Here is a 230,686-nt window from a genome sequence, read left to right on the forward strand (position 1 = left end):
TACCACCAGTGACAACGGACAATAATACAAAGTTCATGACCTTAGTATCGATTTTATTTTTCAATAAATTTATATTGTTCATTATTAATTTTCCAACGGAAGGTTGAGATACCTTTTTTGGTTTCAATCAGAGCTTCACGAGGTCTGCATTTGCCATAATCACTGTCAGAAGAAACCGTATCTGGCCCGTTGTCCATCCGTATCTTCGGCGGATATCCTCGGTTTACCTCTATCCTGTCCAGCTCTCTCACAACCCGCTGCGCCGGGATCTTCAAGTCAATTTAGATCACCAGTGCTTTACGGTTAAACTCATCCATCACGTTGAAGATCCGGAAGCTTCTGCCACAGACCAGCGCAACATGCATAAAGTCTGTCGACCAACTCTGGTTTAGTGCCACAGGTGTTGCCAGTGGTTCCGGGTTACGCATAGGTAGAAGTTGATTTCCCTTACGACGAAAACTCATTTCAGGCAGTAGATCCGGTGAATGCGCTTATGGTTCCAGCTGTTGTCCTGCCTGCGCAGAAACTGAAAGAGCTTCTTAATACCATACCGCGGGTACGCTCTGCCAGCTCAGTTAATACCTGGATAAGCAGTTCATCACGCTCGTTATCAAGGCGATAGAAATACACTTTCCTGCTCAACAATAAAACCCTGCATACCTGGCGTATGCTCATCGAGAATATCTCTTTCTGATAGCTGACGAGTTCACGCTTTATCGCTGGTTTTAAAGTTTTTTTCGATGACATCTTTAAGTGCCCGACATTCAATCATGAGATCAGAAAACATTAGTTTCAGCAGATGGTTTTCTTCCTCGAGGTCTTTCATCTTTTTAAAATCATAAGCTTCGATACCACCATACTTTGTTTTCCAGTTGTAGTACAAGACTTCAGAGATACAGGCTTCACGCATGACGATCTCCTTAGGAGACATAATCAGTATGTCGGAAGCTCTCAAAAATTGAATAGACAGTTTTACCGGGAGGCTTACACATTTTTTCTTTAATGTTCAATTTTATTCTGCCTAAACTACATTTCCTTTCAAATATGTTCTATGAATAACGAAATACTAAGCGACATCACTTTTATACTAAATTCTTATATTAGCAATATTTTACTCAATTGTTCACGGACAAAAAATGAGTTTTCATATGAACTACAGGCATTGAGTTAAATCAAAACAACTTCAGACACAAAAAAAAATTTTTTTTGTATTTATGTAACAGATCAATATCAAAAGATAATTATCACATATTGAAAGGAGATTATTGAACTAAAAGTCATCGATAAAATTTAACTATTCAGACTATAAATAATTAGTTATAAATCATTTTGTAAAAACAGGAAAATTCACTTATAAAATTCAATAAGTTATAGATAATAACCATATATTCCATTAAATGGGATTTTTCTTCCATAAAAAAATCTTAAGTAAATACTAATAATTTCAAATTGGTTTAAACGATCAAAAAATTGCAATTGATATCCCAAAGCTATCACAGGCAACTAATCGATCGATAATAACGATTGTATTAAAAGTTTTTTTTAGGTTATTTTTTATTAAGATGGATTAAAGCGAGAATACCATGAGAAATATTTTCATTTCAGATAACATTTGGTTCCTCCAGGGAATTAAGGGCTTAGAGAAAGCTATTTCATGCAAACTTCACTTACTAGAAGCATATAGCTGTTGTTTAGATATAGATATCTCATCAAAAAATGATTTAGTTATCTTAAATATATCAAATAACAATCTTCGCCATAAAATATTAAATTATCACAAGCTTAATAAATGCAAATGTATAATTCTCACCAGCCATGAAAACACCAAAGAAGTGAGGGTAACTGAAAACTTCCCATGGATTATTTCAGATCGTATAAAGATTATGGATTTATTAATTATACTGAACAGAGCAAGCAATAAAAGGTTTAGTTTAAGAAATATCCACCCCTTAGAAAAAGAAATTTTCACAAAATTAAATGAAGGTTTCCCAATAAAAGAACTTGCAGAATCATTAGGCGTAACCTCAAAGTACATTTATTCACTTAAAATAATATTACTGAGAAATTGCGGTTTCCAAAATATACATCCAGGCGCAGTACTTCTTTACAAAGACATTATGGACTGGAGGGCGAAAAATAGTGAAAGAATCACAAAAATAATTTAAAGATATTCTAAGAGCGTACAAAAATAAAGTTAAGAATCTCTTTGACTTCAGATTATAAATTTCTTTCAGCGTACTTATTTAGAATTCTTGGTCAAACCAGGAATTAAAAGCGTTTATCTTATGGATGAAAATAGATGAAATTATTGAGATGTGTAGATTTTGATAAAGTTGATTCACATATTATGGAGCTTAGCAAAGCAACAGAAAGTCATTTTAGATGGTTAGTACATATTATAGAATGCATTGCTAGGGACGAATTTATCTCAGCAGACATATTTAATAAAGAATCATATAAATATTGTAGTTTCGGACGATGGTTGAAATCCTTTTTTACGTCTGAGCATCAAGACTACAATTATCTTCAAAGCATCAATGATAGCCATATAAAACTACACCAAACATGCAGGACATTATTACTCACGATTAAACAAGAAAGAAACCGAGACACATTATTATTAAATTTTGAAAATTCTCTTTTGGAATTTATAGGGAAACTTGATAAATACAAAGAGCATTTATTAAAATTGCGTTCCTCATATGATTTTTTGACAGGGCTTCCTTCACGCAAACTTCTTGATGAGTATTTCACTGGGTCCAGATATAAAAAAAATGATGAAATCACTTATCTTCTACTGTTGGATATTGATTACTTCAAGATGATAAACGACAGTTACGGTCATTTAGCTGGTGATTTAGTTTTGAAATACTTTGCCAAACACTTAAGAAGCTTGATTAGAAATACAGACATGGTTTTCCGGTATGGAGGTGAAGAATTTATAATACTTCTTAATGTAATTTCAGATAAAAAGGCTTGTTATGCTGCTGAGCGTATACGTAAGAAAATTATCAATTTAGATTTTCATTTTAAAGATGAAATAATTAATATCACATTTACCGCTGGACTTGTAAAAGTCTTGCCAATGGAGGCTTTGGAAGAATCGATTAGAAAAGCTGACCAAGCTCTCTATGAAGGGAAATCCTCTGGAAGAAACTGCACTATGTTTTTAAGTGGTAATGGCAGGATTTCAAAAATAAGATAATCAACTTTAAAATAAAATAACTGAACTCACTATGCCTTTTTAATTAAAAAACATTACACAAATCATATCCAAATAATTATATTACTGGCACACTTGACTTTCTAACCAAGATTCTAAGATTAATATCTTTCATATAAATATGCAAGAGCTATATATAAGCATCTATAGATCATGGTTTGTATTAACGCTTTAGCTTTCTAATATGAAATTCATAATAAAATATTATGGTGTTTTTTTTAAATTGACTGTATCTGAAGTTATCTATCAACCAACTTATGTAAAAGCAAAACTTGAAGGTAAATCACATCTGAATTATTTATTAAAATTTTAAATTTTTAGCTATATGCATATAAAATAAGCAGGACTCATGTGCATTTTTTAATTATACATACTCCCTCATTTCCTAAACACAACAAAATAATTACCGCACAGCATCTTTCTTATTACCATGGCTGAGAGTTTGAAATTGTAACATTAGCATAGAAATCATTACTAATAACTATTTACATTTGGATATTTTAGTTGCTTAACAGAACTCACAATAATGACAAATAGATTACAAAGGTAGTATAGGATTAATCGCAACCTTAATGAAAAAAATTTAATTAGTGAATGCACGTCAAGAAAAAACCTGTATTTCTACGTATTAATCTTTATCCTAAATCTATCTTAGTAACTATCCAGGCGCGTCTTATGAGACGACTATTTTTTCTCTGGGGGATAAGGAAGCACTCTGCTTTGACATACTTCTCTCCTTGCTCAGTAAGATACTCCAATAAATCAATTGCCCTACGCATACTGATATTAAAATTTGTACAAACATCATTAACAGTCACCGGCTTCTTTTGACACAATGCCCAGTATGCAATAATTATATAAAGGGGGGCCTCCTCAAAAATGGTTCCGATAACTTCTGCTGGGACTTTATAGGGTTGTGGCTTTCGAGAACACTTCCATTTTTTCATGATTTATACTCTGACATATTAATACAAGATGGAAATTTAAACTGTATTACAAAAATGAAAATGATATTAACACCATATCATTAATCTCACTCAATTATAAATACTAATGATCACAAGTACCTTGTACAAAATCAATTTATGCATCATCAGTTTTAAAAACCCCTCATAATCTTTAAAGCCTTAAGAAACTTCACGCAATAAACCTCATAAAGAATCATATTCAATCAATAAATCTGCATCTTAAACATCAAATATTTGATATTAAAACCCCACCAACTAACCTTGAATTATTTAAAATCCACTAGATTAACAGATTTCAATTTATTGGCATACAATCATTCACTTTGCATTCAAACGTATACATTATAATTTTTATTTAAACACCCTCCCCACATATAAAATTAAACGTTAAAGCTCACAACCCAGTGATTCATACTTAAAGTTTACGAGATGAAGGCTTCTTGCCCCCTCTTCAATTCAAGATAAAATTAATTTTGTATTTTTCTGAGCCCCACAAAAATAATTCATAATATCTTCAGCGATGATACCTTATTTTTTGCATGTAATAATATCGTTTACTTGATATTTCATACAGTAAAACAAATATAAAAAATTGAATTACTATCGTATACTCATATACATGAGTTCAATCGTTAGCATATATACTCATGATCATATTTATTTATAATGCATCACTATTTAATTTATTGAATTCACCATGTAACCTCAACATAGCCGCTCACTTTTATACATAACCTCTATTATCTCAAAACGTTCACACTTAAACTGAAGATATACCTCAATTACAATTAAAACTTATCTTACCTGAACATTAAATATATTTTCGAATCTACAAATCAATGAGTAAATGAAGATAGACTGACAATTTTTTTTGATATATTATGAACCCCTCTTTGATAAAATAACGTATCACGCCACCTTCTTGATATTAAAACCCCACTTAACAAATCCATTAATCAAGGACTAATTGAATTTATTTTAAATATGCTCAATCTATCTAAAATAACAACTCCAGGGCTTGTAGCCATTAACAAAAAGTTTCTTGCGCCAGGTTTTAGCGCTATTTTTAGAACAAGCTTAGTTATAAATCGCAGCTCCCATGTTTTACTTGGCGTCATGAATTCAATAATTCAATGCAAGGCGGCGCCCCTTAATTACATAACCTTCGATAAAACAGTGCGATTACGATAGGTATCACGATCGAATTGTGAACGTCCGTCCAGCGCCATTTTTTTATTATATTTTCGCAGGATAACTTCTTTATACCTTTAATTTCAAATCGTGACGTATTGCATGACGTGAGTACGGTTCATCAGCCAACACTCTTAACCACGACGTTTCATGCTGCCGCTCTAACGCTGAACACCAATGGCGTCCAGAAGACGCAATGCAAACTGGCTTTTATGAGCCTGACCCGAGCCTAACACAATGTTCAACAGGAGACCGTTTCCATCTGTCGCCAGATGGATTTTGGTGCCAAAACCACTTCGAGAGCGACCAAGGCTGTTATCTCAGACGATATCGGGATGTTTTTTGGACACCAGCCAATTGAGCGTCCGGATAACCATGGAATTACACAGCCTCACGCTCGATGAGGCCTGCGCATTTCTGCAAATATCCAGACCTACCGCCACTAACTGGATACGCTCAGGCCGCCTGCAAGCCACACGAAAAGACCCCACCAAACCAAAATCCCCTTTCCTCACTACTCGCCAGGCATGCATTGCGGCCCTCAACTCACCGCTGCATACTATCGACGTGAGCGCGGGTGATGCACATAAGAGGATCGCAAATGTCCATCTTCCGCAGCGGTGAAATATAGTACGCCTCGTACCCGCTCCCGGGCGGGAAGCGAATTAAGGAATCTCTTGGGACAGCGGACAAGCGGCAAGCACAGGAGTTGCACGACAAAAGAAAGGCCGAACTCTGGCGAGTAGACAGACTCGGTGACTTTCCTGATGTGACTTTTGAAGAATCTTGCTTGCGCTGGCTGGAAGAGAAAGCAGACAAAAAATCGGTCGATACTAATAAAGGCCGGATGGGATTCTGGCTTGAGCATTTTGAAGGAGTAAGGATAAAGGATATCACTGAGGCGAAGATTTACGCCGCGGTGAGCAGGATGCAAAACAGGAAAGCAAAGGAGATATGGCAGCAGAAAGTTGAATCTGCAAAGAGGAAGGGTAAGGAAGCGCCAGTATTTGAGCCCAAGCCGGTCACGACATCGACAAAGGTAAAGCATCTGGCGTTGATGAAAGCTATCCTGCGAGCCGCAGAGCGCGACTGGAAATGGCTGGAGAAAGCGCCAGTCATCAAGATACCGTCAGTGAGAAATAAGCGCGTTCGGTGGCTTGAGCATGAAGAGGCGAAAAGGCTGATTGATGAATGTCCGGAACCGCTAAAGTCGGTTGTTAAGTTTGCGCTGGCAACCGGCCTGCGTCGGTCGAACATCATCAATCTGGAATGGCAGCAAATCGACATGCAGCGTCGCGTTGCCTGGGTTAACCCGGAAGACAGCAAATCAAACCGCGCTATTGGCGTGGCGCTGAATGAGACTGCATGCAAGACGATACGTGTGCAGATAGGCAATCATAATAAATGGGTGTTCGTTCACACGAAAGCATGGCATCGACCGGATCGCTCATTAACGCCAGCGGTAAGGAAAATGCGAGTTGACGACAACCGGGCGTGGAACTCAGCATGCAAACGGGCAGGAATTGAAGACTTCCGATTTCATGACCTGAGACATACGTGGGCCAGTTGGTTAATTCAGTCGGGCGTTCTGCTTTCTGTACTTCAGGAAATGGGTGGATGGGAAAGCATCGAAATGGTCCGCCGATATGCTCACCTGGCACCTAATCATTTAACGGAGCATGCGCGGCAAATTGACTCTATTTTTGAGGAAGATGTTCCAAATATGTCCCACAAGGAAAAATCAGCAGTCGGAGGAAGTTGATAAGTAGTTGATTCTTAATGGTACCCTACAGGATTCGAATAGAAGCCTTGCAACCCTTGCTATAACTGGATATTTTTCTGTTCGAAAAACTCAGGAGCCCCCAATTAGGCCCCCAATCGTATTTCGCTGAAAAAACAAACGATTTCGAATCTGATGATTATAACTGTAAATCACTGTGCTGCCAGCATCCCCGGATAGTGCTTCGCTACGATGTTGTTCATCTTCTCTACCAGATCCATACGCTTAAACGAGATATGACCACTACCCTTTTGGAAAAGGCGAATAGTGAAGAGATCATCTCCGAATACCTGCAGTCGTGGATTATCGCGAATGAAATCCATCAGTCGGATAGTCACATCGTGCCGGTTATCGGGAATGGTTTTACCATCCAGCAGGAACAACATGCGCTCCAGATCGGCTAACTGGTCACGCCGCCAGCCCCAGCTCAGGTTATAGCCCCATTTATCGTACTTCACCAGATTGTTAACGATAATCTTCTTGCCGAAGTAACAGGGGTTATTGGTTTTGTAATCCCAGCTTAATCCCCTGAACACATTGATGATGCCACGCTCGAAGACCTCCTGTTTGTTGAGATGAAGTTGCTCAAAGGTACTCAGGATATTCGCTTCGCTGATTGCTGGGAGATCGCCCTCTTCGAGGTTCTTAGCCCACTGGCTACGCGCCTCAGCATCCATCAATGTCAGCATCCCTGACTTCAACATCAGATCGCGCCAGATGCTGCAGTCGATATTGCGGGTGATGACTGGCATCGCTTTATCTACAGGTTGCACCAACCAGCAGTCGAAAGAATGGCCCTGCCGCATCACCCAATGATTAGCTACGTCGCCACCAATCCCGAGAGTAAGTTGGGAAACGTCATCAAGCTGACGAATTAGCGCCTCAATCCGTGTCAGTGCAGCATTACGGCCTGTGACAATACGTTCAATGCTGGTGGAGCAAATCACACCGGTGTGCCCGGTTAATACTTCGGGTTCATTAACATTTTGCGCGACCATTATTTCTCTCCTTTATAGTCAGAAAAACACCAGCCGGTCAGGGCTGGTATTGATGTACTTGCGGGATGCGGTTCGTTTCATCCACATCATTGCTTTTCTGAAGTGCTGGCCTGCGGATACTGTCCCCGGGTAATGGCTGTCACCTCTTTATACGTGCCACGGTTCATCAGCCCCGTAGCCTTTCTGGCCCGGAGGATATCAATCGCCGTAATAAACGGAGACTGCTCCCTGATGCTGAAGCCTGGACGGTCAGTGCGGACCAGTTCGTACTTCTCTACAATAAAATTCAGGGCATCGGCCAGCGAGATACCCGCGTCGATATGTTGCTGAATCACCTGTTCATCACTGAACGGCGTATCGCTAAGCGTGAGGCCATAATGGTGTTCCAGCAGGCAGGTCAGCAGAGTCTGCCAGACACCAGCGGGAGAGGGACGTGACGATGCCGCCCGCATTAAAGGGGATGATTTGGTTTGCATAAACGTTATCTCTTTACTGGGAAGATGTGTGCGCTGAAGGGCGAAGTATTACAGTGTTATGCCGTGGCGACGGGAGTGGGATAAATCGCGATATAAACGTAGCCGTGCGAACCGAGCGTATCGGCTTCGCAGGTCAGACCTTTTGCATACAGCGTAACGCGGTGCTTGTGCCGTGGATTCAGTTCACCGCTGGTGAGCATTAACTCCAGTTGTTTCATCAATACCGGGAAAGCCTGGTCAAGGTGGCGCAAATCCGCATCGCAGAACTGACCATCAAAGTTCGCACGGTCAGCCAGATAATGCAGGGAGTTTCCCTCCTGGACCAGACGGGCACCAAAACACGGGGAGACACTGCGCCTGAGCCCCCACCAGGGTTCGCTGATATCATGCGTTGTTATCGTGGTTTTCTTCGACAAAATGTAGTTCTCCTTAATCGTGAATTAATTCAGGCTTACGCTGCGTAATACGACATACGGGCCGTTGCAGTCCTGGCGGCGCTCAGCGAATACGGCCAGTACCCCGCTGATATCTTCCACCTCGCGACCGGCATAGTGGCAGATACTGCCGGACCACGCGTACTTCCCCGTACAGAAGCGAAATAACCGGGACCGGGGATGCTGGCGGTATATCGCCATTGCCTGACGCTTACTGATAATTTTCATTAATACTCCTCCCTTATAACCAGCCCCGTTCAGCAAACGAGACGATATCCATTCCGCCGATGACGAGGTGGTCCAGGAGACGCACACCCACAAGGTCCAGAGCGTTCTTCAGACGCTCTGTCACCCGTCTGTCAGCCTGACTGGGTTCGGCATGACCTGAAGGATGACAGTGAGCAACAATCACCGCTGCCGCATTGTATTTCAGGGAGGCTTTCACCACTTCCCGTGGATGGACTTCGGTATGGCTGATGGTGCCTTTGAACAGCGTTTCGTGCGTAATCAGCCGGTGCTGGTTATCCAGCAGCATCAGAACAAATGCCTCTCTTTCCTCCATGGTCAGCTGAAGCCGTAACCAGTCACGTACTGAGCTGCTGGAGGTAAACGATGCGCCGGGCTCACGTAACTGGCGCTCCAGCAGAGCCAGCGCCTCGCGAATGGTCTGTTGTGCTGATGACGTCAGTTCATATGCAAACAACGGTAACTGTTTTTCCATGGTGCAGTACCTCAGTCGATGATGTGCATAATGGCGTTGCACTCAGGGTGGTTCAGCGCATAGTCGCGCAGACGGTAATAGTGTTCCGTCATGGCATCGCACTCCGTGCGGCAGGCATGGTGGCTGTAAGCCATCAGACAGGCCGCAATACCCGCAGCTTCAGCGCTCATTTCAGCCCCGTTACCATTCAGGATATTGAACAGCGACCAGGGACCGTCACTCTCTTCCGGAGCCATGAAAGCGCCACCGTTGCTGAGAGTGTAAAAAGCCCAGACGCCACCGTTGTAATCCGCACACAACCGGTCCATCCAGGCAAAGATGCGGGGTTCGAGGGTTATCCACTGCGGGATACGACCAAAATGCTGAGGCCAGAAACGAAGGCGCTGTTCATCTTTAACAGATATGGCACAAAGAGTGTCTGTCGGAATGGTGTTATCCGTTAATGCGTTGTTCATGATTAATGACTCCGGAAATAAAAAAGCCAGCCGGTCAGGGCTGGCGGGAGAGGATGAGACTGAAGTCTGTTAAGACCGGTCAGGACCTGCGGATGCCATAACGTGCGATGTAGCGATTCAGCATCACTCCGGCTTCAGGTTCAAAGTTCCATGCCCGCCAGACCATCACACCTTCACAACGGATAACCAGGCGAAAATGCGTCCCCTGGTCGTCTTCAATGGCGATATTGTCATATTGCGCTGCGATGGTTGATGCCTGCTCACGCGTAAACGGGCCGGAGGGAAGGTGTGGGTGAGTTTCTGTGTTCACGGGTATGTTTCTCCGCATCGAAGTCATGCCTGCCCCAGCAGTTCGAGCATATTCTCTGCCATCACCCACAGCGCACGGTTAAGCTTCACATCGCCGTCGATACCGTTCACAGCACGGGTACGGTTGCTTCGCCCCTGCGCGGTACGCCCCGCCAGCCCTCCCTTCATCAGATTCTCCTGCACCCGCTGATATACGGTCCAGAGGTCGTTGTTACGGTCTTCGTAACGACGCGGCGTCAGTATCTGAGCAGTAGTGACGGGCTGGTGGTCGTCTCCAAAACGATAGTGCAGAGCAGCTCTCGCCATCGCCTGCTGCGCTGGTGGCGGTAACAGAGCCGACTGCATGGCATCACGTCTCTCTTCCACCCGGTCGAATATCCCCAGTACCTCATAAGCCCCTTCAATAACTTTCTCCACCACATTCCCTTTATGCGGCACCCGCACTTCACCGAATGACTGCCCACAGACCAGCCCGTTGGTACAGACACCACGAAACAATCCCGGCAGCATCTGATAGCTGGATGAGCCATCATGTGAATTGAGGAGGATAATTTCGGGAACCTGATGCCCGGTAAGTTGCCCGGTACGACGCAGGCGCAACATATGTTTGGTGTGCTCCCGTCGGCCCTGGTCACGTACGCGGGTCTGGCAGGCAAAGAAAGGCTCAAAACCTTCCCGCTGCAGATTCTCAAGAATAGTGATGGTCGGTATCCAGGTATATCGGTCACTGCGGGATTCGTGTTTATTCTCACTAAAAACACTGGGGACGTAATGCATTAATTCTTCACGGGTTAACGGGCGGTCACGCCGTACCTGATTTACCCGTCCAAAACGACTGGCTAGTTTCATGATGAGTTCCTTAATTTATCTGTTTGCACCAAACCGCTTAATCTCCAAAGAATAGATATATGCTTCGAGGAATAACGGATTCTCACCAAAGTAATATAGGTTCAAATTCATCCATAATTTAATAAAAAAAGCCCAAACATTATATGTGATAACTCCAGAGCAATTTGATGACTAAAAAGGTATAAAAATCACAAACATCTTTAATTCCTTCCTTTATTGCAATTTCAACCCCAGACTAAAGAACAGTGGCGTTTGTCTATGTATGCATATAGATTTGTATATAGGTTATATGATACATATCGACACATATAAACCAATACCTGTAGATTAATAAACATGAGAACATATGTAATTCAATACATTGAAACCAACAAACATTCCATCATTAATACAACAATGTTCATGCATATAACTCGGCAAGTAAACATATACCGCATGCATAATGCATATGAACAATACAAGCGTAGATCAAGTAATTCAATTAAATAATCAGCTCTACTACGACTAATACTTACGAAATATAAAAAGGAAATAAATAGTATGTACGAATATATCACCTCTCACGGAAAATTGAATCAATACCATTTAAAGAAAATAGAACAGACTATTGATAAAGCATTGAGTGAACACCCAAGAGTATTGGCTGTAAGAGTAGATTTACATACTCCGGTTCTCCAGCCATTAAATGACATGCCTGATGAGGCTAATTTTGCAAGGACAGATTCATCAGTAATATCCCGCTTTACGGATTCTCTGAAAGCAAAAATTTCACATCATCTTAACAAACGGGAGAAAGAGGGAAAGCGAGTTCGTAAGACATCATTACGCGTTGTCTGGGCCAGAGAGTTTGTACCTGATTCACATAAAAAACATTATCACGTATTACTTTTACTCAACGGGGACACTTTCAATACACTGGGAGCGTACGATAGTAAAAAAGGTACACTCCTCCGCCTTATACGTGAGTCATGGATGAGTGCTGTCAGTTTCATATACCCCCCCGATAAAGAGTTAGTCCACACGCCCAGGAATCCTTGTTATTACCTGAATGCAAAAGACGGTAAGCAAAGTGAGTCATATTGCTCTCTGATTTACCGGACAAGTTACTTTGCAAAAAAGAAAAGCAAATGCTTTACAGATGGTGAACGTAATTTTGGATGTAGCTTTAAATAATGGCATCACAAATCATCTATTTACCCATGAGTAAAACAGACCAGTACAGGGCTGTTCATGACTCATATCTGTACAGTATCAGGTAGCAAAACAATCCTGACTAAAAAATATCAATCCAAATAAAGCTAATTTGGCCTGATGGTTTTCTGGTGTATTCCAAATAGCAGCCAGGTAGCATATTCTCATTACCGGAAGGAGATATCCTTTAAATAAACCTGACATGAGAGATAAGATATGAGTGTTGGATGTTCGCTTAATGATAGAAATAACAATCCTGTAAATTTTTTTCCTCCCATTTTAAGAGATGCCGTGGAGGAGATAGAAAGAGAACTACAGGCTCCGGTAGAACTCATTGAAACAGTTGTTCTGGCTGCTGTATCACTGGCATGCCAGGGGGTAATAAAAATACAACATCCAGACGGGAGAGTGAGCCCTTGCCCAATGTATTACACCGTTATTGCTGACTCTGGAGAGAGAAAAAGTGCCGTATTTAAATTAGTCACACAACCATTTTTTGATTTTGAAAAGGAATCACGTCAAAAATATACGTTATTAATGCTGGATTACAATGCAGAACTTCAGTCATGGAAAAGTCAGGAGAAAGCACTATTGAAAGTGATTAGTAAAAAAACCGAGAAAGGAATTGATGTTGAATACGATACTCAGAGCATGAAAGAGCTTTACCGAAAAAAACCGCAACCACCCGCATTGCATAAGTTGATCTACAGTGATACGACACCAGAAGCGCTACAGCAGGGACTCTGCAGTCATGTGCCTTCATCGAGTCTTATGTCGGATGAGGCCGGTATTTTCTTCAAAGGACGTGCAAAGAATAACCTGGGATTTTTAAACCTTTTATGGGATGGAGCTCCGTTTGATATAGAACGAAAAAGTGGCAGATGTAGTATGGATGAATGTATGTTTACAATGTTATTAATGATTCAGTCCAGTGAGTTTAAAAAATATATCAAACTTCAGGGGGATTATGCAGTAGGCTCAGGGTTTCTGTCCCGTTTTATGATAACCGGAGTAACTTCAAAAAGAGGTCACCGCAGCTCTGTTAAGAATAACAGTAAAAGTAACACCATCAGGTTTCATGACAGAATAAAGGAACTACTGCTGCTTTCTGAAGAGAGGTACAAAAATAATGAAAAGCATAAATATCTATACTTATCCGAAGAGGCTCAGTCAGCACTCGGTTTAGTATATAAACATATTGAATCACGTATACTTAAAGACAGAGAGAAACATCCTGTTGTAGAAGGCATGTTGTCTAAGATGCCTGAAAATATTGTCAGACTGGCTGGGGTTTTTCATCTTTTTAGTGATGAGCACGGAAATGAAATATCTGAAAGAACCATTCAGGCAGGTGCGAAAACAGCGTATTTTTATTATCAACAGGCTCTTGATGCTATCTCATCATGCTCAGATTCAATAGAGCATAACGCTGATATATTGTACAAATGGTTATTAAAATACAAGGATCCTGATGTTAATTACCCTCAAATATTAAACACTCCCACCATTCTGAATAAAATGATAGTAAGGAGAAAAGGCCCATATGCTCTAAGAAACTCAAGAAAACTTAACGATGCGCTAGCTTATCTGGAAGAAGATGAGAAAATAAGAATTGAAAAAATTAAAAATAGTAATGGCAGCACCAGCGAAATAATACATATCCATCGTCATTGATGTCAACTGCACTGCTATCAGTTGCTACCAGTAGCAACTGATAGCAGTGATTAAGATATGTTGAATATTTCAAATGGAGTGGCAATAAATTGATATATATGATGTTTTTGAAAATATATAAAAACTTTTTTTATAAAAATATTATTTTCAGGGATGGTGTTCCAGGCGGGAAAAACATCAGTTATCACTGTCACCTCCGGACATTATCATATTAATTTTATACTATTCTAAGTTTGCAAAGAAAAATAATGCCCTTCCCTGGTCAAGTGTTAAGCACACTTGTGAATACATGAGATATGGAAGGGCATTGGAGGTGCAAAAAGTTATTTTTAACTCAATTAATTAACGCTTATTCTTATTTCGAATAAATTTATCATAATTGTCCCGCAGGTCGTCCAATAACCATTTATCGATTCTATTACGTAATGTGTTTTGGAAGGTGCGAACAAGTCCCTGATATGAGATCATGTTTGTCATCTGGAGCCATGGAACAGGGTTCATCATGAGTCATCAACTTACCTTCGCCGACAGTGAATTCAGCAGTAAGCGCCGTCAGACCAGAAAAGAGATTTTCTTGTCCCGTATGGAGCAGATTCTGCCATGGCAAAACATGGTGGAAGTCATCGAGCCGTTTTACCCCAAGGCTGGTAATGGCCGGCGACCTTATCCGCTGGAAACCATGCTACGCATTCACTGCATGCAGCATTGGTACAACCTGAGCGATGGCGCGATGGAAGATGCTCTGTACGAAATCGCCTCCATGCGTCGGTTTGCCCGGTTATCCCTGGATAGCGCCTTGCCTGACCGCACCACCATCATGAATTTCCGCCACCTGCTGGAGCAGCATCAACTGGCCCGCCAATTGTTCAAGACCATCAATCGCTGGCTGGCCGAAGCAGGCGTCATGATGACTCAAGGCACCTTGGTCGATGCCACCATCATTGAGGCACCCAGCTCGACCAAGAACAAAGAGCAGCAACGCGATCCGGAGATGCATCAGACCAAGAAAGGCAATCAGTGGCACTTTGGCATGAAGGCCCACATTGGTGTCGATGCCAAGAGTGGCCTGACCCACAGCCTAGTCACCACCGCGGCCAACGAGCATGACCTCAATCAGCTGGGTAATCTGCTGCATGGAGAGGAGCAATTTGTCTCAGCCGATGCCGGCTACCAAGGGGCGCCACAGCGCGAGGAGCTGGCCGAGGTGGATGTGGACTGGCTGATCGCCGAGCGCCCCGGCAAGGTAAGAACCTTGAAACAGCATCCACGCAAGAACAAAACGGCCATCAACATCGAATACATGAAAGCCAGCATCCGGGCCAAGGTGGAGCACCCATTTCGCATCATCAAGCGACAGTTCGGCTTCGTGAAAGCCAGATACAAGGGGTTGCTGAAAAACGATAACCAACTGGCGATGTTATTCACGCTGGCCAACCTGTTTCGGGCGGACCAAATGATACGTCAGTGGGAGAGATCTCACTAAAAACTGGGGATAACGCCTTAAATGGCGAAGAAACGGTCTAAATAGGCTGATTCAAGGCATTTACGGGAGAAAAAATCGGCTCAAACATGAAGAAATGAAATGACTGAGTCAGCCGAGAAGAATTTCCCCGCTTATTCGCACCTTCCCTAAGCGCTGCCACCAGCATGACGTAAGAAAGTTTGAATTTAAACATTAAATTTATACCTTTAAATATTATTGGATGAGAAAATTAACAATTAGTGAGTTTGAATAAATGACAGTACTAATATCTCCATTTTAATGAAAAGCCGAGATTAAGCGGATCGGTATGAAAGCTATCGGGTTTGGTAAGTGGCGTGCTAATGAAAAAATCATACTGAGTGGATAGTAACTCTCCACGGAGCCCGCTTACTGCACCTGATATGACTTTTCCTTTTTTGTATTGCTCCTCGCCGGTAATACGGCCAATATCCAGGCCTAAATAAAACTGTTGGCCGGGGAGGGGAGAGTCCCAAATAAAATCGTTGCTCCAGTACCAACCCTGGTTACCAGAAAGGGTATTCTCGCCATCGAAACCACGTACAGTCCAACGGTTGCCAATATTGAATTTATTATCGGTAGATAATATGTCGGGGCTAAATTGGGCACTGATATGCGGAGCGTAGCTGAATCGATCGCCGGTCAGGTCAAATTTCATAAAGGCCTGGATATCCATATGAACCACGCGTGAAAGTTTGCTATAGAGCCCGGCTTTCTCCTCCGGAGTGGGCGTGGAGCTTAGCCAGGGCAAACTACGCTGTACGCCCAGGCTGGCATCGACGATCTTTTTATCAAAGTAACGCTGCTGGCGTAAGGTTAGCTCCCAAACCGGATTTTGCTTGCGCATTACGCTGAGTTCACTACCGCCAAAATAGTAGTGCGATGTGCTCTTTGCTATGCGGGCGTCCAGCGTTGTTTTCTGTTGCCGAGTATGTGAAAGCAGGCGCGACAGCGTTGCACTGGCATAACGGTTTTTGCTTTTATATTCAGTAACCGAGTAGTTACCCTTAAACTGTTGAAGATATTCACTCTGTGAGCCGTAGAGGCTTAATGACCAGTAGCCAAAGGGGATGGAGTAATAAAGGCTGCTATTCTGGTTGCCATCATCATGTTGATTGAATTCAACGTCACCGCCGGCTGAGAAGTACAAAATGTCATTCAGGGTGGTTAAATCATAAAGATAAAGTGCACCACCGCCCTGGTAACGTCCGCTGGCGCGACTTCCGGCGTCATCCAGCCAGGCGCCAATTTGCCATTTCTTTGTCAAATCACGCGTGAGTTGAATATCACTCTCAGCGTTTTTTTGTCCGGGAACAATTTTCATTCGAGCTGATGAACCAGGGGTACGCTGCAGGTTAGCCATTCCTTGTTCAAGATCGGTCAGCTTCAGTATGTCTCCGCTGGCAGAGGGAATTGAGTTCCATAGGCTGGTTGCTGCTCTATTGTCCGCAGACCAGGTGATGTCACCAATGTGACCATAGGTGAGCGTAATTTTCAGGATTCCACCCTTCAGGGATTGTGAAGGAACATCAATAAGCGAAGTGATATAACCCTGAGTAATTAATTCGTTTTGTAAGGTTGCAGTGAGTATGCGTATACCTGCAATGCCCAGGCATTGGTGTTCCGCTTGGATAGCAATGCCACCTAATAGACGCTGGGTTAATTTTTCATCCTCGGAAATGATGTCGACCTTATTGATATATTGGCACGTTGTCTCCGATGGAAAGACTAATTTATGTTTATAGGAGCCAGATCGTGATGACTGATATTCCTGTTGCTCAGGTTTTAATGCGCTTTGGCGTGCTTTATCCTGCTCAGTCTGGTTGGTATGGCTGGTGGATACATTCGCGAAGGTGGATGCTGAAAGAAATAGATAAATCAAAATAACGTTGAGCAGTTTTTTTTGGTTTTTTTTCATGAAGCAATGTCCATTTGTTTCATTTGATAAGTATACCCCAGCTTGCCTATCTCCGACTTGGGGCTATTTTGTCAGTAAGGCGAATCAGGTGCTCACTCTTTAAGAATTTTATTTTTTATAAATCGCTAAAATAAATCACTTAACGATATACTCGGCGTCGTTGTAAAAAGTTGCGCTATGTTAGCTATACGAGATTATTCAGGCTACGATACAAAACCTGAATTTTATTTGAATTGATTATTTCATCTTGTGAATTATTACAGATGAGATTTGATATATAACATGTGATTATTTTTACTTTAATATTCAATCATATTGAATATGAGTGAGGGCGGCGTGTACTTACGTACACGCCTGAAATTTAGTGCAGAATTTTTGCGAGGAAATCTTTAGCTCGTTCGGATTGAGGATTAGCGAAGAAGGCTTCTTTATCAGCATCTTCGACAATTTTCCCTTCATCCATAAAGATCACCCGGTTGGCCACTTTGCGGGCAAAGCCCATTTCATGGGTCACCACCATCATGGTCATTCCTTCATTAGCCAGTTCAACCATGACGTCCAGTACTTCGTTAATCATCTCCGGGTCAAGCGCAGAGGTGGGTTCGTCAAACAGCATCGCAATAGGGTCCATACACAGCGCCCGGGCAATCGCCACACGCTGTTGTTGACCGCCGGAAAGCTGGGCTGGAAATTTATCTGCATGAGCTGAGAGACCTACACGCTCCAGTAATTTTAACCCTTTGGCGCGGGAAGCGGCTTTATCGCGATTAAGCACCTTGACCTGAGCCAGCGTCAGATTTTCGATAATCGACAGATGTGGGAACAGTTCAAAGTGCTGGAACACCATCCCAACGCGGGAGCGAAGTTTGGCCAGATTGGTTTTTTTATCATTAACCCTGGTGCCGTCAACGATGATTTCACCTTGTTGAATGGGTTCCAGACCGTTAACGGTTTTAATCAGCGTTGATTTGCCCGAACCCGATGGCCCGCAAACGACCACAACTTCGCCTTTTTTCACTTCCGTGGAGCAATCGGTCAGCACCTGAAAGTGACCATACCATTTTGAAACATTTTTCAGGGTAATCATTACACAGTCCTTTTCTTCAACCAGCTGACCAACAACGATGCGCTGAGACTAATAACAAAATATACGGCCCCTGCGAACAGGACCATTTCAACCTGGGTTCCGTCGCGCTCGCCGATAGTGGAGGCGGTGCGAAAGAAGTCTGCCAGACTCAGGACGTAGACCAGTGAGGTATCCTGAAATAGAACAATACCTTGGGTGAGCAGCAGTGGCACCATGGCGCGAAACGCTTGCGGTAAAATAATCAGCTTCATGGATTGCCAGTGGGTCATCCCCAGCGCTAGCGCGGCGCTGGACTGGCCGCGTGAGATACTCTGAATACCGGCACGTATAATTTCCGAGTAGTACGCCGCTTCAAACATGGAGAATGCAATCATCGCGGATATCAGGCGAATGTCGGTTTTCGGCGACAATCCCAGCACGTTTTGCAGGAAGCCCGGAACAATCAGATAAAACCACAGCAGGACCATCACCAGCGGGATAGAGCGAAAAACGTTAACATAGGTTTTAGCAAACCATGCCAGCGGGAGGAAGCTCGACAGGCGCATAACGGCCAGAATTGTTCCCCAGACAATCCCGATAACAATCGCGATAACGGTGATTTTTAGCGTGATAACCAGGCCAGCCAAAAGGTATGGCATGGAGGGAATAATGGAACTCCAGTCAAAATCGTACATCATTTGCCTCCCAAATTGCCCGGCAGGCGAACTTTACGTTCAACCACATACATTACCAGCATAATAATTGCGTTGATGAACACGTAGGCGAGAGTGATGGCGGTAAACGATTCCCAGGCGTGAGCCGAGTAATCCAGCAGCTTACCCGCTTGTGCGGCCATATCTGCGAGCCCGATGGTGGAGGCGATAGCCGAGTTTTTCACCAGGTTCATCATTTCAGAAGTCATTGGTGGCACGATAACGCGGTAGGCGTTAGGCAGCAGAACATAGCGGTAGGTTTGCGGCAGCGTCAGCCCCATTGCCAGCCCGGCGTTTTTCTGTCCACGCGGCAGCGACTGAATGCCAGAGCGGACCTGTTCACAGACGCGAGCGGCAGTGAATAATCCTAGACACAACATGGAAGAGACAAAGAACTGAATATTCGGATCCAGCTCGGACTTAAACCACATGCCAAGGTCTTCCGGCAGCAGTTCAGGTACCACCAGATACCAGGTGAAGAATTGCACAATAAGCGGGACGTTACGGAAGAGTTCAACGTAACAGGTACCGATACTTGATAACAGGCGATTGGGAACGGTGCGTAAAATACCGAATAGTGAACCGACGAAGAAGGCGATAATCCAGGCCGTTACCGACAGTGCGACGGTGACCTGAAAACCGCTCCAAAGCCAGCCTAAATAGGTGGTGTTGCCGAACGGGGCCTGTTGCAGGAATATGCCCCAGTTCCAGTCTATTGACATAAATGACTCCTGGAAAAAAAAGGGTAGCAGCGCTACCCTCGAAGATTGTTGCTCAGCTTGTTGCGGTATTCACGGCGGCTGGGGAACGACCAGCCACCGTATAGTCTGTCCGTGCTGTAGTAACAATCGGGAGGGCAGGATTTCCCGCCCCTTGTTTTTTTTAATTAGTTAAGAGCTTTGTCGTTTGGTGATTTGAATAGCGCTTTCATCTCTTCAGAGAGTTCGAAATTCATATTCAGGTTCTTCGGCGGAATTGGGTTTTTGAACCATTTGTCGAACCATTTTGCCGCTTCGCCAGAGGTCTGGGCCTGGGCGACGGTTTCGTCTACCAGCGTTTTGAACTGCGGATCGTCTTTACGCAGCATACAGCCGTAGGCTTCCTGAGACTGAGCGGTGCCTACAATCTCCCAGTTATCCGGTTTCTTCGCTTTTGCTCGCTCACCGGCCAGCAGCGCGTCATCCATCATAAAGGCCACTGCACGACCGCTTTCCAGGGTGCGGAAAGAGTCGCCATGGTCTTTCGCACTGATGATGCGCATATTCATTTTTTTCTCATCGTTCAACTTATGCAGCAGAATTTCTGAGGTCGTTCCCGACGTCACAACAACGGCTTTATCCTTCAGGTCCGGGAAGTCTTTAATCGCACCGCCTTTTTTCACCAGCAGGCGCGTACCGACCACAAAGATCGTGTCGGAGAAGGCCGCTTGTTTTTGCCGTTCGAGGTTGTTAGTCGTGGAGCCGCATTCAAAATCAAAAGTACCGTTTTGCAGCAGCGGGATACGGTTTTGCGAGGTGACCGGAATCAGTTTTACCTGCAGGTCAGGTTTGTTCAGCTTCTTCTTGATAGCATCAACAATGGCATTGGAGTAGTCCTGAGAATAGCCGACGACTTGCTGCTTGTTGTCATAGTAAGAAAACGGAACGGAGGATTCACGGTGGCCAACGACGATCACGCCGTTTTTGGCAATTTTATCCAGAGTGCTCTGCCCGGTGGCAGGTGCAGCATCTTCTGCATGCGCCGCGCTGGCGGTCAGACCTATGGTCAGCATTGCTGCGGCGAGTTTACATAATTGCATATCCGACTCCTTATCCTCAGCGTCATTGACGCTATTGATACCCATTGTGAGTGTGTGTGCTTTTTATTGCTGCCATCTTTGCGTGCAGCATTTGTATGTGTTTGTTAGCATTTAGTTTGGCTTAATGTAAAGATTTTGCTCTTATATTGTTGATTTTTGCGAGGCATACCGCACCAATAAGAGGCATAAATCCTTTGCTGCACTGTTTAAGTGCTGCTCTTGCTCCGTGTCGGTGCAAGCGTGTGGCCAGTAGACGAATGCAATTCATCTCTAAGATTTATTTTGCAATTCACGTGCCAGAACCTGGTGAAGTAAGCTGAATTGAGTGAGATATCACCCTGTTCACATCGGCATAAGTTGATTTCTAAGTTAAAATAGCGGTCTTGTTAGCGTTCATATTTTCAGGGAAGAAAATCGCTATGGCTGCACAACATTTCAACTCGCCTTCTTTCGTCGTCGTGAAGATCCCTTATGTAACATTTCTCCTTATTGCCCTGAACGTGGTTTGGTTTGGCTATTTTTCTCGATCATCTGTGGATGGTGATATTAATCACGCGACGCTGATTCACTTAGGTGCAAACGTTGCGGCGCTAACGTTAACCGGCGAATCCTGGCGACTGGTTGCCAGCCTTTTTCTCCATGGCTCTTTTTCTCATCTGTTCTTGAATATGCTTGCTCTGGCGGTTATTGGCGCTGTTGCTGAAAGATTGCTGGGCAGGTGGCGTCTGTTGGTTGTGTACTTGCTATCCGGCTCTTTCGGTTCTCTCGTGAGCGCCTGCTATGCACTGAGCGACCGGGGGACTGGTGGTGAAACTGTCATCCATTTTTTGTCTTTAGCGCCGCAGGTGATTATCAGCATCGGTGCGTCCGGCGCCATTATGGGGCTGGCCGGTGCATCAATAGTCTCGCTGGTTTTTGCCGATCCTGCTGCTCGCAGTGAAAACGACCGGCGGGTGCTGTATTCGACCCTTGGAATGGTCGTGCTAACGCTGTTGTACGGTACTCAGCAGGAGGTGGACAACGCCAGCCATATTGGCGGCCTGTGCGCCGGCGCGGTTATTGGTTTTGCAATAGTCCTGATTCAGATGGGCTCGAGTAAAAAGCTGCTTCTGGATGCATTCCTCTTTTGCGGCTGCTGCGCGCTGTTGCTGGGCGGGACGTGGCTTGCGCAGCGGCAGATTGATGAATCGGACCTGGAGGTCAGGGCGAGCCTGCGTGATGAGTTTTATCCCCTGTCCGTTGAGAAAGAGCGGCAGCAGAGAAGAAAGGTGCTGGCTGATGAACGTGAAAAGCATATGACCAGGCTGCCAGAGCCGGTAAGCAATGAGGAAGCCCGCGGCACGACACTGGCTGAGATACCTGACATTAACGACATCGCGCTGAGTAAGGACGGAAAGACGCTGTACGCGGCGGTTGAGGATAACAACACCATCACGGTTTACAGCCTGGAACAGCATAAAATTCTGAGAACGTTTACCGGTACGGTAAGGGCTGCAAATTACAAAGGGCGCTGTAGTGATTGTGGCGATCGAGGGGTCAGGGCGCTGAAGCTTAGTCCGGATGAAACGCGACTCTATGCGACAGGGTTTGAACCGGATTCATTGTCGGTGATTCGGGTGGCGACGGGGGAAGTTATTCAGACTATCGCAACGGGGCGTAGCCCGGACGCGATGGTGATTTCTCGCGACGGTAAGCGTGCCTGGGTAATGAACCGGACCAGCAACACTATTTCAGCTATTGACCTTACTTCATATCAGCCGAGCGGCGATATTCCGCTGGGAACATACGACGGAGCAGGTAAGAGTGGTGGCTCTAACATAAGGCCAATTGCGCTCTCGTCGGATGAAAAAACGCTTTTGGTCCCCGATATGGGGAGAAGCGATATCGTGCGCATTGATACCAGTACCCACCAGAAGGTGGATTATCCGGCGGGGGATACCCAGGGGACGACGAGCGTTGTCGGTTTTCGCCCGGAAACGGGTGAGGTTATTTTTGCCGATAGCTTGGGAATTTCACGGATTGGCCAGACATCACAGCAGCCGAAGCTACTGGCTCAATGGTGCAGCCGAAGTATCTATTCTGCTGAAGCGATAAGCCCGGATGGTCGATATATCGCGCTATCGACCTATGGGCTGGAAGGTTATATCGTTCTGCTCAGCGTGGATGCGAGCCAGGTTGTGGGGGTTTACCCTGCCAGCCGCGCAAGGCAAGTTCGGTTTTCAGCCGATGGCAAGCAGATATATGTGTTGGGGGCAAAGGCGCTGACGGTGCTGGATCGCGATAAGTCGCTTGCTCCGAGGGAGCTCGTTCGTCATCCGCAGTATGGTGACGTAGCCTGTCTTCCTGATGTTGACTAATGGGACATGGGGGGAAGAGCGTTCGTTTCCCCCCATTTTGCTTACTGCTTGCGAGCTCGCAGGCTCATCAGTAGTGCACCAAAACCAAACAGGATGGTCAGCGCCCACAGCGGCCAGTTCCCCGTACGGGCGTACGGTGTCAGACCAGACGTCGGGGTCACTTTGGTGGTCAATACGGCACGAGTAAACTGCGGGATCATCTCCTGAATTTCACCGCGTGGGCCGATGACGGCAGTAATGCCATTATTTGTGCTGCGCAGCAGCGGACGGGCCAGCTCCAGCGCGCGCATCCGCGCCATCTGGAAGTGCTGCCACGGACCGATAGATTTCCCGAACCACGCATCGTTAGAGATGGTCAACAGGAAGTCAGTATCCGGGCGGAAGTTATCGCGCACCTGTTCGCCAAGAATAATTTCATAGCAAATGGCCGCCGTCAGACGCATGTTATGAGCGACAAGCTGTGGCTGCACGTAAGTACCACGGCTGAAAGAGGACATCGGTAGATCGAAGAACGGAGCCAGCGGACGCAGGATCGATTCCAGCGGTACAAACTCGCCAAACGGCACCAGGTGGTTCTTGTTGTAGCGATTCTTCGAGTCGTAGCTGTAAGGATTGTCTTTGCCCAGGGTAATAATCGTGTTGTAGGTATCGTAGCGATTTTGCGCGTTCAGACGCGCATCGACGATGCCGGTGATCAGTGAGCTGTTTTTCGACCTAAGTAGATCGTCCAACGTGCTGAGGAAACGCTGCTGGTTGATTTCCAGATCCGGAATTGCCGACTCCGGCCAGATGATGAGCTGAGATTTGCCCATTTGCGGCTGGGTGAGATCCAGATAAGTTTCCAGCGTTCTGGCCAGGTGGCCCTCATTCCACTTTATCTCCTGAGGAATATCCCCTTGTACCAGCGAGACCTGAGTGGCTCGCTCCGGTAGCAACTGGTACCACTGAATGTAACGCAGCGGGAAGGGCAGGGCGAACAGCACTACGGCGGCGATCAGCGGTTTCCAGCTACGCTGCATAAGCGCCAGTACCAGCAGGCCACTGACAACCATCAGCAGGAAGTTTATCGCCTCAACGCCCATAACAGGGGCCAGACCTTTCAGGGGCCCGTCAATCTGGCTGTAGCCAAATTGCAGCCATGGGAAACCGGTTAATACCCAACCGCGCAGGAATTCGGTAATTTGCCACATTACCGGTGCAGCGACAGCCACGCGTATCCAACTGGTTTTCGGCCACAGGCGCGAAAGAATACCGGCGAATAACCCGGTATAAAGGGACAAATAAGCCGCCAGCAGAACAACCAGGAAAACGTTGACCGGCCCCGGCATCCCGCCGAACTGCGCGATGCTGACGTAGACCCAGTTAATCCCGGAACCAAACAGGCCTAGCCCCCAGAAATAACCAATAGCGGCGCTTTGCACCGGTCGACGATTAAGGGTTAAACCTTGCAAACCGATTAGCGAAATAATCGCCGCTGGCCAGAAATCATAAGGTGAAAAAGCCAGCGTTCCGCTGGCTCCGAATAACAACGCCAGCAGCAGGCGTACGCGCTGGCGTTCAATAAGAGAGGCAAATACCATTTAGGTTAATCGTCCCGTTGGATTAGTCTTCCAGCTTCGGCTGAGGCGCGTCATCAGGAAGTTTTACATGTACCTGAATAATACGTCTGCTGTCAGCCATTGCGACCTTGAATTGGTAACCATCAATGTCGATAGATTCACCGCGGGCTGGCAGATGACCAAATGCCTGCATCACCAGTCCGCCGATGGTGTCGACCTCTTCGTCGCTGAAGTGGGTTCCGTAGGCTTCGTTGAAGTCTTCGATTGAGGCGAGCGCGCGTACCGTCCACGTGTGGCGGCTCAGTTGACGAAAATCGATATCTTCTTCTTCATCGTATTCGTCTTCGATCTCGCCGACGATCAGTTCAAGGATGTCTTCAATGGTCACCAGACCCGAGACGCCACCAAACTCATCGATAACGATAGCCATATGATAACGCTGGGAGCGGAACTCTTTCAGCATGCGGTCAACCCGCTTGCTTTCAGGCACGACAACCGCCGGGCGCAACACTTTTTCCATGCTGAAGGCTTCCGAGTCGCTGCGCATAAACGGCAGCAGATCTTTGGCCATCAGAATCCCTTCAATGTGATCTTTATCTTCGCTGATCACCGGGAAACGCGAGTGGGCTGATTCGATGATGACATCGAGGCACTCGTCCAGCGTCTGGTTGCGTTTCAGGGTAATCATCTGCGAGCGAGGGATCATGATGTCGCGGACGCGTTGGTCGGCGATATCCATTACCCCTTCGAGCATATCGCGCGTGTCTTCGTCGATAAGATCGTTTTGTCCGGAATCACGGATCAGCGCCAGTAGTTCGTCACGATTTTTGGGTTCACCGTGAAAGAGCTGGCTGAGTAACAGGGAGAAAAATCCCTTTTTGCTGTTTACTGTGTCGCTACTGTGTGAATTGTCGTCGCTCATGGCGTCGTATGGGTTCTCATGTTGGTTAAATAGTCGCTCGTCACGCGTATACTCAGCGTCCGGCATAGCGGCCAGTCGCCGGCAAAGCCGGCGGCAGGTTATTCCTTCTCGGCAATGTACGGATCCTCATAGCCCAGAGCAAGCATTATCTCTGTTTCGAGGGATTCCATCTCTTCCGCTTCTTCGTCAACGATATGGTCGTAGCCCAAAAGATGCAGACTACCGTGGACAACCATATGCGCCCAGTGCGCTTCCAGCGGTTTGTTTTGCTCTTTTGCTTCCTGCTCGACGACCTGACGGCAGATGACCAGATCGCCAAGCAGTGGTAATTCGATGCCCGGAGGGGCTTCGAACGGGAAAGACAGCACGTTAGTCGGCTTGTCCTTCCCGCGATAGGTCATATTCAGCTCATGGCTTTCCGCTTCATCGACCAGACGGATCGTGACTTCCGACTCTTCCTGGAACTGCGGGATGACGGTATCGACCCAGCGTTGAAACTGCGCCTCATCCGGCATACCGCTGTTATCTGCGCAAGCCAACTGTAAATCGAGAATAACCTGACTCATTTGTGTTCCTGCTCCTGGGCTTCGCGTTTGCGCTCGGCGGCCTGTTCTGCTTTACGTTTTTGGTCCGCTTCTTCCCACGCTTCATAGGCATTAACGATGCGGGCGACAACCGGATGGCGCACCACGTCCTCGCTATGGAAGAAGTTGAAGCTAATCTCATCGACTTCGGCCAGCACTTCAATCGCGTGGCGCAGGCCGGATTTGGTGCTGCGCGGCAGGTCAATCTGCGTCACGTCGCCGGTAATAACCGCTTTGGAGTTAAAACCAATACGGGTCAGGAACATCTTCATCTGTTCGATGGTAGTGTTCTGGCTCTCATCAAGGATGATAAAGGCATCGTTCAGCGTACGACCGCGCATATAGGCCAGCGGCGCGACTTCAATCACGTTGCGCTCAATCAGCTTCTCGACTTTCTCAAAACCGAGCATCTCGAACAGCGCGTCGTACAGCGGGCGCAGGTACGGGTCGACTTTCTGACTCAAATCGCCAGGCAGGAAGCCCAGCTTTTCCCCGGCTTCAACGGCCGGACGGGTCAGCAGAATACGGCGAACATCCTGACGCTCCAGCGCGTCGACGGCAGCAGCAACTGCAAGGTAGGTTTTCCCGGTCCCGGCAGGACCAACGCCGAAGGTAATATCGTGGTCAAGAATATTGGCAATATACTGCGCCTGATTCGGCGTGCGCGGTTTGATCACGCCACGCTTAGTTTTGATATTGATGGCCTTGCCGAAGTCCGGCACGCTTTCGGCGCTTTGCTCCAGCACGCGGGCTTCTTTGATCGCCAAGTGAATTTGTTCTGGTTCAATATCCTGAAGTTCGCCGCGCATCGGTGCAGTATCGACATACAGGCTGCGCAGGATATCCGCCGCAGCGGTGACGCAAATCGGGCGACCGGTTATTTTAAAGTGATTGTCACGACGATTAATCTCGATGCCGAGACGGCGTTCCAGCTGTTTAATGTTGTCATCAAACGGGCCGCAAAGGCTCAGCAGACGGGCATTATCAGCTGGCTCAAGGGTGATTTCGCGAGTGTCTGTGTTCAAACTGTTCCTCTTATGCATAGGTAGCCGGAAGGTAAACGTTCACCGGCCTGTCAGGAAATTATTCACGTCATCGGAATATGGCGCAAGCATCGCTGTAGATATTGGGTTCAGGAGAGGAAATACAAGGCCTGCCGGAGTCGGCAGGCCTGAACGGATTATGGCTGGTAGATACCGACGCCAAGATCGTTTTCTTTACGGGTACGAGCAATCACCGATTCCGGCGTTTCTGCGATGCGCAGGCCCATTTCGTCTTCGGTACGTACCACTTTACCGCGCAGAGAGTTTGTCCAGACGTCGGTGATTTCGACATCGACAAACTTGCCAATCATCTCAGGTGAACCTTCGAAGTTGACCACGCGGTTATTCTCGGTACGGCCGGAAAGCTCCATAACGCTTTTACGTGAAGTGCCCTCCACCAGAATACGCTGCACGGTGCCGAGCATACGACGGCTCCATGCCGTTGCCTGCTGGTTGATTCGCTCCTGCAGAATATACAGGCGCTGTTTCTTATCTTCTTCCGGTACGTCATCGACCATATCGGCTGCCGGGGTGCCCGGGCGCGCGGAGAAGATAAAGCTGTAGCTCATGTCGAAATTCACATCCGCAATCAACTTCATGGTCTGCTCGAAATCCTGGGTGGTTTCACCAGGGAAGCCGACGATGAAGTCGGAGCTAATCTGAATATCAGGACGTGCCGCGCGCAGTTTGCGGATAATCGCTTTGTATTCCAGAGCCGTATGGGTGCGCCCCATAAGATTCAGCACGCGGTCAGAACCGCTCTGCACCGGCAGATGCAGGAAGCTCACCAGCTCTGGTGTATCGCGATAAACCTCAATAATGTCATCGGTGAATTCGATCGGATGACTGGTGGTAAAACGAATCCGGTCAATACCGTCGATCGCCGCAACCAGGCGCAGAAGATCGGCAAAACTGCCTGGGGTGCCATCGTAGTTTTCACCGCGCCAGGCGTTCACGTTCTGCCCGAGCAGGTTAACTTCACGCACGCCCTGAGCCGCGAGCTGTGCGATTTCAAACAGAATATCGTCGCTCGGGCGGCTGACTTCTTCACCGCGAGTGTAAGGCACCACGCAATAGGTGCAATATTTGTTGCAGCCTTCCATGATCGAAACAAATGCGCTTGGCCCGTCGGCACGGGGTTCCGGCAGACGATCGAATTTTTCGATTTCCGGGAAGCTGATATCGACAACCGGGCTGCGATTACCGCGTACGGAGTTGATCATTTCCGGCAGGCGGTGCAGGGTCTGCGGCCCGAAAATAATATCGACATAGTGAGCGCGCTGGCGAATATGATCGCCTTCCTGAGAAGCCACACAGCCGCCAACGCCAATGATCAGGTTGGGGTTTTTCTCTTTCAGCAGTTTCCAGCGACCGAGCTGATGGAAAACTTTTTCCTGGGCCTTCTCACGGATTGAGCAGGTATTGAGCAGCAGCACATCCGCTTCTTCTGCCACTTCAGTGAGTTGAAACCCGTGCGTGGCATCCAGCAGATCGGCCATCTTTGATGAATCGTATTCGTTCATCTGACAGCCCCAGGTTTTAATATGGAGTTTTTTTGTCATCGACTTGCTCATGCTTAATTAGGTATACCCAAAGTCAGCGTCTTCACCGGATGTTGCTCTGCAATGTGAAGGGTGACGGATATAAAGCCAGGATTGCAGGGCGCGTATTGTAATGCTTTGACCGCGCCCTGACCAGTACGACCGCAATCACCGCAAGGTGAATAAAAATCCGGTAAACTCAAGGGATTCGAGTTTAAGGATAATAGCCATGACAATTCATGCAACAGATGTCGTTATCGTCGGCGGCGGAATGGTTGGCGGCGCCCTGGCATTGGGGCTGGCACAGCGCGGCTTTACGGTGACGGTGATTGAAAAAAATGCGCCGCCAACTTTTGATGCGACCTCGGTTCCAGATGTGCGTATTTCGGCAATCAGCGCTTCATCCGTAGGATTACTGAAAAGTCTGGGTGTCTGGGATTCAGTTCGGGTGATGCGCGCCCATGCTTATCGTCAACTAGAGACTTGGGAGTGGGAAAGTGCCCATGTTGCCTTTAATGCGGCAGAACTAGAGCTGCCTGAGCTGGGCTACATGGTGGAAAATAACGTCCTCCAGCTTGCTTTATGGCAGGCGCTGGAAGCCCATGCGCAAGTCTCTCTTCATGTGGGAGCGTCATTGAAGGAAATGCGCCACGAAGAAACGCATGCTTCACTAACGTTGACTGATGATAATCAGTACGACGCACGACTGGTTATTGGCGCGGACGGCGCTAACTCGCAGGTACGGCAACTGGCGGGAATCGGCGTCCAGGCGTGGCAGTATCAGCAATCCTGCATGTTGATAAGCGTGCAGTGCGTGGACGATCCCGGTGATAGTACCTGGCAGCAGTTCACTCCAACGGGACCGCGCGCATTTTTACCGCTGTTCGACCATTGGGCTTCACTCGTGTGGTACGATACGCCCGCGCGGATCCGCCAACTGCAGGGAATGAATATGGCTCAGCTGCAGCAAGAAATTGCCCGCCATTTCCCGTCTCGTCTGGGTGAGGTTACACCGCTAAGCGCGGGTGCATTCCCGCTGACCCGGCGCCACGCGCTGCAATACGTTAAGCCGGGATTGGCGCTGGTGGGCGACGCCGCGCACACCATTCATCCGCTGGCGGGGCAGGGGGTGAATTTAGGCTATCGTGATGTTGATGCGCTGCTGGATATTCTTTCTCGTGCGCGCGAGCATGGTGAAGAGTGGGCCAGTCTGCCTGTACTCAAGCGCTACCAGGCCCGGCGCAGAGCAGATAACCTGATTATGCAAACGGGGATGGATCTGTTTTATGCCGGGTTCAGCAACGATCTGGCACCAATCCGTATGCTGCGAAATATCGGTCTGATGGCTGCCGGGCGAGCTGGTGTCCTGAAGCGACAGGCACTGAAGTACGCGTTGGGGTTATAAACAAGACGTTCCCGGCTTGTGCTGAGCCGGGCGACGAAATGATGTGTGTGATGTAAACGTCAGAAAGCAAAAAGCCCGCCGAAGCGAGCTTTTTGCTATTAAGTGGCTGGGGTACGAGGATTCGAACCTCGGAATGCTGGTATCAGAAACCAGAGCCTTACCGCTTGGCGATACCCCAACGGGTGCGCCCACAATGTGAGCGACTTTTAAAATTGGCTGGGGTACGAGGATTCGAACCTCGGAATGCTGGTATCAGAAACCAGAGCCTTACCGCTTGGCGATACCCCAACAATTTTTTTGGATTTATCGAACTAAATCAATAAGTCCTTGTATGGTGGCTACGACGGGATTCGAACCTGTGACCCCATCATTATGAGTGATGTGCTCTAACCAGCTGAGCTACGTAGCCAAAATCTTATCATATTCTTCGATGGCTGGGGTACCTGGATTCGAACCAGGGAATGCCGGTATCAAAAACCGGTGCCTTACCGCTTGGCGATACCCCAATACCGTCGCGGTGAACCGCAAACATCGAAGAAATATGGCTGGGGTACCTGGATTCGAACCAGGGAATGCCGGTATCAAAAACCGGTGCCTTACCGCTTGGCGATACCCCAACAAAAAACTTTTACTTGCAACGCGAAAGAGTAAATGGTGCGGGAGGCGAGACTTGAACTCGCACACCTTGCGGCGCCAGAACCTAAATCTGGTGCGTCTACCAATTTCGCCACTCCCGCAAAATATGGTGGCTACGACGGGATTTGAACCTGTGACCCCATCATTATGAGTGATGTGCTCTAACCAGCTGAGCTACGTAGCCATCTTTTTTTCGCGCTACCTTATCGGCGTTGCGGGGCGCATTATGCGTATTGAGCCTTAAAGCGTCAACCCCTTTTTCATCGAAAATGGGCTGAAAACGACTGTTTGGTTAGGTTGCGAACAGCGTGATGTAATAATCGGCAATTATTGGTTATTTATCGTTTTTAATGATTTGCATAAGGCATAAAAAAAACGGACCCCGTAGGATCCGTTTTAGATATTGATGGTTATTTAGTAAGCCGACTGGTGCACGCCGACTGCGCGTCCTGATGGATCGTTCATGGTTTTGAACGACTCATCCCACTCAATGGCTTTCGCTGAAGAACAGGCAACGGACGGGCCACCGGGTACACATTCCGCAGCGCTGGGTACCGGGAATAATTCTTCAAAGATCTCACGATACAGATACGCTTCTTTTGACGATGGCGTGTTGTACGGGAAACGGAAGCTGGCCGTTTCCAGCTGCTGATCGGAAATCTGTTCTGCCGCGACTTCTTTGAGCGTATCGATCCAGCTGTAACCTACACCGTCAGAAAACTGCTCTTTCTGGCGCCAGGCGACGCTTGCCGGCAGGTAGGATTCAAAACATTCACGCAGAACATGTTTTTCCATTTTGCCGTTGCCGCACATTTTATCCTGCGGGTTAATGCGCATTGCCACGTCGAGGAACTTCTTATCCAGGAACGGTACGCGTGCTTCAACGCCCCAGGCTGACATCGCTTTGTTGGCGCGGGCGCAGTCAAACATATGCAGCGCCTGCAGCTTACGTACGGTCTCTTCATGCAATTCTTTGGCGTTTGGTGCTTTATGGAAATAGAGGTAGCCGCCAAACACTTCATCAGAACCTTCGCCGGACAGTACCATCTTGATGCCCATCGCTTTGATTTTACGTGACATCAGATACATTGGCGTCGAAGCGCGAATGGTGGTCACATCGTAGGTTTCGATGTGATAAATAACATCACGAATCGCGTCTAAACCTTCCTGTACGGTAAAGTGAATCTCGTGGTGCACGGTACCCAGATGGTTAGCGACTTCCTGCGCAGCTTTCAGGTCAGGTGCGCCTTCCAGGCCCACGGCGAAGGAGTGAAGCTGCGGCCACCAGGCTTCTGATTTTTCCTGATCTTCAACGCGGCGAGCGGCATATTTTTTGGTGATAGCGGAAATAACCGATGAATCAAGGCCGCCGGACAGCAGTACACCGTAAGGAACATCTGACATCAGGTGGCTTTTTACCGATTCTTCCAGCGCCTGACGCAGTTCATTTTTATCAGTAACATTGTCTTTGACTGCGTCATAGTCGAACCAGTCACGCTGATAATACTGGCGGATTTCGCCATCTTTGCTCCACAGGTAACTGCCCGCCGGGAACTCTTTAATAGTGCGGCAGACCGGAACCAGTGCTTTCATTTCTGAAGCAACGTAGAAGTTGCCGTGCTCGTCATGACCCATATACAGCGGGATGATCCCGATATGGTCGCGGCCAATCAGATATGCGTCTTGTTCGCTGTCATACAGAGCGAATGCAAACATCCCCTGCAGGTCGTCCAGGAAGTCCGGCCCTTTTTCCTGATACAGCGCCAGGATGACTTCACAGTCTGAACCAGTCTGGAATTCATAGCGATCGCCGTATTCTGCGCGCAGCGCCTGGTGGTTGTAGATTTCACCATTGACGGCCAGGGCGTGAGTTTTTTGGGCATTGTATAGCGGCTGCGCACCAGCGTTAACGTCAACGATAGACAGACGCTCATGCGCCAGAATGGCTTTATCGCATGCGAAAACACCGGACCAGTCCGGACCGCGGTGGCGCATCAGGCGGGAAAGTTCCAGTGCCTTTTTACGCAGTTCGACCGCGTCAGTTTTAATATCCAGTACGCCAAAAATTGAACACATAGCCTTCTCCGTTACCCTGTCTTGTTTAATGTTGTGCAGGCTGCGTCTTATTGCGAAGCCTCAGTGCATGCTTAAGAAAATGCCGCAAAGGAGCGGGGCGCGCAAGGGGTTTACGGTCGAGAAAAGAAATAATGCAACTACTGTTGCTGAATAATGAAAAAAGATTATGTTTTGAACGCTTTTATTGATGAATGTTTAGTGATAATGCATTTTTATTAGAGGAAGGTGTTTTTTGGTCGCTTAGAAATGAAGAACCACGCCCGGGGACGTGGTTTTGATCAGAAAATATCAATTTCTGCGACGGAGGGGTAAATCCATGATGGTCGGAATGGCATGCTGTCGATATCGTCGAGCGTGGCGATCCCAGAAAGCACCAGAATGGTTTCCAGGCCCGCCTGAAAGCCTGCCAGAATATCCGTGCGCAAGTTATCGCCGACGATGACTGTTTGCTCAGAGTGCGCCTGCATTTTGTTTAGCGCTGAACGGATAATCCACGGGCTGGGTTTGCCGACATAGAACGGCTGACGGCCTGAGATTTTCTCGATGCCGGCGCACAGCGCACCGCAGGCTGGATAATATCCGCGACCGTGAGTATCCGGGTTGGTGGCGATAAAACGCGCGCCGTTGGCAACAAAAAAAGCGGCCTTATGCATCATCTCCCAGTTAAAGGAGCGGGTTTCGCCGACGATAACGAAGTCAGGGTTAACGTCGGTGATGGTAAAGCCGGCTTTATACAGTTCATGGATCAGCGCGCCTTCACCCACCACGTAGGCTTTCTTGCCTTCCTGACGACGCAGAAAATCCGCAGTCGCCATAGCTGAGGTATAAAAAGCGGTATCCGGCACATCAATTCCCGCAGTCGCAAAGCGGTTCGCCAGATCCTGACCGGTTTGTGAAGGGTAGTTGGTCAGCATCACCAGCGGCATCTCTTTTTCGAGAATGCGCTTGATAAATTCAGCGGCGCCCGGCACAGCCACATTGTCGTGCATCAGCACGCCGTCAATATCACAAATTACGTTTTGAATGGTCATGGACAGTCCGACATCGTTGGAGAAAGGCGAAACTATAAAGCGGCTTTAACTTTCCAGCAAATGCTGGAGCAGGATCCCATTGAGCATCGCGCGCTTGACCAGAGCAAAAGCGCCGATCGCTGAGCGATGATCGAGAGTGGATCGCACCACCGGCAGATTTTTACGAAATGCCTTTAGCGCCTGATTATTGATGCAGCTTTCAATCGCTGGCAGCAGGACTTTTTCCGCTTCGACGATTTCACCGGCAATGACCACTTTTTGCGGATTAAACAGGTTAATCGCAATGGCGATGGTTTTACCCAGATGGCGACCGACATGTTCGATAACCTCACAGGCCAGCGCATCACCTTTATTCGCCGCTTTACAGATAGTTTTAATGGTGCAGTCATCTATTGAAATTTTGCTCTGATAGCCCTGTTCCAGTAAATGACGAACGCGATGCTCAATGGCGGCATTGGCAGCAATGGTTTCCAGACAGCCAAAGTTACCGCAGTGGCAGCGCTCGCCCAGCGGATCGACCTGGATATGCCCGATTTCACCAACGTTGCCATTGCGGCCGATAAAGGTACGACCATTGGAAATAATTCCCGCACCAGTCCCGCGGTGTACTCGCACTAAAATGGAGTCCTCGCAATCATGACTCGCACCAAAATAGTGCTCTGCCAGCGCGAGACTGCGGATATCGTGACCAACGAAGCAGGTTAGTTTAAAACGTGCTTCCAGCGCCTCAACTAACCCCCAGTTTTCAACCTGAATATGGGGCATATAGCGAATAACGCCACTTTCAGGGTCAACCAGGCCCGGTAGAATGACCGAGATAGCAATCAGCTCACGGATTTTACGCTGGCAGCCTTCCATAAAGGAGGCGATGATGTTCAGCAGCGCATGCTCCAGGGTTTCCTGGGTTCTTTCCGGAAGTGGGTAATGCTCTTCTTCGAGGGTTTTGCTGCTTAAATCATACAGCGTCAGGGTGGCGTCATAGCGGCCAAGGCGCACGCCAATTGCGTGGAAATTGCGGGTTTCGGCAATAATCGAGATCGCGCGACGGCCCCCGGTGGAGGCCTGCTGATCGACTTCTTTGATCAGGCCGCGTTCAATCAGTTGACGCGTAATTTTGGTTACGCTGGCAGGGGCAAGCTGGCTTTGTTCCGCAATCTGAATACGCGAGATTGGGCCGTGCTGATCAATCAACCGATAGACGGCCGCGCTGTTCAGCTGTTTTACGAGATCGACGTTACCAATTTGAGCTTGTCCGCCTGCTGTCATACTTTTACTTACTCAGTGACGACCTCGTTACCATTAACGATGGTCTTGGTGATTTTATAATCGCGGGTGAATGCGGTCAGGTTAGCGACCATCCCCGGAGCAATGCTGCCTAATTGTTTGTCCACGCCAATCGCGCGAGCAGGATAGAGAGTTGCCATACGCAACACTTCGTCCAGCGCTATGCCGCAATGTTCGACGAGGTTACGTACCCCTTCAATCATGGTCAGCGAAGAACCGCTAAGGGTGCCGTTTTCATCTACGCACAATCCATTCCGGTAGTATATTGTTTTACCAGCAAAAATGAACTGTTCAATATTGGCACCTGCCGGTGCTGTCGCGTCGGTCACGAGGCACAGTTTGTCGCCTTTCAGGCGCTTAGCGAGACGGACGTTGGCGTAATCGACATGTAGACCATCCACGATAATGCCGCAGTAAATATCCGGTTCGTCGAAAATCGCGCCCGCCAGACCCGGCTCGCGGCCAGTAATATAAGGCATCGCGTTAAACAGATGGGTGGCGAAAGTAATGCCAGAACGGAAGCCGATTTTCGCTTCTTTCAGCGTGGCGTTGGAATGGCCTGCGGAAACGATAATACCTGCAGCGACCAGCTTGCGGATCACTTCTGGCTCAACGCGCTCTGGGGCGAGCGTGAGTTTGGTAATCACATCCGCGTTTTCGCACAGAAAGTCGACCAGCGCGGCATCCGGTTTACGTACGTAGTCCGGGTTATGCGTGCCTTTCTTAACAATGTTCAGCCACGGACCTTCGAGATGCAGGCCCAGAGCCTGGTTCGGATGCTTTTGCAGATATTCGCGCATTACGCGAACGCCCTGTTTCATCAGGTCATCGCTGGCGGTAATGAGCGTGGGTAAGTAGCTGGTGCAGCCGGAGCGCTGGTTAGCCTCCTGCATAATTTCCAGCGTTTCAACGGTGACGGCATCGGGTGTGTCGTTAAACTGCACGCCGCCGCAGCCGTTCAGCTGTACGTCGATAAAACCGGGAGCAAGAATGGCGCCATCAACCGAGCGTTGTTCAATCCCGGTGGGTAAATCAGTCAGCGGACAGATACGTTCGATAAGGCCATTGGCGATAACGATCGCATGGTCATCCAGAATTTCATGACCGGTATAAATCCGGCCTTGGGTTAATGCATACATTACGACCCCCGGTTGTCAAAAATGGTTGTCCCGCGGGGGCGGCCGCGGGACGAGACTACATTACAGACCTTTGATGTTTTCAGCTTCTAATTCGTTGAAATATTTCAAGGTCTTAACTTTCAGTTCCATCGTAGACGGCTCGTCGCAGACCACAACCGCTTTCGGGTGTAGTTGCAGACAGGTAATGGTCCACATATGGTTAACGTTGCCTTCAACCGCTGCCTGCAGCGCCAGCGCTTTCTGACCCCCCAACACCAGAATCATCACTTCTTCTGCATCGAGCAGAGTACCTACGCCAACGGTTAGCGCGTATTTAGGCACCTGGTCTACGTCACCGTCAAAGAAACGGGAGTTTGCTATACGGGTATCATGAGTCAGGGTTTTAATGCGGGTACGGGAAGCCAGCGAAGAGGCCGGTTCATTAAACGCGATGTGCCCATCGTTGCCTACGCCGCCCATGAACAGGTTGATTTTGCCGTAAGAACGAATTTTTTCTTCATAACGACGGCATTCAGCATCGATATCAGGCGCATTACCATTCAGCAGATTAATGTTTTCTGCCAGAATATCAACGTGATCAAAGAAGTTGCGGTGCATAAAGCTATGATAGCTTTCCGGATGTTCTTTCGGCAGACCAACATACTCATCCATGTTAAAAGTGACGACATGCTTAAAGCTGACCTGGCCTGCTTTGTGCATCTCAACCAGCGCTTTGTAAGCCGTCAGCGGGGTGCCGCCGGTTGGCAGACCCAGTACAAACGGACGATCCGCCGTAGGATTGAACGCATTGATGCGATTAACGATGTGGCGGGCAGCCCATTTACCGACTTGCTCAGCTGTTACCAGGGGGATCAGTCTCATTGTTCACCTCTATAGTTAAATTAGAACCTGGCGGATTGGCGCCAGCATACTATTAAGAGTATTGCAGTAACTGCGTCGGCTGGGGTCAATCCGTGTTGATTTTTTGAATGATAAAATAAGTTTTCGTTGTTAGCCAGTAAAAGGCGGGGGTTAATACGATATTTGGTGACTATTGTCACAAAAAATGCCCATTTAATTTGCGAGACGAATTAATTTTTCAGACACTTTGCAGGTAAGTTAAAAATTTAACCAAGTTACACAATAATAAAGTGGCTTTGAATGAGCCTTATCGGGGTCTCATAGGGGGAATAAGATGAATATTTTAGGTTTTTTTCAGCGACTCGGTAGGGCGTTACAACTCCCTATTGCAGTGCTGCCAGTCGCCGCGCTGCTGCTGCGATTCGGTCAGCCCGATCTGCTTAACATACCGTTCATTGCACAGGCGGGCGGGTCAATCTTTGATAACCTGGCGCTGATTTTTGCTATCGGTGTTGCCTCCAGCTGGTCTAAAGACAGCGCGGGTGCAGCAGCGCTGGCCGGTGCAGTAGGTTACTTCGTCCTGACCAAAGCGATGGTCACCATTAACCCTGCTATTAACATGGGTGTCCTGGCGGGTATTATTACTGGTCTGGTGGCGGGTGCGACTTACAACCGCTGGTCGGGCATCAAATTGCCTGACTTCCTGAGCTTCTTTGGTGGCAAACGCTTTGTACCAATCGCTACCGGCTTCTTCTGTCTGGTGCTGGCGGCTATCTTCGGTTATGTATGGCCTCCGGTGCAGAACGCCATTCATGCAGGCGGAGAATGGATCGTCGGCGCTGGCGCGCTGGGTTCTGGTATCTTCGGTTTCATCAACCGTCTGCTGATCCCAACCGGTCTGCATCAGGTTCTGAACACCATTGCCTGGTTCCAGATTGGTGAATTCACTAACGCCGCAGGTGCGGTATTCCACGGTGACATCAACCGCTTCTACGCGGGTGACGGCACGGCGGGGATGTTCATGTCCGGCTTCTTCCCGATCATGATGTTCGGTCTGCCGGGTGCTGCGCTGGCGATGTACTTCGCGGCCCCTAAAGAACGTCGTCCAATGGTCGGCGGTATGCTGCTGTCTGTCGCAATTACCGCATTCCTGACCGGTGTTACCGAGCCGCTGGAATTCCTGTTCATGTTCCTGGCGCCGTTGCTGTATCTCCTGCACGCCATCCTGACCGGTATCAGCCTGTTCGTTGCGACAGCGCTGGGCATCCATGCGGGCTTCTCTTTCTCCGCAGGTGCTATCGACTATGTTCTGATGTACAGCCTGCCAGCAGCCAGTAAAAACGTCTGGATGCTGATTGTTATGGGCGTGGTGTTCTTCGTCATTTACTTCCTGCTGTTCAGTGCGGTTATCCGTATGTTCAACCTGAAAACGCCGGGTCGTGAAGATAAAACCGATGACGTGGTGACTGAGGAAGCAAACAGCAATACCGAAGAAGGTTTGACTCAACTGGCAACCAACTACATCGCAGCGGTTGGCGGTACGGATAACCTGAAAGCGATTGATGCGTGTATTACTCGTCTGCGTCTGACCGTTGCAGACTCTGCACTGGTTAACGATGCGGCCTGTAAGCGCCTGGGCGCTTCGGGTGTGGTTAAACTGAACAAACAGACCATTCAGGTTATCGTGGGTGCGAAAGCTGAATCCGTTGGTGATGAAATGAAGAAAGTGGTTGCGCGTGGCCCGGTTGCGGCGACATCTGCCTCTTCTGCTCATAGCGCACCTGTTGCATCAGTTGCTAAACCACAGGCCGTGGCGAATGCGAAGACCGTGGAAACGCTGGTTTCGCCAATTACCGGTGACATTGTGGCTCTTGAGCAGGTTCCGGACGAAGCGTTTGCCAGCAAAGCCGTCGGCGACGGTGTGGCGGTGAAACCGACGGACAAGATTGTTGTTGCTCCGGCTGCTGGCACGGTGGTGAAGATCTTTAACACCAACCATGCATTCTGCCTGGAAACTGAAAATGGCGCGGAAATCGTTGTCCATATGGGTATCGATACCGTCGCGCTTAACGGTCAGGGCTTTAAACGTCTGGTGGAAGAGGGGGCTGAAGTGAAAGCAGGCCAGCCGATTCTGGAACTGGATCTTGAATTCCTGAATGCTAATGCGCGTTCCATGATTAGCCCGGTGGTGTGCAGCAACAGCGACGACTACAGCGCGCTGGTTATTCAGGCAACCGGTAAGGTTGTAGCAGGTCAGACACCGCTGTACGAAATTAAAGGCAAGTAAGGCTCCTGAGTAGAGTTTATGCCTCAAGCGGCGCAGCGAAATCTGCGCCGCTTTTTTTTAGTGCAAATAACCTCAATATTTCCGTTTGATACCTTTTTTGCGTAACTAAAGGTTGTCAGCCTCTTCGGCTTATAAGATCATACGCCGTTATACGTTGTTTACGCTTTGAGGAACCCGCGATGAGTGAGGCAGAAGCCCGCCCGACTAACTTTATTCGTCAGATAATCGATGAAGATCTGGCTACTGGTAAGCACACCACTGTTCATACCCGTTTTCCACCGGAACCGAATGGTTATCTGCACATTGGCCATGCGAAGTCTATTTGTCTGAACTTTGGTATCGCCCAGGATTACCAGGGTCAATGCAACCTGCGTTTCGATGACACCAACCCGGTGAAGGAAGATATCGAGTACGTTGAGTCGATTAAAAACGACGTGCAGTGGTTAGGTTTCCACTGGTCCGGGGACGTTTGCTACTCGTCTGACTATTTCGATCAGCTGCATCAGTATGCGGTTGAGCTGATCAACAAAGGCCTTGCCTATGTTGATGAACTGTCGGCGGAAGAGATTCGCGAATATCGCGGCACGCTGAAAGCGCCGGGTAAAAACAGCCCGTATCGCGATCGCAGCGTAGAAGAGAACCTGGCGCTGTTTGAAAAAATGCGTACCGGCGGTTTTGAAGAAGGTAAAGCCTGCCTGCGTGCAAAAATTGATATGGCTTCTCCGTTTATCGTCATGCGCGATCCGGTGCTGTACCGCATTAAGTTTGCCGATCACCATCAGACCGGAAGCAAGTGGTGCATCTATCCGATGTACGACTTTACCCACTGCATCAGTGATGCGCTGGAAGGGATTACTCATTCCCTGTGCACCCTTGAGTTCCAGGATAACCGCCGTCTGTACGATTGGGTGCTGGATAACATCAGCATCCCCGTGCATCCGCGTCAGTATGAATTCTCGCGTCTTAACCTCGAATACACCGTGATGTCCAAGCGCAAGCTGAATCAGCTGGTGACCGAGAAGCACGTTGAAGGTTGGGATGACCCGCGTATGCCGACGATCTCCGGTCTGCGTCGTCGCGGTTATACCGCTGAATCCATCCGTGAGTTCTGCAAACGCATCGGCGTGACCAAACAAGACAACACCATTGAAATCGCTTCGCTGGAATCCTGCATTCGTGAGGATTTGAACGAAAACGCTCCGCGCGCGATGGCCGTTATCGACCCGGTTAAATTGGTTATCGAAAACTATCCGCAGAGCGGCAGCGAAATGGTAACGATGCCGAATCATCCGAGCAAACCGGAGATGGGTAGCCGTGAAGTGCCATTTAGCGCCGAAATTTGGATCGATCGCGCGGATTTCCGTGAAGAGGCGAACAAGCAGTACAAGCGTCTGGTGCTGGGCAAAGAAGTCCGTCTGCGTAATGCTTACGTTATCAAAGCCGAGCGCGTAGAGAAGGACGTGGAAGGTAATATCACTACTATTTTCTGTACCTACGATGCTGACACCCTGAGCAAAGATCCGGCCGATGGTCGCAAGGTTAAGGGCGTGATTCACTGGGTGAGCGCAGCACATGCGCTGCCGGTAGAGATTCGTCTCTACGATCGTCTGTTCAGCGTGCCAAATCCCGGTGCTGCTGATGATTTCCTGTCGGTCATGAACCCGGAATCGCTGATTATCAAGCAGGGTTTTGCTGAACCAAGCCTGGCGCAGGCGCAGCCTGAAAAAGCATACCAGTTTGAGCGAGAAGGTTACTTCTGCCTCGACAGCCGCTATGCAACCGCAACCAATTTGGTATTTAACCGTACCGTTGGTCTGCGTGACACCTGGGCGAAAGTCGGCGCGTAGTTATCCGCCATTAATGAGAACGCCGCAAACAGCGGCGTTTTTTTTTATTTCAGAATCAGGGGATTAAATTGTCATATTTTCGCGATGCGAATTAATCTTGTTTACAGATTGTAAAAATTACGACTGTTTATCCCTTCGGTCATCCACTATAAAAACATCTAATCGCTTTCATTACGCCTGTTTTTTCTGATATAGCAAGCACTTCCACGTCAAATGCATGACTTCTACGACTGAAACAAAAAGACATAGATTATGTGCGCTTTGTCATAATCTTCATCTTTGGTCACCGAAAGAGATTGATAATTCGCGTCACGAAAAATAGTCTATACCCAGTGGTTATGCGGATTTTACCGCTCCACTTTTTAAGCAGTTTTATTTTATTTTTTTCGCTAGTTGCCCTTGGTAGCTGCGTTTTTAAAAAGTCAAAGAGGATATGCATATGCGTACGTTTAGTGGCAAACGTAGTACGCTGGCGCTGGCTATCGCCGGTGTGACAGCACTGTCAGGTTTTGCAATGGTACCGGATGCGAAAGCAGAAGGGTTCATTGATGATTCAACGTTAACCGGCGGCATCTATTACTGGCAGCGTGAGCGTGACCGTAAAGATCTGAATCCAACGGTAGATCGAGTTGCCCCGGATGGCACTAAGTATAAGGAAAAAAACCCGAACTATAAGTCTTATCAGACGAACCTTTCTCATTCCACCTGGAACGCCAACCTGGATTTCCAGTCTGGTTATGCTGCCGACATGTTCGGTATTGATATCGCCGCCTTTACCGCCATCGAAATGGGCGAAAGCGGTGACAGCGGCCACCCGAACGAAATCGCTTTCTCCTCGCGCAATAAAACTTATGATGAAGACTATTCCGGTGATAAGAGCGGGATCAGTCTGTACAAAGCAGCCGCCAAATTTAAATTTGGCCCGGCATGGGCACGTGCAGGCTATATCCAGCCTACCGGTCAAACATTGCTGGCTCCGCACTGGAGCTTTATGCCGGGTACTTACCAGGGTGCTGAAGCCGGTGCCAACTTTGATTATGGTGATACGGGCGCGCTGAGTTTCTCCTATATGTGGACAAACGAATATAAAGCACCGTGGCACATCGAAATGGACGAGTTCTACCAGAACGATAAGAAAACCAAGGTTGATTATCTCCACTCTCTCGGCGCCAAGTATGATTTTAAAAATGACCTCGTGCTGGAAGCCGCATTTGGCCAGGCACAGGGTTACATCGACCAGTATTTCGCTAAGGGAAGGTGCGAATAAGCGGGGAAATTCTTCTCGGCTGACTCAGTCATTTCATTTCTTCATGTTTGAGCCGATTTTTTCTCCCGTAAATGCCTTGAATCAGCCTATTTAGACCGTTTCTTCGCCATTTAAGGCGTTATCCCCAGTTTTTAGTGAGATCTCTCCCACTGACGTATCATTTGGTCCGCCCGAAACAGGTTGGCCAGCGTGAATAACATCGCCAGTTGGTTATCGTTTTTCAGCAACCCCTTGTATCTGGCTTTCACGAAGCCGAACTGTCGCTTGATGATGCGAAATGGGTGCTCCACCTTGGCCCGGATGCTGGCTTTCATGTATTCGATGTTGATGGCCGTTTTGTTCTTGCGTGGATGCTGTTTCAAGGTTCTTACCTTGCCGGGGCGCTCGGCGATCAGCCAGTCCACATCCACCTCGGCCAGCTCCTCGCGCTGTGGCGCCCCTTGGTAGCCGGCATCGGCTGAGACAAATTGCTCCTCTCCATGCAGCAGATTACCCAGCTGATTGAGGTCATGCTCGTTGGCCGCGGTGGTGACTAGGCTGTGGGTCAGGCCACTCTTGGCATCGACACCAATGTGGGCCTTCATGCCAAAGTGCCACTGATTGCCTTTCTTGGTCTGATGCATCTCCGGATCGCGTTGCTGCTCTTTGTTCTTGGTCGAGCTGGGTGCCTCAATGATGGTGGCATCGACCAAGGTGCCTTGAGTCATCATGACGCCTGCTTCGGCCAGCCAGCGATTGATGGTCTTGAACAATTGGCGGGCCAGTTGATGCTGCTCCAGCAGGTGGCGGAAATTCATGATGGTGGTGCGGTCAGGCAAGGCGCTATCCAGGGATAACCGGGCAAACCGACGCATGGAGGCGATTTCGTACAGAGCATCTTCCATCGCGCCATCGCTCAGGTTGTACCAATGCTGCATGCAGTGAATGCGTAGCATGGTTTCCAGCGGATAAGGTCGCCGGCCATTACCAGCCTTGGGGTAAAACGGCTCGATGACTTCCACCATGTTTTGCCATGGCAGAATCTGCTCCATACGGGACAAGAAAATCTCTTTTCTGGTCTGACGGCGCTTACTGCTGAATTCACTGTCGGCGAAGGTAAGTTGATGACTCATGATGAACCCTGTTCCATGGCTCCAGATGACAAACATGATCTCATATCAGGGACTTGTTCGCACCTTCCCTAAGGCCAGCTACAAATTTGATATCGCAGGCACGCCGCTAAACACCAGCTACCAGTTCTACGGTACTCGCGATAAAGTCAGTAACGGCGGGGCGAACGATATTTATGATGGTACCGCCTGGCTGCAGGCATTGACCTTTGGCTATAAAGTTGCCGATGTTCTCGACCTGCGCCTGGAAGGAACCTGGGTTAAAGCCGATGGTCAGCAGGGCTACTTCCTGCAACGTATGACGCCGACTTACGCCTCATCTAACGGTCGTCTCGATGTCTGGTGGGATAACCGCTCTGACTTCAACGCCAACGGTGAAAAAGCGGTGTTCTTCGGTGCGATGTATGACATGAAGAACTGGAATATGCCGGGTTGGGCCTTCGGCGCGTCCTACGTTTATGCATGGGATGCAAAACCAGGAAAAATGTCTTCTCCTGATGCTTACTACAACCCTGACAAACGTCTGGAAGAGTCAGCCTACAGCCTGGATGCGATGTACACCGTACAGGAAGGACGTGCGAAGGGTACGCTGTTTAAACTGCACTTTACTCAATACGACAACCACTCCGATATCCCAAGCTGGAGCGGCGGCTACGGCAACATCTTCCAGGATGAGCGCGACGTGAAGTTCATGGTTATTGCTCCATTTACCATTTTCTGATGCCAGTGCGGCGGGCATGAGCCTGCCGCAATTTCCCGAGGTCGATTATGAAGAAGCTATTGCTTGTCGCTATTATGGCGGCAGGTCTGGTTGCCTGCACGCAGTCGCCAGCGCCGAAAGAGGATTCAAAGTTAAAAGATGCCTACAGCGCCTGTATTAATACTGCTGAAGGTAACCCAGATAAAGTCGAAGCCTGCCAGAGCGTATTAGACGTTCTGAAGCAAGAGAAGCAGCATCAGCAGTTCGCCACCCAGGAAAGCGTGCGAGTACTGGATTACCAGCAATGTATCCAGGCGCGTAAAACCGGTAACGATCAGGCTGTACAGTCGCGCTGTGACCAGATTTGGAAAGAGATTCGTAGCAACAACACGAAACCCTGATTTTTACTTTTCGTAGCCATAAAAAAAGCCAACCATCAGGTTGGCTTTTTGCTGCTTACGCAACGGGGAATTACTTTTCCACCGCGTCGTGGGCATGTTCATCTTCGCGGCAATCGCCTTCTGCACAGTGACCGTACAGGTACAGGCTGTGGTTGGTGAGGCGAATACCGTGTCGGGAGGCAATCTCACGCTGACGAGCTTCAATTGAGTCATCGCTAAATTCGATCACTTTGCCGCAATCGAGGCAAATCAGGTGATCATGATGATGCTGCTGCGTCAGTTCGAAAACGGATTTACCACCTTCGAAATTATGACGAGTGACGATGCCGGCGTCGTCGAACTGGTTCAGTACGCGGTAGACGGTGGCCAGGCCAATCTCTTCACCCATATCAATCAGGCGTTTATATAAGTCTTCCGCACTGACATGATGGTTATCCGGTTCCTGCAGGACTTCCAGGATTTTTAATCGCGGAAGTGTTACTTTCAGGCCAGCCTTCTTTAATGCGGTATTGTTGTCAGTCATGCGGAATCTGTCCTGTTGCTAAACGATCTACTTCCATCAGCGGAAGTAATACAGAGAATCACCCGATGTAATGCGTCTCATTATAGAACTGCCATGGTGAAATGAAAACTGCAAGCATCGGGCCTTGTATGCTGTCAAAAACGAGGCACTGGCTACAAAGTGCTTCACGTGACCTCGTTAAATCAGAGGACATTGTACAGATATGTGATTAAAAGTTAAAAACTTGTAGCTATAACTTTGATTGCTTTTATCTATTAATTCGGCGAAATCTGACGATAACGCCGTTTAGACTCAGGCATTCTTGATTTCTTCGAGGTGCAGCTCTTCAGAAATCTGTTTTACCCATTTTTCCACGCGTTCGTTAGTCAGTTCTGGCTGACGGTCTTCGTCGATGGCCAGACCCACGAAGTGGTCATCATCTGCCAGACCTTTAGATGCTTCGAAATGATATCCAGCAGTCGGCCAGTGACCAACGATAGTGGCGCCGCGCGGTTCAATGATGTCGCGAATGGTACCCAGCGCATCACAGAAGTACTCAGCGTAGTCTTCCTGATCGCCGCAGCCAAACAGCGCGACCAGTTTGCCGTTGAAATCGACTTCTTCCAGCGTCGGGAAGAAATCATCCCAGTCACACTGTGCTTCACCGTAGTACCAGGTTGGGATGCCGAGCAGCAGAATATCGTGAGCTTGCAGATCTTCTTTGCTGCTCTTGGCAATGTCGCGAACATCAGCAACATCTTTACCAAGCTGCTTTTGAATCATTTTTGCAATATTTTCGGTGTTGCCGGTGTCGCTGCCAAAAAAGATGCCGATGATTGCCATGAGTAAAATAACCTCTTGAAACTTAATGATGTGGTAGGGACTTAAATGCCCACAGATAGGGGCAATGATAGCAGAACTGAGAAGGGCGCGGAAACAGCAATCACGCCCGACTGCACACTCTGCTACATGAAAGCTTATTTTTTGAGGGTTTTAGGCTTTATCCTGGCTGCGCAGGGCCGCCAGTTGGTTCATCAGCATCTCTTCAATAAGATCGCTGCGGTTCATGTTGCGGGCTTCGGCCAGCTCATTGAGCGCATCAACCGCATCGGCATTGAGCTTCAGCTCAACGCGCTTCAAACCGCGAACTTTATCGCGCTTGAGCTGATTGCGTTTATTGATACGCAGCTGTTCGTCGCGTGAAAGCGGATTGGTTTTCGGTCTACCCGGCCGACGCTCGGTTGCGAACAAATCTAATGTCGTACGGTCCGTTTGTTCTTTTGCCATGATTCAGAGTGACTTCGGGGGAAACAAGCTGTCGGGCATAGCCGACGCAGATAGCCCGCCATAATACATCAGGCGAGGGGCTGCGCCAACGACCGCGGGCATTCTGCCGCGCGGTCGGGCAGATTTTAGCCAGTTACGCGGCTATGGAGGTCAAATAACGGCGTATTGCCCGTAAAACGGCCTCTGGTTTTTCTGCATGTACCCAATGTCCGGCTCCGGCAATCACATGGGCCCGTGCCTGGGGGAATTGAGCCAGCAGAGCCTCACGGTAGGCATCGGTTACGTAGGGTGAGTTACCGCCGGGGATAAACTGCGCCGGATGCGGCCAGGCGGGGATGGTTTGCCAGCCGACGATATTGTCATATTGCTCCCACAATACCGGCACGTTAAACCGCCACTGACCGTCCACAAAGGATTTCAGCAGGAACTGAATGACGCCTTCTTCATGAAGGTGTTCGCGCATAACCGTCGCTGCCTGCTGGCGAGTGGCCGCGTGGGCGTCGGTCACGGCATTGATGGCGGCGAAGATTTCATCATGGCGACGAACGTGATAATCCACAGGGGCAATATCTATCGCAACCAGGCCCGCAATGCGCTCCGGGGCCAGCGCGCTCAGCGCCATGACCGCCTTGCCGCCCATTGAGTGACCAATAAAGGTCGCTTTTTCTATTTGGTATTCATTGAGAGTATCAATCAAATCCTGAGCCATCGCGGCATAGGTCATCTCTGGTGCGCGCGGGGAAAGACCGTGATTTCGCATATCGACCTGTAAAATATCGTAGTCAGCGACCAGATCGCGGGCGAGGATCCCAAGGTTATCCAGACTGCCAAAAAGGCCATGGACCAGGACGATAGGGGGATTATTGTGCGGATTCTGTGCAGATTGCGCTCGGCTATTTAATTTCATGGCAAAGTTCTTTTTTTCGCTCCGTCGGGTTAGGGTATTATGTTGGACATTCTGCCATCCGGCTGCAAGACCCGGAAGATTTCCGAGTTTTACCGCCATCCTGGTTTGACGCTATCCGCGGTTGGGATTTGTCCTTATAATCCCGACAACTTGTATTCAGAAAAGATATCGTACTGGATTAAGATGAAAACAATTGAAGTTGATGATGAACTCTATAGCTATATTGCCAGCCACACCAAGCATATTGGCGAGAGTGCATCCGACATTTTACGGCGCATGTTGAAGTTTTCCGCCGTTTCCCAGCCTGCCGCACCAGTAGCGAAAGTCGTTCCGGCTCCGGCGCCAACGCCTGTCGTTGAAGTGAAACCCGCCAATCCTCTGAAGGATAAAGTCCGCGCCATGCGCGAGCTGCTGCTATCTGATGAGTACGCCGAACAAAAACGCGCGGTAAACCGTTTCATGCTGGTTCTGACTACCCTCTACTCCTTAGACAGCAAAGGCTTTGCGGAGGCGACCGAGTCTCTGCATGGGCGCACTCGCGTCTATTTCGCTGAAGATGAGCGGACGCTACAGAAAAATGGTAATCAGACAAAACCTAAGCAGGTTCCGGGCACGCCGTGGTGGGTTATTACAAATACCAATACCGGCCGCAAATGCAGCATGATTGAACATATCATGCAGTCAATGCAGTTCCCTGCTGAATTGATCGAAAAGGTTTGCGGTACGATCTAGTCATTTAACTTTTGCACCAGAAGGATCAGGCAATGGCAATCGATAAGCGCGCAGGTCAACCTGCGCAACAGAGTGATTTGATTAACGTCGCCCAACTGACCGCCCAGTACTATGTGCTGAAGCCAGAAGTGGGCAATGCGGAACATGCTGTGAAGTTTGGCACCTCCGGCCACCGCGGCAGCGCGGCGCGCCACAACTTCAACGAGCAGCATATTCTGGCGATTGCCCAGGCAATTGCTGAAGACCGCGCAAAGAACGGGATCACCGGCCCATGCTACGTCGGGAAGGACACCCACGCGCTATCCGAACCTGCTTTCATTTCCGTATTGGAAGTGCTGGCGGCGAACGGTGTTGATGTCATCGTTCAGGAAAATAACGGTTTCACCCCGACGCCGGCGATTTCTAATGCGATTCTGGTGCACAACAAGAAAGGCGGCCCACAGGCTGACGGCATCGTCATTACTCCGTCCCATAACCCGCCGGAAGACGGTGGTATCAAGTACAATCTGCCGAACGGTGGCCCGGCTGATACCAACGTGACTAAAGTTGTTGAAAATCGCGCTAACGAACTGCTGGCTGCTGGCCTGCAAGGCGTGAAGCGTATTTCTCTTGATGCGGCGCTGGCTTCAGGGCATGTGAAAGAGCAGGATTTGGTGCAGCCGTTTATCGAAGGGCTGGCGGATATCGTCGATATGGCGGCTATCCAGAAAGCGGGCCTGACGCTGGGTGTTGATCCGCTTGGTGGCTCCGGTATTGAGTACTGGAAACGCATTGCTGAGTACTACAAGCTGAACCTGACTATCGTTAACGATAATGTCGATCAGACTTTCCGCTTTATGCACCTCGATAAAGACGGCGCGATCCGTATGGACTGCTCCTCCGAGTGCGCCATGGCGGGCCTGCTGGCGCTGCGCGACAAGTTCGACCTGGCCTTCGCTAACGACCCGGATTACGACCGTCACGGTATCGTGACGCCTGCCGGGTTAATGAACCCGAACCACTACCTGGCAGTGGCGATTAACTACCTGTTCCAGCATCGTCCGCAGTGGGGCAAAGATGTTGCTGTCGGTAAGACTCTGGTCTCCTCGGCAATGATCGATCGCGTAGTGAATGATTTGGGCCGCAAGCTGGTGGAAGTACCGGTTGGTTTTAAATGGTTCGTTGATGGTCTGTTTGACGGTAGCTTCGGCTTCGGCGGCGAAGAGAGCGCGGGCGCTTCGTTCCTGCGCTTCGACGGCACGCCGTGGTCTACCGACAAAGACGGCATCATCATGTGCCTGCTGGCGGCGGAAATCACCGCCGTAACCGGGAAAAATCCGCAGCAGCACTATGATGAACTGGCAGCACGCTTCGGCGCGCCAAGCTACAACCGTCTGCAGGCTTCTGCAACTTCTGCCCAGAAAGCAGCGTTGTCTAAGCTCTCTCCGGAAATGGTAAGCGCCAGCACGCTGGCAGGTGACCCGATCACCGCGCGCCTGACTGCGGCTCCGGGCAACGGTGCGGCAATTGGCGGTCTGAAGGTGATGACCGAGAACGGCTGGTTTGCCGCGCGTCCGTCAGGTACTGAAGACGCTTACAAAATCTACTGTGAAAGCTTCCTTGGCGCTGAGCATCGTCAGCAGATTGAGAAAGAAGCGGTGGAGATTGTCAGCGAAGTGCTGAAAAACGCGTAATTATTAGCCATGATAATCAGGCCCTTTTTAGGGCCTGTTTTTTTCGCAAGGAGTGCGATGAAACTGAAACGCAAAAAAGTCTTTTGGTTTTGGGCTGGGATGGATCTTTTTTATCTCATTGAGTTTGTCGGCTGGAATCTCTATCACCGGCGCGTACCGTTCTACGACGATATCCTCGCATATCTCCAACTTCTGCATACCTACGGCTCAGCCGCCGCGTGGCTGTTTCCGCTTAATTTCTTGTTGATAACCAGCATTCCCGTGTCGATGGTTCTTTTCTTGCGTCAGAGCCGTTATGCCCTGTGGCTGACGTGGGCGCAAACGCCATTGCGTCTGGTCTTTATGCTGCCGTCGCTTTCGCTGGTGTTATGGATGCTGCGTGAAATGGGGTTCAAGGGGATAGCGTTCTTTATCGGGCTCTTACTGCTCTCGGAAGCGGCGAAAGTGGTGACGCTGTGGCGCTGCCGTATGGTTTGACCACGAGGTTATTTGACCTGCTATTACGACAATACAGATTATGTGCATCCTGCGGTGACTGAATCGGGCACAAACGGGTATTATTTTTTTGACCGAGTTTGCCCATTCTATTGATTGACGTTGAGTGCCGGGGCATTAATGAAGTTATATTTTGCTACCTTTATCACAAAATCCCATCTTAAAAAATGCAACTTACTTTAAATGTATGACTGACTTCAAATTAAAAAAAGCTGAACGCTTGTTTTGATTTTGTATGATTTGAATCACTTAATGATATGGATGATTTTGTTACATTTATGTCATTAAATCCTGGATGCTTTCTTGAGAACTTATATGTTACAAGTTAAACGTCACTCATTAATTCTGGAATTTGTCGTTGAAAATGGTTGCGCTAGAGTCAATGAATTGTCGCGAATATTTGGTGTGTCTCCGGAAACTATTCGCCGAGATTTAACTGTGCTTGCCAAAAATAAAAAATTAGTCCGTAGCTTTGGCGGTGCGATGATTTCAGAAAATAATACATCATTTTTAGATGTGGATAATCCCACAAATAATGGGAATTTTGTCGATAAAGCTGAAGCATTTATTAAGCGAACAAAAGAGCAACCAGAGCGAAAAATGCGCATTGCCAAAAGCGCATTACAGTACATTCATGAGCATGAATGCATTATTATGGATAATAGTAGTTCATGCTGGTTTTTAGCACGGCAGTTGCCCGATATCGAACTGACGGTAATTACCAATTCATTAAATATTATTCAGACATTAGCCTGCCGAAAGAAAATAAGAATTGTCAGCGTGGGTGGTGAGTATTCTGAAAGACACGGCGATTTTCATGGGCCGGTAGCTGAATTTATTATAAATAACTTTAAGGTCAATAAACTGTTCTTTTCTTGCCAGGGCCTTGATTCTGGCCTGGAAATCAAAGATAGCAATGAAGTCAACGTGCGTCTGAAACAAGAAATGCTGAAAGTGGCCGACCAAAAAATTCTGATGGTCGATAGCAGTAAGTTTGAGCGCTATTCATTATATAAAATATGCGACCTCGCAGATATTGATGTTCTTATTACTAATAAGCTACCAAAGGATATCTATCGTCAGAAATGCCTTGAAATCGTAGAGACCAGTTAAACTCTCTACGTAATAATACATTTGCATCATCATCTCACGACTCTTGTGCCAGGTGGAGGATAATTGCGTCAGCAATACTATCCATCTTCATTACTTATCCGAAAATGAGGTTTACGATGGAACAATTACCTGAAGATATGAAAGCTGTTGTGTGCCATGGTCCCCAGGATTATCGCTTTGAAAAGATTACGCGCCCGGTAGCACAAGAAAAAGAAGTGGTTATTAAAGTTGATGGCTGTGGAATATGTGCTGGTGATTGCAAAGCCCAGGACGGCGCACCGATGTTTTGGGGTGAAAACCCGTGGGTGAAAACGCCAGTGGTGCCAGGACATGAATTCTATGGCCGGGTTGCTGAATTAGGCCCCGGCTCGGCAGAAAAATATAAATTAAAAATTGGCGATCGTATTCTGGCGGAGCAGATTGTACCTTGTCATGAATGTCGTTTCTGTAAAACCGGGAAATACTGGATGTGTGAAACCCATGATATTTATGGTTTTCAAAAGGATGTTGCCGATGGTGGTATGGCTGAATATATGCGCTTCTCCGAAAGAGCGATTATTCACAAAATTCCCGAGTCATTAAGCGAAGAAGATGCAGCGCTTATCGAACCGATGGCCTGTGCTATCCATACGGTACGCCGTGGGGATATCGATCTGGATGATGTTGTTGTTATCGCTGGTGCTGGCCCGCTGGGTCTGTGCATGGTACAGGTCGCGCATCTTAAGACGCCGAAAAAGCTGGTTGTGATCGACACCATGGAAGACCGTCTGGCGCTGGCGAAAGAGTTTGGGGCGGATGTGGTTATCAATGCGGCCAAAGAAGACGCCATTGCCATTGTTAAAGCCATGACTGAAGGCTACGGTTGTGACGTCTACATTGAAGCTACCGGCGCGCCGATTGGCGTTACTCAGGGACTGGAGATGATTCGTAAGCTAGGTCGTTTTGTCGAGTTCAGTGTGTTTGGTAAAGAAACCACCGCCGACTGGTCGATCATTGGCGACCGCAAAGAGCTGGATATTCGCGGTGCGCATCTTGGCCCGTACAGCTATGAAATCGCCATCGATCTCTTTGAGCGCGGCCTGCTGACTGCAAAAGGCGTTGTCACTCATTTCTATTCTATCGATGAGTGGAAAGCGGCGTTTGAAATGGCAAAATCGCTCGATTCTATCAAGGTCGTTATTAAGCCATAAAACGTAATTCTTAAATATACCCGTCATACTTCAAGTTGCATGTGTGTTGGCTGCGCTCGTTCACCCGAATCACTTACCATAGTAAGCTCATCGGGATTCACTCTCTTGCCGCCTTCCTGCAACTCAAATTATTTAGGGTATAGCACCATTTATTTTAATTATCATCCGCTTTGAAATGAATGGCGGCTAAATAAATACTGGATTTGTATCATGGTGATAACTGGGGTAAATATCGGTGGCCTGGTGAAGTCTACCGGTCATTAATTTATTGCTCAGGCTATCAGGCAACATTCGTACCATGAAAACGCTAAAGGATAATCTTTATCCTTTAGCGCATAACTCAAAAAGGAGATATTGAATGCCTGTAAAATTGAATACGAAAGCATTACTCTCAGGACTTCTGGCGATGAGTATGGTCGCCTGCGTTAATGCTAAGCCGCTAACTATCGGTATGTCGTTCCAGGAATTGAATAACGAATATTTTGTCACCATGAAAGAGTCGCTTGAACAGTCGGCAAAAGATATTAATGCCACTGTATATACTGCGGATGCTGCGCATGATGTCTCCAAGCAGATTAGCGACGTTGAGGATATGCTGCAGAAGAAAATTGATATTCTGCTGATCAACCCGGCTGACAGCGTAGGCGCGGAAACGGCGGTTCTGGCGGCGAAAAAAGCAGGTGTGGTGGTGGTAGCGATTGATGCTCAGGCAAACGGGCCTATTGACTCATTTGTCGGTTCCAAAAACTATGACGCGGGCTTTATTGCCGGTGAGCATTTAGCCAAAGCACTGGGTGATAAAGGCAATGTAGCGATTCTCGATGGTATTCCCGTGGTGCCTATTCTGGAACGCGTTCGTGGTTTTGAAGATGCGATGAAGAAGCATCCTAATATTAAAGTCATTACCAAACTGAACGGCAAGCAAGAACGCGATACCTCCATGAGCGTGACGGAAAATATGTTGCAATCCAATCCAACGCTCAACGGTATTTTCAGCGTTAATGACGTTGGCTCTCTTGGTGCGCTGGCGGCTATTCAGTCTTCCGGTCGTGATGTGAAATTAGTTAGCGTTGACGGTTCGCCGGAAGCGGTAGCTGAAATTGCCAAAGGCACTACACCATTTATTGCGACCGCCGCGCAGTTCCCGCGCGACCAGTTACGTATTGGTTTAGGTATTGCTCTGGCTAAACACTGGGGCGCGAATATTCCGAAAGAGATTCCTGTTGATGTGAAGCTTATTGATAAAACAAACGCCAAAGATTTCCATTGGTAAGAGCGTTATTACTCCATAACGGCTCGCGATTGAGTTCGTGGGCCGTCGTGGATTCTTATTAAAGTATGGCGCGATATATTATCGTGCCGTCATGGAGCGATGTTCATGCCCAGCTTACTGGAAGTCAAAAATGTCAGTAAAAGCTTCCCCGGAGTCAAGGCGCTCGATAATGTCAATATTACCCTTGGGCGAGGGGAGGTGCATGCTTTACTCGGTGAAAATGGCGCAGGTAAATCCACGTTGATGAAAATCCTCTGTGGGATATATCAACCGGATACTGGCAACATTTTTATTGATGGCAAGCAGCAGCATTTTCATAATTATCGCGATGCCATTCAGTGCGGTGTTGGGATTATTTTTCAGGAATTTTCTCTTATTCCCTATCTTAATGCCTATGAGAATATTTTTCTCAATCGCGAGAAAGTGAATCCATTTGGTTTATTAGACCGTAAAACCATGCGCCGCGAGGCACTCAGGATCTTTAAAGAGCTCGGCGTGACGCTGGATCCCGATGAGCAAATTTGCCATCTCAGCGTGGCTGAGCAGCAGTTCGTGGAAATTGCCAAAGCGCTCTCGCTGGATGCCCGTATTCTGATCCTCGATGAACCGACTGCCACCTTAACCCCAAGCGAAGCCGAACACCTTTTTCGCGTGATGCGCGATTTAAAAGCGAAAGGCGTGGGCATGTTCTTCATCTCTCACCATCTTGAGGAAATCTACGAGATTTGCGACAGCCTGAGCATCTTGCGTGATGGGAAATACATCGGTTCAGCGAAGGTTGATGATATCGATCTCGCGGAGATGATCCAGATGATGGTTGGCCGCGAGGTGGAGAATATTTATCCGGAGAGACGGATGCTGGAGAATCATGATCTTCTGCTGGACGCGGAAATTCAGCTTACCGAAAGCAGCAAAGTGAACCGATTAACGCTGCGCAAAGGCGAAATCTTAGGCCTCGCCGGGCTGGTGGGGTCAGGGCGTTCAGAAGCGATTCTGGCGCTGACCGGCGCGGACAAATGCTTTAAAAAACATGTCCGTCTGGCAGGGAAAGAGGTCTCGATAAAGTCCACCGATCAGGCTCTGCGCTTGGGCATTGGCCTATTGCCTGAAAGCCGTAAAACTCAGGGGCTGGTGCTAGGTTTTTCAGTTAAAGATAATATCTGGCTCAACAAGCATACTTGCCACTATTCGCTTATTCGCGATGGCGAAGAGCGTAAAACGGCTGAGCATTTAATTCGTCACGTTGGGGTAAAAACGCCGGATGCCTTTACCGCCGTCGGAACATTAAGCGGTGGTAATCAGCAGAAAGTCGTTATTTCCCGCTGGTTAAATCATGATGTCAATATTTTGATTTTTGATGAGCCAACTCGCGGTATTGATGTAGGGGCTAAATCTGAAATCTATCAAATTATGCGCAATCTTACCGAGCAAGGTATTTCGATAATTATGATTTCATCGGAGTTACCGGAAGTGATTGGCGTTAGCGACCGCGTCATGGTTTTCCGCGATGGCGATATCGTTGCCGAACTTGAAAATGAAAATATCAATTCCACGGTCATTATGCTGCATGCCGCCGGTAATATTATTTAGGGAGTCTTAAATGAGTAATGAAAATGCATCATTAGCGCCAGTTGCATCTCCTGATAAAAATAAAAAAATCCTCCATGGATTATTAAAGATGCCCGCGTTCCTGCCGTTTGTCGGTCTGGTATTACTGTTTTCCTGTATGGCTATTTTTAATGATTACTTTTTAACAGTAGATAACCTCTCGACCGTCGCCCGCCAGGTTTCAATTAATGCCATTATCGCCATCGGAATGACGTTTGCGATTCTGACCGGCGGTATCGACCTCTCCGTCGGCGCGGTGATGGCGCTGGCCGGTACGCTGATGGCGGGGTTAATGAAGTATTATGGCTTAGACCCATGGTTAGCCATCCTTATCGGCTTGTGTTCCGGTGTGGCTTTTGGCGCGATTAACGGCTTTTTAACCGCTTATGGCAAGATGCCGCCCATTATCGTCACTCTCGGGGCGATGATTATTGCCAAGGGCCTGGCGCTGATTTATACCGGTGGCTATCCCATCTCTGGATTACCTGATTCATTTGCCTTTTGGGGCCGTGAATATCTGTTCGGTATTCAGGTGCCGATTATTCTGATGGTGGTTTTATATATCATCTTTTATATCGTCCTGAACCATATGCCGTTCGGTCGCTATGTCTACTCCCTGGGGGGGAACGAAGAGGCGGCACGCCTGAGCGGCCTGCGGGTAAAATATTATAAGTTGCTGGTCTACGTTATTAGTGGTTTTACCGCCAGTTTCGCCGGGCTTATTTTTACCTCGCGCGTCATGAGCGGTCAGCCTAATGCCGGCGTTGGTTTTGAACTGGATGCTATTGCCGCAGTTGTGCTCGGCGGCGCGTCTATTGCCGGTGGGCGAGGAATGATTATTGGTACGTTAATTGGCGCGATGATGCTCGGGGTACTGAATAATGGCTTAAATCTTCTGGGGATCTCGCCTTATGTCCAGTACGTAGTGAAAGGGCTCATTATTTGGGGTGCTACTTTTATTAGTTCTGCCAGACGTTAAGAGCCTATCTCATTAGGGCTATTTTGCTTGCCACTTTGAACCTGGGCAGTGCTCAGAATCCTCACGTACTACGTGTACGCTCCGGTTCTTGCGCGCTGTCCGTGTTCAAACTGTCTGCGCCAATAACGCCTACTGGGATAGGCTTTAAATCATTTTCATTGTGGGGTGAAGGGATATGAATTTTATCGGAGTCGATATCGGCGGGACGGTAACCAAAGCCGGTATCTATAATGAACTAGGGCAAGAGATCCACGTCGCGTCGCAATATGCGCAGGTGTTATCCGATCAACCGGGTTTTACCGAGCGAAATATGCATGAGCTTTGGGATACCGTATGTAACGTCATTAAAAAAGTGATGTATGAAAGCCAGGTGCCACCGTTAAGTATTGGCGGGATCGGTTTTTCCTCGCACGGTAAGGGGCTTTACGCGATTGATAAAAAAGGCGAGCCGGTACGCAATGGAATTATTTCATCTGATACCCGGGCGCTTGAGTTTGTCAAAAAATGGTACCGCGAAGGTATCGACAAACTGGCCTATCCAAAAGGATTACAGCAGCTGTGGACCGGACATCCGGTGTCGCTGCTGGCGTGGCTTAAAGAGTATGAACCGGCCAATTACGACAGAATCGATGCCGTTTTGATGGTCCACGACTACATCCGTTTCCGCCTGACCGGCGAAGCGACGGCAGAAATCACCAATATCTCCGGCAGTAATTTTTATAACCAGTTCACCTCCCGCTACGACAGCGACATGATGGCGCTATTTGGTATTGAGGAAGTGGTGGATAAAACCGCGCCGGTGGTGAACTCAACGGATTGCGTGGGTCACATTACCCTGCAGGCATCACTGGACTGCGGGTTGTGTCCTGGCACGCCAGTCTTCGGCGGCTTTTTCGATGTGGTTGCCTCCGCCGTTTCTTCGGGGATTGATCGGGCCGATACCCTCAGTGCGGTGGCAGGAACGTGGAGTATTGCCACCTCGGTGACGGATAATATTATTGCCAGCGACTTTCCCTATATCTGGGGGAAATATTGTATTCCGGGGAAATATTTTGTTCATGAAGGCAGCCCTACCTCGGCGAGTAATCTCTCCTGGTTTGTGAAACAGTTCTTTCCTGACGATGACCGCTGCTATGAGCATTTCGAAAGCTGGATTGCAGAAGATACCGACAGCAATCTGGTCTTTTTACCGTATCTGTTTGGTTCCAATCTGGCGATGGATCTCCCCGGTGCGCTGGTCGGCCTGGCGGGTCATCACACCAAAAAAGACATTATTGCGGCCATCTATCGCGGGATCGTCTTTTCCCACCTGGTGCACCAGGACCGCATTATTGAACTCAATCAGGATATTCAAAAAATCCGCTTCACCGGCGGGCCGAGCCAGTCGAAAGGCTGGACGCAGATGTACGCCGATGCCTCCAACCTCCCTCTGGAAGTGGTGGATATTGAACAGGCCGGATGTCGCGCGGCTGCATTATGCGCGGCTGCTGGAACCGGTGCCTATGCCAACTTCAGCGAAGCTATCCAGGCGACGCAGCCGGAAGTCGTTTGTTACCAGCCGGATGCCAAACGACATCAGCAGCTGCGTGAAGGCTATGACCGCTACTTGCAGGTCGCACAGAGCCTGGCCAATGCGACGGGAGCTGCGCGATGAAACCCAGACTTGGTATTTATGAAAAGGCACTCCCTGTCGCGCTGGACTGGCCAAAACGCTTCGAACTGGCAGCAAATCTGGAGTTTGATTTCCTCGAAATCTCTGTCGATGAGAGTCCGGAACGCCAGGCCCGACTGCGCTGGAATCGGGGCCAGAGGCTGGCGTTCGTTGCCGACAAAATCAACAGCGGCATCGATGTGCCGAGCATGTGCCTCTCCGCGCATCGCAGCCATCCTTTTGGCAGCGTCAACCGTGACACCCGGTTAAAGGCGCGCGAACTGATGCTTGATGCGCTGGACTTTGCCAGCCACGTCGGGATCCGCAATATCCAGCTGGCAGGCTATGACGTTTACTACGAATCCTCCTCCGCGCAAACTCGCGAATATTTTATTGAAGGGATTAACTGGGCGGTTGCTGAAGCGGCGAAGGCGCAAATCATGTTGTCGATGGAGATCATGGACACCGCCTTTATGAGCAATATCTCCCGCTGGCTGGATCTGGAGCGCAAGATATGTAGCCCGTGGTTCTGCGTCTATCCGGACGTTGGCAACCTAAGCGCGTGGCAAAACGATGTTCCTGAAGAGTTGAGTAAGGGCATTCATAAAATCAGCGCCATCCATTTGAAGGACACCCAGCCCGTTTCACACGCCTCGCTGGGGCAGTTCCGCGATGTGCCGTTCGGCACCGGCTGCGTGGATTTCAGCGAGATCTTCCGTTCGCTTGCCGCGCTGAACTATCGCGGCGCATGGTTGATTGAGATGTGGGCCAAAAATGACGGGCTGGATAGCGAGAGAATTGCCGAGGCCAAAGCGTGGTTAACGGATAAATACCAGCAGGGTTTTCTTGCCCCGCAGCATGAAGTTAATGTGAATTCAGGAGTGAAGTATGCTGGATAAACTCAAGCAGACGGTTCTTGACGCCAATCTGGCGCTGCCGAAATTTAATCTTGTCACCTTTACCTGGGGCAACGTCAGCGGTATCGATCGCGATGCGGGGCTGGTGGTGATTAAGCCTTCCGGCGTGGAATACGATGTGATGTCGGCTGACGATATGGTGGTGGTTGAACTGGCGACCGGGCGAGTGGTGGAAGGGCGCTATAAACCCTCATCCGATACCCCGACGCATCTTGAACTGTATAAAGCGTTTAGCGGTGTGGGTGGGATCGTGCATACCCATTCGCGCCACGCGACGATTTGGGCGCAGTCGGGCAGGCCGCTGCTGGCGATGGGGACGACGCATGCCGACTACTTTTATGGTCCGATCCCCTGCACCCGTCCCTTGAGCGATGATGAAATTCGCGGCGATTATGAAACCAATACCGGCCACGTGATTATTGAAACGTTCAGGACGCAGGATATCGAACCGCTCAGCGTGCCTGCCGCACTGGTGCATGGTCACGGCCCTTTTGCGTGGGGAAAAGATCCGGCGAATGCAGTGCATAATGCGGTGGTGCTGGAAGAGATTGCCTACATGAATATGTGGACCCGGCAGTTGGTGAGCGAGGAGCAGCCGGTATCTACGACGCTGCTGGATAAGCACTATTTACGTAAGCATGGGGCAGGAGCCTATTACGGGCAATAATCGTGGGAATCTCCCGGAGGCGACGCGATGCGCCTGTCCGGGCTACCTGATCGGCAGACGGCGCTGAATCCGTAGCCCGGCCAAGTGCAGCGCCGCCGGGTTGAACCCCCGGAGGCGGCGTGATGCGCCTGTCCGGGCAACCTGATCGCCAGACGGCGGTGAACCCGTAGCCCGGCCAAGCGCAGCGCCGCCGGGAAACAATCGACACGCGATCGCAACCTGGGGCAACGGCTACGGCATAAACCGGTAGCCGATCCCCGTTTCGGTCAGCAAATGCTGCGGTCGCGCCGGGTCAACCTCCAGCTTTTGCCGCAGGTGTCCCATATAAATCCGCAGATAGTGGCTGTGCTCCACCGCATTCGGTCCCCAAACCTGATTGAGCAACTGACGCTGGGTCAGCACCTTACCGGGATTATTCAACAGCACCGCCAGCAGGCGAAACTCAATTGGCGTCAGATGGATCTCTTCGTCGCCACGTACGATGCGGCGGGCGGGAATATCAACTTCGATATTGGCAAAGCGCACCAGCGGCTCGTCGGCCTGAGCGCCAGCATGGCGGCGCAGCGCCACGCGTAAACGCGCCTGTAGCTCGCCAATACCAAAAGGTTTACTCAGATAGTCATCGGCACCGGCGTCGAGAGCGGCGATTTTATCCAGTTCCTCGGTGCGCGCCGACAGCACGATAATCGGCATTTGGCTCCACTGGCGAACCTCGCGAATAAACGCGTTGCCGTCACCATCGGGCAGACCAAGATCGAGAATGACTAAATCCGGCTTGCGGGTGGCGGCCTCAATCAGCCCGCGTTGCAGCGTTTCCGCTTCAAATACCCGCATGCCGTCGGCTTCCAGCGCGGTGCGCAGAAAGCGGCGGATAGCGTTTTCGTCTTCGATGATCAAAACGTTAATCACATTTCCTCGGCTAACTCTTTCAGTTCAGGGGGCGCTTCTCGCGGCAGTGTAACACGGAAACAGGCACCGCCTTCCTGACGCGTCGCGCCGCTGATCGTCCCGCCGTGGACTTCGACAATGGCCTCACAAATCGCCAGCCCCAGCCCCACGCCGGGAATTGCTGACTCCTTATTGCCGCGAGCGAACTTATCAAAGATAGCCTGTTCCTGCCCCGCAGGGATACCGGGCCCGTTATCCCACACCTCCAGAAACAAATTATGCGGGTCGGTATGCGCCGCAATGCCGATTTGTGCTTGCGGCCCGGCGTATTTCACCGCATTTTCCAGCAGATTAATTAGCACCCGTTCAAATAGCGGCCCGTCGACGTGCACCAGCAGCAGCGGGTCCGGCAGCGCAAGCTGAATATGCCGACCGCCGAGACCCGGCTCCAGCATACGCAAAGCGCTGCCGACCACCTCTTCCAGGGTTAACCACTCTTTATGCAAATTAAAGCCACCAGACTGAATCCGCGCCATATCGAGCAGATTATTGACCAGCCGGGTGGTGTTCAGCACATGCTGGCGAATCTCATTGGCCTGCGGGGCATGTTTCGAACCCTCGCTGGCGAGATCGAGCGTCAGGATCTCCGCCTGACCAAACAGCACCGTCAGCGGGGTGCGCAAATCATGTGACAGCGCTGCCAGCAGCGAGTTGCGCAGGCTTTCGCGTTCGCTGTTCATCCGGGCCTGCTCTTCGCTGGCGGTTAACGTCAGCCGCTCCAGCGCGCTGGCAACCAGCAGGGTGAAGGTTTCCAGCAGACGCTGTTGTTCGGGGATCATGAGCTGGCGCAAATTATCCGGTTCTACCACCAGCAATCCCCAGGTACGGGCGGCGCTTTTTAGCGGCAGAATCTGATAGGGCACGCCGGGCAGGGTGTCGGTACCGGCTCCGGCGGGCTGGCCTTTATCGAAGCTCCAGCGGGCAATGGCGTCATCCCAGGTGATGGCTGCGGTTTGCTGGGTTAGCGGCGAGAGTCTTCCGGCATCATCGGGCAGCAGCAGCTGGCTGCGCGCCTGAAACGTCGAGGCAATAAATCGCTCGCTGGTGGTGGCGATATCCTCATGGCTGCGGCCCACCGCCAGCGCTTTTGACATTTCGTAAAGATGACGGGTGCGCCGTTCTCGATAGCGCGCCACTCGAGCCTGGTAACGTACGCCAGCGGTCAGATTACCAATCAGCAGCCCGACGGTCAGCATCACGCCAAAGGTCAGCAGATACTGCACATCGGAAACCGCCAGCGTACCGCGCGGCGCAACAAAGAACAGGTCAAAGCTGACCACGTTAATCACCGTCGCCAGTACCGACGGCCAACGGCCATACACGAGGGCGATAATCACCACCCCGAGCAGATACAGCATCACCAGGTTGGCGGCTTCGAAGGCCATTAGCCACTGCATCGCGACGACGGTAATGACCGCGCACAGCGCGATGGCGACCACGCAGCCCTGAACCTGCAAACGCCATTTTTCCATCGCCGTGCGGCCATCGCTGGCGCGAGCGGGCAGAGGGGCGGTTTTTTCATCCAACGCGATGACGACCAGATCGAGATCCGGCGCGTGCCGGGCCAGACGATCGGCGAAACCGCTGCGATCCCACCAGCGTCTTTTTTGCTGGCGGCCAATCACTATTTTGCCGAGGTTATGCTCGCGAGCGTAGTGCAGAACGGCCTTCTCTTCGGAAGGATCGGAGAGCGTGGCGGTTTCTGCCCCCAGCTCCTGCGCCAGCCTGAGCGCGGCGAGAATCGCCCGTCGCTTTGCTTCCGGCAGCCGGTGCAGAGAGGGGGTTTCAACGTAAACTGCATGCCAGACGCTGCCCAGGCGAGCCGCCAGTCGGGCGGCAGCGCGAACCAGCTTTTCGCTGCCGGTATTATGGCCAATGCACAGCAAAATGGCGTCGCGGGTGTGCCAGACCTTTTCCTGTCCCTGACGGTCGCGCCAGGCGCGCATCTGCTCATCAACCCGATCGGCGGTGCGGCGCAACGCCAGCTCGCGCAGGGCAATCAGGTTGCCCTTGCGAAAGAAGTTCTCAATCGCTCGCTCGGCCTGACCGCCGATATAGACTTTACCTTCATTGAGCCGCTGGCGCAGATCGTCCGGGGGAAGGTCGACCAGCACCACATCGTCGGCGGCGTCGAAGAATGGGTCGGGGACGGTTTCGCGTACCTGTACGCCGGTGATGCCGCTGACCACATCGTTAAGGCTTTCCAGATGCTGGACGTTGACGGTAGTAAAAACGTCGATGCCGGCTTCGAGCAGCTCTTCGACGTCCTGCCAGCGTTTGGGATGGCGTGAGCCGGGCGCGTTGCTGTGCGCCAGCTCATCCACCAGGATCAGCGCCGGACGGCGGGCCAGCGCGCCGTCAAGGTCAAACTCTTTAACGTAGCGCCCGCGATGGGAAAGGCGGCGCAGGGGGAGGGTGCTCAGCCCCTCAAGCATCGCCGCCGTCTCTTTACGCCCATGGGTTTCCGCCACGCCAACCAGAATATCCAGCCCCTGGGCGCGCAGCCGCTGCGCTTCCGCCAGCATCGCCCAGGTTTTACCCACCCCCGCGCAGGCGCCAAAAAATACCTTCAGTTTTCCGCGATGCGCAGAGGCGGTGTGTTGTAACAGGCGGTCAGGGTCCGGACGCAGCGGCTCGTCACTCATTTCACTTATCCTTCAGGGCATCCAGCGACATATTCAGCTGCAGTATATTTACCACAGGTTGACCGAGAAAACTGAGCAACGGTTTTTGCGTTGCGTCATTAACCAACTGGCTCACCTGTTCAACGCTGAGCTGTCGTGCTTTGGCGACGCGAGGTACCTGCCACAGCGCGGCGGCCGGGGTCAGGCTGTAATCCAGCCCGCTCGCTGAAGCGGTCACCAGTTCAACCGGTACCGTCGGATTCGCATCCGGGTTGGCGTCGCGCAGGGCCTGCACCCGTTCGCTGATGGCTTTATCCAGCGCCGGATTGCTGGCGGCAAGGTTGCTGCCGCCGGAAGCCAACGGGTTATCCGCTACCTCCGCCGTGGCGGAAGGGCGGCCCTGGAAATAGCCCGCAGCGGTAAAGTTCTGCCCGATCAAGCGGGAACCACGCACTTCGCCTTCAATGCGCACTAGCGAGCCGTTGGCCTGCTGCGGAAACCACCACTGTCCCAGCGCGGTGGTTAATAGCGGATAGACGCCGCCGGTGATGAGCGTCAACAGAATAAAAAGTACAAGGGCCGGACGAATTATTGACATGATTATCTCCTTACAGCAGCCCGGTCAGGGTCAGTAACAGGTCGATGGCTTTGATACCAATAAACGGCACCAGCAGCCCGCCGAGACCGTAGACCCACAGATTACGGCGCAGCATCGCCGAGGCCGACAGCGGCTTATAGCTCACGCCTTTCAGCGCCAGCGGGATCAGAAAGACGATAATCAGCGCGTTAAAAATCACCGCGCTTAAAATCGCCGAGGAGGGCGAGTGCAGATGCATCACGTTAAGCATCGCCAGCGGTGGATAGACGGCGGCAAACGCGGCCGGAATAATGGCGAAATATTTCGCCACGTCGTTGGCGATACTGAAGGTGGTTAAAGAGCCACGGGTCATCAGCATCTGTTTGCCGATATGCACCACTTCAATCAATTTGGTCGGGTTGGAGTCGAGGTCAACCATGTTGCCAGCCTCTTTTGCCGCTTGGGTGCCGGAGTTCATCGCCACCGCCACGTCGGCCTGCGCCAGCGCCGGGGCATCGTTGGTACCGTCACCGGTCATCGCCACCAGTCGTCCTTCGGATTGATACTGGCGGATCAGCGCCAGCTTGGCTTCCGGCGTGGCTTCGGCAAGGAAGTCGTCCACTCCGGCCTCTGCGGCAATGGCGGCGGCGGTCAGGCGGTTATCGCCAGTGATCATCACCGTTTTAATCCCCATTTTACGCAGTTGAGCAAAACGCTCTTTAATGCCGCCTTTGACGATATCTTTGAGTGAAATAATCCCCAGCACCCGCTCGCCTTCGGCAACCACCAGCGGCGTTGCGCCGAGGCGTGCGACCTCTTCAACCTGTTTTTCGACATCGGCCGGGAAGTGACCGCCGTTGGCTTCCACGTGGCGACGAATGGCATCCACCGAACCTTTGCGGATCATGCGTTGGTCGATGTTGATACCGCTCATCCGGGTCTGGGCGGTAAACGGCACGAAGGTGGCGTGCAGTGATTGCAGATCGCGCTCGCGCAGATTAAAGCGCTGCTTCGCCAGTACCACGATACTGCGGCCTTCCGGGGTTTCATCTGCCAGCGAAGAGAGCTGGGCGGCATCGGCAAGGGTTTTTTCCTCCACGCCCTGGGCGGGCAGGAACGCTGAGGCCTGGCGGTTGCCAAGGGTGATGGTACCGGTTTTGTCCAACAGCAGCACGTCAACATCACCCGCCGCTTCTACCGCGCGCCCGCTGGTGGCGATCACGTTAGCGCCGAGCATCCGGCTCATCCCGGCGACGCCGATGGCTGACAGCAGGCCGCCGATAGTGGTGGGGATCAGGCACACCAGTAGCGCCACCAGTACCGTCACGCTGACCGCGTTACCGCTCCATGCTGAGAACGGCCAGATGGTGGCGGTGGCCAGCAGGAATACCAGAGTCAGGGCGATAAGCAGGATCGTCAGCGCGATTTCGTTTGGCGTTTTGCGACGCTGAGCCCCTTCAACCATGGCGATCATCCGGTCAAGGAAGGTTTCGCCGGGGTTAACGCTACAGCGGATCACCAGCCAGTCGGAAAGAATACGCGTCCCGCCGGTCACCGAGGCGAAGTCGCCGCCAGATTCACGGATAACCGGCGCTGATTCGCCGGTTATGGCGCTTTCATCTACCGACGCGCCGCCTTCGAGAACTTCGCCATCGCAGGGAATAATATCCCCCGCCTCGACCAGCACCACGTCGCCTTTGCGCAGCTCTTCGGCGGGAACGTGATCAATTTGCGCATCGTGCTGTGGGGCGCGTAGCTTGCGGGCAAACGAGGTCTTTTGTACCCCTTTAAGGCTGTTGGCCTGCGCTTTACTGCGGCCTTCAGCCATCGCTTCGGCGAAGTTGGCAAACAGTACGGTGAACCACAGCCAGATACTGACGGTGGCGGTAAACCCGGCGCTACCCGCGATCTGTCCGCTGGCCATGGCGATGGCGAGCAGGGTGGTTAACAAGCTGCCAATCCAGACGATAAACATCACCGGGTTACGCCACTGTACTGACGGGCTAAGTTTTTTCACTGCGTCCAGCAGCGCCTGGCGCACCAGCGTCGGCTCCAGCAAGGCTAATGGTTTGCGACTCATAACAGGTTGCTCCGCAATCGCTTAAAGTAAGGAAAAGTGTTCCGCCAGCGGGCCGAGTGCCAGCGCGGGAATAAAGGTCAGTGCGCCAACCAGCAGTACGGTGCCGATCAGCAGGCCGATAAACAGCACGTCATGCGTGGCGAGCGTACCGGTACCGGTGGGCTGAATTTTCTTGTTCACCAGCGAACCGGCAATCGCCATCACTGGGATAATGACCGCGAAGCGACCGACCAGCATGCAGAATGCCAGCAGCAGATTCCAGAACGGCGTTGCTGCGCTTAAGCCACCGAAGGCGCTGCCGTTGTTATTCGCCGCTGAGGTGACGGCGTATAGCACTTCGCTGAAGCCGTGCGGACCAGGGTTAAACATCCCCGCGCGCCCGGCCTCGGTCATCATCGCCAGCGCTGTGCCGAGCAGCACCAGCGTTGGCGTAACCAGAATGGCCAGCGCAATCATCTTCATTTCGCGGACATCGATTTTCTTACCGAGGTACTCCGGCGTGCGGCCAATCATCAGCCCGGCGATAAATACCGCCAGCATGACGAACAGCAGCATGCCGTATAGTCCCGAGCCAACGCCGCCGAACACCACTTCGCCAATCTGCATTAACCACATTGGCACCATCCCGCCCAGTGCGGTAAAGGAGTCATGCATCGCGTTGACCGCCCCGCAGGAGGCGGCGGTAGTGACCACGGCGAACAGGCTACTGGCGAGAATACCGAAGCGGCTCTCTTTGCCTTCCATATTTAGACTGCTGTCGGCACCAAGGCTTAACAGGTGCGGGTTGCCGCGAGTTTCGGCCCACATGACGACCGCCACGCAGACGATGAAGATAAGCGTCATTGCCCACAGAATTGCCCGTCCCTGACGGCGGTCGCCCACTACCTCACCGAAGGCAAAACACAGAGCCGCCGGGATCAAAAAGATCGCCAGCATCTGCACCATGTTGGTCAGCGCGGTCGGGTTTTCAAACGGGTGCGCCGAGTTGGCGTTAAAGAAGCCGCCGCCGTTGGTACCAAGCATTTTAATCGCTTCCTGCGAGGCGACCGGCCCCATCGGCAGCATCTGGCGTACCCCTTCCAGCGACGTAAAACCCTGATACGGCGCAAAGCTCTGCGGCACGCCCTGCTGAATAAAGAACAGCGCAATCAGCAGTGAAATGGGCAGCAGCAGCCAGAGGGTGATGCGAGTCAGATCGACCCAGGCATTGCCAAGTGTGCTGACTTTTTGCCGGGCGTAAGCGCGGGTAAGGGCAAAGACCACCGCGATGCCGGTGGCGGCGGAGAGGAAGTTTTGTACTGCCAGCCCCGCCATTTGGCTGAGGTAGCTCATGGTGGCTTCCCCGCCGTAGGCCTGCCAGTTGGTGTTGCTGACAAAGCTCACCGCCGTATTCAGCGCCAGATCCCAGGACAAGCCGGGCAGATGCTGCGGATTAAGCGGCAGGGAGCCCTGGAACATCAGCAACGCAAACAGCGCCACCAGACCCAGCGCGTTAAACAGCAGGATGGCGAGTAAGTATTGATACCAGTTCATCTCCTGCGAACGAATGCCCGCAGCCCGCCATAATCCGCGTTCGATACCGGCAAGTCCCGGTAACGGGACATCGTTGATCATGGTCGCCAGCGCTGTTCCCAGCGGACGAGCCAGGAGCATCAGCAGCAGAATAAAGCTCGCGATGAGTAAAAATCCTTGAGCGGCCATCAGAATGCCTCCGCGTGTATCAGGGCATAAACCAGATAAACCAGCAACAGGAACACCAGCGCTACGCCAGCGATTACGCCTGCAGTCACAATCCACCTCCGGGTGTCTTTTTGATTTACGAGGAGGATAGAAAGTCGGGCGCAAAGATTTCGCAAAAATTAGCTGCAAGGGTGTAAAAAAAATATAAAAATCACCAATCCCTTAATTTAACTAATGGTTAGTATTATTTTAACTTTTATGTAACTAAGTTACCGGATGAATGTAAATAAAAGCTAAATAAGTGCTTTTTAGTGGTCGGATGAGTAGTAAAATTACAGCCAAAGCGGTACTATTTTAACCAGAGACACATTGATACTTTACCGGCGTTGATTGCCGGCCTGACAAAGGGGAGAGAAATTATGGCGTTGTACAAAACTTATCCTGCTCACGTAATCTTCGCGCGTCGCACTTTCGCCGTTGTGGCTGGCGTGGCGGCGCTTCCGGTGATGCTGTTCTGGAAAGACCGTGCCCGTTTTTACAGCTGGCTGCACCGCGTGTGGTCAAAAACCAGCGACCAGCCGGTATGGATGGCGCAGGCGGAAAAAGCCTCCGCAGATTTTTACTGATATCCACATATCGTCTGAACGCTGTAAGCCGCCGGTTTCCCCCGGCGGTTTTTTTTTGCCTGTTGTGGCTTACACTTATTACTTCTGATGATACAAGGAGAAGTGATGAGCGACACCTGGCTGGAAGACGATAGCAAAACCCGTATTTACACCTTACGTGAACTGGATAATCTGCGCCGCGATGGGCTGACCCGGGGCAAATTGGTGGATTTTCATAGCCGCTACAAGCTGATACTGCTGGCGCATTCACAACCTGAATACCGCCAGATTGGGCCTTTTGTGGCAGCCATGGCCGACTGGCCTTCGCTGGACGCCTTCTTTGACGCCTATCGTGAGCGTCTGGAGAAGCTGCTGGCCCATCCGTCTACCCGGCAAAATCACACCAATGTCCTGATGCACGTTCAGGGTTATTTCCGCGAACATCTCACTGCCCAACAGAAGCAGGCGTTGACTGCACTTATCGACGACTATCGTTTGGGAAAAGAGCCGCTGCTGGCGCCGGTGAATCAGCTCAAACACTATCTGACCGAGTTCCCGGACGCTTATCTCTCCGGGCAGCGCTACTTTACCGGCTGGCCGCAAGCGCTGGACGAATAAAAAATCACTGATTGCAGGAGTTTTATGGCCACCCATCTGGTCTGGTTTCGCGCGGATTTGCGCGTTCACGATAACCTGGCGCTTGCTGCTGCCTGTCGCGATCCTCATGCTCGCGTGGTGGCGTTGTTTATCGCCACGCCGGGACAATGGCGTCAGCACGGCATGGCGTCGCGTCAGGCGGCATTTATTGTCAGTCATCTTGATAGCTTACAAATGGCGCTGGCCGAGCGGGGGATCCCGCTGCTCATTGAACATGCGGAGGACTTCGCCGCCAGCGTGACGCTGCTATCTGAAGTCTGTAAGCAGCAGCAGGTCAGCCATCTTTTCTACAATTACCAGTATGAAATTAATGAACGCCAGCGCGATGCGTTAGTCGAGAAAAACTTACAAGGCGTGATATGTCAGGGCTTTGATGACAGTGTGCTGTTACCGCCCGGCAGCGTGCTGACCGGCAATCGCGAAATGTATAAGGTGTTTACACCGTTTAAAAATGCCTTTATTCGCCGCTTAAAGGAGGCGCTGCCGGAGTGCGTTGCTGCGCCGAAAGCCCGCGTCGGTGGGGCAATAGATTCAACGACTGACGTGAAAATAGACTATTCGCAGACGCCGTTTGATAGCGACCTGTTTGCTGCGGATGAAAAAGCCGCTATCAATCAGCTACGCCGTTTTTGCCAGCAGAAGGCCGCCGATTATGATGAGCAGCGCGACCTTCCGGCCATCGAGGGGACCAGCCGCCTGTCGCCGTGCCTGGCAGTCGGCGTGCTCTCACCGCGTCAGTGCCTGCATCGCCTGCTGGTGGAGCAGCCGCGAGCGCTGGAGGGTGAAGCGGGGGCGGTGTGGCTCAACGAACTTATCTGGCGCGAGTTTTATCGCCATCTGATGGTTTACTACCCGAATTTGTGTAAAGGACGACCTTTTATCGCCTGGACCGATAACGTGGCGTGGTTGGATGATAAATCCGCGCTGCAGGCCTGGCAGCGCGGGCAAACCGGTTTCCCGATTGTTGATGCCGCCATGCGTCAGCTTAATTCTACTGGGTGGATGCATAACCGCTTGCGGATGATTGTCGCCAGCTTCCTGGTGAAAGACCTGCGAATCGACTGGCGATTGGGGGAGCGCTACTTTATCGAACAGCTGATTGATGGCGACCTGGCGGCGAACAATGGCGGCTGGCAGTGGGCGGCGTCAACCGGTACCGATGCTGCGCCCTATTTCCGCATTTTTAACCCGACGACCCAGGGAGAGCGGTTTGATAAATCCGGGCAGTTTATTCGTCACTGGTTGCCGGAGCTGGCCGATGTACCGGAGAAAGCGGTGCATCAACCGTGGCTGTGGGCGGAGAAAAATAGCGTGACGCTGGATTACCCGCGCCCGATTGTCGATCACAAACAGGCGCGACTGGAGACGCTGGCGGCCTGGGAGGCCGCCAGAGAAATTAAGACTCCAGCGCCAGACGACGAGCCCTGACCTTCACGGAGTGGTACAGCCAGATAACCAGCACCAGGCCGACGCAGGCCAGCGAGCCCCAGGTGATCTGGCTGAACACCTCGATGTAGGCGTTAATGGAGTAGTTGACGGCCCCGGCGGCGTCGAACGAACCCTGCGAGGTTTGATCGGCAATTACCCCCGCCAGATAGTTGGCGATGGCCCCGGAGAGCAGCATATAGATGCCGGTCAGTACGCCGGTCACGCCGGGGATCTCAATACGGGTAATTTGCGACATCGCCACCGGGTCGATAAACAGCTCGGCGAAACCCATTACCGCCAACCCCAGCACCATCAGCGGCATTGAGGATTGCCCGTAAGCCGCCGACCAGCGCGCGCTCAGCGTCAGGATACAAAAACCGGCGCTCATCAGACCGAGGCCCAGCGCGAACTTGCCCCAGATACGCACGGTACGGTTGCCGTTGATATTTTCTTTCACCAGCCACGCCAGCACGACCCCGCAGAGCATGACCGCAAAGGCGTTGACCGACTGGAACATCGCCGTCGGTATCTCGTAACTCATAACATGGCGGTTCACAAAGCGGTCGATATACAGGCTAATTGAGCTGCCGCCCTGCTGCGCAAATGCCCAAAACAGCAGGCTGAAGCAGGTCAGCACCATAATCAGGCGCAGCTCTTTACGCTGTTTGGCAGTCTCTGCGCGCAGGTAGATACGCGCCAGAACCGTCAGGCCAATAATCGTCGCCACAATTAGCGCATACACCGACCACTCCTGCCAGAACAGCACGGTAATCAACAACGGCGCCGTGACCAGCAGTACCAGCAGCCAGGCCCAGTTTGGCAACACGAAATTCCGCGCCCGCAGCGCTTCGCGATTCACGCCCCGGGTGTGACGGAAGTGATGATTACCGCAAAGGAAAATGACCAGCCCGGCGATCATCCCGACTGCCGCCAGGGCGAAGCCCATTGCCCAACTGTACTCTTCCTGTACGTAGCCACAGGCGATTGGCGCAATGATCGACCCCACGTTACCCGCGGCATACATCAGCGAGAAGCCGCCATCGCGACGCGGATCGGTGGGTTCGTACAGTTCGCCGAGCAGACAGCTGACGTTGGATTTAAACAGCCCGTAGCCGCAGACGATAATCGCCAGCGACAGATAGAGGAAGGTGGGCGCGACTTCGCTGGCCCCGAGCACCAGATGACCGACAGCCATCAACAGGGCGCCAATAATCACCGCCATGCGGTTGCCGAGCAGCTTATCGGCCAGAAAGCCGCCGAGAATAGGGGTAACGTAAACCAGAGAACAGTAGGCGCTGAACAGTTCGTACGCATGGTTATCGTCATACTTAAGCTGATTGGTGAGATACAAAATCAGCAGTGCGCGCATACCGTAAAAACTGAAATATTCCCAGATTTGCAGCGCGACGACGTAATAAATCGCCCGCGGCTGTGAAGATGATGTGTTCATTTAACGTTCTGTCCTGCCATAAAAAGGAAAGTCGATCTTTCTGCATGAATAGCCATTAGCTAGTGATATTCATGGCCTTATAGGCTTTCTGGTTATTTAATATGCTGTAATAGTGCATAAATATACACGAATGCGCGAAGAGGGGAGTAGACAAATCGCGGGATTTTGCTAAAAGTCAAAACAGACGCCGAAGCGGCAGAACTATCGACGGAGCGGGCGGATAACGCTATGTTATTCCTTTGCATTACACGAAGACCTGATGGAGCGATAATGAAAAATAGCGAACTGGAACAACTGATTAATGAAAAACTGAATAGCGCGGCCATCAGCGATTACGCACCCAATGGGTTACAGGTGGAAGGGCGCGAGACGGTGCAAAAAATCGTGACCGGCGTGACCGCCAGCCAGGCGCTGCTTGATGAAGCCGTGCGCCTGGAGGCCGATGCGGTGATTGTTCATCATGGTTATTTCTGGAAAGGCGAATCGCCCATTATTCGCGGCATGAAGCGCAACCGTCTTAAAACGCTGTTGGCTAACGATATCAACCTCTATGGCTGGCACCTTCCGCTTGATGCTCACCCGGAGCTGGGTAATAACGCTCAGTTGGCTTCATTACTTGGCATTAATGTGATGGGCGAAATCGAGCCGCTGGTGCCATGGGGTGAACTGTCGATGGCGGTATCCGGGCTGGAGCTGGCCTCGTGGATTGAAGCGCGGCTGGGGCGTAAACCGCTGTGGAGCGGTGATACCGGGCCGGACAAAGTGACCCGCGTGGCGTGGTGCACCGGCGGCGGCCAGAGCTTTATCGATAGCGCGGCCCGTTTTGGCGTTGATGCGTTTATTACCGGTGAAGTTTCGGAGCAAACCATCCACTCGGCGCGCGAACAGGGGCTGCATTTCTATGCCGCCGGCCATCATGCCACCGAGCGCGGCGGTATTCGCGCGTTAAGCGAATGGTTGACGGAAAACACCGAACTGGATGTCACGTTTATTGATATTCCGAACCCGGCTTGATGAACGGAGGCAAAAGTGCAGCGAGCGCGTTGTTATTTGTTAGGTGAAACGGCAGTCGTACTGGAGCTTGAACCTCCGGTGACGTTGGAGAGCCAGAAACGGATCTGGCGTTTAGCCCAGCGGCTGATTGGTCATACCGAGGTGGTGGAAGCCGTTCCGGGCATGAACAACATTACCGTGATATTGCGTAACCCCCAGCGAACGGCGTGGGATGCGATTGAGCGTTTGCAGCTCTGGTGGGAGGAGTGCGACACGCTTGAGCCGCAATCGCGGGAGATTTCGGTTCCGGTGGTTTACGGCGGCGAAGGGGGGCCGGATCTGGGAGAGGTGGCTCGCCACAGCGGCCTGAGCGAAAAGCAGGTGGTTGAACTGCACTCGTCGGTGGAGTACGTGGTGTGGTTCCTCGGCTTCCAGCCGGGCTTCCCGTACTTTGGCGGCCTGCCGGAGCAGCTGGCGATGCCGCGCCGGGCTGAGCCGCGTCTGCTGGTACCCGCTGGTTCTGTCGGTATCGGCGGGGCGCAAACCGGGATCTACCCGCTGGCCACGCCGGGCGGCTGGCAGCTTCTGGGCCATACGCCGCTGGCGCTGTTTGATCCGAAGCGCAAGGAACCGGTACTGCTGCGTTCCGGTGACCGGGTGCGTTTCGTGCCGCAAAAGGAGGGCGTATGTTGAAGATTATCCGTGCCGGGATGTATACCTCGGTACAGGACGGCGGGCGTGAAGGGTTACGCCAGCTGGGTATCAGCCGCTGCGGCGCGATGGATAAACCGGCGCTGGTTATCGCCAATCTGCTGGTCGGTAATGGGGCCAACGCCGCAGCGCTGGAAATCACCCTGGGCCAGGTGGACATTCAGTTTGCCCGCGATGCCTGGTTTGCATTGACCGGTGCCGCCTGTGAAGCGACGCTGGATGGTCAACCGGTCTGGCTGGGCTGGCGCGTGGCAGCAAAAGCGGGTCAACGATTGGTACTCAAAACGCCGCGGATCGGCATTCGCAGCTATCTGGCGGTGGCGGGAGGGATTGCGGTACCGAAAGTCCTCGGCTCGCGCAGTACCGATCTGAAAGTGGGAATTGGCGGCCTTGAGGGGCGACGGTTGCAGGACGGTGACCAGCTAAAACTGGGGAAATCGACGAAGCAGTTCAGCACACCGCGTGGCGTAAAACAGTTGCCCGTGGGTAACTGGATCCGTGCCTTGCCGGGTCCGGAGTACCATGAGTTTGATAGCGCGTCGCAGCAAGCTTTCTGGCGCTCGCCGTGGCAGCTTAGCCCGCAGAGCAACCGGATGGGCTATCGCCTGCAAGGGCAGCCTTTGGTGCGTACCACCAATCGGGAGATGTTTTCCCACGGCCTGCTGCCCGGCGTGGTGCAGGTTCCGCATAACGGCCAGCCTATCGTGCTGATGAACGATGCGCAGACTACCGGCGGCTATCCGCGCATTGCCAGCATTATCGAAGCCGATATGTATCAGCTAGCGCAAATACCGCTCGGCCAACCGATTCACTTTGTCCCCTGTACGCTGGAAGAGGCGCTGAAAGCCCGCGCCGATCAGCAGCGTTATCTGGAGCAACTGGCGTGGAAACTGAACGATGAAAATTGACTTGAATGCCGACCTCGGCGAAGGCTGTGGTAACGACAGCGCGTTATTACAACTGGTTTCGTCCGCCAATATCGCCTGCGGCTTCCACGCAGGGGATGCCGTGATGATGCATCAGTGCGTCCGGGAAGCGCTAAAGTACGGCGTTGCCGTGGGCGCGCATCCCAGCTTTCCTGACCGGGAGAATTTTGGCCGCACGGCCATGCAGTTACCGCCGGAGACGGTTTATGCGCAGACGCTGTATCAGGTTGGTGCGCTGGCGGCGATGGTTCGTGCGGAAGGTGGCACGCTCCAGCACGTCAAACCTCACGGTATGCTCTACAACCAGGCAGCAAAAGACCCGCAGCTGGCGGACGCTATCGCCAGAGCTGTCCGCGATCTCGATTCGGCGCTGGTGCTGGTGGGGCTGGCGGGCAGTGAACTGATCCGCGCCGGGCAGCACTATCGCCTGACCACGCGGCAGGAAGTTTTTGCCGATCGCGGCTATCAGGCTGATGGCAACCTGGTACCGCGCACGCAGCCGGGAGCGCTTATCGATAGCGAAGAGCAGGCGCTGGCGCAGACCCTGGAAATGGTGCAACACAATCGGGTACGCAGCGTTACCGGAGAGTGGGCGCATGTGATGGCAGAAACCGTCTGTTTACATGGCGATGGGGAACATGCATTAGTTTTTGCGCGCCGCTTGCGTGCGGCGTTTGCCGGGCGCAATATACAGGTCAGCGCTGAAATAGAAGAATAAAAACAATATTATCAGTTAGTTAAAAACAAACAACAATTCACAACATACAGGATGTTACTATGGGAGAGTCAGTATCCCTCTGGCCGTTGATCGGTATTGCCGCGATCGTGGTCGGATTCGTTTTGCGTTTTAACCCGGTGCTGGTGGTGATTATCTCCGGCATCGTCACCGGTCTGGCGGCCCATATGCCGGTTGCCACCATTCTTGAAAAGCTGGGTGAAGGGTTCCTTAATACCCGCAACCTACCGCTTATCCTGCTGTTGCCGCTGGCGGTTATTGGCCTGTTGGAGCGGCACGGCCTGAAAGAACGTGCGCAGGCGTGGATCGCGAAGATCCAAAGCGCTACGTCTGGTCGTCTGCTGATCGTCTACTTGTTTATCCGTGAAGTGACCGCCGCGCTCGGGTTGACCAGCCTGGGTGGTCATCCCCAAATGGTGCGCCCGCTGCTGGCGCCGATGGCGGAGGGGGCTGCGGAGAAAGTCCACGGGCCGCTGCCCGGCGCAATTCGCTATCGTTTACGCGCCATGTCGGCCGCGACCGATAACGTCGGCTTATTTTTCGGTGAGGATATTTTCGTCGCCTTCGGTGCGATTATCTTTATGCATAACTTCATGCTGGAGTCGGGCGGTATTCAGACCGAACCGCTGCATATCGCCTTGTGGGGGATCCCGACGGCGGTCTGCGCCTTCTTGATTCACTCCGCACGCCTGTGGCGGCTGGATCATCAGATACAGCGTGAATTGAAGAAGATCAATGCTGGCCGGACTGAAGGCGGTGCGGCATGAACTTCCAACAAAACTATCTCTACTGGCTTGCGGGCGTCATTTTGCTGATTGTGGCGGTGATGTCATGGCGGGATAAAGCGAATCCGCGCCGTCTGACTACCGGTTTGTTCTGGGGTCTGTACGGTGTTGTATTCCTGTTTGGTGACTGGACATACCAACTGTTCGGCGATAAACGCACCGTTAATATTGCCGTTGGCTGCGTGGTCGTGGTGCTGGCGCTGATTGCCGGTTTTGGCGGCGTGAAGCTGGGAAAATATCATCAACGTTCGCCTGAAGAGCGTACTGAGAGCGCGACCCGCCTCGGTAACCGGCTGTTCTATCCGGCACTGGCGATTCCGGTGGTGACGGTCGTCGGTGTTTTATTGTTTAACAATCTGCCGTCGTTACAAGTGATGGTATTTGGCGCGGGTAACCACTCTACGCTGATTACTCTCTTCTCAATGACGCTCGGAACGTTGATCGGTCTGGCGATGGCTATTCGAATGACCCATGAAACGGCAGCGCAACCGTTACAGGAAGCGCGTCGTCTGCTGGATTCGGTCGGCTGGGCGTTTATTTTACCGCAGATCCTCGCGGTTCTCGGGCTGCTGTTTACCGCTGCGGGCGTTGGCAATAGCATCTCCTGGCTGACGCAGAACTATCTGGCGGTAGACAGCCGGTTTATCGCCGTTGCCGTCTATACCATTGGCATGGCGCTGCTGACGATGATCATGGGTAACGCTTTTGCCGCGTTCCCCATTATTACCGCAGGGGTCGGCATTCCCATTCTGGTGCTTCAGCATGGCGGTAACCCGGCGGTGATGGCGGCGATTGGTATGTTTTCCGGCTATTGCGGCACCCTGATGACGCCAATGGCGGCCAACTTTAATATCGTTCCGGCAGCGTTGCTGGATTTGCCGGATAAAAATGCGGTCATTAAGGCGCAGATACCGACTGGCGTACTGCTGCTTACCGTTAACGTCTTTTTGCTCTATTTCCTGATGTTCCTGTAAGGAGGGATCATGGCTGGCGTATTGATTACCGGTTTCGAGCCGTTTGGCGGCGAGGCGGTTAACCCTTCGTGGGAAGTGGTAAAGCAACTGGATGGCGTTATCATTGCCGGACAGCCTGTGGTGGCACGGCAGCTGCCGTGCGTTTTTGGCGAAGCTCTCACGGTATTAAATGCCGCGCTGGATGAGCTGGATCCCGTCTTGACCCTTGCCGTTGGTCAGGCGGGAGGACGCGTCGATATTACCGTCGAACGGGTGGCGATTAACGTCGATGATGCGCGGATCCCGGACAATAAAGGTTTGCAGCCGATCGACGTGCCGATTATTGCCGATGGTCCGGCGGCCTACTTCAGCTCGTTGCCGATCAAAGCGATCGTCTCCGCGCTGCGTGGTCGTGGGATCCCTGCATCGGTATCGCAAACGGCGGGAACCTTTGTCTGCAACCATGTGATGTACGGTCTGCTGCATGGACTGCGTGCAAAGGCAGGCGCAAAGGGCGGCTTTATCCATATTCCCTATCTGCCGGAGCAGGCTGCGGCCCATCCTGGTGAAGCGAGTATGGCGGTAGAAACGGTGCGTGTAGCGCTGGAAACGGCTATCGCTGTCGCCCTGCAACAGGGCGATGACGTGAAAATCGGTGGCGGCGCCACGCACTAAACAGAAGGACATGATTATGCCGGAAGGCCCGGAAATCCGCCGCGCGGCGGATAGCCTGGAGGCGGCGATCAAAGGCGAACCCCTCACGCGAGCGTGGTTCGCCTTTCCGCAATTACAATCTTATCAATCTCAACTGGTCGGTCAGCAGGTCACGCGCATTGAAACTCGCGGTAAGGCGCTGTTGACTCATTTCTCCGGTGGGCTGACGCTTTATAGCCATAATCAGCTGTACGGCGTCTGGCGGGTGGTCGAGGCTGAGTCTCAGCCTGAGACGACCCGCATTCTGCGCGTCAGGCTACAGACGGCGCACAAGGCCATTTTGCTCTATAGCGCCTCCGATATTGAGATGCTGACCCCGGAACAGCTCGCTCAGCATCCGTTTTTGCTGCGGGTGGGGCCGGATGTACTCGATATGACCCTCACTGTTGAACAGGTCAAAGAGCGGCTTCTGTCGACGAAATTTCGCAACCGTCAATTCTCCGGGCTGCTGCTGGATCAAGCGTTTCTTGCGGGATTGGGGAATTATCTGCGCGTTGAGATCCTCTGGCAGGTGGGATTAACCGGGCGTCATAAAGCCTCTGAGCTGGATGACAAACAGCTTGATGCGCTGGCCCACGCGCTGCTCGATATCCCGCGTTTGTCTTACAACACGCGCGGTCTGGTGGATGAAAATAAACATCACGGTGCGCTGTTTCGTTTTAAGGTTTTCCATCGTGAAGGGGAGGCCTGCGAGCGCTGCGGCGGGATTATTGAGAGAACCATGCTGTCGTCGCGACCGTTTTACTGGTGCCCGGGGTGTCAGCACTAGCTATATGCCTGTTTTCGTAGGCCCGGTAAGGCGCTAGCCGCCACCGGGCAATTCCAGCTAGGTGAAATTTGTCAGCCATAAAAAAACGCGCCATCAGGCGCGTTTTTTATCTTCGCAATATCAGGCTTAGTATTTGATATCGTTTTTGAAATCGCGTTTTTCGTAGCCGGTGTACAGCTGACGTGGACGGGCGATTTTCATGCCGTCGGTGTGCATTTCGTTCCAGTGTGCAATCCAGCCCACAGTACGCGCCATCGCGAAGATAACGGTAAACATGGAAGATGGGATGCCCATCGCTTTCAGAATGATACCGGAGTAGAAATCGACGTTCGGGTAAAGTTTCTTCTCGATGAAGTACGGGTCGTTGAGCGCAATGTGCTCAAGCTCCATTGCCACTTCCAGCAGATCGTCTTTGGTACCCAGCTCTTTCAGCACTTCATGGCAGGTTTCACGCATCACGGTGGCGCGCGGGTCATAGTTTTTATAAACACGGTGACCAAAGCCCATCAGGCGGAAAGAGTCATTTTTGTCTTTCGCACGACGCACAAATTCCGGAATGTGTTTAACCGAGCTGATCTCTTCCAGCATTTTCAGCGCTGCTTCGTTGGCGCCGCCGTGTGCCGGTCCCCACAGGGAAGCAATACCCGCAGCGATACAGGCGAATGGGTTCGCGCCAGAAGAGCCTGCGGTACGCACGGTGGATGTTGAGGCGTTCTGTTCGTGATCGGCATGCAGGATCAGGATACGGTCCATGGCGCGTTCCAGTATCGGGTTCACTTCATACTTTTCACACGGCGTGGAGAACATCATATTCAGGAAGTTACCCGCGTAGGAGAGGTCATTGCGCGGATAAACGAAAGGCTGGCCGATTGAATACTTGTAACACATCGCCGCCATAGTCGGCATTTTGGAAAGCAGGCGGAATGCGGCGATATCGCGGTGGCGTGGGTTATTCACATCCAGCGAATCGTGATAAAACGCAGCCAACGCACCGGTGATACCGCACATCACGGCCATCGGGTGAGAGTCGCGACGGAATGCGTGGAACAGACGGGTGATCTGCTCGTGAATCATGGTGTGGCGGGTAACGATAGTTTTGAATTCGTCGTACTGAGCCTGGGTCGGTTTTTCGCCATTCAGCAGGATGTAGCACACTTCCAGGTAGTTGGAATCGGTCGCTAACTGATCGATCGGGAAACCGCGGTGCAGCAGGATACCTTCATCACCGTCGATAAAGGTGATTTTAGATTCACATGATGCGGTTGAGGTGAAACCAGGGTCAAAAGTAAATACGCCTTTTGAACCAAGACTACGAATATCAATAACATCCTGACCGAGAGTGCCTTTTAGCACATCCAGTTCAATAGCAGCATCACCACCCAGGGTGATTTTTGCTTTAGCATCAGACATTTATGGTCTCCTTAGCGCCTTTATTGCTTAAGGCTGCCGGGTGGTGGATTTGCATTCGGCCCGTAGCGGATGACGTTACCAGTTTGTTATGTTGCACATCGCTCTGCGTCGCGAAAAGGGCAGGGTACAGAGCAAGGGCGCTTGATGGTAAGTCTTCAGTCTACGTTGAAACAACAGCAAATCAGCGTTTTAGCAGCCCGAATTTTATAAACTATATACCACTAATAACTGTCCTGATTACATCGGTCAATACTCTCTCACTGTTACATAACTTATTCGCAGGTAAAAGAGTGACCCCATAACTTTTGCCTATCATCGCATTTATCTGGTAATGGTTGTAACAATAATGTTTAATATTTGTCAAATCAGATGATTAAATTTTAAAAATATGTTGTTATCGTGACATTGATCACTGTTCGGGAGAAAACCCGACAAACTATATGTAGGTTAATTGTAATGATTTTGTGAACGGCCTATACTGCCGCCAGGTCTCCGGAACACCCTGCAATCCCGAGCCACCCAGCGTTATTTTGTCAGATTTGAACTCTTGAAAAGGGGTTTTAATATGACTTCAGGTTATAGATAAGGACGCTGTCTGACCCGCAAGCAGACCGGAGGAAGGAAACAATAAGAACAGCATGTGGGCGTTATTCATGGTAAGAAATGTGAAAAAACAAAGACCTGTCAATCTGGATCTACAAACGATCCGGTTCCCAATCACGGCGATAGCGTCCATTCTCCATCGCGTATCCGGAGTGATCACTTTTGTGGCGGTCGGGATTCTGCTTTGGTTGTTGGGCACCAGCCTTTCCTCTCCAGAAGGTTTCCTCACGGCGGCATCCATCATGGATAGCTTCTTTGTGAAGTTCATCATGTGGGGCATTTTAACCGCGCTGGCTTATCACGCAGTGGTGGGTATTCGCCACCTGCTGATGGATTTTGGCTATCTTGAAGAAACCCTCGAAGTAGGGACACGCTCCGCCAAGATTTCTTTTGTTATTACTGTCGTGCTTTCACTTCTCGCAGGAGTACTCGTATGGTAAGCAACGCCTCAGCACTAGGACGCAACGGCGTACATGACTTTATTCTGGTCCGTGCTACCGCCATCGTCCTCACCCTATACATCATCTACATGGTCGGCTTCTTTGCCACCACCGGTGAAATTTCATGGGAAGTCTGGACGGGCTTTTTCTCCTCCGCGTTCACTAAAGTCTTCACCCTGCTGGCTCTCGTCTCCATTCTGATCCACGCCTGGATCGGTATGTGGCAGGTGTTAACGGACTACGTTAAACCACTGGCTGTACGTTTGGTTCTGCAACTGCTTATCGTGGTTGCGCTGGTGGCTTACGTTCTTTATGGATTTGTTGTGGTGTGGGGTGTGTAATGAAATTGCCTGTCAGAGAATTTGATGCAGTTGTGATTGGTGCCGGTGGCGCAGGTATGCGCGCGGCGCTGCAAATTTCCCAGAGCGGCCAGACCTGTGCGCTGCTCTCCAAAGTTTTCCCGACCCGTTCCCATACCGTTTCCGCGCAGGGTGGCATCACCGTGGCGCTCGGTAATACCCATGAAGATAACTGGGAATGGCACATGTACGACACCGTAAAAGGGTCGGACTATATTGGTGACCAGGACGCCATTGAATATATGTGCAAAACCGGTCCGGAAGCGATTCTTGAACTGGATCATATGGGCCTGCCGTTCTCTCGTCTCGACGATGGCACCATCTATCAACGTCCGTTTGGCGGCCAGTCGAAAAACTTCGGCGGCGAGCAGGCGGCACGTACCGCAGCGGCGGCTGACCGTACTGGTCACGCCTTACTGCACACGCTGTATCAGCAGAACCTGAAAAACCACACCACTATTTTCTCTGAGTGGTATGCGCTCGATCTGGTGAAAAATGCCGATGGCGCCGTGGTCGGTTGTACCGCCCTGTGTATCGAAACCGGTGAAGTGGTCTACTTCAAAGCCCGCGCAACCGTGCTGGCGACCGGCGGCGCAGGCCGTATTTACCAGTCCACCACCAACGCGCATATCAATACCGGTGACGGCGTTGGTATGGCAATCCGCGCCGGTGTGCCGGTGCAGGATATGGAGATGTGGCAGTTCCACCCAACCGGTATCGCCGGGGCTGGGGTTCTGGTCACCGAAGGCTGCCGTGGTGAAGGCGGATACCTGCTGAATAAACACGGCGAGCGCTTTATGGAGCGCTATGCCCCGAATGCGAAAGACCTGGCGGGTCGTGACGTGGTGGCGCGTTCCATCATGATCGAAATCCGCGAAGGCCGCGGCTGCGACGGTCCATGGGGCCCGCACGCGAAGCTGAAACTCGACCATCTGGGTAAAGAAGTTCTCGAATCCCGTCTGCCGGGTATCCTTGAGCTCTCCCGTACCTTCGCCCACGTTGACCCGGTGAAAGAGCCGATTCCGGTCATTCCAACCTGCCACTACATGATGGGCGGTATTCCGACCCGCGTAAGCGGCCAGGCGCTGACCGTGAACGAGCAGGGTGAAGACGTGGTGATTCCGGGGCTGTTCGCGGTGGGTGAAATCGCCTGCGTATCGGTCCACGGAGCTAACCGTCTGGGCGGCAACTCGCTGCTTGACCTGGTGGTCTTTGGCCGCGCGGTCGGTCTGCATCTGCAAGAATCTATTGCTGAGCAAGGCGAACTTCGCGATGCAACAGAAGAAGAGATTGATGCTTCTCTGGAGCGCCTGAACCGCTGGAACGGCAACCGTAACGGTGAAGACCCGGTCGAAATCCGCAAAGCGCTGCAAGAATGTATGCAGCACAACTTCTCGGTATTCCGTGAAGGTGATGCGATGGCGAAAGGTCTTGAGCAACTGAAAGCTATCCGCGAGCGCCTGAAAAATGCCCGTCTGGATGACACTTCCAGCGAGTTCAACACCCAGCGCGTTGAGTGCCTGGAGCTGGATAACCTGATGGAAACCGCTTACGCAACTGCGGTATCTGCAAACTTCCGTACTGAAAGCCGTGGCGCGCATAGCCGCTTCGACTATCCGGATCGTGATGATGCGAACTGGCTGTGTCATTCCCTGTATCTGCCAGAATCGGAATCCATGACTCGACGTCAAGTCAATATGGAACCGAAACTGCGTCCGGCATTCCCGCCGAAGATTCGTACTTATTAATGCGGAGACAGGAATATGAAACTCGAGTTTTCAGTTTATCGTTATAACCCGGACGTAGACGATGCTCCGCATATGCAGGATTACACCCTGGAAGCGGAAGAAGGTCGCGACATGATGCTGCTCGATGCGCTGATGCAGTTGAAAGAAAAAGATCCGTCGTTGTCGTTCCGTCGTTCCTGCCGTGAAGGGGTTTGTGGCTCCGACGGCCTGAACATGAACGGCAAAAATGGTCTGGCCTGTATCACGCCGATCTCCGCGCTGAATAAGCCAGGTAAGAAAATTGTTATCCGTCCGCTACCAGGGTTGCCAGTTATTCGCGATTTGGTTGTAGACATGGGGCAATTCTATGCACAATATGAGAAGATTAAGCCTTACTTGTTGAATAATGGGCAAAATCCTCCGGCTCGCGAGCATCTGCAGATGCCAGAGCAGCGTGAGAAACTTGATGGTTTGTACGAGTGTATTCTCTGCGCATGTTGTTCGACGTCTTGCCCGTCGTTCTGGTGGAACCCTGACAAGTTTGTCGGCCCGGCCGGTCTGCTGGCGGCGTATCGCTTCCTGATTGACAGCCGCGATACCGAAACCGACAGCCGTCTTGAAGGGTTGAGCGATGCTTTCAGCGTATTCCGCTGTCACAGCATTATGAACTGCGTCAGTGTTTGTCCTAAGGGTCTGAACCCGACGCGCGCCATCGGCCACATCAAGTCGATGCTGTTGCAGCGCAGTGCATAAGTAGTCAGAGGGGAGCGCTGTTCCCCTCACCCTAACCCTCTCCCAAAGGGAGAGGGGACAGATAGCAGGAAATCTTTAAAAACCGCCAAATATGTACCAGTAATCAAGGCGTTCAGAGCGAGGTAAGGCGGCAACTGAACGTATCCCCGGGAGCATAGTGAACTATGTGACCGGGGTAAGTGAAGGCAGCCAACGCAACCGCAGCCTGAACGCCGAAGATTAATGGCAGTTTTTAAAGGTTCCTTAGCGGAAGAAACCACAACTCCTCCGCAAAAAGTGAACCCCGGCACGTACAACTTCTGTGCGTGGTAGTTTCTACGGCGAAATAAGCATATAAATGCTTAAGGGATCACGATGCAGAACGGCGCAATGAAAGCCTGGCTGGACTCTTCTTACCTCTCTGGTTCTAACCAGAGCTGGATAGAACAGCTCTATGAAGACTTCTTAACCGATCCTGACTCTGTTGACGCCAACTGGCGTTCTATGTTCCAGCAGTTACCTGGCACCGGAGTCAAACCGGATCAATTTCATTCCAAAACGCGTGATTATTTCCGCCGCCTGGCGAAGGATGCCTCACGTTACACTTCTTCGATTTCCGACCCTGACACCAATGTGAAGCAGGTTAAAGTCCTGCAGCTCATCAACGCATACCGCTTCCGTGGTCACCAGCATGCGAATCTCGATCCGCTGGGACTGTGGCAGCAAGAGAGAGTGGCGGATCTTGATCCGGCTTACCACGATCTGACCGAGGCCGATTTCCAGGAAATCTATAACGTAGGTTCTTTTGCCATCGGTAAAGATACGATGAAGCTGGGCGATCTGGTTTCCGCCCTCAAGCAAACCTACTGCGGCTCCATCGGCGCGGAATACATGCACATTACCTCTACCGAAGAAAAACGCTGGATCCAGCAGCGTATCGAGTCGGTAGCTGGCAAAGCGAGCTTCAGCGCAGAAGAGAAAAAACGCTTCCTGAGCGAGCTGACCGCAGCGGAAGGCCTGGAGCGCTACCTCGGGGCTAAATTCCCCGGCGCAAAACGTTTCTCGCTGGAAGGCGGCGATGCGTTAATCCCAATGCTCAAAGAGATTATCCGCCACGCGGGTAAGAGCGGCACCCGCGAAGTGGTGCTGGGTATGGCGCACCGTGGTCGTCTGAACGTACTGGTCAACGTGCTGGGTAAAAAACCACAGGACCTGTTCGACGAGTTCGCTGGCAAACATAAAGAACACCTCGGCACCGGCGACGTGAAGTACCACATGGGCTTCTCTTCCGATATGGAAACCGAAGGCGGTCTGGTGCACCTGGCGTTGGCGTTTAACCCATCGCACCTGGAAATCGTCAGCCCGGTAGTTATTGGTTCCGTACGCGCTCGCCTTGACCGTCTGGACGAGCCGAGCAGCAACAAAGTTCTGCCGATTACCATTCACGGTGACGCCGCAGTCACCGGGCAGGGCGTGGTTCAGGAAACCCTGAACATGTCCAAAGCGCGCGGCTATGAAGTGGGCGGTACCGTCCGTATCGTTATTAACAACCAGGTGGGCTTCACCACTTCCAACCCACTGGATGCGCGTTCTACCCCGTACTGCACCGATATCGGTAAAATGGTGCAATCGCCGATTTTCCACGTTAATGCGGATGACCCGGAAGCCGTCGCTTTCGTTACCCGACTGGCGCTGGATTTCCGCAACACCTTCAAGCGTGATGTCTTTATCGACCTGTTCTGCTATCGCCGTCATGGCCATAACGAAGCCGATGAGCCGAGTGCAACTCAGCCGTTGATGTATCAGAAAATCAAAAAGCATCCGACGCCGCGCAAAATCTATGCTGACAAGCTGGAAGCCGATAAAGTCGCGACGCTGGAAGACGCTACCGAGCAGGTTAACCTCTACCGCGACGCGCTGGATGCTGGCGAATGCGTGGTGCAGGAGTGGCGTCCGATGAACATGCACTCCTTTACCTGGTCCCCGTACCTCAACCACGAGTGGGATGAGAGCTACCCGGACAAAGTTGAGCCTAAGCGTCTGCAGGAGCTGGCTAAGCGCATCAGCACCGTGCCGGAAGGCATTGAAATGCAGTCCCGCGTGGCGAAGATTTACGGCGATCGCCAGTCAATGGCCGCCGGTGAGAAGCTGTTCGACTGGGGCGGCGCGGAAAACCTCGCCTACGCCACCATGGTTGATGAAGGAATTTCCGTGCGCTTGTCGGGTGAAGACTCCGGGCGCGGCACCTTCTTCCACCGCCATGCGGTGATCCATAACCAGAAAAATGGTTCGACTTATACGCCGCTGCAGCACGTTCACAACGGTCAGGGTCACTTCAAGGTTTGGGACTCCGTCCTGTCTGAAGAAGCCGTTCTGGCGTTTGAATACGGTTATGCCACCGCTGAGCCGCGTACCCTGACCATCTGGGAAGCGCAGTTTGGTGACTTCGCCAACGGCGCGCAGGTGGTTATCGACCAGTTCATCAGCTCCGGTGAGCAGAAATGGGGCCGTATGTGCGGCCTGGTGATGCTGCTGCCGCACGGCTACGAAGGCCAGGGGCCGGAACACTCCTCCGCGCGTCTGGAGCGTTATCTGCAGCTTTGCGCTGAGCAAAATATGCAGGTCTGCGTACCTTCAACTCCGGCGCAGGTTTACCATATGCTGCGTCGTCAGGCGCTGCGCGGTATGCGTCGTCCGCTGATCGTAATGTCACCGAAATCTCTGCTGCGTCACCCACTGGCGGTGTCGAGCATGGACGAACTGGCGAACGGCACCTTCCAACCGGCTATCGGAGAAATCGACGACCTCGACCCGAAAGCGGTGAAGCGCGTTGTGCTGTGCTCTGGTAAGGTTTACTACGACCTGCTGGAACAGCGCCGCAAGAACGACCAAAAAGATGTTGCTATCGTTCGCGTAGAGCAGCTCTATCCGTTCCCGCATCAGGCGGTACAGGAAGCGCTGAAACCTTATGCGCACGTGCATGAATTTGTCTGGTGCCAGGAAGAACCGCTCAACCAGGGCGCGTGGTACTGCAGCCAGCATCACTTCCGCGAAGTGATTCCGTTTGGGGCTTCTCTGCGTTATGCAGGCCGCCCGGCCTCCGCCTCTCCGGCGGTAGGATACTTGTCCGTTCACCAGAAACAGCAACAAGATCTGGTCAATGACGCGCTGAACGTCGATTAATTAAAGGATACATAATGAGTAGCGTAGATATTCTGGTTCCCGATCTGCCTGAGTCCGTAGCTGACGCGACGGTTGCGACCTGGCATAAAAAACCGGGCGATAGCGTCCAGCGTGATGAAGTGCTGGTAGAAATCGAAACTGACAAAGTGGTACTGGAAGTACCGGCATCAGCGGACGGCATTCTGGAAGCAGTGCTGGAAGATGAAGGCGCCACCGTGCTGTCTCGTCAGATCCTCGGTCGCCTGCGTGAAGGCAACAGCGCGGGCAAAGAGTCCGGCGAGAAAGCCGACGCCAAAGAGTCTACCCCGGCTCAGCGTCAGCAAGCGTCTCTGGAAGAACAAAGCAACGACGCGCTGAGCCCGGCGATTCGTCGCCTGCTGGCTGAACACAATCTCGACGCGGCGGCCATTAAAGGCACCGGCGTTGGCGGCCGCCTGACCCGTGAAGATGTTGAGAAACATCTGGCAAGCGCTCCGGCTAAAGCGGAAGCGAAAGCCCCGGCAGCAGCTACCACCGCAGCGGCTCCGGCAGCACAACTGGGCCATCGCTCTGAAAAACGTGTGCCGATGACCCGTCTGCGCAAACGCGTTGCTGAGCGTCTGCTGGAAGCGAAGAACTCTACCGCCATGCTGACGACCTTCAACGAAGTCAACATGAAGCCGATTATGGATCTGCGTAAGCAGTACGGCGACGCGTTTGAAAAACGTCACGGTATCCGCCTGGGCTTCATGTCCTTCTACGTGAAGGCGGTCGTTGAAGCGCTGAAACGCTATCCGGAAGTGAACGCTTCAATTGATGGCGATGACGTGGTTTACCACAACTATTTCGATGTCAGCATGGCGGTCTCCACGCCGCGCGGCCTGGTGACCCCGGTCCTGCGCGATGTCGACCTGCTGGGCATGGCGGACATCGAGAAGAATATTAAAGAGTTGGCACTGAAAGGCCGCGACGGCAAGCTGACCGTAGATGACCTGATCGGCGGTAATTTCACTATTACCAACGGCGGCGTATTCGGTTCTCTGATGTCCACGCCAATCATCAACCCACCGCAGAGCGCTATTTTGGGTATGCATGCCATTAAAGACCGTCCGATGGCGGTCAATGGTAAGGTAGAAATTCTGCCGATGATGTACCTGGCGCTCTCCTACGACCACCGTCTGATCGACGGACGTGAATCGGTAGGCTTCCTGGTGGCGATTAAAGATCTGCTGGAAGACCCGACTCGTCTGCTGCTGGACGTGTAGTCAGCAAGAGTATTACCTACCGTAGGCCGGATAAGGCGTTTACGCCGCCATCCGGCATTGATGAGATGCCTGATGGCGACGCTCGTGCGTCTTATCAGGCCTACAGGTTTAAGATAATTATTCCCTGAAGGATGGACTGAACACATGAACTTACATGAATATCAGGCAAAACAACTCTTTGCCCGCTATGGCTTACCGGCGCCGGTGGGTTATGCCTGTACTACTCCGCGTGAAGCAGAAGAAGCCGCTTCAAAAATCGGCGCGGGTCCGTGGGTAGTGAAATGTCAGGTTCACGCTGGTGGCCGCGGCAAAGCGGGCGGTGTGAAAGTGGTTAACAGCAAAGAAGACATTCGCGCCTTTGCTGAACATTGGCTGGGCAAACGCCTGGTGACCTACCAGACAGATGCCAACGGCCAGCCGGTTAACCAGATCCTGGTTGAAGCGGCGACCGATATCGCTAAAGAACTGTACCTTGGCGCTGTGGTTGACCGTAGCTCCCGTCGCGTGGTCTTTATGGCCTCTACCGAAGGTGGCGTGGAAATCGAAAAAGTGGCGGAAGAGACCCCGCACCTGATCCACAAAATTGCTATCGATCCGCTGGCGGGCCCGATGCCTTACCAGGGTCGTGAGCTGGCGTTCAAACTGGGTCTGGAAGGTAAGCAGGTTCAGCAGTTCACCAAAATCTTTATGGGCCTGGCGACCATTTTCCTTGAGCGTGACCTGGCGCTGATCGAAATCAACCCGCTGGTTATCACTAAGCAAGGCGACCTGATCTGCCTCGACGGCAAACTGGGCGCTGACGGCAACGCGCTGTTCCGCCAGCCTGATCTGCGCGAAATGCGCGACCAGTCTCAGGAAGACCCGCGCGAAGCGCAGGCAGCACAGTGGGAACTGAACTACGTCGCGCTGGACGGCAACATCGGCTGTATGGTTAACGGCGCAGGCCTGGCGATGGGTACCATGGACATCGTTAAGCTGCACGGCGGCGAACCAGCTAACTTCCTCGACGTTGGCGGTGGTGCGACCAAAGAGCGCGTGACCGAAGCGTTCAAAATCATCCTCTCTGATGACAACGTGAAAGCGGTTCTGGTTAACATCTTCGGCGGTATCGTTCGTTGTGACCTGATTGCTGACGGTATCATCGGCGCGGTTGCCGAAGTGGGCGTTAACGTCCCGGTGGTTGTTCGTCTGGAAGGTAACAACGCCGAACTGGGCGCGAAAAAACTGGCTGACAGCGGCCTGAATATTATTGCAGCGAAAAGTCTGACGGATGCAGCTCAGCAGGTTGTTGCCGCAGTGGAGGGGAAATAATGTCCGTTTTAATTAATAAAGATACCAAGGTTATCTGCCAGGGCTTCACCGGTAGCCAGGGGACTTTCCACTCTGAACAAGCGATTGCTTACGGTACCCAAATGGTTGGCGGCGTGACGCCAGGCAAAGGCGGCACTTCTCACCTGGGCCTGCCGGTGTTCAACACCGTGCGTGAAGCGGTAGACGCGACCGGCGCGACTGCATCGGTAATCTACGTTCCGGCACCGTTCTGCAAAGACTCCATTCTGGAAGCGATCGATGCAGGCATCAAACTGATTATCACCATCACCGAAGGTATCCCGACGCTGGATATGCTGACCGTGAAGGTGAAGCTTGATGAAGCCGGCGTGCGCATGATTGGCCCGAACTGCCCGGGCGTTATCACCCCAGGCGAATGCAAAATCGGCATCATGCCGGGCCACATTCACAAGCCGGGCAAAGTGGGCATCGTTTCCCGCTCTGGTACCCTGACTTACGAAGCGGTTAAGCAGACTACTGACTACGGTTTCGGCCAGTCCACCTGCGTGGGCATCGGCGGCGACCCGATCCCGGGCTCTAACTTTATCGATATCCTGAAGCTGTTCCAGGAAGATCCGCAGACCGAAGCGATCGTGATGATCGGTGAGATCGGCGGCAGCGCGGAAGAAGAAGCGGCCGCTTATATCAAAGATCACGTGACCAAACCGGTTGTTGGCTATATCGCCGGTGTGACCGCGCCGAAAGGCAAACGTATGGGTCACGCGGGCGCGATCATCGCGGGTGGTAAAGGGACGGCGGATGAGAAGTTCGCAGCTCTTGAAGCCGCAGGCGTGAAAACCGTTCGCAGCCTGGCCGATATCGGCGAAGCGCTGAAATCAGTCATTAAGTAATAAAGTAAAAAAACAGCCCTGACTATCTGCATGGTCAAGGGCTGGTCCAGTTTCGACATGGTTGGCCATCTGATGATGGCCTTTTTTTTGCCTGTAACTCAGCTTTCCGCCAGCGCCTTCAGCCAGCGAATGCCGCTTTCCGGCGAGGTCATCACCGGCACCGGCGGGGCAGGGAGCTGCTGTAACACCCGCGCCATCGAGGCCTGCGCCAGCATCACCACATCCGCCTGGGTAAACGCGCTCTTTAATCCTTCGCTGACGATACGGTCGTGGGTGTCCATATCGCCTGCCAGCAGCGCATGGAAGGCTTCTTCCATTAATATCGGTGTGATAGTGCGCTGCTGACCGCTTTCCTGGACTTTGCGCTGCACGTAATCCAACGTCGGCTTCAGCGTGGTGGCGACGGTTGCCAGCACGGCAATACGCTCGCCTTTACTGATGGCCTCTTCCACCATCGCGCAATCAATACGCGCAAGCTGGAGCGGGGTCATAAACTGGCACTGTTCGACCGCGGTGCCAATTGAGGAGCAGGCGGTAATAAAGATGTCGCAATCCGCTTTTTCGGCGATATGCACATAGTCGGCGATGCGGGCGGCAATATTTGGCGATACGCCTCCGGCCTTCATCACCTGTTTAATCATGGACTCTTCGACCAGGTGCATCACCTCGACTTCCGGCATGATGTCGGCAATTAGCTGCTGCATCATGGCGAGGGTGGCGGCACTGGTGTGCAACATAGCGACTTTTTTCATTGGGCAATCTCCTTAAGCAAATTTTCCGCAACGGCTATTGCCGCATCATGATCTTCCTGTGCTGACAGGCCGCCGACCGCGACGGCGCCCAGGCATTTGCCGTCATACAGAATTGGAACTCCGCCGGGCAGGGCGGTAAAACGCGGGTCGGCAAAATAACCAATATCTAACTGTTCTTTTTGCAGGCGCTGCAAAAATGCCTGGGTGGTGCAGCCTAAGCGACTGCTGGTGCGCGCTTTGCGCTGGGTCAGCTCAATGGTTAACAGTTTGGCGCTATCCATGCGGGCAAAGCTCAGTAGCTCCCCGCTGGCATCGCACACCGCCACGCTTAGCGGGCGATTTGCGTAACGATTTTCGGCGAGGGTGAGCGCACTCTCCACGGCACGTATTGCTTGCTGTAAGGTCAGAGTAGTCATCATGAATTATCCTTTTGAAAGATGTTCAGAAACGGGCTGATGTGTCTGTTGAGCGGCCGCCGCCTGTGCCTGGCGGGCATCTTTTTTGCGCCAGTAGTTGGCGAGCAGCGAGCCGCTGACGTTGCCAAGCGGGGTCATTACCGCCGAGGCAAGGCCGACGGTCGCCAGTTTGCCCATGGCTGCGGCAAGCCCTGACGCCATGCCGCCGTTTTGCAGGCCGACTTCAAAGGCCACGGTGCGGGCGGACTGTACATCCATGCGGAAGATCCAGCGGCTCATCAGGTAGCCAATCAGGAAGCCGCCGAGGTTATGCATCAGCATGGCGAAGCAGAGCAGGAAGCCGACCTGCACCAGGTTGTCGCGCCCTGCGGCAGCGGCAGTAGTCGTGAAGAAAATAATCCCGATCATTGAGATGGTCGGCATAATCTTCTTAATGCTCTCGACGCGACCGTACAGCCAGTTGTAGAACAGCGCCCAGACGAGACCGCCTGCGACAAAATTCAGCACCACCGCGTACATTTGCGCTTCTGCGCTGGCGGAGCCGAATTGTGCGTCCCAGCCACCGGCGCTCATATACAGCAGCCACAGAGCGCCAATCCCGGCCAGAATCTGCACGGTTCGACGGCCGCGTACGCCAGCGTATGTTTTCAGGTAGTCATGTAAAATCGCCGCGCCGATAGGGATGAGCACGATTTTCACCACGTCCATCACCATCGCGGTGAGCTGAATATCGATCATGGAACCGGCCAGCAAATTCACCCATAGCGGCGTCATCACTGTTGCCGCCAGCGTCGAAACCGCGGCGATGGAAACGGCCAGCGCCAGGTTGGCGTTAGCGATATACACCATTACCGTCGAAGAGAGGCCGCTCGGACAGGCGCCGATCAGCAGAATACCCACCGCCACTTCAGGCGGAAAATCAAAGATCAGGGTAATGCTCAGGCCAAGTAGCGGCATGATCACGAAGTGGCAGAAGGTGCCGATAAATACCGCCCACGGCATTTTGGCGACGTCGATAAAATCCTGGATCGTCAACTTGGTGCCCATGCTGAACATGGTGGCCTGGATAACCAAAAACACGATCCATTTATGGGTGATATTGAAACCGCCCCAGACGATCAGGTCTGTAGACCATGTCATCGCGGCGACAAAACCGGCGATGATCCACAACGTAAATTGATAGCTGCGCAAACCCGGCCAGTAACCCGCGCCTGCCGCAAACCCGGCAGTGAACATCACCAGTCCGGGCTGCCAGAGAGCGGGAGATTGCATCATCGCGCCAATCGCCGCCAGCGCGATACCTGCGATGCTGACGCCGAGCCCGGCTTTATGTATAACGCTCGTCATAGTCATAATGAAATGTCCTTCCTCGTTATTGCTGCCGGGGCGGAATGGCTAACATTTGCCGCGCGATTTCTGGCGTGGCGACTTTTTTATCCATGCTACGAATCAACGTGGCAAGTTTGGCGACCTGCTGGTAATTATGTTCAGCGCGTTCTTCAGCGCTTAAATAATAACTGTCTTCAAAACCGATACGCACTTCGCTGGCACCCATGCCAACCGCAGCGGCAATAATATCGAAGTTCTTTCTGCCGAAATGGGTAATTCCCCATAACGCATCGCGCGGGATCATACTGCGCAGAGCAATTAAGGCATCAACGGTGGCAGGGGTGCTGCCGCGATGTCCCAGGACGATATTAAATAACATCGGCTGTTTAAATTTAATATTATCTTGCAGTGCGAGGATGTTATTAATCATGCCAATTTCGAAAATTTCAAATTCCGGAATAATATTGCGCGCGGTAATTTGCCGGGAGCAATATTCGACATCCGGACCGGGATTAAAATAGACCACATCGCCGAGATTGACGGAGCCGACGTTCAGCGAGGCCATTTCCACGCCGGGGCAGGTCAGCGGGGCGCAGCGTTCAGCGATGGACATCGCTGAAACACCGCCGGTTGAGGCCTGAATAATCAGGTCTGAGTGGCGCATCACGCAGTCGATGGTCGCCTGAAAATCGCGGGTGTCCGGGGTCAGGTGTCCCTGTTGATCGCGAACGTGTAAATGAACAATGGCCGCGCCGTGTTCTACGCTGGCGAGTATTTCCTGCGCCAGTTCTTCAGGTATCACTCTGGGGCAATCCGCGGCCACGGGCGCCAGCGAGATAATAACGGTATCCGACATATATTCCTCCGGTACAGAGATAGCAATATTAAAATTATAGGTAAGGCGTTATCCAGCGTAATGATTCAGGTCCTGATGTTGACGGCTGATATTCACAGCCGATCCAGTCCTGATAATTCAGTTGTGCAATAAAATCGAAAATCCACTTTTCATTTAATTCTCCCGTTCCTGGTTCATGACGATAAGGAACAGAGGCAATCTGAAAGTGTTTTATCAATGGGAAATAACATTCAATATTTTTTACCACATCGCCGTGAATTTTCTGGCAGTGGTAAATATCAAACTGCAAGCCGATGTTTTTCCGGCCGACCTCGCGAATAATGGATTCGGCCAGTGGGAAGTTATCAATCATATAGCCCGGCATATCCTGCGGATTTAATGGCTCAATCAGTACGTCAATTCCCGTTTCCGCCATTACATCACAGGCGCTGCGCAATCTGGCGATCAGAAGAGTGCGCTGAGCGTTGAGGGTAAGATCATCACAGCGCAGGCCCGACATCACGTGAACCCGGCGGCAGCCTAACGCTGTGGCATATTCCCGGGCCATATTCAGGCTGTAGCGAAACTCCTCATCGCGGCCCGGTAACGCCGCCAGCCCCCGTTCACCCTGCTGCCAGTGGCCTGCCGGGGCGTTCATTAGCACTACCGGCAGGCTGGTTTGCCCTTGAGCTACCAGCAACGTCTCCAGCGGATGCTGCCAGAGAAACAGCCCCTCCACGCCGCGAAAACCCGCGTCTTTTGCCGCCTGAAAGCGTGCTGCTATTGGCAATTCAGTAAACAACCAGTCAAGGTTAGCCGCTAATTTCAGCATGATGTTTCCCCTCCCGGCTATCGACCAGGTGCAGTTTTACCCCCTGATTGGCGATGGCTTGTTGCGCGTCATCCGGCAGCTGATTGTCAGAAATAATATCGGTTAGCTGATCCAGACCGCAGATATGGAACATCCCGTACTTGCCAAATTTACTGCTGTCGCAGACCAGTACCCGGCGGCGGGAAACGGTGAGCACCGCCTCTTTGACCGAGGCTATGCCTTCGCTGGGGGTCGACATGCCGCGCTCGGTATCCCACGACGATGAGCTGAGAAACGCCACGTCGATATTAATGGTGCGTAAAAAGCTGGCCGCACTTTTGCCAAGGCTTGAGCGGTTGCGCTGATCCACCAGACCGCCTGTGTGATAGAGGGTGATATGCGGCATGTCCATCAGGTAGTGGCTGATGGAGAAGTCGTTCGTCACCACGGTCAGGTTAAAACAGTGGCTGGCGGCCACCGCTTTCGCTACTTCGAACAGCGAGGTTCCGGCATCCAGATACAGCGTTTGCCCCGGTTCAATCAGCATGGCGGCAAGCTGACCCATTTTGCGTTTTACCTCATGATGCAGTTCCGCCTTTTCCCGCCACGGCAGCTCGGACTTCAGCAGGTTATTGAGCTTCACGCCGCCGTTAATCGAGATAACTTTGCCTTCTTCTTCCAGCAGTTGAATATCGCGGCGCACGGTCATATGCGACACGCTCATCAAGTCCGCCAGCTCATTAAATGAGGCGACGTTTTTTTCATGAACGTAGCGATAGATAAAGTCACGTCGTTGTTCGGGGATCATCATCTCATCTCACGCTCGCCGGGATTGTTCGAGTTCGGCTACCGCTTCTTCTGAAAGCGGTACGTAACCGAGCGGTTTTAAGGTCAACCAGATGCGGGCGCTGTCTTCCAGCTCCTCGGCGTTAAATACCGCTTCGCGCAGCGAGCGACCGCTGACGACCGGGCCGTGGTTGGCCAGCAGCGCCGCCGTGTGGTCAGCGGCGATTTCGCTAAGCGCGCTGGCAATGCCTTCATGTCCAGGTTTGAAGTAGGGCAGCAGCGGTAATTTTCCGACGCGCATCACGTAGTATGGCGTTAGCGGCGGCAGGCAGTTTTCCGGTGTTTCACATGGCAGACAAGAGAGCGCGGTCAACCACGGCGAATGCAGATGAACCACTGCTCCGCAGGAGGGACGGTGGCGATACCATGCCAAATGCATCGGCACCTCTTTCGACGGTTTGTCGCCGCTGAGATGCACGCCGTTGGCATCCAGTTTGCTCAGCGTTGCGGCGTCAAGTTCTCCCAGACAGGAGTTGGTTGGGGTGACCAGATAACCGCCATCCGCGAGCTTAACGCTCAGGTTGCCGGAACCGCCGCTGCTGTAGCCGCGCATAAATAGAGAGCGACCATAATGGACGAGCTGCTCGCGAAGTTGTTGCTCACTCACCTGGCTCATGATGTGTACTCCTGGGCGGTAAAAAAGAAATCTTCGTCGCCAAAATTGCCTGACTTCAACGCCAGCGCCAGTTCGGCGGAGAAGACCCATGGAACCCCCGGGGCGATGGCCTTGCCGACGGACAGTCGCGTTACCTGTAGCGCTTCCACGATGGTGCCGGATGTCTCGCCACCAGCAACAATAAAGGTGTTCACGCCTGCGGCCTGGAGCTTCGCGCTCAGCCGGGCAAACGTATGTTCAATCGCCTGGCTGGCGGGCTGCTCGCCATACTCTTGCTGAATGCGTTTTAGCGCATCAGGTGGCTGGGTGGCGTAAATCAGCGGCGCATGTGGGTCGCTGATATGCGACATGGCCCACTGCGATAGCTCATCGGTATAGCGTTCGGCGTCCGACAGGCAACGTGCTACGTCGAGCAAACAAGAGGCCGCTGCCGTTTTATAGCGATTGACCTGACGGTTGCTCATCGCCGAACAGCTCCCGGAAAAGACCACCGCTTTGACGGGGCGCGGAAAGTCCTGTGGTGGCGATGTCTGCTGAGCACCAGCGTTGGCGGCCAGCGCGCCGCCGAGCCCGGAACCTCCGGCTAACAAGGGAGAGTCGTGCAGCGCCTGGGCTAGCGTGTGGAGATCGGCTTCGTCCAGCGTATCGACAATCACGTGGCGTTTTCCTTCAGCTTTAAGGCTGGTCAGCGTGTAAGTGACTGCTTGCACACCGCTGCGAATGGTATTGAGATCAATATTGCCAACGGCGTTTGGCGTTTGCGCGGACAGCAGGCGTGACAAATTGGCATCGGTCATCGGATTAAGCGGATGCTTTTCCATGCCGGACTCGTTCAATAGAACACCGTTGACAAACAGATGACCGTGCACCACCGTGCGTCCGTTTTGCGGCAGAGCGGGGCAATGAACGATAAGCGGGAGCTGCATTGCTTCCATCAGGGCATCGCTCACCGGGCCAATATTGCCGTGTGGTGTGGAGTCAAACGTTGAGCAGTATTTGAAATAGACTTGCCTGACGCCTGCGTTTTGTTTTAGCCACCGGGCGCAAGCCAGCGATTGGGCGACGGCCTGCTCTGCGGGCAGAGAGCGGCTTTTCAGCGAGATAACAATGGCATCAACTTCTTCGTTCCACTGCTGCGTAAGGTCGGGCATTCCGGGCAATAGCGCGACTCGCCAGCCCTGTTGTGCCATAAAACTTGCGATATCCGTTGCGCCGGTAAAATCGTCGGCGATAACCCCTGTTGTGACGGCCATGACTCCACTCCGTTCAAATTGTTTACTGATTGAGCATATTATTCAGTAGTCGCTTTCACATTCACATGATGATTCTCACAAACAAGAACATCATGTAAATGTATTAAAAATATGTAATCATTTGAAATATAATAGTTATTGCTTCTTCGGTGACAGAATCATGCTCACAACATTCTGTGAATATTCGTTAAAGTTTGAGAAGGGTTGTTTAGGGACGTTTGCATGAACATTGGGTTGATCATGCATTTTGATCATATTCATCTGCGAAAATGAGATTATTTTTTGCGTTTAAGGTCATTCTTTTGATGCGCTAAATTCTGCATATTAGCGGCTGACTATCAGGCTACTGGAGAATAATGTGCAGCAAAGAGACAGGGATGATGAACACCGGTTTTTCTCTTCGTTGGCAACGACCTTTTCTCGTGCAACCGGTCTGGTCGCCGTGGTGATTGATACCCGCGGGGAGCGATTGCCTGACCGCTATGCAGGGTTAAATTTCTTTTCACTGCCCCTCATGTGTTTTGAAAAAATGTGGGGATATATTATTTGTGACCACAGTAAGGCCACCGACAATAGTCATCGATTGGCGGCAGAAAGATTACTTCATTTTATTGTGAATAACGTCACGCCGGTTGAGGGGATAAAAGCGATCGCGAATAAGCAATCTCGCCGAAATAGTGATTTTTATTATACGCAACGTGCACCGCATGAAATAAAAATGGCCTCTGCCCTACGTTATATTGATGAGCATTTATATGATGAGTTGTCTCTCGAATCGGTAGCGGCACATGTTTGCCTGAGCGCCAATTACTTTAGTCGCTTTTTTAAAAAGCAGCAGGGGGTGAATTTCAAAGTCTGGGTGAGCCAGAAGAGAATGCAGCGAGCCGGGGAACTGCTTGGCGATCCTGCGTATTCGATAGATGGCGTCGCCCGAAAGCTTCAGTACGCACAAACCAGCTACTTTTGTCGAGTGTTCCGCATGGCACATCGCACTACGCCACAATCGTTCCGCCAGCAGTCTCTCTCGTCATCGTCATAGCCCATACCGGGGCAGGATAAAGGTAAGACAGATTTTTCCTGAAGCACTCATAATGTGTCCCCGGTCGCTGAAAATTTTAATTTATAGCTGGTAGCTGAAAATTAATTTTTTCCCCCCTCAGGATGACTTCGATAATAAACAAGTTAACGTGAAAAAATATTGACAACTTATTGACGCTATTTGCGGGTCAGACACCCTGTTTAAATTGTGTTTATTGAGATGTCTGGGTATTATTGGTTATTATTTGATCACTACTAATATGCATTAATCATGGAATAGATCAATGACATCTGACGCGATAATAAAATATAACTCTCGGGGATAACCTGATGTCCTTGCGCGCTTTTTTTATTCTTTAAACAATTTTTGCACGCCGTAAATGGAAGACGTTATGAGAGGAAAAATCCCCAAAACTGAATTGCTGGTGACCTTTGAAGTTGTGGCTCGCCATGAAAGCTATACCCGAGCAGCGGAAGAGTTAGCTTTAACACAAAGCGCCGTGTTCAGACAAGTCACGGCGCTGGAGGATTTCCTCCATACGTCATTATTTAATCATGCGAAAAAAAGGATTTTTTTAAATGCGGCGGGCAAGCATTATTTGACCATCGTTAAGGAAACGCTTAACAAGCTGGAGCGTGATACCAATTCAATTATGACCTGGCAGCCGACGGTGCAGGTTCTTGAACTGGCAGTGAACCCCACCTTTAGCACCCACTGGTTAATCCCTAATCTGCGTGAGTTTAATAAATTAAACCCGGGTATTATCGTCAATATTCATTCGCTGGCTAATATTGGCGATTTTCTCAGCCGTGAGTACGATGCCGCCATCATGCGCGAGGATTTTTGCTCGCCGTGGACGGAGGTTGAGTACTTATTCGAAGAGGAGATCCTGCCGGTATGCGGCTGCGGGCTACTATCAGACCCTGGTCAAAAGCTGGCGGTCGAGGAATTGCTGGGTGAATTTCCGCTGCTGCATCAAAGCACACGCATTCACGGCTGGCAGGAGTGGTTCGCGTTGTCGAATATCACCAGCGCGCAGATTAATATCGGCCCGCGTTTTGACCTGCTATCGATGCTGATTGCGGCGGTGCGTTCGAATCTGGGGGTGGCGCTGCTACCGCGCTTTGCCATTCAGCACGATCTCGATAGCGGCGAGATGGTGATTCCTTGCGATGTGCCGATTCGCACCGGAAATCGTTTTATTATGACGTGGCAGGAAGATAAAGCGGAATCCCGGCATTTACAGGTATTCCGCGACTGGTTATTGCATAAATCGCTGGTGTCGGCTACTTGATGGCACCGGTTCAGGCTACCTGCTCACAGACGGCGGTGAACCTGTAGCCCGGTCAGCGCAGCGCCACCGGGACGAAGCAGCGCAGACGTATCAGGTTTGGCATATTTCCCGGAGGCGGCGCTTGACGCGCCTGTCCGGGCTACCGGCCCGCAGACGGCAGTGGGCCCGTAGCCCGGCTAAGCGCAGCGCGAGCCGGGAGAAAAGCGAATCGGATAAAACTACCAGTCGATGCCCACTTGTGCCTGAATACCGCTATCAAACGCGTGCTTCACCGGGCGAAGTTCACTCACCGTATCGGCAAGATCCAGCAATCGGGCGTGACAGCCGCGTCCGGTGATAATCACGCTCTGCTGTGGCGGACGATCCACGATTGCGGCAATCACCTCCTCTGTATCCAGATAGTGATACGCCAGCATATAGGTGAGCTCATCCAGGACCAACAGATCGTAGTGCGGGTCGGCCAGCATGCGCTTGCTCTCCTGCCATACCGCCGTTGCCGCCTGAATATCGGCCTCCCGGTTTTGCGTTTCCCAGGTAAAGCCGGTGCCCATAATGTGAAATTCCACGCCCAGCGGATGCAGCGTGTTGTATTCACCGTTATCCCACTGGCCTTTAATAAACTGCGCGACGCCGACGATTTTGCCGTGCCCGACGGCGCGCGTCGCGGTACCAAAGGCGGCGGTGGACTTGCCTTTGCCGTTTCCGGTGAAGACGATCAGAACGCCTTTTTTCTCCGTCGCCGCCGCCACTCGGGTATCGACCTGCTCTTTCAGCTTCTGCTGGCGCAGGCGGTGGCGGTCGGTATTTCCTCGCGCTTGCATATTCGCTCCTTAATGTCCGGCCGGACAGGTTGCGCAGCGATGCTGCTGCTCAAACTGGCTGAAGAAGTTATTCCCTTTGTCATCCACCAGCACAAAGGCGGGCAGATTTTCAACTTCCATCATCCACACCGCTTCCATCCCCAGTTCGGGATACTCAAGGCAATGCAGGCTCTTGATATACTGCTGCGTCAGCAGGGCCGCCGCACCGCCAATGCTGCCGAGGTTAAATCCCCGATGTTTTTGGCAGGCGTCGGTCACCTGCTGGCTGCGGTTACCTTTGGAGAGCATGATCAGGCTGCCGCCCGCCGCCTGGAAAGCATCGACATAACCGTCCATACGTCCGCCGGTAGTGGGCCCCATTGATCCGCAGGCCTGATTGTCCGGGGTTTTCGCCGGGCCTGCGTAATAGACGATATGGTTTTTCATGTATTCCGGCATCGGCTCGCCGTTATCCAGACGTTCTTTGATCTTGGCATGGGCGATATCGCGGGCGACGACAATTGGCCCGCTCAGCGACAATCGGGTACCGACCGGCAGGGTAGACATGTTGCGCAGGATCTCATGCAGCGGTCGGTTCAGGTTGAGCTGTACGGTTTGGCCGCTGTTTTCCACGCGGCAGGATTCGGGAATAAATTTACCCGGGTTATGTTCCAGTTTCTCCAGCCAGATGCCGTGCTTGTTGATTTTCGCTTTGATATTACGGTCGGCGGAGCAGGAGAGAGCCATGGCGATCGGACAGGAGCCGCCGTGACGCGGCAGGCGAATGACGCGAATATCGTGGGCGAAGTATTTACCGCCAAACTGCGCGCCGATGCCGAATTCGCGGCTGGCGTTGAGCAACGTGGTTTCCATCGCGGTATCACGAAACGCCTGGCCTAATTCGTTCCCTTCGGTGGGCAGGTTATCGTAGTATTTCGTTGAGGCCAGCTTTGCCACCTTCAGCGCCTGGTCGGCGGAGAGGCCGCCCACAACAAAAGCGATGTGATACGGCGGACAGGCGGCGGTGCCCAGCGATTTCATTTTTTCGGTCAGGAAAGCGGTGAGTTTCTCCGGCTGTAGAATCGATTTGGTTTCCTGAAATAGCGCCGCTTTGTTGGCCGAGCCACCGCCTTTATTGACGAACAGGAAGCGATATTCGCTGCCTGGCGTAGCGCTGATGTCAATCTGCGCGGGCAGGTTGGTATGGGTATTCACTTCGGTGTACATATCCAGCGGCGCGTTTTGCGAGTAGCGAAGATTGTTTTCCTGAAACGTGGTGTAGATGCCCTTGCTTAAGGCTTCGGCATCGTCGCAACCGGTCCAGACGTTCTGGCCTTTACTCGCCACAATGGTTGCGGTGCCGGTGTCCTGGCAGTTTGGCAGCACGCCTTTGGCTGAGACTTCGGCATTGCGCAGCAGCTGGAGAGCGACGTACTTATCGTTACTGCTGGCCTGCGGGTCGCGCAAAATGCTGGCAATCTGTTTTAAATGCCCGCTGCGCAGGAAAAATGAAGCCTCATAAAACGCCTGCTGAGATAACAGAGTTAACGCCTCTGGCGCGACTTTGATGACTTCTTCCCCATCTAACTCCGTCACCGTAACGTATTGACTGCTCAGTAATTCATACTCTGTATTATCTTTGCTTTGAACAAAGAGTTCCTGCCAGACAAAGGGTTTAGACATTTTACGTCTCACTATTTTGCTAAAAAGAGATTGGCCTGGGTCGCATGGGCGACATATTCGATGGTCTGCTGGGCGCGAACGCTGTTACCGGCTTCATCCAGCGGGGGAGAGTAGACCGCAATGGCGTATTGTCCTGGCACCACGGCAACCATTCCGCCGCCAACGCCGGATTTCGCCGGGATGCCCACGGTGTACAGCCATTTGCCGCTGCCGTCATATAGTCCAGCGATGGCCATTTCTGCCAGCACCTGCGGGACATAGTTTTCATTTAGCAACTGCTTGCCGTTGAAGGGGGATTGGCCTTTATTGGCGAGTACGGCCCCCATTTTGGCGAGCTGCTCAACGGTGATATCCACCGAGCACTGGCGGGTATAAATTTCGACGGCTTCCTGGGTATCGCCATAGAAGCTGTTATAAGAGTTCATCAGCATCGCCAGCGCCTGGTTATGCTGGTTAGTTTCCATTTCGGATTTGAATACCGGCTCGTTAACGGTGAGTGAGGCATCGGCCCAGGCGTTGAGATTGTTGAGGATTTTATTCCAGCGATCGGTTTTGTCTTTTGCTTCAACCAGGCTGACGGTGCTCATGGCTCCTGCATTGACTAACGGATTCTCAGGGGCCCCTTTGGTTAATTCCACCGCTAAGCCGGAGTTGAAGGGCAGGCCGGTGGCATTGGCACCGAGTTTATCTAAAACCTCCTGCGGCCCGCGCTGCTCCATCGCCAGTGCCAGCGTGAAGACTTTGCTCAGGGACTCCATCGGAAACGCTTTTTTCACGTCGCCGACCTGATAAATTTTGCCGTCGACCGTGGCAAGGGTGATGGCGAAATTGTCAGGACTGTAGGTCGCCAGGGCAGGGATGTAGTTGGCGACTTTACCGTCGTGGTTACTTTTATATTTCTGGTGCGCCTGTTCGATAATACTGGCGTAATCCGGCGCGTTCTGCGCCAGTGTCGTGGCGCTAAACAGTAAGCTGGCAGTTAAGATGCACGTGCTGAGAAATTTTACATTCATGGTGCAACCCTGTTGGTGTGGTTGGGAGAACCCAGACCGGAAATATCCTGTAGGCCGGATCAGGCGTTCACGCCGCCATCCGGCATTGACGTGGCATAATTGCCGGATGGCGACGCTAGCGCGTCTTATCCGGCCTACGGTTCGTTGTCAGGACAGAGCAACTTCTGAAGGTTCGGTCGCAGGACGTTCATGCTCCGGCGTTTTGGCTGGCGCTTTGCCACGACAGCCTTCACCGAAGTGTTCGCCTTCCCAACGGCCAACAATGGCTGCACCCATGGCGTTACTCATGACGTTGGTGGCAGAACGGCCCATATCGAGGAACGGATCGACGCCCATCAACAGGATCAGACCGGCTTCCGGAATGTTGAACTGGTTCAGGGTGGCGGCGATAACCACCATTGAGGCGCGCGGCACGCCCGCCATTCCCTTCGAGGTCAGCATCAGGATCAGCAGCATGGTGATCTGCTCGCCCATCCCGAGATGGACATTACAAGCTTGGGCGATAAACACCGTGGCAAACGAGCAGTAGGCCATCGAGCCGACGAGGTTAAAGGAGTAGCCAATCGGCAGAACGAAGCTGGCAATTTTGGAAGAGACGCCAAATTTTTCCAGCTTATCCAGCGTGCCAGGGAAGGCGGCTTCTGAGCTGGATGTGGTGAAGGCCAACAGCGCGGGTTCGAGGATCGCTTTGGTCAGACGGCCAATGCACGGACCGACAATCATCGTCGACAGGCCAATCAGGATCGCCCACAGCATACCCAGAGTCAGGTAGAACTCACCCATAAAGATCCCGGCGCTGACCATCACGCCCAGGCCACGTTCGGCAATCAGCCCGGAGATAGCGGCGAAAACGGTCAGTGGCGCAAACAGCATGACGTAGCCAGTCAGCTTCAACATTACGTGGACCAGCGAGTCGAGTACCTTCACGATCGGCTCGGCTTTTTCGCCGATTGCCGCCAGGCTGCAGCCAAGGAAGATTGAGAACACGACAATTTGCAGGATTTCGTTACGCGCCATCGCATCAACGATGCTGGTGGGCACCGCATGAGAGATAAACACTTTCAGCGTGAACGGTTCTGACTGCACGGCCGCGACGGCTCCGGCGTCGTGGGCCACGAAGTTGATGCCTGCACCCGGCTGGAACATATTGACGATCACCAGACCCAGCGCAATCGACAGTAGGGAAGCACAAATAAACAGGAAAAAGGTTTTAGAGAATATACGCCCGAGCGTTTTCGCATCGCCCATTTTGGCAATACCGACGACCAGAGTAGAAATAACCAACGGGGCGATGATCATTTTTACCATGCGTAAAAATATGGTGGTAAAAATGGAAATATCCTGCGCGTACGACTTTGCTGTATCAGCCGAGGCCATATTATTAATAGCCACCCCGGCAATCATGCCGAGTATCAGGCCTAATATGATCATTTTGGTTAAACTAATTTTCTTCATTGTGACTCCATCGGATAAAGGTTGGATTTGGTGTAGGGTGACGTGCGCCTGAGCCAGCACAGCAGCTCAGGCGCACGCCTGTTGTGACCAACCGCATGGATAATTCGAAGCACGGTGATACAGCTGAATTCGGTGCTCCAATGGCTGTTATTGTGTTTTTTTCTACAGATCGAACTCAATACTTAATAATGGGGCGTGCTGCTGCGCGCCATATACATCATTGTCACCGACGTTGCCGGAAATAATATCGCGAGGCATGACGATTTTTACCGCATTAGCCGGATCAAACCACACAATGCGATGAATAAAATCAGGCTTTACGTTATATAATCCAGCAATAAGCTGCGGCGTTAATTGTTCCGAACGTTTTACCCGCTGATAATCTTCCTGGGTTTTAAATAAAATATCTAAAACCAGTTCGTACGGTCCGGCGTTTTTGGAACGAATGACCTGCGCCAGCGAGCATATGGATTGTTTCATGCCTGAACTCCTTCTGGCGTCACCTGTTCAATGTGGAAATCAAAACGCAGCGCGTCGCTGGCTTCAATCAGGTGATAGATAGAGAACTCATACACCGGCCCGCTTTGAATATCAGACGGCGAGAACGGGAAGGCGAGGTTGCCCGCAGTTGCAATGCGATTTTCATAGCCGTAGTGCAGCAGGGTAGAGCGCACCAGCGAACAGACGCTATTGGCGATATCCTGAGTTGGCGCGACCACATCCAGCAAAATCCCTAGCTCGTGTCCGGCGGTTTTCATCGGCTCATGGTTGCCCATCACGCCGTTCTTACCGTACAGGTGGAACGTCATGCGGATACTGTCGTCAGTCAGCGAGAGGTTGCGCGCCACGCTGGCTTGTACCTCTTCGAGAATGTTATCGATCCCGGCAATCATGATCGGGTCGCGCGTTCCGGCAATGGTCAGGCAGCGGAAGCCGACCTGACGAGCACCTTCCAGCTTCAGTGCGAACGGTGTTTCTTCGTGACGTGAACCGCTGACGTAGACTTCGCCCTCGTTGACGGCTTTGAAGGTACACCCTTTCAGGTTCAGCACACCGCCAGGGCCCGGCAGAAAGTACGGATCGGACTTCTCATACAAGGTATGCGCCGCCGCGGAGGTTTCGGTGAACTTACGCTTTGGATTGAACGCTTTCAGCGTAAAGCCGTGGTCGTCGATAATCCCCATGGCGCAGTCGGAACCGGAACCCGGCGTGGCGGCAATGGCCGCACATTCAAGGATCTTGCCGCAGTGCAGCGCCAGCCCTTCATCGAAACCCTGCATAATTGGCAGGGCGGCAAAGCAGGCCGGATCGTAAGCGCGTCCACCTAAAACCACCTGCGCACCGGCTTTCAGCGCCCGCTGGAAAGGTTCGATCCCCATCTGCGCGACGATGTAGGTGCTCTCTTCGATAGCCTCGTGAGTCAGTTCCGGAACAAAATCCAGCGCGGTAATTTTGCCGTTATCCAGCGCCTGATGAACAACTTCTTTATCAACATCAGATGGGATTAGCGCCATCGAGAAAGACAGTTTTTCTTCCTGCGCAATCTCATGGATTATCTGACGACACCACTCCAGATGCGGGGCCGCGCCAGAACCGCCGGCGGTGCCAATGACGACTGGAATGTTGTTTTTCACGCCAGCGACGATCATATAGCGCAGATCGCGTTTCACTCCGGCCCTGTCGGTAAAGGGTTTACCTGCCCCCAGGTAGTGGGGGCCGGGATCGGATGAACCTGCGTCAACGGCGATAAGATCTGGCGACTCTTCCATGGCTTTACGAAAACTCTCTTCCGGGAAGCCATAACCCAGAATAGCCGTAGGCGATAAGATCTTAAATGTACGAGCCATCTCTTAATCCTTAGTCTGCAACAGCGCGATGGTGCGGTTCATTTCGTTAAACACGATGTTGAGACCTTCATCGAAGCCCATGCCTGGTTTGATCAGCATGCGCATAGGACGTGCGGCCAGCGCGACGTGTACGCAGGTGCGGGCGCTGATCTCGGTTTCGTTGCAGGTACCGCCCTGATAGGCTTCCATCGCGTGTTTGTTGCAGTACAGCACCGCGTCCACGATGTTGTGAATACCGCCAAGATCCGGGGTTTTTATCTGCACCATGTGGCAGCTACCGGCATCGGTGAAATCAACGATGTCCTGATAGGTATTGCACCATTCGTCGGCGACAATCTTCACGCCGGAACCCAGACGAGTCAGCTCTTTAGTGATGGCGGTCAGCATACGGATCTGATCCGGTTTGTTACCGGCATCTACCGGGCCTTCTATATAGAGCGGCAGACCTTGCGCTTCTTTCTCCAGGCTGGCGATATAGTCGGCGCAGCGCACCGGGTCCATATCGAAGATCAGACCGATGGTGCCGTAGACATCAATGTGCAGCGTCGGGTGATAGCGTGGGCTGGTACGCAGGCTGAGGATTCGGTCGGACAACCAGCGCACATACTCACGCAATTTTTCGCCTTTAAAGCCCAGCTTCTCTTCCACATTGTTGATCAGCGCGTGCGGCAGCACGTCCACGCCTTTGAGGATCATCTTGTCGACGGCGATGTAGCGGTCATCGCCGCTCTGACCAAATAAAGGAATCGCTTCCGGGATGCACGGCAGCTGCCACTCGTCGCAAACCACTTCCGCCTTCAGGCGACCGCTTGCCAGCGCGGTGGCGTCGAGCAGCGCCTGAGACAGGCCGTAGCGGACGGCGGTATGCAGCAGATTGCCGTCGATACGCAGCTTGTCGAAGAAGCGGGCGTTCGGCAGGAACGCATCGACATCGCGGCCTTCGAGCAGCGGTTTGATATGATCATTGAGGAACGGGATAAAGTTTTCCGCCAGGAACAGCGGATCGCGGCCGCCCGCGCCGGAGTACTGTACGGCGGCGCAATCACCGACTGCCACCGCGCCATTTTCCAGAATCAGCTGTACCGAGACGCACTCGCCCGCCTGGCGCACCGACGTAAAGCCCGGGGTAACCGGCGCGCCGGTATACATGAATCCATCATGACCCGCGCCATTTTTAATCGCCTGCTGGTCGTCAAAATAGAATGAAGAGTAGCCAGCGGTAAAAAGGGCCTGTTTAATTTTCATTATGGTCTTCCTATTAATTTACTGTGGGATACAGCGTTGATGTCATCAACAACCATCTGGAATGAAGGCTTGCGTCCTTCGAAATTCGCACGCTCGGCGACGTAATCATGGTGCAGGGCGAGAATGTCTTTTGGCAGCGGAACCGCGCCGGCTTCAAGCACGCGAATGGCGCCTGAGTTATCGCGAACCGGCAGGATTTTGCCCGCGTTACAAGAGGCCGGAGCGAAAGGCACATCCAGCACGCCGGCTTCGAAAGCCAGTACCGTGCCGCGAGCGATATCGCCGTTGCCCAGTTCGAAAACTCTCTTCAGTACGGCGCGAACTTCGCTCTTGATCAGGTCTACTTCCTGTTCAACGGCAGCGCATGGCGGAAATTTCTGGTCGCTGACCATGTTGAGCATCTGGCGCGAGGCTCTCAGACCCTGGGCGTTTGCTGCGGCGGTCGGAATGCCGAAGGCTTCGTGCGGGCTCTTGGTAATCACTTTGGTCGCGCCGGACATACCGGCCACCGCCGCGCCCCAGGAGATAATGGCGAACGCTTTCGATTCATCTTCCGGGAAGCCGCCCATCCACTGGTGGAAGACGGTACTCAGCTCATAATCGTCGAAGCCGTAATTGCCGAAGTATTCGTGCGACAGTTCGCGCAGGGATTGAATCGCCGCGATATCCTGCGTCAGGCTACCGACCTGGCCGTAGCCGACGGTGATGGATTTCACGCCCTGTTCCAGCGCCAGCAGACCTTCGATAATCGCCACCGAGTGGGACATAAACGGTGGGATCAGCGTGCCGGTCAGTGGGCCAAACGGCTCGCGGTTAATGCGGATGCCGTGTTCTTCATACAGGCCCATCAGGCGGTCGCAGTACTGCCAGTCACGAATTGATTTTTCCAGGGTGACGCGCTTGGCGTAAGGGATGTTATAGGAGATACCGCCGCCTTCGTAGCTGGTAAAGCCGCTGGCCATTGATATTTCAGCTAACAGACGCGCATCCGGCGTGCCGTGGCGCACCTGAACCGGTTTTTCCAGCGACTCGGTCATTCTACGGCATTCAGCGACGCCGTGGTTGACCACCGGCAGGCCGTTCAGTTTGGACGTTCCCGCTTCGATGGATTTTTGAATCCCAATCGCCGCCTCTTCATAACGGTTCAGACGGGTATAGGCATCAATGGTGCTGGGCAGCAGGTCGCACTCTACCTGCAGCGTTTTAAGCAGTTCGATGTGCTCATCCATGAGTGCTACGCCCGCGCGCGGCTGGCTCAAGGTTTTCCCTTCCTGATCGGCTTTCAGCAGGGCGTGAGAAAAGCGTTTTTTCTCAGGAATGGTTTGCTGGTACTTCACGCCATCTTCGAATTTCTCAACATCTTTCCCGGTCTGCCAGGTCTGCAATACCTGATGCCGCTCGGTCATGAATTCATCATGGGTTAGCTTTTTATTGCGGAGTTCCATTCGTCGTTGCCTTAAATTTTATAGGGTTAAACACTGAATGCTGGTGCGGGCGGCAAGTTCTGGGTAGAGCCTGGCAACGTTTGCCAGTAGAGGAAGCAGGCCTTTAGCATCGCGGTAATATTCAAACTGAGTGGGTAAGAGAATGCGTCTGCCGTCGTCGTCCAGCTCGCGGTACTTCAGCCAGCTATGGATGTCGAACTGGCTGGCGCGGGAGAGCCATCCGCCGGAACCGACGACTTTGCGTACGGTGGTCAGGTCGCGGCCCATCTGTAAATCGACGTTGCCCACGCAGGTGCAAACCTGTTTTTTGGTGCCCGCGTGGCGTTCGCTGGCGTAGCCGACGCACAGTCCGGCGAGCAGGGAGTCGAAGAATGTCTCTTCGGCGCCTTGCGGCAGATAATCGGGATGGGCGACCAGATGGCGCAGATAGCCGTAAAAGGCCTCCTGACGTTCCGGCTGTTGAGCAAAGACCACCTTCACCAGCTCATGAGTGCTTTCGCCAACCACTACCGCTGAGACGCGCATTCCGAGATCGCCCTCTACCGTGCGTTTAACAAACGGTTCAGGAACCCCGTGCAGGACGGTATCGGGTGAGAGGGTGTTCGCGCTGGCGGAATAGACATCGGTGGTGGCGCCGCCCATGTCGATCAGCATGAACTCTTTCCATGCGCTGTCGTAGTCGCTGATGGCTTTGACCAGCTCATAAACGGTCCACGGGGTCGGCATCGGCTCTTCACCGGTTTCACCGACGATCACGTCCAGCCCTTTACCTTTGACGATACGCGACAAGAACACATCGCAAATTGCTTTGCGGGCAGCGTAAGGATTCGGGTGATCGAGGTCGGGCAGAATGTTGTCCACCGTGGTCAGATCTTTATGCCCCAGGATAGCCTGCACGTCGTCCTGAATATCACGATTTCCGGCGTAGATAATGGCGCAGTCGAGCGTTGACTCTGCCAGCGCATGGGCATTGGCCAGGCCGTAGCTCTCTTCGCCGCCGTCCGTTCCGCCGGTAAATAGCAGGATATCCGGCGGCGAGGCCTCCAGCGACTCGATATCGTGGCGGTTGAGTTTATACGAGTAGTACTGGGCGATTTTCGCCCCCGCCGAGTGGGCGGTCACCTTTGCAGATTCCAGGGTGATGGATGGCACCAGCCCCATGGCAGCGACGGCAAGACCGCCTTTTGCCGACGAGGAATACTTTAGCGTCACTTCACCGCTATTGAGCAGGGGACGAGCATCGGCAACGTTTAGCACCTGATTCAGGCTGGCAAAAAAACCGTCTGCCAGGTGATGCGTAGTGGTCGGGGTCAGAACGTGGTTAACCAGCGTTAATGCATCTCCCTCCTTCGCGAAGAGGGCTGCTTTGGTCCACGTCGAGCCGATATCGACAGAGACGGTCTGCATCAGATAGCCTCTTCCAGGCAGCGCTGCTCGACGCCGTGGCGCTGATTTATGTCATTGGCCATGAGCTGGCAGACATCTTCAAGATCGTGGCTTGGAGCGAAGACGCGGTTAAAGCCCATCTCTTTGAATTTAGCTTCAATATCGGCAAAATCGTGTTTGCCGACGACCAGATTACCGCCGACGAAGAGGAGAATGTCGCCAATACCGCGTTCGATGCAGCGTTCGCGCAGTCCCAGGCAGTCGATATCGCCGTGACCGTAAATGGATGACACGACAATGGCGTCAGCACCGGTTTCGATGGCGGCATCAATATATTCATCCTGGCTTACCATCACCCCCAGATTGATTACGCGAAAATCATGGCCAGTAAAAACGCGGTCCAGAACTTTATTACCTACTGCATGGCAGTCAGCACCAATGACGCCAATAACAAGTGTTGATTTCTTCATGGGTAATCCTCTGTAGGGCTGATGGTCTAAAATAAAAACGACTTTTAATATTTAGCAGCGTTGATTCCGGCTGCCTGTTAATAGGGCTGGAGTGTCTGTGGTTAGTAGGGGGGAAGCAATTGATCTATTTTCAGAATATCTTTCGAAAAACTCTCGTTTTTGATTTTTGTTTTTAAAGTCGTTAAATATCATATGGTTATATTTTTATTTTTACACCGAGGTATTGTTGCTTAGCGTGGGTCTAATAAATGCGTTGTGATGTTTGTGAGCAAGGTCTTATTTTGTTTTTAGTTAATTGGTCTTTTTTTTAATAAGTAAGGGATACAATTCTTTAAATTGTTTTGTGAGCCGCATAACGGAATTTAGACAGTCGTTTATATATACAAAAAATCAAATTGTTATATTAAAGATAAAAAATGGCGATATGTGATTTTTATATTTCATTTTTGTTGGCGAGTACGAAGAGGGCGTAAATCGACCCGATGAACATCGTCAGGGGGAAAAGGGCGCTTTGTCGATAGCGAGGCTGGGGAAGTCGTTCTGACTGCAGAGGAGGGGGCTGTTATGCAGTGCATTTACTTGAGAATGAGATAGTTACGCAGGTGTGTTAATTAAAGGTAAAATCAATGATAAATAAAATAAGTAAAAAATATAGGGTGCTGACTTGATAAAAAAAATCTGTGAGCTACACGTCATTATCAGTTTATGGCTCAGTTTTGACTGCTATTCTTCCGCTCATTAAATTCCGCTCCGGGATTAAATAAATCGACTATCATTTTCAGTAACCGATGATACTGTTGTAAAACATATCGTTAACCTTGGATTTACTAGAGGTGAACAAGATAAACATAATTAACATTTAAAATGAAAATTGATTTAAATCAATGTTTAAAACTTGGAAAAGAATATGAAATGGAGTTAAATTGTCGCGGATCAAATTGACCGAAAACCGGTATTTTCGCTATAAATTGATCGCCGTCGAAAACTGCAAATTTATCTCAATAAAAACCTATTTATTGTAAGGGTTTTGCGGCGTAATATAATCACGGGATCAATTTGGGTGTTTTGTTAACATGTTTGTAACTTTTCACGACTACCGTTTCCTGATTCCTGGCGAAACGGCGGTGGCGATAAGACGCAAATAAATTTGTGTATTGGGGCATGCGTGTGACCCTTTCTAACGGGGTTCACTCTCGGAGTCTTCATGCGATGAGCAAGGAGTCATGATGTTAGATATAGTCGAACTGTCGCGCTTACAGTTTGCCTTGACCGCGATGTACCACTTCCTTTTTGTGCCACTGACGCTCGGTATGGCGTTCCTGCTGGCCATTATGGAAACGGTCTACGTCCTTTCCGGCAAACAGATTTATAAAGATATGACCAAATTCTGGGGCAAGTTGTTTGGTATCAACTTCGCTTTGGGTGTGGCAACCGGTCTGACCATGGAGTTCCAGTTCGGGACTAACTGGTCTTACTACTCTCACTATGTGGGCGATATCTTCGGTGCGCCGCTGGCCATTGAAGGTCTGATGGCCTTCTTCCTCGAATCTACCTTTGTAGGTCTGTTCTTCTTCGGTTGGGATCGTCTGGGCAAAGTTCAGCACATGGCGGTGACCTGGCTGGTGGCGCTGGGTTCCAACCTGTCAGCACTGTGGATCCTCGTTGCTAACGGCTGGATGCAGAACCCGATTGCGTCGGACTTCAACTTTGAAACCATGCGTATGGAAATGGTCAGCTTCTCTGAGCTGGTCCTGAACCCTGTCGCTCAGGTTAAGTTTGTCCACACCGTTGCTTCTGGCTACGTTTGCGGCGCGATGTTCGTCCTCGGCATCAGCTCCTACTATATGCTGCGCGGCCGTGACTTCGCTTTTGCTAAGCGTTCCTTCGCTATCGCTGCCAGCTTCGGTATGGCGGCTATCCTTTCCGTTATCGTTCTCGGTGATGAATCCGGTTACGAAATGGGCGACGTGCAGAAAACCAAACTCGCGGCTATCGAAGCCGAATGGGAAACGCAGCCGGCTCCGGCTTCCTTTACCCTGTTTGGTATTCCCGATCAGGATGCGCAGGAAAACCACTTCGCGATTCAAATCCCTTACGCGTTGGGCATCATTGCCACTCGCTCCGTGGATAAACAGGTTACCGGCCTGAAAGACCTGATGATTCAGCACGAAGAGCGTATCCGTAACGGGATGAAAGCCTACTCGCTGCTGGAACAACTGCGCGCTGGTTCAACCGACCAAACCGTTCGCGATCGGTTTAACGATGTTAAGAAAGATCTTGGTTATGGTCTGCTGCTGAAACGCTATACCGAAAACGTCGCTGACGCGACGGAAGAGCAGATTGCTAAGGCGACCAAAGACTCCATTCCTGCTGTTGCGCCGCTCTATTTTGCCTTCCGTATCATGGTGGCATGCGGCATCCTGATGCTGGCGATCATTGCGGTTTCCTTCTGGACGGTTATCCGTAACCAGATAGGCGAGAAAAAATGGCTGCTGCGCATCGCGCTGTATTCCATTCCTCTGCCGTGGATTGCTATCGAATCCGGTTGGTTCGTGGCGGAATATGGCCGTCAGCCGTGGGCGATAGGTGAGGTGCTACCAACGGCCGTCGCTAACTCGTCGCTGACCGCGGGCGACCTGATCTTCTCGATGCTGCTGATTTGTGGTCTGTATACCCTGTTCCTGGTGGCGGAGCTGTACCTGATGTTCAAATTCGCGCGCCGTGGCCCAAGCAGCCTGAAAACCGGTCGTTACCACTTTGAGCAGTCTTCCGCGACTACTCAGCCGGCACGCTAAGACAGGAGTCGTCAAATGATCGATTATGAAGTATTGCGTTTTATCTGGTGGCTGCTGATTGGTGTACTGCTGATTGGTTTTGCTGTCGCCGATGGCTTCGACATGGGGGTGGGCATGCTCACCCGTTTCCTCGGTCGTAACGACACCGAGCGTCGAATTATGATTAACTCCATTGCCCCACACTGGGACGGAAACCAGGTATGGCTGATCACCGCGGGTGGCGCACTGTTTGCTGCCTGGCCGGCGGTTTATGCTGCTGCCTTCTCCGGCTTCTACGTGGCAATGGTGCTGGTGCTGGCGTCTTTATTTTTCCGTCCGGTTGGTTTCGACTACCGTTCGAAGATTGAAGACACCCGCTGGCGTAACATGTGGGACTGGGGAATTTTCATCGGTAGCTTCGTGCCGCCGCTGGTGATTGGTGTGGCTTTCGGTAACCTGCTTCAGGGCGTTCCGTTCCATATGGACGAATATATGCGCCTGTACTACACCGGTAACTTCTTCCAACTGCTGAACCCGTTTGGTCTGCTGGCCGGTATTGTTAGCGTGGCGATGATCCTGACCCAGGGCGCAACCTATCTGCAAATGCGTACCGTCGGTGAACTGCACCTGCGCACTCGCTCCGTTTCTACGATTGCGGCGCTGGTGACGTTGGTTTGCTTCGCGCTGGCGGGTGTTTGGGTTTACTACGGTATCGATGGCTATGTGGTGAAGTCCGTCATGGATCATACTGCCCCATCTAACCCGCTGACCAAAGAAGTGGCGCGTGAAGCTGGTGCCTGGATGGTGAACTTTAACAATATGCCAGCGCTGTGGGCGATTCCTGTCCTGGGCGTGGTGCTGCCGCTGCTGACCGTCATCTCGACGAAAGCAGATAAAGGCGCCTGGGCGTTCCTGTTCTCTTCCCTGACGCTGGCTTGCATCATCCTGACCGCTGGTATTGCGATGTTCCCGTTCGTCATGCCATCAAGCACTATGATGAACGTTAGCCTGACCATGTGGGATGCGACTTCCAGCCAGATGACGCTGAACCTGATGACTTACGTGGCGATTGTGTTTGTACCGATTATTCTGGCTTACACCACCTGGTGTTACTGGAAAATGTTCGGACGCATCACTCGCGAAGACATTGAAAAGAACACCCACTCGCTGTACTAAGGTAAGGAGCTATATATATGTGGTATTTCGCATGGATTTTAGGAACGCTTCTTGCTTGTGCCTTTGGAGTGATTACCGCGTTGGCGCTAGAGCACGTGGAAGCTACCAAAGCAGGTAAAGAAGAACACTGATGAGTATTATCGCTACTCTGTATGCGATAATGGACAAGCGCCCGTTAAGGGCGCTTTCCTTATTGATGGCGCTGGCGTTAGCTGGCTGTATCTTCTGGGATCCGTCGCGCTTTGCGGCGAAAACCAGCGAGCTGGAAATCTGGCATGGTTTCCTGCTGATGTGGGCGGTTTGTACCGGCGTTATCCACGGCGTGGGTTTTCGTCCGCGTGCTATTCACTGGCAGGGAATTTTTTGTCCACTCATCGCTGATATTGTGCTCGTTTTGGGCCTGTTCTTTTTCTTCTTTTGAATAAGAAATCTCTGTTAATCATATGGGCTTGCATAAGCCCATAAAAATTTACTCGCCGTTTACTTTCTCCCATTCCAAACCACGATTCCCGCGCGTATAGTAGCGAAGTTTGAAAGCACTAATCTTTTGTTGCATTACCGGGATGTAAAGTGAATACAACGCTGTTTCGATGGCCGGTTCGGGTCTATTACGAAGACACCGACGCCGGTGGTGTGGTTTACCACGCCAGCTACGTCGCTTTTTATGAAAGAGCACGCACAGAGATGCTGCGCCACCATCACTTCAGTCAGCAGGTTTTGCTGGCTGAACGAGTTGCCTTCGTGGTTCGCAAAATGACTCTGGAGTATTTTGCGCCCGCCAGACTCGACGACATGCTCGAAATCCAGACGGAAATAACCTCGATGCGAGGCACCTCTTTGGTTTTCACGCAGCGAATCGTCAACGCCGAGAACGTCGTTTTGAATGAAGCTGAGGTTCTTATCGTGTGCGTTGATCCACTCTTAATGAAGCCTCGTGCGCTTCCCAAGTCTATTGTCGCGGAGTTTAAGCAGTGACTGACATGAATATCCTTGATTTGTTCCTGAAGGCGAGCCTTCTGGTTAAACTTATCATGTTGATTTTGATTGGTTTTTCTATCGCTTCCTGGGCCATTATTATTCAGAGAACGCGTATCCTCAATTCGGCATCGCGTGAAGCTGAGGCGTTTGAAGATAAATTCTGGTCCGGTATTGAGCTTTCTCGCCTGTATCAGGAGAGCCAGGGCCGTCGCGATAATCTGAGCGGTTCGGAACAAATCTTCTACAGCGGTTTCAAAGAATTTGCCCGGTTACATCGTGCCAATAGCCATGCGCCAGAGGCCGTCGTTGAAGGGGCATCGCGAGCCATGCGCATTTCCATGAACCGCGAACTGGAAACGCTGGAAACGCATATTCCATTCCTCGGGACGGTGGGTTCCATCAGCCCGTATATTGGTCTGTTTGGTACCGTGTGGGGGATCATGCATGCCTTTATCGCGCTGGGCGCGGTAAAACAAGCCACGCTGCAAATGGTAGCACCGGGTATCGCCGAAGCGCTGATCGCTACGGCAATCGGCCTGTTTGCCGCTATTCCTGCGGTTATGGCCTATAACCGTCTGAACCAGCGAGTGAACAAACTTGAACTGAACTACGACAACTTTATGGAAGAGTTCACCGCCATTCTGCACCGTCAGGCGTTTACCAGCAGCGAAAGCAATAAGGGGTAAGCCATGGCCAGAGCACGTGGACGCGGACGTCGCGAACTGAAGTCCGAGATCAACATCGTTCCGCTGCTGGATGTCCTGTTGGTGCTGTTGCTGATCTTTATGGCGACAGCGCCGATCATTACGCAAAGCGTAGAGGTCGACCTGCCGGACGCAACGGAATCGCAAGCGGTGAAAAGCAACGACGATCCACCGGTGATTGTTGAAGTTTCCGGAGTAGGGCAGTACAGCGTGAAAGTGGGCCCGGAAACGCTGTCGCAGCTGCCGCCGGAACAGGTTATTGCCGAAGCCAGACGCCGACTTGAGGCGAATGAGAAAACGGTATTCCTGATCGGTGGCGCCAAAGAGGTGCCTTACGATGAAATTATTAAAGCGCTTAACCTGTTGCATAGCGCAGGGGTTAAATCGGTTGGCTTGATGACCAAGCCGATCTAATCGCTCGAGATATGTGCGCCCGCCAGAATGTTGGCTATGAGCTGAAAGCAGATCGTAGCCATGCAGATATAGCGGGCACAGGCGAACAGTTTTTGGGAACCGATAGTGTCAAAGGCAACCGAACAAAACGACAAGCTTAAACGAGCGATCATAGTTTCAGTCGCGCTGCACATCGTATTGATAGCGCTGCTGATCTGGAGTTCGTTTGATGAGCATCTGGATGCTTCAGCCGGCGGTGGCGGCGGTTCTTCTATTGATGCGGTAATGGTCGATCCGGGAGCGGTTGTGAATAATTACAACCGCCAACAGCAACAGCAGGCCAGCGCCCGTCGCGCCGCCGAGCAGCGGGAAAAGCAGGCTCAGCAGCAGGCGGAAGAGCTACGTGAAAAACAGGCCGCCGAGCAGGAAAGGCTGAAACAACTGGAACAAGATCGACTGCAGGCGCAGGAAGCGGCTAAAGAAGCGAAAGAACAACAGAAACAGGCCGAACAGGCTGCAGCAGAAGCTGCTGCAGCGGCGAAGGCCAAAGCGGACGCCCAGGCGAAAGAGGCGCAGGAAACGGCTGCTAAAGCTGCTGCTGACGCCAAAGCGAAGGCCGACGCTCAGGCTAAAGTCGCCGAAGCTGCTGCGGCAAAAGCGGCGGCTGATGCGAAGAAACAGGCAGAAGCGGAAGCCGCGAAAGCGGCCGCGGACGCACAGAAGAAAGCCGAAGCCGATGCGGCGAAGAAAGCTCAGCAAGAAGCCGAGAAGAAAGCGCAGCAGCAGGCAGAGAAGAAAGCTCAACAGGAAGCGGCTAAACAGGCAGCTGCTGAAAAAGCCGCTGCAGATAAAGCCGCGGAAAAAGCTGCCGCCCAGAAAGCTGCTGCTGATAAAGCGGCAGCCGATAAAGCCGCCGCAGCGGAAAAAGCCGCAGCCGAGAAAGCAGCAGCAGCCAAAGCTGCCGCTGCAGAAAAGGCCGCAGCGGATAAAGCCGCTAAAGCTGCTGCCGCTAAGGCCGCAGCTGCCAAGAAAGCCGCTGCTGCGAAAGAAGCTGATGGTGTTGACAGCCTGCTCGGTGACCTGAGCTCCGGTAAGAATGCGCCGAAAGGTAATACCAGCGGTAGCGCTGGGGGCTCTGCACCTGCTAAAGGAAGTAAGCAGGGGCAGGGTGGGGCATCTCAGGCTGAGATTAACAACTATAGTCAACTGGTTCAGAATGCGATTAGAGGCCATCTCTATGACTGGGATACCTATAAGGGCAAAACCTGTACTTTGCGTGTGAACCTGGCTCAGGATGGAACATTGTTAAGTGTGAAATCGGAAGGTGGCGATCCGGCGTTCTGTCAGCAAATGCTGGCGGCGACGAACCGGATGACGAAGTTTCCTAAACCGCCGTCGCAGGCTATTTATGAAACATTCAAAAACGCGCCACTGGACTTTAAGCCATAAGTGAGATCTTCCCCGTTTATGCGGGGAAAACAAACTTCGGTAGTCCCAGGGTTTTGGTAGTTTTGTGTATTTGAGTTTGTTAACATTCTGCTAAATTATCGTGGGCTTTCCGCCTGGATAAGGGAGATATGATGAAGCAGGCATTACGAGTAGCATTTGGTTTTTTAATGCTGTGGGCGGCAGTGCTGCACGCAGAAGTACGCATCGAGATTACCCAAGGGGTCGACTCGGCACGCCCAATTGGCGTTGTGCCGTTCCAGTGGGCGGGGCAGGGTGCTGCACCGGAAGATATCGGCGGTATCGTAGCGGCTGACCTGCGTAACAGCGGTAAGTTTAATCCGCTCGATCGCTCGCGTTTGCCTCAGCAGCCGGGTAGCGCTCAGGAAGTGCAGCCTGCGGCATGGTCTGCGCTCGGTGTTGACGCCGTGGTCGTTGGCCAGGTTACGCAAAACCCGGACGGTTCTTATAACGTCGCTTACCAGCTGGTGGATACCGGCGGTGCGCCGGGTACCGTCCTTGCGCAAAACTCATTCAAAGTGACTAAGCAGTATCTGCGCTATGCTGCGCACGCTGCTAGTGATGCGGTATTTGAGAAGCTGACCGGTATTAAGGGCGCCTTCCGTACCCGCATCGCTTACGTTGTGCAGACCAACGGCGGTCAGTTCCCGTATGAGCTGCGCGTATCTGACTACGATGGCTACAACCAGTTCCTCGTCCACCGTTCCACCCAGCCGTTGATGTCTCCGGCCTGGTCTCCTGACGGCGCGAAACTGGCTTATGTGACCTTTGAAAGCGGTCGCTCTGCGCTGGTCGTTCAGACTCTGGCTAACGGCTCTGTGCGTCAGATTGCTTCGTTCCCGCAGCACAACGGCGCGCCGTCGTTCTCTCCGGATGGCAGCAAACTGGCCTTCGCCCTGTCGAAAACCGGTAGCCTGAACCTGTACGTGATGGATCTGGGTTCTGGTCAGATGCGTCAGGTCACCAACGGTCGCAGCAACAACACCGAACCAACCTGGTTCCCGGATAGTCAAAACCTGGCCTTCACTTCTGACCAGGCCGGTCGTCCGCAGGTGTATAAAGTCAATATTAATGGCGGCACGCCGCAGCGTATTACCTGGGAAGGTTCACAAAACCAGGACGCAGACGTGAGCGCAGATGGTAAAACTATGGTAATGGTTAGCTCGGCCGGTGGTCAGCAGCACATTGCTAAGCAAGATCTGGAAGCGGGTGGTGTGCAGGTTCTGTCATCAACGTTTTTAGATGAAACGCCAAGTCTGGCACCAAACGGCACTATGGTAATCTACAGCTCTTCTCAGGGGATGGGATCCGTACTGAATTTGGTTTCTACAGATGGGCGTTTCAAAGCGCGTCTTCCGGCAACTGATGGACAGGTAAAATCACCTGCCTGGTCGCCGTATCTGTGATAATAAATAATTGATTATTAAAGGAATCAAAGAAATGCAACTGAACAAAGTGCTGAAAGGGCTGATGATCGCTCTGCCGGTTATGGCAATCGCGGCGTGTTCTTCTAACAAGAACGCAAGCAACGACCAGAGCGGTGAAGGCATGCTGGGTGCCGGCACTGGTATGGACGGTAACGCGAACGGCGGCAACATGTCTTCCGAAGAGCAGGCTCGTCTGCAGATGCAACAGCTGCAGCAGAACAATATCGTTTACTTCGATCTGGACAAATACGATATCCGTTCTGACTTCGCTGCAATGCTGGACGCGCACGCTAACTTCCTGCGTAGCAACCCATCCTATAAAGTGACTGTAGAAGGTCATGCGGATGAGCGTGGTACTCCGGAATATAACATCGCTCTGGGTGAGCGTCGTGCTAACGCCGTTAAGATGTATCTGCAGGGCAAAGGTGTTTCTGCTGACCAGATCTCCATCGTTTCTTACGGTAAAGAAAAACCTGCAGTACTGGGCCACGACGAAGCGGCTTACGCCAAAAACCGTCGCGCCGTACTGGTTTACTAAGAGAATTGCATGAGCAGTAACTTCAGACATCATCTGTTGAGTCTGTCGTTACTGGTTGGCATAGCGGCCCCTTGGGCCGCTTTTGCTCAGGCGCCAATCAGTAGTGTCGGCTCAGGCTCGGTCGAAGACCGCGTCACTCAACTCGAGCGTATTTCTAATGCTCACAGCCAGCTTTTAACCCAACTCCAGCAACAACTCTCTGATAATCAGTCCGATATTGATTCCCTGCGTGGTCAAATTCAGGAAAGTCAGTATCAGCTAAATCAGGTTGTTGAGCGCCAGAAGCAGATTTTGCTGCAGATCGATGGTCTGAGCAGCGGATCAGGTGCAACAGGAGCACAGACGCAGACATCTGCGGGCGATCAGGGGGCTGCGGCCACCACGACTGCGCCAGCGGCTTCGTCAGGCGCTCCGGCGCAGACGGGCGATGCGAACACGGATTATAATGCGGCTATCGCCCTGGTTAAGGATTCTTCTCGCCAGGACGATGCCCTTGCGGCATTTCAGAACTTCGTCAAGAAGTACCCTGATTCAACTTATCAGCCGAATGCCAACTACTGGCTCGGTCAGTTGAATTACAACAAGGGTAAAAAAGACGATGCAGCGTATTATTTCGCTTCTGTGGTGAAAAACTACCCAAAATCCCCGAAGGCACCCGATGCGATGTTTAAAGTCGGCGTGATCATGCAGGACAAAGGTGACACGGCAAAAGCGAAGGCGGTTTACCAGCAGGTGGTCAGTAAATTTCCTGGCACCGATGGGGCAAAACAAGCGCAAAAACGCCTTAACGCTCTCGGATGATTATGGCATGACCAGAAATCGCGTTATTTCTGGTCTTGTCGCATGAATCCTAAGCAGTTAAGTGATCTTTATCTAAATTTTTGTTGCGCTGAATTCTGAAATCAGTAATATATGCCGCCGTTGCCAAGGGATATCGAATATGCCCAAAGCGACAAAAATAGTGGGTCGTTAGCTCAGTTGGTAGAGCAGTTGACTTTTAATCAATTGGTCGCAGGTTCGAATCCTGCACGACCCACCACTAAAAGATGTATCCAGCGCAGTATCGGGTGATTAGCTCAGCTGGGAGAGCACCTCCCTTACAAGGAGGGGGTCGGCGGTTCGATCCCGTCATCACCCACCACTCGGGTCGTTAGCTCAGTTGGTAGAGCAGTTGACTTTTAATCAATTGGTCGCAGGTTCGAATCCTGCACGACCCACCAATTTCAATTGGTGACGAGTGAAGAAAGATTCAGGAAGTACCCGAGCGGGTCGTTAGCTCAGTTGGTAGAGCAGTTGACTTTTAATCAATTGGTCGCAGGTTCGAATCCTGCACGACCCACCATCCTGAATACTTCAAGCAGTAAAATCCCGCAAGGGGTCGTTAGCTCAGTTGGTAGAGCAGTTGACTTTTAATCAATTGGTCGCAGGTTCGAATCCTGCACGACCCACCAATGTAAAAAAGCGCCCTAAAGGCGCTTTTTTGCTATCTGCGATATACAAGATTCGAACCTGCAGCAGGTTCGAGTCGAACGAAGAGAGACAACGGAGCCGTCTGCGGCGACGGCCCGAAGGGCGAGCGAAGCGAGTCATCCTGCACGACCCACCAATGTAAAAAAACGCCCTAAAGGCGCTTTTTTGCTATCTGCCATTCCTCAAAAATTATAACCATCCACAATACCTTAATGCTGCGCCATTCCACCGTCGCGCTGGGCTTACCGTGGCTACAATTGGCACAGGCCAGTAGCCCGGACAGATGCGAAGGTTCGTACGTTCTTCGGGTTTGGTAGCCCGGACAGATGCGAAGCATCGCCTCCGGGAAATGCTGTCTGGTGAACAAATTCCTCACGACATTTTCTGTACAATCGGCTATCTTGTTTAGCATATAAAACACCATGACCGTTTGAAGACCATTGATGGGCATATTAACGGTCTTTGAGTTAAGCCAGTAAAACGAGACTGCAAGATGAGCGTAATGTTTAACCCGGAATCGGCGATTTATCCTTTTCCTCCGAAGCCAATGCCGTTAAACCGCGATGAGAAGCATTTTTATCGTGAAAAAATAAAACGTCTGCTTCGCGAGCGCGATGCGGTGATGGTTGCCCACTACTACACCGACCCGGAAATTCAGCAACTGGCCGAAGAAACCGGCGGCTGTATCTCCGACTCCCTGGAGATGGCGCGCTTCGGCGCTCGCCATTCCGCCTCAACGCTATTGGTTGCTGGCGTGCGCTTTATGGGTGAAACGGCAAAAATCCTCAGCCCGGAAAAAACCATCCTGATGCCCACGTTGCATGCGGAATGTTCGCTTGATCTGGGCTGCCCGATTGAGGAATTTAACGCGTTCTGCGACGCCCACCCGGATCGCACCGTGGTGGTTTATGCCAATACTTCAGCGGCGGTGAAAGCGCGCGCTGATTGGGTTGTCACCTCCAGTATCGCCGTGGAACTCATTGAGCATCTGGATAGCATGGGTGAAAAAATCATCTGGGCGCCGGATCGCCATTTAGGCAGCTACGTACAAAAACAGACCGGTGCCGATGTCCTTTGCTGGCAAGGTGCCTGTATTGTTCATGATGAATTCAAAACTCAAGCTCTGGCAAGAATGAAGGCGCTTTACCCAAATGCCGCTGTACTTGTCCATCCGGAATCACCGCAATCGATTGTCGATATGGCCGACGCCGTGGGTTCTACAAGTCAGTTAATCAACGCGGCTAAAACGCTGCCACACAAGCAGCTGATTGTGGCGACCGATCGCGGTATTTTCTACAAAATGCAGCAGGAGGTACCGGAAAAAGAGCTGCTGGAAGCGCCGACGGCGGGCGAAGGGGCAACCTGTCGCAGTTGTGCACACTGCCCGTGGATGGCGATGAATGGCCTGAAAGCGATTGCTGAAGGGCTGGAGCGGGGAGGAGTCGAACATGAAATTCATGTTGATGAGAAACTGCGTACCGGCGCGTTAGTTCCGCTGAACAGAATGCTCGATTTTGCGGCTACACTTCGGGGATAACTCATTACCGCGTCACAGCACGCTCTGGGGATAAGATGGATTTTTTTAGTACGCAGAACATATTAGTGCACATCCCCATTGGCGCCGGGGGATATGACTTATCGTGGATTGAAGCAGTTGGCACCGTTGCAGGCCTGCTATGCATCTGGTTGGCAAGCCTGGAGAAGATCAGTAACTATGCGTTTGGGCTGATCAACGTCACTCTGTTTGCCATTATTTTCTTCCAGATTCAGCTCTATGCCAGCCTGTTGTTGCAGATATTTTTCTTCGCCGCCAACGTTTACGGCTGGTATGCCTGGTCACGGCAAACCAGCGATAATCAGGCGGAGCTGCAAATACGCTGGCTACCGCTGCCTAAAGCGCTGGGTTGGCTGGCGGCCTGTGTGGCCGCTATTGGCTTAATGACGGTGTTTATCAACCCGGTCTTTGCCTTCCTGACGCGCATTGCCGTTGTGCTCATGCAAACGCTGGGGTTGCAGGTGGCGATGCCGGAGCTGCAGCCCGACGCGTTCCCATTCTGGGACTCGTGCATGATGGTGTTGTCGATTGCGGCGATGATTCTGATGACGCGTAAGTATGTTGAGAACTGGCTGCTGTGGGTGATTATCAACGTCATTAGCGTAGTTATTTTCGCGCTCCAGGGCGTATATGCGATGTCGCTCGAATATCTGCTTCTGACCTTTATCGCACTCAACGGCAGCCGGATGTGGATTAACAGCGCGCGTGAGCGCGGTTCTCACGCGTTTTCTCGTTAGTGATGGTGATGATGCTCATGCCCGGCGTGCGACATGTTCAGACGGCACTCCGGGCCGCTACAGGGCTGATACTCCATCTGCACCGTAACGTGTTCAATCGCATATTTGTGCTGTAAGAAATGCAGAATGCGCTCCAGCAGGCCATCGTGATCGTGCGGCGGCACTACCTGAACATGCAGCGTCATCACCGTTTTCTCACCCACCAGCCAGGCATGAACATGATGAACGTCGCGCACTTCCGGTATTGAGCGGCGTAAGTCGCGCTTGAGTGCATCGACATCAAGCGAACGCGGCGCACCTTCCAGAAGTTCATTGATACTCTCCTGAAGCAAACGCCAGGCGCTACGCAAAACCAAACACGAAACCAGCACGGAGAGAATCGGGTCGATTGGCGTCCAGCCGGTGGTAAGAATCACTATTGCGGCGATTATCGCTCCGACGGAACCGAGTAAATCCCCCAGTACGTGCAGAGCGGCGGCCCGCACGTTGAGGTTACGTTCCTCGCCGCCGCGATGCAGGATCCAGAATGCCAGGATATTGGCCAACAACCCGGCAACGGCGATGATCATCATCGTTTTACCGGCAACCGGTTGAGGATGATGAAAGCGCTGGATGGCCTCCCAGACGATCAGGATGGTAATCACCACCAGGGCTATTGCGTTGAGAAATGCCGCCAGCGTGGTCAGCCGCAGCCAGCCAAAGGTGTGGCGCGTATTCGGTGGACGGCGGGCAAAGTGAACGGCTAAAAAAGCGAATAGCAAAGCTGCCGCGTCGGTAAGCATATGCCCGGCATCGGCCAGCAGTGCCAATGAGCCTGAGAGCAGTCCGCCAGCGACTTCAACCAGCATGAATCCGGCGGTTATACAGAACGCCAGCAGCAGGCGGCGAGCATTATTATCTTCAGGTTGTTGAGCAGGAGTATGCGAGTGTGAGTGCCCCATGGCGCCATCCCTACGTTATTATTTTCCCTATTACTTTAAGACAACATCGCGCTCTTAGTTTAACAAAATGCAAAAGGAGAGCCTGAGCTCTCCTCAATTATCAACATCACACGACGATTACTGGGTGGTGCCGTCAGTTTTACTGGCATCATCCTGGCCGACTTTTTTATCGGTATCCGGACAACGACCATCTTTACACATCGAGTTTTTATGCACTTCATCGCTCGACATGCCGTCATGGTTCATGTTTGAGCCATCGGGGTGGAGCATTGTGCCGCTGGTATTGCCGGAACCAGTATTAATGTTGCCGTTGTCCACATTGTTAGGCGCGACGTTCTCGCGTGCGTCAGGTGCGACCTGTCCGGCATCGGCTGCCGAGTTGGCCTGTCCGTTATTAGATTGCGCGCCAGTATCGGCGGCAAGAACCGCGCCGCTGGCCAGGCTCAGGGTTGCTGCGAGGAGAAGGCTGGTGAGTTTGTTCGTTTTCATTAGATGCTCCTGTTATGGTCGATTTGTCGGATAACGCTTCCAACAGTGCATTTATCAGAGGCTTAGCTCGCGATGGTTAAAGGCTCGGTATCAGCGAACGGCATAATATATAATGCTGAATGCTAAAGAAAATTAAGTTCTAACAGTTAAAAATTGTAGTTTATGGCCATCATTCCGCTACTTTATGGTCGAATTTAGCCTAATTCCAGGAGTATTCTGTCGGTGCTGTAAAATCACGTTTACACTTTTTGACTGAAGAGATAGATTGGAGGGATTGCATTTAACTAGATAGGTATGGCAACGCTGGAAATAAGATGAATTATCAGAACGATGACTTACGCATTAAAGAGATCAACGAATTATTACCTCCCGTTGCGCTCCTGGAGAAATTCCCTGCTACCGAAAATGCGGCTAATACCGTTGCGCATGCTCGCAAAGCGATCCATCAGATCCTGAAAGGTAATGACGATCGCCTGCTGGTGGTGATTGGTCCGTGTTCCATTCACGATCCGGCGGCGGCGAAAGAGTATGCTGAACGTCTGCTTAAGCTTCGTGAAGAGCTGAAGGGTGAGCTAGAAATTGTGATGCGCGTTTATTTTGAAAAACCGCGTACCACGGTGGGCTGGAAAGGGCTGATTAACGATCCGCATATGGATAACAGCTTCCGCATCAATGATGGCCTACGAATTGCGCGTAAGCTGCTGCTGGATATCAATGACAGCGGGTTGCCTGCTGCCGGGGAATTCCTCGATATGATCACCCCGCAGTATCTTGCCGATCTGATGAGCTGGGGAGCGATTGGCGCGCGTACCACCGAGTCTCAGGTGCATCGCGAACTCTCTTCCGGCCTCTCTTGCCCGGTGGGCTTCAAAAACGGTACCGACGGGACGATTAAAGTCGCGATTGACGCGATTAATGCTGCCGGTGCGCCGCACTGCTTCCTGTCGGTGACCAAGTGGGGTCATTCGGCTATCGTGAACACCAGCGGTAACAGCGATTGCCATATCATCCTGCGCGGCGGTAAAGAGCCGAACTATAGCGCACAGCACGTCGCTGAAGTGAAGGTTGGTCTGGCGAAAGCGGGTCTTCCTGCTCAGATCATGATTGATTTCAGCCATGCCAACTCCAGCAAGCAGTTTAAAAAGCAGATGGATGTCGGCGTGGATGTCTGTCAGCAGGTTGCCGGCGGCGAACAGTCGATTATGGGCGTGATGATTGAAAGCCACCTGGTGGAAGGTAATCAGAACCTCGAAAGCGGCGAGCCGCTGACCTACGGCAAAAGTATTACCGATGCCTGCATCGGCTGGGAAGATACCGATGTTATCCTGCGTCAACTGGCGGATGCGGTAAAAGCGCGTCGTGGCTAGCTGAAGCGTTTTCCAGGTTATAAAAACCGGCTAATGAAGCCGGTTTTTTTGTATTTAATTTTCTTTAATCACAAAGGGTTAATTCCGCGTTTAAAACTTTTGAGATGATTGAAATCAAATTTTTACATATTTGTCGATCGTAGTATAAAATTTTACATAACGACAGATATTAATCATGAATAAATCCATCCAAGTGGCATCTTTCTTCCCTTTGCTCCTTACTCTGGCACCACAAAGCACCTTCGCTGCAACCTCCCCGGAAGAGGTCATGGTTGTGACTAGCAAACCTTCAGATGATTCGACGCATGCTGCATCTGGCTCCGGATTCAAAACTAATGATATCGATATCGGACCGCTGGGAAACAGAAGCTGGGTTGAGACGCCGTATTCCACAACGACCGTCACCAAAGAGATGATTGAAAACCAGCAGGCGCACAGCGTGAGCGAATTGCTGAAGTATTCTCCCAGCACGCAGATGCAGGCGCGCGGTGGAATGGATGTCGGCAGACCGCAAAGCCGGGGCATGCAGGGTAGTGTTGTCGCGAATAGCCGACTTGATGGCTTAAATATTGTCTCCACAACGGCATTTCCGGTCGAAATGCTTGAGCGACTGGACGTTCTTAATAGCTTAACCGGGGCGCTTTATGGCCCGGCAAGCCCGGCAGGACAGTTTAATTTTGTCGCTAAACGTCCTACACAAGAGACGCTGCGCAAAGTTACCCTGGGTTATCAAAGTCGTAGCGCCTTCACCGGTCAGGCTGATCTAGGCGGACATTTCGATGATGAAAACCGCTTTGGCTATCGCGTCAATGCGTTGAACCAGGAAGGTGAGGGTAACCTGGATGACAGTACGCTGCGTCGCAAACTGCTTTCCGTTGCTCTGGACTGGAATATTCAGCCGGGAACTCAGCTGCAGCTGGATGCCAGCCACTATGAGTTTATTCAAAAGGGGTATCCAGGCAGCTTTAGCTATGGCCCTGGGATCAAACTGCCTTCCGCACCCGATGGGAAAAATAAGAATCTCGCACTCAGTACCGCCGGTAATGACCTGACGACCGACACCGTGAGCACGCGACTGATTCATTATTTCAATGATGACTGGTCATTGACTGCAGGGGTGGGCTGGCAGCAGGCGGACCGCGCAATGCGTAGCGTTTCCAGCAAAATAATCAATAATCAGGGCGATATCAGCCGTTCAATGAAAGACTCCACGGCGGCGGGACGTTTCCGGGTGTTGAGCAATACCGCGACGTTAAGCGGGCATGTGGATACGGGCTCTATCGGTCATGATATTGCGCTCTCGACTACCGGTTACGTCTGGTCGATCTATGGCGCAAAAGGGACCGGAGCGACGTATAACTGGGGAACGACCAATATGTATCATCCGTCGGAAATGTACGAACAGGGGGATGGCAAAATCAACACTAACGGCTCGCGCTATAAATCCAGTGTTAATACTCAGCAGAGCATTACGATTGGGGATACCGTGACGCTGACGCCGAAGTGGTCCGCCATGTTCTACCTCAGTCAGAGCTGGATCCAGTCAAAAAATTACGATAAAAGCGGTGATAAAACGGCTCAAATTGATGAAAACGGCCTGAGCCCGAATGCGGCGGTAATGTATAAAATTACGCCGAATGTGATGGCCTATGTGAGCTATGCAGAATCCCTGGAACAGGGGGGAACGGCGCCGACGAACAGTGATATTAAAAATGCCGGACAAACCCTCGACCCATATCGTAGTAAACAGTATGAGATGGGGCTAAAAGCCGATATAGCGGGGATGAACCTTGGTGCAGCGCTGTTCCGCCTTGAGCGCCCTTTTGCATACGTAGATCCTAATGACAATGTGTATAAAGATCAGGGGAACCAGGTTAACAACGGGCTGGAACTCACCGCATCCGGCAACGTCTGGCAAGGGCTGAACATCTATAGCGGCGTAACGTTCCTTAATCCGAAGCTGAAAGATACCGTCAGCGATTCCACCAGCGATAAGCAGGTTGTTGGGGTACCTAAAGTGCAGGCAAACCTGCTGGCGGAATACAGTTTACCGTCGATGCCGCAGTGGGTTTATAGCGCGAACGTTCATTATACCGGGAAGCGCGCGGCTAACGATACCAACACCGCGTGGGCCAGCAGCTATACCACTTGGGATCTAGGTACTCGTTACACTACCAAAATCAACAACCTGCCGACGACCTTCCGTGTGGCCGTGAACAACGTGTTCGACAAGCATTATTGGGCATCAATTTTCCCGTCAGGTACAGATGGTGACAATGGCTCGCCGAGCGCCTTTATTGGCAGCGGGCGAGAGGTGCGCGCCACTGTAACCTTTGATTTTTAAGGGGTAAGTGATGATGTTTAATCATGTTTTCGCGGTTCTGGTCTGGCTGGTTGCGGGAGGTGTGTTTGCTGCGCAACCGCACAGCGACGTTCGCATCGCTTCACCGTGGCCTGCGCAGAATACCATCATTACCATGCTGGGCTATGGCGATAACATCGTCGGTACGTCGATGGTCGCCAAAAAGATCCCGTTGTTTCGTCAGAGTTTGCCGCGCATTGATGATGTTGCTGCTGTAAGCGTGAATAGTGGCCATGAACTTGATCCTGAGCAGATTATTTCATTAGGTACCCAACTGCTGTTTGTGCCGAAATCGATGACCGTGCCGAAGCAAGCGCTGCTTGAGCAGGCAGGCGTGCGGGTTTTGGCTTTTGAGGCTAACTCAATGCCGGCTCTGACCTCAAGGATTCAAAAAACGGCAGATGTGCTGGGGCCTGATGCTCAGGAAAAAGCGAAACGCTACCAGCACTATTTTGAGCAGAATGTAGCGCTGGTGAAAGAGCGCCTGAAAGATGTGCCGCCGAATGAGCGCGTTGCGGTGTATCACAGTATGGGAAACCCGCTGACCACAACCGGAAAACCATCGCTTAACCAGGACTGGATGGAGCTTGCTGGCGCAAGGAACATTGCTGAAAACTGGTTTACGAATAAACCGAATCGTGCCGGGGAAGTGCCGCTTGAGCGAATTGTTGCGGCGAATCCAGCAGTTATCGTGGCGATGAATAAGCGCGATGCTGATACGATTATGACCTCTCCTCAGTGGTCACAGGTTGATGCTGTACTCAACCATCGTGTTTACGTGAATCCGAAAGGGATGTTTTGGTGGTGTAGAGAGACCAGCGAGGAGGCCATGCAGTTCCTCTGGTTGGCTAAAATGCTCTACCCCCAGCGCTTTACCGATGTGGATATGGATCTGGAAACGCGTCTTTTTTATCAGCAATTCTTTGGCATAACGCTCAATGATGCGCAGATTAACGATGTGCTCAACCCGCCGAAATAGGCCGACCTCGAAGGATTGTTATGTCGCAACCTACTGATGAGAGGTCGTTAGAGTCGATTAGCCGTCGCTATCGCCTGATCGTACGCAAACGGCTACTGTTGGCGCTAGGGATAGCGCTGGCAATTATCGTGTCGCTGCTGCTGGACTTTACATTTGGTCCGGCAGGCTTGTCTCTTACTGAACTCTGGCAAAGCCTTTTGCATCCGGCGAGCGTCAGTCCTGGGACGCGGATTATTGTCTGGCAGATCCGTTTGCCTTATGCGCTGATGGCGCTGTTAGTGGGTATGGCGCTTGGTCTGGCGGGTGCTGAAATGCAAACTATCCTGAATAACCCGCTGGCCAGCCCATTCACTCTTGGGGTGTCATCCGCGGCGGCATTCGGCGCAGCGTTAGCCATTATATTGGGGATTAGCATTCCTGGAGTGCCGTCATCGTGGGCTATTCCGGCGAATGCGTTTGTTTTTGCCTTATTGTCCGCACTGCTGCTGGATGGGATTACCCGCTGGACCCGCGTCGCCACCTCCGGGGTAGTGCTGTTTGGTATTGCACTGGTTTTTACCTTCAATGCCCTGGTGTCGATGATGCAGTTTATTGCCGATGAAGACACCTTGCAGGGACTGGTGTTCTGGACGATGGGCAGCCTGGCGCGAGCATCATGGGAAAAATTGCTCACCCTGGCGCTGGCGTTTGTTATGGTCATGATGTGGTCAATGCGCAGCGCCTGGCAGCTTACGGCGCTACGTCTCGGGGAAGATCGGGCCATGAGCTTTGGCATTGATGTACGCCGCCTGCGTTTATCTTCGTTGCTGCGTATTAGCTTACTGTCGGCGCTATCGGTTGCGTTTGTCGGTCCTATCGGTTTTATCGGGCTTGTAGCGCCGCATATTGCGCGCATGCTATTTGGCGAAGACCATCGCTTTTTTCTACCCGGTAGCGTGTTGACCGGTGGGCTGGTGCTTTCACTGGCTTCTATTGCGTCTAAGAATATTTTCCCTGGCATTATTATTCCCGTCGGAATCGTTACCTCGTTAGTTGGCGTACCGTTTTTCCTGAGCATTATTGTGCGCCATCGCGGGAGTATGTCATGAGCGGCCTGAGTCTTCGGGGAATCAACGCCGGGTACCTTAAAAGGCCGGTGATCCGCAATCTGAATATTTCAGAGCTCCCTTGCGGAAAAATCACCGTTCTTTTGGGGCCTAATGGCTGTGGGAAATCGACTCTGCTACGTTCATTGGCCGGGCTGAACAAAGCGTATGGCGAAGTGCTATTGGCAGGAGAAAACCTGCTATCGCTATCTTTTGCCGAACGCGCAAAGAAAGTGGTGTTTTTACCGCAGTCGCTGCCGCAGGGCGTCCACCTACAGGTACTGGAATCAATTGTTGTTGCTCAGCGCGCATCGGGTGATCGGGAGCCTCGCCACAGAGAAGCACAGGCTCTGACATTGCTGGATCAGCTTGGTATTGCTCATTTATCGTTGCGCTATCTTGACCAACTTTCCGGCGGCCAGCGGCAGCTGGTAGGGCTTGCGCAATCGCTCATCCGCCACCCGCAGCTGTTATTACTGGATGAGCCTCTTAGCGCACTCGATCTGAATTATCAATTTCACGTGATGGATTTAATCGCGAGGGAGACCCGCGCACGAAATATGGTCACGCTGGTTGTGGTGCATGATATCAACATCGCTTTGCAGCATGGCGAACATGTTCTGATGCTTAAAGAAGGGGAGCTGGTGGCAAGCGGTGCGCCGGAGGCGGTGATTACAACTGAAAATTTGGCGGAAGTGTTCAATGTGCAAAGTCGAGTTGAGCGCTGTTCTCAGGGAAGGTCACAAGTGATTCTGGACGGGGTTATCAGGGTATAGAAGCAACCGGATAGCTTGAGCTATCCGGTAAATTAATTACTTGGCTTTACCCTGGTTCGCAACGGCAGCGGCTTTCGCGGCGATTTCGTCGGCGTTACCCAGATAGTAATGTTTGATAGGTTTGAAGTTTTCGTCGAACTCATAGACCAGCGGTACGCCAGTTGGGATGTTCAGTTCGAGGATCTCGGCTTCGCCCATGTTGTCGAGGTACTTCACCAGCGCACGCAGGGAGTTACCATGAGCGGCGATAATTACGCGCTCACCGCTTTTCAGACGCGGCAGAATGGTTTCGTTCCAGTAAGGCACAACGCGGTCGATAGTCAGCGCCAGGCTTTCGGTAGTTGGCAGTTCTGCATCGGTCAGTTTTGCGTAACGCGGATCGTGGCCCGGATAGCGCTCATCGTCTTTGGTCAGCTCCGGCGGCGTTACCGCAAAGCCGCGACGCCACTGCTTAACCTGCTCGTCACCGTATTTTTCAGCGGTTTCTGCTTTGTTCAGACCCTGCAGCGCACCGTAATGACGCTCGTTCAGTTTCCAGGATTTCTCAACCGGCAGCCAGGCCTGATCCAGCTCATCCAGTACGTTCCACAGGGTGTGGATGGCACGTTTCAGCACAGAGGTATAAGCAAAATCGAAGCTGAAGCCTTCTTCTTTCAGCAGCTTACCGGCTGCTTTTGCTTCACCAACGCCTTTTTCAGACAGGTCAACGTCATACCAACCGGTGAAACGGTTTTCGTTGTTCCATTGGCTTTCGCCGTGACGAACGAGTACCAGCTTAGTTACAGCCATTCTCTTACTCCTCAAGCTTTATTTGAATGATAACAATTCTCATTATATTGCTGTGATTTACCTCACGGCAATGCTTATCCCTAACCATAGCGAAAATAGTGGCTCAGTGTAAGATGCTTGTAAAATTGAGGTTATGTTTTTGTCTGTAAGTGGCGTATTTTTCAGCGAAAGGATAAAAAAACCCTCCATCAGGAGGGCTTGGGATTATTTCGCAATAAACTGATATTCCGTCAGGCTGACGTACTCTTCCCCGGGGCGTAGAACGCAATCCGGCTGCGGCCATTCCGGATGGTTCGGCGAATCCGGCAGGAACTCGCTCTCCAGCGCCAGACCTTGCCAGTCATCGTACGGTTGCGCCGTACGTGACGGCGTGCCGCCCAGATAGTTGCCGGAGTAGAATTGCAGAGCCGGAGCGGAGGTATAGACCGTCATCTGCAGTTTTTCATCCTGCGACCAGACGTGAGCCGCCGGGCTGTTGGCATCGCCCAGCGCCTGAAGCAGGAACGCGTGGTCGTAGCCTTTTACTTTTTGCTGGTCTTCGTCGCGCAAGAAATCATCTGCCAGCACCTTCGGCGTGCGGAAATCGAAGCTGGTCAGGGTAACGTTTTGTAGATCGCCCCCCGGAATGCCATCGCTCTCTACCGGCAAATAAACATCAGCGAAAATCTGCAGCCTGTGGTTGCGCACGTCGCTCTGCACGCCATCGAGGTTGAAATAGACGTGGTTGGTCAGATTCACCGGGCAGGGCTGATCAACGGTGGCGCGATATTCGATGGAGATCCGATTATCGTCGGTCAGGCGATAGTGCGCCGTTGCCGTCAGATTACCGGGGAATCCCTGATCGCCATCGTTAGATGAGAGTGAAAATAGCGCGTGGCGAGCATCAGCGCTGACAATCTGCCAGCGGCGCTTATCAAAACCCTCTGGCCCGCCGTGCAGCTGATGGCCCGCTTCGTTGGACGGGGTCAGATTGACGGTGCAACCATCCAGCGTAAAGCGGCTGTTAGCGATGCGGTTAGCGTAACGACCGACAGAGGCACCGAGATAGGCGGCCTGGCGCGTATAGTCACCAGGGGTCGCGCAGCCGAGCAGCGCTTCGCGCACGCTGCCGTCAGCAAGAGTCACTTTAGCTGAGAGCAGCGTGGCACCCCAATCCATGACGGTGACCGTCATCCCCGCGTCGTTACGCAGGGTGAGGAGATTCCACGGCTGGCCGTCCGGCGCCAGTTCCGTTGTTTGGTTTAGCATTGTCCAGCTCCCTGAGACGGTTTGCACACGTAGAACGTTTCTTTAATACCGGTTTTTGCTTCGTACTCTTTGGCAACGGCCTGCTGCACGGTATCGACCAGATCTTCCGGGATCAGCGCCACAATACAGCCGCCGAAACCGCCGCCGGTCATACGCACGCCGCCTTTGTCGCCGATGGTCGCCTTGACGATGTCCACCAGGGTATCGATCTGCGGAACGGTGATTTCAAAATCATCGCGCATTGAGGCGTGAGATTCCGCCATCAGTTCGCCCATCCGCTGCAGATCGCCTTTTTCCAGCGCCACTGCGGCTTCTACGGTACGGGCGTTCTCGGTCAGGACGTGGCGAACGCGTTTGGCGACGACCGGGTCAAGCTCGTGGGCAACGGCGCTGAACTCTTCCAGGGTCACATCGCGCAGAGCGGGCTGCTGGAAGAAGCGAGCGCCGGTTTCGCACTGTTCGCGGCGCGTGTTGTATTCGCTGCCGACCAGGGTACGTTTAAAGTTACTGTTGATAATCACCACCGCGACGCCTTTCGGCATCGAGACTGCTTTAGTCCCTAAGGAGCGGCAGTCGATCAGAAGAGCGTGGTCTTTTTTACCCAGTGCGGAGATGAGCTGGTCCATGATGCCGCAGTTACAGCCAACAAACTGGTTTTCCGCTTCCTGACCGTTCAGCGCAATCTGCGCGCCGTCGAGCGGCAGGTGATAAAGCTGCTGGAACACGGTGCCGACGGCAACTTCTAGTGAAGCCGAGGAGCTTAATCCTGCGCCCTGCGGTACGTTGCCGCTGATAACCAGGTCCGCGCCGCCGAAGTTGTTATTCCGCTGCTGGAGATGTTTCACCACGCCGCGAACATAGTTCGACCACTGCTGGGTATCGTGGCGGGTAATCTGCGAATCCAGAGAGAATTCATCGGTCTGATTGTCGTAATCGGCGGCAATCACCCGCACGGTACGATCGTCGCGCGGCGAGCAACTGATGACCGTCTGGTAATCAATTGCGCAAGGCAGCACGAATCCATCGTTATAGTCGGTATGTTCGCCAATCAGGTTAACGCGGCCAGGGGCCTGGATAACGTGGCTGGCTGGATAGCCAAACTTTTCAGCAAACAGGGCTTGGGTTTTCTCTTTCAGACTCATGGTTATACTCCGGATTCGCGAAAATGGACGTCGCTCACAGCGCGCAGACGTTCAGCAGCCTGCTCGGCCGTCAGATCACGCTGGGTTTCAGCCAGCATTTCATAGCCGACCATAAATTTGCGCACCGTGGCGGAGCGCAGCAGCGGCGGATAAAAATGTGCATGCAGCTGCCAGTGATTATTCTCTTCATCGTTAAACGGCGCGCCGTGCCAGCCCATCGAGTAGGGGAATGAGCACTGGAACAGGTTGTCGTAACGGCTGGTCAGCTTTTTCAACGCCAGCGCAAGATCGCTGCGCTGGTCGTCGGTTAAATCGGTCAGACGCTGGATGTGCGCTTTTGGCAGCAGCAGCGTCTCGAAAGGCCACGCTGCCCAGTAGGGAACCACGGCGAGCCAGTGTTCGGTCTCGACGATAGTACGGCTACCGTCGGCTGATTCACGCTGCACGTAATCCACCAGCATCGGCACGCCGTGCTCGGTGAAGTACGCTTTTTGCAGACGATCTTCGCGTTCCGCTTCATTCGGCAGGAAGCTGTTTGCCCACACCTGGCCATGCGGGTGCGGGTTGGAACAGCCCATCGCCGCACCTTTATTTTCAAAGACCTGGACCCATGGATAGGTTTTTCCGAGGTCCGCAGTCTGTTCTTGCCACGTTTTAACCACGCCTTCCAGCGCTTCAACGCTCAGTTCCGGCAGCGTTTTGCTGTGGTCTGGCGAGAAACAGATGACCCGGCTGGTGCCGCGGGCGCTCTGACAGCGCATCAGCGGGTCGTCGCTTTCCGGGGCATCAGGGGTATCGGTCATCAAAGCCGCAAAGTCATTGGTAAAAACAAACGTACCGGTGTAGTTCGGGTTGGTGTCACCGGTGACGCGGGTATTACCCGGGCACAGGAAGCAGTCCGGATCGTGCGCGGGCAACGTTTGCTTTGCCGGCGTTTCCTGCGCCCCCTGCCAGGGGCGCTTGGCGCGATGCGGAGAAACCAGAATCCACTGCCCGGTTAACGGGTTATAACGACGATGTGGATGGTCGACGGGGTTAAATACGCTCATGAAGGTTCCTTAGTCTGGATAACCCTGCGGATGACGGGACTGCCAGTGCCAGGTGTCCTGCGCCATTTCGTCAAGGTTGCGCGTCACGCGCCAGTTCAGATCGCGATCGGCCTTTTCAGCGTCCGCCCAGTAGGCCGGGAGGTCGCCGTCGCGGCGTGGCGCGAAGTGGTAGTTAATCGGTTTACCGCAGGCTTTGCTGAAGGCATTGACCACGTCAAGTACGCTGCTGCCGACGCCTGCGCCAAGGTTGTAGATATGCACGCCTGCTTTATCAGCCAGTTTTTCCATTGCCGCGACGTGGCCGTCGGCAAGGTCCATCACGTGAATGTAGTCACGCACGCCGGTGCCGTCTTCGGTCGGGTAATCGTTGCCAAAGACCGCCAGTGATTCGCGACGGCCTACAGCAACCTGCGCAATGTACGGCATCAGGTTGTTCGGGATCCCCTGCGGGTCTTCACCCATGTCGCCCGACGGATGTGCGCCAACCGGGTTGAAGTAGCGCAGCAGGGCGATGCTCCAATCAGGTTGTGCTTTTTGCAGGTCCGTCAAGATCTGCTCAACCATCAGCTTACTTTTGCCGTACGGGCTTTGCGGAGTGCCGGTCGGGAAGCTTTCGACATAAGGGATCTTCGGCTGATCGCCGTAAACGGTAGCGGAAGAGCTGAAAATAAAGTTTTTCACGCCGGCAGCACGCATGGCGGAAACTAATTTCAGTGTGCCGGTTACGTTATTGTCGTAATATTCCAGCGGCTTAGCGACGGACTCTCCGACGGCTTTCAGACCGGCGAAATGGATCACGGCTTCAATCGCGTGATCGTGAAGAATCTCCGTCATCAGCGCTTCATTACGAATATCGCCTTCGACAAAGGTGGCATTTTTCCCGCCGAGACGTTCAATGATTGGCAATACGCTGCGCTTACTGTTGCAGAGATTGTCGAGAATAATCACTTCATGCCCCTGCAGTAGCAGTTGAACGCAGGTATGACTTCCAATGTAACCGCTACCACCTGTAACCAGTACTTTCATGATTCGCTCCAATAGGCTTATCGTGTGAGAAGAAGATAGCATACCAAAGATGGGAAAAGTGTGACACAGGCCAAATTGGTGGAATCGTTTACACTAAAATTATCAATGCGCACACTGAAGATTTTATTGTTTTAAAACAGGGGAATGATGTGGCGTATTGATCTTTTTCCGAAAAAAAACAGGGATCCGCAGACCCCTGAATCAGGTCAATTTGTCAGCGGTCCCACTTCGTAAGTGTAACCGTCTCCACTGCTCACAAACGCCAGACGGTGGGTAATACAGTCCGGGGCATCCTCGGCATGGTGAGAAACAAACAGTAGCTGAGTTGCCCCTTCGCTAATCAGCACATCGACAAAACGGCGCACCAGTTGGCGGTTGAGCGGGTCTAGCCCCTGTAGCGGTTCATCAAGGATCAGCAGGGTAGGGTGTTTGACCAGCGCGCGGACGATCAGCGCCAGTCGCTGTTGTCCCCAGGAGAGACTATGAAACGGCGCATCGGCAGTGCGCTTGTCGATCCCGAGGATATCCAGCCAGTTTTGCACCAGCTTGTGCTGCTTGTCGGAAACGGCCTGATAGATGCCTATCGAGTCGAAATAGCCTGAGAGAATCACGTTACGCACGTTGGTGCTGACGCGGTATTCAAGGTGCAGGCTGCTGCTGACGTAACCAATATGCTTCTTAATATCCCAGATGGTTTCCCCGCTGCCGCGACGGCGGCCAAACAGCGTCAGGTCGTTGCTGTACCCCTGCGGATGATCGCCGGTCACCAGGCTGAGCAGCGTGGATTTACCGGCGCCGTTGGGGCCGACTATCTGCCAGTGTTCTCCGGGGTTTACCGTCCAGTTCAGGTGGTTAATGATCGGCCGATCGTTATAAGAAACCATGCCGTCGTTAAGCACAATGCGCGGTGCGTTATCCTCCAGCGCGTGACGTGCCGCCGGGGCATCCGGTTCCGGCAGGGTCATGCCGTCAAGTTTTTCGCTATGCGCCAACTGGGCAATCAGCGCCTGTTGCAGCAAGGCCTGCTTTTCGCCAGTTTCGCTCAGTACGCAATCCGCCAGCACACCGGCAAACTGCACGAACGCCGGGATCTCATCAAAACGGTTAAGTACCAATACCAGAGTGATACCTTCACCGTTTAGCGTCGCCAGTAGCTCGGCTAACTGCTGGCGCGATGCTACGTCGAGTCCGTCGAACGGCTCATCAAGAATGAGCAGATCCGGGTTGCCCATTAGCGCCTGACACAGCAGCGTTTTGCGCGTTTCACCAGTGGAGAGGTATTTAAAGCGGCGCTGGAGCAGGCTGGTGATACCAAATTGTTCGGCAAGGCGGGCACAGCGGGATGAATCTTTAAACTCATCCTGGATGATTTCTGCGGTGGTGCGTCCGGTGTCTTCTTCACCGGGGCTAAGCAAATCGGTGTTGTTGCGCTGCCACTCATCGCTGACCAGCTTTTGCAACTGTTCAAAAGAGAGGCGGGTGATGCGCGAAAACGCGCTCTCGCGCTGGCCGCTAAGCAGCGTTAGCTCGCCGGACAGCGCCCGGGCGAGGGCAGATTTCCCGCTGCCGTTGCTGCCGACGAAGGCCCAGCTTTCGCCAGCCTGCACGCTGAGGTGCTCAATATTTAACGTTTTTGTGTCGCTCAGGCGAAACGTGCCTTGCGAAATTTGCAATGATGACATTGTGTATCCCACTTTTTGCAGCAATTTGCATCAGGGATACGTCTTCACGGCCGGAATGTCAATGCCGTTAGCACAACGTGGCGAGAATGATGCGATCGGCATTGAAATAGGCTATCGCTTCCGCGCCTTCCGTCAGATCGCGTGTCTCCTCCACCGGCAGGGTGGCGCAAAGGCTCTGACCATCCGGGAGTGCCATCAGTACTTCGCTCTGCTCCGGCCCGCGCTCAATATGACTGATGCACCCGGCCAGTTGGTTATCGGCCTGCTGGGCCAGCGCGCGATCCTGAGTGATACCGACCCACGGTGCCTTCAGCAGCACCAGCACTTCCTGACCCTCATCAAGGCCCAGACGCTCGGCGCTTTGCGCGGTAATGGCGACTTTAAAGCGGGTTTGTCCGTCGGCCAGTAGCACTTCAACATGCTGCTGCACTTGCTGGTGGTCGCGCCCGGTAATGGTGCCAAACCACTGGTTGCGCGCGCTGGTCTGGAGAGAGAAGCGAGAAATCGCCGCCAGCAGGCTGTCGAGGGGGAGTGCGTCATCATCGCTCAGGACATCAAACGCTTTCTGCTGAATCTGCGCTAACAGGTCGTAAAGCTGAATCAGCCGCTGCCCGTAACGGGTGAGGACCGCGCCGCCACCGCCTTTGCCGCCGGTAGCGCGATCGACCAGGGTTTGCTCGCTCAGCTGATTCATTTCATTAATGGCATCCCAGGCGCTTTTATAGCTGATGCCGGCGTTTTTTGCCCCCTGACTAATGGAGCCAGTCTGGTCAATCTGCTTCAGCAGGGCGATACGGCGGGGATCGGCGAACAGGCGCTGCTGTAATTTTAGGGTAAGAAGAATTTCGGCCTGCATAATCATATCCTGTTGAAAAAGGGTATTGTGACCGATAGCGGTTATCTTGCAAGATGCATCTGCGGCGAATGTCTGCCAGGCATCGCACAAATCGGGCGTGTTTTTCCGGCCGAAACGGTTACAATTAAACATTCGTATTTTCTGGAGCCAACCATGTTAGAGCTATTGAAAAGTCTGGTGTTTGCCGTTGTGATGGTCCCCGTGGTGATGGCTATCATCCTCGGGCTGATCTACGGTCTGGGCGAAGTGTTTAACCTCTTCTCCGGAGCAGGCCATAAAGACAACAGGCCGCAAAACCACTGATTCCCGCGCCCGGTTCTACCGGGCGTTTTTATTTGTCCCCTCAATTGATCCGCCTCTAATTACCCCTAATTTGCTCTGGGAAAACCCCAACCTTATCGCTATATTATCTCCTACATAACGCACTCACAGGAGTTTCAGATGGCAGGTCAATGGTTACGCTTTTTTGCCGGAGCAACGTTAACGCTCAGTGTTGCGGGTCACGCGCTGGCGGAAGATGGCAAAATCACCGTGTTCGCGGCGGCATCGCTGACTAACGCAATGCAGGATATCGCTAAAGAGTATAAGAAAGAGAAGAACGTTGATGTTGTTTCTTCGTTTGCTTCTTCATCGACTCTGGCACGACAGATTGAAGCGGGTGCGCCTGCAGATCTGTTTATCTCTGCTGACCAAAAATGGATGGACTACGCGGTTGAGAAAAAGAGCATTGATACGGCGACACGCGCCACTCTGCTGGGCAATAGCCTGGTGGTCGTTGCGCCGAAAGCCAGCGCTCAGGGCGATATCACCATCAATGATAAAACCGACTGGACCAGCCTGCTGAAAGGGGGGCGTCTGGCGGTTGGCGATCCGGAGCATGTGCCTGCAGGTATCTATGCCAAAGAAGCACTGCAAAAACTGGGTGCCTGGGAAACTCTGTCGCCGAAGCTGGCTCCGGCGGAAGACGTGCGCGGTGCGCTGGCGCTGGTCGAGCGTAGCGAAGCCCCGCTGGGTATTGTTTACGGCTCTGATGCCGTTGCCAGTAAAGGCGTGAAAGTTGTCGGTACCTTCCCGGAAGATTCCCACAAGAAAGTGGAATATCCGCTGGCTATCGTTGATGGACATAAAAATGCGACGGTTAGCGCATTTTATGACTATCTGAAAGGACCGGAAGCTTCGGCCATCTTTAAACGTTACGGATTTACTACCCACTAATGTTCTTAAGCGATCCCGAATGGCAGGCGGTACTGCTGAGCCTGAAAGTTTCATCCCTGGCGGTGGTGTTCAGCTTACCTTTTGGGATCTTTTTTTCCTGGCTGCTGGTTCGACGGGATTTCCCCGGCAAAGCGCTACTCGATAGCATCCTCCACTTGCCGCTGGTATTGCCGCCGGTGGTGGTGGGCTATCTGTTATTGATTGCCATGGGACGGCGTGGTTTTATCGGCAGTTGGCTTTATGACTGGTTTGGTCTGAGCTTTGCCTTTAGCTGGCGCGGCGCGGTGCTGGCGGCGGCGGTGATGTCCTTTCCACTGATGGTGCGGGCTATACGCCTGGCGCTGGAAGGAGTTGATATTAAGCTGGAGCAGGCGGCACGCACGCTTGGCGCGGGCCGCTGGCGGGTGTTTTTCACCATTACCCTACCTTTAACGCTTCCGGGAATTATTGTTGGTACCGTGCTGGCTTTCGCCCGTTCGCTGGGCGAATTTGGTGCAACCATTACCTTTGTTTCCAATATTCCCGGCGAAACGCGTACTATCCCTTCAGCAATGTATACCCTGATTCAGACCCCCGGCGGCGAAGGTGCGGCAGCACGGCTGTGTTTGATTTCGATTGTGCTGGCGCTGATATCGCTGCTGATTTCTGAATGGCTGGCCCGGCTTAGCCGCAAACGGATGGGGAAATAATCATGCTCGAGCTCGATTTCACCCAGACGCTGGGCACCCACTGTTTGCAGATCTGTGAGACGCTCCCCGCCAGCGGCATTACGGCGGTTTTCGGCGTTTCTGGTGCCGGGAAAACTTCGCTGATTAACGCCATCAGCGGCCTGACGCGCCCGCAGCAGGGGCGTATCGTGCTTAACGGCAGAGTGCTTAATGATGTCGAAAAGCGTATCTGTCTGGCGCCGGAAAAACGGCGCATTGGCTATGTCTTTCAGGACGCGCGCCTGTTTCCGCACTACAAGGTGCGCGGCAATCTGAAGTACGGCATGGCGAAGAGTATGGCCGAACAGTTCGATAAGCTGGTCGATCTGCTCGGCATCGCGCCGCTGCTTGACAGGCTACCGGGAGGGCTATCCGGTGGGGAAAAACAACGCGTGGCGATTGGCCGGGCATTACTCACCGCACCGGAGCTGCTGTTGCTTGATGAACCTCTGGCTTCGCTGGATATTCCACGTAAACGCGAGCTGCTGCCCTATCTGCAACGTCTGGCGCGAGAGATTAACATCCCGATGCTCTACGTCAGCCATTCACTGGATGAGATTCAGCATCTGGCGGATAAAGTGCTGGTGCTGGAAGAGGGGAAAGTAAAAGCTTTTGGTGACCTGGAAGCGGTGTGGAGCAGCAGCATAATGCACCCCTGGCTACCGCAGGATCAGCAAAGCACCATTCTCAATGTGACCATTGCCGCTCAGCATCCACAGTATGCGATGACCGCCCTGGCGCTCGGCGACCAGCAGATATGGGTCAATCAGCTCGACAGGCCGCAGGGTGAAGCGGCGCGGATACGCATTCAGGCTTCGGATGTGTCACTGGTCCTGCAGCCAGGGCAGCAAACCAGCATCCGTAATATTTTGCCCGCACAGGTGATGCAGTGCATCGAAAGTAACGGTCAGGTTGAGGTCAGGCTTGAAATTAGCGGTCGTACGCTGTGGGCGCGTATCAGCCCGTGGGCCCGTGATGACCTGGGCATAACCCCAGGCCAGCAGCTGTACGCGCAAATTAAAAGCGTGTCGATCGCCGCCTGATTACAGCAGATGGCGGTTGATGTAGTCGGCGATGCTGGTGGTTTCGTTTTCACCAATCACCACGTTGGCGCGCGCTTTGACGTCATCGACCGCGTTGCCCATCGCCACGCCAGTACCGGCGGCTTCCAGCATGCTCAGATCGTTGTAGTTATCGCCAAAAGCGATCACGTCCTGCATCGACAAGCCCTGTGCCGCCACCCACTGCGCAAGGCGTTTGCCTTTGCTGTTGCCTTCGCGGGCGATATCAACCTGATCGTGCCATGACCATTCACATTCCAGACCCAGCGTCTGACCAACATGCTGGGCAAAGCGCTGTAGCTTAGCGGTATCTTCATCGGTCAGCGCGAATTTCCATACGGCCTTAACTTCGCGGGCCGCCTGCGCCAGCGAGTTGACCTGAGTGAATACCGGACGCTGTTCGACCGGCAGAGATTGCGACCAGTTGGCGGTGCGCACGACGTGTCCGGTCGGCTGTTCGTAAAGCATGGCGTCATCAACGTACATCAGGCCGTGGATATCATGCTCGTTCAGCATATCCGTCAGGCTCAGGGCTTTGTCGACTGGCATCGGATCGGATTCCAGAACCTTTTTTGCATGATAATCATACAAATAAGTGCCATTACAACAAATTGCAGGTGTATCCAGAGCCAGTGCCTGATAAAAAGGATGGATAGCGACGTGATGTCGGCCGGTGACGACGATCACCTGGTATCCCGCGTCTCTGGCGCGAGCCAGTGCGTCGAGCGAGGCGGGAAGGATTGTTTTTTTTCCGGTCAATAGGGTGCCGTCTAAATCCAGGGCAATCACGCGTGAGGTCATGTGTTGTTTCCGGTTAATGGTGAAAAGTGAGCAGGCTATGATGGTACACCGCTGTGCCATTCGGGCAAACTTTTCAGCATCTACCGCTAAAAGAGTCGATACACTTGATCCTTCTGGCTGCTGCGAGGCAACCTGAATCATGTAGTGTATGCGTATTGTGTTTTTCAGCGCGTCGTTAGTCTGAAAAATGAAATTTCCACGAGCAGTGAGGAAAGGAGTATTCATGAAACAAACCGTTTATACCGCCAGCCCGGAAAGCCAGCAGATCCACGTCTGGAATCTGGATGTTGAGGGGAAACTGACGCTGGTGCAGGTTGTTGACGCCCCAGGTCAGGTGCAGCCGATGGTGGTGAGCCCGAACAAAGAGTATCTCTACGTCGGCGTGCGTCCGGAGTTTCGCGTACTGGCTTACCGCATTGCCCCCGATAATGGCGCTCTGACCTTTGCCGGCGAAGCCGCGCTGCCGGGTAGCCCGACGCATATTTCTACCGATCATCAGGGACGCTTTGTCTTTAGCGCCTCTTATAATTCGGGCTGCGTAAGCGTCACGCCGCTGACCGATGGCCTGCCGGGTGAAACGGTGAGCGTTATTGAAGGTCTGGAAGGGTGCCACTCGGCAAATATCTCCCCGGATAACCGCACCTTATGGGTTCCGGCGCTGAAGCAGGATCGTGTCTGCCTGTTTACCCTGAGTGATGATGGTTTCCTCGTTGCGCAGGAACCGGCTGAAGTGACCACCGTTGAAGGCGCGGGTCCGCGTCATATGGTGTTCCATCCGAACCAGCAGTACGGTTACTGCGTCAATGAGCTTAATAGCTCTGTTGACGTCTGGGAGCTGAAAGATCCGTACGGCAAAATCGAGTGCGTGCAGACGCTGGACATGATGCCTTCTGATTTCACCGGTGTTCGCTGGGCGGCGGATATCCATCTCACCCCGGATGGTCGTCACCTCTACGCCTGCGATCGTACCGCCAGTATTATCACCATCTTCAGCGTCTCCGAAGACGGCAGCGTGTTGTCCATTGAGGGCTATCAGCCCACCGAAGCACAACCGCGTGGCTTTAACCTCGATCACAGCGGCAAATACCTGATTGCCGCTGGTCAGAAATCGCATCATGTCGCGGTATATGAAATCGAAGGTGAGCAGGGCCTGTTGCAAGAAAAAGGGCGCTATGCCGTCGGCCAGGGTCCTATGTGGGTAGTGGTTAACGCATACTAAGGCTGTGGGTTATGACTGAAAACCTCGCTACGGCGAGGTTTTTTTATCTCTCTAATTCATCTTAGCTTCACTAATAAAAGCTATTTCTTTCGTCATTTTCGTGAGTTAAGCCATACAACATGGACTTTGTATTAGCTGAAGTGAGCGTTTGCTCACGCTCTTTCGGGGAAAGACAAGAGGATCTCCTGCGCTTTCAATCCCTCACATTCATGCTTTTCCAGGATTTTTCTACCAGGGATAAACACCTGGATAATAGTTCTGTCAGAACGACGACGGTCAAACGGAGTTTTATTTTTTTAAGTAAAGCAATTTATGTTTTTCTATAGTTTTTTGTGCTGGATAAGACACGGTTCTAAGTAAGTAAATCTATATGAGAAAAGTCTCATTTAAAGTGTTTTTTTAACAAAACATTGATAATTTTCCTTAATTAGGATTTTTCTTGTGTAAATAAATGTTGCAACTTTTAATTTTATATTTCTATGTATTTTAAAGTATTTTAACCATGTGAAGAGGATATTTCTTGCGATATTTCAACCGCCAGGGTGGAGAGGAGAAAAAAACAAACTGGCACAACAAAATGTGCTTAAAATACGATCAAACTGATCGATGGTCGTACAATGTTTATCTTTTAATTGTTGCTGAGATGTTAATTTCAATCAATGTAAATGATCTAGGTCAACTAAACTTCATTATAAAATTTTATGTTTTTTTAACTAAAAAAACATTGTAAAAGACCATTTTAAGATATATTGGCACTATCAAATATTAATAAATAAAATAGACAATCCCTCCTTAAATAAATTATTAAGATATAAATGCAGTTGAATTTTCCTATTATTGCGCATCAATGAATTGCTGTATATTATTGTTATGGAATTTAGATGATATTGTTCTTTTCCTATTTCTTAAGAATTAAGGAAGTAGTGTTAATTGTTTCAATATCATTTTTATGTTGTTGTACATCTTAACCCAAATAGGGAACTATATATGCGTAATTATAAATATGCTATTTCAGCATTAGCTCTGGGATTGTCTTCAGTCGTAGCAACTTCCGCTTCTGCTGCGGACGGTACCATTACTATTAATGGGCTGGTCACTGACACCACATGCACTATTTCTATCGATGGTGGTAATACTGATGCAACAGTAACACTGCCGACTGTCTCAGTTTCCTCCTTGGCTTCTACAGGAGCAACAGCTGGAGCAACACCTTTCAATATTTCACTATCTGGTTGTACAGGCCTGTCTTTAAAAACTGCAAGTACCTACTTTGAGCCTGGCGCTTATGTTGATAGCCAGACTGGTCGCTTGAATATTGATACTACTGCTCCAGATGCCGCGGGTAATGTGCAAGTGCAATTATTGAATGCCGATCGTAACGCTATTGTTGCTGGTGCTTCAGTAGCGAATGGTCAGAATGATATCCCAGTAGATATCAGCTCTGGTGCCGGTATTCTTAATTACTATGCTCAGTATTATGCAACCGATCTTTCTACTGCGGGCTCTGTAACCACTCAGGTTGATTACACCATGGTTTACGAGTAATTGATTCATGGGAGTAAAAGCAACTGTTTTTACTCCCATCAATGATGAGGTTCTTTGATGTTAAAAAAAATCCCCCACTGTTTTATTTTAATTGCATCTTTTTTTATCTCTGTCTCAGCTTTGGCTGATGTTGCTATTAATGGGACGAGAATTGTTTTTAATGCAAAAGATAAAGAGTCGGTTGTGCAATTAAAAAATAATGGTAAGAATCCTTATCTATTACAATTATGGATTGATGATGGTAATCCTAAATCCAGACCAGGTGAGGTAAACGTACCATTTGTTATCACCCCTCCTGTTGTACGTATTGACCCCGAAAAAGGGCAGGCAGTGAGAGTTATGTTCACTGGCGCTATCCTTCCTCAGGACAGGGAATCATTGTACTGGTTTAATATGCTGGAAGTACCGCCAAAACCTACGAAGATGATCGAAGCTGGCTCTAATCTTCTGCAACTAGCATTTCGTACGCGGATAAAATTATTTTATCGTCCTGCTAATCTCGAATACAGCGTACTGGAGTCGTATAAAAAACTTAGATTTAAAAGAAATGGTAATACTTTAAATGTTAAAAATGACTCTCCTTATTTTATTACGTTAAGTAGCGTAGAGATTCGCAGGGCAAAGGGTTCTGCGGTAGCGGCTGTTGTTGAGAGTTTCCCTCAACGCATGATTGCACCTAAAGGGGAGATGAATCTCCAGTTAGTAACTAAAAAATCAGAGAGGCTGGACGGTCTCACTCTATTTTACAGTGTGATCAATGATTATGGAGGAGAAACAAAGAATGAGCAGACACTGCAAAGTAAATAAAAAGCATTCCTCTTCAATTTGTTTAACTCAGATAGCACAGTTTGTTATTGTATCAATTTTTATTTCTCAGGTAGCAATAGCGCAACAAAATGATGATGTTATTTTTAATAGTGAGTTTATGCGCTCTGCTATTGATGTCAGTGCCTATTCTCAAGGGAATCCTGTTGCCAGTGGTAACTATGCCGTCGATCTTTATGTTAATGAAAAATGGAAAGGGTATGTCAATGTTAAATTTGCAAAGGATAGTTTGCAGTCAGCGATAGCCAGACCTTGCTTTAATATTAAATTGATTTCTATGGCCGGAATAGATTTGGCTAAAATTAACCCTGATGTTTTACAGGGATTAAAAGCAGATGAAGCCTGTGTGCGTACTGAAGATATTTATCCGGATCTTGTCGCAAACTTTGATGTGGCTACACAGCGTATTAACGTACAGTCTCCTCAAACCTATTTACTACGCCATGCGCGCGGCTATGTCAGTCCTGAACTTTGGGATAATGGAATTACGGCGGCAACGTTGCAATATGATTATAACGCCTATCATTCTGACATGTCGGGGTCTGATTCTCTCTCAACCCAATATCTTGGACTTAGGGGCGGAATTAACTGGGATGTATGGCGCCTGCGCTACCGAGGCTCGTTTAACTGGAACGAAGGAAAAGGTTGGGGCTATGACAATGCCAATACCTATCTCGAACGCGCGATTGTTCCGTTACGTAGTAAATTGGTGGTGGGAGAATCATCAACTGACGGACAAGTCTTCGACAGCGTTGGCTTCCGCGGCGTAATGATGACCTCTGACGATCGCATGTATATGGATTCTCAACGTGGATACGCGCCAATAATTAATGGCATTGCCAACACCACTGCTCTGGTACGTATCAGTCAGAGAGGTATGCGAATTTATGAAACAACCGTACCACCGGGACCTTTCACGATTGATGATCTATACCCCACCGGGACAGGTGGCGATTTGCTGGTCACAATAAAAGAAGCTGATGGCAGCGAACGCAGTTTCACCGTGACTTACGCGTCAATTGCTGAACTTTTACGTCCGGGCACTACTCGTTATACCCTAATGGGGGGGCGTTACCATAATTCGACTGTAAATGAAAATCCGAATATCCTGATGGGAACTCTGCATCATGGCTTTTCAAACCTCATCACCGGATATTCTGGCATGCTGGGTGCTGAGAATTATCAGTCGATTGCTGGCGGTGTCGCTTTAAATACTTCAATTGGTGCAATCTCAACGGATATAACCCATGCACGCAGCTCGTTTCATGATGACATAAAGCGTGAAGGGCAAAGTATTCGCTTCTCTTTCGCCAAAATATTGCCGGTTGTGAATACCAACGTCACACTTGCCAGTTACCGCTATTCTAGTTCCGGGTATTATAGTATTGATGACGCAATGATGTTGCGTGATGGTCAGCAGCGTAACTATAGCTGGTTTAACGATACGGTTAACCGTAAAAACCGCGTACAGATAAGCGCAACGCAAACGATTAATGATACCTGGGGAAGTTTTAATCTCAGTGCGAGCACTCAGGACTACTGGAATCGAAGTGGGCATGATACGGAATATCAGTTCGGTTATACAAATTCATTTAAACATTTCAATTTGAATATAAATGGCAGTAGAACCCGCGATCTGCTGAAAGATAAATGGGATAATAAAATTGCCATTGGTATTTCTCTACCCCTTGGTGAAAGTGGGCGTTCGGCTTATCTCAACTCGACTTTTATTCAAGAACGAGACCATAGTGGTATTCAAAATTCCATTGCCGGAACGACCGGTGAAAATCGCCAGTTTACCTATAGTGCTTTTGGCAACGTTGACCACTATAAGCAAAGCGGCACTAAAACGACCGGAGGAGTAAGCGGCAACTGGGCATCTCCATGGAGTAGCGTTGGGGCTAATGTTTCGACAGGAAGTGGTTACCAACAGTATGGAATGAACTTATCTGGCGGCGTCGTGGCATGGCAAAATGGTGTGGTTTTCACCCCTATGATGGGCGATACGATGGCGATTATTGAGGCTGATGATGCCGCTGGAGCAAGAATAACCAACAACAATAGTCTGAGTTTAAATCGCTACGGTAAAGCGGCGGTGCCTTATTTAACGCCGTATCGTCAGAATACTATAGAACTCGATCCTAAAGGGTTATCGAACGATATTTCTCTGGATGTGACCAGTCAGAATATTGTACCAACAGCAGGGGCGGTAGTATTGATGAAGTATAAGACAGATGTTGGTCATTCTATGCTTCTGGCATTAAGTCACCCCACAGAAGAATTACCGTTTGGTTCTGCGATTATGGATGAAAACAATCGCTCTGTTGGTTATGTCACACAAGGGGGACAGGCTTTTGTTAGAGTTAAAAAAGAAACAGGAAAACTCCATGTGAAATGGGGTGACCACGGTAAACAAACATGTTCATTTGCCTACGTACTACCTGCTAAGCCAGCAGGAACAGGTGCTGGTTTGCCACAGGCTAATGCGGTTTGCCAATAACAGGAGAGTGCATAATGATAAAAATAGTCCGTATCTTGGTTTTGCACTTATTAGCCTTCGCTGGCGCGATTGGGTATGCAAGGGCCGATGGTACTTGGGTCAACTGCATAAGAACCAGCGGTTATTATCAATATTTTGATTCGACAACAGTGCAGGTGGGTAAAGATGCTGCAGTGGGTGATTTGCTGGGTAACTGGATGACTTCATCGAACCCTACCGCATGGACTTGCAAACACGTCACTAATTATCAGAGTTATACGGTACCAATGGCGGTTCAAGGATACCCTCCTTATAGTGTTTGGGGAACGATGCAGATCGATGGCCAAACTTATAATGTTTATGATACGGCGGTAAAGGATGGATTAGGTTATGTGGCACGCTGGCGTTATACCGTTAAAGGTCAGTTAAGCGATTGGTACCCATTAACTATCTCTACCGGGGGTAACCAGACACCTTCACAATTATTTAATGTTAGCTATGACGACGATAATTCATGGAATATTGGTGTAGATGTGCAGGTCAGGTTTGTGAAAACTAAGCCATCATTAACAGCAGGTTCAACTTCACTTTTTGATCCAATGTATATGCGACATTATCAGATTTATGATGGCAGAACCTCTGTCGGTAGCGGGACATATATGATTGCCCAGTTTCGTGCCGGTGGGTTAGTTATCTCGACAACGGGTGGGACCTGTACAACGTCTGATGTTAATGTGAATCTTCCTCCAGCCAGTCGTGCAAGTTTTACTGGAGTGGGCTATACCACATCAAGGAAAGATTTTGATCTGGTATTCACAAAGTGTCCGGCTGGTTTAGCGAGTATTAGTTATCTCTTTACGCCAACAACAGCAATAATTGATAACTCTCAAGGCGTATTTGCTATCAGTTCAACATCCAGCGCGAGTGGTGTCGGAATTCAATTATTGAATGCTCAGGATGCACCCTTGTCGTTTAATAATTCATATTTGCTAACTGATTATGACCCCTCGGCCGATAATGCAACCTATACAGTTCCATTGCGTGCTGGGTTGTATCAAACGGAAGAGAGTGTTTCTTCCGGGGGAATTAATGGGGCGGTTACTTTCACTTTGAGTTATAAATAAAAATTGTTATCAGGAATTCGCATTATGATCTTTTTTGTTAAAATTTTGTTTGTCACGTTATTGTTCGCCGTTTGTTCACAAGCATCTGCGGCCACATATATTAATTTTACTCGACTCATTCTCAATGAAAATGAACGGGAAGTGACATTTAGAATTAAAAATGAAGGTGATAATGCGGTTCTTATGCAACTCTGGACCGACCGGGATAACATCATGGATAAGCCTGAATCGATAAAGGCGCCATTTATGATTTTACCACCCGTATTCCGCCTGAACGGGATGGATTCGCGTACCGCGCGACTTCAACTTATCGATAATGAAGAATCATTACCAAAAAATAAGGAATCCTTATTTTGGCTAAATGCTTTGGAGATCCCACAAAAAGCTAAGGGTACAACAGACGAGGTTTTACTACAGGTTGCTTTTCGGACACGGATAAAGATATTTTATCGTCCAGTAGCTATATCTCAGATTAATACTGAGAAAGAAATTGAAAAAATTAAAGCAATTAAAATAAATTGTGATGATAGCGAGTGTATTCGTCTTGAAAATAGAACTCCGTTTCATTACTCTTTATTGAAAATTAGCCTGGGTAGCGGTAAGGAGATAATTGATTTGCCACAAGATGGTCTGCTATTTCCTTTCTCATCACTGGATATACCATCAGGAAAGATAGCTCTGGTAAATGAAAGTATAAAGTCGTTTACCTGGATAGATGATTATGGCGTAGAGCGTATTAGCTTGAAATAATGAGAGGGATAACACCATGTTGGGATTTAACTCATCATTACTGCGCTATAAATTTATTTATCTGACAAAAAATGTATATGATGGAATTGCAGTGCATGCAGTTTTTAAAGAGTTACTTTTTTCATCTGAGCTGAAGAGTGAGCTACAAGAAGACATTCCTTTTCATCTTATTGATAAATACATAAAATTCATTCCATTCTCATCAAGGAATTTTGATATTTGTAAGGTGCGTAGCAAGCATTTTGAGAATGATATTATTTTTTCTGTTAAATGGCAGGATGATAAAAGAGTTATACTTAGCAATGTACTATTTTTTGTTGACATGTATAACCCTGATAAAACCTCTATGCTACATCTGGCGGGACGTAACGACCTTGATGTTATTAAAGGGAGAATGGAAATTTTCTTAATGCACTGTCATGCTGTTATTACGGAGAATAAAAAAAAGTATAATAATTGCTTCCTGTTTACCCTCCGCGAGCAGCAAATAGTTTTCCATCTACTGGAGGGACTCTCTGTTAAGGAGATAGCGCGTGAATTTGGCGTTAGTGATAAGTTGATTTATAGAGATCGGGATACGTTAGTTCGCAAACTGATTATGCAACAAGATCCTATTCTTTACCGGAGATTGAGAAACCTTGCCTTGTTACGCGCAAAACAAGATCCTGTTTTGCATCACTACTGATCTATTTGACAACAGTAATATGCTGAAAAATGTCTGCCAACGTAGTGAGTAAAATAGTGTAGGGGAAGAGCAAGTTCGAAAGTTACGCTAACGCCAGGGAAATATCATTATATTAGAATATTCATATAATAGTGATGCTATTTTTTAAGCCGCATCAGCAGTCTGAAACCTCGCCCAGGCGAGGTTTTTTATGCCAGATGCAATGGCTATTTTACTCGCATCCGATATTCAATCATGCCGCTTTTATCCGCTACCCAGTTATACAGACGCTGGCCGCGAAGGTTGGTTTCATGGGTGTGCCAGTACAGGCTGGCAGCGTGGCGTTTACGCGCCTGCTGCTGAACATATTCAATCAACTGTTTACCGATCTGCTTGCCCCGAACCTCTGGGTTAACGAACAGGTCTTCCAGATAGCAGTAGTCGCTTTCGGCCCAGGTGGTGCGATGGAACAGGTAATGCACCAGCCCAACTATCGCTCCTTCATGCTTTGCTACGGCGCAAAACATCGGTTCAATGGGATTTAAAAAACGGCTCCAGGTCAATTGCGTCACGGCTTCCGGGATATCGACGCGGTAAAATACCTGGTAGCTTTTCCACAGCGGCAACCACTGGGCAAAGTCGCTCTCGGTTGCGGGTTCGATGGTGATTTGAGATAAATTCATAGTGGTCCTTATTTTTTAAAAATGGGAGTTTTGTCCTCACTGAGCGCCATGTTAGAAGTTCTTATGGTTCCTAAAAAGTGACACTTTCTATATATTTGTAGGATCCACTTTTACCTTCAAGATATCCCTCATAGCTATGGCAAAACCAGTTGCGCCTCTCTTTCAGTACCTGTTATTACAACGCGGGATCATCAAAGATCAGGTTTATCACGCCCTGCGTAACGCTATCCTTGATGGTCGTTTGACGGCGGGTTCAAAAGTTCCCTCAAGCCGTGCGCTGGCTGAGATGATGGCGATCTCCAGGAATTCGGTTATCTCGGGTTTCGATCGCCTGATGGATGAGGGGTATCTGGTGACGCGCAAGGGCGCGGGCACATTTGTCTGCCAACATATCCCGGATAACTTCATAAGCGAGCATTATTCACCAGCGGCACCTGAAGCGGCGGCATCTGCTATCGGGCAGCTCAACCCCGATATCTCGGCATTGATACCCTCATGGTCCGAAAGCCAGAAGAGTGGGGGGATGAACCGGGTTTTTGCGGTGGGTATCGGCTGTACCGATCTCTTTCCTCACGCTTTATGGGGACGATTGCTGGGGCGCGTCTGGCGACAGTCGCATCGTGAACTGGGAATGCACACCACGCCTTACGGATATCTACCGTTGCGACGAGCTATCAGTCACTATATTCAGGCGACTCGTGGGGTAAATTGTCATGAAGATCAAATTATTATCGTCAATGGTATTCAACAGGCGCTGACGATCACCACTCAGGCATTGCTGGTACCGGGTGATGAGGTTTGGCTGGATGACCCTGGATACAACGGCGCTCGCGGTGCATTCGCCGCCAGAGGAGTCTCCGTCCGGCCCGTTCGTGTTGATGGCGATGGCATGGATATTCAGGATGGAATATTGCACTACCCAGGGGCGAAACTGGTCTATACCGCGCCCTCGCATCAGTTTCCGCTCAGCGGAACTCTCAGCCTGCCGAGAAGGCTTGCCTTACTGGAATGGGCAGAAGCCCATCGGGCCTGGATTTTCGAAGATGACTACAACAGTGAGTTTCGCTACGCCGCCCGTTCATTACAGGCTTTGCAGGGGCTAGATAAACATCAGCGGGTTATCTATTCCGGGACATTCTCTAAGATGATGTACCCGGAATTTCGCCTTGGTTTTTTGGTGGTGCCTGAGCATTTACGCGAACAGTTTGCCATCACCAAGTATTACACCGATCTTAGTAGTGGCTATCTGGAACAGGCGGTTCTGGCGCGTTTTCTCAGTGAGGGGCACTACGCCAGCCATGTTCGACGTATCCGCAAAGCCTGTTTTGAGCGCAAAAGTGCGCTGGAGGCGGCGATTGAGCACTATTTTCCTGGACGTATGGCGGTTCATCCGACGGATTCGGGCGTTCATTTAGTCTGCTGGCTGCTGAATGGTATAAAAGCCAAAGAAGTGGAAGACAAGGCTCGTCGGATAGGCTTAGGTGTACAGACCTTTGAGCGATACTGTCAGCGGGCGATGGCGAGAGAGGGGATTTTACTCGGTTTTGCCAACCATCCGCCGGAGGTCCTGGTCGATGGAGTCAGGCGTCTGGCTGCGGTGCTTTAGCGCGTGGTAATGTGTTTTTATATTCAGTCTTATAAAAAGGCTGATTAAATATTGCATATATTTATTTAATATCCGTCTCCTGTTGTGGATTTTATACCTGGCAACAGGAGGCGAATTTTAGGCGGAATTATACTACAGGCGGGTTTTATTTCTATCCTCAGGCCCTGTCTAACCGTTATTCCACCTATTAACAATAGCGGACTTCCTTGTTTCATTAATTCCTGTCGCTATCTTAGATATCATCCATGGTATAACTTACGACGATTTCCAGCGTCTTACGGATAACATCTGCGGTCACCACATCGCTGGTCGTCTCAAGGGCATTAATTAACCAGAATATAATAGCCTTATTACTGAGATGCCCTTCAGTGGCAAGGATACTACTAATGGCCAGGGACATTACTGCAGATTCATCGATCAGCCTGTCGCCTGCATTACGGAAATATTCAGACAGTGCGGTATCGTTCAGGCCTGCGTAGATATCTGATTGCTGGTGCATAGTCTGTCTCATCATATTCTCAACTTTGTTAATTAAAGAATCGACCGTTAAAGGTCAGTGCATTTTATCTGTACCAGATTGCGAAGGGGAACCAAATAAAGAATTTGGATCATCCCAATAATTTTTCGCACCTGAAGTACCCAGAGACTTTTTCTTACTACGGAGAGCTACCATATTATTAATTTCATCAATAATATGCCCAATTGTATCTCGCCTTTTTTTATCCGTTTCACCAACCTGCATCGATTGGAGTTTATTGACTAAAGCCTGAGTATTGATCGGCCCGTTGTATTTGAGTAGAGAGAGGACAGCCTCTCCAATCAGTACATCTGCTAATTGTTCAATCTCACCACTATTCATAACTGTATCTCTGATTACCGTTATCTCCATGACTGGAAATTTCGTTTGAGGTCGATGCGCTGATTAAGTATTGGCATCATCCGTGAAATCAGACTCTTCAGTGTCGACTTTAATCACCAGATTACTGCTGGCACGCTTAATCCTATCGCTCAAAGAGCATTCCGATTAGCGTTTGATAGTGGTTCTCTTCTTCAGGTTTAGAAGCGACTTCCAGGCGACTCAATAGCTTTGTACACAGGGATTTACGATTCAGATTTCGTCCTTCATTAAGAATATCCATCACAATCTGTCCCAGCGTTTCCTGCTGTGAAGGCAAAGAGGCTTTATTGAAATAATGGGCAATAGCGCTAGCCGTATCGGGAATATAATTGTTCTGCTGCATATGTGCTCCTGTCAGTTCAATTCTCAGTAAACTTGCGATTAAAGTTATACAATGATTGGCAACTTGTACACAGAAAATGAAAAAACATGTTAACTTTTTTGATATTTTTTATAACTTATTGTTTTTTAATGATTTAATTTCTTTGTGCTACTTTGGTGTTAGCATGAGCTAGATGTACGGGTTGTACAGGTGTGCGTTGCGCCGAGAATGCCAGTCAAAAGAAGATGTTAACGTAATTTATTTGTTAATAATCCTGAGTTTTTTACAGAACTTAAGGCAATAGACCTGCTACTGTAATATCTCAATAGCTTTATCTCTTCTCTTGGAAAATTCATGCTCACTACCATCATTTATCGCAGTCACATCTGCGACAACGTGTCTCTTAAATCGCTCGAAAGCATGGTTGCTGTAGCAAATGTAAAAAATGGTCAGGAAAACGTGTCCGGTATTTTGCTTTTTAACGGCACCCATTTTTTTCAACTATTAGAAGGGCCTGAAGAGAAGGTTGAGGAAATCTATCGTCATATCTGTGAAGATCCGCGCCACCATAATCTAGTCGAGCTGTTAAGAGATCATGGGCCAGTGCGTCGATTTGGTAAAATCGGTATGGAACTCTTTGACTTACGAGAGTATGACCGTGATGAAGTTCTGCAAATTGTTCTGGATAGAGGCACTACAAAATATCAACTAACGTATGATGACAGAGCCCTGCATTTTTTCCGCACTTTCGTTGAAGCAACGGAAAAGGAAAACTATTACGAAATCCCTGCGGCAGAAAGCTGGGACTTTGTGAAAGAGGACGTTGCTTTTTACCCAGAAACCCCGCTTGCTGCGGCCGAGTGCAGCTTTGCTTTTCAGCCGGTGATCGACCCGTTTGCCAAAGAAATAGTCTCTTTTGAAGCGCTGTTGCGTACTAATTCCGGTAATTCGCCAGCGGTCTATTTTGATGGGATGTCTCGAGAGGAAGTTTACTGGACGGATCTGAACAGCAAGCGTATTGCCTTTGCCATGGCGGGACGTTTGCGGCTGCGCGGACGCACGCTGTCAATCAATCTTCTACCGATGACTTTGGTGAACGTTCCCGGCGCGGTTGAATTCCTGTTAGCTGAAATCGAAGCGAATGGTTTAATTTCCGAACAGATTATTGTCGAATTTACCGAGAGTGAAGCCATTTCCCGTATCGATGAATTCACTGATTCTGTACGTAAGCTTAAGTCTGCAGGTATCCGCGTGGCAATTGATCACTTCGGTGCCGGGTTTGCCGGGCTGTTACTGCTGGCCCAGTTTCAGCCGGACCGCATTAAAATTAATCGTCAACTGGTTAAGGATATCCATAAGCACGGGCCAAAACAGGCTATCGTACAGGCTATCATTAAATGCTGTAACTCGCTGGAGATTGCCGTCTCAGCTGTCGGTATTGAGCGTCCCGAAGAGTGGATGTGGTTGGAATCAGCAGGCATTGCGCACTTTCAGGGCAATTTGTTTGCCAGCCCATGTCTGGGAGGAATTCCTGCGGTGGCATGGCCTGAGAAAAAAGCGTCCTGGGAGCTCCTTTAAATTTTGTGCGGGGTAAAGTGCGTAATTACGCTAGAAAAACCGTACAGAACAGGAAAATAATACTCATTTTGTGACCTAAACATTGGTGCCTGACCTGCTATATTTTAACTGTACAAGAAAAGTTAATTGTACAACCCAGCTAAATTAGTTAATTTAGTCAGGACAGTACTACAGGTAGAGGCGCTAATGGCTTATTACAGTATCGGCGAAGTCGCCGAACGTTGCGGAATCAACCCGGTTACTTTGCGTGCCTGGCAGCGGAGATATGGTTTGCTGAAGCCGCAGAGAAGCGAGGGAGGGCACCGGCAGTTTGACGAGGAGGACGTTCAGCGTATCGAGGAGATCAAGCGCTGGATCGATCGTGGTGTCTCGGTTGGTAAGGTTAAAGCGTTGTTGGAAGGCCATCAGCCGGAATCACAAGATGCTGCCATTCTGCTCCAGGAAGAAATGATGGCACTTCTGCGTGTTGTACAACCTTCAAAGTTACGCACCCGAATCATGTCCCTCAGCCACGAATATCCCGCAGATAAACTGATTGACCGCCTCTTTGTGCCTGTACGTAGTAAATTAAACCTCGACCAGAACACCTCGCTGGCTATCGTCAGTATGCTGGATGGAATTTTGATCGATTGTGTAGCGCTTATCCTTGCAGAATCGCGTAAAAAAGTCGGTAAAGAGACTCTGTTAGTTGGTTGGGGGAATGAAGACCGTGCACGTTTGTGGCTGGAGGCGTGGCGTTTGTCCCAGCGAGCCTGGCATGTTAACGTTCTGGCTGAACCGCTTGATTCTCCTCGCCCGGAACTGTTCCCTGGACAGCACATTTTTGTCTGGACCGGCCGTGCATTATCTCCTTTGCAGGCGGAATTACTCAGCCACTGGCAAAGTCAGGGGTTTACCATCGAGTTTCATGGGGGTTAATAGGGAAATTGAAGTCAGCAGCGGAACATGCGTTTTTTTTTATATTCCGCCGCTTTTGCTTTTTTAGATATTTTAACTTGACCTAACGATAAAATATTAAGAATTGAGCTGTGACCAGGCTTTGAACGTTTCGCTACGGCTAATGTTAAAAAAGTCTGTACGCCCGGAGCAGCCTAATTTTTTAATCAACGTCAGACGGATTTGATAAATCGTTTTAATATGCAAGTTCAGTGACTTTCCGATATTAACCATCGCTTCACCATCGTTCATTAAGCGGATAACCGCTTTCTCACGGCTGGTAAGAATAATACCCTCGGATTCGCCATCCGGTTTTTTACCATACAGCGTTGGTCGGAGAATAAACGATTTTATTTCAGCTGGCGTGGAGCGCGCGGAGATTCTGAACATTGGAATTTCACTTAAGAAGTTTAAGTCATTACCATCCGTAAGCAGAACAAAGCGAACCCTCCGTTGGTCATACTTATGATTTAACACAGAATAATAGTTGTCGCTGGTGAAGAAAACGTATTTCCCATGAAAACAGCCCGGTGATAGTGAATCAAGAATAAGCTGTAAACCCTGACGGAGAAGGTTATTATTAATCCAAAGATCGTAATGATTAAAAAAGAAATCTGGTTTGTCGCTATTCATTTGACCTCCGAGCCTGGGTCGTTAGTTGCTGTATGTTTGTCTGCTAAATGTCGCGCTTAGTGATGATTTTTTCCGTATAACATATGCAGTATTTGCATATACAAATCAGCGAGAATTTCATTTTTCTCAATATTCAGGCGGTGCTGAACCTCGATGATTAAACGCTCATTACTCACCGTTTCGTTTTTAATCTGCACCATATGCTCGATGTTTTTTAGCAAAGCAGAGTTAGGAATAAACTCTGCGGGAATAGTGTTTTTAATCTGCATGATATATCTCAAGCTGCATTCAATAATTAATCAACCAACAAAGCCGATTGATAACAATCATCTTTGTTATTCAGTTTTTCACCATATCAAGAGAAATGGTGTGCAATTTTTAAGTCATAAGGATGCTGTAATGCAGAGAAATTAAAACTTACGTTTTAACTATAGTCATGATTTTGTACTTGTACAGTTTTTGCAGGTTATTTTGTACTTATAGATTATTTTTTTTGTTTTTAAATTATAGGTGATTGTTTTTATTGTTATTTTTATGATTAAAAACTTGTACAACGTGGGGATTTAGCAACCAGGATGAACTATCCTGACGATGGTGGTGGAAGGGAAAAGGGGATAGAGCCTGAAGGGAGCGGAGAGAAAAGGGGGAATGGCTCCCCCTTCAAGTTTATAACCGTTACTGCTTCGGCTCAGCGACAACAAAACTTCCCACGCCGCGGTTATTGTATTCCCACATGCGGTTGAAGTTAGCATCGTTCAGATTGCGCTGCGGGTTGCCTTTGTCATCGGCAGTGCCGGTATTACCGCTAAACGGACGGTTTGAACCCACGGCATCGGCCCACGGTCTGGCCATATTAAAGCCTTCATTAATGACGCTATCGCGGATAACGACCTGGCCATTGGTATTGCCGTCAACGTCCAGAGAGCGACCCAACTGCGCTACGCCATCGCCGTAAGCTGTGAAGCGACTGTTGATCGCCAGGAACCCGTAGTTCACGCTCTTCAGGGTTGCTGGCGCGAAAACGTAGGCTTCTTTCTGGGTACGCGAGTTCACAACGCGGAAATCGGTATTATCAAACACCACTGCCCCACGGCCGGAAACAATATCGACATCGCCTTCAATATAGCTGTTGCTGACCAGAGTACGGGTCTGGCGGTTATCCTGCAGACGGTTCTGTACGCCGCTATTGGTCACAAAGAAGGTGTTCTGACGACCAAGGATATTGACGTTGTTAATCTGCACCTGATCGCCATCGGTGCGCAGAGCGACGGCCTGGTGGGTGCCCGCGTCAACGCTGTCGCCGAGATCGTTGGCGATCGTCAGGTTCTGCAACTGCAGGCCGTTATTCTGCGACCAGAATACCGCCGAGCACATTACGCCAATAGTCGCGGTACGTTTGCTCTGGCAGTTGTCGAACATATACCACGCTGGTTTGCCCGGCATATATTTGCCGCCCGGATTGACCAGGTGACGCCAGGTGGTCGAATCGATTTCTGAATCAATCGGATGGACGATTTTGACGTCGAGCGGCTTCTCGCCGGTGCCATACAGAGTCAGCGCGCCCGGGGCCGCCGGAACATACACGGTGCCGGTATATTCACCCGGCATGATGGCAATAAACTGGCGACGGTTGGAGTGACGGGTAATCGCTGCGTCAACCGCGGCCTGAATAGTGGTGTGGGTCACACCCTGGGTTCCCGCAGGCCCGACGACAAAATCAGGCTGCGCCGGCAGGCTAATGGCAGACGGGTGCCAGGCCTGGGCGTTAGGATCTAGAGACTGGAAATAACTCGCCGTTGAGAAGTTTTTCGCCTCATCAGCGGTTAAAACAGGACGAGAAGCCGTGCCCGGCGCAGTCTGCGTTGAGGGCTGTTGATCGGCAGGCGTCGAGCTACAGGCGGACAACGTCACGCCAAAGGCCAGCGCCAGCGCCATGCGGGAAACGGAAAATGTGTTCATGTTGCTCCGGGCAAGAATCAATCAAATAGATATACCCTGAATTGAAGTATGACGGGTATAAGTCCTTTAAAGCCTGCTGTTTTATACCAAGTTAAGCGAAACGGGAAGACATAGCGCAAAAAAGTTGCTGCTTTTGTATAGCAGGAACCGGGAATGGGTCGCGTTTGGTCACAAATAAATAACATTCATCCTTGCTTTTGTTGACATTTCACGCAGGATCAAAATAAATGTCTATACAACCCATGACAAGTTGACCGCTATGACTGAAGCCACCTCCGAACGTGTAATCTGGCGAAACGCCCGTCTCGCTACCCTGAATCCTGACCACTCACAACCTTATGGCCTGCTGGAGCATCACGCGCTGCTGGTGCGCAATGGTCGCATTGAGGCCGTTGTTGCCGATAACGAGGCGCCCGCAGGGCGAAGTATCGATCTCGGTGGCAGACTTCTGACGCCGGGGTTAATTGATTGCCATACTCACTTGATATTCGGCGGTAGTAGGGCGCAGGAGTGGGAGCAGCGCCTCAATGGTGTTTCCTACCAGACTATTAGCGCCAACGGCGGCGGTATTAACTCAACGGTGCGCGCTACCCGGGAAAGCAGCGAAGCGGAACTGTTGGAACTGGCCCGACGGCGTCTGGAGAGGCTGCTGCGTGAAGGCGTCACCACTCTGGAGATTAAATCCGGCTACGGGTTAGACCTTGAAAACGAACGCAAGATGCTGCGAGTCGTGCAACAGCTCGCCGCAAACCATGCCGTCGAGATTTCGCCAACGCTGCTCGCCGCTCACGCCACGCCGCCGGAATATAAAGGCGACCCGGATGGCTACATTAATCTGGTTTGCGAAGCGATTCTGCCCACGCTGTGGGAAGAGGGGTTGTTCGAAAGCGTCGATGCCTTTTGTGAAAACGTCGGTTTTAGTCCGGTGCAAACCGAGCGGGTTTACAGTACGGCCCAGGCATTGGGGATTCCGGTTAAAGGGCACGTTGAGCAGCTCTCTTCGCAGGGCGGCGCTGAGTTGGTGAGCCGCTATAAAGGCCTTTCCGCCGACCATATTGAATATTTGACGCCAGAGGGAGTCGCGGCAATGAGCCGCAGCGGCACCGTGGCGGTGCTCCTGCCCGGCGCGTTCTATTTTCTTAACGAAACCCGTAAACCGCCGGTTGAGCTGCTGCGTGAATATCACGTGCCAATGGCGGTAGCGACGGACTACAACCCTGGCACCAGCCCCTTTGCCAGCCTGCATCTGGCGATGAATATGGCCTGTGTGAAATTTGGCTTAACGCCGGAGGAGGCGTGGGCAGGGGTTACCCGTCATGCGGCGCAGGCGCTGGGCCGTCAGGCGAGCCACGGGCAGCTGGCCGCAGGCTTTGTTGCCGATTTTGCTATCTGGGATGCCGAACATCCGGTGGAAATGGTTTATGAACCGGGGCGCAGCCCGCTGTGGCAGCGCGTCGTTCGAGGAGAAATCGCATGAAGCTTTGGCAATCTACGCCCGCAGCACTGTGGCAGGGGCGCGATGACAGCGCGGAAGCGGCTAACGCACTACGCTTGTTTCAAACCATCGCGCGGGCTGAACGTTTTGCACCTGAAGCGCTGGTGGGTGATATTGCCCTGCTGGGATTCGCCTGCGATGAAGGGGTCCGGCGCAATAAAGGGCGCACCGGGGCCGAAAAGGGACCTGAAACCTTGCGCCGGGCGCTGGCGAACATGGCCAGTCACCAGGGGCATGACCGCTGCGTTGATATGGGAACCATCAGCGCAGTGGGTGAGGGACTGGAAGAGGCTCAGCAGGCGCTGCGCGAAGCGGTTACTGCCTGTCAACGCGCAGGCAAACGCACGCTGGTATTAGGCGGCGGGCACGAGACGGCTTTCGGCCACGGTGCCGGGGTGCTGGATGCGTTTCCTGACGAGAAAGTCGGCATCATTAACCTCGATGCGCACCTTGATTTGCGTTTTGCCGACCAGGCCAGCTCCGGTACGCCGTTCCGCCAGTTGGCGCTGGCCTGCGAAGCGCAGCAGCGAGGCTTCCATTACACCTGTATCGGCGTAAGCCGCGCCGCCAATACCCAGGCGCTGTGGGATGAGGCCGCCCGCCGCGAGGTGATGATTATTGAGGATCTCGATGTTCTCGCATCTTTTGAGGCGCGAGTTATCCCGGAAATCACGCGTAATATCACTTGTTACGATCGCCTTTATCTGACTATTGATCTGGATGTGATGCCCGCGCGTGAAATGCCGGCGGTCTCCGCGCCTGCTGCGCTCGGTATCCCGCTGGCAACGCTGCTGCGCATTGTTGAGCCGCTGTGCCGCAGCGGTAAGCTCCAGGCGGTGGATTTAGTAGAATTTAATCCGCAATATGATATCGATAGTCAAGGGGCCCGCGCGGCAGCGCGTCTGGCATGGCAAATCGCCCATTGGTGGCATTAGCGATTCGGTATATTCTGGACGTTTCGCCGCCCATTAGCACAAGGAAAGCCCGGCTATGTTCTCACCGCAACCTCGTTCCGCACCCGCGCCATTCTATGAAAAGGTGAAACAGGCGATCAGCGAAAAGATCCACAGCGGCGTCTGGCGTGTGCACGATCGTATTCCTTCGGAGGCGGAGCTGGTGGCGCAGTTTGGCTTCAGCCGCATGACCATCAACCGGGCGCTGCGCGAGCTGACCGACGAGGGCCTGCTGGTGCGACTTCAGGGCGTTGGTACCTTCGTGGCGGAGCCTAAAGGGCAGTCGGCGCTGTTTGAAGTGCGCAGTATCGCTGACGAAATTACCTCCCGCCACCATCAGCACCGCTGTCAGGTATTGCTGCTGGAGGAGACTCAGGCCGACCTGATTCAGGCCACGGCGCTGAACGTGGCGGTCGGTACGCGGATTTTTCATTCGCAGATGGTGCATTTTGAAAATGATGTTCCGGTACAGATTGAAGACCGCTGCGTTAACGCCGCCGTCGTACCGGACTATCTGCGCCAGGACTATACCACCACTACGCCTCACGACTATTTGTCGCTGATTGCCCCCTTAACCGAGGGGGAGCACATCGTTGAAGCAGTGCAGGCCACCGCGGAGGAGTGCGTGCTGCTGCATATCCATGCCCACGATCCGTGCCTGCTGATTCGCCGCCGTACCTGGTCCACCACCCATATCGTCTCCCATGCGCGCCTGCTTTTTCCCGGTAGCCGCTATCGCCTGCAGGGCCACTTTGGTTCCTGATCTTTACGCGCGTTGGCAAAATGTGATTGCTGACGCAATATAACAAAAATGTATCATTTGTGTTAAATCCTGGCTTGCGCATGCTTGTATAGACAAGTATATGTATCTACGTACACAACGTTAATTGTCAGGAGAAACCCCCGATGTCGCAAAGCAAATACCGCCAGCAGGACGTACGTGCACCGCGTGGCACAACGTTAAATGCGAAGAGCTGGCTGACCGAAGCTCCGCTGCGTATGCTCATGAACAACCTCGACCCGGATGTCGCCGAAAACCCGCATGAGCTGGTGGTGTACGGTGGTATTGGACGCGCGGCGCGCAACTGGGAATGCTACGACGCCATCGTGAAGGCGCTGAAAGATCTGGAGAGCGATGAGACCCTGTTGGTGCAGTCCGGCAAGCCGGTGGGCGTATTCAAAACCCACGAAAACTCGCCGCGCGTACTGATCGCTAACTCCAACCTGGTTCCGCACTGGGCGACCTGGGAACACTTTAATGAACTCGATGCTAAAGGTCTGGCAATGTACGGCCAGATGACCGCCGGCAGTTGGATCTATATCGGTAGCCAGGGCATCGTGCAGGGTACCTATGAAACCTTCGTTGAGGCCGGTCGCCAGCACTATCAGGGCAGTCTGAAGGGGCGTTGGGTATTAACAGCGGGCCTGGGCGGCATGGGTGGCGCGCAGCCGCTGGCCGCAACCTTAGCGGGTGCCTGCTCGCTGAATATTGAATGCCAGCAGAGCCGTATCGATTTCCGCCTGCGTACCCGCTACGTTGATGAACAGGCGACTTCGCTGGATGATGCCCTGGCGCGCATCAAAAAATACACCGCTGAAGGCCGGGCGATCTCTATCGCCCTGTGCGGTAACGCGGCAGACATCGTACCGGAAATGGTCAAGCGCGGCGTGCGCCCGGATATGGTGACCGACCAGACCAGCGCCCACGACCCGCTGCACGGCTATCTGCCGAAAGGCTGGAGCTGGGAAGAGTATCAGGTGAAAGCCGAATCAGACCCGCAGGGCACCATCCTGGCGGCGAAGCGTTCAATGGCCGACCACGTGCAGGCGATGCTGGCCTTCCACGAAATGGGCGTGCCGACGTTTGACTACGGCAACAACATTCGCCAGATGGCCCAGGAGATGGGCGTTGGTAACGCCTTTGACTTCCCAGGCTTCGTTCCCGCCTATATTCGCCCGCTGTTCTGCCGGGGCATCGGTCCGTTCCGCTGGGTCGCCCTGTCCGGTGACCCGCAGGATATCTATAAAACCGATGCTAAAGTCAAAGAGATCGTGAAAGACGATAAGCATCTGCATCACTGGCTGGATATGGCCCGCGAGCGCATCAGCTTCCAGGGCTTACCGGCGCGTATCTGCTGGGTGGGGCTGGAGTGGCGGCAGAAGCTGGGCCTCGCGTTTAACGAAATGGTGCGCAGTGGTGAAGTCTCCGCGCCAATCGTCATTGGCCGCGACCACCTTGATTCCGGTTCCGTCGCCAGCCCGAACCGCGAGACGGAGTCGATGCGCGATGGCTCCGATGCGGTTTCCGACTGGCCGCTGCTCAACGCGTTGTTGAATACTGCGAGCGGTGCGACCTGGGTGTCGCTGCACCATGGCGGCGGAGTAGGGATGGGCTTCTCGCAGCACTCCGGCATGGTTATCGTCTGTGATGGTACCGACGAAGCGGCGGCGCGCATTGCCCGCGTCCTGCACAACGATCCGGCGACTGGCGTGATGCGCCATGCCGATGCGGGCTACGACATTGCTATTGAATGCGCAGCAGAACAAGGTTTGAATCTTCCGATGGTGGCAGCAACGCAGGGGCATGCTAAATGAACGCTTTAACACTGATTCCGGGTCAACTCAGCCTGTCGCAGCTGCGCGATGTCTATAGCCAGCCGCTCAACATCACCCTCGACGAGAGCGCCTTTGCAGCCATTGACGATAGCGTCGCCTGCGTCAACGCGATTCTGGCGGAAGGCCGCACCGCGTATGGCATTAACACCGGTTTTGGCCTGCTGGCGCAAACCCGCATCTCCACCGAAGATCTCGAAAATCTTCAGCGCTCGCTGGTGTTGTCGCACGCGGCGGGGATTGGCGAACCGCTGGATGATGACCTGGCGCGTCTGATTATGGTGCTGAAAATTAACAGCCTGTCGCGCGGCTTTTCCGGGATCCGCCTGAGCGTGATTCAGGCGCTGATAGGTCTGGTGAATGAGGGCGTGACGCCGTGGATCCCGGCGAAAGGCTCGGTCGGCGCATCTGGCGACCTCGCGCCGCTGGCGCATATGTCTTTAACGCTGCTGGGCGAAGGAAAAGCGCGGGTGCGCGGCGGCGAATGGCTACCGGCAACCGAGGCGCTGCGCATCGCGGGCCTTGAGCCGATTACCCTGGCGGCAAAAGAGGGACTGGCGCTGCTCAACGGCACTCAGGCATCAACGGCGTTTGCCCTGCGCGGCCTGTTTGAAGCCGAAGATTTGTTTGCATCCGCTGTAGTCTGCGGCGCGTTAACCACCGAAGCGGCGCTGGGATCGCGTCGTCCGTTTGACCCGCGTATTCATGAAGCACGCGGTCAGCGCGGGCAGATTGACGCGGCGGCGCTCTATCGCCATCTGTTGACTGACGATAGCGCCATTTCGCAGTCGCACCATAACTGCACCAAGGTTCAGGACCCGTACTCTCTGCGCTGCCAGCCGCAGGTGATGGGTGCCTGCCTGACCCAGCTTCGCCAGGCGGCGGAAGTGCTGCTGGTTGAAGCCAACGCGGTCTCCGATAACCCGCTTGTGTTTGCCAGCGAAAACGACGTGATTTCCGGCGGTAACTTCCACGCTGAGCCGGTGGCGATGGCGGCGGACAATATCGCGCTGGCGATTGCCGAAATCGGATCGCTTTCGGAGCGCCGTATCGCCCTGATGATGGACAGCCATATGTCGCAGCTGCCGCCGTTCCTGGTCAAAAACGGCGGCGTCAACTCCGGCTTTATGATTGCCCAGGTCACCGCCGCGGCGCTGGCCAGCGAAAACAAAGCACTGTCGCATCCGCACAGCGTGGACAGCCTGCCGACTTCAGCTAACCAGGAGGACCACGTCTCGATGGCTCCGGCTGCCGGTCGTCGCCTGTGGGCGATGGCGGAAAACACGCGCGGCGTGCTGGCCGTTGAGTGGCTGGCTTCCGTGCAGGGGCTGGATATGCGCGAAGGCCTGGCCAGCAGTCCGCTGCTGGAAGAGGCGCGCCACCTGCTGCGCGAGCGAGTCACGCACTACACCGAAGATCGCTTCTTTGCCCCGGATATTGAAAACGCTATTGCGCTTCTGGCGGAGCGTCACCTGACGCGGCTGCTGCCTGGCGTGCTCTCAGACCAACACTAAACCATCGCTGTTCTCTGTACCTGCGCCGGGAGGATCTCTCCTCCCGGTCACCCTACACGCATATTTGTCGTCGTATAAAAACTATCAGGACACTTGCATATGCAACAACAGAACAAGCCACACCTGCTGCGCGGGCTGAACGCCCGTCACATTCGCTTCATCGCGCTCGGTTCCGCTATCGGTACCGGGCTGTTTTATGGTTCCGCATCGGCGATTAAGGCCGCCGGGCCGGCGGTACTGCTGGCCTATTTGATCGGCGGCGCGGCGGTGTTTATCGTTATGCGCGCGCTCGGGGAGATGGCGGTGCGTAACCCCGTTTCCGGCTCCTTCGGCAGCTACGCGCGCCAGTATCTTGGCCCGCTGGCCGGGTTTATTACCGGCTGGACCTACACCTTCGAAATGGTGATTGTCGCCCTGGCGGACGTCACCGCCTTCGGCATCTATATGGGGCTGTGGTACCCCGACGTTCCGCGCTGGATCTGGGTGCTGAGCATTATCTTTTTTATCGGCGCCATGAACCTGTGCAGCGTACGCGTTTTCGGCGAGATGGAGTTCTGGCTGTCGCTGATTAAAGTGGTGGCGATTATTGCCATGATTGTGGCGGGCGGCAGCATTATTTTCTTCGGTTTCGGTAACGCTTTCCCGGCAACCGGGCTGGAAAATTTATGGAGCCACGGCGGCTTTGCGCCTAATGGCTGGGAGGGCATTATCGCCTCGCTCGGCATAGTGATGTTCGCCTTCGGCGGCGTGGAAATTATCGGCGTGACCGCAGCCGAAGCGAAGAACCCTCAGAAGGTGATCCCGCAGGCGATTAATACTATCCCGCTGCGTATCGTGCTGTTCTATGTTTGCACCCTGGCGATTCTGATGGCGATTTTCCCGTGGAATAGCTTCGGCGAGCGGGGCAGTCCGTTCGTGCTGATTTTTGATGGCCTGGGCATCCCGGCGGCAGCCACCATCCTTAATATCATTGTGATCAGCGCCAGTATTTCGGCGATTAACAGCGATATTTTCGGCGCGGGGCGCATGATGTACGGCATGGCGAAAGAGGGGCTGGCACCGAAGAGCTTCCAGCGCATCGCCAGCAACGGCGTGCCGTGGATGACGGTGGTGGTGATGGGGGTGGCGCTGCTGGCAGCGGTGGTGCTGAACTATCTGATGCCGGAGCAGGTATTTGTGCTGATCGCCTCGCTGGCGGCCTTCGCCACGGTGTGGGTCTGGCTGATGATCCTGCTGGCGCACTTTGCGATGCGTCGTAGTTTGTCTGAAGAAGAGCGTCGTAACATCGCTTTCCCGGTACCGTTCTGGCCGGTTGCGCCGCTGCTGACCCTGCTGTTTATGGGGCTGGTGATCGCAGTGCTGGGGATGGTGGAGGAGACGCGGATTGCGCTGATCGCCGGTCTGGTATGGCTCGGCCTGCTGACGGTGGTGTGGTTCGCGCGGGTCAGAAAAAACGCCGTGCTGGCGGTGACGGAGTAGTCAATCTTCCCGGAGGCGGTGCTGTGCACCTGTCCGGGCTACAAAACCCGCAAACCGCGCGGACCCGTAGCCTGGACATCCGGGATCGTTAGCTAAACAGGGCGGTAATCGACGAGCTGCCGAGGCTGTGAAAATGGACGTTAAAGCCCACCATCGCACCGCTGGCACCCGCGTCAACATCAATTTTATCAACATCCAGCGCGTGGACGGTGAAGATATAGCGGTGGGTCTCGCCCTTCGGTGGCGCCGCGCCGCCGTATCCCGCCTGACCAAAATCGGTACGGGTCTGAATGGCCTCTTCAGGCAGGTCCGCCAGACCGGAACCGGCTCCCTGCGGTAACACTCGAGTATCGGCAGGAAGGTTGGCCACAATCCAGTGCCACCAGCCGGATCCGGTTGGCGCATCAGGATCGTAACAGGTCACCACAAAGCTCTTGGTTCCCGCCGGGACATCATCCCACGCCAGATGCGGCGAAATATTATCGCCATCGTAGCCCATGCCGTTGAATACATGACGATTGGGCAGCTTTGCGCCATCCAGCAAATCATGACTGATTAATTTCATCGCCTCTCCTCAGGTTAATCTACTGATTAGCAAAGAAGTGTAGCGTGTGAGGCGAATCATTACCGTCTCTTATTCGCTAAAAAATGTTTCTTCCTGTACTGCGGCGTTAACCGCCTGGGTCAGACGGGTCAGCTGTTCTGGGGTAATGATATACGGCGGCATCAGATAGATCAGGCGTCCGAATGGGCGGATCCACACGCCCTGGTCGACGAAAAAGCGCTGGAGCGCTGCCATATTCACCGGCCTGCGGGTCTCGACCACGCCAATCGCCCCAAGCACGCGGACATCGGCAACCAGCGCGGATTCTCTTGCCGGGGCCAGCTCGGTTTTCAGCTGTGTTTCTATCGCCGCCACCTGCTGTTGCCACTCACCGCTTGCCAGCAGACGCAGGCTCTCCGCCCCTACCGCGCAGGCCAGCGGGTTGCCCATAAAAGTCGGGCCGTGCATAAAGCAGCCTGCTTCACCGTTGCTGATGGTTTCCGCTACCTGGCGGGTGGTCAGCGTGGCGGAGAGGGTCATGGTGCCGCCGGTTAGCGCTTTGCCGAGGCACAGAATATCTGCCGCGATGCCTGCGTGCTCGCAGGCGAACAGCTTGCCAGTGCGGCCAAATCCGGTGGCAATCTCATCGGCAATCAGCAGTATGCCCTCGCGGTCGCACATTTTGCGGATCCGCTTGAGCCACTCGGGATGATACATCCGCATTCCGCCTGCGCCCTGGACAATCGGTTCCACAATAACCGCCGCGATTTCATGGCGATGGGCGGCCATCAGACGAGCGAACGGCACCATATCCAGCTCATCCCATTCACCATCGAAGCGGCTTTGCGGCGCCGGGGCGAACAGGTTATCCGGCAGATAACCTTGCCACAGACTGTGCATCGAATTATCCGGATCGCAGACCGACATCGCGCCGAAGGTGTCGCCGTGATAGCCGTTGCGGAAGGTGAGAAAGCGCTGACGCGGCTCGCCCTTTGCCTGCCAGTACTGGAGCGCCATTTTCATCGCCACTTCAACGGCAACGGAACCGGAATCAGCGAGGAACACGCATTCAAGAGATTCCGGGGTCATCGCCACGAGCTGGCGGCACAGCGCGACGGCGGAAGGGTGAGTGATCCCGCCAAACATCACGTGCGACATCTGGTCAATCTGCGCTTTCATCGCCGCGTTCAGCCGCGGGTGATTGTAGCCATGAATCGCCGCCCACCAGGACGACATGCCGTCAACTAACTGCTCGCCACCGGCAAGGGTCAACTCGCAGCCGTGGGCGGCCACCACCGGATAGACCGGCAGTGGGGAAGTCATTGAAGTGTAAGGGTGCCAGATGTGGCGCCGATCGAAAGCGAGATCGTCCATTGTCATAATCGACTTGTAAACCATTTTGAAAACATTTAGGTTTACGAGTATAAACCGAACCGACAATTAACAAAACTTTTTTGGAGAGGCTAATGGCTCACCACACCCGCTGGACAATGTCACAAGTTACTGAGTTGTTTAATAAACCCTTCCTGGATTTACTGTTTGAAGCACAGCAGACCCACCGTCAGCACTTCGACCCGCGTCAGGTTCAGGTCAGCACGCTGCTGTCGATTAAAACCGGTGCCTGCCCGGAAGATTGCAAATACTGCCCGCAAAGCGCGCGCTACAAAACCGGTCTCGAATCAGAACGCCTGATGGAGGTCGAGCAGGTGCTGGAGTCGGCACGGCAGGCGAAAAAAGCCGGTTCAACCCGCTTCTGCATGGGGGCGGCGTGGAAGAACCCTAACGATCGCGATATGCCGTACCTCGAGCAGATGGTGAAAGGGGTGAAGGAGATGGGGCTGGAGGCCTGCATGACGCTCGGTACCCTTAACGACAGCCAGGCGCAGCGGCTCGCCGGCGCCGGTCTGGATTACTACAACCACAACCTTGATACCTCGCCGCAGTTCTACGGCAATGTCATCACTACCCGCACCTACCAGGAGCGCCTCGATACCCTCGACAAAGTGCGCGATGCCGGGATCAAAGTATGCTCTGGCGGTATCGTCGGCTTAGGCGAAACGGTTAAAGATCGCGCCGGATTGCTGCTGCAATTAGCGAACCTGCCGACCCCGCCGGAAAGCGTGCCGATCAACATGCTGGTGAAGGTCAAAGGCACGCCAATGGCGGATAACGACGACGTTGATGCTTTTGATTTTATTCGCACTATCGCCATCGCACGCATCATGATGCCGACCTCGCACGTGCGCCTCTCCGCCGGGCGCGAGCAGATGAACGAACAAACCCAGGCGATGTGCTTTATGGCCGGGGCCAACTCGATTTTCTACGGCTGCAAACTGCTGACTACGCCCAACCCGGAAGAGGACAAAGATCTGCAGCTGTTCCGCAAACTGGGGATTAACCCGCAGCAAACCGCGGTGCTGGAAGGCGATAACGCCCAGCAGCAGCGCCTGGAGCAGGTGTTGATGAATCCTGATACCGAGGAATATTACAACGCGGCGGCGCTATGAGCTGGCAGCAGCGTATCGAGCAGGCGCTGGAAGAGCGGCAGGCGGCGGACGCTCTGCGGTGCCGTCAGCCGGTGACGCAGGGAGCCGGTCGTTGGCTCACCCGCGAAGGCCAGCGCTGGCTCAATTTTTCCAGTAACGATTATCTTGGCCTCAGCCAGCATCCGGCGATCGTCAAAGCCTGGCAGGAAGGCGCGGAGCGCTATGGCGTCGGCAGCGGCGGCTCCGGTCACGTCAGTGGCTATAGCGAGGCGCATTGCGCACTGGAAGAGCAGCTTGCCGACTGGCTGGGCTACCCGCGCGCGCTGTTGTTTATTTCAGGCTTTGCCGCCAATCAGGCGGTGATTGCCGCGCTGGCGGGCAAAGAAGATCGGATTGTTGCCGATCGCCTCAGCCATGCTTCGCTTCTTGAAGCCGCTAATCTCAGTCCGGCACAGCTGCGGCGCTTTCAGCACAATGACGCCCGGCATCTTGAAGAGCTGCTGGCGAAACCGCTATCCGGTCAACAGTTGGTGGTGACCGAAGGGATTTTCAGTATGGATGGTGATAGCGCTCCGCTGACGGATATCCAGCGGGCGACGCGGGCGGCTGAGGCGCTCCTGCTGGTGGACGACGCGCACGGCATCGGCGTGGTCGGCGAAGAGGGGCGAGGCAGTTGCGATAGCCAGCAGGTACATCCGGATCTGCTGATTGTTACCTTCGGCAAAGCTTTTGGCGTGAGCGGCGCGGCGGTACTGTGTAGCGAGGCGCTGGCGGATTATCTGTTGCAGTTTGCCCGTCATCTGATTTACAGCACCGCCATGCCTCCGGCGCAGGCGGTGGCCCTCAGCGCTGCGCTGGGCGTGATTCGTAGCGACGACGGTCAGCAGCGGCGGGAGAAGCTGGCCCGTCATATTACCGATTTTCGCCGCCAAATGGCCGACTATCCCGGTGAACTCACGCAATCCATCAGCGCAATCCAGCCGTTGATCGTCGGCGACAATGCCCGTGCGCTGCGGCTGGCGGCGCGCCTGCGTGAACAGGGCTGCTGGGTGACGGCCATCCGTCCGCCGACAGTCCCTGTTGGTAGCGCGCGCTTGCGCCTGACGCTGACGGCGGCCCATGAATCCGCCGATATCGCCCGCCTGCTGGAGGTGCTGCATGACGGCGGTGAATAAACGCGCGGTAGCAGCGGCGTTTGGTCGCGCGGCGGGCCATTACTCTCAGCATGATGAATTGCAACGTCTGAGTGCCTCCCGGCTGCTGGAGCAGCTCGATATAAAAACCTTCCCCGAGGTACTGGATGCGGGCTGTGGCCCCGGCAGCATAAGCCGCTTCTGGCGCGAGGCCGGGTGCCGGGTGACGGCTCTGGATCTCTCCGTTGAGATGCTGGCGCAAGCCCGGTGCGGAGACTGCGCTGATCGCTACGTCGAAGGGGATATCGAAGCGCTACCGCTGGCGGAGAGCTGCGTCGACCTGGCGTGGAGCAACCTTGCGGTTCAGTGGTGCGACAATCTTGCCACTGCCATTAATGAGCTGTATCGGGTCGTGCGACCCGGCGGTCGGGTGGCGTTTAGCACTTTGCTGGCAGGTTCGCTGCCGGAGCTGAATCAGGCGTGGCGAGCTATTGATGAACAGCCGCATGCTAACCGTTTTCTCAGCGAGCAGGCGGTACGCCAGACGCTGGTTGGTCGCCGCGCTACCGGTCATGTCCATGCCATCACTCTGCCGTTTGCCGATGCGCTCAGCGCGATGCGTTCGCTTAAAGGCATTGGCGCGACCCATTTGCATCAGGGCCGCAGCGCCACACCGCTCAGTCGTGGCAAACTGCGCCAGCTTCAACTGGCCTGGCCGCAGCAGCAGGGGTTATGCCCGCTGACGTACCATCTTTTTACAGGAGTCATCGAACGTGATTAAACGCTTCTTTGTGACCGGAACCGACACCGAAGTCGGTAAAACCGTCACCAGCTGCGCTCTGCTACAGGCGGCCAATCGCGCAGGATTCAATAGCGCGGGCTATAAGCCGGTCGCTTCCGGCAGCGAAAACACGGCGCAAGGGCTGCGCAACGACGATGCGCTGGCTTTACAACGCAATAGCCGGGTGACATTGCGCTACGAACAGGTCAATCCATTCACTTTTGCTGAACCGACGTCGCCGCATATTGTCAGCGCCGATGAAGGCAGGCCGATTGATGCCGCGTCGCTTTCTGCGGGCCTGCGCGGTCTGGAAGCATTGTCTGATTGGGTGCTGGTGGAAGGCGCGGGGGGCTGGTTTACGCCGCTTTCAGAAACGCTGACCTTTGCCGACTGGGTAGAGCAAGAGCAGTTACCGGTGATTTTAGTGGTGGGCGTTAAGCTGGGGTGCATTAACCATGCGATGCTCACCGCTCAGGCGGTGATTCAGGCCGGGCTGCCGTTGGCCGGATGGGTTGCCAACGACATCCAGCCGCCGGGCAAGCGCCATCTTGAGTATCTGGCGACGCTAAAACGCGTACTGCCCGCGCCGTTTCTTGGTGAGATCCCGTGGCTGGCGGATGTGGCACAGCGTGAGGATCTCGGCCACTATCTCGATCTCAGCGTGCTGGATCGGGCGTCATCCACTGCGCCAGCAGCGGCGCATCCAGCTGGATAACATCCCCTTGGGCGACGCTGCGACCGCAGTGCAGCAGGCAGAAACTGTCCGCGACCCGGCGAATAAACGGCAGGTGCTGCTCGGCGATCAGCACCGTCAGGCCGATATCGCGGTTCAGACGAACCAGCAGGTCGCCTAATTTGTGCAGAAAACGTTGCCCGCCAGCGCGCGAGGGTTCATCAAGGATCAGCAGGCGCGGGCGGGTTATCAGCGCCCGGGCCAGCGCCAACTGGTACTGATCATCAGCCGTTAGCGTAATGCCTTTGCTTTGCCGCAGCGTATAGAGTTCCGGAAACAGATCGTAAATCTCCCCGGCCACCGCTGACGCGGATTCGCCGCCTGCCGCGAGGGCAATATGCAGATTCTCCTCCACGCTCAGTTGCGAAAAGATGCGTTTGTCCTGCGGGACGTAGCCGATACCGATAGCGCTACGCGATTGCGCGGAGAGCGGCATCAGGTCATAGGGCGCAGCCCCCGCGTCCTGCCAGGTCATACTTCCGCTGGCCACCGGGAGGTGCCCGGTAATACAGTTAACGAGGGTGGTTTTCCCCATCCCCTCACGCCCCATTACGCAAGTACATTTCCCCGGCCTGAGCTCAAGGTCAACATTCCACAGCGTGTGCTGGCTTCCGTAATAGTGGTTCACGGCACGTAGACTCAACATAGACGTTTTCTCCTTTCCTGGGATAGCGGGCGACAAGAAGATTCTGCAAATCCCTTGCCAGGAAAAAGAACTCTCGGTATTTGCTGACAAATACAGGGGCGGCATGGTGAAAGTGAAGAGGGTTACGGCAGACCTTGCACTTTCCCGGTGCCAGAGCGCTGAAATGTGGTGCAAAAAATAATAGAAAATCCAGCTATTCTTTGCCGATAAATCGCAAAAAAAATTCAATAAATTTTTTTAGCAGGTGTTTTGCCCCATTCAGTGATTTCGGCCGGGTGGCACAGGTCATGGGCTGCAGACAGTTATCCACTATTCCTGTGGATAACCTTGTGCATTAGAGTTAGAGAACTTGCGGTAAGCTAGAGATTACGCGGCCTGCGGGCAAATTGACGCGAAACCCATCTTTTCTTAAATATTGTTAAATATCAATTAATTAAATAAAATCAATGGCTGTAAAAAAAGTGTCACCGACTGCCACAAAAGATTCATCCCCTTGCTTGACAAATGTTAAATGCCAAAAGTTTCTGGGGATAACCCTATTGATTGGTGGATTATCCCGCAAGGCGGCTTTTTTTCGTCCGCGATGGCGGTAAAAAAGACAAATCTGGAGATATACGATAGTATGATACTGTTTTTATATCCAGTATTATTTATTGGCAAAAGTTGAACTGAAGGGTAGAATTAAACACCTGCCGTTCAACCCTTCTTCAGGTCCTGATTGATGAGTAAACCGTTCAAGCTGCATTCTGCTTTCCGTCCCTCTGGCGACCAGCCGGAAGCCATTCGTCGCCTGGAAGAGGGGCTGGAAGATGGCCTGGCGCATCAAACGCTGCTCGGCGTAACCGGTTCGGGTAAAACGTTTACCATCGCCAACGTTATTGCCGATCTACAACGCCCGACGATGGTGCTGGCACCTAACAAAACGCTGGCGGCGCAGCTTTACGGTGAGATGAAAGAGTTCTTCCCGGAGAACGCGGTGGAGTATTTCGTCTCTTACTACGATTATTATCAGCCCGAAGCCTATGTGCCGAGCTCGGATACCTTCATTGAGAAGGACGCGTCGGTTAACGAACATATTGAACAGATGCGCCTGTCGGCGACCAAAGCGTTGCTTGAGCGTCGCGATGTAGTGGTGGTGGCATCGGTTTCCGCCATCTACGGTCTGGGCGATCCGGACCTGTACCTGAAGATGATGCTGCACCTCACCGTCGGCATGATAATCGACCAGCGCGCCATTCTGCGTCGTCTGGCCGAACTGCAATATACCCGCAACGATCAGGCCTTCCAGCGCGGTACCTTCCGCGTTCGCGGCGAAGTTATCGATATCTTCCCGGCGGAGTCTGACGATATCGCGCTGCGTATCGAGCTATTCGACGAGGAAGTTGAGCGCCTGTCGCTGTTCGACCCGCTGACCGGCCACGTGGAATCGACGATCCCACGCTATACCGTCTATCCCAAAACGCACTACGTCACCCCGCGTGAACGTATCGTCCAGGCGATGGAAGAGATTAAAGTTGAGCTGGCTGACCGGCGCAAGGTGCTGCTGGAGAACAACAAGCTGCTGGAAGAACAGCGCCTGAGTCAGCGTACCCAGTTCGATCTCGAAATGATGAATGAACTGGGCTACTGCTCAGGGATTGAAAACTACTCGCGCTATCTCTCGGGGCGCGGGCCGGGCGAGCCGCCACCGACGCTGTTCGACTACCTGCCTGCTGATGGCCTGCTGGTTATTGATGAATCCCATGTCACTATTCCGCAAATTGGCGGCATGTATCGTGGTGACCGGGCGCGTAAAGAGACGCTGGTGGAGTACGGCTTCCGTTTGCCGTCGGCGCTGGACAACCGTCCGATGAAGTTTGAAGAGTTTGAAGCCCTCGCGCCGCAGACCATTTATGTTTCGGCAACGCCTGGGGCCTATGAGCTGGATAAATCCGGCGACGAAGTGGTGGACCAGGTAGTCCGTCCGACGGGGCTGCTTGACCCGGTGATTGAAGTGCGTCCGGTGGGAACCCAGGTGGACGACCTGCTCTCGGAAATTCGTATTCGCACCGCGATTAACGAGCGCGTGCTGGTCACCACCCTGACCAAGCGGATGGCGGAAGATTTAACCGAGTATCTGGAAGAGCATGGTGAGCGGGTGCGCTACCTGCACTCAGATATCGATACCGTGGAACGTATGGAAATTATCCGCGACCTGCGTCTGGGCGAGTTTGACGTGCTGGTCGGGATCAACCTGTTGCGTGAAGGCTTAGACATGCCGGAAGTGTCGCTGGTGGCTATTCTGGATGCCGACAAAGAGGGCTTCCTGCGCTCGGAGCGCTCGCTGATTCAGACTATTGGCCGTGCGGCGCGTAACATCAACGGTAAGGCGATTCTTTATGGCGACAGGATAACTGCGTCGATGGCCAGAGCGATTGATGAAACCGAGCGTCGTCGTGAGAAGCAGCAACGTTACAATGAAGAGCACGGTATTACGCCTACGGGACTCAATAAGAAAGTGGTTGATATTCTGGCGCTGGGTCAGAATATTGCGAAAACCAAAACCAAGGGACGCGGCAAGTTCCGCTCGCCGGTTGAAGCTGATGCGGTGGAACTGACCCTGACGCCGAAAGCGCTACAGCAGAAAATTCGCGAGCTGGAAGGGCAGATGATGCAGCATGCGCAAAACCTGGAGTTCGAAGAGGCGGCGCAAATTCGCGACCAGCTTCATCAGCTGCGCGATCTGTTTATCGCTGCGTCGTAGCCGTTTGCGAAATAGAGGCTGGGGCGTGCTTATCTGGACCTGATGCATTGGTCTGACGTCTCCCCAGGCTACGAGTTCACAGCAGTCTGCGGGCCGGTAGCCCGGACAGATGCGCAGCATCGCCTCCGGGAAATGTGCTGGATCAGATGCCTGCGGGTGGCTTCATCCCGGGGGCGGCGCTCGACGCGCCTTGCCCGGGCTACGGGTTCACAGCCGTCTGAGGTCCGGGATTTTCAGTCACGGGTTCAGTCCCGTTTTTCCGTGGCCCTTAATGTTGGCTTAATATTGTTCGGCGAAACTATCCTCAATCTACTGAGGATAGCGCCATGCAAAAATTAACCTTCCGCGAATACCTGGCAGTTACCTGCGCCTTTGTTATTGTCGTTGCCTTCTTCCATCAGTGGGTGCTGACGTTCTGACGGGACGTTTTAGGGAAGAGCACCCAGGCGCGAACTCCTGGGCCGGGTTGACGGTTATGTAAAAAGAACTGGGCATCGTGTAACTGGGCGATGCGGGTTACGATACTGAGCCCCAGACCAATACCACCGTAGCGGCTGTCCATGCGTACAAACGCTTTGCTCAATTCACCGCTTTTTGCTTCATCAATTCCCGGACCTTCATCTTCCACCGCCAGAATTGACGTCAGGCCAGGCTTTATCGACACGCGAATCGTCGACCCGGCAGGGCTGTAACGATGCGCGTTTTCCACCAGGTTACGTAAAATCACCCGCACCAGCGTAGCGTCGCCTGACACAATCGCCTCACCACTTCCTTCGTCAAGCACCAGCTTCTGTTGCCGCTGTGCCAGCATCGCCTGTAGCTCATCTTGTAGCGGTTCGACAACATCCTCTTTCAGCGCCACTTGCTGATAGCTCCCGGCGGAAAATGACTGGCCGACGCGCGCCAACTGAAGCAATTGATTGATGCTGTTGGTCATTTGATCGAGCCGCTGAATCAGCGGGTCTACGCTGACGCTATGGACTTTTGCCAGCAGCTCCAGATGCAGACGCAGCCCGGCAAGCGGCGTGCGCAGTTCATGGGCGACGTCGGCGGTAAACAGGCGCTCGCGATCCAGCGTCAGATTCAGGCGAGAAACCAGCTGATTGATTGCGCTAGTCACTGCGGTAACTTCCGGCACTGACTCTTTCAGCGTAATCGGCTGGAGATTGTCTGGGGTGCGACTCTCCAGCTCTTCTTGCAGTCGGGACAGCGGCTTGGTGATTTTTTTGACCGCCAGCAGGCTGATATACAGCGCCAGGCCGATAATCAACAGGCTTGGGATCAATAGGCTGGCGACCGCTTCCCGAACTTCATGCTCAACATGCTTTTGGTTGTTGTGCCCCTCAATGGCGCTGGCCACCAGTAGCTGGATCTGTTCCTGGCTTTCATGCCACAGCCAGAACACGCTAATCAACTGACAAACCGCCAGAATAGCGCCGATAGTCAGCAGTAGCCGATGGCGCATGGTCCAGTTTGCATTAACGAACAGCGACATATCGTTATTCCACTTCAGTATTGTTGACCAACATATAGCCGAAACCCCGGACGGTGCGGATCCGCGCTTTACCCACCTTATCGCGCAGATTGTGGATATGCACCTCCAGGGTGTTGGTGGCCGGCTCGTTATCCCAGCTATAAATATCGTTGTAGAGAATTTCGCGGTGTACCGGGCTGCCCGCTTTCATCATCAGGCGTGAGAGCAGGGCGTACTCTTTCGGCGTTAAATCAAGGGACTGCTCGCCGAGCCAGACCAGACGGCGGGTGACGTTCAGGCGCAAATTACCCACGGTCAGCTCATTATCCCCCTGATTGTTGTGACGACGCAGCAGGGCACGAATGCGCGCGTTCAACTCTTCAAGAGCGAAAGGTTTTACCAGATAGTCATCCGCGCCGGTATCCAGGCCGCTGATGCGGTCATCAACGGTATCGCGGGCGGTGAGGATCAGCACTGGCTGACTAAACTTCTCCCGACGCATGCGCGCCAGGAAATGCAGGCCGTCCTCATCCGGTAGCCCCAAATCGAGAATGATAAGGCTGTAGTGATTGCTGGCCAGAGAGAGCGCCGCTTCGTGGGCAGTCGACACGCCGTCGCACACGTAGCCCTCGCTTTGCATCGCCAGAATTAATCCTTGTAACAGGAGCGCATCGTCTTCAATGACTAAAATTTTCATCGGCCTGCCTCTCTGCATGGCGTTAAAATATCATCTGTTGCCTGATACTCATGGGTCTGAACCCCGAGCAGGCCGAGTAGGGTGGAGAAGAGATTATCCTGCGAATACGGTTGTGTTTTCGCTTTTTGCTGCAAACACTGTTCGGATACGCCATAGCGCTGTTGATAATCCGGCGACAGCCACAGCAGCATCGGTACATGCTTTTGCGTATCAGGCGCAATGGACCACGGCAGACCGTGTAAATAAACCCCATCTTCCCCCAGCGATTCGCCGTGGTCCGAGAGGTACACCAGGCTGGTGGTAAATTTATCCTGCTTCGACTGCAATAATTTTATCGCTTTATCGACCACATAATCGACATACAAAATTGTATTGTCGTAGGTGTTGGTGAGCTGCTGCTGAGTGCAACCCTGTATCTCATTGGTGTCGCAGGTCGGTGTGAACTGTTTGAACTGCGGCGGATAGCGATTGTAATAGGTCGGACCGTGGCTGCCGATAGTATGCAAAACGATAATCCCGTCCTGTTGCAAACCGTCGATGTAGCTCTCCAGATTATGGAACAACACTTCATCGTAGCACTCGCCATCAATGCACTGACCGCTCAGATTGAGCTTGGTCACGTTCTGGTTCGGAACCCGGTCGCAGGCCCCTTTGCAGCCGCCATCGTTGTCGCTCCACAGTACCTTAACTCCTGCGCGTTGCAGGATATCCAGTACTCCCTCCTGATGCTGCGCCAACTCTTCATCATAGTGGGCTCGCGGCATATTAGAGAACATGCACGGCACGGAAACTGCCGTGGCGGTGCCGCAGGAAGTGGTATTCGGGAAATAGACCACATTATCTTGCTTCAGACGCGGGTTGGTTTCGCGGGAATAGCCGTTGAGCGAAAAGTTCGCCGCTCTTGAGGTTTCGCCTAACACGACAATGGTCAGGTTTTTCTTCGCTGCGTTGCGCATTTCCGGCTTCTGCACGGCGTCTGTGCCAATTCTTACCAGCGGCAGATTGGCCATTCTGTTATGTGCATGCCAGGAATTCATCGCCACAATACTGTTCGACGGACTCAAAGATTTCACCAGCTCTTTGTTATTGCGAAACACCGAGGCGTAATCTTTATAAAACAGTGCGGCGACCAGAATAATCAACAGTGCTGAAACCACGATGCTGAGCAGGCGCACGGCGACGCCTCGCCATAACGTTTGCGGTTTACGAATTTTAACCCACCAGGCGACAGCTACCGCCAGAACCCCGGAAAGGCCGAGGATCAGAACCATTTTGCTGGAGAGCAGGGCGAAACTTTCGGCGGGGGTGGTATCGAAAATATTGGTGATCATTCCCCGGTCTATCACCACGCCGAAGGTCCAGATAAAATACTGAGCTGAGGCGCTCAGCAAGATAAACAGGCTAATAACCAGACGGTCAAGCTTCAGGAACGAGGCGATGGTGGTAATGATGTTCATCACGCTAATTGCCACTATCGGCATGCTGAGGAACACCAGCCAGTTGTGCAGGCCGTTGACCGGCAGCAGGGTAAATACCTGACGATAGAAGGCGAGATTCAGTACCAGCCCAATATAGCAGGCAAACAGAATCAGATAGGTTGTACGGCTAACCACCGGCCGACGTAAAGAAAATAGTGACATAGCGACGTCCACGTAAAGAGATGGTCGCTATGTTGCCGATGTTTTTTTAAGACAACCTTAAGATTTTAAGCCTGGCTGGATTGGTGGCCAGAATAACGCTGCCTTGAGAATTAGCCTAACTCCTGGATCGCTTTTTCCAGCGCGCTGCGTAATAGCTGCCGATCGTGGCGATAAGGGACATCGCTGGCGTCCAGCGGCGTCTGGATAACCACCCGATGTTCAATACCTGTGGTGTCCGCTTTCGGGCCGATCACTAACGCGTCAATCACCCGCTTGCCGATATGCTGCTCCATAATGGCCACCCGGTCCGCCAGCGCCAGGCTGGCGGCAGGGCTATGTTCTTTACCGAGGTTGTCAATAAACACCATCGGTGCGGGCGTGCGGCGCAGCGCCTGCGCCATCTCATCGAGCAAGATAATGGGCATCAGGCTGGTATAGAAGCTACCTGGTCCGATAAGAATTAAATCGGCTTCGGCAATAGCCTCTATCGCTTCGCGAGTGGTGGGAACCGGTGGGGAGAGCATCAGTTCGCGCGGCACGCAGGCGAGCTGGTCAATATTCACTTCGCCGTATACTTCATGCCCTTCGTGGTCAATCGCCATCAGATCGACCGGTTGTTCCGACATGGGAATCAGCAGCGCGTCGACTTTAAGCAGATTTCTGATCAAATTGATCGCTTCAAGAGGCCGCACGCTCAGGTGATCGAGCGCTTTTAACATCAGATTTCCGAGGTTATGCCCGGACAGCTCACCGTTACCGCTAAAACGATATTCAAACATCGCCGACGCCACGCTGGGTTCGGCAATAAGCTGATTAATACAGTTGCGCATGTCTCCCCAGGCGATGCCACCTTCCGCGCGGCGAATTCGTCCTGTGGAACCGCCGTTATCGGTGGTGGTGACAATACCGGTCAGGCGTGAGCCAAGGGAGGAGAGTGATGACATTACCCGGCCCAGCCCATGTCCGCCGCCCAGAGCCACAACGCGATCAAGATCGGCGAAAGTACGATTGCGCATAAAAATCCCTTCTATCAATTAATCGGGCTCACAGTAACCGATCTCTTGTTAAAAAACGATGCCCGGCCTCTGACATCTATTGTGTAGCACGCTCTGGACATGGCTATTTGCTAAAAGTGGGGGTGTCACACAGTGATAATATTAGCCGGTAATTCAGCCCGCTTTCCCGGCGTGAGTTAATTCTCTGCCGCCTGGCGACAGAAACTCTTCTGTATTTTCAACTGAATCGACCTGAGTTAATTATGGAAACACTGTCTGAGCTGGATATCCCCGTTCGGTATGGCCAGCCAAAAATTAGGGTTTACCTGAATCGTCATGGAGAAGAGAAATCGTTTCTGTACTCACATTGCGATTATCAGGGCGCGCCTGCGGACGGTGGTGTGCCCTGGCTGTCAATTAAGCAGGGAAATGGCAGAGCGGGGCTTCTCTCTGTCACCGGGGAGTGGATTATTGCGCCACGCTTTGATGATGTTCGCGCGTTTAATCGCGATGGAGTGGCGCGGGTTTGCGACGGCGGTAGATGGGGGATCGTCAACCGCGTGGGTGAGCAGGTCATTCCTTGCACTTACCACACCCTGACCCCGACGGTGGGTGGCTTGTCCATCGGCAAGACTCAACAAGGTCAATTCCTGCTGTTGAACGTCAACGGCGAACGGTCGGAGATTCAGTTACCCCACGCAGAGGCTCTTGAAAGGGAGTGGTTTGATGAATTCAGCCCCAGCGGTATGGCCTGCTTTCATCGTCTGGCGGGAAACCGTATTTTCACGGGCTACATTAACACCCACGGTGAGTTTACCTTTTCGATTCGCGAAGGAAATGGCGAGAGTTTTTCAGACCAGGGTATCGCCCCTTTTTCAGATGAATCAGGCCAGTACGGGCTGATTGATAAGCGCGGTGGCTGGGTTGTCGAGCCTGTTTACGATCTTATTTCTCACTATGATACCAGCGGTTTTTGTTGTGCCCAGCGCTGGCGCGGCGAAGAGCTGTGCGCATTTTACAATGCTCACGGCGAACGGGTGCTGGAAATTGAAACGACAGAGGTACCAAAAATCGCTCACGGCATCGTCCGGACCGGCGGTAAAGGTGGTCTCTACGTCAGCTATAGCCATCTCGGGAACGGTAAATCACTGACTTCGACGTTATTGAGCTACGGTACCGATTTTTACCCGGTGGGCGCAGCTATCGTGAGAACAGTCGAAGGGCAATGGGGCATTCTGACGGCGCAGGGTAAATTTATTCATCAGCGACGGTGGATGGAACCGGTCGTCGATACGCAAAACGCTATTGCTGGTTTTGCCAGCAGCAATACGGCAGTGTTTATTATCTCCCGCCATGAGCTTGAGTACGTAGATCCTGAAGGGAAGACGGTAGCGACGCTTTCGTTTGATCGGGCGCAGCAAACCGCCGTTCTGAAAAATGCTCAACAGCAGGTTATCCGCATCTTCGATGATCAGAAAGTCTGGATGCCTTATCTCTTCTTTAGTATTTCACCGGCGGAAATTTACCCTGGCGCAACGCTTGGTGATGCGGTTAACGCGCTGATTGCGGCCAGGCCCCGTCCTTTTGTGCTGGTGAATAAAATTAGCGGCAGCGGGGCGCAGTTCGCAGGCGAGGAGTATGACTTTGACGCTGACAGAGTCGAAAAGGATGACATAAAGTTTGGTGCAATTATCACGCTTGCCGACGTCTATTACACAGAAGATGAGTGGGGAGAGTATGATTTTCTGGAGTCTGACTACGCCGATAACATCAAAAAGCATTATCAGGATTTAAAGGCGCGCCTGACTCTGCTGTTCGGTGCGCCTGTTGATGAATGGGAAGGACATTACTGCAAATGGCGGCTAGTGAAACGCCGGGGGCTGTTAACACTACACCACTACCTTGAATACGGCGATGGCGACTTTGAAAAGCAGGTAGTGTTGTATATCGACGATAATGACGCGGGATGACAAGGCCCGGAAGGCCTTGTCATCATTAAGCTTAGCGTCAGGGGCTGATTTTATTGCGATTTTCTGTCACGGAGGTATTGGTTTTGAGTGCTCTGCAACGTGCCGCCAGATCGTCAAAAGGCTGGCCCTCCTCAGGAGATTCCAGTCCGTCATAAACCTCGCAGGGTAGAGTGAGGTCAGCATCGTTGAAATACCACCAGGGCGGTTCTGACGCACAAATCGTCATCTCTTTTACGCGCCACTGCCCGGCGGTTTTATTCAGGATGACCCACAGCATTTTATCAAGCTCGGCTTCGCAATCTTTCGCCAGCGACCAGTCGAGCTTTTGCCCCTCAGGTGCGACGATTTCCCCGACCAGAATGGCCCATTCGTTGCTGATATTTAAGCGATCGACTTTTATACGTACCGCCTGTCCGGCCTGGCTTGCAGCCTGTGGACGAAGGGCGTCCAGAATGGCTTTTCTTTCCGTGCCCTCAATCAGTTTCGCTGAGGACAAAATAAGCTTGCTGTTGTCATGTCCGGTCTCGGCATGCTCAAGTTTGCCGGTACACGGCTCGGCGGCGAAAATGGAGCTGCTACAAAGCGTGAGCATGGCCAGGATAACGTGAAGAGATCGGCTCATCGTAATGTTGCGTCCTTTGTAGACCGATTGTTAACTGTTAACTTATTATTTTCATTGAATAAGTCTCTTTCCTTGCTTCTGCGGCGAGAATATCACTTTTTGCTGGGTAACCATAAAATACCTGACGGTTTTGTATCGGGTGGAGGGCGAATAGCAGAACGAGGGATTACGCTGTGTTCTCACTAACTTAGCGTAAAAAAAGCTATATATTTCCGCTATATACATCGTTACATAACGAAATGTGGGTATGGCGAAACCACACTTAACGCGCTACTATTTGGTGTAACCCACTAACACTCTAGCCTCTGTGCCTGTGTCGCAAGATATGGTGCTTTGGCCGTGACAGCCCCGGTTGTCGCCAGGGCGCGGAAAGAAATGACCGCGTCTCCCGTATTTGGAAAGGTGTCTATGGCTTCACAGCTTACCGATGCATTTGCGCGGAAGTTTTACTATCTGCGCCTGTCTATTACCGACGTGTGTAACTTTCGTTGCACCTACTGTCTGCCCGATGGCTACAAGCCCGGCGTCGTCACCAATAAAGGCTTTCTCAGCGTCGATGAAGTTCGTCGCGTCACGCGTGCATTTTCAGCACTCGGCACGGAAAAGGTGCGCCTGACCGGTGGTGAACCTTCGCTACGTCGTGATTTTACCGACATTATTGCCGCCGTGCGGGAAAATCCCTCTATTCGTCAGATTGCGGTGACCACCAACGGCTATCGGCTGGCGCGCGATGTTGAAAACTGGCGCGATGCTGGGTTGACGGCGATTAACGTCAGCGTGGATAGCCTCGATGCCCGCCAGTTTCACGCCATTACCGGCCAGGATAAATTTCGCCAGGTAATGGAGGGCATCGATGCCGCTTTTGCTGCTGGCTTTGAGAAAGTTAAAGTCAACACCGTGCTGATGCGCGACGTTAACCATCATCAGCTCGACACCTTTCTGGCGTGGATCCAACCGCGCCGCATTCAACTGCGTTTTATTGAGCTGATGGAAACCGGCGAGGGTAGCGACCTGTTCCACCGCCATCATATCTCAGGCATGGTGCTGCGCGACGAGCTGCTGCGCCGCGGCTGGATCCATCAGATCCGCCAGCGTAGCGACGGCCCGGCGCAGGTCTTTTGCCATCCGGATTATGCCGGTGAAATCGGCCTGATCATGCCGTATGAGAAAGATTTCTGCGCCACCTGCAACCGCCTGCGCGTCTCTTCCGTTGGCAAACTGCACCTGTGCCTGTTTGGCGAAGGTGGCGTTGATCTGCGCGATCTGCTCGCTGAAGAAGCGCAGCAGGCAGAACTGGAAGCGCGGATTTCTGAAGCGTTAACGCATAAAAAACAAACCCATTTCCTGCATCAGGGCAACACCGGTATTACGCAGAACCTGTCGTATATTGGCGGATAATTCATTTTAAGGAGCGAACAGATGAGTCAGGCCAGCGCTGAGTTTATCCCGACCCGTATTGCAATTCTTACCGTTTCAAATCGACGTGGCGAAGAGGACGATACCTCCGGTCACTGGCTGCGCGATGCGGCGCAGGAAGCGGGGCACACCGTCGTCGATAAGGCGATAGTTAAAGAGAACCGTTATGCTATTCGCGCCCAGGTCTCGGCGTGGATCGCCAGCGATGACGTGCAGGTGGTGTTGATCACCGGCGGCACCGGTTTTACCGAGGGCGATCAGGCGCCGGAAGCGCTGCTGCCGCTGTTTGACCGCGAAGTTGAAGGCTTCAGCGAAGTGTTCCGCATGCTCTCTTTTGAAGAGATTGGTACTTCGACCCTGCAATCCCGTGCCGTTGCCGGGGTGGCGAACCGCACGCTGATTTTCGCGATGCCCGGCTCAACCAAAGCTTGCCATACCGCGTGGGACAATATTATTGCGCCGCAGCTCGATGCCCGCACCCGTCCGTGCAACTTTATCTCTCATCTTAAGAAGTAATTTATGTCGCAACTGACCCATATTAACGCCGCGGGCGAAGCGCACATGGTTGATGTCTCGGCGAAAGCGGAGACGGTTCGCGAAGCGCGTGCCGAGGCCTACGTTGAAATGCAGGCGACGACGCTTGCCATGATTATCGACGGCAGCCATCACAAAGGCGACGTTTTCGCCACCGCACGAATCGCCGGGATCCAGGCGGCCAAACGTACCTGGGAGCTGATCCCGCTGTGCCACCCGCTGATGTTGAGCAAAGTTGAAGTCAATCTACAGGCGCAGCCGGAACATAACCGGGTGCGCATCGAATCCTTGTGCCGTTTGACCGGTAAAACAGGCGTGGAAATGGAAGCGTTGACTGCCGCTTCCGTCGCCGCGCTGACGATTTACGATATGTGTAAAGCGGTGCAGAAAGATATGGTGATTGGTCCGATGCGCCTGCTGGCGAAGAGCGGCGGCAAGTCCGGCGATTTCAGAGTGGAAGATGCCCATGATTAACGTTCTATTTTTTGCTCAGGTGCGCGAACTGCTCGGCACCGATTCCCTGACTCTCGAGCCGAACGGGCTTTCCACGGTTGAAGCCGTTCGCCAACAGTTGGTTGCGCGAGGCGACCGCTGGGCGCTGGCGCTGGAAGAGGGCAAGCTGCTGGCGGCGGTGAATCAGACGCTGACCTCGTTTGATCATCCGCTGGTAGCCGGTGATGAAGTGGCATTCTTCCCGCCGGTTACCGGAGGTTAAGATGACGCAAACTCGTATTGTGGTCAGCCATGAGCGTTTTAAGGTTGGCGACGAATATCCCTGGCTTGCTGAACGCGATGAAGACGGCGCGGTGGTGACTTTCACCGGCAAAGTACGCAACCATAACCTGGGCGATAGCGTGAAAGCGCTGACTCTTGAGCACTATCCCGGTATGACCGAAAAGTCGTTGGCGGAAATTGTTGAACTGGCGCGCGAGCGCTGGCCGCTGGGGCGGGTAACGGTGATTCACCGCATCGGGGAAATGTGGCCCGGCGAAGAAATTGTCTTTGTCGGCGTCACCAGCGCCCATCGCAGCAGTGCGTTTGCGGCCGGGGAATTCATTATGGATTATCTGAAAACTCGAGCCCCGTTCTGGAAGCGTGAAGCAACGCCGGAAGGGGAGCGCTGGGTCGATGCGCGGGATAGCGACAGACAGGCGGCAGAACGCTGGTAGTGTGGTACGCTTAGAGGATAAATTTCGTTAATCAGGAGATAGTCATGGACAGATACCCTCGTTCCGATTCAATCGTGCAGGGCCGCAGCGGCCTGCAAACTTATATGGCGCAGGTTTATGGCTGGATGACGGTCGGGCTGCTGCTCACTGCGTTTATCGCGTGGTTTGCCGCTAATACCCCAGCGGTCATGATGTTTGTGTTTTCCAGCAAAATCACCTTTTACGGGCTGATTATCGCACAGCTGGGGCTGGTCTTCGTGCTCTCTGGCATGGTGCAACGGCTCAGCGCCGGGATGGCGACGACGCTGTTTATGCTCTATTCGGCGCTAACTGGATTAACGCTATCCAGCATTTTCATCGTCTATACCTACTCGTCAATCGCCAGCACTTTTGTGGTTGCAGGCGGTATGTTTGGCGCGATGAGCCTCTACGGTTATACCACCAAACGCGATCTCAGCGGCTTCGGCAATATGCTGTTTATGGGGCTGATTGGTATTTTACTGGCATCACTGGTCAACTTCTGGCTGAAGAGCGAAGCGCTGATGTGGGCAGTGACCTATATCGGGGTGGTTATCTTCGTCGGCTTAACGGCTTATGACACCCAGAAGCTGAAAAACATTGGCGAGCAGATTGATGTTCGCGATGCGTCAATGCTGCGTAAATACTCGATTCTTGGCGCTCTGACGCTGTATCTGGACTTTATCAACCTGTTCCTGATGCTGCTGCGTATTTTCGGCAACCGCCGCTAAACCCTTCCCGGATTGCAGAGAGCGGCGGACCCGGGAACAAACCGCACGAAACTGTAGCCCCGGTCAACGCGACCGGGGAATTTCCACTACTCTCCCGCCAGCTTGCGCTCATTCTTTTGCCGCAGCTTTTTCGCCCGACTCTCCAACAGTAGATAAGCCACTGTTGCCAGCAGCAGCGGCATAAAATAGTACAGCGCACGATAAGCGAGCAGGGCGGCAATAATCGCTCCGCGCGAGATATCTTCCCCCGAGAGCATGGCGATAAATACCGCTTCGAGCACGCCAATCCCGGCGGGGATATGCACGATGACCCCGGCAATACTGCTCACCAACAGCACCCCGAGCACGAGGAAGTAGTCAACCTGTTGGCCTAACAGCAGCCAGATTATTGCCCCCATCGCCATCCAGTTCAGGGTGGAAACTGCCATCTGCAACAGCGCGAATCGCCAGGAAGGCAGCACCAGGCGCTGGCCTTTTATCGTCAGATGACGCTTTTTGGCAAAAGCGCAGGCCCACAGATAAAACGCGGAAATCAGCAGCAAAACGATGCCCAGAATTTGCAGCGATTGTTGGCTGATATACCAGCGTTCGGGGACTTGTACCATTCCGGAGCTAAAGATGATGCCGCCGAGCAGAATATAGCCCAGCCAGTTGGTGGTGATGCTCAGCGAAAAGATGCGGGTAATGGTTCCACCGCTTAGGCCCAGACGCGAGTAGAGCCGGTAGCGCATGCCGATACCGCCCACCCAGGTGCTCAGCGTCAGGTTAAAGGCGTAGCAAATAAATGACACCAGCATCACCTGACGCTTCGCCAGTTTGTGACCACAATAAGCGCGTCCTAGCAGATCGTAGCAGCCGTAGATCAGGTAGCTGGCGATAACCAGCCCTATCGCGCTGAGCAAGGCGGTGCGGTTGTAATCGCGAATAACTTTCCACACTTCCTGCCAGTTAATTTTTTGCGCATAGACCACGAGAAGCACCGCAACGGCGATAAAAAACAGCACCGTGAGGATTTTTTTCGCCATCCGCCAGCGAGGGTGCGATTTCGCCATCAGGGTTTGACCTCCTGGTTTTCCGTCTCTACGCGATCCTGCGTTTCTATTTCTGGCTGTACCGGTGGCTGAACGCGCGACAGGAGCGGGGTGTGGGCCGGTAGCCAGCCCACCCAGGCCGGAAAGTGGCGCAGGAAGTGGAACGCCAGCACGCTAACGCCAAGCCGCCACCAGGTCCGTTTCGACAAAATGCTTTTATCAACCTGACGACAGTCGTTGGCAATCAGGCCGTTGAGATTGTCGCGCAGCGTCTGGTTAAATTCGCGGTCGTGGATAATCAGGTTGGCTTCCAGATTCAGCGACAGGCTAAGCGGGTCGAGGTTGCTGGAGCCGACGGTGGCCCAGTGGTCGTCCGCCAGCGCCACTTTGCCGTGTAGCGGGCGGCGGCGATATTCGAAAATCTGCACGCCGCCCTTCACCAGATAGTGATAGAGCAGGCGCGCGCCAAATTTGACTATCGGGATATCCGGCTCACCCTGCACGATTAATTTGACGCTAACGCCGCGGCGGGCGGCGTTGCGCATGGCGTGCAGCAGCCGATAGCCTGGAAAGAAGTAGGCGTTGGCGATAATCACTTCCCGGCGCGCGCTGGTCAGCATCTTCAGATAGTGACGTTCGATATCGTCGCGGTGCTCCTGGTTATCTCGCCAGATAAATAGCGCCTGGGCTTCGCCGGGATTACGGTTGATTTCAGGCTTATGCCGACGACGACGCCACCAGCGGCGCGTGGCTTCGCTTGTGGGCAGGTTTTCAAGTTCAAATTGCAGGATATCGAGCACCACCGGGCCCTCAACCTGAACGGCGTAATCCTGTTTGGCCTCCGGGCCGTAGTCGGTCATATGTTCTGCAGAGTAGTTAATTCCGCCGACAAAGGCGACAACGTCGTCGATAACGACGATTTTTCGGTGCATCCGGCGAAACAGGTTGGTGCGCATACCGAGCAGGCGCGGGCGCGGATCGTAGTAGCGGAAAATGACCCCCGCCGAGGTTAGCTCGCCGACAAAATCATCGCTTAAATCGGGCGAGCCGTAACCGTCCAGCAGCACTTCAACGCGCACCCCGCGCTGGGCGGCCTTAAGCAACACGGCATGGAGCTGCCTGCCGACGTCATCCTCAAACCAGATAAAAGATTCGAGAATGACCCGCTGCTGTGCGCGGCCAATCGCGGAAAAGACCGCCGGATAATAATTGTCGCCGTTTTCTAATAGCTGAATGCGGTTTCCTTCCTGCCAGCTGCATTTCACAGATGTATCTCCACGCTAAGCGGTGCATGATCGGACAAATGACGCCACTGTTTCAGGGCTAGCGTCTTCGGCTGGCTGGCGTGCGCATTTTTGACGTAGATGCGATCGAGGCGCAGCAGCGGGAAGTTGACCGGGAAAGTACGCGCCGGACGCCCTCTGGCGCGGGTGAAGATCTCCTCCAGCCCGGCCTGGGCTTTTAGCTGCCGATTAGCCTGCTGTCGCCAGTCGTTAAAATCACCTGCGACCACCACCGGGTCGCCCGCAGGCAAACTGTTCACCCAATCCGCCAGCATGGTCATCTGAGCCTGGCGCTGATTCGCGCGCAGTCCCAGATGCACGCAAATCAGATGAAGGGTTATCCCGCTTTCTGGCGGTACGATGCGGCAGTAGAGCAGACCGCGTTTTTCACTATCGCCGACGGATACATCAAGATTCTGGTAATGCGCGATGGGAAAACGCGAGAGCACCGCATTGCCATGATGCCCTTGTGGATAGACCGCGTTACGCCCGTAGGCGAAATCGTTCCATATTGTGTCGGCAAGGAATTCATAGTGTGGGGTCTCCGGCCAGTTCTTAATATTCAGCGGATGAATTTCATGCGCCCCCATCACCTCCTGCAAGCAAACGATATCGGCATTGACGCTGCGTACCGCTTCGCGCAATTCAGGCAAAATAAAGCGGCGATTAAACGCATTAAAGCCTTTATGGGTGTTAATTGTTAGCACGTTCAACGAAAATCGCGGCGTTTGTTCGTCCATATTTCTCCAGTCAATGTCACTTTCCTGAATGAAATAGTGTAGTAGAGGTCACAAAAAGATGCGGTGATACGGAATTTTCCGTAAAGTGCGGTACTCTGAGTAGCAGAGAAAAATCCTTCAGGAGAGAAGCCATGAAGTGGCAACAACGTGTACGCGTCGCAACGGGTCTTAGTTGCTGGCAGATTATGTTGCATCTACTGGTCGTGGCAGTACTGGTGATGGGTTGGATGAGCGGCGCGCTGGTTCGCGTCGGACTAGGTTTGTGCGTGCTGTACGGCGTCACGTTACTGTCGATGCTGTTTTTGCAGCGTCATCACGAAGAGCGCTGGCGTGATGTAGGTGATTTCCTAGAAGAACTCACCACCACCTGGTACTTCGGTGCGGCGGTTATCGCGCTATGGCTGTTGTCGCGCGTGCTGCACAATAACCTGCTGCTGGCCCTCGCCGGGCTGGTGATATTGGCAGGCCCGGCAGTGGTTTCGTTGCTGGCGAAAGATAAAAAATTACGCGATCTTTCTGCGGAACATCGCATACGCCGCTGAGCCGGTAGTGGCCGCTATGACCAATAGCGGCCACAAACTTCCCCACACAATCTCCAGACTCGCATCCTTCAGATAGATTTGCTTAGTGATATCAGTAAAGTGACGAATGGGGTTTACCCACGTTAAATTCTGTAGCCATACTGGCATATTCTCCACTGGCGAAACGTATCCGGACAGCAGGATCGCCGGCATCATAAAGACGAACACGCCAATAAATGCCTGCTGCTGCGTGGAGCACAGCGATGAAATCAGCAGCCCGAATCCTACCAGCGATAGCCCGTAAACAATCATCGTAAAGTAAAACAGCAGTAGCGATCCGGCGAAGGGGATTTGATAGGCCCAGATGCCGATCCCCAGCACGATGCTCGCCTGAAGAGTGGCGACAATCAGTGCAGGAACCGCTTTGCCAATAAAAATCTGCCAGGTCGCCAGTGGTGAAACCAGTAGCTGGTCGAGAGTGCCCTGCTCACGCTCGCGGGCTACGGATAGCGAGGTGACGATCATCACGCCGATGGTGGTGATCATGGCGATCAGCGACGGAACCACGAACCATTTATAGTCGAGGTTCGGGTTATACCAGTTGCGCACCACCAGCTCGCTGTTGTTCGGCTTCGCTTTACCTTCCAGCAGATCCTGCTGATAGTTTTTAACGATCTGCTGGAGGTAATTGGCGGCAATCTGCGCGCTGTTGGAGTTACGTCCGTCGAGCAAAAGCTGGAGCGGGGCGGTTTGGTTAGTGTCGAGATTACGTGAGAAATCTGCCGGGAAGCGCACGACCAGCAGCGCTTTTTGTTCATCGATGGTGGGTCTAATCTCCTGCGGGCTTTTCAGCAGCAGGACATGGGTGAAGGCTTTGGCGCGGGCGAAGCGCTGGGTTAGCTCCACCGCATGCTTGCCGCTATCTTCGTTGTAGATAGCGATGGTGGCGTTAGTCACCTCCAGCGTGGCGGCGAACGGAAACAGCAGTACCTGAATCAGCACTGGCATAATTAAAATCGCCCGCGTCTGCGGTTCACGCAACAGCGATTGCAGCTCTTTGCGGATTAGTGTCCATAAGCGATGAAACATATCTATTCTCTCTTTGTGATCCCCGGAGGCGGTGCTGGCGCACCTGTCCGGGCTACAAATTCAAACCCCTGCGGCCCTGGTAGCCCGGGCAAGGCGCTTGCGCCGCCCCCGGGGAAAGCGTGCAGGAAAGTTAATCCAGACGCCGCTTGGTTTTTATCCACGTCAGGCCGATAAACATTACCGCTGAGGCGATTAAAAACATCGTGTTCACCAGCAGCACTACGGGAATATTGCCCGCCAAAAACAGGCTTTGCAGAGTGCTGGCAAAATAGCGCGCCGGGATCACGTAGGTCACCGCGCGGATCACCGCTGGCATACTGTCTATCTGGAAAATAAACCCGGATAGCATAATCGATGGCAGAAATGCGGCATTCAGCGCCACCTGGGCGGCGTTAAACTGGTTGCGGGTAATGGTGGAAATCAGCAGCCCCATTCCCAGCGTGCTCAGCAAAAACAGGCTGGTGATAAAAAACAGAATCACCAGCGAACCGCGAAAGGGCACGCCGAGAATAAACACCGCCACCAGCATGCACAGCAGCATCGCCAGCATGCCGAGGAAATAGTAGGGGATCAGCTTGCACAGCAGTAGCTCGGCGCGGGTAATCTCGGTCGACAGCAGCGCCTCCATGGTGCCGCGCTCCCATTCGCGAGCCACCACCAGCGAGGTCAGGATCGCGCCGACCACAGTCATGATGATGGTAATCGCGCCGGGGATAATAAAATGTTGGCTAATGGCGGCCGGGTTAAACCAATAGCGCATCTGCACATCAATCAGCGGCTCGAAGGTTTCACCCCGATCTTCCGCCCGCTGCTGTTGCCAGATTTGCCAGATGCCTTCGATATAGCCCTGGGCGAAGTTGGCGGTATTCGGTTCGCTGCCGTCGGTGATAAGCTGGATTGGCGCATTGTCGCCGGGACGGGCCATCTTCTGGTCAAAATCCACCGGCACCACCACCAGCGCGCGGATCCGCCCGGCCTGCATCATTTGAATCAGTTGCTGGCGGTTGTCGCTGATGGTGGCGTCGATATAGGGCGAACCGGTCATGGTATGGACGAAATCCAGTGCCTCTTCGCTCTGCTGTTCCAGCAACACGCCGACTCGCAGTTTGCTGGAGTCGAGGTTAATACCGTAGCCAAAGATAAACAGCAGCAGCAGCGGGATCACCACCGCAATCAGCCAACTGCTGGGGTCGCGGACGATCTGCCGCGTCTCCTTGACGCACAGGGCGCGCACGCGCCGCCATGCCAGGATTTTAGCGCTCACTGGCGTTCTCCTTATCCCAGTCATGGATGAGGGTAATAAATGCCTGTTCCATCGTCGGGTCAGGCTGTTCATCATCCGCCGCCATTGCTTTGAGATCGTCCGGCGTGCCGCTGGCGATAAGTTTGCCGCGATAGACCAGACCAATACGGTCGCAATACTCCGCTTCATCCATAAAGTGGGTGGTGACCATTACGGTCACTCCCTTATCCACCATGCTGTTGATATGCAGCCAGAACTCCCGGCGGGTGAGGGGATCGACGCCCGAAGTTGGCTCGTCAAGGAACAGAATATCCGGCTCATGCATCAGAGAACAGGCCAGCGCCAGGCGCTGCTTATAGCCGAGCGGCAGGTCGTCGGCGGCCTGCCGGGCGATACTTTTCAGGCCAAACGCCTCGCTCATGCTGGCGATTTTTTCGTTCTGCGCTTTGCCGCGCAGGCCATAAACGCCGGAGAAAAAGCGCAGGTTCTGCTCAACGGTGAGGTTGCCATACAGCGAAAATTTCTGTGCCATATAGCCCAGATGCTGGCGTGCCTTGCCAGAGCTGACTTTGAGGTCCATCCCCAGCACCAGTGCTTTGCCGGAGGTGGGGACCAGCAGGCCGCACATCATCTTAAAGGTGGTGGACTTGCCCGCGCCGTTAGGGCCGAGGAGTCCGAAGATTTCTCCACGCTTGACCTGAAAATCGACGTGGTCGGTGGCGGCAAAATCACCAAATTTTTTGGTCAGGGTTAGTGCTTCAATCACCGTGTCGTCATGGGAGCCTTCCACGGTGTGGATAATTTTTCCCAGCGGCGATTCAGCCGTACCCGCGCCGCCCAGCAGGTCGATGAACGCATCTTCAAAGCGCGGCGCGGTTTCAGCTACCTCCAGCGGCGGCATGTCGGCTGCGTTTTGCACTTCGCGGATATTGGCCTCTTTTTTGAGGATCAGACGCACCGATTTGCCCTGAATCACGCCATCGCTCACCTGCGGCAGCTTCAGCGCCCGCTGTAGCAGGCGGCGGTTATTTTCCTCGGTGCTGGAGATCAAAAAGCTGCGTCCAGCCATGGTCTGCGTCAGCTCTTTGGGCGCGCCCTGATACAACAGCTGTCCTTCGTTCATCAGCAGCACGTCGCGGCACTGTTCGGCTTCGTCGAGATAGGAGGTGCTCCAGAGGATCAGCATTCCATCGCCCGCCAGCTCGTGGACCATTTGCCACAGTTCGCGGCGCGAGATGGGGTCAACGCCGACGCCGGGTTCGTCCAGCAGCAGCACTTTCGGTTCACCGACGAGGGTGCAGGCGAGGCCGAGTTTCTGCTTCATACCGCCGGAGAGCTTGCCCGCCAGACGGCCAGTAAAGGGGCCCAAAGAGGTAAACTCCAGCAGCCGGGCGAAGGTTTTCTCCCGTGCTTCGCCGGTGACGCTGCGCAGGTCGGCGTAGAGGGTCAGGTTTTCCATCACCGTCAGATCTTCATACAGGCCAAATTTCTGCGGCATATAACCGAGCACCGCGTGCAGGGCGCTATCGTCGGCAATGGGGTCAAAACCAATGACCTGTGCGCTGCCGCTGTCGGCTTTGAGCAAACCGGCGAGCATACGCATCAGGGTGGTTTTCCCCGCGCCATCGGGGCCAACCAGCCCGGTCACATAGCCGGAGTGAATGGTGCAGTCCAGCGGCGCGACGGCCGGGCGGTCCATGCCGGCGAAACGCCGGGTCAGCCCGCGCAGCGTGATAACGTCTTCGCTCATTGGCTGTTTCCGTTGCTGAAAGCGACGGTCACCGGCATCCCCTGACGCAGCGCGCCGTCGGCATCGGTGACCACAATCCGCAGGCGATAAACCAAGTCGGTGCGCAGGTCCGGGGTCTCGACGGTTTTCGGCGTAAATTCAGCCGCAGGAGAGACAAAGCCGATTTTGCCACGGTAAGGTTGATTCGGACGGCTATCGGTATAGAGCAAGACTTCACGCCCCGGTTGGGCCTGGCCGAGATTTTTTTCATCGATGTAGGCGCGTACCCAAACCGGATGGGTTAATGATAGCGTCATCACCGTGCCGCCTGCGCTGAGCATACTGCCTGGCTCCACGGCGCGGGTCATCAGGGTGCCGTCGGACGGCGCGGTCAGCGTGGTATCGTGCAGATCGAGTTTCGCCTGCGCCAGCGCGGCCTGAGCCTGTTCGAGGCTGGCTTTGGCCTGGGCTATCTCCTGCGGACGGTTACCGGCGCGGTACTGGCGCAGTTTATCCTGTGCTGATTTCAGCGTGGCCTGTGCCTGGTCGCGTGAGGAGCGCGCGTTTTCAAGGTCATTCGCGGAGATAGCGCTGCTTTTACGCAGCCCCAGCTGGCGTTGATAGAAGTTCTGCGCATAGGCGTAAGCCGCTTGGGCCTGGTTAACCGCGGCGGCGGCCTGGGCAATTTCTTCCGAGCGATAGCCCGCCATCATTAGGTCGTACTGCGCCTGGGCCGTAGAAACGTTGGCCTGCGCCTGCTGGAGGGCATTTTCATAAGGGGCGCGATCCAGCTCGCCCAGCGTTTGCCCGGTTTTAATCGCATCGCCCTCATCGACGCTTAGCGACGCCAGCCGTCCTCCCACCCGGAAGCTCAGGTTAACGGTACGAATATCCACGTTGCCATACAGGGTGAGCGCTTTTTGCTGGCTGCTTTGATACCACCACCAGCCGCCGCCAATGACAGCAGCCATCAGGAGAAGCAGTAGAACGACGATGAGCGGTTTTTTCATGACTCCAGACTCCTTTGCGATAATCCTTGCAGAACGAAATCAACGTGGCAGGTGATGACCTGAATGATTTGCTCGGTTTTTTCTTGATCAAACTCAGCCCAACCGGCGCGACGCAGCACCGTTTCCCGAACAAGACGAAACGCGAGAACTTCCCCCAGCAGCGCGTGGGTGTGAAGGATCATTTGCGTGCTGTCTGCGTTAAGGCCGGTATAAGCGGCGATTAAACGGGTTAGGTGGCAGTGTAGCGGAGCAATGACCTGGTCGTGGATGAGCTGATAGGCGGGCGTCGGCGACAACTGCTCGCGGGAGATGAATTTGCTCAAATTGACCGTGTCTTCCTGGGTCAGCAGTAAAATCATATTCTGGCAGGCGTGTAGAATTAGAGTACGCATTGCGGCTTTATCCGCAGCGGGCTGGGCCAGCAGTTCCTCTGCCGCCTGCGCATGGGGGCGAAAATTATTGCCGATAAAGTCGGCAATCCACTGGGCGCAGGCGAGGTACAAATCGTCCTTCGAACCGAAATAGTAGGTGATAGCGGCGATATTCTGTCCGGCCTGAGCGGCGATATCGCGGGTTGTGGCGTGCTGGCCGTATTCGCCGAACTGGGCGATAGCGGCAGCGATAAGCTGGCTTTTAGCCTGCTCGCCTTTGCTGGTAATGGGGGTCGTTGTCATCGCGCTAAAAAAGTTAATCAATCGATTGATTAAGAGTATGACCAATTCGCGAAACTGTCCACAATGGTGAATACTTAATTCATCGCAGCGCAAGCGAGCATTATTTTGCAGATAAAACGCTGGGGGATATTTTATGCGGTTCGTCACAAAATCTGCTAGACTGCGCCACTTCATGGCATTGTGGTTTTTGCCATCTCTTTCGCAATAATCTCCCTGAAGACTACGCCTGTGACGGGCCGGGGCGGTTCGGAGTTGTTATGTCTTTTGATTCCCTTGGCCTGAATCCTGAAATCCTGCGCGCGGTCGCTGAACAGGGCTATGTTGAGCCAACCCCTATCCAGCAGAAGGCTATTCCTGCGGTATTACAGGGTCGCGATCTGATGGCCAGCGCCCAGACCGGCACCGGTAAAACGGCAGGCTTTACGTTGCCGCTGCTTCAGCATCTGATCCAACAAGAACCGCATGCTAAAGGTCGTCGCCCGGTGCGCGCTTTGATCCTGACTCCAACGCGCGAGCTGGCAGCTCAGATTGGCGAGAACGTACGGGATTACAGCAAGTATCTGAATATTCGTTCGCTGGTCGTCTTCGGCGGGGTAAGCATTAACCCGCAGATGATGAAGCTGCGCAGCGGTGTCGATATTTTGGTGGCCACGCCGGGACGTCTGCTGGATCTTGAACATCAGAATGCCGTCAGCCTGGATAAGGTTGAAGTGCTGGTACTGGATGAAGCCGACCGTATGCTGGATATGGGCTTTATTCACGATATTCGCCGCGTGCTGGCGAAACTGCCTGCGAAACGCCAGAACCTGCTGTTCTCTGCAACCTTCTCTGACGACATTAAATCGTTGGCGGAAAAACTGCTGCATAACCCGCTGGAAATTGAAGTTGCCCGCCGTAACACCGCCTCTGAGCAGGTGAGCCAGTTAGTGCATTTTGTTGATAAAAAACGCAAGCGCGAGCTGCTGTCGCAGATGATCGGCGAAGGTAACTGGCAGCAGGTGCTGGTCTTTACCCGCACCAAGCACGGCGCAAACCATCTGGCAGAGCAGCTTAATAAAGATGGTATTCGCAGCGCCGCAATCCACGGTAACAAAAGCCAGGGCGCGCGTACTCGCGCATTGGCTGACTTTAAATCCGGTGGCATCCGCGTGCTGGTGGCAACCGACATCGCCGCTCGCGGTCTGGATATCGAAGAGTTGCCGCACGTAGTGAACTACGAACTGCCAAACGTACCGGAAGATTATGTGCACCGCATCGGCCGTACCGGTCGCGCGGCTGCAACTGGCGAAGCGCTGTCGCTGGTCTGCGTTGACGAGCATAAGCTGTTGCATGATATCGAACGCTTGCTGAAAAAAGAGATCCCACGTATCGCCATCGCGGGCTATGAACCGGATCCTTCCATCAAAGCCGAGCCGATTCAGAACGGTCGCCAGCAGCAGCGTGGCGGTGGTCGCGGTGGCCAAAGCCAGGGGCGTAGCCAGCAGTCTGCTCCGCGCCGCAACGATGGTGAAGCGCCGAAAGCACGCACTGCAGACGGTAAACCTCCACGCCGTCGTCGCCCGCGCAAACCGGCGTCGGCTGAGTAACGGTATTACCTCATTCCTGTAGTTATCGCGGTGGTTGAGCGACCAGTGCCTCAGGTTTGTTTATCCGGGCAAGAATCTTTGCCCGGAACTCCCTCCGCTCGTGTCAAACCTCGAGCGTGATTCCAGTTTGTTTAGAAAGACGTTCCTTCCGTTAGCGAAAAAATGGCACAATAGTGGCTGTTTATACAGTATTCAGGTTCTCTCATGGCTTTGACCGCTGCGCTAAAAGCGCAAATTGCCGCCTGGTATAAGGCGCTTCAGGAACAGATTCCGGACTTTATTCCCCGTCCCCCGCAGCGGCAGATGATCGCTGATGTTGCGAAGACGCTTGCCGGGGAAGAGGGGCGACATCTGGCGATTGAGGCTCCCACTGGCGTCGGCAAAACCTTGTCATACCTGATCCCCGGCATCGCGATTGCCCGTGAAGAGCAAAAAACGCTGGTAGTCAGCACCGCCAATGTGGCGCTGCAGGACCAGATCTACAGTAAAGACCTGCCGCTGCTGCGTAAAATTATTCCTGACCTGCGATTTACCGCGGCCTTTGGTCGTGGGCGCTACGTTTGTACGCGTAACCTGGCCGCTCTCGGCAGTACGGACCCGACACAGCAGGATCTGCTCGCCTTCCTTGATGACGACCTCACACCGAATAACCAGGCAGAACAGAAGCTGTGCGCGACGCTTAAAACGGATCTTGATAGTTATAAATGGGATGGCCTGCGCGATCACACCGATAAAAACATAGATGATTCGTTGTGGAGCCGTCTGAGCACCGATAAAGCCAGCTGCCTGAATCGCAACTGCCACTATTATCGCGAATGTCCATTTTTCGTCGCCCGGCGAGAAATTCAGGAAGCCGAAGTGGTGGTGGCAAACCATGCGCTGGTCATGGCGGCAATGGAGAGCGAGGCGGTGCTGCCGGATCCGAAAAATTTACTGCTGGTGCTTGATGAAGGCCACCACCTGCCGGATGTCGCCCGAGATGCGCTGGAAATGAGCGCTGAAATCACCGCTCCGTGGTATCGCCTGCAGTTGGATCTATTCACTAAGCTGGTTGCCACCTGCATGGAACAGTTCCGGCCTAAAACCACACCGCCATTGGCGAATCCTGAACGCCTGAACGCGCACTGCGAGGAGCTGTTTGAGCTTATCTCCTCGCTAAATAATATTCTTAACCTGTATATGCCTGCGGGTCAGGAAGCGGAACACCGCTTTCCGATGGGCGAGCTGCCGCAGGAAGTTATGGAGATCTGCCAGCGGCTGGCAAAACTGACGGAAACGTTGCGCGGGCTGGCGGAGCTGTTCCTCAACGATCTTGGCGAAAAAACAGGCAGTCATGATGTGGTGCGTCTACACCGGGTTCTGCTGCAGATGAACCGCGCGCTGGGGATGTTTGAGAGTCAGAGCAAACTGTGGCGTCTGGCATCGTTGGCGCAATCTTCAGGCGCGCCGGTGACCAAATGGGCCACCCGCGACCTGCGTGACGGTCAGATGCATATCTGGTTCCACTGTGTGGGGATCCGCGTCAGCGATCAGCTGGAAAGGCTGCTCTGGCGCAGCGTCCCGCATATTGTTGTCACTTCGGCGACGCTACGTTCGCTGAATAGCTTTTCTCGCTTGCAGGAGATGAGCGGACTGAAAGAGAAGGCGGGAGACCGCTTTGTGGCGCTGGATTCGCCGTTTAACCACGTCGAACAGGGTAAAATTGTCATCCCGCAGATGCACTACGAACCGCTTATTGACCACGAAGAACAGCATATCGCCGAGATGGCGGCTTACTTTCGCGAGCAGGTTGAGAGTAAAAAGCATCTTGGCATGCTGGTGCTGTTTGCCAGCGGAAGAGCGATGCAGCGTTTTCTTGAGCACGTGACTGATTTGCGCTTGCTGCTTCTGGTGCAGGGTGATAAGCCGCGCTATCGGCTGGTGGAACTGCACCGTAAGCGCGTTGAAGGTGGAGAACGAAGCGTGCTGGTCGGGCTGCAATCCTTTGCCGAAGGGCTCGATTTAAAAGGCGAGCTGCTGAGCCAGGTTCACATCCACAAAATCGCCTTCCCGCCGATAGACAGCCCGGTGGTGATTACCGAAGGCGAATGGCTCAAAAGCCTCAATCGCTATCCGTTCGAAGTTCAAAGTCTGCCGAGTGCTTCCTTCAACCTGATTCAGCAGGTGGGTCGCCTGATCCGTAGCCATAGCTGCTGGGGGGAAGTGGTGATTTACGACAAGCGACTGTTGACCAAAAACTACGGCCAACGCTTATTGAATGCATTACCCGTATTTCCGATAGAGCAGCCTGCCGTCCCTGAGGTTATAGTAAAAACTAAAGCAAAACCGACGCGTCGCAAACGGCGTTAATGGTGCAATGTCGACGATGTGAGAAGCTCAAAGGAGCCTTCGATGGACTACAGCAAGATCATTAAAGAAATTGGGCGGGGGAAAAACCACGCCCGTGACCTGGATGTCGAAACGGCCCGCGCGCTCTATTCGCGGATGCTTAGCGGCGAAGTGCCTGAGCTCGAACTGGGCGGCATCCTTATCGCCCTGCGCATCAAGGGTGAAGGCGAAGCGGAGATGAAGGGCTTCTACGAGGCGATGCAGCAGCAGACGCTAAGCCTGACGCCGCCGCCAGGCAAACCTATGCCGATTGTCATCCCCAGCTATAACGGCGCGCGCAAACAGGCAAACCTGACTCCGCTGATCGCCATCCTGCTGCACAAACTCGGTTTCCCGGTGGTGGTGCACGGCGTGAGTCATGATCCAACCCGCGTGCTCACAGAAACGATTTTCGAGCTGATGGGGATTCCTGCCACGCAACACGCGGGTCAGGCCCAGGCGCGATTGGACAGCCATCAGCCGGTTTACATCCCGATAGGTGCGCTTTGTCCAGCGCTGGAGAAACAGTTAGCGATACGCTGGCGTATGGGCGTGCGCAACAGTGCGCACACGCTGGCCAAGCTGGCGACGCCGTTCGCGGAAGATGCGGCGCTGCGTCTGTCGAGCGTCTCTCATCCGGAATACGTCACCCGAGTGGCGAAATTCTTTACTGAAATCGGCGGACGGGCATTGCTGATGCACGGTACTGAAGGTGAAGTCTATGCTAATCCGCAACGCTGCCCGCAGATTAGCCTGATTGATGCCGCTGGAACGCGTGTACTGAACGAGCGTCAGGATATGGGTACAGCGCAGGCTGTTGCGCTACCAGAGTCAAAAGACCCGGAGGTTACCGCGCGCTGGATTGAACGCTGTGTGACAGGGAGCGAACCGCTACCCCTGTCGCTGAGAATCCAGCTGGCCTGCTGTCTGGTGGCTGCCGGGGAAGCAGCCACCCTGGAACAGGGACTGGCAAAAGTGGCTGAGCACTGGTAATCATCGCCGCCATCGTAGGTGGCGCTGCTTTACTCAGTGATTTCCAGCGACGTGAAATCGAACTTACTGCCATCAAAGAGCCCCTGGCTGGTTAGCTTGAGCGCTGGGATAACCGGTAGTGATAAAAATGCCATCTGGATAAAAGGTTCGTCGGGAAGAGTGCCGCAGAGTTTACCTGCAGCTTTGAGCGAACCTATTTGCTGCGCCAGCGTTTGTGCCGTTTGGGTGCTCATTAACCCGGCGACAGGTAGCGGCAAATGAGCTGCTACCTGGTTATGATGCACGACGCACAATCCGCCGCCGGTGGAGATAACCTGATTTACCGCTGTGGCCATTTCTTGCGCACTACGTCCAATAACAACGATGTTATGGCTGTCATGGCTGACGGTTGCCGCCAGCGCCCCTTCACGCAAACCAAAGCCGCTTAGTAGACCGCAGGCGGGCGGGGTTTGCTTGCCATAACGTTCCAGGACGCTGATAAAGCAGATATCTTCTCGATCAAATCCTTCCTCTGTATACAGGCTCTCTCCATTGCCGGTGATCAGCTCGTTAGGAATGGCCTCAATCACGCGATAGCGCCTTCCGGGAGTGAAATCGAAGGAAAAGTCGGTGGCTGATACCGGCTGGCGTGCAACCGTGTTGCCTAAGGGGGGACGCGTTTTTGCTAACGTTGCAGACTCGGCGTGCAGTAATGCGTGTTCATCGACAGGCATTCCCTTAATAAACACTTGCTGTACCTCAACTTGCTGAGGATTGCTAAGCAGGACGATATCCGCTTGTTTTCCCGGTGCCAGCAGTCCGAGATGTTTCAGGCCGAAATGGCGTGCGGCTGACCAGCTGGCAATACGGTAAGCGACATGCAGCGGCACATTATGTTGGTTAATAAGGCGGCGGATAAGCGCGTCGATATGGCCTTCATGGGCAATTTCCCAGGGATTACGATCGTCGGTACAAAGCATACATTGTGGGCTGTTCATTTCATTGATTAACGGCGCGAGCGAATCGAGATTTCGCGCAGCGGATCCTTCGCGGATCATTAACCCCATTCCAGCCTGTAGCTTTTCACGGCCCTCTTGTTGGGAATAGCTTTCATGGCAGTTTTCGACGCCAGCAGCAACATATGCATTAAGCGCTTTACCGCTCAGTCCCGGGCAATGACCGTCTATCGTCAGAGTACGGAACGCGTCTATTTTATCCGCAATTTCGCGCTCTCCGGCGATAACGCCGGGATAGTCCATTACCTCCGCGAGCCCGGTGACCAGAGGATGGTCGTGCCAGCGGAGCATTTGTTCAAGGGTAAAGTCGGCGCCGTTTAAATCGCAACCTTTCAGGGCAGGGACGCAGGAGCTAACCTGAATATACTGATTTTGTTGTGCCAGTTCGGCGCAGCGAATAAACCAGGCGAAGCCGGATTCCCCCATCACATTGACGATTTCATGGGGATCGCAAACGATGGTTGTCAGGCCGCGCGGCAGAGTTGCCGTTTCAAAAGCAACGGGGGTCATCATGCTCGATTCAATATGCAAATGGGCATCAACAAAGCCAGGTACTGCTGTTGCTCCGCGGGCATCGACACGCTGGTGAGTCGGAGCATCGGCATACTCTGGGCCAATACCGGCAATATGCTGGTTTTTTATCACTATGGGGCCTGCGAAACTCCCGCCATTAATTAAATCAAGTACAGTGACATTATCAATAATATAATCTGCAACACCCTCTCCACGTGATACGGCGAGCAATTCTTGTCTGTTTTGACGACTAATCTGGTGATGTTTAAAGTTAATTCTATTTATCATTTTATTTTCTCATTTTGATTTATCAAATTGATTCTTTAATTATCATTTTATCATCTGTGGTGGTTTTTTATTTTATCGGCAAATAGATTTTTACGATGTGATAACTATCACTGAATTATGAGTTAGGTATGATTTAAAAAGAGTAAAGTCAGTGGATGTATCATGAAGTTATTCTTCATCAGCGGATGAAAAACATGAAAAATGAACACAGCGAAAACACTCATCAGAGTACTAGGGAAGGTGCGAATAAGCGGGGAAATTCTTCTCGGCTGACTCAGTCATTTCATTTCTTCATGTTTGAGCCGATTTTTTCTCCCGTAAATGCCTTGAATCAGCCTATTTAGACCGTTTCTTCGCCATTTAAGGCGTTATCCCCAGTTTTTAGTGAGATCTCTCCCACTGACGTATCATTTGGTCCGCCCGAAACAGGTTGGCCAGCGTGAATAACATCGCCAGTTGGTTATCGTTTTTCAGCAACCCCTTGTATCTGGCTTTCACGAAGCCGAACTGTCGCTTGATGATGCGAAATGGGTGCTCCACCTTGGCCCGGATGCTGGCTTTCATGTATTCGATGTTGATGGCCGTTTTGTTCTTGCGTGGATGCTGTTTCAAGGTTCTTACCTTGCCGGGGCGCTCGGCGATCAGCCAGTCCACATCCACCTCGGCCAGCTCCTCGCGCTGTGGCGCCCCTTGGTAGCCGGCATCGGCTGAGACAAATTGCTCCTCTCCATGCAGCAGATTACCCAGCTGATTGAGGTCATGCTCGTTGGCCGCGGTGGTGACTAGGCTGTGGGTCAGGCCACTCTTGGCATCGACACCAATGTGGGCCTTCATGCCAAAGTGCCACTGATTGCCTTTCTTGGTCTGATGCATCTCCGGATCGCGTTGCTGCTCTTTGTTCTTGGTCGAGCTGGGTGCCTCAATGATGGTGGCATCGACCAAGGTGCCTTGAGTCATCATGACGCCTGCTTCGGCCAGCCAGCGATTGATGGTCTTGAACAATTGGCGGGCCAGTTGATGCTGCTCCAGCAGGTGGCGGAAATTCATGATGGTGGTGCGGTCAGGCAAGGCGCTATCCAGGGATAACCGGGCAAACCGACGCATGGAGGCGATTTCGTACAGAGCATCTTCCATCGCGCCATCGCTCAGGTTGTACCAATGCTGCATGCAGTGAATGCGTAGCATGGTTTCCAGCGGATAAGGTCGCCGGCCATTACCAGCCTTGGGGTAAAACGGCTCGATGACTTCCACCATGTTTTGCCATGGCAGAATCTGCTCCATACGGGACAAGAAAATCTCTTTTCTGGTCTGACGGCGCTTACTGCTGAATTCACTGTCGGCGAAGGTAAGTTGATGACTCATGATGAACCCTGTTCCATGGCTCCAGATGACAAACATGATCTCATATCAGGGACTTGTTCGCACCTTCCTTAGTTGCCATTGGCGACTTGAGTTCGCACAGCGTGTTATTAGGGATTGTTGGTTTTTTTATTATTGCCGTTCTCTCTTCACGAAATTTCCATGCTGCAGTGCTGGTTTCAATTGTCGTCACATCATGTTGTGGTTTATTTTTTGGTGATGTTCATTTTAATGGTGTTTATTCCACACCGTCTGGTATCAGCGGGGTGATCGGCGAAGTGGATATACGAGGTGCATTATCGCTGGATCTGGCCGGTATTATTTTCTCATTCATGCTGATTAATCTATTTGATTCTTCAGGGACGCTAATCGGCGTGACGGATAAAGCGGGTTTAATTGGCAAAGATGGCAAGTTCCCTAATATGCATAAGGCGCTGTATGTTGACAGTTTGAGCTCAGTGGCCGGTGCTTTTATTGGTACTTCATCGGTGACCGCTTATATCGAAAGTACGGCCGGTGTGTCGGTAGGAGGCAGGACCGGTCTTACAGCGGTGGTTGTCGGCGTTTTGTTTTTGCTGGTGATGTTTTTTTCGCCGCTGGCTGAAATAGTGCCGGGATATGCAACGGCTGGAGCATTAATTTTCGTTGGCGTGTTGATGACATCCAGCCTCGCCCGTATTGACTGGGATGATTTTACCGAGTCAGTTCCGGCTTTTATTACGGCGGTAATGATGCCTTTCACGTTCTCTATCACCGAGGGGATTGCGCTTGGTTTTCTGGCTTACTGCATTATGAAGATCTTCTGTGGCAGATGGCGTGAGCTGAATCTGTGCGTCATTGCGGTTGCAATGCTGTTTGCGTTGAAAATTATTCTTGTTGATTAAAAAAAAGCCCGTCCAGTGGGATGGACGGGCAAGGCAAGGGTATTAAAGGGTCTTACAGGGTTGAAACAGTGGCATTACAGGGTCTTACTTGCTACAGGAATTTGTGGCGATTATTTATAGATAACCGCGGTACCGCTAATTTTGTTCGCGGTGTTAGCAGAGGTGATGCTGTAGCCGGTTGCGCCAGCTGCTTCGGCTTTCTCTGCCAGTTTAGCTTCCAGACCATCCAGCGTCGTTGCGCCTTCAGCGGAAACCACACCGATTTTGTTCATGCTTTCTGCCTGGGCCGATGTTACCGGCTGAGCGGCGAAAGCACCAAAGGACAGAGCGGAAAGGGCGATGGCGGCGGCAGCATATTTGATAGTTTTCATAATTAATCTCTCGCAGGTTGTCTTGTACAGGTGACGATGTTTCGTCGATGTGAGAAGTATCACGGTTTTGAGCGAGAGATAAAATCGAAGGAAATTAACAATCTCAATCTAATTTTTTGAACGATTATTAATTTATTGAATATTAATAAATTATTTTAGCCCGCGAAGAGAAAACGGGTTGAAGCGAAGTTCAGGGGGCGGTAAGGGCACATTTTGCCACTCAGTTTGCCAAAAAACGTGCGCGAAAAGATAACGCGATCTGCGGTAATGAACGGTAAATGACGGTCAGCGAAGCTGGCTATCTTTAGATCCACGGCGATTATATCCTGAAAATGTATTGTTATGTAAATCTTTATCTTGTTGGCACTTTACGCAGTATCTCACCCCCGGAACCGCTTGCCGACGCGCTTCCGGAATCGGCTCTCCGCACTCTTCACAAAATTTGTTGCTTTCACCCGATGAAAGCTCATTTCGCGCCCGCGCGATGGCATCATTAATGGTGCTGTCGATTTGCTCCTGCACGGCGTCGTCATTTGCCCAGCCTGATGCCATGGTTCACCTCGTTATCTCGTTGACTGTCAGTATAGAGAATATGGGGATAAAAAATGACCAGACAAGGCTTAGATCTCTGACCATTCGCGCAGCAGGTTATGGTACAGATTAAGCAGAGAGAGCACTTCGTCGCTTTCACCGTGGCGGCTTTTTAACTTCTGAATATTGCCATCCAGATCAAACAGCATGGCGCGGTGCTTATCGTCGCGGATCATGGATTGAACCCATAAGAATGAGGCCACGCGGGTACCCACTGTAACGGGAGTGACGCAGTGCAGGCTACTTGAAGGATAGAGTACCAGGTCGCCAGCCGGGAGCTTAACCGAGTGCTGGCCGTAGGTGTCGTTAACCACCAGCTCGCCGCCCTCGTAGCTTTCCGGGGCGGATAAAAAGAGGGTGGCGGAGAGATCGGTACGCATCCAGCCGCCCTGGGCCTGACTGCGCACCGCACCATCAACGTGAAATCCATAAGTTTCACTCTGCTGATAGCGGTTAAACAGCGGGCTGGAAAGGGTTTTTGGCAGCGCGGCGGCAAAAAACAGCGAACTGCGATTCAGCGCTGCGACGACCGTTGCCTGAAGTTCGCCATACAAGCTGCTGCGGGTGTCTACCTGCTGGTTATTTTTGACCTGAGCGCCCTGATCGCCAGTAGTTACGCGGCCGTCAACCCAATCGGCTTGTTGGAGCTGGGTGGTGAAATAGTCTACTTCCTGTGGGCTAAGGACGGCGGGGATATGGTACATCATGATTTTGTCTCCTGAAGAAACGGGGCGTTGCCGCCCCATCGTGGATCAGAAATGCATATTGGCGGTTAACAAGAAGGTCCGTGGTTCCCCCGGATGATAGCGGTAACCGCTCTTATTAATAGAGGCAACATAGTCGGTATCAAACAGGTTATAGACGTTCAGCTGCAGGTCGAGATTACGGTTAATACGATAACCCACCTTGGCATCCGCTACCCAGTAGCCTTCGGTATAGGACGGCGTACCGACTGCGCCGTCGCTGCCGCGATGCATACTGCCAACGTAGCGTGCGCCAGCGCCAACGGAGATAGCCTCAGTGGCCTGATATTGGCTCCAGACGGTAAATGCGTGCTCTGGCGTATACGGTAGCGCGCTGGTGCCATCCTGAGCGGTATTCGCGCCTTCGCTAATGCTGGCGCGCTGTTGGGTATAACCGCCGATAACCTGCCAGTCAGGAGTAATATTACCGGCCAGAGAGATCTCATAGCCTTCCACGCGTTTCTTACCGTACTGTGAATAAGTGCCGTCGTCGTTCTGTTCGACTTCGTTTTCAATATCAGTACGGAAGAGGGCGGCGGTCAGCAGCAGGCGCTTGTCCATGAGCTCCCACTTGGTTCCGACTTCGCTGGTTTTTGCTTTCTGCGGTTTAAAGTCGGTACGGTTGGCGCTGTTGCCGGTACCACTTTGTGCGAGGGTGAAGTTGCTGCCTCCCGGCGGCTGCTGAGAAACGGCGTAGTTGACGTAGATATTGCCGTTATCGGTCAGATGATACAGTGCACCGGCTTTCCAGTTCACCAGGTTACCGCTGGTGGAGGTATCGACGGTGGTGACCGGTGTATTTTTCTCTACGCCCGTCGGGCAGGCGATAGCACCGCGTCCGGTACCGCCGCACAGGCTCGCGCTATCGTATTTGGTCTGGTAATTATCCAGACGGATCCCGCCGTTAAGTTCGAAGTCCTGAGTAATTTGCAGGGTGTCGAAGGCATAAACGCCGAAGGTATCCGTTTGCCCGTTTGCCCGTTGGCGTTGGCGCCGCTGCGGTCCAGGCCGCCGATGGAGATATCGCTGTTCGGGTGATAAATGTTCACCGCCGGCGGCGTTAGCGGATAAACCCCGTAGTTGGTCTGCGTTTCGCGGGTGAATTCCACACCGGTGCTGACGTCATGGCCGATGGAGCCGGTGTAGAACTTCGAGGTCAGGTTAGTCTGGTTAGTGAGGATCTTGTTGCTGGTGTCTTTGGTGTTTGCCAGACGTGACCAGGTCCAGGTGCCAACATCATCAGGGTTAGGCTGGATGATGTTCGTCGCCCCACCCATCACCGCGGTCATCAGATAATCCTGTTTCACGCGAGACCAGCGGGTCGTGTTCCGAATGGTCGTGGTGTCGCTCAGATCGTGTTCGAAGCGCATCGTCACGGTATCGGTGGTGGAATCATCGTAGTCGGAATTGGTGCCGTAGAAGTTGCTGGTGGCGACTTTACCGGAGTGATTCAGCGCCGAGGTGCTGGCGTTGGGGGCGGAATACCCTGGCAGACCGATAGTTGGAATGCCGCCATCTGGCGTATTGTGCTGGGTCACGTGCAGATAGTTCAGGTACAAGCGGGTCTCAGTGCCGAGACCGAACGCCGCCGATGGCGCCACGCCGTAACGCTCGTTTTTCACCTTGTCGCGGCCTGCATCGTGAGTTTTTTCACCCATCAGATTCAGGCGCACCGCGCTGGTTTCGCCAATGGTCTCGTTGATATCCAGCGTGCCGCGACGGAACCAGGCGCTACCCACGCTGGCTGAAGCATCGATACCGGAGTCCAGACGCGGCTGTTTGCTGATCATATTGATTGAACCGGTCGGCGCGCTGCGACCGTAGTCGGAACCAGACGGCCCCTTGATGACCTCAACCTGTTCAGTGTTGAAGGTATCGCGGCTGACGCTGCCGATATCGCGAATACCGTCGACGTAAATACTGTTGGAGGTATCCGCTCCGCGCATGTAGATGGCGTCGCCGGTGGTGGAGTTGCCATTTTCACCAGCAAAGAACGCGCCCACGCCGGGAACGTTCTTCAGCGCATCGGTGAGGTTGGTGACGCCCTGATCCTTCATCACCTGCTCAGAGACAACGGTGACCGTTCGCGTGGTATCGGCGATCGGACGAGAAAACTTAGGATCGGCGGAGTGAGTCGGCGCATACAGCGATGGAGTTTGCGCTTCGACCACCAGCGTTTCGCCAGCATTCTTTTCAGTGCTGTCCGCTGCAAGCACCTGACCGGTCGGAGAGAGACTCAGGCATAAACCGGTGAAGATTGTCAGTGAGTTGAAACTGCTGAACGGCAAATTGTTATTTTTTTCCATATCAATAAGTGACTTATAGTTTTAATTAGGCCATAACGACCGCAGACGAAGCGATGCTTCGCCCCGACCACTGCAGGTGATTTTTAACAAAAGCAATGCTTTTGATAATGATTGTGATAATCATTATCAAACAACGGCCGAATTTTTATCACTCATTTATAAAAAAATAAATACATTTATTTACATTGACTGGATTTTTTCTACATAAAGAAGGGGCGTTATGGGCGAGGATAAAAGCGGAACGAGCCCAACCTGGATGTGGGCCCTCTACCCGTCATACTTCAAGCTGCTTATGTGTTGGCTGCGCTCGCTCACCCCGGTCACATAGTTATCTATGCTCCCGGGGACTCACTCCCTTGCCGCCTTTAAGCAACTTGAATTATTTAGGGTATATATTGCAGTTCGCGTAGTTTAGGATGAAGGGGTTAGCGTGCGTCCGGACGAACAAGATCAAAGCGCAAGCTTTCATCGATGCCGTAATAAGCACTGGGGCCTCCGGCGCGCAAAATCGGCTGGGCTTTAGCGGTCTGGTAAATCCCTTCCTCCAGCAGCGACTCGTCGATATGCACCGCCACCACTTCGCCCAGCACCAGCCAGCTTTCAACCGCCATGCCGTCGGCGGTGGTCAGCTGGATGCACTGCGAGAGGCGACATTCGAAGTTCACCGGGCTTTCGGCAACCCGTGGGGCGCTGACAATACGGCTGGCAGCGGGCGTGAGCCCGGCGCGTGAAAATTCATCCTCATTACGCGGTATACTGGCGGACGTTTCGTTCATCGCTACCGCCAGAGGACGAGTGGCCAGGTTCCAGACGAACTCTTTAGTTTCGACGATATTCTGCACGCTATCTTTCCAGCCGCTGCTGGCAAAACCGATAATTGGTGGCCGATAGTTAAAGCAGTTAAAAAAACTGTAGGGTGCGAGATTGCGCTGCCCGCTGCTATCCAGCGAGGCGATCCAGCCGATGGGCCGAGGCCCGATAATGGCATTAAGCGGGTCGTGCGGCAGACCGTGTCCGTGCGAAGGTTGATAGAAGTACATACGACACCCATGACGAAAGAGTAGATATCCAGACTCACTTATTTACCGCGCCGCCGTCAACGGGTATCTTACGCGGCTGTTCAAAGGAGATTGCCATGAAAGCCCAGAAACCGGGGTTACACCCGCGTAACCGCCACCACCAACGCTACGATTTGCCCGCATTGTGCCAGGCCCACCCTGAGCTTCAGGCCTTTATCACTCTCAATCCGGTGGGTGAGCAGACCATCGACTTTGCCAACCCGCTGGCGGTGAAGGCGCTGAATAAAGCGCTGCTGGCGCACTTTTACGCGGTGAAACACTGGGATATCCCTGAGGGCTTTCTCTGCCCGCCTGTGCCGGGAAGAGCTGATTACATTCATCACCTCGCCGATTTGCTGGCGCTGGACACCGGGACTATTCCCTCGCAGGCCAGCATTCTTGATATTGGCGTCGGCGCAAATTGCATCTATCCACTGATTGGCGTGCACGAATACGGTTGGCGTTTTACCGGCAGTGAAACGCATGCTGAGGCTTTCGCGAGCGCGCAGGCTATCGTCAACGGCAACCCTGGATTGACTCGCCAGATTCGCCTGCGTCGCCAAAAAGATACCAAAGCGATTTTGACCGGCATTATTCATAAAAACGAAACTTACGACGCGACCCTGTGCAACCCGCCGTTCCATGATTCCGCCGCCAGCGCGCGGGAAGGCGGCGAGCGCAAGCGTCGCAATCTGGGACTGGGCGAAGATAGCGTAACCAACTTTGGCGGCCAGCAGCAGGAGCTGTGGTGCGAGGGAGGCGAGGTAGCCTTTATCACTCAGATGATTCAGGAGAGCCAGCAGTTTGGCCGTCAGGTTAAGTGGTTTACCTCACTGGTTTCCCGCGGCGACAATTTGCCGCTGCTGTATCGCGCGCTGACCGACGTCGGCGCGGTAAAAGTGGTGAAAAAAGAGATGGCCCAGGGCAACAAGCAAAGCCGCTTTATCGCCTGGACCTTTATGGACGAAGCCAAACGCCGCCGTCCGTTTTAATCTGCTATAACGTCGGCTCCGCAGGAGTCGGCGGCCCGACAGGTACCGGTGTTGGTAGCACCTGATAAGTCTGCACCGGTGCGCGGACGCCAGCGAGGTCGAAATGTCTTTTCACCTGGGTATCGAGGGCAAAACGAACCGTCCACTGCTTCAACGGCAGGGTGGTGAAGGTGACCCGCAGGGTGAAGGCGGTATTGCTCAAGCCCACCAGTCCGGCGAAAGAGGGTTCGCCAATGATCAGCCCGCGAACCTCTTCCTGCGCCATCACTTCCGCTACCGCCTCTTTCAATGCCTGATTGGCCTTATCCAGACTCTCCTGTCGGTCAACATCATAGTTGGCGACCACTGAGCCGATGCCGCGCACGAAGTTGGCGAAGGTGGTTATCGAAGACCACGGAATAATATGATAGGCACCGGTATCCTGGCGCACGCCGACCGAGCGAATCGACATCCGTTCCACCGTGCCGGTTAACGGTCCAATAGTGACCAAATCGCCGGTATTCATGCCGTTTTCAAACTGGATAAAAATCCCGGTAATAATATCTTTGACCAGAGTTTGCGCACCGAACGAAATCGCGAGGCCCAACGCCCCGGCACCGGCCAGCAGCGGGGCGATGTTCACCCCCACTTCCGAAAGCAGGATCATCACCGTAATGGTGCTGATCACCACCGCCAGCGCGTTGCGAAACAGCGTCAGTAGCGTCCGGGCGCGGGTGCTCGGCAGCGGGCGACCGTGAATATCCGACGCCAGGCGGTTCTCTATCAGACTGGCGAGCAGCGTCCAGCCAATCGCCGAGAAGAACAGGATCAGCGCGATGCGAATCAGAACATCTACCGCTTTTTGCCCGCTACCGTTATGGATCCAGCTCCAAAAATCGAACAGCCCCCAGGCGCTGAGCAGCAGCATGATCGCCACGCAGACCGTTAATATCCGCGCGACTTTTAGCGAAGCGGATATCCAGCTGTTAAGCCGCTTTTGCAGCTCGGGATAATTGCGTTGGGTTTCTGGCGACAATGTGATGGTTTTGGCAATCCAGCGCGACAAGATGCCAGAAACCAGCGCAGCAGCGCCGATAATCGCCAGACTGCGTAACGTCGCGCCCATCATAAATTTCAGGCTATTGCCGGGGTCGAACAGCGAGAAGAAAAACAGCACGATAAAGTAGGCGCACGCCAGCCAGTGCCAGATCAGGGCAAAGGCGCGGATAAACAAACTGAAGAAGGCCAATGAACGATCGGCAAGCTGAATAAGCCCCTGAGTAATCAATGCCTTATTGTGAAAAATTAGGTACAGCGCCCACAGGGTAATACACAGCATAATCATGACGTTGGCCAGCGCGCCAACCTGGACGTTGACCTGATTGGAAATAATGGGAACCGCGACGATCAGGCCGTAGCCAATCAGGCTACTCAGGGCGCTCAGGCGCAAATTCCAGTATTTCGCTGCCTCATTGCTGAGATTGAACGGCCGTAGTTCAGGGATCCGTGGACAGAAAATAACCCGCAGAAGGGCTTTGAAAAACTCAATCAGCGCGAAAGCGTTGAGAAACAGGCTTTGCTGAAAAGCGATAGTGGAATTATTGCCGTTGAGGCGATCGCTTAAAAGCTGGCCGACGAATAGGGTTAGCGCGAGCAGGAGCAGGTCAAAGATAAAAGCCCCGGCAATGGTTGAGGGGAGCTGGAGCCAGTTGCTGCGATCGCGGTTTTTATGCCGTCCCCAGTGGCCCATTTTACGATACAGAGGCAAGGCCGCCAGGCGCACCAGCCACCAGAAGGCAAAAACCAGCCCTGCGAGTAGTAAAAAGTGCCAGGCGGCGTTACTGAACGTTTCTGAATTGAAGGGTTTATGCGGAGAACCGGTGATGTTACGCCAGAGCTGGGAGAAACGTGACGAGAGCTGCTCGCCGTATTCGCGGCTGATTTGGGTAACGTTTTCCAGCACCGTGGTCTCATCTTCGACTTCGGGCGGCGTCAGCTTTGGCGTGCTGGCGGGCGGAGGCGTGGCGGCGGCTTTACGCAACTGGTCGATAAGCTCCTGACGAGCATCGGTGTTTTCGAGCACGTCGGCCAGCGCGCCGTAGGCGGCTTTCTTCTGCTCAAGATCGGGCTCGCTGCTGCCGGGCTGGTCAGTCGTGGCAGCCGGCACGCCGGGCAGCGTTGCGGCGAATAGCGGGGTGGTAAACAGCATGGCGAGCAGTAACAGAATCCGCAGCACAGGCACCTCCATTGCATCTCAAACCAATAAGTATAGAAGACGAGATCTGGAGGGTGAGGTTGGGATGATTCTGGAAAGCGGCTCTTCCACGAATGGGGAGAGCCGTTGGGCATCAGGCTACGTGCTGCAAAAACTCGCGCAGGCGCGGGCTTGGCGGGTTCTTAACCAGTACCTGCGGATCGCCATCTTCTGCGATACGTCCTTTATCGATAAAGATCAGGCGCGAAGCCACTTTTTCGGCAAAGCCAATTTCGTGGGTGACGATGACCATGGTCATGCCTTCTTCGGCCAGATCCTGCATCACTTTTAGCACTTCGTGGCGCAGTTCGGGGTCCAGCGCAGATGTCGGCTCATCAAACAGCATCATTTTCGGCTTCACGGCCAGCGCGCGGGCAATCGCCACGCGCTGCTGCTGACCGCCGGAAAGCTCAGAAGGATAGTGGTGTGCACGCTCCGCCAGCCCCACTTTTTCCAGCAGCTCTTTCGCCAGCTTTTCCGCCGCCGCTTTACTGGCACCGCGAACGCGCAGCGGGCCAAACATGACGTTTTCCAGCGCCGTCAAATGCGGGAACAGATAAAACTGCTGGAACACCATGCCTGCTTCCTGACGAATCAGTCGCTCGTCGACTTTAGGATCGTTGACCTTCAGGCCATCGACGATCAGCTCGCCGCTGGTAATCTCTTCAAGTTTGTTGATACAGCGCAGCAGGGTTGATTTACCGGACCCGGACGGCCCGATAATGACCACCACTTCGCCCTGGCTGATCTTCAGATCGATATCATGCAGCACTTTAGTTGGGCCAAAATGCTTGGAAACGTTTTTAAATTCAATCACAGGATTTTCATCCTTCTTTCGAGACGACGCAGAACAAAGCTCAGCACCAGGGTGATGATCAGATAAATGACGGCAACGGCGCTCCAGATTTCCAGCGCGCGGAAGTTACCGGCAATGATTTCCTGGCCCTGGCGGGTCAGTTCGGCAACGCCGATGACGATAAACAGCGAAGTATCCTTGATGCTGATAATCCACTGGTTGCCCAGCGGCGGCAGCATGCGGCGTAGCGCCAGCGGCAGGATCACGTGGCGAATAGTTTCCCGACGTGAAAGGCCGAGCGCCAGGCCCGCTTCGCGAAAGCCTTTGTGAATGGACAACACCGCGCCGCGGGTGATTTCCGCAATATAGGCACCGGAGTTGATCATAATGGTGACTACCGCTGCAGAGAACGGATCAATACGTAAATCGCTAAACGCCATCGGCAGGGCGAAGTAGATAAACATCACCTGCACCACAATCGGGGTGCCGCGAATGATTTCGATAAAAACCAGCGCGGTGTGATTGGCTATCCAACCGCCGAAACAGCGGGCGAAACCAGCCACCAGGCCGATTATCAGGCCGCCGACCAGGCCGAGGACGGAAATCCACAGCGTCATTTTGGCGCCTTCCAGCAAAATTGGAATGGCGGGCCAGATGGCACTCCAGTCAAACTGCATAAATGTGTTCCTGTTACCGTGTCGAAAACAGAGGTAGACCCTCTGAGAAAACCATTCAGGCCTGCTTATCAGCAGGCCTGGAAGAGAAAACGCTCATTATTATTTTGGTTCAGTACCGAACCATTTTTTATAAATTTCGTTGTAAGTGCCGTTTTCACGCAGCGTTTTCAGCGCGCCGTTCACTTTTTCACGCAGTTCATCGCTGCCTTTCGGGAAGGCGATACCGTAGTCTTGCGCTTCCAGTGAATCACCGACCGCTTTGAACTTGCCGTTGCCCGCAGTTTTGATGAAGTAAAGAATGTTCGGCGTATCGTGCAGTACCGCATCAGCGCGACCGGTGCCCAGTTCCATATAGGCGTTGTCGATGTTCGGGAACTGACGCAGATCTTTGGTTTTGATATTGGCTTTCGCGTAGTCAACGGAGCCGGTACCGCCTTTCACGGCCACCACTTTACCGTTCAAATCTTTAACATCTTTGATGTCATTATTATTGGCGTTGACCATCACCAGCAGACCGCTTTTGTAATAGCCATCAGAGAAGTCGATTGCTTTTTTACGTTCTTCAGTGATGGTAATTCCCGCCAGCGCGAGGTCGATATTTTTGGTTTGCAGCGCCGGAATAATGCCGCTGAAGTCCATTGGCTTCAGGGTATAGTCCAGCTTCAGCTCTTTGGCGACGGCAGCCCACAAGTCGACGTCGAAACCAACGTACTTATCGCCCTGCTTGAATTCGAACGGAACAAATGCCGTATCGGTCGCGACAATCAGTTTATCAGCGGCGTGAGAAGAAACCGCAAAAGCCAGGGTCAGTGCAGCCAGTGAAACTTTAAATACAGACTTCATAGCATTTCCTTTTTTATCCACGGGATGATCCCCTGCGAGAACGAAACGAATAGTCTTATGAAAAAATCGTGCCAGTTTTACAACTTGTTGTTTTACAACAACCAGGATGAATCTCATTGCACGCTTTTGATAACGGATAACGCTAATTGCACCATTGTGGGGCGTTGTTTTGGTGCATCATAAGCACATCGCATAACAAGAGCATTTTTAACGCAAAACCAGAGGGGAAAACAATCTCGCCGTAACGATTGTGTGAGGTGATTATTACAATTGATTTACTTTGGTGCGTATTTTGAACACTTTAGTGCACTGATGTGGTGCATTAAGGCGATTGAGGTGGTGGAACAAAAAAAAGCCGCCAGCGGGGCTGACGGCAGTTGGCATTACTCGATATTGGCTTCGATGAACCACAGGAATTTATCCAGGTCACGGGAAGCAGCGGTAAAGATATCTGCAGTATCTTCATCTTTTGCTTCTTCGATGGCTTTACGCACGTCGTTAGCGACGATAGCGTAGCGATCGGCCAGCTCTTTCAGATGGTCCTGCACGCTATGGATATCCAGCGGGTAGCTTTTCAGCGGGCTTTTGCTATTGATGACCTGAGTGGTCCCCAGCGCCACGCCGCCAAGCTGTACGGCACGTTCAGCCATGGTATCAAGATGGTCGACTAGCGCGGTGCGAAAGCCGTCCAGCATTTCATGAACGGCAATGAAGTTTGCACCGCGCATATTCCAGTGAGCCTGCTTGGTAATCAACGACAGGTCAATGAACTGGATCACCTGGCGATTCAGCAGCTCAACGGTCGCCTTCTTCGCGCTATCTGCGACGTCGTTACGGGTATAGAGCAGATTCGTTGCTTTAGTTTTAACCAGTTTTGCGGTACTCATAGTTTCATATCCTCTTGATATTTGTACTCGTCATACTTCAAATTTGAACTATGCGAGCGTCTCGTCCCAATAACTTGCGGAATTAAGTATAGCAACGGATATGAAGTTTGCAGTGGCGGTAGTCTCTATCGGTCTGATAGCACAGGTCTGTTGGACGGTTTTTATATCGTATAAATCAATTAACTAAGGCTCTGCGTGATGGGTTGTCATCAAGCAGAGCCTGCGATCAGTTAATGTCGACTTCTTTTATTTTACTTTCCCGACGCATCGTCAAAGTGGAGCCCATTGAGGCGAGGATAATTGCCCCCAGCGCCAGCGTTTGCACGAGGGTTAGCATCTCGCCAAGAAACACCATCCCGGAAAGCGCGGCAAGGGCCGGTTCCATGCTCATCAGCGTGCCAAATGTTTTGCTGGGCATGCGGGTAAGGGCGATCATCTCCAGCGAGTAGGGCAGAGCGGTCGACAAAATAGCGATCCCGAGCCCTGGCAACAGTAGCGCCCACTGAAATAACGTATCGCTGGCCTGAATCATCCCTATCGGCACGAAAACCACTGCGGCGATAAGCGAACCCATCGCCACCGTTGCCGGGCCGTGCTCTTCCCCGGCACGCTGGCCGGTGAGAATGTAGACTGCCCAGCAGGCTCCTGCCCCAAGCGCCAACAGCGCGCCCATTGGATCTATCTGCGAAACGTCTTGCCCCAGCGGCAGCAGGAACCACAGTCCGAGCACCGCCAGAGCCACCCACACAAAGTCCAGCGGGCGGCGAGAGCCAAACAATGCCACGGCCAGCGGCCCGGTAAACTCCAGCGCGACCGCAACTCCCAGCGGGATATGTTGAATCGATAAATAAAACAGGTAGTTCATCGCGCCAAGCGACAGACCGTATAACAGCAGCGGTAAACGCTGCTCCGGGGCGAAACGCAAGCGCCAGGGCTTGAAGACCACCACCAGGATTAAGGTTCCCAGGGCCAGACGTAGGGCGGTGACGCCAGGTGCACCCACTAATGGGAACAACGATTTCGCGAGCGATGCGCCGCTCTGGATGGAAATCATGGCGATGATAATAACCAGTATCGGCAACCATGCCGGTACTTTGCGGGACGAGCCGGGCATCCTTTCTCCTGTCAAATTTTGTCAAACGCGGTAAAGGTTCCAGTGTAAAGGAATTACCCGGCGGCGGTTTAGCTAATGTTGAAATAATCCGCCCCGGGAGCAGTACAATGAGATGAGGTGAGAAGATAAATTCACCAGATGATTAGGAATAATCTGGATGCATATCGGGCGCTTTGTGAGCCTTAATATGTATGTATCCGCTAAAAAAGGTTGTTTTCCAGTTTGTTATAGAAGTGTGGAAACTTTTGGTTACATGAAAAAGTACGTTAGACAGTGTAAAGTGAAAAGAGTTTCCCAAAAGTTTTTGATATATTTAAGACTTAGGACTTATTAGAAACACATTTGAGGTGGTTATGAATAAAATTGCACGTTTTTCAGCACTGGCCGTTGTACTGGCTGCATCCGTAGGCACCACTGCTTTCGCTGCAACGTCTACCGTTACCGGTGGTTACGCTCAGAGCGACATGCAGGGCGAAGCGAACAAAGCAGGTGGTTTCAACCTGAAATACCGCTACGAGCAAGACAATAACCCGCTGGGCGTTATCGGTTCTTTCACCTATACCGCTAAAGATCGTACCGAAGATGGCGTTTACAAGAAAGGCCAGTACTACGGTATCACCGCTGGTCCGGCTTACCGTCTGAATGACTGGGCAAGCATCTACGGTGTAGTGGGTGTTGGTTACGGTAAATTCCAGGACAACAGCTACCCGAACAAATCTGATATGAGCGACTACGGTTTCTCTTACGGTGCTGGCCTGCAGTTCAACCCGATCGAAAACGTTGCTCTGGACTTCTCCTACGAGCAGTCACGCATTCGTAACGTTGACGTTGGCACCTGGATTGCTGGCGTAGGTTACCGCTTCTAATCACTTCGGTGATGTAAAAAATCCGCCTCGAGGGGCGGATTTTTTTTGCCTGCGATTTCAGGTCGCCAGACTTAATTGACGGTGAAAGCGTCGGTGCCCAAATGGGTGTAGTCCACTTTCTTCAGCTGGAAGTTGGTGATGTACGTCGCCCCGGCTTTCTGCTCGGAGATAAAACGATAGCGCGGAGTAATCTCCTGAGCGCTGATCCCGGTCCACTGCGAGAAGAAGCTGAGGAAATCATTGGCCGAGCGCCGCGCTTTAATGACCTTATGCGCTTTATCGTCGCTGGACAGCACCATAAACGGCACCTGGAAGTTCTGCTGATACTTATCATCGTGCGCCAGATACTGCACCTCTTTCCCACGCTCCTTGAACGCCAGACCATGATCGGAAAAATAGGTCATCGAGAAAGTGTCGCCGGAGTTTTGTAGCTGGCTATAAAGATTGCTCAGCAGCGTATCGGTTTGCGTCATGGTGTAGAGATAGCAGGAGGTCTCTTTCGACTGAACGAAAACGGTGTATTTTCCCTTGGTGCGATCGCAGGCCTGCGGGTGCGAGCCCATCAGATGCAGGACAATCAGCTGCGGCTGGGTACGACGGGTGGCAAGCACCTGTGCGGTAAGTTTTAAGAGCTGCTCATCCTGGGTATTTTTATTGGCTTCAAAATCGCCATTTTTGAGGAACTGCACTTCATCAGCGCGTTTGGCGATACTGGCAATTGCCGTGTCGTATTCGCCAATCTGTCCCTGATTCGAGAACCACCAGGTCTGAAAACCGGCGCGGTTGGCGAGGGTGACAAAGTTATCCTGAAACTGCGGCTTGTCATCGACGACGCGGTTGAGCGTTAAACCGAGCGACTTCTGCGTTGAACCGCTGGCGGCGATGTAGTCATTAAACAGATAACCTTTTACCGAACTGGCAAACGGCGTGTTATCCCAATGGCCGCCGAAGGCGCCGAGCGCATCGCGGCGTGCGCTTTCTCCGATGACCACCACGTACAGATGATATTTTGGCTTCACCGCCAGCACGTGCCAACTATCTTTTATGTTTGCCAGTTGGGCCATCCGCGCTTGTTCATCCAGCACTTCATTATTATTCACCACCACATCTTTCACGAAGCGCACGGCAGGATAGCCGGTGTCGATAACCTTAAAGACGCCGCCCCATGCGAGGTTTTGCACCGGTTGCAGGAAGAAAATGCCGATGCAGAATAGCAGGCCGAGGGTGTCGATTTTACCCCAGCGCGTTGACGCTTGCGGTTTGCGGCGCACGGCAATCACGCCGAGCGCAAAGATGAACACGCCTAATAGATAGCTGTACCACGGAAAGATGGTCAGGATCTCGGTGGACTCTTCAATATTGGTGGCATGCAGCGCCAGCAGCGTATTGAAATTTGGCGCGCCGTAGGCCTGGCCAAAAGGATAGTACATGGCTGCTAACAGCGAATAAGCGCCAATCACCACTTTTTGCGCACGCGGAAAGCTCCGCCATAGCAGATGCAGTACGCAGGTAAAAGCAACGGTATAGAGCAGGCTAAAATCGTAGCCAAGCGCCAGGTTAATAAACAGCGATTGTAAAAAGTAGAATCCTGTCCATGGGTTCAGTACCACTCCGCGGGCGACCAGCGTTTCTTTCAGCGTGACATTCATAATAAACAATCAAAAAAGAGCCATGTGCGTCCCCTGGCATCAAGGGGTAAAACCTGCTGGACAGTGCCTGAAGAGGGTCTCTGCGAGCCGCAGTAGTGGCAGGGCTGACAAAAGATAGGGCTTGCAAATGTTAAGGTCAACTATCCATAACAGATTGTTTTGGGAGGATGCTTACAAAACTTGAAAAAAGTCGCAGAAATACGGAGGAACCAGACAGTTTGGCGGGGAATTGTGGCAGAAAAATGAAGCGGCGTACCGCGACGCCGCATTAGTTTTTCGGTTTATCCTGCTGAGGTTTGCCGTTGATCAGATCGCACAGCATACCGACAAGCATTAACCGAACTTTAAAAGGGGAATGAGTAAACACGTTTAAGCACCTCTTGAATTCGTTCATGGTGACCTCCTGTAATTTCGTCCTTCGCTCCTTGAAGGATGTGTGTATTACATACAGATATAGCACAGGCTATATTGTATAGCTATGGCTAAAACGTTAAATTTTTGTTCTCTGTGCACGATCCATTACAATGGGGGTCCTTTTAGATGATGCTTGATGCGTCACAGGAATGAGGAAGCACAATGAACCGTCGCGCAGTTAAGCCAATAACTAAAAAAGTGACGCAGCTAGTGAATGTCGAAGAACACGTTGAAGGGTTTCGTCAGGTGCGCGAGGCGCATCGTCGGGAGTTAATTGATGACTACGTCGAGCTTATCTCCGATCTGATCCTCGAAGTGGGTGAGGCTCGTCAGGTAGATATGGCCGCACGTCTTGGCGTTTCGCAGCCAACGGTTGCGAAGATGTTAAAACGTCTGGCGAGCGTTGGGCTGATCGAACAGATCCCGTGGCGAGGGATCTTTTTAACTCCTGAAGGCGAGAAGTTGGCGCACGAGAGTCGTGAACGTCACCAGATCGTCGAAAACTTTTTACTGGTGATTGGGGTCAGCCCGGAGATAGCCCGTCGCGATGCCGAAGGGATGGAGCACCATGTTAGCGAAGAGACGCTGGCGATGTTTAAACAGTTTACCCTTAAGCAGGGGTCGCAAGGGGAATGAATCTCGTCTTTGTTCAGTCGTTGGCCCGCGACCGCTTTTTACATCTGCTGCTGATTGTTGGCGTTGTTTTAAGCTTTTTTGTCCCGTTTGCACCCAGAAGCTGGCTTCACGCCATTGACTGGCACACGATTATTACTCTTAGCGGGCTGATGCTACTGACCAAAGGCATCGAACTTAGCGGCTACTTTGATGTGCTCGGCCGCAAAATGGCGCGCCGTTTTGTGACCGAGCGCCAGTTAGCCATTTTTATGGTGCTGGCCGCCGCGCTACTTTCCACTTTCTTAACCAATGATGTCGCGCTGTTTATCGTCGTGCCGCTTACGCTGACGTTAAAAAAATGGTGCGCTATTCCAACCAGCCGATTAATTATTTTTGAAGCGCTGGCGGTCAACGCCGGGTCTTTATTGACACCTATCGGCAATCCGCAAAACATCCTGCTGTGGGGGCGTTCCGGCCTCTCTTTCCCGGCTTTCATCGGTCAAATGCTGCCCCTGGCGGCGGCGATGATGATCACTCTGCTGGCGCTGTGCTGGTTCTGTTTTCCTGCGAAGCCCCTTAACTATCAGAGTAGCGACAGATCGCCTTCATGGCGGCCGAAGCTGGTCTGGGGCTGCCTGGCGTTCTATCTGGTCTTTTTGACCGCCTTAGAGCTGAAGCAAGAGCTGTGGGGGCTGGTGCTGATTGCGCTGGGTTTTCTGCTGCTGGCGCGGGCGGTGATTATTAACGTCGACTGGTCGCTGCTGCTGGTCTTTATGGCGATGTTCATTGACGTTCACCTGCTGACCCAGCTCCCGGTTCTACAGCATGCGCTCAACGGCGTCGGACAGCTTTCTGCCGGAGGGTTATGGCTGACGACGATTGGCTTGTCGCAGTTTATCAGCAACGTTCCGGCGACTATTTTACTGCTTAACTACGTTCCGCCTTCGGTGCTGCTGGCCTGGGCGGTCAACGTGGGCGGTTTTGGCCTGCTGCCGGGCTCTCTGGCGAACCTGATTGCGCTGCGCATGGCGGGCGATCGCCGTATCTGGTGGCGCTTCCATCTCTATTCTCTACCCATGCTGCTGTGGGCGGCGCTGGTGGGCTACGGGTTACTGCAACGCTGATTTTCAGAGAATTGGGCAAGAAACAAACAGGAACGCCACATTCGCACTCTTCGACTCCGGGGTATAACTATTCCCGGCAGTTAATCATCCTGATTAAGGAGAGTTCTATGCGATATCAAAAACTGGGCCATACCGGCCTGTTTGTTTCTGAGCTGTGCCTGGGCACCATGACCTTCGGTGGAGAAGGCGGCCTGTGGGGGAAAGTGGGTCAATTGCGTCAGGCGGAAGCGGAACAGCTGGTGGGCAGCGCGCTGGATGCGGGGATTAACTTTATCGACACCGCTGACGTCTATTCTGAAGGGCGTTCGGAAGAGATCACCGGCCAGGCGCTGAAGAATCTGAAAGTGCCGCGGGAAAACGTGGTGGTGGCCACCAAAGTATTTGGTGAAACCGGCACCGCGGGCGTCAATTCACGCGGCAGCTCGCGCTATCACATTATTGGCAGCGTAAAAGAGAGCCTGCGACGCCTTCAGCTCGATCATATCGATCTCTATCAACTGCACGGTTTCGATCCGGCAACGCCTATCGAAGAGACGCTGTATGCGCTGGATAATTTGGTGCAGCAGGGTCACGTCCGCTATATCGGCGTGTCGAACTGGGCCGCATGGCAAATCGCTAAAGCGCTGGGGATTTCCGAGCGGCTTGGGCTGGCGCGCTTTGCCTCGTTGCAGGCTTACTACACCATCGCCGGGCGCGATCTTGAGCGTGAACTGGTGCCGATGATGCAAAGCGAAGGGCTGGGATTGATGGTCTGGAGCCCGCTGGCTGGCGGCCTGCTCAGCGGGAAATATGATCGCGATGGACAGTCCGCAAGCGGCGGTCGCCGTCAGGAATTTGATTTCCCACCGGTGAACAAGACGCGAGCTTTTGACTGCATTGATGTGATGCGTGGAATCGCCGAGGCTAAAGGCGTTTCAGTGGCACAAATCGCGCTGGCCTGGCTGCTGCATCAACCGGCGGTGAGCAGCGTGATCATCGGCGCGAAGCGTGCGGATCAGTTGGCAGACAACCTCGCAGCAACCGCGATTCACCTCAGTGACGTCGAACTGGAACAGCTGGATGCGGTCAGCGCGCTGCCGCGGGAGTATCCGGGCTGGATGCTGGAGCGCCAGGGTGAATACCGTCGGGGTCAGCTCGCGCAGCAGTAACGTTCCATTTCTTCAGCTTTCTATAAGCCAGATCGTGCAGACCACGATCTGGCTTTTTTATACGCAGCACTCACAAAAACGATCCGCAAATTTGCTTGATAACGTAAATTCGTTTATATGACTAGTCATAAAATCAATATGACTAGTCATAAGGTGCGAATCATGAATAAAACACTACCGGCAGGTTTTCTATGGGGTAACTCGGTCTCCAGTATGCAAACCGAAGGGGCGTGGAATGAAGGCGGTAAGGGGATGTCGGTCTACGATATCCGCCAGCCCGCGGAATTTGCTTCCGACTGGAAGGTCGCCACCGACTCTTACCACCGCTACCGGGAAGATTTTGACCTCATGAAAGATTTGGGGATGAACTGCTACCGCTTCCAGATTGCCTGGAGCCGCGTCTGCCCGCAAGGCGATGGCGAATTCAACGAAGAGGGTATCGACTTCTATCACCAGTTTATTGATGAGCTGATCGCCCGCGGCATCGAGCCGATGATCTGTCTCTATCACTTCGATATGCCGCTGTCGCTGGCGGAGCGCTACAACGGTTTCACCGACCCCCGCGTAATGGAGGCCTTTATCCGCTACGGGCAGAAGATGATCGACTGCTTTGGCGATAAGGTGAAGTGGTGGCTGACCTTTAATGAACAGAATCTCTACCATATGCCGGACGCGTTTCTGATTTCAGGCTATATGCGCGGAGAGAAAACCCTGCGCGAGCTCTATCAGATTCAGCACCATGTGATGATGGCCCACGTCCATCTGACGCAGTATCTGCACCAGAGCAAACCGCAGTGCCTGATGGGCGGTATGCTGGCCCACGCGCTGGTTTATCCGGCAACCTGCAAACCGCGTGATATGCTCTGCGCCCAGCAGCTTGATGAGTTCCTAAACCAGAACCTGCTGCGCGCATACGCCGGGGAGGGCTACAGCCCGGAAGTGATGCATGTCGTGGCCCGCGAAGGCTTCGACGATATTTATCGCGAAGAGGATCTGGCGCTGATGGCGACGGTAAAAATCGACTATCTGGCCTTTAGCTACTATGCCAGTAAAGCCCTCGACAGCGATGCGATTCCGCCGGGCACCCCGGTGAACAACTACATGCAGTATGGTGATAAAAAGAATGAATATCTGCAGGCCACCGAGTGGAACTGGCAGATTGACCCTGTGGGCTTTCGCATGATCATTACCCGCTACTACAACGACTGGCGGCTGCCTGTATTCCCGATTGAAAATGGTATTGGGGTGATTGAATCCTGGGATGGCGAAAACGAAGTGGCTGACGATTATCGCATTGCCTATCATCGCGATCATATCAACGCTATGAAAGAAGCGATGTTTGAGGATGGCGCGCAGGTGATTGGCTACCTGGGCTGGGGATTGATCGACATTCTCAGCTCACAGGGCGATATGCGTAAACGCTACGGGGTTGTTTACGTGAATCGTGAAAACCACGATCTGAAAGACCTCAAACGCGTACCGAAGAAAAGCTATGCCTGGTTGAAGCGGGCTATTCACAGCAACGGCGAAGAGATGTAACGGCGCGTCAGGCGGGCAGATAGTGTATTCTGCCCGCCAGCCACCATCAGCAAAGCAAAAGGATCGGGCAATGACGGCCAAATATCTGAATATCGCGCGGGAAATTAAAAAGCGCATCATCAGCCAGCAGTATCCGGCCAGCGCGCCATTACCCGACCAGTTCGCGTTAGCGGCGGAATTCAGCACCAGCAGGATGACCATCCAGCAGGCGATGCGTCAGCTTATCGTCGAAGGACTTATCTACACCCGTAAGGGGCAGGGCACCTTTGTGCGCAAGAATTTTCTCCAGCTTTCGCAATGGGAGCTGCCAGGCAGCGACTATTTTGGCGCGACGAAAACCTGGGAACATTTAGGGGAAGTGACCAGCCGGGTGATTCGCTTTGAGCTGCGTTTTCCCAGCGAGAAAGAGCAAACGTCGCTGCTGATCGACGCCGACGCCCCGGTCTATGATTTCGTTCGTCTGCGCCTGCTCAACGACGAACCCGTATCGCTGGATTTGACCGTGATGCCCGTTGCGCTGGTGCCCGGCCTGAATAAAAGCCATCTGGAAAGCTCGGTGTTTCGCTACGTGCAGGAGACGCTGGGGCTAAAAATGATGGGGTCGTATCGCGTAGTGCGGGCGATAAAACCGCAAGATCTGGATAAGGAGCATCTCAACTGCGAGGTGAGCGATCCGGTCTTAGAGGTTGAGCAGGTTATCTATCTGGAGGATGGGACTCCGCTGGAGTATGCCCATTGCCACTACCGCTACGATCATGGCGGCATTATTCTGGTCAATAACGGATAAAAAAATGGCGGGCACCAGGCCCGCCGTTCTGTTTTTTCTTATCAGCTTAGTTCAGGCGCACCGGCATACCGGAACGGTTCTGAATGGCCTGATCAACCACGCTCTGATCAACATCCGTCTGTCCAGTAATAGCCTGCACTGACTTGGTCAGGTTAATCGGCACGATTTCACCGTCCTGGAACTGTGCTTCTGTGGTGGACAGCGGGTTGTGAACTTCAATGAAGCGGCTGCCGTCAGGCTCGGTGGTGGCTTTTACCGGCTCATCGATAAACTCAACGCGGGTGCCGACTGGCACGTTGTCAAACAGGAATTTGATATCTTCGTTACGCAGACGCACGCAGCCGTGGCTCACGCGCAGACCGATACCGAAGTTGGCGTTAGTACCGTGGATGGCGTACAGACGGCCGATATACAGCGCGTACAGGCCCATCGGGTTATCCGGACCTGCCGGGACAACGGCTGGCAGCGGTTCACCTGCGGCAATATACTCAGCGTGCATTTTGGCGGTTGGGGTCCAGGTCGGGCCCGCTTTTTTACGCTCAACTTTAGTCACCCAGTTGATCGGCGTATCTTTACCCAACTGACCGATACCGATAGGCAGCACGATCACAGTGTTGGTGCCTTTCGGATAGTAGTACAGGCGCATTTCCGCGCTGTTGATAACGATACCTTCATGCACGGTGTCCGGCAAAATCAGCTGCTGCGGGATATTCAGTACGGTACCGCCCTTTGGCAGGAAGGTGTCCACGCCAGGGTTGGCTTCCAACATGTTGGATAAGCCCATCTGATATTCGGCGGCAAAGTATTCCAGCGGCTGCTTGTTGCCTTCCGGGATGGTGATGACCTGGTTTTGGCCAATCAGACGGCTGCCATCGGTAGGCAGTGGATAGGTTACAGCAGAAGCTGTGTTGCAAAAGCCCACGATGGCGAAGGCTGCCGCGAAGAGAGTCGATAATTTCATATTCTTTATGTCGTTGGCGAAAACAATGCCACACAGGCCTTTGTCAGATTAAACAGGGAGTCGATGGGAGCGCATTATATGTGCATTCCGGCAAACAGGTAAATGAGATGTGTACGAAATCACATTTTTTTCCCCGTGCTGTTTTGAGTGTAGCCTGCGGGCGTTGGTTGTTGTCGCAATTTGTGGCATCCAGGCCGGAGGGGACTACCCCTCCAGAAGTCTTGATTGAAGCGCTTCTCGCGCCTGCGGCGTGAGCTGATACTCCTTTTCCAGCCAGCTATCAACGCTGGCATATCGCTCATTAATTGCGCCGAGCGCGGCGGCGAGATATGACTCCTGCACCGTCATCATTTCGGCCAGATTTTGCCGCCCGCGAGTGGTCAGCTCATCGCCGAGCGATTCAAGCATAAAATCTTCGACCTGGGTCAGCATGCCGTGGGTGAGCAGGTACTCTTCCATCACCGTATGGGTATCACAGCCGAGGGCCAGCAGCGTCAGGGCGCAGCCGACGCCGGTACGGTCTTTACCCACCGCGCAGTGCTGCAGCAGCGCGCCATCGAAAGGCTCCATCAGCCATCCGGTGAGCTGGCGATAGGCGGCATTATTAAACGGCAGCTGGCGATAAAGTTCGATCATAAACTGCTCGCCGTTCAGGGCATTCAGCGTCGAGGCATTCAGCTCTGTCACTTTCGCATTGACATCGCGAACGTGCGGGTTGGCGGGAGCGTTGAGATAGTGCGCCAGTTCGTTCAGCTTATCGGGGCTACGATTCACTTCAGCCGGGTCGCGATAGTCAATTACCCGGCTAAGAGGGATAGTATCCAGGTGACTTAAGTCATCGTGGGTCATCATATGCAACGAGCCCGAGCGCAGCAGTTTACCTGAACGCACGCGGCGACCGTCGGCGGTGCGCTGACCGCCCAGGTCACG

207 protein-coding genes, 12 tRNA genes, 1 other RNA gene, 8 pseudogenes and 1 riboswitch (1 of these 229 cut by a window edge) are annotated in these 230,686 nt (G+C 52.4%); of the genes and pseudogenes, 114 read left to right on the top strand and 114 right to left on the bottom strand.

The features are described 5' to 3' along the window. Window positions 1-53: 53 nt before the first annotated feature. A complete protein-coding gene (locus HV127_RS15735; protein WP_182240897.1) occupies window positions 54-197 on the bottom strand; it encodes a hypothetical protein in 144 nt (47 codons plus the stop codon). Beyond that, window positions 171-913 (bottom strand): annotated as a pseudogene (locus HV127_RS15740) (DDE-type integrase/transposase/recombinase); the annotation flags it as partial. The gene HV127_RS15735 and the pseudogene HV127_RS15740, both read right to left, overlap by 27 nt. A 670-nt stretch (window positions 914-1,583) precedes the next feature. Between HV127_RS15740 and HV127_RS15745 the strand changes: the two are divergent. Both HV127_RS15745 and HV127_RS15750 read left to right on the top strand, forming a co-directional pair. Continuing rightward, on the top strand, window positions 1,584-2,165 hold the full coding sequence (locus tag HV127_RS15745) for a hypothetical protein (RefSeq protein WP_182237167.1): 582 nt from the start codon (window positions 1,584-1,586) through the stop codon (window positions 2,163-2,165). 134 nt (window positions 2,166-2,299) lie between these two features. Then, window positions 2,300-3,205 (top strand): diguanylate cyclase, encoded by a 906-nt coding sequence (locus tag HV127_RS15750; protein ID WP_182237169.1) that lies wholly within the window; start codon window positions 2,300-2,302, stop codon window positions 3,203-3,205. A 2,149-nt stretch (window positions 3,206-5,354) separates the two neighbouring features. On the opposite strand, the pseudogene HV127_RS31730 reads toward HV127_RS15750, so the two are convergent. Beyond that, window positions 5,355-5,726 (bottom strand): annotated as a pseudogene (locus HV127_RS31730) (transposase); the annotation flags it as partial. A 31-nt stretch (window positions 5,727-5,757) separates the two neighbouring features. Here HV127_RS31730 and HV127_RS15765 point away from each other — a divergent pair. Further along, window positions 5,758-6,006 (top strand): helix-turn-helix domain-containing protein, encoded by a 249-nt coding sequence (locus HV127_RS15765; RefSeq protein ID WP_182237174.1) that lies wholly within the window; start codon window positions 5,758-5,760, stop codon window positions 6,004-6,006. Next, a pseudogene (locus HV127_RS15770) lies at window positions 5,984-7,144 on the top strand (site-specific integrase). The gene HV127_RS15765 and the pseudogene HV127_RS15770 overlap by 23 nt, the downstream one beginning before the upstream one ends. Window positions 7,145-7,314: 170 nt before the next feature. On the opposite strand, the gene HV127_RS15775 reads toward HV127_RS15770, so the two are convergent. From HV127_RS15775 to HV127_RS15810, 8 genes are all read right to left on the bottom strand, one after another. Then, on the bottom strand, window positions 7,315-8,160 hold the full coding sequence (locus HV127_RS15775) for a DUF4942 domain-containing protein (protein ID WP_182237176.1): 846 nt from the start codon (window positions 8,158-8,160) through the stop codon (window positions 7,315-7,317). Window positions 8,161-8,246: 86 nt separating this feature from the next. After that, window positions 8,247-8,636, bottom strand: coding sequence for a TA system toxin CbtA family protein (locus tag HV127_RS15780; protein WP_182237178.1), 390 nt, complete (start codon window positions 8,634-8,636; stop codon window positions 8,247-8,249). 56 nt (window positions 8,637-8,692) lie between these two features. Further along, a complete protein-coding gene (locus HV127_RS15785; protein WP_275944519.1) occupies window positions 8,693-9,052 on the bottom strand; it encodes a type IV toxin-antitoxin system YeeU family antitoxin in 360 nt (119 codons plus the stop codon). A 24-nt stretch (window positions 9,053-9,076) separates the two neighbouring features. Then, on the bottom strand, window positions 9,077-9,298 hold the full coding sequence (locus HV127_RS15790; RefSeq protein WP_182237180.1) for a DUF987 domain-containing protein: 222 nt from the start codon (window positions 9,296-9,298) through the stop codon (window positions 9,077-9,079). Window positions 9,299-9,311: 13 nt separating this feature from the next. Continuing rightward, the gene (gene radC, locus HV127_RS15795) at window positions 9,312-9,791 is read right to left on the bottom strand and encodes a DNA repair protein RadC (RefSeq protein ID WP_181218772.1); all 480 of its coding nucleotides are present in this window, start codon (window positions 9,789-9,791) and stop codon (window positions 9,312-9,314) included. Between the two features lie 11 nt (window positions 9,792-9,802). Next, a complete protein-coding gene (locus HV127_RS15800) occupies window positions 9,803-10,246 on the bottom strand; it encodes an antirestriction protein (RefSeq protein WP_182237182.1) in 444 nt (147 codons plus the stop codon). A 79-nt stretch (window positions 10,247-10,325) separates the two neighbouring features. Then, complete coding sequence (locus tag HV127_RS15805) at window positions 10,326-10,574, bottom strand: DUF905 domain-containing protein (RefSeq protein WP_182240684.1); 249 nt, start codon at window positions 10,572-10,574, stop codon at window positions 10,326-10,328. Window positions 10,575-10,579: 5 nt separating this feature from the next. Then, window positions 10,580-11,404, bottom strand: coding sequence for a DUF932 domain-containing protein (locus HV127_RS15810; RefSeq protein WP_182237184.1), 825 nt, complete (start codon window positions 11,402-11,404; stop codon window positions 10,580-10,582). 540 nt (window positions 11,405-11,944) lie between these two features. On the opposite strand from HV127_RS15810, the gene HV127_RS15815 reads away from it, so the two are divergent. From HV127_RS15815 to HV127_RS15825, 3 genes are all read left to right on the top strand, one after another. Continuing rightward, window positions 11,945-12,577, top strand: coding sequence for an inovirus Gp2 family protein (locus tag HV127_RS15815; protein ID WP_182237186.1), 633 nt, complete (start codon window positions 11,945-11,947; stop codon window positions 12,575-12,577). A gap of 234 nt (window positions 12,578-12,811) precedes the next feature. After that, the gene (locus HV127_RS15820) at window positions 12,812-14,269 is read left to right on the top strand and encodes a YfjI family protein (RefSeq protein WP_080748438.1); all 1,458 of its coding nucleotides are present in this window, start codon (window positions 12,812-12,814) and stop codon (window positions 14,267-14,269) included. Between the two features lie 502 nt (window positions 14,270-14,771). Beyond that, a complete protein-coding gene (locus HV127_RS15825) occupies window positions 14,772-15,752 on the top strand; it encodes an IS5-like element IS5 family transposase (protein WP_042934497.1) in 981 nt (326 codons plus the stop codon). A 262-nt stretch (window positions 15,753-16,014) separates the two neighbouring features. Here the strand turns inward: HV127_RS15825 and HV127_RS15830 are convergent, their stop codons facing one another. From HV127_RS15830 to HV127_RS15850, 5 genes are all read right to left on the bottom strand, one after another. Beyond that, complete coding sequence (locus HV127_RS15830) at window positions 16,015-17,688, bottom strand: ShlB/FhaC/HecB family hemolysin secretion/activation protein (RefSeq protein WP_182237188.1); 1,674 nt, start codon at window positions 17,686-17,688, stop codon at window positions 16,015-16,017. A 361-nt stretch (window positions 17,689-18,049) separates the two neighbouring features. Next, entirely contained in the window at window positions 18,050-18,775 is a 726-nt protein-coding gene (locus HV127_RS15835; RefSeq protein ID WP_181483047.1) for an amino acid ABC transporter ATP-binding protein, read from the bottom strand. Further along, window positions 18,775-19,449, bottom strand: a complete 675-nt coding sequence (gltK, locus tag HV127_RS15840) for a glutamate/aspartate ABC transporter permease GltK (RefSeq protein WP_112214518.1) — start codon at window positions 19,447-19,449, stop codon at window positions 18,775-18,777. Before gltK ends, HV127_RS15835 begins: the two co-directional genes overlap by 1 nt. Next, complete coding sequence (locus HV127_RS15845) at window positions 19,449-20,189, bottom strand: amino acid ABC transporter permease (protein WP_181483045.1); 741 nt, start codon at window positions 20,187-20,189, stop codon at window positions 19,449-19,451. Before HV127_RS15845 ends, gltK begins: the two co-directional genes overlap by 1 nt. 164 nt (window positions 20,190-20,353) lie before the next feature. Further along, a complete protein-coding gene (locus HV127_RS15850) occupies window positions 20,354-21,265 on the bottom strand; it encodes an amino acid ABC transporter substrate-binding protein (RefSeq protein WP_182237190.1) in 912 nt (303 codons plus the stop codon). Window positions 21,266-21,684: 419 nt separating this feature from the next. Between HV127_RS15850 and HV127_RS15855 the strand changes: the two genes are divergently transcribed. After that, entirely contained in the window at window positions 21,685-23,622 is a 1,938-nt protein-coding gene (locus HV127_RS15855) for a rhomboid family intramembrane serine protease (RefSeq protein ID WP_182237192.1), read from the top strand. Window positions 23,623-23,663: 41 nt separating this feature from the next. Here the strand turns inward: HV127_RS15855 and lnt are convergent, their stop codons facing one another. From lnt to miaB, 5 genes are all read right to left on the bottom strand, one after another. Then, window positions 23,664-25,202, bottom strand: coding sequence for an apolipoprotein N-acyltransferase (lnt, locus tag HV127_RS15860; RefSeq protein WP_182237194.1), 1,539 nt, complete (start codon window positions 25,200-25,202; stop codon window positions 23,664-23,666). Between the two features lie 22 nt (window positions 25,203-25,224). Next, window positions 25,225-26,103 (bottom strand): CNNM family magnesium/cobalt transport protein CorC, encoded by an 879-nt coding sequence (gene corC, locus HV127_RS15865; protein ID WP_095095048.1) that lies wholly within the window; start codon window positions 26,101-26,103, stop codon window positions 25,225-25,227. 98 nt (window positions 26,104-26,201) lie between these two features. After that, entirely contained in the window at window positions 26,202-26,669 is a 468-nt protein-coding gene (ybeY, locus tag HV127_RS15870; protein WP_181483041.1) for an rRNA maturation RNase YbeY, read from the bottom strand. After that, the gene (locus HV127_RS15875; RefSeq protein WP_181421762.1) at window positions 26,666-27,712 is read right to left on the bottom strand and encodes a PhoH family protein; all 1,047 of its coding nucleotides are present in this window, start codon (window positions 27,710-27,712) and stop codon (window positions 26,666-26,668) included. Before HV127_RS15875 ends, ybeY begins: the two co-directional genes overlap by 4 nt. 155 nt (window positions 27,713-27,867) lie before the next feature. Next, a complete protein-coding gene (gene miaB, locus HV127_RS15880; RefSeq protein ID WP_181483040.1) occupies window positions 27,868-29,292 on the bottom strand; it encodes a tRNA (N6-isopentenyl adenosine(37)-C2)-methylthiotransferase MiaB in 1,425 nt (474 codons plus the stop codon). A gap of 208 nt (window positions 29,293-29,500) precedes the next feature. On the opposite strand from miaB, the gene ubiF reads away from it, so the two are divergent. Then, window positions 29,501-30,676: a 3-demethoxyubiquinol 3-hydroxylase gene (ubiF, locus tag HV127_RS15885; RefSeq protein WP_182237196.1), complete on the top strand. Its 1,176-nt coding sequence runs from the start codon at window positions 29,501-29,503 to the stop codon at window positions 30,674-30,676. Window positions 30,677-30,779: 103 nt separating this feature from the next. Here the strand turns inward: ubiF and HV127_RS15890 are convergent. The 12 genes from HV127_RS15890 to nagB form a co-directional block, all read right to left on the bottom strand. Beyond that, window positions 30,780-30,854 (bottom strand) — tRNA-Gln (locus HV127_RS15890). 35 nt (window positions 30,855-30,889) lie between these two features. Further along, a tRNA-Gln gene (locus HV127_RS15895) sits at window positions 30,890-30,964 on the bottom strand. A 44-nt stretch (window positions 30,965-31,008) separates the two neighbouring features. Further along, window positions 31,009-31,085: transfer RNA gene (locus HV127_RS15900), tRNA-Met, on the bottom strand. 22 nt (window positions 31,086-31,107) lie between these two features. Then, window positions 31,108-31,182 (bottom strand) — tRNA-Gln (locus HV127_RS15905). Between the two features lie 36 nt (window positions 31,183-31,218). Further along, a tRNA-Gln gene (locus HV127_RS15910) sits at window positions 31,219-31,293 on the bottom strand. A 35-nt stretch (window positions 31,294-31,328) separates the two neighbouring features. Beyond that, window positions 31,329-31,413, bottom strand: a tRNA-Leu gene (locus HV127_RS15915). A gap of 6 nt (window positions 31,414-31,419) precedes the next feature. Then, window positions 31,420-31,496: transfer RNA gene (locus tag HV127_RS15920), tRNA-Met, on the bottom strand. Window positions 31,497-31,726: 230 nt separating this feature from the next. Continuing rightward, window positions 31,727-33,388 carry an asparagine synthase B gene (asnB, locus tag HV127_RS15925; protein ID WP_182237198.1) on the bottom strand — a complete coding sequence of 554 codons (1,662 nt, stop codon included), beginning with the start codon at window positions 33,386-33,388 and terminating at the stop codon, window positions 31,727-31,729. A 278-nt stretch (window positions 33,389-33,666) separates the two neighbouring features. Then, window positions 33,667-34,419: an HAD-IIA family hydrolase gene (locus HV127_RS15930; protein ID WP_110273356.1), complete on the bottom strand. Its 753-nt coding sequence runs from the start codon at window positions 34,417-34,419 to the stop codon at window positions 33,667-33,669. Window positions 34,420-34,464: 45 nt separating this feature from the next. Further along, window positions 34,465-35,685, bottom strand: a complete 1,221-nt coding sequence (locus HV127_RS15935) for an N-acetylglucosamine repressor (protein WP_181483038.1) — start codon at window positions 35,683-35,685, stop codon at window positions 34,465-34,467. Window positions 35,686-35,693: 8 nt separating this feature from the next. Beyond that, window positions 35,694-36,842 carry an N-acetylglucosamine-6-phosphate deacetylase gene (nagA, locus tag HV127_RS15940; RefSeq protein ID WP_182237200.1) on the bottom strand — a complete coding sequence of 383 codons (1,149 nt, stop codon included), beginning with the start codon at window positions 36,840-36,842 and terminating at the stop codon, window positions 35,694-35,696. A 60-nt stretch (window positions 36,843-36,902) separates the two neighbouring features. Continuing rightward, window positions 36,903-37,703, bottom strand: a complete 801-nt coding sequence (gene nagB / locus HV127_RS15945) for a glucosamine-6-phosphate deaminase (RefSeq protein ID WP_110273359.1) — start codon at window positions 37,701-37,703, stop codon at window positions 36,903-36,905. A 313-nt stretch (window positions 37,704-38,016) separates the two neighbouring features. On the opposite strand from nagB, the gene nagE reads away from it, so the two are divergent. The 3 genes and pseudogenes from nagE to HV127_RS15960 form a co-directional block, all read left to right on the top strand. Further along, window positions 38,017-39,969: a PTS N-acetyl glucosamine transporter subunit IIABC gene (nagE, locus tag HV127_RS15950; RefSeq protein ID WP_182237202.1), complete on the top strand. Its 1,953-nt coding sequence runs from the start codon at window positions 38,017-38,019 to the stop codon at window positions 39,967-39,969. 179 nt (window positions 39,970-40,148) lie between these two features. Next, entirely contained in the window at window positions 40,149-41,816 is a 1,668-nt protein-coding gene (gene glnS, locus HV127_RS15955) for a glutamine--tRNA ligase (protein WP_182237204.1), read from the top strand. A gap of 439 nt (window positions 41,817-42,255) precedes the next feature. Beyond that, window positions 42,256-43,068: pseudogene (locus HV127_RS15960) on the top strand (OprD family outer membrane porin); the annotation flags it as partial. Between the two features lie 146 nt (window positions 43,069-43,214). On the opposite strand, the gene HV127_RS15965 reads toward HV127_RS15960, so the two are convergent. Beyond that, on the bottom strand, window positions 43,215-44,195 hold the full coding sequence (locus tag HV127_RS15965; RefSeq protein WP_042934497.1) for an IS5-like element IS5 family transposase: 981 nt from the start codon (window positions 44,193-44,195) through the stop codon (window positions 43,215-43,217). A gap of 52 nt (window positions 44,196-44,247) precedes the next feature. Between HV127_RS15965 and HV127_RS15970 the strand changes: the two are divergent. Both HV127_RS15970 and chiQ read left to right on the top strand, forming a co-directional pair. Next, window positions 44,248-44,913, top strand: a pseudogene (locus HV127_RS15970) (OprD family outer membrane porin); the annotation flags it as partial. A gap of 47 nt (window positions 44,914-44,960) precedes the next feature. Next, window positions 44,961-45,293 carry a ChiQ/YbfN family lipoprotein gene (chiQ, locus tag HV127_RS15975; protein WP_181483034.1) on the top strand — a complete coding sequence of 111 codons (333 nt, stop codon included), beginning with the start codon at window positions 44,961-44,963 and terminating at the stop codon, window positions 45,291-45,293. 70 nt (window positions 45,294-45,363) lie between these two features. On the opposite strand, the gene fur is transcribed toward chiQ, so the two are convergent. The 4 genes from fur to ybfF form a co-directional block, all read right to left on the bottom strand. Continuing rightward, a complete protein-coding gene (gene fur, locus HV127_RS15980) occupies window positions 45,364-45,816 on the bottom strand; it encodes a ferric iron uptake transcriptional regulator (protein ID WP_004885952.1) in 453 nt (150 codons plus the stop codon). 291 nt (window positions 45,817-46,107) lie between these two features. Next, window positions 46,108-46,638, bottom strand: coding sequence for a flavodoxin FldA (gene fldA, locus HV127_RS15985; RefSeq protein ID WP_167492801.1), 531 nt, complete (start codon window positions 46,636-46,638; stop codon window positions 46,108-46,110). Window positions 46,639-46,788: 150 nt separating this feature from the next. Beyond that, window positions 46,789-47,082, bottom strand: coding sequence for a LexA regulated protein (gene ybfE / locus HV127_RS15990; protein WP_110273365.1), 294 nt, complete (start codon window positions 47,080-47,082; stop codon window positions 46,789-46,791). A 133-nt stretch (window positions 47,083-47,215) separates the two neighbouring features. Beyond that, window positions 47,216-47,989, bottom strand: coding sequence for an esterase (ybfF, locus tag HV127_RS15995; protein ID WP_181483033.1), 774 nt, complete (start codon window positions 47,987-47,989; stop codon window positions 47,216-47,218). Window positions 47,990-48,172: 183 nt separating this feature from the next. Here ybfF and seqA point away from each other — a divergent pair, with 183 nt between their 5' ends. The 11 genes from seqA (at window position 48,173) to araD (ending at window position 60,287) form a co-directional block, all read left to right on the top strand. Further along, on the top strand, window positions 48,173-48,721 hold the full coding sequence (gene seqA, locus HV127_RS16000) for a replication initiation negative regulator SeqA (RefSeq protein WP_181483032.1): 549 nt from the start codon (window positions 48,173-48,175) through the stop codon (window positions 48,719-48,721). Between the two features lie 32 nt (window positions 48,722-48,753). Continuing rightward, window positions 48,754-50,394, top strand: coding sequence for a phosphoglucomutase (alpha-D-glucose-1,6-bisphosphate-dependent) (gene pgm, locus HV127_RS16005; protein WP_182237206.1), 1,641 nt, complete (start codon window positions 48,754-48,756; stop codon window positions 50,392-50,394). Window positions 50,395-50,451: 57 nt separating this feature from the next. Beyond that, window positions 50,452-50,871: an arginine:ornithine antiporter gene (locus tag HV127_RS16010; RefSeq protein ID WP_182237208.1), complete on the top strand. Its 420-nt coding sequence runs from the start codon at window positions 50,452-50,454 to the stop codon at window positions 50,869-50,871. Window positions 50,872-51,204: 333 nt separating this feature from the next. Continuing rightward, window positions 51,205-52,002 (top strand): DeoR/GlpR family DNA-binding transcription regulator, encoded by a 798-nt coding sequence (locus HV127_RS16015; protein ID WP_182237210.1) that lies wholly within the window; start codon window positions 51,205-51,207, stop codon window positions 52,000-52,002. A 116-nt stretch (window positions 52,003-52,118) separates the two neighbouring features. Continuing rightward, window positions 52,119-53,192 (top strand): alcohol dehydrogenase catalytic domain-containing protein, encoded by a 1,074-nt coding sequence (locus tag HV127_RS16020; RefSeq protein ID WP_182237212.1) that lies wholly within the window; start codon window positions 52,119-52,121, stop codon window positions 53,190-53,192. 406 nt (window positions 53,193-53,598) lie between these two features. Continuing rightward, window positions 53,599-54,465 carry an ABC transporter substrate-binding protein gene (locus tag HV127_RS16025; RefSeq protein ID WP_228727529.1) on the top strand — a complete coding sequence of 289 codons (867 nt, stop codon included), beginning with the start codon at window positions 53,599-53,601 and terminating at the stop codon, window positions 54,463-54,465. 105 nt (window positions 54,466-54,570) lie between these two features. Beyond that, on the top strand, window positions 54,571-56,055 hold the full coding sequence (locus HV127_RS16030; RefSeq protein ID WP_182237216.1) for a sugar ABC transporter ATP-binding protein: 1,485 nt from the start codon (window positions 54,571-54,573) through the stop codon (window positions 56,053-56,055). A 10-nt stretch (window positions 56,056-56,065) separates the two neighbouring features. Beyond that, window positions 56,066-57,052 carry an ABC transporter permease gene (locus tag HV127_RS16035; protein ID WP_110273374.1) on the top strand — a complete coding sequence of 329 codons (987 nt, stop codon included), beginning with the start codon at window positions 56,066-56,068 and terminating at the stop codon, window positions 57,050-57,052. A gap of 175 nt (window positions 57,053-57,227) precedes the next feature. Continuing rightward, complete coding sequence (locus HV127_RS16040) at window positions 57,228-58,706, top strand: FGGY-family carbohydrate kinase (RefSeq protein ID WP_182237218.1); 1,479 nt, start codon at window positions 57,228-57,230, stop codon at window positions 58,704-58,706. Beyond that, window positions 58,703-59,602, top strand: coding sequence for an L-ribulose-5-phosphate 3-epimerase (locus tag HV127_RS16045; RefSeq protein WP_182237220.1), 900 nt, complete (start codon window positions 58,703-58,705; stop codon window positions 59,600-59,602). The genes HV127_RS16040 and HV127_RS16045 overlap by 4 nt, the downstream gene beginning before the upstream one ends. After that, window positions 59,592-60,287 (top strand): L-ribulose-5-phosphate 4-epimerase, encoded by a 696-nt coding sequence (gene araD / locus HV127_RS16050; RefSeq protein WP_182237222.1) that lies wholly within the window; start codon window positions 59,592-59,594, stop codon window positions 60,285-60,287. Before HV127_RS16045 ends, araD begins: the two co-directional genes overlap by 11 nt. A gap of 231 nt (window positions 60,288-60,518) precedes the next feature. Here the strand turns inward: araD and kdpE are convergent, their stop codons facing one another. Genes kdpE through kdpF form a run of 6 tightly spaced genes read right to left on the bottom strand, consistent with a single transcriptional unit; the run spans window position 60,519 to window position 68,306 of the window. Next, complete coding sequence (gene kdpE, locus HV127_RS16055; protein WP_182237224.1) at window positions 60,519-61,196, bottom strand: two-component system response regulator KdpE; 678 nt, start codon at window positions 61,194-61,196, stop codon at window positions 60,519-60,521. Continuing rightward, complete coding sequence (gene kdpD, locus HV127_RS16060; RefSeq protein WP_182237226.1) at window positions 61,193-63,880, bottom strand: two-component system sensor histidine kinase KdpD; 2,688 nt, start codon at window positions 63,878-63,880, stop codon at window positions 61,193-61,195. Before kdpD ends, kdpE begins: the two co-directional genes overlap by 4 nt. A 1-nt stretch (window position 63,881) precedes the next feature. Further along, a complete protein-coding gene (gene kdpC / locus HV127_RS16065; RefSeq protein WP_182237228.1) occupies window positions 63,882-64,457 on the bottom strand; it encodes a potassium-transporting ATPase subunit KdpC in 576 nt (191 codons plus the stop codon). Between the two features lie 10 nt (window positions 64,458-64,467). Beyond that, window positions 64,468-66,516 carry a potassium-transporting ATPase subunit KdpB gene (kdpB, locus tag HV127_RS16070; RefSeq protein WP_182237230.1) on the bottom strand — a complete coding sequence of 683 codons (2,049 nt, stop codon included), beginning with the start codon at window positions 66,514-66,516 and terminating at the stop codon, window positions 64,468-64,470. A gap of 21 nt (window positions 66,517-66,537) precedes the next feature. Continuing rightward, complete coding sequence (gene kdpA, locus HV127_RS16075; protein ID WP_182237232.1) at window positions 66,538-68,217, bottom strand: potassium-transporting ATPase subunit KdpA; 1,680 nt, start codon at window positions 68,215-68,217, stop codon at window positions 66,538-66,540. Further along, window positions 68,217-68,306, bottom strand: coding sequence for a K(+)-transporting ATPase subunit F (kdpF, locus tag HV127_RS16080; RefSeq protein WP_049250631.1), 90 nt, complete (start codon window positions 68,304-68,306; stop codon window positions 68,217-68,219). The genes kdpA and kdpF overlap by 1 nt, the downstream gene beginning before the upstream one ends. 309 nt (window positions 68,307-68,615) lie before the next feature. Here kdpF and HV127_RS16085 point away from each other — a divergent pair, with 309 nt between their 5' ends. The 3 genes and pseudogenes from HV127_RS16085 (at window position 68,616) to phrB (ending at window position 70,886) form a co-directional block, all read left to right on the top strand. Beyond that, a complete protein-coding gene (locus HV127_RS16085) occupies window positions 68,616-68,822 on the top strand; it encodes a YbfA family protein (protein WP_110277323.1) in 207 nt (68 codons plus the stop codon). Window positions 68,823-68,927: 105 nt separating this feature from the next. Next, window positions 68,928-69,419 (top strand): annotated as a pseudogene (locus HV127_RS16090) (DUF1722 domain-containing protein); the annotation flags it as partial. Between the two features lie 24 nt (window positions 69,420-69,443). Beyond that, the gene (phrB, locus tag HV127_RS16095; RefSeq protein WP_182237236.1) at window positions 69,444-70,886 is read left to right on the top strand and encodes a deoxyribodipyrimidine photo-lyase; all 1,443 of its coding nucleotides are present in this window, start codon (window positions 69,444-69,446) and stop codon (window positions 70,884-70,886) included. Here phrB and dtpD read toward each other — a convergent pair. Beyond that, window positions 70,855-72,336, bottom strand: a complete 1,482-nt coding sequence (dtpD, locus tag HV127_RS16100) for a dipeptide permease DtpD (RefSeq protein WP_182237238.1) — start codon at window positions 72,334-72,336, stop codon at window positions 70,855-70,857. The genes phrB and dtpD overlap by 32 nt on opposite strands. Window positions 72,337-72,606: 270 nt before the next feature. Here dtpD and HV127_RS16105 point away from each other — a divergent pair, with 270 nt between their 5' ends. The 8 genes from HV127_RS16105 to nei are packed head-to-tail and all read left to right on the top strand — an operon-like array spanning window position 72,607 to window position 78,923. Then, window positions 72,607-73,350, top strand: a complete 744-nt coding sequence (locus tag HV127_RS16105; RefSeq protein WP_110277319.1) for a type 2 GTP cyclohydrolase I — start codon at window positions 72,607-72,609, stop codon at window positions 73,348-73,350. 15 nt (window positions 73,351-73,365) lie between these two features. Further along, a complete protein-coding gene (gene pxpB, locus HV127_RS16110; protein WP_110277318.1) occupies window positions 73,366-74,022 on the top strand; it encodes a 5-oxoprolinase subunit PxpB in 657 nt (218 codons plus the stop codon). Next, a complete protein-coding gene (pxpC, locus tag HV127_RS16115; protein ID WP_182237240.1) occupies window positions 74,016-74,948 on the top strand; it encodes a 5-oxoprolinase subunit PxpC in 933 nt (310 codons plus the stop codon). Before pxpB ends, pxpC begins: the two co-directional genes overlap by 7 nt. Continuing rightward, the gene (gene pxpA, locus HV127_RS16120; RefSeq protein ID WP_112214483.1) at window positions 74,938-75,684 is read left to right on the top strand and encodes a 5-oxoprolinase subunit PxpA; all 747 of its coding nucleotides are present in this window, start codon (window positions 74,938-74,940) and stop codon (window positions 75,682-75,684) included. Before pxpC ends, pxpA begins: the two co-directional genes overlap by 11 nt. A gap of 59 nt (window positions 75,685-75,743) precedes the next feature. Next, window positions 75,744-76,469 carry a DUF969 domain-containing protein gene (locus HV127_RS16125; protein WP_112214482.1) on the top strand — a complete coding sequence of 242 codons (726 nt, stop codon included), beginning with the start codon at window positions 75,744-75,746 and terminating at the stop codon, window positions 76,467-76,469. Then, window positions 76,466-77,461: a DUF979 domain-containing protein gene (locus tag HV127_RS16130; RefSeq protein WP_142512013.1), complete on the top strand. Its 996-nt coding sequence runs from the start codon at window positions 76,466-76,468 to the stop codon at window positions 77,459-77,461. The genes HV127_RS16125 and HV127_RS16130 overlap by 4 nt, the downstream gene beginning before the upstream one ends. Window positions 77,462-77,470: 9 nt before the next feature. Then, a complete protein-coding gene (pcp, locus tag HV127_RS16135; RefSeq protein ID WP_182237242.1) occupies window positions 77,471-78,115 on the top strand; it encodes a pyroglutamyl-peptidase I in 645 nt (214 codons plus the stop codon). A 16-nt stretch (window positions 78,116-78,131) separates the two neighbouring features. Continuing rightward, window positions 78,132-78,923: an endonuclease VIII gene (nei, locus tag HV127_RS16140; protein ID WP_112214479.1), complete on the top strand. Its 792-nt coding sequence runs from the start codon at window positions 78,132-78,134 to the stop codon at window positions 78,921-78,923. Window positions 78,924-79,049: 126 nt separating this feature from the next. Here the strand turns inward: nei and gltA are convergent, their stop codons facing one another. Next, window positions 79,050-80,333 (bottom strand): citrate synthase, encoded by a 1,284-nt coding sequence (gene gltA, locus HV127_RS16145; protein WP_182237244.1) that lies wholly within the window; start codon window positions 80,331-80,333, stop codon window positions 79,050-79,052. Between the two features lie 638 nt (window positions 80,334-80,971). Here gltA and sdhC point away from each other — a divergent pair. From sdhC to sucD, 8 genes are all read left to right on the top strand, one after another. Continuing rightward, entirely contained in the window at window positions 80,972-81,376 is a 405-nt protein-coding gene (sdhC, locus tag HV127_RS16150; RefSeq protein WP_004130523.1) for a succinate dehydrogenase cytochrome b556 subunit, read from the top strand. Continuing rightward, entirely contained in the window at window positions 81,370-81,717 is a 348-nt protein-coding gene (sdhD, locus tag HV127_RS16155) for a succinate dehydrogenase membrane anchor subunit (RefSeq protein WP_041144632.1), read from the top strand. Before sdhC ends, sdhD begins: the two co-directional genes overlap by 7 nt. Further along, entirely contained in the window at window positions 81,717-83,483 is a 1,767-nt protein-coding gene (gene sdhA, locus HV127_RS16160; protein WP_110277309.1) for a succinate dehydrogenase flavoprotein subunit, read from the top strand. The genes sdhD and sdhA overlap by 1 nt, the downstream gene beginning before the upstream one ends. 15 nt (window positions 83,484-83,498) lie before the next feature. Beyond that, a complete protein-coding gene (sdhB, locus tag HV127_RS16165; RefSeq protein ID WP_110277308.1) occupies window positions 83,499-84,215 on the top strand; it encodes a succinate dehydrogenase iron-sulfur subunit SdhB in 717 nt (238 codons plus the stop codon). Window positions 84,216-84,569: 354 nt separating this feature from the next. Next, the gene (sucA, locus tag HV127_RS16170; protein WP_110277307.1) at window positions 84,570-87,377 is read left to right on the top strand and encodes a 2-oxoglutarate dehydrogenase E1 component; all 2,808 of its coding nucleotides are present in this window, start codon (window positions 84,570-84,572) and stop codon (window positions 87,375-87,377) included. Between the two features lie 14 nt (window positions 87,378-87,391). Further along, a complete protein-coding gene (gene odhB / locus HV127_RS16175; RefSeq protein ID WP_182237246.1) occupies window positions 87,392-88,621 on the top strand; it encodes a 2-oxoglutarate dehydrogenase complex dihydrolipoyllysine-residue succinyltransferase in 1,230 nt (409 codons plus the stop codon). A 144-nt stretch (window positions 88,622-88,765) separates the two neighbouring features. Next, on the top strand, window positions 88,766-89,932 hold the full coding sequence (gene sucC / locus HV127_RS16180) for an ADP-forming succinate--CoA ligase subunit beta (protein WP_110277305.1): 1,167 nt from the start codon (window positions 88,766-88,768) through the stop codon (window positions 89,930-89,932). Next, the gene (gene sucD / locus HV127_RS16185) at window positions 89,932-90,801 is read left to right on the top strand and encodes a succinate--CoA ligase subunit alpha (RefSeq protein ID WP_110277304.1); all 870 of its coding nucleotides are present in this window, start codon (window positions 89,932-89,934) and stop codon (window positions 90,799-90,801) included. Before sucC ends, sucD begins: the two co-directional genes overlap by 1 nt. 98 nt (window positions 90,802-90,899) lie before the next feature. Here the strand turns inward: sucD and HV127_RS16190 are convergent, their stop codons facing one another. The 8 genes from HV127_RS16190 to otnK are packed head-to-tail and all read right to left on the bottom strand — an operon-like array spanning window position 90,900 to window position 97,659. Further along, window positions 90,900-91,553, bottom strand: a complete 654-nt coding sequence (locus HV127_RS16190; protein WP_182237248.1) for an aspartate/glutamate racemase family protein — start codon at window positions 91,551-91,553, stop codon at window positions 90,900-90,902. After that, complete coding sequence (locus HV127_RS16195; protein WP_182240686.1) at window positions 91,550-91,969, bottom strand: heme-binding protein; 420 nt, start codon at window positions 91,967-91,969, stop codon at window positions 91,550-91,552. The genes HV127_RS16190 and HV127_RS16195 overlap by 4 nt, the downstream gene beginning before the upstream one ends. A 6-nt stretch (window positions 91,970-91,975) precedes the next feature. Beyond that, window positions 91,976-93,322, bottom strand: a complete 1,347-nt coding sequence (locus tag HV127_RS16200) for a bile acid:sodium symporter family protein (protein WP_182237250.1) — start codon at window positions 93,320-93,322, stop codon at window positions 91,976-91,978. A 19-nt stretch (window positions 93,323-93,341) separates the two neighbouring features. Then, on the bottom strand, window positions 93,342-94,154 hold the full coding sequence (locus HV127_RS16205) for a 3-keto-5-aminohexanoate cleavage protein (RefSeq protein ID WP_182237252.1): 813 nt from the start codon (window positions 94,152-94,154) through the stop codon (window positions 93,342-93,344). 34 nt (window positions 94,155-94,188) lie between these two features. Beyond that, a complete protein-coding gene (locus HV127_RS16210) occupies window positions 94,189-94,965 on the bottom strand; it encodes a TIM barrel protein (protein WP_182237254.1) in 777 nt (258 codons plus the stop codon). Continuing rightward, entirely contained in the window at window positions 94,946-95,755 is an 810-nt protein-coding gene (locus HV127_RS16215; RefSeq protein WP_182237256.1) for a DeoR/GlpR family DNA-binding transcription regulator, read from the bottom strand. Before HV127_RS16215 ends, HV127_RS16210 begins: the two co-directional genes overlap by 20 nt. Window positions 95,756-95,761: 6 nt before the next feature. Next, entirely contained in the window at window positions 95,762-96,406 is a 645-nt protein-coding gene (locus HV127_RS16220) for an aldolase (protein ID WP_182237258.1), read from the bottom strand. Beyond that, window positions 96,403-97,659, bottom strand: coding sequence for a 3-oxo-tetronate kinase (otnK, locus tag HV127_RS16225; protein ID WP_182237260.1), 1,257 nt, complete (start codon window positions 97,657-97,659; stop codon window positions 96,403-96,405). Before otnK ends, HV127_RS16220 begins: the two co-directional genes overlap by 4 nt. Window positions 97,660-98,017: 358 nt before the next feature. On the opposite strand from otnK, the gene HV127_RS16230 reads away from it, so the two are divergent. Next, window positions 98,018-98,698, top strand: a complete 681-nt coding sequence (locus HV127_RS16230; RefSeq protein WP_182237262.1) for an AraC family transcriptional regulator — start codon at window positions 98,018-98,020, stop codon at window positions 98,696-98,698. A 391-nt stretch (window positions 98,699-99,089) separates the two neighbouring features. Beyond that, window positions 99,090-99,992, top strand: coding sequence for a LysR family transcriptional regulator (locus HV127_RS16235; RefSeq protein ID WP_110277294.1), 903 nt, complete (start codon window positions 99,090-99,092; stop codon window positions 99,990-99,992). Window positions 99,993-100,210: 218 nt separating this feature from the next. Here the strand turns inward: HV127_RS16235 and cobO are convergent, their stop codons facing one another. The 10 genes from cobO to glmS form a co-directional block, all read right to left on the bottom strand. Further along, window positions 100,211-100,813: a cob(I)yrinic acid a,c-diamide adenosyltransferase gene (gene cobO, locus HV127_RS16240; RefSeq protein ID WP_181482997.1), complete on the bottom strand. Its 603-nt coding sequence runs from the start codon at window positions 100,811-100,813 to the stop codon at window positions 100,211-100,213. A 9-nt stretch (window positions 100,814-100,822) separates the two neighbouring features. Then, on the bottom strand, window positions 100,823-102,475 hold the full coding sequence (locus HV127_RS16245) for a class I fumarate hydratase (RefSeq protein ID WP_182237264.1): 1,653 nt from the start codon (window positions 102,473-102,475) through the stop codon (window positions 100,823-100,825). Window positions 102,476-102,486: 11 nt separating this feature from the next. Then, window positions 102,487-103,488: a glutaminase A gene (gene glsA, locus HV127_RS16250; protein ID WP_182237265.1), complete on the bottom strand. Its 1,002-nt coding sequence runs from the start codon at window positions 103,486-103,488 to the stop codon at window positions 102,487-102,489. A gap of 147 nt (window positions 103,489-103,635) precedes the next feature. Beyond that, the gene (locus HV127_RS16255; protein WP_112214464.1) at window positions 103,636-104,943 is read right to left on the bottom strand and encodes a dicarboxylate/amino acid:cation symporter; all 1,308 of its coding nucleotides are present in this window, start codon (window positions 104,941-104,943) and stop codon (window positions 103,636-103,638) included. A 162-nt stretch (window positions 104,944-105,105) separates the two neighbouring features. After that, window positions 105,106-105,423, bottom strand: coding sequence for a DUF4387 domain-containing protein (locus tag HV127_RS16260; protein ID WP_110276833.1), 318 nt, complete (start codon window positions 105,421-105,423; stop codon window positions 105,106-105,108). Further along, window positions 105,420-106,790 carry an acyclic terpene utilization AtuA family protein gene (locus HV127_RS16265; protein WP_182237267.1) on the bottom strand — a complete coding sequence of 457 codons (1,371 nt, stop codon included), beginning with the start codon at window positions 106,788-106,790 and terminating at the stop codon, window positions 105,420-105,422. Before HV127_RS16265 ends, HV127_RS16260 begins: the two co-directional genes overlap by 4 nt. A gap of 3 nt (window positions 106,791-106,793) precedes the next feature. Next, entirely contained in the window at window positions 106,794-108,035 is a 1,242-nt protein-coding gene (locus HV127_RS16270) for a methylaspartate ammonia-lyase (RefSeq protein ID WP_110276831.1), read from the bottom strand. Beyond that, window positions 108,035-109,480: a methylaspartate mutase subunit E gene (locus tag HV127_RS16275; RefSeq protein ID WP_181482992.1), complete on the bottom strand. Its 1,446-nt coding sequence runs from the start codon at window positions 109,478-109,480 to the stop codon at window positions 108,035-108,037. The genes HV127_RS16270 and HV127_RS16275 overlap by 1 nt, the downstream gene beginning before the upstream one ends. 18 nt (window positions 109,481-109,498) lie before the next feature. After that, window positions 109,499-110,887: a methylaspartate mutase accessory protein GlmL gene (glmL, locus tag HV127_RS16280; protein WP_182237269.1), complete on the bottom strand. Its 1,389-nt coding sequence runs from the start codon at window positions 110,885-110,887 to the stop codon at window positions 109,499-109,501. Next, the gene (gene glmS / locus HV127_RS16285) at window positions 110,887-111,336 is read right to left on the bottom strand and encodes a methylaspartate mutase subunit S (protein WP_110276828.1); all 450 of its coding nucleotides are present in this window, start codon (window positions 111,334-111,336) and stop codon (window positions 110,887-110,889) included. Before glmS ends, glmL begins: the two co-directional genes overlap by 1 nt. A gap of 1,226 nt (window positions 111,337-112,562) precedes the next feature. Between glmS and cydA the strand changes: the two genes are divergently transcribed. The 19 genes from cydA (at window position 112,563) to pnuC (ending at window position 124,555) form a co-directional block, all read left to right on the top strand. After that, window positions 112,563-114,131, top strand: a complete 1,569-nt coding sequence (cydA, locus tag HV127_RS16290) for a cytochrome ubiquinol oxidase subunit I (RefSeq protein WP_182240688.1) — start codon at window positions 112,563-112,565, stop codon at window positions 114,129-114,131. 15 nt (window positions 114,132-114,146) lie between these two features. Next, window positions 114,147-115,286: a cytochrome d ubiquinol oxidase subunit II gene (cydB, locus tag HV127_RS16295; RefSeq protein ID WP_181482990.1), complete on the top strand. Its 1,140-nt coding sequence runs from the start codon at window positions 114,147-114,149 to the stop codon at window positions 115,284-115,286. Between the two features lie 17 nt (window positions 115,287-115,303). After that, on the top strand, window positions 115,304-115,417 hold the full coding sequence (cydX, locus tag HV127_RS16300; RefSeq protein ID WP_004100325.1) for a cytochrome bd-I oxidase subunit CydX: 114 nt from the start codon (window positions 115,304-115,306) through the stop codon (window positions 115,415-115,417). Then, the gene (gene ybgE / locus HV127_RS16305) at window positions 115,417-115,707 is read left to right on the top strand and encodes a cyd operon protein YbgE (RefSeq protein ID WP_004100327.1); all 291 of its coding nucleotides are present in this window, start codon (window positions 115,417-115,419) and stop codon (window positions 115,705-115,707) included. The genes cydX and ybgE overlap by 1 nt, the downstream gene beginning before the upstream one ends. Window positions 115,708-115,856: 149 nt before the next feature. Next, window positions 115,857-116,261 carry a tol-pal system-associated acyl-CoA thioesterase gene (ybgC, locus tag HV127_RS16310; protein ID WP_110276825.1) on the top strand — a complete coding sequence of 135 codons (405 nt, stop codon included), beginning with the start codon at window positions 115,857-115,859 and terminating at the stop codon, window positions 116,259-116,261. Beyond that, window positions 116,258-116,950 (top strand): Tol-Pal system protein TolQ, encoded by a 693-nt coding sequence (gene tolQ, locus HV127_RS16315; protein WP_110276824.1) that lies wholly within the window; start codon window positions 116,258-116,260, stop codon window positions 116,948-116,950. Before ybgC ends, tolQ begins: the two co-directional genes overlap by 4 nt. A gap of 3 nt (window positions 116,951-116,953) precedes the next feature. Beyond that, window positions 116,954-117,382 (top strand): colicin uptake protein TolR, encoded by a 429-nt coding sequence (gene tolR, locus HV127_RS16320; protein ID WP_087828655.1) that lies wholly within the window; start codon window positions 116,954-116,956, stop codon window positions 117,380-117,382. Between the two features lie 105 nt (window positions 117,383-117,487). After that, window positions 117,488-118,810, top strand: coding sequence for a cell envelope integrity protein TolA (gene tolA / locus HV127_RS16325; RefSeq protein ID WP_182237271.1), 1,323 nt, complete (start codon window positions 117,488-117,490; stop codon window positions 118,808-118,810). 131 nt (window positions 118,811-118,941) lie between these two features. Next, window positions 118,942-120,234, top strand: a complete 1,293-nt coding sequence (gene tolB, locus HV127_RS16330; RefSeq protein WP_182240690.1) for a Tol-Pal system beta propeller repeat protein TolB — start codon at window positions 118,942-118,944, stop codon at window positions 120,232-120,234. 34 nt (window positions 120,235-120,268) lie between these two features. After that, a complete protein-coding gene (gene pal / locus HV127_RS16335) occupies window positions 120,269-120,793 on the top strand; it encodes a peptidoglycan-associated lipoprotein Pal (RefSeq protein WP_110276821.1) in 525 nt (174 codons plus the stop codon). Window positions 120,794-120,802: 9 nt separating this feature from the next. After that, window positions 120,803-121,594, top strand: a complete 792-nt coding sequence (cpoB, locus tag HV127_RS16340) for a cell division protein CpoB (RefSeq protein ID WP_110276820.1) — start codon at window positions 120,803-120,805, stop codon at window positions 121,592-121,594. A gap of 162 nt (window positions 121,595-121,756) precedes the next feature. After that, a tRNA-Lys gene (locus HV127_RS16345) sits at window positions 121,757-121,832 on the top strand. Window positions 121,833-121,858: 26 nt separating this feature from the next. Next, a tRNA-Val gene (locus tag HV127_RS16350) sits at window positions 121,859-121,934 on the top strand. Window positions 121,935-121,937: 3 nt separating this feature from the next. Beyond that, a tRNA-Lys gene (locus HV127_RS16355) sits at window positions 121,938-122,013 on the top strand. Between the two features lie 46 nt (window positions 122,014-122,059). After that, window positions 122,060-122,135 (top strand) — tRNA-Lys (locus tag HV127_RS16360). Between the two features lie 33 nt (window positions 122,136-122,168). Next, a tRNA-Lys gene (locus tag HV127_RS16365) sits at window positions 122,169-122,244 on the top strand. 29 nt (window positions 122,245-122,273) lie between these two features. Then, window positions 122,274-122,399, top strand: a non-coding RNA gene (locus HV127_RS16370) — RtT sRNA. Window positions 122,400-122,756: 357 nt separating this feature from the next. Next, a complete protein-coding gene (gene nadA / locus HV127_RS16375; RefSeq protein ID WP_182237273.1) occupies window positions 122,757-123,800 on the top strand; it encodes a quinolinate synthase NadA in 1,044 nt (347 codons plus the stop codon). A 35-nt stretch (window positions 123,801-123,835) separates the two neighbouring features. Then, a complete protein-coding gene (pnuC, locus tag HV127_RS16380; RefSeq protein WP_182237275.1) occupies window positions 123,836-124,555 on the top strand; it encodes a nicotinamide riboside transporter PnuC in 720 nt (239 codons plus the stop codon). On the opposite strand, the gene zitB is transcribed toward pnuC, so the two are convergent. Continuing rightward, on the bottom strand, window positions 124,552-125,496 hold the full coding sequence (zitB, locus tag HV127_RS16385; protein ID WP_182237277.1) for a CDF family zinc transporter ZitB: 945 nt from the start codon (window positions 125,494-125,496) through the stop codon (window positions 124,552-124,554). The genes pnuC and zitB overlap by 4 nt on opposite strands. A gap of 117 nt (window positions 125,497-125,613) precedes the next feature. Then, the gene (locus HV127_RS16390) at window positions 125,614-125,985 is read right to left on the bottom strand and encodes a YbgS-like family protein (protein WP_182237279.1); all 372 of its coding nucleotides are present in this window, start codon (window positions 125,983-125,985) and stop codon (window positions 125,614-125,616) included. A 314-nt stretch (window positions 125,986-126,299) separates the two neighbouring features. On the opposite strand from HV127_RS16390, the gene aroG reads away from it, so the two are divergent. The 5 genes from aroG to HV127_RS16415 all read left to right on the top strand — a co-directional run bounded on the left by aroG (window position 126,300) and on the right by HV127_RS16415 (window position 132,554). Beyond that, window positions 126,300-127,352, top strand: a complete 1,053-nt coding sequence (gene aroG / locus HV127_RS16395; RefSeq protein ID WP_110276815.1) for a 3-deoxy-7-phosphoheptulonate synthase AroG — start codon at window positions 126,300-126,302, stop codon at window positions 127,350-127,352. Window positions 127,353-127,620: 268 nt separating this feature from the next. Further along, window positions 127,621-129,696, top strand: coding sequence for a TonB-dependent siderophore receptor (locus HV127_RS16400; RefSeq protein ID WP_228727530.1), 2,076 nt, complete (start codon window positions 127,621-127,623; stop codon window positions 129,694-129,696). A 10-nt stretch (window positions 129,697-129,706) separates the two neighbouring features. Continuing rightward, entirely contained in the window at window positions 129,707-130,693 is a 987-nt protein-coding gene (locus HV127_RS16405) for an ABC transporter substrate-binding protein (RefSeq protein WP_182237283.1), read from the top strand. A gap of 56 nt (window positions 130,694-130,749) precedes the next feature. Further along, on the top strand, window positions 130,750-131,781 hold the full coding sequence (locus HV127_RS16410; RefSeq protein ID WP_182240692.1) for an iron ABC transporter permease: 1,032 nt from the start codon (window positions 130,750-130,752) through the stop codon (window positions 131,779-131,781). Beyond that, the gene (locus HV127_RS16415) at window positions 131,778-132,554 is read left to right on the top strand and encodes an ABC transporter ATP-binding protein (RefSeq protein ID WP_182237285.1); all 777 of its coding nucleotides are present in this window, start codon (window positions 131,778-131,780) and stop codon (window positions 132,552-132,554) included. The genes HV127_RS16410 and HV127_RS16415 overlap by 4 nt, the downstream gene beginning before the upstream one ends. A 36-nt stretch (window positions 132,555-132,590) precedes the next feature. Here HV127_RS16415 and gpmA read toward each other — a convergent pair whose 3' ends face one another. The 7 genes from gpmA to modE all read right to left on the bottom strand — a co-directional run bounded on the left by gpmA (window position 132,591) and on the right by modE (window position 140,346). Beyond that, window positions 132,591-133,343, bottom strand: a complete 753-nt coding sequence (gene gpmA / locus HV127_RS16420; RefSeq protein ID WP_004100351.1) for a 2,3-diphosphoglycerate-dependent phosphoglycerate mutase — start codon at window positions 133,341-133,343, stop codon at window positions 132,591-132,593. 204 nt (window positions 133,344-133,547) lie between these two features. Continuing rightward, window positions 133,548-134,591 (bottom strand): galactose-1-epimerase, encoded by a 1,044-nt coding sequence (gene galM / locus HV127_RS16425; protein ID WP_182237287.1) that lies wholly within the window; start codon window positions 134,589-134,591, stop codon window positions 133,548-133,550. Further along, the gene (galK, locus tag HV127_RS16430; RefSeq protein WP_182237289.1) at window positions 134,585-135,733 is read right to left on the bottom strand and encodes a galactokinase; all 1,149 of its coding nucleotides are present in this window, start codon (window positions 135,731-135,733) and stop codon (window positions 134,585-134,587) included. Before galK ends, galM begins: the two co-directional genes overlap by 7 nt. Window positions 135,734-135,735: 2 nt before the next feature. Next, window positions 135,736-136,782, bottom strand: a complete 1,047-nt coding sequence (galT, locus tag HV127_RS16435) for a galactose-1-phosphate uridylyltransferase (protein ID WP_182237291.1) — start codon at window positions 136,780-136,782, stop codon at window positions 135,736-135,738. 9 nt (window positions 136,783-136,791) lie between these two features. After that, window positions 136,792-137,808, bottom strand: coding sequence for a UDP-glucose 4-epimerase GalE (gene galE, locus HV127_RS16440; RefSeq protein ID WP_181482981.1), 1,017 nt, complete (start codon window positions 137,806-137,808; stop codon window positions 136,792-136,794). A 206-nt stretch (window positions 137,809-138,014) separates the two neighbouring features. Next, on the bottom strand, window positions 138,015-139,490 hold the full coding sequence (gene modF, locus HV127_RS16445; protein ID WP_182237293.1) for a molybdate ABC transporter ATP-binding protein ModF: 1,476 nt from the start codon (window positions 139,488-139,490) through the stop codon (window positions 138,015-138,017). 67 nt (window positions 139,491-139,557) lie between these two features. Next, window positions 139,558-140,346 (bottom strand): molybdenum-dependent transcriptional regulator, encoded by a 789-nt coding sequence (gene modE / locus HV127_RS16450; RefSeq protein WP_182237295.1) that lies wholly within the window; start codon window positions 140,344-140,346, stop codon window positions 139,558-139,560. Between the two features lie 153 nt (window positions 140,347-140,499). Here modE and HV127_RS16455 point away from each other — a divergent pair, with 153 nt between their 5' ends. From HV127_RS16455 to modC, 4 genes are all read left to right on the top strand, one after another. Continuing rightward, a complete protein-coding gene (locus HV127_RS16455) occupies window positions 140,500-140,649 on the top strand; it encodes an AcrZ family multidrug efflux pump-associated protein (protein ID WP_110276804.1) in 150 nt (49 codons plus the stop codon). Between the two features lie 138 nt (window positions 140,650-140,787). Further along, entirely contained in the window at window positions 140,788-141,561 is a 774-nt protein-coding gene (modA, locus tag HV127_RS16460; protein WP_112214441.1) for a molybdate ABC transporter substrate-binding protein, read from the top strand. Further along, window positions 141,561-142,250 (top strand): molybdate ABC transporter permease subunit, encoded by a 690-nt coding sequence (gene modB / locus HV127_RS16465; protein WP_182237297.1) that lies wholly within the window; start codon window positions 141,561-141,563, stop codon window positions 142,248-142,250. Before modA ends, modB begins: the two co-directional genes overlap by 1 nt. A gap of 2 nt (window positions 142,251-142,252) precedes the next feature. Continuing rightward, the gene (gene modC, locus HV127_RS16470) at window positions 142,253-143,311 is read left to right on the top strand and encodes a molybdenum ABC transporter ATP-binding protein ModC (RefSeq protein ID WP_182237299.1); all 1,059 of its coding nucleotides are present in this window, start codon (window positions 142,253-142,255) and stop codon (window positions 143,309-143,311) included. Here the strand turns inward: modC and HV127_RS16475 are convergent, their stop codons facing one another. Further along, complete coding sequence (locus HV127_RS16475; protein ID WP_182237301.1) at window positions 143,312-144,130, bottom strand: pyridoxal phosphatase; 819 nt, start codon at window positions 144,128-144,130, stop codon at window positions 143,312-143,314. 223 nt (window positions 144,131-144,353) lie between these two features. Between HV127_RS16475 and pgl the strand changes: the two genes are divergently transcribed. The 7 genes from pgl (at window position 144,354) to HV127_RS16510 (ending at window position 152,757) form a co-directional block, all read left to right on the top strand. Then, window positions 144,354-145,349 carry a 6-phosphogluconolactonase gene (gene pgl / locus HV127_RS16480; RefSeq protein ID WP_182237303.1) on the top strand — a complete coding sequence of 332 codons (996 nt, stop codon included), beginning with the start codon at window positions 144,354-144,356 and terminating at the stop codon, window positions 145,347-145,349. Window positions 145,350-146,336: 987 nt separating this feature from the next. Continuing rightward, complete coding sequence (locus tag HV127_RS16485; RefSeq protein WP_182237305.1) at window positions 146,337-146,894, top strand: fimbrial protein; 558 nt, start codon at window positions 146,337-146,339, stop codon at window positions 146,892-146,894. A 57-nt stretch (window positions 146,895-146,951) separates the two neighbouring features. Then, a complete protein-coding gene (locus tag HV127_RS16490) occupies window positions 146,952-147,701 on the top strand; it encodes a fimbria/pilus periplasmic chaperone (protein ID WP_182237307.1) in 750 nt (249 codons plus the stop codon). Then, complete coding sequence (locus tag HV127_RS16495) at window positions 147,676-150,219, top strand: fimbria/pilus outer membrane usher protein (RefSeq protein ID WP_182237309.1); 2,544 nt, start codon at window positions 147,676-147,678, stop codon at window positions 150,217-150,219. Before HV127_RS16490 ends, HV127_RS16495 begins: the two co-directional genes overlap by 26 nt. 14 nt (window positions 150,220-150,233) lie before the next feature. Further along, window positions 150,234-151,322 carry a fimbrial protein gene (locus HV127_RS16500; RefSeq protein WP_182237311.1) on the top strand — a complete coding sequence of 363 codons (1,089 nt, stop codon included), beginning with the start codon at window positions 150,234-150,236 and terminating at the stop codon, window positions 151,320-151,322. Between the two features lie 24 nt (window positions 151,323-151,346). Beyond that, window positions 151,347-152,072 carry a molecular chaperone gene (locus HV127_RS16505; protein WP_182237313.1) on the top strand — a complete coding sequence of 242 codons (726 nt, stop codon included), beginning with the start codon at window positions 151,347-151,349 and terminating at the stop codon, window positions 152,070-152,072. Between the two features lie 16 nt (window positions 152,073-152,088). Then, window positions 152,089-152,757 carry a hypothetical protein gene (locus HV127_RS16510; RefSeq protein ID WP_182237315.1) on the top strand — a complete coding sequence of 223 codons (669 nt, stop codon included), beginning with the start codon at window positions 152,089-152,091 and terminating at the stop codon, window positions 152,755-152,757. Window positions 152,758-152,963: 206 nt separating this feature from the next. Here HV127_RS16510 and HV127_RS16515 read toward each other — a convergent pair whose 3' ends face one another. Beyond that, window positions 152,964-153,419: a GNAT family N-acetyltransferase gene (locus HV127_RS16515; RefSeq protein WP_182237317.1), complete on the bottom strand. Its 456-nt coding sequence runs from the start codon at window positions 153,417-153,419 to the stop codon at window positions 152,964-152,966. Between the two features lie 136 nt (window positions 153,420-153,555). Here HV127_RS16515 and HV127_RS16520 point away from each other — a divergent pair, with 136 nt between their 5' ends. Next, window positions 153,556-155,025 carry a PLP-dependent aminotransferase family protein gene (locus HV127_RS16520; protein WP_182237319.1) on the top strand — a complete coding sequence of 490 codons (1,470 nt, stop codon included), beginning with the start codon at window positions 153,556-153,558 and terminating at the stop codon, window positions 155,023-155,025. A 232-nt stretch (window positions 155,026-155,257) separates the two neighbouring features. Here the strand turns inward: HV127_RS16520 and HV127_RS16525 are convergent, their stop codons facing one another. From HV127_RS16525 to ycgZ, 3 genes are all read right to left on the bottom strand, one after another. Next, entirely contained in the window at window positions 155,258-155,524 is a 267-nt protein-coding gene (locus HV127_RS16525; protein ID WP_110276842.1) for a biofilm development regulator YmgB/AriR family protein, read from the bottom strand. A 54-nt stretch (window positions 155,525-155,578) separates the two neighbouring features. Next, the gene (locus HV127_RS16530) at window positions 155,579-155,884 is read right to left on the bottom strand and encodes a hypothetical protein (RefSeq protein WP_228727467.1); all 306 of its coding nucleotides are present in this window, start codon (window positions 155,882-155,884) and stop codon (window positions 155,579-155,581) included. A 142-nt stretch (window positions 155,885-156,026) separates the two neighbouring features. Then, window positions 156,027-156,266: a regulatory protein YcgZ gene (ycgZ, locus tag HV127_RS16535; protein WP_182237323.1), complete on the bottom strand. Its 240-nt coding sequence runs from the start codon at window positions 156,264-156,266 to the stop codon at window positions 156,027-156,029. Between the two features lie 333 nt (window positions 156,267-156,599). Here ycgZ and HV127_RS16540 point away from each other — a divergent pair, with 333 nt between their 5' ends. Continuing rightward, the gene (locus HV127_RS16540; RefSeq protein ID WP_182237325.1) at window positions 156,600-157,823 is read left to right on the top strand and encodes a diguanylate phosphodiesterase; all 1,224 of its coding nucleotides are present in this window, start codon (window positions 156,600-156,602) and stop codon (window positions 157,821-157,823) included. A 186-nt stretch (window positions 157,824-158,009) separates the two neighbouring features. After that, window positions 158,010-158,741, top strand: a complete 732-nt coding sequence (locus HV127_RS16545; RefSeq protein ID WP_182237327.1) for a MerR family transcriptional regulator — start codon at window positions 158,010-158,012, stop codon at window positions 158,739-158,741. A gap of 96 nt (window positions 158,742-158,837) precedes the next feature. Here the strand turns inward: HV127_RS16545 and HV127_RS16550 are convergent, their stop codons facing one another. The 3 genes from HV127_RS16550 to HV127_RS16560 form a co-directional block, all read right to left on the bottom strand. Beyond that, window positions 158,838-159,392 carry a LuxR C-terminal-related transcriptional regulator gene (locus tag HV127_RS16550; protein WP_182237328.1) on the bottom strand — a complete coding sequence of 185 codons (555 nt, stop codon included), beginning with the start codon at window positions 159,390-159,392 and terminating at the stop codon, window positions 158,838-158,840. Window positions 159,393-159,448: 56 nt separating this feature from the next. Beyond that, entirely contained in the window at window positions 159,449-159,661 is a 213-nt protein-coding gene (locus HV127_RS16555) for a hypothetical protein (protein WP_182237329.1), read from the bottom strand. 406 nt (window positions 159,662-160,067) lie between these two features. Further along, window positions 160,068-161,351 carry a putative acyl-CoA thioester hydrolase gene (locus HV127_RS16560; protein ID WP_182237330.1) on the bottom strand — a complete coding sequence of 428 codons (1,284 nt, stop codon included), beginning with the start codon at window positions 161,349-161,351 and terminating at the stop codon, window positions 160,068-160,070. Window positions 161,352-161,529: 178 nt separating this feature from the next. Here HV127_RS16560 and hutI point away from each other — a divergent pair, with 178 nt between their 5' ends. The 6 genes from hutI to HV127_RS16595 all read left to right on the top strand — a co-directional run bounded on the left by hutI (window position 161,530) and on the right by HV127_RS16595 (window position 169,405). Continuing rightward, on the top strand, window positions 161,530-162,828 hold the full coding sequence (gene hutI, locus HV127_RS16565; RefSeq protein ID WP_228727531.1) for an imidazolonepropionase: 1,299 nt from the start codon (window positions 161,530-161,532) through the stop codon (window positions 162,826-162,828). Continuing rightward, complete coding sequence (gene hutG / locus HV127_RS16570) at window positions 162,825-163,781, top strand: formimidoylglutamase (protein WP_182237331.1); 957 nt, start codon at window positions 162,825-162,827, stop codon at window positions 163,779-163,781. The genes hutI and hutG overlap by 4 nt, the downstream gene beginning before the upstream one ends. A gap of 55 nt (window positions 163,782-163,836) precedes the next feature. Continuing rightward, a complete protein-coding gene (locus HV127_RS16575; protein WP_182237332.1) occupies window positions 163,837-164,562 on the top strand; it encodes a histidine utilization repressor in 726 nt (241 codons plus the stop codon). 143 nt (window positions 164,563-164,705) lie between these two features. Further along, window positions 164,706-166,394: a urocanate hydratase gene (hutU, locus tag HV127_RS31735; RefSeq protein WP_228727468.1), complete on the top strand. Its 1,689-nt coding sequence runs from the start codon at window positions 164,706-164,708 to the stop codon at window positions 166,392-166,394. Next, window positions 166,391-167,926, top strand: coding sequence for a histidine ammonia-lyase (gene hutH / locus HV127_RS16590; protein ID WP_182237333.1), 1,536 nt, complete (start codon window positions 166,391-166,393; stop codon window positions 167,924-167,926). Before hutU ends, hutH begins: the two co-directional genes overlap by 4 nt. 99 nt (window positions 167,927-168,025) lie before the next feature. Further along, on the top strand, window positions 168,026-169,405 hold the full coding sequence (locus HV127_RS16595; protein WP_182237334.1) for an amino acid permease: 1,380 nt from the start codon (window positions 168,026-168,028) through the stop codon (window positions 169,403-169,405). Window positions 169,406-169,493: 88 nt separating this feature from the next. Here the strand turns inward: HV127_RS16595 and HV127_RS16600 are convergent, their stop codons facing one another. Continuing rightward, window positions 169,494-169,970, bottom strand: coding sequence for a kinase inhibitor (locus HV127_RS16600; RefSeq protein ID WP_182237336.1), 477 nt, complete (start codon window positions 169,968-169,970; stop codon window positions 169,494-169,496). Between the two features lie 69 nt (window positions 169,971-170,039). Beyond that, on the bottom strand, window positions 170,040-171,329 hold the full coding sequence (gene bioA / locus HV127_RS16605; RefSeq protein ID WP_182240696.1) for an adenosylmethionine--8-amino-7-oxononanoate transaminase: 1,290 nt from the start codon (window positions 171,327-171,329) through the stop codon (window positions 170,040-170,042). Between the two features lie 86 nt (window positions 171,330-171,415). Here bioA and bioB point away from each other — a divergent pair, with 86 nt between their 5' ends. From bioB to bioD, 4 genes are read left to right on the top strand one after another with little or no spacing between them, the layout of a single operon-like run. Then, a complete protein-coding gene (gene bioB / locus HV127_RS16610) occupies window positions 171,416-172,456 on the top strand; it encodes a biotin synthase BioB (RefSeq protein ID WP_182237338.1) in 1,041 nt (346 codons plus the stop codon). Continuing rightward, window positions 172,453-173,610, top strand: coding sequence for an 8-amino-7-oxononanoate synthase (bioF, locus tag HV127_RS16615; protein ID WP_182237340.1), 1,158 nt, complete (start codon window positions 172,453-172,455; stop codon window positions 173,608-173,610). The genes bioB and bioF overlap by 4 nt, the downstream gene beginning before the upstream one ends. Further along, on the top strand, window positions 173,594-174,349 hold the full coding sequence (gene bioC / locus HV127_RS16620; protein WP_182237342.1) for a malonyl-ACP O-methyltransferase BioC: 756 nt from the start codon (window positions 173,594-173,596) through the stop codon (window positions 174,347-174,349). The genes bioF and bioC overlap by 17 nt, the downstream gene beginning before the upstream one ends. Beyond that, the gene (gene bioD / locus HV127_RS16625; RefSeq protein WP_182237343.1) at window positions 174,342-175,064 is read left to right on the top strand and encodes a dethiobiotin synthase; all 723 of its coding nucleotides are present in this window, start codon (window positions 174,342-174,344) and stop codon (window positions 175,062-175,064) included. Before bioC ends, bioD begins: the two co-directional genes overlap by 8 nt. Here bioD and HV127_RS16630 read toward each other — a convergent pair. Further along, window positions 175,006-175,728, bottom strand: coding sequence for an ATP-binding cassette domain-containing protein (locus HV127_RS16630; protein WP_110276777.1), 723 nt, complete (start codon window positions 175,726-175,728; stop codon window positions 175,006-175,008). The genes bioD and HV127_RS16630 overlap by 59 nt on opposite strands. 721 nt (window positions 175,729-176,449) lie before the next feature. Between HV127_RS16630 and uvrB the strand changes: the two genes are divergently transcribed. Next, window positions 176,450-178,471 (top strand): excinuclease ABC subunit UvrB, encoded by a 2,022-nt coding sequence (gene uvrB / locus HV127_RS16635; RefSeq protein ID WP_110276775.1) that lies wholly within the window; start codon window positions 176,450-176,452, stop codon window positions 178,469-178,471. A gap of 397 nt (window positions 178,472-178,868) precedes the next feature. On the opposite strand, the gene pmrB is transcribed toward uvrB, so the two are convergent. The 4 genes from pmrB to yvcK all read right to left on the bottom strand — a co-directional run bounded on the left by pmrB (window position 178,869) and on the right by yvcK (window position 183,298). Continuing rightward, window positions 178,869-179,966 carry a two-component system sensor histidine kinase PmrB gene (gene pmrB, locus HV127_RS16640; protein ID WP_182237345.1) on the bottom strand — a complete coding sequence of 366 codons (1,098 nt, stop codon included), beginning with the start codon at window positions 179,964-179,966 and terminating at the stop codon, window positions 178,869-178,871. 4 nt (window positions 179,967-179,970) lie between these two features. After that, on the bottom strand, window positions 179,971-180,642 hold the full coding sequence (gene pmrA / locus HV127_RS16645) for a two-component system response regulator PmrA (protein WP_182237347.1): 672 nt from the start codon (window positions 180,640-180,642) through the stop codon (window positions 179,971-179,973). Continuing rightward, on the bottom strand, window positions 180,639-182,282 hold the full coding sequence (gene eptA, locus HV127_RS16650; protein WP_182237349.1) for a phosphoethanolamine transferase EptA: 1,644 nt from the start codon (window positions 182,280-182,282) through the stop codon (window positions 180,639-180,641). Before eptA ends, pmrA begins: the two co-directional genes overlap by 4 nt. A gap of 110 nt (window positions 182,283-182,392) precedes the next feature. Beyond that, a complete protein-coding gene (gene yvcK / locus HV127_RS16655) occupies window positions 182,393-183,298 on the bottom strand; it encodes a uridine diphosphate-N-acetylglucosamine-binding protein YvcK (RefSeq protein ID WP_181482941.1) in 906 nt (301 codons plus the stop codon). A gap of 242 nt (window positions 183,299-183,540) precedes the next feature. Here yvcK and HV127_RS16660 point away from each other — a divergent pair, with 242 nt between their 5' ends. Then, complete coding sequence (locus tag HV127_RS16660) at window positions 183,541-185,247, top strand: WG repeat-containing protein (RefSeq protein WP_182237351.1); 1,707 nt, start codon at window positions 183,541-183,543, stop codon at window positions 185,245-185,247. 37 nt (window positions 185,248-185,284) lie between these two features. Here the strand turns inward: HV127_RS16660 and HV127_RS16665 are convergent, their stop codons facing one another. Next, a complete protein-coding gene (locus HV127_RS16665; RefSeq protein ID WP_182237353.1) occupies window positions 185,285-185,869 on the bottom strand; it encodes a hypothetical protein in 585 nt (194 codons plus the stop codon). Between the two features lie 282 nt (window positions 185,870-186,151). Then, a riboswitch (molybdenum cofactor riboswitch) is annotated at window positions 186,152-186,290 on the top strand. Here HV127_RS16665 and moaA point away from each other — a divergent pair. The 6 genes from moaA (at window position 186,278) to HV127_RS16695 (ending at window position 189,737) form a co-directional block, all read left to right on the top strand. After that, window positions 186,278-187,267: a GTP 3',8-cyclase MoaA gene (gene moaA / locus HV127_RS16670; protein WP_182237355.1), complete on the top strand. Its 990-nt coding sequence runs from the start codon at window positions 186,278-186,280 to the stop codon at window positions 187,265-187,267. (Overlaps the previous riboswitch by 13 nt.) A gap of 21 nt (window positions 187,268-187,288) precedes the next feature. Further along, complete coding sequence (gene moaB / locus HV127_RS16675; RefSeq protein WP_182237357.1) at window positions 187,289-187,801, top strand: molybdenum cofactor biosynthesis protein B; 513 nt, start codon at window positions 187,289-187,291, stop codon at window positions 187,799-187,801. 3 nt (window positions 187,802-187,804) lie between these two features. Continuing rightward, on the top strand, window positions 187,805-188,293 hold the full coding sequence (moaC, locus tag HV127_RS16680; protein WP_182237359.1) for a cyclic pyranopterin monophosphate synthase MoaC: 489 nt from the start codon (window positions 187,805-187,807) through the stop codon (window positions 188,291-188,293). Further along, the gene (moaD, locus tag HV127_RS16685; protein WP_181482935.1) at window positions 188,286-188,534 is read left to right on the top strand and encodes a molybdopterin synthase sulfur carrier subunit; all 249 of its coding nucleotides are present in this window, start codon (window positions 188,286-188,288) and stop codon (window positions 188,532-188,534) included. The genes moaC and moaD overlap by 8 nt, the downstream gene beginning before the upstream one ends. A 1-nt stretch (window position 188,535) precedes the next feature. Beyond that, complete coding sequence (moaE, locus tag HV127_RS16690; protein WP_110276766.1) at window positions 188,536-188,988, top strand: molybdopterin synthase catalytic subunit MoaE; 453 nt, start codon at window positions 188,536-188,538, stop codon at window positions 188,986-188,988. Window positions 188,989-189,032: 44 nt separating this feature from the next. Further along, window positions 189,033-189,737, top strand: coding sequence for a Bax inhibitor-1/YccA family protein (locus HV127_RS16695; protein WP_110276765.1), 705 nt, complete (start codon window positions 189,033-189,035; stop codon window positions 189,735-189,737). 86 nt (window positions 189,738-189,823) lie between these two features. Here the strand turns inward: HV127_RS16695 and HV127_RS16700 are convergent, their stop codons facing one another. The 3 genes from HV127_RS16700 to HV127_RS16710 are packed head-to-tail and all read right to left on the bottom strand — an operon-like array spanning window position 189,824 to window position 192,791. Beyond that, the gene (locus tag HV127_RS16700) at window positions 189,824-190,789 is read right to left on the bottom strand and encodes a lysylphosphatidylglycerol synthase domain-containing protein (protein ID WP_182237361.1); all 966 of its coding nucleotides are present in this window, start codon (window positions 190,787-190,789) and stop codon (window positions 189,824-189,826) included. Continuing rightward, window positions 190,789-192,033 carry a cardiolipin synthase ClsB gene (clsB, locus tag HV127_RS16705; protein WP_182237363.1) on the bottom strand — a complete coding sequence of 415 codons (1,245 nt, stop codon included), beginning with the start codon at window positions 192,031-192,033 and terminating at the stop codon, window positions 190,789-190,791. Before clsB ends, HV127_RS16700 begins: the two co-directional genes overlap by 1 nt. Further along, on the bottom strand, window positions 192,030-192,791 hold the full coding sequence (locus HV127_RS16710; protein ID WP_182237365.1) for an endonuclease/exonuclease/phosphatase family protein: 762 nt from the start codon (window positions 192,789-192,791) through the stop codon (window positions 192,030-192,032). Before HV127_RS16710 ends, clsB begins: the two co-directional genes overlap by 4 nt. Window positions 192,792-192,922: 131 nt before the next feature. Between HV127_RS16710 and HV127_RS16715 the strand changes: the two genes are divergently transcribed. Further along, window positions 192,923-193,333: a YbhQ family protein gene (locus HV127_RS16715; RefSeq protein WP_181482931.1), complete on the top strand. Its 411-nt coding sequence runs from the start codon at window positions 192,923-192,925 to the stop codon at window positions 193,331-193,333. Here the strand turns inward: HV127_RS16715 and HV127_RS16720 are convergent. The 5 genes from HV127_RS16720 to cecR form a co-directional block, all read right to left on the bottom strand. Continuing rightward, window positions 193,295-194,401 (bottom strand): ABC transporter permease, encoded by a 1,107-nt coding sequence (locus tag HV127_RS16720; RefSeq protein ID WP_181482930.1) that lies wholly within the window; start codon window positions 194,399-194,401, stop codon window positions 193,295-193,297. The genes HV127_RS16715 and HV127_RS16720 overlap by 39 nt on opposite strands. 130 nt (window positions 194,402-194,531) lie before the next feature. Beyond that, entirely contained in the window at window positions 194,532-195,665 is a 1,134-nt protein-coding gene (locus HV127_RS16725; protein WP_182237367.1) for an ABC transporter permease, read from the bottom strand. Beyond that, entirely contained in the window at window positions 195,655-197,394 is a 1,740-nt protein-coding gene (locus HV127_RS16730; protein WP_182237368.1) for an ATP-binding cassette domain-containing protein, read from the bottom strand. The genes HV127_RS16725 and HV127_RS16730 overlap by 11 nt, the downstream gene beginning before the upstream one ends. Continuing rightward, window positions 197,391-198,383: a secretion protein HlyD gene (hlyD, locus tag HV127_RS16735; RefSeq protein ID WP_182237370.1), complete on the bottom strand. Its 993-nt coding sequence runs from the start codon at window positions 198,381-198,383 to the stop codon at window positions 197,391-197,393. Before hlyD ends, HV127_RS16730 begins: the two co-directional genes overlap by 4 nt. Beyond that, on the bottom strand, window positions 198,380-199,057 hold the full coding sequence (gene cecR / locus HV127_RS16740) for a transcriptional regulator CecR (protein ID WP_220471439.1): 678 nt from the start codon (window positions 199,055-199,057) through the stop codon (window positions 198,380-198,382). Before cecR ends, hlyD begins: the two co-directional genes overlap by 4 nt. A 257-nt stretch (window positions 199,058-199,314) precedes the next feature. Between cecR and rhlE the strand changes: the two genes are divergently transcribed. The 3 genes from rhlE to ybiB all read left to right on the top strand — a co-directional run bounded on the left by rhlE (window position 199,315) and on the right by ybiB (window position 204,003). After that, entirely contained in the window at window positions 199,315-200,643 is a 1,329-nt protein-coding gene (rhlE, locus tag HV127_RS16745; protein WP_182237372.1) for an ATP-dependent RNA helicase RhlE, read from the top strand. Between the two features lie 204 nt (window positions 200,644-200,847). Beyond that, entirely contained in the window at window positions 200,848-202,992 is a 2,145-nt protein-coding gene (dinG, locus tag HV127_RS16750; RefSeq protein ID WP_182237374.1) for an ATP-dependent DNA helicase DinG, read from the top strand. Window positions 202,993-203,034: 42 nt separating this feature from the next. Further along, window positions 203,035-204,003 (top strand): DNA-binding protein YbiB, encoded by a 969-nt coding sequence (ybiB, locus tag HV127_RS16755; protein ID WP_182237376.1) that lies wholly within the window; start codon window positions 203,035-203,037, stop codon window positions 204,001-204,003. A 29-nt stretch (window positions 204,004-204,032) separates the two neighbouring features. On the opposite strand, the gene adeD is transcribed toward ybiB, so the two are convergent. Beyond that, window positions 204,033-205,799 carry an adenine deaminase gene (gene adeD / locus HV127_RS16760; protein WP_182237378.1) on the bottom strand — a complete coding sequence of 589 codons (1,767 nt, stop codon included), beginning with the start codon at window positions 205,797-205,799 and terminating at the stop codon, window positions 204,033-204,035. A 381-nt stretch (window positions 205,800-206,180) separates the two neighbouring features. After that, window positions 206,181-207,161, bottom strand: coding sequence for an IS5-like element IS5 family transposase (locus HV127_RS16765; RefSeq protein WP_042934497.1), 981 nt, complete (start codon window positions 207,159-207,161; stop codon window positions 206,181-206,183). A gap of 65 nt (window positions 207,162-207,226) precedes the next feature. Here HV127_RS16765 and HV127_RS16770 point away from each other — a divergent pair. Next, a pseudogene (locus tag HV127_RS16770) lies at window positions 207,227-208,042 on the top strand (NCS2 family permease); the annotation flags it as partial. 110 nt (window positions 208,043-208,152) lie between these two features. Here HV127_RS16770 and ybiJ read toward each other — a convergent pair. The 5 genes and pseudogenes from ybiJ to HV127_RS16795 all read right to left on the bottom strand — a co-directional run bounded on the left by ybiJ (window position 208,153) and on the right by HV127_RS16795 (window position 213,093). Then, window positions 208,153-208,413 (bottom strand): DUF1471 family protein YbiJ, encoded by a 261-nt coding sequence (gene ybiJ / locus HV127_RS16775; protein WP_112214723.1) that lies wholly within the window; start codon window positions 208,411-208,413, stop codon window positions 208,153-208,155. 285 nt (window positions 208,414-208,698) lie between these two features. Continuing rightward, on the bottom strand, window positions 208,699-208,965 hold the full coding sequence (locus tag HV127_RS16780) for a DksA/TraR family C4-type zinc finger protein (RefSeq protein ID WP_182237380.1): 267 nt from the start codon (window positions 208,963-208,965) through the stop codon (window positions 208,699-208,701). 68 nt (window positions 208,966-209,033) lie between these two features. Continuing rightward, window positions 209,034-209,711 carry a PKHD-type hydroxylase YbiX gene (gene ybiX / locus HV127_RS16785; RefSeq protein WP_182237382.1) on the bottom strand — a complete coding sequence of 226 codons (678 nt, stop codon included), beginning with the start codon at window positions 209,709-209,711 and terminating at the stop codon, window positions 209,034-209,036. Between the two features lie 45 nt (window positions 209,712-209,756). Next, a pseudogene (locus HV127_RS16790) lies at window positions 209,757-212,053 on the bottom strand (catecholate siderophore receptor Fiu). A 425-nt stretch (window positions 212,054-212,478) separates the two neighbouring features. Continuing rightward, window positions 212,479-213,093: a flavin reductase family protein gene (locus HV127_RS16795; RefSeq protein ID WP_182237384.1), complete on the bottom strand. Its 615-nt coding sequence runs from the start codon at window positions 213,091-213,093 to the stop codon at window positions 212,479-212,481. Window positions 213,094-213,188: 95 nt separating this feature from the next. Here HV127_RS16795 and rlmF point away from each other — a divergent pair, with 95 nt between their 5' ends. Further along, window positions 213,189-214,103, top strand: a complete 915-nt coding sequence (gene rlmF / locus HV127_RS16800) for a 23S rRNA (adenine(1618)-N(6))-methyltransferase RlmF (RefSeq protein WP_182237386.1) — start codon at window positions 213,189-213,191, stop codon at window positions 214,101-214,103. A 4-nt stretch (window positions 214,104-214,107) separates the two neighbouring features. Here rlmF and ybiO read toward each other — a convergent pair whose 3' ends face one another. From ybiO to rhtA, 6 genes are all read right to left on the bottom strand, one after another. Continuing rightward, complete coding sequence (gene ybiO, locus HV127_RS16805) at window positions 214,108-216,318, bottom strand: mechanosensitive channel protein (RefSeq protein ID WP_182237388.1); 2,211 nt, start codon at window positions 216,316-216,318, stop codon at window positions 214,108-214,110. A gap of 112 nt (window positions 216,319-216,430) precedes the next feature. Then, the gene (glnQ, locus tag HV127_RS16810) at window positions 216,431-217,153 is read right to left on the bottom strand and encodes a glutamine ABC transporter ATP-binding protein GlnQ (protein WP_110275369.1); all 723 of its coding nucleotides are present in this window, start codon (window positions 217,151-217,153) and stop codon (window positions 216,431-216,433) included. Continuing rightward, on the bottom strand, window positions 217,150-217,809 hold the full coding sequence (gene glnP / locus HV127_RS16815) for a glutamine ABC transporter permease GlnP (RefSeq protein ID WP_182237390.1): 660 nt from the start codon (window positions 217,807-217,809) through the stop codon (window positions 217,150-217,152). The genes glnQ and glnP overlap by 4 nt, the downstream gene beginning before the upstream one ends. A 99-nt stretch (window positions 217,810-217,908) precedes the next feature. Beyond that, window positions 217,909-218,652, bottom strand: coding sequence for a glutamine ABC transporter substrate-binding protein GlnH (gene glnH, locus HV127_RS16820; RefSeq protein ID WP_110275365.1), 744 nt, complete (start codon window positions 218,650-218,652; stop codon window positions 217,909-217,911). Between the two features lie 383 nt (window positions 218,653-219,035). Then, window positions 219,036-219,539, bottom strand: coding sequence for a DNA starvation/stationary phase protection protein Dps (gene dps / locus HV127_RS16825; RefSeq protein ID WP_110275363.1), 504 nt, complete (start codon window positions 219,537-219,539; stop codon window positions 219,036-219,038). A 226-nt stretch (window positions 219,540-219,765) separates the two neighbouring features. Then, a complete protein-coding gene (rhtA, locus tag HV127_RS16830; RefSeq protein ID WP_142513193.1) occupies window positions 219,766-220,653 on the bottom strand; it encodes a threonine/homoserine exporter RhtA in 888 nt (295 codons plus the stop codon). Between the two features lie 353 nt (window positions 220,654-221,006). Between rhtA and ompX the strand changes: the two genes are divergently transcribed. Next, window positions 221,007-221,519 carry an outer membrane protein OmpX gene (gene ompX, locus HV127_RS16835; protein ID WP_110275359.1) on the top strand — a complete coding sequence of 171 codons (513 nt, stop codon included), beginning with the start codon at window positions 221,007-221,009 and terminating at the stop codon, window positions 221,517-221,519. Window positions 221,520-221,590: 71 nt separating this feature from the next. Here the strand turns inward: ompX and HV127_RS16840 are convergent, their stop codons facing one another. Continuing rightward, window positions 221,591-223,168, bottom strand: coding sequence for a phosphoethanolamine transferase (locus HV127_RS16840; protein ID WP_182237392.1), 1,578 nt, complete (start codon window positions 223,166-223,168; stop codon window positions 221,591-221,593). A gap of 268 nt (window positions 223,169-223,436) precedes the next feature. Next, window positions 223,437-223,562 (bottom strand): manganase accumulation protein MntS, encoded by a 126-nt coding sequence (mntS, locus tag HV127_RS16845; RefSeq protein WP_110275355.1) that lies wholly within the window; start codon window positions 223,560-223,562, stop codon window positions 223,437-223,439. Window positions 223,563-223,744: 182 nt separating this feature from the next. Here mntS and mntR point away from each other — a divergent pair, with 182 nt between their 5' ends. The 5 genes from mntR (at window position 223,745) to HV127_RS16870 (ending at window position 228,795) form a co-directional block, all read left to right on the top strand. Then, window positions 223,745-224,218 (top strand): manganese-binding transcriptional regulator MntR, encoded by a 474-nt coding sequence (gene mntR / locus HV127_RS16850; protein WP_182237394.1) that lies wholly within the window; start codon window positions 223,745-223,747, stop codon window positions 224,216-224,218. Then, the gene (locus HV127_RS16855; RefSeq protein WP_182237396.1) at window positions 224,215-225,321 is read left to right on the top strand and encodes an anion transporter; all 1,107 of its coding nucleotides are present in this window, start codon (window positions 224,215-224,217) and stop codon (window positions 225,319-225,321) included. Before mntR ends, HV127_RS16855 begins: the two co-directional genes overlap by 4 nt. Window positions 225,322-225,428: 107 nt before the next feature. Beyond that, window positions 225,429-226,469: an aldo/keto reductase gene (locus tag HV127_RS16860; RefSeq protein WP_182237398.1), complete on the top strand. Its 1,041-nt coding sequence runs from the start codon at window positions 225,429-225,431 to the stop codon at window positions 226,467-226,469. 162 nt (window positions 226,470-226,631) lie between these two features. Next, entirely contained in the window at window positions 226,632-228,008 is a 1,377-nt protein-coding gene (locus HV127_RS16865) for a glycoside hydrolase family 1 protein (protein WP_182237400.1), read from the top strand. A gap of 70 nt (window positions 228,009-228,078) precedes the next feature. Further along, on the top strand, window positions 228,079-228,795 hold the full coding sequence (locus tag HV127_RS16870; RefSeq protein WP_112214709.1) for a GntR family transcriptional regulator: 717 nt from the start codon (window positions 228,079-228,081) through the stop codon (window positions 228,793-228,795). A gap of 46 nt (window positions 228,796-228,841) precedes the next feature. On the opposite strand, the gene ldtB is transcribed toward HV127_RS16870, so the two are convergent. Further along, entirely contained in the window at window positions 228,842-229,756 is a 915-nt protein-coding gene (gene ldtB / locus HV127_RS16875) for a L,D-transpeptidase (RefSeq protein WP_110275345.1), read from the bottom strand. A 204-nt stretch (window positions 229,757-229,960) separates the two neighbouring features. Next, window positions 229,961-230,686 carry the 3' portion of a tyrosine-protein phosphatase gene (locus HV127_RS16880; RefSeq protein ID WP_182237402.1) on the bottom strand. It continues 57 nt past the right edge of the window, so 726 of the gene's 783 nt are visible here — the last part of the coding sequence; its start codon lies beyond the right edge, outside the window; it ends in the stop codon at window positions 229,961-229,963.

The organism is Klebsiella sp. RHBSTW-00215, from assembly GCF_014103785.1.
In the GTDB taxonomy this organism is placed as follows: domain Bacteria; phylum Pseudomonadota; class Gammaproteobacteria; order Enterobacterales; family Enterobacteriaceae; genus Klebsiella.

What these genes read in the sequence shown, in the direction of transcription:
- HV127_RS15850 (WP_182237190.1), bottom strand. Translation starts at nt 21,265, where the DNA reads ATGCAATTATGTAAACTCGCCGCAGCAATGCTGACCATAGGTCTGACC.
- galM (WP_182237287.1), bottom strand. Translation starts at nt 134,591, where the DNA reads ATGCTAAACCAAACAACGGAACTGGCGCCGGACGGCCAGCCGTGGAAT.
- ybiJ (WP_112214723.1), bottom strand. Translation starts at nt 208,413, where the DNA reads ATGAAAACTATCAAATATGCTGCCGCCGCCATCGCCCTTTCCGCTCTG.
- HV127_RS16660 (WP_182237351.1), top strand. Translation starts at nt 183,541, where the DNA reads ATGGAAACACTGTCTGAGCTGGATATCCCCGTTCGGTATGGCCAGCCA.
- tolR (WP_087828655.1), top strand. Translation starts at nt 116,954, where the DNA reads ATGGCCAGAGCACGTGGACGCGGACGTCGCGAACTGAAGTCCGAGATC.
- dtpD (WP_182237238.1), bottom strand. Translation starts at nt 72,336, where the DNA reads ATGAACACATCATCTTCACAGCCGCGGGCGATTTATTACGTCGTCGCG.
- moaA (WP_182237355.1), top strand. Translation starts at nt 186,278, where the DNA reads ATGGCTTCACAGCTTACCGATGCATTTGCGCGGAAGTTTTACTATCTG.
- HV127_RS15825 (WP_042934497.1), top strand. Translation starts at nt 14,772, where the DNA reads ATGAGTCATCAACTTACCTTCGCCGACAGTGAATTCAGCAGTAAGCGC.
- modF (WP_182237293.1), bottom strand. Translation starts at nt 139,490, where the DNA reads ATGTCATCATTGCAAATTTCGCAAGGCACGTTTCGCCTGAGCGACACA.
- HV127_RS16550 (WP_182237328.1), bottom strand. Translation starts at nt 159,392, where the DNA reads ATGAATAGCGACAAACCAGATTTCTTTTTTAATCATTACGATCTTTGG.
- HV127_RS15735 (WP_182240897.1), bottom strand. Translation starts at nt 197, where the DNA reads ATGGACAACGGGCCAGATACGGTTTCTTCTGACAGTGATTATGGCAAA.
- cydA (WP_182240688.1), top strand. Translation starts at nt 112,563, where the DNA reads ATGTTAGATATAGTCGAACTGTCGCGCTTACAGTTTGCCTTGACCGCG.
- ycgZ (WP_182237323.1), bottom strand. Translation starts at nt 156,266, where the DNA reads ATGCAGCAGAACAATTATATTCCCGATACGGCTAGCGCTATTGCCCAT.
- mntR (WP_182237394.1), top strand. Translation starts at nt 223,745, where the DNA reads ATGAACCGTCGCGCAGTTAAGCCAATAACTAAAAAAGTGACGCAGCTA.
- nei (WP_112214479.1), top strand. Translation starts at nt 78,132, where the DNA reads ATGCCGGAAGGCCCGGAAATCCGCCGCGCGGCGGATAGCCTGGAGGCG.
- hutU (WP_228727468.1), top strand. Translation starts at nt 164,706, where the DNA reads ATGTCGCAAAGCAAATACCGCCAGCAGGACGTACGTGCACCGCGTGGC.
- eptA (WP_182237349.1), bottom strand. Translation starts at nt 182,282, where the DNA reads ATGTCACTATTTTCTTTACGTCGGCCGGTGGTTAGCCGTACAACCTAT.
- HV127_RS16025 (WP_228727529.1), top strand. Translation starts at nt 53,599, where the DNA reads ATGAGTATGGTCGCCTGCGTTAATGCTAAGCCGCTAACTATCGGTATG.
- HV127_RS16105 (WP_110277319.1), top strand. Translation starts at nt 72,607, where the DNA reads ATGAAAAATAGCGAACTGGAACAACTGATTAATGAAAAACTGAATAGC.
- HV127_RS15780 (WP_182237178.1), bottom strand. Translation starts at nt 8,636, where the DNA reads ATGCAAACCAAATCATCCCCTTTAATGCGGGCGGCATCGTCACGTCCC.
- otnK (WP_182237260.1), bottom strand. Translation starts at nt 97,659, where the DNA reads ATGGCCGTCACAACAGGGGTTATCGCCGACGATTTTACCGGCGCAACG.
- HV127_RS16235 (WP_110277294.1), top strand. Translation starts at nt 99,090, where the DNA reads ATGAGAGGAAAAATCCCCAAAACTGAATTGCTGGTGACCTTTGAAGTT.
- ubiF (WP_182237196.1), top strand. Translation starts at nt 29,501, where the DNA reads ATGACAATTCATGCAACAGATGTCGTTATCGTCGGCGGCGGAATGGTT.
- phrB (WP_182237236.1), top strand. Translation starts at nt 69,444, where the DNA reads ATGGCCACCCATCTGGTCTGGTTTCGCGCGGATTTGCGCGTTCACGAT.
- nagA (WP_182237200.1), bottom strand. Translation starts at nt 36,842, where the DNA reads ATGTATGCATTAACCCAAGGCCGGATTTATACCGGTCATGAAATTCTG.
- HV127_RS15810 (WP_182237184.1), bottom strand. Translation starts at nt 11,404, where the DNA reads ATGAAACTAGCCAGTCGTTTTGGACGGGTAAATCAGGTACGGCGTGAC.
- rlmF (WP_182237386.1), top strand. Translation starts at nt 213,189, where the DNA reads ATGAAAGCCCAGAAACCGGGGTTACACCCGCGTAACCGCCACCACCAA.
- HV127_RS16490 (WP_182237307.1), top strand. Translation starts at nt 146,952, where the DNA reads ATGTTAAAAAAAATCCCCCACTGTTTTATTTTAATTGCATCTTTTTTT.
- HV127_RS15775 (WP_182237176.1), bottom strand. Translation starts at nt 8,160, where the DNA reads ATGGTCGCGCAAAATGTTAATGAACCCGAAGTATTAACCGGGCACACC.
- HV127_RS15815 (WP_182237186.1), top strand. Translation starts at nt 11,945, where the DNA reads ATGTACGAATATATCACCTCTCACGGAAAATTGAATCAATACCATTTA.
- kdpC (WP_182237228.1), bottom strand. Translation starts at nt 64,457, where the DNA reads ATGTCAATAATTCGTCCGGCCCTTGTACTTTTTATTCTGTTGACGCTC.
- HV127_RS16255 (WP_112214464.1), bottom strand. Translation starts at nt 104,943, where the DNA reads ATGAAGAAAATTAGTTTAACCAAAATGATCATATTAGGCCTGATACTC.
- nagE (WP_182237202.1), top strand. Translation starts at nt 38,017, where the DNA reads ATGAATATTTTAGGTTTTTTTCAGCGACTCGGTAGGGCGTTACAACTC.
- sdhB (WP_110277308.1), top strand. Translation starts at nt 83,499, where the DNA reads ATGAAACTCGAGTTTTCAGTTTATCGTTATAACCCGGACGTAGACGAT.
- HV127_RS16195 (WP_182240686.1), bottom strand. Translation starts at nt 91,969, where the DNA reads ATGACTACTCTGACCTTACAGCAAGCAATACGTGCCGTGGAGAGTGCG.
- hlyD (WP_182237370.1), bottom strand. Translation starts at nt 198,383, where the DNA reads ATGAAAAAACCGCTCATCGTCGTTCTACTGCTTCTCCTGATGGCTGCT.
- HV127_RS16525 (WP_110276842.1), bottom strand. Translation starts at nt 155,524, where the DNA reads ATGCACCAGCAATCAGATATCTACGCAGGCCTGAACGATACCGCACTG.
- HV127_RS16205 (WP_182237252.1), bottom strand. Translation starts at nt 94,154, where the DNA reads ATGTCGGATACCGTTATTATCTCGCTGGCGCCCGTGGCCGCGGATTGC.
- HV127_RS15750 (WP_182237169.1), top strand. Translation starts at nt 2,300, where the DNA reads ATGAAATTATTGAGATGTGTAGATTTTGATAAAGTTGATTCACATATT.
- ybiB (WP_182237376.1), top strand. Translation starts at nt 203,035, where the DNA reads ATGGACTACAGCAAGATCATTAAAGAAATTGGGCGGGGGAAAAACCAC.
- HV127_RS16245 (WP_182237264.1), bottom strand. Translation starts at nt 102,475, where the DNA reads ATGTCTAAACCCTTTGTCTGGCAGGAACTCTTTGTTCAAAGCAAAGAT.
- glnH (WP_110275365.1), bottom strand. Translation starts at nt 218,652, where the DNA reads ATGAAGTCTGTATTTAAAGTTTCACTGGCTGCACTGACCCTGGCTTTT.
- HV127_RS16505 (WP_182237313.1), top strand. Translation starts at nt 151,347, where the DNA reads ATGATCTTTTTTGTTAAAATTTTGTTTGTCACGTTATTGTTCGCCGTT.
- HV127_RS16765 (WP_042934497.1), bottom strand. Translation starts at nt 207,161, where the DNA reads ATGAGTCATCAACTTACCTTCGCCGACAGTGAATTCAGCAGTAAGCGC.
- kdpD (WP_182237226.1), bottom strand. Translation starts at nt 63,880, where the DNA reads ATGAGTGACGAGCCGCTGCGTCCGGACCCTGACCGCCTGTTACAACAC.
- HV127_RS16855 (WP_182237396.1), top strand. Translation starts at nt 224,215, where the DNA reads ATGAATCTCGTCTTTGTTCAGTCGTTGGCCCGCGACCGCTTTTTACAT.
- HV127_RS15805 (WP_182240684.1), bottom strand. Translation starts at nt 10,574, where the DNA reads ATGCGGAGAAACATACCCGTGAACACAGAAACTCACCCACACCTTCCC.
- HV127_RS16275 (WP_181482992.1), bottom strand. Translation starts at nt 109,480, where the DNA reads ATGGAACTCCGCAATAAAAAGCTAACCCATGATGAATTCATGACCGAG.
- ybiX (WP_182237382.1), bottom strand. Translation starts at nt 209,711, where the DNA reads ATGATGTACCATATCCCCGCCGTCCTTAGCCCACAGGAAGTAGACTAT.
- HV127_RS16010 (WP_182237208.1), top strand. Translation starts at nt 50,452, where the DNA reads ATGAAACTGAAACGCAAAAAAGTCTTTTGGTTTTGGGCTGGGATGGAT.
- ldtB (WP_110275345.1), bottom strand. Translation starts at nt 229,756, where the DNA reads ATGAAATTATCGACTCTCTTCGCGGCAGCCTTCGCCATCGTGGGCTTT.
- pal (WP_110276821.1), top strand. Translation starts at nt 120,269, where the DNA reads ATGCAACTGAACAAAGTGCTGAAAGGGCTGATGATCGCTCTGCCGGTT.
- bioB (WP_182237338.1), top strand. Translation starts at nt 171,416, where the DNA reads ATGGCTCACCACACCCGCTGGACAATGTCACAAGTTACTGAGTTGTTT.
- cydX (WP_004100325.1), top strand. Translation starts at nt 115,304, where the DNA reads ATGTGGTATTTCGCATGGATTTTAGGAACGCTTCTTGCTTGTGCCTTT.
- moaD (WP_181482935.1), top strand. Translation starts at nt 188,286, where the DNA reads ATGATTAACGTTCTATTTTTTGCTCAGGTGCGCGAACTGCTCGGCACC.
- sucD (WP_110277304.1), top strand. Translation starts at nt 89,932, where the DNA reads ATGTCCGTTTTAATTAATAAAGATACCAAGGTTATCTGCCAGGGCTTC.
- HV127_RS16400 (WP_228727530.1), top strand. Translation starts at nt 127,621, where the DNA reads ATGGTTGTGACTAGCAAACCTTCAGATGATTCGACGCATGCTGCATCT.
- ybfE (WP_110273365.1), bottom strand. Translation starts at nt 47,082, where the DNA reads ATGGCAAAAGAACAAACGGACCGTACGACATTAGATTTGTTCGCAACC.
- HV127_RS16260 (WP_110276833.1), bottom strand. Translation starts at nt 105,423, where the DNA reads ATGAAACAATCCATATGCTCGCTGGCGCAGGTCATTCGTTCCAAAAAC.
- sdhC (WP_004130523.1), top strand. Translation starts at nt 80,972, where the DNA reads ATGTGGGCGTTATTCATGGTAAGAAATGTGAAAAAACAAAGACCTGTC.
- HV127_RS16190 (WP_182237248.1), bottom strand. Translation starts at nt 91,553, where the DNA reads ATGAAAAAAGTCGCTATGTTGCACACCAGTGCCGCCACCCTCGCCATG.
- pmrA (WP_182237347.1), bottom strand. Translation starts at nt 180,642, where the DNA reads ATGAAAATTTTAGTCATTGAAGACGATGCGCTCCTGTTACAAGGATTA.
- chiQ (WP_181483034.1), top strand. Translation starts at nt 44,961, where the DNA reads ATGAAGAAGCTATTGCTTGTCGCTATTATGGCGGCAGGTCTGGTTGCC.
- radC (WP_181218772.1), bottom strand. Translation starts at nt 9,791, where the DNA reads ATGGAAAAACAGTTACCGTTGTTTGCATATGAACTGACGTCATCAGCA.
- dinG (WP_182237374.1), top strand. Translation starts at nt 200,848, where the DNA reads ATGGCTTTGACCGCTGCGCTAAAAGCGCAAATTGCCGCCTGGTATAAG.
- HV127_RS15820 (WP_080748438.1), top strand. Translation starts at nt 12,812, where the DNA reads ATGAGTGTTGGATGTTCGCTTAATGATAGAAATAACAATCCTGTAAAT.
- HV127_RS16495 (WP_182237309.1), top strand. Translation starts at nt 147,676, where the DNA reads ATGAGCAGACACTGCAAAGTAAATAAAAAGCATTCCTCTTCAATTTGT.
- HV127_RS16520 (WP_182237319.1), top strand. Translation starts at nt 153,556, where the DNA reads ATGGCAAAACCAGTTGCGCCTCTCTTTCAGTACCTGTTATTACAACGC.
- sucC (WP_110277305.1), top strand. Translation starts at nt 88,766, where the DNA reads ATGAACTTACATGAATATCAGGCAAAACAACTCTTTGCCCGCTATGGC.
- HV127_RS16405 (WP_182237283.1), top strand. Translation starts at nt 129,707, where the DNA reads ATGATGTTTAATCATGTTTTCGCGGTTCTGGTCTGGCTGGTTGCGGGA.
- glsA (WP_182237265.1), bottom strand. Translation starts at nt 103,488, where the DNA reads ATGAATGTAAAATTTCTCAGCACGTGCATCTTAACTGCCAGCTTACTG.
- HV127_RS16040 (WP_182237218.1), top strand. Translation starts at nt 57,228, where the DNA reads ATGAATTTTATCGGAGTCGATATCGGCGGGACGGTAACCAAAGCCGGT.
- moaE (WP_110276766.1), top strand. Translation starts at nt 188,536, where the DNA reads ATGACGCAAACTCGTATTGTGGTCAGCCATGAGCGTTTTAAGGTTGGC.
- HV127_RS16870 (WP_112214709.1), top strand. Translation starts at nt 228,079, where the DNA reads ATGACGGCCAAATATCTGAATATCGCGCGGGAAATTAAAAAGCGCATC.
- HV127_RS16555 (WP_182237329.1), bottom strand. Translation starts at nt 159,661, where the DNA reads ATGCAGATTAAAAACACTATTCCCGCAGAGTTTATTCCTAACTCTGCT.
- lnt (WP_182237194.1), bottom strand. Translation starts at nt 25,202, where the DNA reads ATGGTATTTGCCTCTCTTATTGAACGCCAGCGCGTACGCCTGCTGCTG.
- HV127_RS16455 (WP_110276804.1), top strand. Translation starts at nt 140,500, where the DNA reads ATGTTAGAGCTATTGAAAAGTCTGGTGTTTGCCGTTGTGATGGTCCCC.
- HV127_RS16215 (WP_182237256.1), bottom strand. Translation starts at nt 95,755, where the DNA reads ATGATGATCCCCGAACAACGACGTGACTTTATCTATCGCTACGTTCAT.
- uvrB (WP_110276775.1), top strand. Translation starts at nt 176,450, where the DNA reads ATGAGTAAACCGTTCAAGCTGCATTCTGCTTTCCGTCCCTCTGGCGAC.
- seqA (WP_181483032.1), top strand. Translation starts at nt 48,173, where the DNA reads ATGAAAACAATTGAAGTTGATGATGAACTCTATAGCTATATTGCCAGC.
- HV127_RS16510 (WP_182237315.1), top strand. Translation starts at nt 152,089, where the DNA reads ATGTTGGGATTTAACTCATCATTACTGCGCTATAAATTTATTTATCTG.
- HV127_RS16415 (WP_182237285.1), top strand. Translation starts at nt 131,778, where the DNA reads ATGAGCGGCCTGAGTCTTCGGGGAATCAACGCCGGGTACCTTAAAAGG.
- bioC (WP_182237342.1), top strand. Translation starts at nt 173,594, where the DNA reads ATGACGGCGGTGAATAAACGCGCGGTAGCAGCGGCGTTTGGTCGCGCG.
- HV127_RS15855 (WP_182237192.1), top strand. Translation starts at nt 21,685, where the DNA reads ATGGCTGCACAACATTTCAACTCGCCTTCTTTCGTCGTCGTGAAGATC.
- HV127_RS16200 (WP_182237250.1), bottom strand. Translation starts at nt 93,322, where the DNA reads ATGACTATGACGAGCGTTATACATAAAGCCGGGCTCGGCGTCAGCATC.
- HV127_RS16715 (WP_181482931.1), top strand. Translation starts at nt 192,923, where the DNA reads ATGAAGTGGCAACAACGTGTACGCGTCGCAACGGGTCTTAGTTGCTGG.
- HV127_RS16600 (WP_182237336.1), bottom strand. Translation starts at nt 169,970, where the DNA reads ATGAAATTAATCAGTCATGATTTGCTGGATGGCGCAAAGCTGCCCAAT.
- zitB (WP_182237277.1), bottom strand. Translation starts at nt 125,496, where the DNA reads ATGGGGCACTCACACTCGCATACTCCTGCTCAACAACCTGAAGATAAT.
- galK (WP_182237289.1), bottom strand. Translation starts at nt 135,733, where the DNA reads ATGAGTCTGAAAGAGAAAACCCAAGCCCTGTTTGCTGAAAAGTTTGGC.
- araD (WP_182237222.1), top strand. Translation starts at nt 59,592, where the DNA reads ATGCTGGATAAACTCAAGCAGACGGTTCTTGACGCCAATCTGGCGCTG.
- HV127_RS16840 (WP_182237392.1), bottom strand. Translation starts at nt 223,168, where the DNA reads ATGAATGTCACGCTGAAAGAAACGCTGGTCGCCCGCGGAGTGGTACTG.
- HV127_RS16865 (WP_182237400.1), top strand. Translation starts at nt 226,632, where the DNA reads ATGAATAAAACACTACCGGCAGGTTTTCTATGGGGTAACTCGGTCTCC.
- bioA (WP_182240696.1), bottom strand. Translation starts at nt 171,329, where the DNA reads ATGACAATGGACGATCTCGCTTTCGATCGGCGCCACATCTGGCACCCT.
- HV127_RS16540 (WP_182237325.1), top strand. Translation starts at nt 156,600, where the DNA reads ATGCTCACTACCATCATTTATCGCAGTCACATCTGCGACAACGTGTCT.
- HV127_RS16630 (WP_110276777.1), bottom strand. Translation starts at nt 175,728, where the DNA reads ATGTTGAGTCTACGTGCCGTGAACCACTATTACGGAAGCCAGCACACG.
- HV127_RS16125 (WP_112214482.1), top strand. Translation starts at nt 75,744, where the DNA reads ATGGGAGAGTCAGTATCCCTCTGGCCGTTGATCGGTATTGCCGCGATC.
- gltK (WP_112214518.1), bottom strand. Translation starts at nt 19,449, where the DNA reads ATGTACGATTTTGACTGGAGTTCCATTATTCCCTCCATGCCATACCTT.
- HV127_RS16665 (WP_182237353.1), bottom strand. Translation starts at nt 185,869, where the DNA reads ATGAGCCGATCTCTTCACGTTATCCTGGCCATGCTCACGCTTTGTAGC.
- kdpA (WP_182237232.1), bottom strand. Translation starts at nt 68,217, where the DNA reads ATGGCCGCTCAAGGATTTTTACTCATCGCGAGCTTTATTCTGCTGCTG.
- HV127_RS16220 (WP_182237258.1), bottom strand. Translation starts at nt 96,406, where the DNA reads ATGAGCCAGGTGAGTGAGCAACAACTTCGCGAGCAGCTCGTCCATTAT.
- HV127_RS15835 (WP_181483047.1), bottom strand. Translation starts at nt 18,775, where the DNA reads ATGATTACCCTGAAAAATGTTTCAAAATGGTATGGTCACTTTCAGGTG.
- odhB (WP_182237246.1), top strand. Translation starts at nt 87,392, where the DNA reads ATGAGTAGCGTAGATATTCTGGTTCCCGATCTGCCTGAGTCCGTAGCT.
- gltA (WP_182237244.1), bottom strand. Translation starts at nt 80,333, where the DNA reads ATGTCTGATGCTAAAGCAAAAATCACCCTGGGTGGTGATGCTGCTATT.
- HV127_RS16390 (WP_182237279.1), bottom strand. Translation starts at nt 125,985, where the DNA reads ATGAAAACGAACAAACTCACCAGCCTTCTCCTCGCAGCAACCCTGAGC.
- kdpB (WP_182237230.1), bottom strand. Translation starts at nt 66,516, where the DNA reads ATGAGTCGCAAACCATTAGCCTTGCTGGAGCCGACGCTGGTGCGCCAG.
- sucA (WP_110277307.1), top strand. Translation starts at nt 84,570, where the DNA reads ATGCAGAACGGCGCAATGAAAGCCTGGCTGGACTCTTCTTACCTCTCT.
- corC (WP_095095048.1), bottom strand. Translation starts at nt 26,103, where the DNA reads ATGAGCGACGACAATTCACACAGTAGCGACACAGTAAACAGCAAAAAG.
- pgm (WP_182237206.1), top strand. Translation starts at nt 48,754, where the DNA reads ATGGCAATCGATAAGCGCGCAGGTCAACCTGCGCAACAGAGTGATTTG.
- HV127_RS16045 (WP_182237220.1), top strand. Translation starts at nt 58,703, where the DNA reads ATGAAACCCAGACTTGGTATTTATGAAAAGGCACTCCCTGTCGCGCTG.
- fldA (WP_167492801.1), bottom strand. Translation starts at nt 46,638, where the DNA reads ATGGCAATCATCGGCATCTTTTTTGGCAGCGACACCGGCAACACCGAA.
- HV127_RS16575 (WP_182237332.1), top strand. Translation starts at nt 163,837, where the DNA reads ATGTTCTCACCGCAACCTCGTTCCGCACCCGCGCCATTCTATGAAAAG.
- modA (WP_112214441.1), top strand. Translation starts at nt 140,788, where the DNA reads ATGGCAGGTCAATGGTTACGCTTTTTTGCCGGAGCAACGTTAACGCTC.
- ybeY (WP_181483041.1), bottom strand. Translation starts at nt 26,669, where the DNA reads ATGAGTCAGGTTATTCTCGATTTACAGTTGGCTTGCGCAGATAACAGC.
- HV127_RS16560 (WP_182237330.1), bottom strand. Translation starts at nt 161,351, where the DNA reads ATGAACACATTTTCCGTTTCCCGCATGGCGCTGGCGCTGGCCTTTGGC.
- cecR (WP_220471439.1), bottom strand. Translation starts at nt 199,057, where the DNA reads ATGACAACGACCCCCATTACCAGCAAAGGCGAGCAGGCTAAAAGCCAG.
- HV127_RS16270 (WP_110276831.1), bottom strand. Translation starts at nt 108,035, where the DNA reads ATGAAAATTAAACAGGCCCTTTTTACCGCTGGCTACTCTTCATTCTAT.
- fur (WP_004885952.1), bottom strand. Translation starts at nt 45,816, where the DNA reads ATGACTGACAACAATACCGCATTAAAGAAGGCTGGCCTGAAAGTAACA.
- rhtA (WP_142513193.1), bottom strand. Translation starts at nt 220,653, where the DNA reads ATGCCCGGCTCGTCCCGCAAAGTACCGGCATGGTTGCCGATACTGGTT.
- ybfF (WP_181483033.1), bottom strand. Translation starts at nt 47,989, where the DNA reads ATGAAATTAAATAGCCGAGCGCAATCTGCACAGAATCCGCACAATAAT.
- cpoB (WP_110276820.1), top strand. Translation starts at nt 120,803, where the DNA reads ATGAGCAGTAACTTCAGACATCATCTGTTGAGTCTGTCGTTACTGGTT.
- HV127_RS16015 (WP_182237210.1), top strand. Translation starts at nt 51,205, where the DNA reads ATGTTACAAGTTAAACGTCACTCATTAATTCTGGAATTTGTCGTTGAA.
- pxpC (WP_182237240.1), top strand. Translation starts at nt 74,016, where the DNA reads ATGTTGAAGATTATCCGTGCCGGGATGTATACCTCGGTACAGGACGGC.
- HV127_RS16035 (WP_110273374.1), top strand. Translation starts at nt 56,066, where the DNA reads ATGAGTAATGAAAATGCATCATTAGCGCCAGTTGCATCTCCTGATAAA.
- HV127_RS16130 (WP_142512013.1), top strand. Translation starts at nt 76,466, where the DNA reads ATGAACTTCCAACAAAACTATCTCTACTGGCTTGCGGGCGTCATTTTG.
- galE (WP_181482981.1), bottom strand. Translation starts at nt 137,808, where the DNA reads ATGAAAGTACTGGTTACAGGTGGTAGCGGTTACATTGGAAGTCATACC.
- ompX (WP_110275359.1), top strand. Translation starts at nt 221,007, where the DNA reads ATGAATAAAATTGCACGTTTTTCAGCACTGGCCGTTGTACTGGCTGCA.
- nadA (WP_182237273.1), top strand. Translation starts at nt 122,757, where the DNA reads ATGAGCGTAATGTTTAACCCGGAATCGGCGATTTATCCTTTTCCTCCG.
- HV127_RS16795 (WP_182237384.1), bottom strand. Translation starts at nt 213,093, where the DNA reads ATGTACTTCTATCAACCTTCGCACGGACACGGTCTGCCGCACGACCCG.
- HV127_RS16730 (WP_182237368.1), bottom strand. Translation starts at nt 197,394, where the DNA reads ATGAGCGAAGACGTTATCACGCTGCGCGGGCTGACCCGGCGTTTCGCC.
- HV127_RS15745 (WP_182237167.1), top strand. Translation starts at nt 1,584, where the DNA reads ATGAGAAATATTTTCATTTCAGATAACATTTGGTTCCTCCAGGGAATT.
- HV127_RS16595 (WP_182237334.1), top strand. Translation starts at nt 168,026, where the DNA reads ATGCAACAACAGAACAAGCCACACCTGCTGCGCGGGCTGAACGCCCGT.
- miaB (WP_181483040.1), bottom strand. Translation starts at nt 29,292, where the DNA reads ATGACAAAAAAACTCCATATTAAAACCTGGGGCTGTCAGATGAACGAA.
- HV127_RS16265 (WP_182237267.1), bottom strand. Translation starts at nt 106,790, where the DNA reads ATGGCTCGTACATTTAAGATCTTATCGCCTACGGCTATTCTGGGTTAT.
- HV127_RS16545 (WP_182237327.1), top strand. Translation starts at nt 158,010, where the DNA reads ATGGCTTATTACAGTATCGGCGAAGTCGCCGAACGTTGCGGAATCAAC.
- HV127_RS15800 (WP_182237182.1), bottom strand. Translation starts at nt 10,246, where the DNA reads ATGAACAACGCATTAACGGATAACACCATTCCGACAGACACTCTTTGT.
- mntS (WP_110275355.1), bottom strand. Translation starts at nt 223,562, where the DNA reads ATGAACGAATTCAAGAGGTGCTTAAACGTGTTTACTCATTCCCCTTTT.
- HV127_RS16475 (WP_182237301.1), bottom strand. Translation starts at nt 144,130, where the DNA reads ATGACCTCACGCGTGATTGCCCTGGATTTAGACGGCACCCTATTGACC.
- HV127_RS16860 (WP_182237398.1), top strand. Translation starts at nt 225,429, where the DNA reads ATGCGATATCAAAAACTGGGCCATACCGGCCTGTTTGTTTCTGAGCTG.
- HV127_RS15935 (WP_181483038.1), bottom strand. Translation starts at nt 35,685, where the DNA reads ATGACAGCAGGCGGACAAGCTCAAATTGGTAACGTCGATCTCGTAAAA.
- cydB (WP_181482990.1), top strand. Translation starts at nt 114,147, where the DNA reads ATGATCGATTATGAAGTATTGCGTTTTATCTGGTGGCTGCTGATTGGT.
- galT (WP_182237291.1), bottom strand. Translation starts at nt 136,782, where the DNA reads ATGAGCGTATTTAACCCCGTCGACCATCCACATCGTCGTTATAACCCG.
- glmL (WP_182237269.1), bottom strand. Translation starts at nt 110,887, where the DNA reads ATGCAGACCGTCTCTGTCGATATCGGCTCGACGTGGACCAAAGCAGCC.
- HV127_RS15790 (WP_182237180.1), bottom strand. Translation starts at nt 9,298, where the DNA reads ATGAAAATTATCAGTAAGCGTCAGGCAATGGCGATATACCGCCAGCAT.
- HV127_RS15830 (WP_182237188.1), bottom strand. Translation starts at nt 17,688, where the DNA reads ATGAAAAAAAACCAAAAAAAACTGCTCAACGTTATTTTGATTTATCTA.
- glmS (WP_110276828.1), bottom strand. Translation starts at nt 111,336, where the DNA reads ATGAAGAAATCAACACTTGTTATTGGCGTCATTGGTGCTGACTGCCAT.
- HV127_RS16030 (WP_182237216.1), top strand. Translation starts at nt 54,571, where the DNA reads ATGCCCAGCTTACTGGAAGTCAAAAATGTCAGTAAAAGCTTCCCCGGA.
- pxpA (WP_112214483.1), top strand. Translation starts at nt 74,938, where the DNA reads ATGAAAATTGACTTGAATGCCGACCTCGGCGAAGGCTGTGGTAACGAC.
- dps (WP_110275363.1), bottom strand. Translation starts at nt 219,539, where the DNA reads ATGAGTACCGCAAAACTGGTTAAAACTAAAGCAACGAATCTGCTCTAT.
- bioF (WP_182237340.1), top strand. Translation starts at nt 172,453, where the DNA reads ATGAGCTGGCAGCAGCGTATCGAGCAGGCGCTGGAAGAGCGGCAGGCG.
- HV127_RS16500 (WP_182237311.1), top strand. Translation starts at nt 150,234, where the DNA reads ATGATAAAAATAGTCCGTATCTTGGTTTTGCACTTATTAGCCTTCGCT.
- asnB (WP_182237198.1), bottom strand. Translation starts at nt 33,388, where the DNA reads ATGTGTTCAATTTTTGGCGTACTGGATATTAAAACTGACGCGGTCGAA.
- ybgE (WP_004100327.1), top strand. Translation starts at nt 115,417, where the DNA reads ATGAGTATTATCGCTACTCTGTATGCGATAATGGACAAGCGCCCGTTA.
- pmrB (WP_182237345.1), bottom strand. Translation starts at nt 179,966, where the DNA reads ATGTCGCTGTTCGTTAATGCAAACTGGACCATGCGCCATCGGCTACTG.
- rhlE (WP_182237372.1), top strand. Translation starts at nt 199,315, where the DNA reads ATGTCTTTTGATTCCCTTGGCCTGAATCCTGAAATCCTGCGCGCGGTC.
- yvcK (WP_181482941.1), bottom strand. Translation starts at nt 183,298, where the DNA reads ATGCGCAATCGTACTTTCGCCGATCTTGATCGCGTTGTGGCTCTGGGC.
- nagB (WP_110273359.1), bottom strand. Translation starts at nt 37,703, where the DNA reads ATGAGACTGATCCCCCTGGTAACAGCTGAGCAAGTCGGTAAATGGGCT.
- hutH (WP_182237333.1), top strand. Translation starts at nt 166,391, where the DNA reads ATGAACGCTTTAACACTGATTCCGGGTCAACTCAGCCTGTCGCAGCTG.
- tolB (WP_182240690.1), top strand. Translation starts at nt 118,942, where the DNA reads ATGAAGCAGGCATTACGAGTAGCATTTGGTTTTTTAATGCTGTGGGCG.
- moaB (WP_182237357.1), top strand. Translation starts at nt 187,289, where the DNA reads ATGAGTCAGGCCAGCGCTGAGTTTATCCCGACCCGTATTGCAATTCTT.
- HV127_RS15965 (WP_042934497.1), bottom strand. Translation starts at nt 44,195, where the DNA reads ATGAGTCATCAACTTACCTTCGCCGACAGTGAATTCAGCAGTAAGCGC.
- HV127_RS16515 (WP_182237317.1), bottom strand. Translation starts at nt 153,419, where the DNA reads ATGAATTTATCTCAAATCACCATCGAACCCGCAACCGAGAGCGACTTT.
- HV127_RS16720 (WP_181482930.1), bottom strand. Translation starts at nt 194,401, where the DNA reads ATGTTTCATCGCTTATGGACACTAATCCGCAAAGAGCTGCAATCGCTG.
- HV127_RS16020 (WP_182237212.1), top strand. Translation starts at nt 52,119, where the DNA reads ATGGAACAATTACCTGAAGATATGAAAGCTGTTGTGTGCCATGGTCCC.
- HV127_RS16710 (WP_182237365.1), bottom strand. Translation starts at nt 192,791, where the DNA reads ATGGACGAACAAACGCCGCGATTTTCGTTGAACGTGCTAACAATTAAC.
- HV127_RS15930 (WP_110273356.1), bottom strand. Translation starts at nt 34,419, where the DNA reads ATGACCATTCAAAACGTAATTTGTGATATTGACGGCGTGCTGATGCAC.
- HV127_RS15845 (WP_181483045.1), bottom strand. Translation starts at nt 20,189, where the DNA reads ATGTCAATAGACTGGAACTGGGGCATATTCCTGCAACAGGCCCCGTTC.
- hutG (WP_182237331.1), top strand. Translation starts at nt 162,825, where the DNA reads ATGAAGCTTTGGCAATCTACGCCCGCAGCACTGTGGCAGGGGCGCGAT.
- moaC (WP_182237359.1), top strand. Translation starts at nt 187,805, where the DNA reads ATGTCGCAACTGACCCATATTAACGCCGCGGGCGAAGCGCACATGGTT.
- HV127_RS15765 (WP_182237174.1), top strand. Translation starts at nt 5,758, where the DNA reads ATGGAATTACACAGCCTCACGCTCGATGAGGCCTGCGCATTTCTGCAA.
- modE (WP_182237295.1), bottom strand. Translation starts at nt 140,346, where the DNA reads ATGCAGGCCGAAATTCTTCTTACCCTAAAATTACAGCAGCGCCTGTTC.
- sdhA (WP_110277309.1), top strand. Translation starts at nt 81,717, where the DNA reads ATGAAATTGCCTGTCAGAGAATTTGATGCAGTTGTGATTGGTGCCGGT.
- HV127_RS16085 (WP_110277323.1), top strand. Translation starts at nt 68,616, where the DNA reads ATGGCGTTGTACAAAACTTATCCTGCTCACGTAATCTTCGCGCGTCGC.
- HV127_RS16780 (WP_182237380.1), bottom strand. Translation starts at nt 208,965, where the DNA reads ATGGCATCAGGCTGGGCAAATGACGACGCCGTGCAGGAGCAAATCGAC.
- pnuC (WP_182237275.1), top strand. Translation starts at nt 123,836, where the DNA reads ATGGATTTTTTTAGTACGCAGAACATATTAGTGCACATCCCCATTGGC.
- modC (WP_182237299.1), top strand. Translation starts at nt 142,253, where the DNA reads ATGCTCGAGCTCGATTTCACCCAGACGCTGGGCACCCACTGTTTGCAG.
- glnS (WP_182237204.1), top strand. Translation starts at nt 40,149, where the DNA reads ATGAGTGAGGCAGAAGCCCGCCCGACTAACTTTATTCGTCAGATAATC.
- sdhD (WP_041144632.1), top strand. Translation starts at nt 81,370, where the DNA reads ATGGTAAGCAACGCCTCAGCACTAGGACGCAACGGCGTACATGACTTT.
- gpmA (WP_004100351.1), bottom strand. Translation starts at nt 133,343, where the DNA reads ATGGCTGTAACTAAGCTGGTACTCGTTCGTCACGGCGAAAGCCAATGG.
- HV127_RS16485 (WP_182237305.1), top strand. Translation starts at nt 146,337, where the DNA reads ATGCGTAATTATAAATATGCTATTTCAGCATTAGCTCTGGGATTGTCT.
- HV127_RS16695 (WP_110276765.1), top strand. Translation starts at nt 189,033, where the DNA reads ATGGACAGATACCCTCGTTCCGATTCAATCGTGCAGGGCCGCAGCGGC.
- modB (WP_182237297.1), top strand. Translation starts at nt 141,561, where the DNA reads ATGTTCTTAAGCGATCCCGAATGGCAGGCGGTACTGCTGAGCCTGAAA.
- aroG (WP_110276815.1), top strand. Translation starts at nt 126,300, where the DNA reads ATGAATTATCAGAACGATGACTTACGCATTAAAGAGATCAACGAATTA.
- pcp (WP_182237242.1), top strand. Translation starts at nt 77,471, where the DNA reads ATGGCTGGCGTATTGATTACCGGTTTCGAGCCGTTTGGCGGCGAGGCG.
- pgl (WP_182237303.1), top strand. Translation starts at nt 144,354, where the DNA reads ATGAAACAAACCGTTTATACCGCCAGCCCGGAAAGCCAGCAGATCCAC.
- HV127_RS16210 (WP_182237254.1), bottom strand. Translation starts at nt 94,965, where the DNA reads ATGCTGAAATTAGCGGCTAACCTTGACTGGTTGTTTACTGAATTGCCA.
- adeD (WP_182237378.1), bottom strand. Translation starts at nt 205,799, where the DNA reads ATGATAAATAGAATTAACTTTAAACATCACCAGATTAGTCGTCAAAAC.
- cobO (WP_181482997.1), bottom strand. Translation starts at nt 100,813, where the DNA reads ATGCAAGCGCGAGGAAATACCGACCGCCACCGCCTGCGCCAGCAGAAG.
- HV127_RS16530 (WP_228727467.1), bottom strand. Translation starts at nt 155,884, where the DNA reads ATGAATAGTGGTGAGATTGAACAATTAGCAGATGTACTGATTGGAGAG.
- glnP (WP_182237390.1), bottom strand. Translation starts at nt 217,809, where the DNA reads ATGCAGTTTGACTGGAGTGCCATCTGGCCCGCCATTCCAATTTTGCTG.
- HV127_RS16700 (WP_182237361.1), bottom strand. Translation starts at nt 190,789, where the DNA reads ATGGCGAAATCGCACCCTCGCTGGCGGATGGCGAAAAAAATCCTCACG.